The 213,147-nt window shown below is 63.9% G+C and carries 188 protein-coding genes, 6 tRNA genes and 2 pseudogenes (1 of these 196 cut by a window edge); 77 read left to right on the top strand and 119 right to left on the bottom strand.

Annotated features, from left to right (window positions below):
• Window positions 1–668, top strand: the 3' portion of a protein-coding gene (locus tag AC25M7_RS12315; protein ID WP_236248725.1) for an RHS repeat-associated core domain-containing protein. It extends 109 nt beyond the left edge of the window; only the last 668 of its 777 coding nucleotides appear in the window; its start codon lies beyond the left edge, outside the window; its stop codon occupies window positions 666–668.
• Window positions 669–740: 72 nt separating this feature from the next.
• Here the strand turns inward: AC25M7_RS12315 and uraH are convergent, their stop codons facing one another.
• Window positions 741–1,094: a hydroxyisourate hydrolase gene (gene uraH, locus AC25M7_RS12320; protein WP_028692847.1), complete on the bottom strand. Its 354-nt coding sequence runs from the start codon at window positions 1,092–1,094 to the stop codon at window positions 741–743.
• 378 nt (window positions 1,095–1,472) lie between these two features.
• Here uraH and puuE point away from each other — a divergent pair, with 378 nt between their 5' ends.
• The 7 genes from puuE to AC25M7_RS12355 all read left to right on the top strand — a co-directional run bounded on the left by puuE (window position 1,473) and on the right by AC25M7_RS12355 (window position 8,497).
• Window positions 1,473–2,399, top strand: a complete 927-nt coding sequence (puuE, locus tag AC25M7_RS12325) for an allantoinase PuuE (protein WP_028692846.1) — start codon at window positions 1,473–1,475, stop codon at window positions 2,397–2,399.
• Complete coding sequence (gene uraD / locus AC25M7_RS12330) at window positions 2,399–2,914, top strand: 2-oxo-4-hydroxy-4-carboxy-5-ureidoimidazoline decarboxylase (protein ID WP_062362542.1); 516 nt, start codon at window positions 2,399–2,401, stop codon at window positions 2,912–2,914. Before puuE ends, uraD begins: the two co-directional genes overlap by 1 nt.
• Before the next feature lie 104 nt (window positions 2,915–3,018).
• Window positions 3,019–3,522 (top strand): ureidoglycolate lyase, encoded by a 504-nt coding sequence (locus tag AC25M7_RS12335; RefSeq protein ID WP_011532943.1) that lies wholly within the window; start codon window positions 3,019–3,021, stop codon window positions 3,520–3,522.
• A gap of 45 nt (window positions 3,523–3,567) precedes the next feature.
• Window positions 3,568–4,887 (top strand): urate hydroxylase PuuD, encoded by a 1,320-nt coding sequence (locus AC25M7_RS12340; protein WP_028692844.1) that lies wholly within the window; start codon window positions 3,568–3,570, stop codon window positions 4,885–4,887.
• A gap of 194 nt (window positions 4,888–5,081) precedes the next feature.
• Complete coding sequence (locus AC25M7_RS12345; RefSeq protein WP_486971108.1) at window positions 5,082–6,437, top strand: nucleobase:cation symporter-2 family protein; 1,356 nt, start codon at window positions 5,082–5,084, stop codon at window positions 6,435–6,437.
• A 141-nt stretch (window positions 6,438–6,578) separates the two neighbouring features.
• Complete coding sequence (locus AC25M7_RS12350) at window positions 6,579–7,364, top strand: outer membrane protein OmpK (protein ID WP_280063130.1); 786 nt, start codon at window positions 6,579–6,581, stop codon at window positions 7,362–7,364.
• A 350-nt stretch (window positions 7,365–7,714) separates the two neighbouring features.
• Window positions 7,715–8,497, top strand: coding sequence for an outer membrane protein OmpK (locus AC25M7_RS12355; RefSeq protein ID WP_028692841.1), 783 nt, complete (start codon window positions 7,715–7,717; stop codon window positions 8,495–8,497).
• Between the two features lie 167 nt (window positions 8,498–8,664).
• On the opposite strand, the gene AC25M7_RS12360 is transcribed toward AC25M7_RS12355, so the two are convergent.
• Entirely contained in the window at window positions 8,665–9,579 is a 915-nt protein-coding gene (locus AC25M7_RS12360) for a DUF808 domain-containing protein (protein WP_486971109.1), read from the bottom strand.
• 149 nt (window positions 9,580–9,728) lie between these two features.
• On the opposite strand from AC25M7_RS12360, the gene AC25M7_RS12365 reads away from it, so the two are divergent.
• Window positions 9,729–10,166, top strand: coding sequence for a DUF3757 domain-containing protein (locus tag AC25M7_RS12365; RefSeq protein ID WP_186596089.1), 438 nt, complete (start codon window positions 9,729–9,731; stop codon window positions 10,164–10,166).
• Window positions 10,167–10,273: 107 nt separating this feature from the next.
• Window positions 10,274–10,885 (top strand): TetR/AcrR family transcriptional regulator, encoded by a 612-nt coding sequence (locus AC25M7_RS12370; RefSeq protein WP_028692838.1) that lies wholly within the window; start codon window positions 10,274–10,276, stop codon window positions 10,883–10,885.
• A gap of 120 nt (window positions 10,886–11,005) precedes the next feature.
• Here AC25M7_RS12370 and AC25M7_RS12375 read toward each other — a convergent pair whose 3' ends face one another.
• Window positions 11,006–11,446 (bottom strand): GlcG/HbpS family heme-binding protein, encoded by a 441-nt coding sequence (locus tag AC25M7_RS12375; protein WP_028692837.1) that lies wholly within the window; start codon window positions 11,444–11,446, stop codon window positions 11,006–11,008.
• A gap of 257 nt (window positions 11,447–11,703) precedes the next feature.
• Here AC25M7_RS12375 and gcl point away from each other — a divergent pair, with 257 nt between their 5' ends.
• From gcl to AC25M7_RS12415, 8 genes are all read left to right on the top strand, one after another.
• Window positions 11,704–13,479: a glyoxylate carboligase gene (gene gcl, locus AC25M7_RS12380; protein ID WP_011532933.1), complete on the top strand. Its 1,776-nt coding sequence runs from the start codon at window positions 11,704–11,706 to the stop codon at window positions 13,477–13,479.
• 54 nt (window positions 13,480–13,533) lie between these two features.
• Window positions 13,534–14,316, top strand: coding sequence for a hydroxypyruvate isomerase (gene hyi / locus AC25M7_RS12385; protein ID WP_028692836.1), 783 nt, complete (start codon window positions 13,534–13,536; stop codon window positions 14,314–14,316).
• A 180-nt stretch (window positions 14,317–14,496) separates the two neighbouring features.
• Window positions 14,497–15,390, top strand: a complete 894-nt coding sequence (locus tag AC25M7_RS12390) for a 2-hydroxy-3-oxopropionate reductase (RefSeq protein ID WP_028692835.1) — start codon at window positions 14,497–14,499, stop codon at window positions 15,388–15,390.
• A gap of 242 nt (window positions 15,391–15,632) precedes the next feature.
• On the top strand, window positions 15,633–16,907 hold the full coding sequence (locus AC25M7_RS12395; RefSeq protein ID WP_062362549.1) for a glycerate kinase type-2 family protein: 1,275 nt from the start codon (window positions 15,633–15,635) through the stop codon (window positions 16,905–16,907).
• The gene (gene pyk / locus AC25M7_RS12400; RefSeq protein ID WP_028692833.1) at window positions 16,904–18,319 is read left to right on the top strand and encodes a pyruvate kinase; all 1,416 of its coding nucleotides are present in this window, start codon (window positions 16,904–16,906) and stop codon (window positions 18,317–18,319) included. The genes AC25M7_RS12395 and pyk overlap by 4 nt, the downstream gene beginning before the upstream one ends.
• 208 nt (window positions 18,320–18,527) lie before the next feature.
• Window positions 18,528–19,403, top strand: a complete 876-nt coding sequence (locus tag AC25M7_RS12405) for an urea transporter (RefSeq protein ID WP_028692832.1) — start codon at window positions 18,528–18,530, stop codon at window positions 19,401–19,403.
• Window positions 19,404–19,448: 45 nt separating this feature from the next.
• Window positions 19,449–20,270, top strand: a complete 822-nt coding sequence (locus AC25M7_RS12410; RefSeq protein ID WP_028692831.1) for an ion transporter — start codon at window positions 19,449–19,451, stop codon at window positions 20,268–20,270.
• Between the two features lie 123 nt (window positions 20,271–20,393).
• A complete protein-coding gene (locus AC25M7_RS12415; RefSeq protein ID WP_028692830.1) occupies window positions 20,394–21,392 on the top strand; it encodes a sulfate ABC transporter substrate-binding protein in 999 nt (332 codons plus the stop codon).
• Window positions 21,393–21,407: 15 nt separating this feature from the next.
• Here AC25M7_RS12415 and AC25M7_RS12420 read toward each other — a convergent pair whose 3' ends face one another.
• On the bottom strand, window positions 21,408–22,337 hold the full coding sequence (locus AC25M7_RS12420; protein ID WP_236248295.1) for a class I SAM-dependent methyltransferase: 930 nt from the start codon (window positions 22,335–22,337) through the stop codon (window positions 21,408–21,410).
• A 161-nt stretch (window positions 22,338–22,498) separates the two neighbouring features.
• Here AC25M7_RS12420 and AC25M7_RS12425 point away from each other — a divergent pair, with 161 nt between their 5' ends.
• The 4 genes from AC25M7_RS12425 (at window position 22,499) to AC25M7_RS12440 (ending at window position 28,812) form a co-directional block, all read left to right on the top strand.
• Window positions 22,499–23,152, top strand: a complete 654-nt coding sequence (locus tag AC25M7_RS12425) for a DsbA family oxidoreductase (protein WP_247283391.1) — start codon at window positions 22,499–22,501, stop codon at window positions 23,150–23,152.
• Window positions 23,149–24,252 carry an efflux RND transporter periplasmic adaptor subunit gene (locus AC25M7_RS12430; RefSeq protein ID WP_247283393.1) on the top strand — a complete coding sequence of 368 codons (1,104 nt, stop codon included), beginning with the start codon at window positions 23,149–23,151 and terminating at the stop codon, window positions 24,250–24,252. The genes AC25M7_RS12425 and AC25M7_RS12430 overlap by 4 nt, the downstream gene beginning before the upstream one ends.
• 36 nt (window positions 24,253–24,288) lie before the next feature.
• The gene (locus tag AC25M7_RS12435) at window positions 24,289–27,366 is read left to right on the top strand and encodes a MexW/MexI family multidrug efflux RND transporter permease subunit (protein WP_028692827.1); all 3,078 of its coding nucleotides are present in this window, start codon (window positions 24,289–24,291) and stop codon (window positions 27,364–27,366) included.
• A gap of 78 nt (window positions 27,367–27,444) precedes the next feature.
• Window positions 27,445–28,812: a TolC family outer membrane protein gene (locus AC25M7_RS12440; RefSeq protein WP_088851692.1), complete on the top strand. Its 1,368-nt coding sequence runs from the start codon at window positions 27,445–27,447 to the stop codon at window positions 28,810–28,812.
• Window positions 28,813–28,896: 84 nt separating this feature from the next.
• Here AC25M7_RS12440 and AC25M7_RS12445 read toward each other — a convergent pair whose 3' ends face one another.
• The 3 genes from AC25M7_RS12445 to AC25M7_RS12455 form a co-directional block, all read right to left on the bottom strand.
• Window positions 28,897–29,136: a DUF3077 domain-containing protein gene (locus AC25M7_RS12445; protein WP_028692826.1), complete on the bottom strand. Its 240-nt coding sequence runs from the start codon at window positions 29,134–29,136 to the stop codon at window positions 28,897–28,899.
• On the bottom strand, window positions 29,133–29,372 hold the full coding sequence (locus AC25M7_RS12450; RefSeq protein WP_036986827.1) for a hypothetical protein: 240 nt from the start codon (window positions 29,370–29,372) through the stop codon (window positions 29,133–29,135). The genes AC25M7_RS12445 and AC25M7_RS12450 overlap by 4 nt, the downstream gene beginning before the upstream one ends.
• Window positions 29,373–29,926: 554 nt before the next feature.
• Window positions 29,927–30,823 carry a LysR family transcriptional regulator gene (locus AC25M7_RS12455; RefSeq protein WP_052896062.1) on the bottom strand — a complete coding sequence of 299 codons (897 nt, stop codon included), beginning with the start codon at window positions 30,821–30,823 and terminating at the stop codon, window positions 29,927–29,929.
• 579 nt (window positions 30,824–31,402) lie between these two features.
• Between AC25M7_RS12455 and AC25M7_RS12460 the strand changes: the two genes are divergently transcribed.
• The 8 genes from AC25M7_RS12460 to AC25M7_RS12495 all read left to right on the top strand — a co-directional run bounded on the left by AC25M7_RS12460 (window position 31,403) and on the right by AC25M7_RS12495 (window position 39,775).
• A complete protein-coding gene (locus AC25M7_RS12460; RefSeq protein ID WP_062360730.1) occupies window positions 31,403–32,590 on the top strand; it encodes a hydroxymethylglutaryl-CoA synthase in 1,188 nt (395 codons plus the stop codon).
• Between the two features lie 5 nt (window positions 32,591–32,595).
• Window positions 32,596–33,378: an enoyl-CoA hydratase-related protein gene (locus AC25M7_RS12465; RefSeq protein WP_486971110.1), complete on the top strand. Its 783-nt coding sequence runs from the start codon at window positions 32,596–32,598 to the stop codon at window positions 33,376–33,378.
• Window positions 33,379–33,458: 80 nt separating this feature from the next.
• Window positions 33,459–35,402 (top strand): asparagine synthase (glutamine-hydrolyzing), encoded by a 1,944-nt coding sequence (gene asnB / locus AC25M7_RS12470; RefSeq protein WP_028692823.1) that lies wholly within the window; start codon window positions 33,459–33,461, stop codon window positions 35,400–35,402.
• Window positions 35,399–36,523 carry an FAD-dependent oxidoreductase gene (locus AC25M7_RS12475; RefSeq protein WP_062574716.1) on the top strand — a complete coding sequence of 375 codons (1,125 nt, stop codon included), beginning with the start codon at window positions 35,399–35,401 and terminating at the stop codon, window positions 36,521–36,523. Before asnB ends, AC25M7_RS12475 begins: the two co-directional genes overlap by 4 nt.
• A gap of 10 nt (window positions 36,524–36,533) precedes the next feature.
• A complete protein-coding gene (locus tag AC25M7_RS12480) occupies window positions 36,534–37,610 on the top strand; it encodes an acyl-CoA dehydrogenase family protein (RefSeq protein WP_096049647.1) in 1,077 nt (358 codons plus the stop codon).
• An 11-nt stretch (window positions 37,611–37,621) separates the two neighbouring features.
• Window positions 37,622–38,059: a PaaI family thioesterase gene (locus AC25M7_RS12485; protein WP_028692820.1), complete on the top strand. Its 438-nt coding sequence runs from the start codon at window positions 37,622–37,624 to the stop codon at window positions 38,057–38,059.
• Window positions 38,060–38,265: 206 nt separating this feature from the next.
• Window positions 38,266–38,913, top strand: a complete 648-nt coding sequence (locus AC25M7_RS12490; RefSeq protein WP_263157414.1) for an FMN-dependent NADH-azoreductase — start codon at window positions 38,266–38,268, stop codon at window positions 38,911–38,913.
• A gap of 1 nt (window position 38,914) precedes the next feature.
• Window positions 38,915–39,775, top strand: a complete 861-nt coding sequence (locus AC25M7_RS12495) for a glutathione S-transferase C-terminal domain-containing protein (RefSeq protein ID WP_051555768.1) — start codon at window positions 38,915–38,917, stop codon at window positions 39,773–39,775.
• Between the two features lie 329 nt (window positions 39,776–40,104).
• Here the strand turns inward: AC25M7_RS12495 and AC25M7_RS12500 are convergent, their stop codons facing one another.
• The 3 genes from AC25M7_RS12500 to AC25M7_RS12510 all read right to left on the bottom strand — a co-directional run bounded on the left by AC25M7_RS12500 (window position 40,105) and on the right by AC25M7_RS12510 (window position 41,656).
• Window positions 40,105–40,497, bottom strand: a complete 393-nt coding sequence (locus tag AC25M7_RS12500; protein WP_232854140.1) for a DUF2846 domain-containing protein — start codon at window positions 40,495–40,497, stop codon at window positions 40,105–40,107.
• Window positions 40,498–40,714: 217 nt separating this feature from the next.
• Window positions 40,715–41,218 carry a hypothetical protein gene (locus tag AC25M7_RS12505; protein WP_232854137.1) on the bottom strand — a complete coding sequence of 168 codons (504 nt, stop codon included), beginning with the start codon at window positions 41,216–41,218 and terminating at the stop codon, window positions 40,715–40,717.
• Between the two features lie 99 nt (window positions 41,219–41,317).
• The gene (locus tag AC25M7_RS12510) at window positions 41,318–41,656 is read right to left on the bottom strand and encodes a DUF3969 family protein (RefSeq protein WP_232854139.1); all 339 of its coding nucleotides are present in this window, start codon (window positions 41,654–41,656) and stop codon (window positions 41,318–41,320) included.
• Between the two features lie 415 nt (window positions 41,657–42,071).
• Here AC25M7_RS12510 and AC25M7_RS12515 point away from each other — a divergent pair, with 415 nt between their 5' ends.
• Window positions 42,072–42,455, top strand: coding sequence for a hypothetical protein (locus tag AC25M7_RS12515; RefSeq protein WP_232854136.1), 384 nt, complete (start codon window positions 42,072–42,074; stop codon window positions 42,453–42,455).
• Between the two features lie 864 nt (window positions 42,456–43,319).
• Here AC25M7_RS12515 and AC25M7_RS12520 read toward each other — a convergent pair.
• The 6 genes from AC25M7_RS12520 to AC25M7_RS12545 form a co-directional block, all read right to left on the bottom strand.
• A protein-coding gene (locus AC25M7_RS12520) for an IS5-like element ISPsp10 family transposase (protein ID WP_076611956.1) occupies window positions 43,320–44,173 on the bottom strand; the annotation gives its coding sequence in 2 pieces (ribosomal slippage) (window positions 43,320–43,829 and window positions 43,832–44,173; 852 coding nt in all).
• A gap of 119 nt (window positions 44,174–44,292) precedes the next feature.
• Window positions 44,293–44,637 (bottom strand): hypothetical protein, encoded by a 345-nt coding sequence (locus AC25M7_RS12525; RefSeq protein WP_232853552.1) that lies wholly within the window; start codon window positions 44,635–44,637, stop codon window positions 44,293–44,295.
• A 191-nt stretch (window positions 44,638–44,828) separates the two neighbouring features.
• On the bottom strand, window positions 44,829–45,152 hold the full coding sequence (locus tag AC25M7_RS12530) for a hypothetical protein (protein WP_088851606.1): 324 nt from the start codon (window positions 45,150–45,152) through the stop codon (window positions 44,829–44,831).
• Window positions 45,145–56,127, bottom strand: a complete 10,983-nt coding sequence (locus tag AC25M7_RS12535) for a two-partner secretion domain-containing protein (protein ID WP_486971111.1) — start codon at window positions 56,125–56,127, stop codon at window positions 45,145–45,147. The genes AC25M7_RS12530 and AC25M7_RS12535 overlap by 8 nt, the downstream gene beginning before the upstream one ends.
• 56 nt (window positions 56,128–56,183) lie before the next feature.
• Window positions 56,184–57,878, bottom strand: coding sequence for a ShlB/FhaC/HecB family hemolysin secretion/activation protein (locus AC25M7_RS12540; protein WP_062360716.1), 1,695 nt, complete (start codon window positions 57,876–57,878; stop codon window positions 56,184–56,186).
• Window positions 57,879–58,022: 144 nt separating this feature from the next.
• Complete coding sequence (locus tag AC25M7_RS12545) at window positions 58,023–58,922, bottom strand: DMT family transporter (RefSeq protein WP_069016751.1); 900 nt, start codon at window positions 58,920–58,922, stop codon at window positions 58,023–58,025.
• A gap of 133 nt (window positions 58,923–59,055) precedes the next feature.
• Between AC25M7_RS12545 and AC25M7_RS12550 the strand changes: the two genes are divergently transcribed.
• From AC25M7_RS12550 to AC25M7_RS12560, 3 genes are all read left to right on the top strand, one after another.
• Window positions 59,056–59,493, top strand: coding sequence for an Lrp/AsnC family transcriptional regulator (locus tag AC25M7_RS12550; RefSeq protein ID WP_062360713.1), 438 nt, complete (start codon window positions 59,056–59,058; stop codon window positions 59,491–59,493).
• A gap of 449 nt (window positions 59,494–59,942) precedes the next feature.
• On the top strand, window positions 59,943–61,478 hold the full coding sequence (locus tag AC25M7_RS12555) for an NCS1 family nucleobase:cation symporter-1 (protein WP_486971112.1): 1,536 nt from the start codon (window positions 59,943–59,945) through the stop codon (window positions 61,476–61,478).
• Between the two features lie 18 nt (window positions 61,479–61,496).
• Window positions 61,497–62,225, top strand: coding sequence for an aspartate/glutamate racemase family protein (locus tag AC25M7_RS12560; RefSeq protein WP_486971113.1), 729 nt, complete (start codon window positions 61,497–61,499; stop codon window positions 62,223–62,225).
• Between the two features lie 109 nt (window positions 62,226–62,334).
• Here the strand turns inward: AC25M7_RS12560 and AC25M7_RS12565 are convergent, their stop codons facing one another.
• The 44 genes from AC25M7_RS12565 to flgB all read right to left on the bottom strand — a co-directional run bounded on the left by AC25M7_RS12565 (window position 62,335) and on the right by flgB (window position 103,940).
• Window positions 62,335–63,528, bottom strand: a complete 1,194-nt coding sequence (locus AC25M7_RS12565) for a D-amino acid dehydrogenase (protein ID WP_486971114.1) — start codon at window positions 63,526–63,528, stop codon at window positions 62,335–62,337.
• A 45-nt stretch (window positions 63,529–63,573) separates the two neighbouring features.
• The gene (locus tag AC25M7_RS12570; protein ID WP_062360707.1) at window positions 63,574–64,236 is read right to left on the bottom strand and encodes a hypothetical protein; all 663 of its coding nucleotides are present in this window, start codon (window positions 64,234–64,236) and stop codon (window positions 63,574–63,576) included.
• Between the two features lie 299 nt (window positions 64,237–64,535).
• Window positions 64,536–64,781, bottom strand: a complete 246-nt coding sequence (locus tag AC25M7_RS12575) for a hypothetical protein (protein ID WP_062360705.1) — start codon at window positions 64,779–64,781, stop codon at window positions 64,536–64,538.
• A gap of 281 nt (window positions 64,782–65,062) precedes the next feature.
• Complete coding sequence (locus AC25M7_RS12580) at window positions 65,063–65,401, bottom strand: FKBP-type peptidyl-prolyl cis-trans isomerase (RefSeq protein WP_028692807.1); 339 nt, start codon at window positions 65,399–65,401, stop codon at window positions 65,063–65,065.
• A 73-nt stretch (window positions 65,402–65,474) separates the two neighbouring features.
• Window positions 65,475–65,888 carry a GFA family protein gene (locus AC25M7_RS12585; RefSeq protein ID WP_028692806.1) on the bottom strand — a complete coding sequence of 138 codons (414 nt, stop codon included), beginning with the start codon at window positions 65,886–65,888 and terminating at the stop codon, window positions 65,475–65,477.
• Window positions 65,889–66,788: 900 nt separating this feature from the next.
• A complete protein-coding gene (gene flhB / locus AC25M7_RS12590; protein ID WP_028692805.1) occupies window positions 66,789–67,931 on the bottom strand; it encodes a flagellar biosynthesis protein FlhB in 1,143 nt (380 codons plus the stop codon).
• Window positions 67,932–67,933: 2 nt separating this feature from the next.
• A complete protein-coding gene (gene fliR / locus AC25M7_RS12595; RefSeq protein WP_028692804.1) occupies window positions 67,934–68,710 on the bottom strand; it encodes a flagellar biosynthetic protein FliR in 777 nt (258 codons plus the stop codon).
• Window positions 68,711–68,717: 7 nt separating this feature from the next.
• Complete coding sequence (gene fliQ, locus AC25M7_RS12600) at window positions 68,718–68,987, bottom strand: flagellar biosynthesis protein FliQ (protein WP_023630488.1); 270 nt, start codon at window positions 68,985–68,987, stop codon at window positions 68,718–68,720.
• Between the two features lie 21 nt (window positions 68,988–69,008).
• On the bottom strand, window positions 69,009–69,764 hold the full coding sequence (gene fliP, locus AC25M7_RS12605; RefSeq protein ID WP_028692803.1) for a flagellar type III secretion system pore protein FliP: 756 nt from the start codon (window positions 69,762–69,764) through the stop codon (window positions 69,009–69,011).
• Complete coding sequence (gene fliO / locus AC25M7_RS12610) at window positions 69,764–70,204, bottom strand: flagellar biosynthetic protein FliO (RefSeq protein WP_486971131.1); 441 nt, start codon at window positions 70,202–70,204, stop codon at window positions 69,764–69,766. The genes fliP and fliO overlap by 1 nt, the downstream gene beginning before the upstream one ends.
• A 9-nt stretch (window positions 70,205–70,213) precedes the next feature.
• Window positions 70,214–70,678 carry a flagellar motor switch protein FliN gene (gene fliN / locus AC25M7_RS12615; protein WP_028692801.1) on the bottom strand — a complete coding sequence of 155 codons (465 nt, stop codon included), beginning with the start codon at window positions 70,676–70,678 and terminating at the stop codon, window positions 70,214–70,216.
• Between the two features lie 46 nt (window positions 70,679–70,724).
• Window positions 70,725–71,693: a flagellar motor switch protein FliM gene (gene fliM / locus AC25M7_RS12620; RefSeq protein WP_028692800.1), complete on the bottom strand. Its 969-nt coding sequence runs from the start codon at window positions 71,691–71,693 to the stop codon at window positions 70,725–70,727.
• Window positions 71,694–71,703: 10 nt separating this feature from the next.
• Window positions 71,704–72,201: a flagellar basal body-associated protein FliL gene (gene fliL, locus AC25M7_RS12625; protein ID WP_028692799.1), complete on the bottom strand. Its 498-nt coding sequence runs from the start codon at window positions 72,199–72,201 to the stop codon at window positions 71,704–71,706.
• Window positions 72,202–72,346: 145 nt separating this feature from the next.
• On the bottom strand, window positions 72,347–73,687 hold the full coding sequence (locus AC25M7_RS12630) for a flagellar hook-length control protein FliK (RefSeq protein WP_062360703.1): 1,341 nt from the start codon (window positions 73,685–73,687) through the stop codon (window positions 72,347–72,349).
• Window positions 73,688–73,755: 68 nt separating this feature from the next.
• Window positions 73,756–74,094, bottom strand: coding sequence for an Hpt domain-containing protein (locus AC25M7_RS12635; RefSeq protein WP_189662233.1), 339 nt, complete (start codon window positions 74,092–74,094; stop codon window positions 73,756–73,758).
• A gap of 43 nt (window positions 74,095–74,137) precedes the next feature.
• Window positions 74,138–75,829, bottom strand: coding sequence for an ATP-binding SpoIIE family protein phosphatase (locus tag AC25M7_RS12640; protein WP_307942231.1), 1,692 nt, complete (start codon window positions 75,827–75,829; stop codon window positions 74,138–74,140).
• An 8-nt stretch (window positions 75,830–75,837) separates the two neighbouring features.
• On the bottom strand, window positions 75,838–76,143 hold the full coding sequence (locus tag AC25M7_RS12645) for an STAS domain-containing protein (RefSeq protein WP_028692795.1): 306 nt from the start codon (window positions 76,141–76,143) through the stop codon (window positions 75,838–75,840).
• A gap of 79 nt (window positions 76,144–76,222) precedes the next feature.
• Window positions 76,223–76,675 (bottom strand): flagellar export protein FliJ, encoded by a 453-nt coding sequence (gene fliJ, locus AC25M7_RS12650; RefSeq protein WP_028692794.1) that lies wholly within the window; start codon window positions 76,673–76,675, stop codon window positions 76,223–76,225.
• 6 nt (window positions 76,676–76,681) lie between these two features.
• On the bottom strand, window positions 76,682–78,037 hold the full coding sequence (gene fliI, locus AC25M7_RS12655; protein WP_038706560.1) for a flagellar protein export ATPase FliI: 1,356 nt from the start codon (window positions 78,035–78,037) through the stop codon (window positions 76,682–76,684).
• On the bottom strand, window positions 78,027–78,800 hold the full coding sequence (gene fliH / locus AC25M7_RS12660) for a flagellar assembly protein FliH (RefSeq protein ID WP_062360699.1): 774 nt from the start codon (window positions 78,798–78,800) through the stop codon (window positions 78,027–78,029). The genes fliI and fliH overlap by 11 nt, the downstream gene beginning before the upstream one ends.
• A 179-nt stretch (window positions 78,801–78,979) precedes the next feature.
• Window positions 78,980–79,999, bottom strand: coding sequence for a flagellar motor switch protein FliG (gene fliG, locus AC25M7_RS12665; protein WP_028692791.1), 1,020 nt, complete (start codon window positions 79,997–79,999; stop codon window positions 78,980–78,982).
• Entirely contained in the window at window positions 79,992–81,770 is a 1,779-nt protein-coding gene (gene fliF, locus AC25M7_RS12670) for a flagellar basal-body MS-ring/collar protein FliF (RefSeq protein WP_028692790.1), read from the bottom strand. The genes fliG and fliF overlap by 8 nt, the downstream gene beginning before the upstream one ends.
• A gap of 15 nt (window positions 81,771–81,785) precedes the next feature.
• Window positions 81,786–82,118: a flagellar hook-basal body complex protein FliE gene (fliE, locus tag AC25M7_RS12675; RefSeq protein ID WP_028692789.1), complete on the bottom strand. Its 333-nt coding sequence runs from the start codon at window positions 82,116–82,118 to the stop codon at window positions 81,786–81,788.
• Window positions 82,119–82,225: 107 nt separating this feature from the next.
• Window positions 82,226–83,602 (bottom strand): sigma-54-dependent transcriptional regulator, encoded by a 1,377-nt coding sequence (locus AC25M7_RS12680; RefSeq protein ID WP_207851960.1) that lies wholly within the window; start codon window positions 83,600–83,602, stop codon window positions 82,226–82,228.
• Entirely contained in the window at window positions 83,599–84,816 is a 1,218-nt protein-coding gene (locus tag AC25M7_RS12685; protein ID WP_028692787.1) for a sensor histidine kinase, read from the bottom strand. Before AC25M7_RS12685 ends, AC25M7_RS12680 begins: the two co-directional genes overlap by 4 nt.
• 159 nt (window positions 84,817–84,975) lie before the next feature.
• Complete coding sequence (fleQ, locus tag AC25M7_RS12690) at window positions 84,976–86,451, bottom strand: transcriptional regulator FleQ (protein WP_069016753.1); 1,476 nt, start codon at window positions 86,449–86,451, stop codon at window positions 84,976–84,978.
• Between the two features lie 166 nt (window positions 86,452–86,617).
• The gene (locus AC25M7_RS12695) at window positions 86,618–86,914 is read right to left on the bottom strand and encodes a flagellar protein FliT (RefSeq protein ID WP_207851961.1); all 297 of its coding nucleotides are present in this window, start codon (window positions 86,912–86,914) and stop codon (window positions 86,618–86,620) included.
• A gap of 19 nt (window positions 86,915–86,933) precedes the next feature.
• Entirely contained in the window at window positions 86,934–87,335 is a 402-nt protein-coding gene (fliS, locus tag AC25M7_RS12700; protein ID WP_028692784.1) for a flagellar export chaperone FliS, read from the bottom strand.
• A gap of 128 nt (window positions 87,336–87,463) precedes the next feature.
• Window positions 87,464–88,852, bottom strand: a complete 1,389-nt coding sequence (fliD, locus tag AC25M7_RS12705) for a flagellar filament capping protein FliD (RefSeq protein WP_486971115.1) — start codon at window positions 88,850–88,852, stop codon at window positions 87,464–87,466.
• Between the two features lie 83 nt (window positions 88,853–88,935).
• Window positions 88,936–89,286, bottom strand: a complete 351-nt coding sequence (locus AC25M7_RS12710; RefSeq protein WP_486971116.1) for a flagellar protein FlaG — start codon at window positions 89,284–89,286, stop codon at window positions 88,936–88,938.
• 75 nt (window positions 89,287–89,361) lie between these two features.
• Complete coding sequence (locus AC25M7_RS12715) at window positions 89,362–90,780, bottom strand: flagellin N-terminal helical domain-containing protein (RefSeq protein ID WP_486971117.1); 1,419 nt, start codon at window positions 90,778–90,780, stop codon at window positions 89,362–89,364.
• A 300-nt stretch (window positions 90,781–91,080) separates the two neighbouring features.
• Complete coding sequence (locus tag AC25M7_RS12720) at window positions 91,081–92,010, bottom strand: ketoacyl-ACP synthase III (RefSeq protein WP_486971118.1); 930 nt, start codon at window positions 92,008–92,010, stop codon at window positions 91,081–91,083.
• 286 nt (window positions 92,011–92,296) lie between these two features.
• On the bottom strand, window positions 92,297–93,859 hold the full coding sequence (locus tag AC25M7_RS12725; RefSeq protein WP_486971119.1) for a flagellar hook-associated protein 3: 1,563 nt from the start codon (window positions 93,857–93,859) through the stop codon (window positions 92,297–92,299).
• Between the two features lie 12 nt (window positions 93,860–93,871).
• Complete coding sequence (flgK, locus tag AC25M7_RS12730; protein ID WP_486971120.1) at window positions 93,872–95,911, bottom strand: flagellar hook-associated protein FlgK; 2,040 nt, start codon at window positions 95,909–95,911, stop codon at window positions 93,872–93,874.
• A gap of 10 nt (window positions 95,912–95,921) precedes the next feature.
• A complete protein-coding gene (flgJ, locus tag AC25M7_RS12735; RefSeq protein WP_028691032.1) occupies window positions 95,922–97,118 on the bottom strand; it encodes a flagellar assembly peptidoglycan hydrolase FlgJ in 1,197 nt (398 codons plus the stop codon).
• An 11-nt stretch (window positions 97,119–97,129) separates the two neighbouring features.
• Window positions 97,130–98,239, bottom strand: a complete 1,110-nt coding sequence (locus AC25M7_RS12740) for a flagellar basal body P-ring protein FlgI (RefSeq protein ID WP_028691033.1) — start codon at window positions 98,237–98,239, stop codon at window positions 97,130–97,132.
• 12 nt (window positions 98,240–98,251) lie between these two features.
• Complete coding sequence (flgH, locus tag AC25M7_RS12745) at window positions 98,252–98,947, bottom strand: flagellar basal body L-ring protein FlgH (RefSeq protein ID WP_028691034.1); 696 nt, start codon at window positions 98,945–98,947, stop codon at window positions 98,252–98,254.
• A 79-nt stretch (window positions 98,948–99,026) separates the two neighbouring features.
• A complete protein-coding gene (gene flgG, locus AC25M7_RS12750) occupies window positions 99,027–99,812 on the bottom strand; it encodes a flagellar basal-body rod protein FlgG (RefSeq protein ID WP_028691035.1) in 786 nt (261 codons plus the stop codon).
• 48 nt (window positions 99,813–99,860) lie between these two features.
• Window positions 99,861–100,601: a flagellar basal body rod protein FlgF gene (locus AC25M7_RS12755; RefSeq protein WP_028691036.1), complete on the bottom strand. Its 741-nt coding sequence runs from the start codon at window positions 100,599–100,601 to the stop codon at window positions 99,861–99,863.
• Window positions 100,602–100,763: 162 nt separating this feature from the next.
• Complete coding sequence (locus AC25M7_RS12760) at window positions 100,764–100,958, bottom strand: hypothetical protein (RefSeq protein ID WP_028691037.1); 195 nt, start codon at window positions 100,956–100,958, stop codon at window positions 100,764–100,766.
• A 69-nt stretch (window positions 100,959–101,027) separates the two neighbouring features.
• On the bottom strand, window positions 101,028–102,350 hold the full coding sequence (gene flgE / locus AC25M7_RS12765; RefSeq protein WP_062360680.1) for a flagellar hook protein FlgE: 1,323 nt from the start codon (window positions 102,348–102,350) through the stop codon (window positions 101,028–101,030).
• Between the two features lie 30 nt (window positions 102,351–102,380).
• The gene (gene flgD / locus AC25M7_RS12770; protein ID WP_486971121.1) at window positions 102,381–103,073 is read right to left on the bottom strand and encodes a flagellar hook assembly protein FlgD; all 693 of its coding nucleotides are present in this window, start codon (window positions 103,071–103,073) and stop codon (window positions 102,381–102,383) included.
• Window positions 103,074–103,086: 13 nt separating this feature from the next.
• Window positions 103,087–103,530 (bottom strand): flagellar basal body rod protein FlgC, encoded by a 444-nt coding sequence (gene flgC, locus AC25M7_RS12775; protein ID WP_023629792.1) that lies wholly within the window; start codon window positions 103,528–103,530, stop codon window positions 103,087–103,089.
• Between the two features lie 2 nt (window positions 103,531–103,532).
• On the bottom strand, window positions 103,533–103,940 hold the full coding sequence (flgB, locus tag AC25M7_RS12780; protein WP_028691041.1) for a flagellar basal body rod protein FlgB: 408 nt from the start codon (window positions 103,938–103,940) through the stop codon (window positions 103,533–103,535).
• Between the two features lie 111 nt (window positions 103,941–104,051).
• On the opposite strand from flgB, the gene AC25M7_RS12785 reads away from it, so the two are divergent.
• Complete coding sequence (locus AC25M7_RS12785; protein WP_155952689.1) at window positions 104,052–104,198, top strand: hypothetical protein; 147 nt, start codon at window positions 104,052–104,054, stop codon at window positions 104,196–104,198.
• A gap of 54 nt (window positions 104,199–104,252) precedes the next feature.
• Here the strand turns inward: AC25M7_RS12785 and cheR are convergent, their stop codons facing one another.
• Together cheR and AC25M7_RS12795 are read right to left on the bottom strand one after the other, a co-directional pair.
• Window positions 104,253–105,080: a protein-glutamate O-methyltransferase CheR gene (gene cheR, locus AC25M7_RS12790; RefSeq protein ID WP_028691042.1), complete on the bottom strand. Its 828-nt coding sequence runs from the start codon at window positions 105,078–105,080 to the stop codon at window positions 104,253–104,255.
• 51 nt (window positions 105,081–105,131) lie between these two features.
• Window positions 105,132–106,061, bottom strand: coding sequence for a chemotaxis protein CheV (locus AC25M7_RS12795; protein ID WP_028691043.1), 930 nt, complete (start codon window positions 106,059–106,061; stop codon window positions 105,132–105,134).
• 63 nt (window positions 106,062–106,124) lie between these two features.
• Between AC25M7_RS12795 and flgA the strand changes: the two genes are divergently transcribed.
• From flgA to AC25M7_RS12815, 4 genes are all read left to right on the top strand, one after another.
• Window positions 106,125–106,874, top strand: coding sequence for a flagellar basal body P-ring formation chaperone FlgA (gene flgA, locus AC25M7_RS12800; protein ID WP_247283420.1), 750 nt, complete (start codon window positions 106,125–106,127; stop codon window positions 106,872–106,874).
• A gap of 174 nt (window positions 106,875–107,048) precedes the next feature.
• Window positions 107,049–107,363: a flagellar biosynthesis anti-sigma factor FlgM gene (gene flgM, locus AC25M7_RS12805; RefSeq protein WP_028691045.1), complete on the top strand. Its 315-nt coding sequence runs from the start codon at window positions 107,049–107,051 to the stop codon at window positions 107,361–107,363.
• A 47-nt stretch (window positions 107,364–107,410) separates the two neighbouring features.
• Window positions 107,411–107,878 carry a flagella synthesis protein FlgN gene (locus tag AC25M7_RS12810; protein ID WP_028691046.1) on the top strand — a complete coding sequence of 156 codons (468 nt, stop codon included), beginning with the start codon at window positions 107,411–107,413 and terminating at the stop codon, window positions 107,876–107,878.
• 90 nt (window positions 107,879–107,968) lie between these two features.
• Window positions 107,969–108,712, top strand: a complete 744-nt coding sequence (locus AC25M7_RS12815; protein WP_028691047.1) for a flagellar brake protein — start codon at window positions 107,969–107,971, stop codon at window positions 108,710–108,712.
• Window positions 108,713–108,760: 48 nt separating this feature from the next.
• On the opposite strand, the gene AC25M7_RS12820 is transcribed toward AC25M7_RS12815, so the two are convergent.
• The 3 genes from AC25M7_RS12820 to bkdR all read right to left on the bottom strand — a co-directional run bounded on the left by AC25M7_RS12820 (window position 108,761) and on the right by bkdR (window position 112,157).
• Complete coding sequence (locus tag AC25M7_RS12820; protein ID WP_088852863.1) at window positions 108,761–110,092, bottom strand: MFS transporter; 1,332 nt, start codon at window positions 110,090–110,092, stop codon at window positions 108,761–108,763.
• Between the two features lie 130 nt (window positions 110,093–110,222).
• Entirely contained in the window at window positions 110,223–111,464 is a 1,242-nt protein-coding gene (locus AC25M7_RS12825) for a glutamine synthetase family protein (RefSeq protein WP_486971132.1), read from the bottom strand.
• A gap of 204 nt (window positions 111,465–111,668) precedes the next feature.
• A complete protein-coding gene (gene bkdR, locus AC25M7_RS12830) occupies window positions 111,669–112,157 on the bottom strand; it encodes a Bkd operon transcriptional regulator BkdR (protein ID WP_028691050.1) in 489 nt (162 codons plus the stop codon).
• Window positions 112,158–112,355: 198 nt separating this feature from the next.
• On the opposite strand from bkdR, the gene AC25M7_RS12835 reads away from it, so the two are divergent.
• Genes AC25M7_RS12835 through lpdA form a run of 4 tightly spaced genes read left to right on the top strand, consistent with a single transcriptional unit; the run spans window position 112,356 to window position 117,299 of the window.
• Window positions 112,356–113,588, top strand: coding sequence for a 3-methyl-2-oxobutanoate dehydrogenase (2-methylpropanoyl-transferring) subunit alpha (locus tag AC25M7_RS12835; RefSeq protein ID WP_028691051.1), 1,233 nt, complete (start codon window positions 112,356–112,358; stop codon window positions 113,586–113,588).
• Window position 113,589: 1 nt separating this feature from the next.
• A complete protein-coding gene (locus tag AC25M7_RS12840; protein WP_028691052.1) occupies window positions 113,590–114,648 on the top strand; it encodes an alpha-ketoacid dehydrogenase subunit beta in 1,059 nt (352 codons plus the stop codon).
• Window positions 114,649–115,917, top strand: a complete 1,269-nt coding sequence (locus tag AC25M7_RS12845) for a dihydrolipoamide acetyltransferase family protein (protein WP_486971122.1) — start codon at window positions 114,649–114,651, stop codon at window positions 115,915–115,917.
• Window positions 115,918–115,919: 2 nt separating this feature from the next.
• Window positions 115,920–117,299, top strand: coding sequence for a dihydrolipoyl dehydrogenase (lpdA, locus tag AC25M7_RS12850; RefSeq protein ID WP_288520865.1), 1,380 nt, complete (start codon window positions 115,920–115,922; stop codon window positions 117,297–117,299).
• A gap of 63 nt (window positions 117,300–117,362) precedes the next feature.
• Here the strand turns inward: lpdA and AC25M7_RS12855 are convergent, their stop codons facing one another.
• Window positions 117,363–118,361, bottom strand: a complete 999-nt coding sequence (locus tag AC25M7_RS12855) for a diguanylate cyclase domain-containing protein (RefSeq protein ID WP_028691055.1) — start codon at window positions 118,359–118,361, stop codon at window positions 117,363–117,365.
• A gap of 220 nt (window positions 118,362–118,581) precedes the next feature.
• Here AC25M7_RS12855 and AC25M7_RS12860 point away from each other — a divergent pair, with 220 nt between their 5' ends.
• Window positions 118,582–119,130, top strand: a complete 549-nt coding sequence (locus AC25M7_RS12860) for a hypothetical protein (RefSeq protein ID WP_241413179.1) — start codon at window positions 118,582–118,584, stop codon at window positions 119,128–119,130.
• A 1-nt stretch (window position 119,131) separates the two neighbouring features.
• On the opposite strand, the gene AC25M7_RS12865 is transcribed toward AC25M7_RS12860, so the two are convergent.
• Window positions 119,132–120,523 carry an aminotransferase-like domain-containing protein gene (locus AC25M7_RS12865; protein WP_028691056.1) on the bottom strand — a complete coding sequence of 464 codons (1,392 nt, stop codon included), beginning with the start codon at window positions 120,521–120,523 and terminating at the stop codon, window positions 119,132–119,134.
• Window positions 120,524–120,710: 187 nt separating this feature from the next.
• Here AC25M7_RS12865 and AC25M7_RS12870 point away from each other — a divergent pair, with 187 nt between their 5' ends.
• Window positions 120,711–121,913, top strand: a complete 1,203-nt coding sequence (locus AC25M7_RS12870; protein WP_197866282.1) for a benzoate/H(+) symporter BenE family transporter — start codon at window positions 120,711–120,713, stop codon at window positions 121,911–121,913.
• 27 nt (window positions 121,914–121,940) lie between these two features.
• Here AC25M7_RS12870 and AC25M7_RS12875 read toward each other — a convergent pair.
• Window positions 121,941–122,017, bottom strand: a tRNA-Arg gene (locus AC25M7_RS12875).
• Between the two features lie 74 nt (window positions 122,018–122,091).
• Window positions 122,092–122,715 (bottom strand): phosphonate metabolism protein/1,5-bisphosphokinase (PRPP-forming) PhnN, encoded by a 624-nt coding sequence (gene phnN, locus AC25M7_RS12880; protein WP_186597426.1) that lies wholly within the window; start codon window positions 122,713–122,715, stop codon window positions 122,092–122,094.
• Window positions 122,716–122,824: 109 nt separating this feature from the next.
• Between phnN and AC25M7_RS12885 the strand changes: the two genes are divergently transcribed.
• Window positions 122,825–122,974 (top strand): hypothetical protein, encoded by a 150-nt coding sequence (locus AC25M7_RS12885; RefSeq protein ID WP_155952690.1) that lies wholly within the window; start codon window positions 122,825–122,827, stop codon window positions 122,972–122,974.
• 87 nt (window positions 122,975–123,061) lie between these two features.
• A complete protein-coding gene (locus tag AC25M7_RS12890) occupies window positions 123,062–123,388 on the top strand; it encodes an Arc family DNA-binding protein (protein WP_003254499.1) in 327 nt (108 codons plus the stop codon).
• Window positions 123,389–123,550: 162 nt separating this feature from the next.
• On the opposite strand, the gene mgtE is transcribed toward AC25M7_RS12890, so the two are convergent.
• The 22 genes from mgtE to acs all read right to left on the bottom strand — a co-directional run bounded on the left by mgtE (window position 123,551) and on the right by acs (window position 145,379).
• Entirely contained in the window at window positions 123,551–124,993 is a 1,443-nt protein-coding gene (mgtE, locus tag AC25M7_RS12895; RefSeq protein ID WP_028691059.1) for a magnesium transporter, read from the bottom strand.
• Between the two features lie 398 nt (window positions 124,994–125,391).
• Window positions 125,392–125,468, bottom strand: a tRNA-Arg gene (locus AC25M7_RS12900).
• A gap of 71 nt (window positions 125,469–125,539) precedes the next feature.
• Window positions 125,540–125,616: transfer RNA gene (locus AC25M7_RS12905), tRNA-Arg, on the bottom strand.
• A 72-nt stretch (window positions 125,617–125,688) separates the two neighbouring features.
• Window positions 125,689–125,765, bottom strand: a tRNA-Arg gene (locus AC25M7_RS12910).
• Between the two features lie 70 nt (window positions 125,766–125,835).
• Window positions 125,836–125,912, bottom strand: a tRNA-Arg gene (locus tag AC25M7_RS12915).
• Between the two features lie 48 nt (window positions 125,913–125,960).
• Window positions 125,961–126,051 (bottom strand) — tRNA-Ser (locus AC25M7_RS12920).
• Between the two features lie 72 nt (window positions 126,052–126,123).
• Window positions 126,124–126,312, bottom strand: coding sequence for a carbon storage regulator CsrA (gene csrA, locus AC25M7_RS12925; RefSeq protein WP_003254503.1), 189 nt, complete (start codon window positions 126,310–126,312; stop codon window positions 126,124–126,126).
• Between the two features lie 168 nt (window positions 126,313–126,480).
• Complete coding sequence (locus AC25M7_RS12930) at window positions 126,481–127,716, bottom strand: aspartate kinase (RefSeq protein ID WP_028691060.1); 1,236 nt, start codon at window positions 127,714–127,716, stop codon at window positions 126,481–126,483.
• A gap of 83 nt (window positions 127,717–127,799) precedes the next feature.
• Window positions 127,800–130,424: an alanine--tRNA ligase gene (gene alaS / locus AC25M7_RS12935; protein ID WP_028691061.1), complete on the bottom strand. Its 2,625-nt coding sequence runs from the start codon at window positions 130,422–130,424 to the stop codon at window positions 127,800–127,802.
• 380 nt (window positions 130,425–130,804) lie between these two features.
• Window positions 130,805–131,812: a succinylglutamate desuccinylase gene (astE, locus tag AC25M7_RS12940; protein WP_486971123.1), complete on the bottom strand. Its 1,008-nt coding sequence runs from the start codon at window positions 131,810–131,812 to the stop codon at window positions 130,805–130,807.
• Between the two features lie 10 nt (window positions 131,813–131,822).
• Entirely contained in the window at window positions 131,823–132,113 is a 291-nt protein-coding gene (locus AC25M7_RS12945; RefSeq protein WP_011534960.1) for a hypothetical protein, read from the bottom strand.
• Between the two features lie 15 nt (window positions 132,114–132,128).
• Window positions 132,129–133,478, bottom strand: a complete 1,350-nt coding sequence (gene astB / locus AC25M7_RS12950; protein ID WP_062360657.1) for an N-succinylarginine dihydrolase — start codon at window positions 133,476–133,478, stop codon at window positions 132,129–132,131.
• Window positions 133,479–133,501: 23 nt separating this feature from the next.
• Window positions 133,502–134,965, bottom strand: coding sequence for a succinylglutamate-semialdehyde dehydrogenase (astD, locus tag AC25M7_RS12955; RefSeq protein ID WP_062360656.1), 1,464 nt, complete (start codon window positions 134,963–134,965; stop codon window positions 133,502–133,504).
• On the bottom strand, window positions 134,966–135,994 hold the full coding sequence (gene astA, locus AC25M7_RS12960; protein WP_486971124.1) for an arginine N-succinyltransferase: 1,029 nt from the start codon (window positions 135,992–135,994) through the stop codon (window positions 134,966–134,968).
• A 55-nt stretch (window positions 135,995–136,049) separates the two neighbouring features.
• Window positions 136,050–137,069 carry an arginine/ornithine succinyltransferase subunit alpha gene (gene aruF / locus AC25M7_RS12965; RefSeq protein WP_307942272.1) on the bottom strand — a complete coding sequence of 340 codons (1,020 nt, stop codon included), beginning with the start codon at window positions 137,067–137,069 and terminating at the stop codon, window positions 136,050–136,052.
• 136 nt (window positions 137,070–137,205) lie between these two features.
• Complete coding sequence (locus AC25M7_RS12970) at window positions 137,206–138,426, bottom strand: aspartate aminotransferase family protein (RefSeq protein WP_028691067.1); 1,221 nt, start codon at window positions 138,424–138,426, stop codon at window positions 137,206–137,208.
• 328 nt (window positions 138,427–138,754) lie between these two features.
• A complete protein-coding gene (argR, locus tag AC25M7_RS12975; protein ID WP_028691068.1) occupies window positions 138,755–139,735 on the bottom strand; it encodes a transcriptional regulator ArgR in 981 nt (326 codons plus the stop codon).
• Window positions 139,736–139,838: 103 nt separating this feature from the next.
• Window positions 139,839–140,603, bottom strand: a complete 765-nt coding sequence (locus tag AC25M7_RS12980) for an ABC transporter ATP-binding protein (protein ID WP_023630946.1) — start codon at window positions 140,601–140,603, stop codon at window positions 139,839–139,841.
• A gap of 22 nt (window positions 140,604–140,625) precedes the next feature.
• Window positions 140,626–141,324, bottom strand: a complete 699-nt coding sequence (locus AC25M7_RS12985) for an ABC transporter permease (protein WP_050706737.1) — start codon at window positions 141,322–141,324, stop codon at window positions 140,626–140,628.
• On the bottom strand, window positions 141,321–142,010 hold the full coding sequence (locus AC25M7_RS12990) for an ABC transporter permease (protein ID WP_028691070.1): 690 nt from the start codon (window positions 142,008–142,010) through the stop codon (window positions 141,321–141,323). Before AC25M7_RS12990 ends, AC25M7_RS12985 begins: the two co-directional genes overlap by 4 nt.
• A gap of 91 nt (window positions 142,011–142,101) precedes the next feature.
• Window positions 142,102–142,887: an ABC transporter substrate-binding protein gene (locus AC25M7_RS12995; protein WP_486971125.1), complete on the bottom strand. Its 786-nt coding sequence runs from the start codon at window positions 142,885–142,887 to the stop codon at window positions 142,102–142,104.
• 530 nt (window positions 142,888–143,417) lie between these two features.
• Window positions 143,418–145,379, bottom strand: a complete 1,962-nt coding sequence (gene acs, locus AC25M7_RS13000; protein WP_028691072.1) for an acetate--CoA ligase — start codon at window positions 145,377–145,379, stop codon at window positions 143,418–143,420.
• A gap of 407 nt (window positions 145,380–145,786) precedes the next feature.
• On the opposite strand from acs, the gene AC25M7_RS13005 reads away from it, so the two are divergent.
• Entirely contained in the window at window positions 145,787–146,041 is a 255-nt protein-coding gene (locus tag AC25M7_RS13005) for a DUF2790 domain-containing protein (protein ID WP_023630669.1), read from the top strand.
• A 186-nt stretch (window positions 146,042–146,227) separates the two neighbouring features.
• On the opposite strand, the gene AC25M7_RS13010 is transcribed toward AC25M7_RS13005, so the two are convergent.
• Entirely contained in the window at window positions 146,228–147,787 is a 1,560-nt protein-coding gene (locus AC25M7_RS13010) for a sigma-54-dependent phenylalanine hydroxylase transcriptional regulator PhhR (RefSeq protein WP_028691073.1), read from the bottom strand.
• 256 nt (window positions 147,788–148,043) lie between these two features.
• Here AC25M7_RS13010 and phhA point away from each other — a divergent pair, with 256 nt between their 5' ends.
• The 6 genes from phhA (at window position 148,044) to AC25M7_RS13040 (ending at window position 156,548) form a co-directional block, all read left to right on the top strand.
• On the top strand, window positions 148,044–148,832 hold the full coding sequence (gene phhA / locus AC25M7_RS13015) for a phenylalanine 4-monooxygenase (protein WP_028691074.1): 789 nt from the start codon (window positions 148,044–148,046) through the stop codon (window positions 148,830–148,832).
• 38 nt (window positions 148,833–148,870) lie between these two features.
• Window positions 148,871–149,227 (top strand): 4a-hydroxytetrahydrobiopterin dehydratase, encoded by a 357-nt coding sequence (locus AC25M7_RS13020; RefSeq protein ID WP_028691075.1) that lies wholly within the window; start codon window positions 148,871–148,873, stop codon window positions 149,225–149,227.
• The gene (locus AC25M7_RS13025) at window positions 149,224–150,420 is read left to right on the top strand and encodes an amino acid aminotransferase (RefSeq protein ID WP_213883127.1); all 1,197 of its coding nucleotides are present in this window, start codon (window positions 149,224–149,226) and stop codon (window positions 150,418–150,420) included. Before AC25M7_RS13020 ends, AC25M7_RS13025 begins: the two co-directional genes overlap by 4 nt.
• Before the next feature lie 238 nt (window positions 150,421–150,658).
• Window positions 150,659–150,787 (top strand): hypothetical protein, encoded by a 129-nt coding sequence (locus AC25M7_RS13030; RefSeq protein WP_256582346.1) that lies wholly within the window; start codon window positions 150,659–150,661, stop codon window positions 150,785–150,787.
• A 163-nt stretch (window positions 150,788–150,950) separates the two neighbouring features.
• Window positions 150,951–155,231 carry a deaminase domain-containing protein gene (locus tag AC25M7_RS13035; RefSeq protein ID WP_486971126.1) on the top strand — a complete coding sequence of 1,427 codons (4,281 nt, stop codon included), beginning with the start codon at window positions 150,951–150,953 and terminating at the stop codon, window positions 155,229–155,231.
• A gap of 126 nt (window positions 155,232–155,357) precedes the next feature.
• Window positions 155,358–156,548: an MFS transporter gene (locus tag AC25M7_RS13040; protein ID WP_028691078.1), complete on the top strand. Its 1,191-nt coding sequence runs from the start codon at window positions 155,358–155,360 to the stop codon at window positions 156,546–156,548.
• Window positions 156,549–156,579: 31 nt separating this feature from the next.
• On the opposite strand, the gene ydiJ is transcribed toward AC25M7_RS13040, so the two are convergent.
• Window positions 156,580–159,597 carry a D-2-hydroxyglutarate dehydrogenase YdiJ gene (gene ydiJ, locus AC25M7_RS13045; protein WP_028691079.1) on the bottom strand — a complete coding sequence of 1,006 codons (3,018 nt, stop codon included), beginning with the start codon at window positions 159,595–159,597 and terminating at the stop codon, window positions 156,580–156,582.
• Between the two features lie 152 nt (window positions 159,598–159,749).
• Between ydiJ and AC25M7_RS13050 the strand changes: the two genes are divergently transcribed.
• Window positions 159,750–160,631 (top strand): LysR substrate-binding domain-containing protein, encoded by an 882-nt coding sequence (locus AC25M7_RS13050; RefSeq protein ID WP_028691080.1) that lies wholly within the window; start codon window positions 159,750–159,752, stop codon window positions 160,629–160,631.
• 72 nt (window positions 160,632–160,703) lie between these two features.
• Here the strand turns inward: AC25M7_RS13050 and AC25M7_RS13055 are convergent, their stop codons facing one another.
• The 6 genes from AC25M7_RS13055 to AC25M7_RS13080 form a co-directional block, all read right to left on the bottom strand.
• Complete coding sequence (locus tag AC25M7_RS13055; RefSeq protein WP_062574784.1) at window positions 160,704–162,122, bottom strand: amino acid permease; 1,419 nt, start codon at window positions 162,120–162,122, stop codon at window positions 160,704–160,706.
• Window positions 162,123–162,776: 654 nt separating this feature from the next.
• The gene (gene rluB, locus AC25M7_RS13060; RefSeq protein WP_028691082.1) at window positions 162,777–163,841 is read right to left on the bottom strand and encodes a 23S rRNA pseudouridine(2605) synthase RluB; all 1,065 of its coding nucleotides are present in this window, start codon (window positions 163,839–163,841) and stop codon (window positions 162,777–162,779) included.
• A gap of 174 nt (window positions 163,842–164,015) precedes the next feature.
• Window positions 164,016–164,777 (bottom strand): SMC-Scp complex subunit ScpB, encoded by a 762-nt coding sequence (gene scpB, locus AC25M7_RS13065; protein ID WP_062360641.1) that lies wholly within the window; start codon window positions 164,775–164,777, stop codon window positions 164,016–164,018.
• Window positions 164,778–164,791: 14 nt separating this feature from the next.
• Window positions 164,792–165,610, bottom strand: coding sequence for a segregation and condensation protein A (locus AC25M7_RS13070; protein ID WP_486950477.1), 819 nt, complete (start codon window positions 165,608–165,610; stop codon window positions 164,792–164,794).
• A gap of 5 nt (window positions 165,611–165,615) precedes the next feature.
• The gene (locus AC25M7_RS13075) at window positions 165,616–166,245 is read right to left on the bottom strand and encodes an L-threonylcarbamoyladenylate synthase (protein WP_036986145.1); all 630 of its coding nucleotides are present in this window, start codon (window positions 166,243–166,245) and stop codon (window positions 165,616–165,618) included.
• A gap of 13 nt (window positions 166,246–166,258) precedes the next feature.
• Complete coding sequence (locus AC25M7_RS13080; protein WP_028691086.1) at window positions 166,259–167,119, bottom strand: PHP domain-containing protein; 861 nt, start codon at window positions 167,117–167,119, stop codon at window positions 166,259–166,261.
• A 67-nt stretch (window positions 167,120–167,186) separates the two neighbouring features.
• On the opposite strand from AC25M7_RS13080, the gene AC25M7_RS13085 reads away from it, so the two are divergent.
• The 6 genes from AC25M7_RS13085 (at window position 167,187) to AC25M7_RS13110 (ending at window position 171,253) form a co-directional block, all read left to right on the top strand.
• Complete coding sequence (locus AC25M7_RS13085; protein ID WP_028691087.1) at window positions 167,187–167,783, top strand: septation protein A; 597 nt, start codon at window positions 167,187–167,189, stop codon at window positions 167,781–167,783.
• Between the two features lies 1 nt (window position 167,784).
• Window positions 167,785–168,084 (top strand): YciI family protein, encoded by a 300-nt coding sequence (locus AC25M7_RS13090; RefSeq protein WP_028691088.1) that lies wholly within the window; start codon window positions 167,785–167,787, stop codon window positions 168,082–168,084.
• Window positions 168,085–168,243: 159 nt separating this feature from the next.
• Window positions 168,244–168,621: an SH3 domain-containing protein gene (locus AC25M7_RS13095; RefSeq protein ID WP_371349942.1), complete on the top strand. Its 378-nt coding sequence runs from the start codon at window positions 168,244–168,246 to the stop codon at window positions 168,619–168,621.
• A gap of 7 nt (window positions 168,622–168,628) precedes the next feature.
• Complete coding sequence (locus tag AC25M7_RS13100; RefSeq protein WP_028691090.1) at window positions 168,629–169,306, top strand: response regulator transcription factor; 678 nt, start codon at window positions 168,629–168,631, stop codon at window positions 169,304–169,306.
• 129 nt (window positions 169,307–169,435) lie between these two features.
• A complete protein-coding gene (locus tag AC25M7_RS13105; protein WP_028691091.1) occupies window positions 169,436–169,852 on the top strand; it encodes a Spy/CpxP family protein refolding chaperone in 417 nt (138 codons plus the stop codon).
• A 12-nt stretch (window positions 169,853–169,864) separates the two neighbouring features.
• Entirely contained in the window at window positions 169,865–171,253 is a 1,389-nt protein-coding gene (locus AC25M7_RS13110) for a sensor histidine kinase (RefSeq protein ID WP_186596954.1), read from the top strand.
• Between the two features lie 32 nt (window positions 171,254–171,285).
• On the opposite strand, the gene AC25M7_RS13115 is transcribed toward AC25M7_RS13110, so the two are convergent.
• The gene (locus tag AC25M7_RS13115; protein ID WP_028691093.1) at window positions 171,286–171,843 is read right to left on the bottom strand and encodes a nitroreductase family protein; all 558 of its coding nucleotides are present in this window, start codon (window positions 171,841–171,843) and stop codon (window positions 171,286–171,288) included.
• 181 nt (window positions 171,844–172,024) lie between these two features.
• Between AC25M7_RS13115 and AC25M7_RS13120 the strand changes: the two genes are divergently transcribed.
• Window positions 172,025–173,479 (top strand): TrkH family potassium uptake protein, encoded by a 1,455-nt coding sequence (locus AC25M7_RS13120; RefSeq protein ID WP_028691094.1) that lies wholly within the window; start codon window positions 172,025–172,027, stop codon window positions 173,477–173,479.
• Here AC25M7_RS13120 and AC25M7_RS13125 read toward each other — a convergent pair.
• Window positions 173,436–174,482: an AraC family transcriptional regulator gene (locus AC25M7_RS13125; RefSeq protein WP_028691095.1), complete on the bottom strand. Its 1,047-nt coding sequence runs from the start codon at window positions 174,480–174,482 to the stop codon at window positions 173,436–173,438. The two genes, AC25M7_RS13120 and AC25M7_RS13125, sit on opposite strands and share 44 nt — an antisense overlap.
• Before the next feature lie 154 nt (window positions 174,483–174,636).
• Between AC25M7_RS13125 and AC25M7_RS13130 the strand changes: the two genes are divergently transcribed.
• The gene (locus tag AC25M7_RS13130) at window positions 174,637–174,948 is read left to right on the top strand and encodes an Mpo1-like protein (RefSeq protein WP_028691096.1); all 312 of its coding nucleotides are present in this window, start codon (window positions 174,637–174,639) and stop codon (window positions 174,946–174,948) included.
• A 102-nt stretch (window positions 174,949–175,050) separates the two neighbouring features.
• Complete coding sequence (locus AC25M7_RS13135) at window positions 175,051–175,635, top strand: HD domain-containing protein (RefSeq protein WP_028691097.1); 585 nt, start codon at window positions 175,051–175,053, stop codon at window positions 175,633–175,635.
• A 16-nt stretch (window positions 175,636–175,651) separates the two neighbouring features.
• On the opposite strand, the gene AC25M7_RS13140 is transcribed toward AC25M7_RS13135, so the two are convergent.
• Complete coding sequence (locus AC25M7_RS13140; protein ID WP_486971127.1) at window positions 175,652–176,467, bottom strand: UDP-2,3-diacylglucosamine diphosphatase; 816 nt, start codon at window positions 176,465–176,467, stop codon at window positions 175,652–175,654.
• Between the two features lie 124 nt (window positions 176,468–176,591).
• Here AC25M7_RS13140 and AC25M7_RS13145 point away from each other — a divergent pair, with 124 nt between their 5' ends.
• Together AC25M7_RS13145 and AC25M7_RS13150 are read left to right on the top strand one after the other, a co-directional pair.
• On the top strand, window positions 176,592–177,386 hold the full coding sequence (locus AC25M7_RS13145; RefSeq protein WP_028691099.1) for a helix-turn-helix transcriptional regulator: 795 nt from the start codon (window positions 176,592–176,594) through the stop codon (window positions 177,384–177,386).
• Window positions 177,387–177,444: 58 nt separating this feature from the next.
• Entirely contained in the window at window positions 177,445–178,332 is an 888-nt protein-coding gene (locus AC25M7_RS13150; protein ID WP_028691100.1) for a DMT family transporter, read from the top strand.
• Here the strand turns inward: AC25M7_RS13150 and AC25M7_RS13155 are convergent, their stop codons facing one another.
• Complete coding sequence (locus AC25M7_RS13155; protein ID WP_028691101.1) at window positions 178,333–178,614, bottom strand: Rdx family protein; 282 nt, start codon at window positions 178,612–178,614, stop codon at window positions 178,333–178,335.
• Between the two features lie 66 nt (window positions 178,615–178,680).
• On the opposite strand from AC25M7_RS13155, the gene AC25M7_RS13160 reads away from it, so the two are divergent.
• On the top strand, window positions 178,681–180,867 hold the full coding sequence (locus AC25M7_RS13160) for a patatin-like phospholipase family protein (protein ID WP_182324955.1): 2,187 nt from the start codon (window positions 178,681–178,683) through the stop codon (window positions 180,865–180,867).
• 94 nt (window positions 180,868–180,961) lie between these two features.
• Here the strand turns inward: AC25M7_RS13160 and AC25M7_RS13165 are convergent, their stop codons facing one another.
• Both AC25M7_RS13165 and recQ read right to left on the bottom strand, forming a co-directional pair.
• Window positions 180,962–181,399: a MarR family transcriptional regulator gene (locus AC25M7_RS13165; RefSeq protein ID WP_028691103.1), complete on the bottom strand. Its 438-nt coding sequence runs from the start codon at window positions 181,397–181,399 to the stop codon at window positions 180,962–180,964.
• 138 nt (window positions 181,400–181,537) lie between these two features.
• A complete protein-coding gene (recQ, locus tag AC25M7_RS13170) occupies window positions 181,538–183,685 on the bottom strand; it encodes a DNA helicase RecQ (RefSeq protein ID WP_028691104.1) in 2,148 nt (715 codons plus the stop codon).
• Between the two features lie 244 nt (window positions 183,686–183,929).
• Here recQ and AC25M7_RS13175 point away from each other — a divergent pair, with 244 nt between their 5' ends.
• Window positions 183,930–184,517 carry a YecA/YgfB family protein gene (locus tag AC25M7_RS13175; RefSeq protein WP_028691105.1) on the top strand — a complete coding sequence of 196 codons (588 nt, stop codon included), beginning with the start codon at window positions 183,930–183,932 and terminating at the stop codon, window positions 184,515–184,517.
• An 8-nt stretch (window positions 184,518–184,525) separates the two neighbouring features.
• Complete coding sequence (locus tag AC25M7_RS13180) at window positions 184,526–184,888, top strand: YbaN family protein (RefSeq protein ID WP_028691106.1); 363 nt, start codon at window positions 184,526–184,528, stop codon at window positions 184,886–184,888.
• Between the two features lie 174 nt (window positions 184,889–185,062).
• Here the strand turns inward: AC25M7_RS13180 and AC25M7_RS13185 are convergent, their stop codons facing one another.
• Window positions 185,063–192,172, bottom strand: coding sequence for a retention module-containing protein (locus tag AC25M7_RS13185; protein ID WP_486971128.1), 7,110 nt, complete (start codon window positions 192,170–192,172; stop codon window positions 185,063–185,065).
• 488 nt (window positions 192,173–192,660) lie between these two features.
• Between AC25M7_RS13185 and AC25M7_RS13190 the strand changes: the two genes are divergently transcribed.
• The 3 genes from AC25M7_RS13190 to AC25M7_RS13200 all read left to right on the top strand — a co-directional run bounded on the left by AC25M7_RS13190 (window position 192,661) and on the right by AC25M7_RS13200 (window position 197,654).
• Window positions 192,661–194,034 (top strand): TolC family outer membrane protein, encoded by a 1,374-nt coding sequence (locus AC25M7_RS13190; protein WP_028691108.1) that lies wholly within the window; start codon window positions 192,661–192,663, stop codon window positions 194,032–194,034.
• Window positions 194,035–194,111: 77 nt separating this feature from the next.
• Window positions 194,112–196,247, top strand: coding sequence for a type I secretion system permease/ATPase (locus AC25M7_RS13195; protein ID WP_486971133.1), 2,136 nt, complete (start codon window positions 194,112–194,114; stop codon window positions 196,245–196,247).
• Between the two features lie 51 nt (window positions 196,248–196,298).
• Entirely contained in the window at window positions 196,299–197,654 is a 1,356-nt protein-coding gene (locus AC25M7_RS13200; protein ID WP_241412911.1) for an HlyD family type I secretion periplasmic adaptor subunit, read from the top strand.
• Window positions 197,655–197,739: 85 nt separating this feature from the next.
• On the opposite strand, the gene AC25M7_RS13205 is transcribed toward AC25M7_RS13200, so the two are convergent.
• From AC25M7_RS13205 to AC25M7_RS13240, 8 genes and pseudogenes are all read right to left on the bottom strand, one after another.
• Window positions 197,740–198,471 carry a proteasome-type protease gene (locus tag AC25M7_RS13205; RefSeq protein WP_062360629.1) on the bottom strand — a complete coding sequence of 244 codons (732 nt, stop codon included), beginning with the start codon at window positions 198,469–198,471 and terminating at the stop codon, window positions 197,740–197,742.
• Window positions 198,472–198,503: 32 nt separating this feature from the next.
• Window positions 198,504–199,301, bottom strand: coding sequence for a transglutaminase family protein (locus tag AC25M7_RS13210; RefSeq protein WP_186596949.1), 798 nt, complete (start codon window positions 199,299–199,301; stop codon window positions 198,504–198,506).
• Window positions 199,298–200,248, bottom strand: coding sequence for an alpha-E domain-containing protein (locus AC25M7_RS13215; protein WP_028691113.1), 951 nt, complete (start codon window positions 200,246–200,248; stop codon window positions 199,298–199,300). The genes AC25M7_RS13210 and AC25M7_RS13215 overlap by 4 nt, the downstream gene beginning before the upstream one ends.
• Before the next feature lie 3 nt (window positions 200,249–200,251).
• Entirely contained in the window at window positions 200,252–201,661 is a 1,410-nt protein-coding gene (locus tag AC25M7_RS13220) for a circularly permuted type 2 ATP-grasp protein (protein ID WP_028691114.1), read from the bottom strand.
• Between the two features lie 203 nt (window positions 201,662–201,864).
• Entirely contained in the window at window positions 201,865–202,464 is a 600-nt protein-coding gene (locus tag AC25M7_RS13225) for a tRNA-uridine aminocarboxypropyltransferase (RefSeq protein WP_028691115.1), read from the bottom strand.
• A gap of 150 nt (window positions 202,465–202,614) precedes the next feature.
• Window positions 202,615–203,643 (bottom strand): methyl-accepting chemotaxis protein, encoded by a 1,029-nt coding sequence (locus AC25M7_RS13230; RefSeq protein WP_371263157.1) that lies wholly within the window; start codon window positions 203,641–203,643, stop codon window positions 202,615–202,617.
• A gap of 234 nt (window positions 203,644–203,877) precedes the next feature.
• Window positions 203,878–204,222: pseudogene (locus AC25M7_RS13235) on the bottom strand (PAS domain-containing protein); the annotation flags it as partial.
• A gap of 98 nt (window positions 204,223–204,320) precedes the next feature.
• Window positions 204,321–205,214, bottom strand: a complete 894-nt coding sequence (locus tag AC25M7_RS13240) for a LysR family transcriptional regulator (RefSeq protein ID WP_028691117.1) — start codon at window positions 205,212–205,214, stop codon at window positions 204,321–204,323.
• Between the two features lie 226 nt (window positions 205,215–205,440).
• On the opposite strand from AC25M7_RS13240, the gene speB reads away from it, so the two are divergent.
• Together speB and AC25M7_RS13250 are read left to right on the top strand one after the other, a co-directional pair.
• Complete coding sequence (gene speB, locus AC25M7_RS13245) at window positions 205,441–206,391, top strand: agmatinase (protein WP_062574808.1); 951 nt, start codon at window positions 205,441–205,443, stop codon at window positions 206,389–206,391.
• Between the two features lie 168 nt (window positions 206,392–206,559).
• Window positions 206,560–207,939, top strand: coding sequence for a sodium:solute symporter family protein (locus AC25M7_RS13250; RefSeq protein ID WP_486971129.1), 1,380 nt, complete (start codon window positions 206,560–206,562; stop codon window positions 207,937–207,939).
• A gap of 70 nt (window positions 207,940–208,009) precedes the next feature.
• On the opposite strand, the gene AC25M7_RS13255 is transcribed toward AC25M7_RS13250, so the two are convergent.
• Window positions 208,010–208,138 (bottom strand): PA1414 family protein, encoded by a 129-nt coding sequence (locus AC25M7_RS13255; RefSeq protein ID WP_256206021.1) that lies wholly within the window; start codon window positions 208,136–208,138, stop codon window positions 208,010–208,012.
• Window positions 208,139–208,262: 124 nt separating this feature from the next.
• On the bottom strand, window positions 208,263–209,156 hold the full coding sequence (gene ptrR, locus AC25M7_RS13260) for a putrescine utilization regulator PtrR (RefSeq protein ID WP_186600158.1): 894 nt from the start codon (window positions 209,154–209,156) through the stop codon (window positions 208,263–208,265).
• A gap of 106 nt (window positions 209,157–209,262) precedes the next feature.
• Between ptrR and AC25M7_RS13265 the strand changes: the two genes are divergently transcribed.
• Both AC25M7_RS13265 and AC25M7_RS13270 read left to right on the top strand, forming a co-directional pair.
• Window positions 209,263–210,432 carry an MFS transporter gene (locus AC25M7_RS13265; protein ID WP_486971130.1) on the top strand — a complete coding sequence of 390 codons (1,170 nt, stop codon included), beginning with the start codon at window positions 209,263–209,265 and terminating at the stop codon, window positions 210,430–210,432.
• Between the two features lie 95 nt (window positions 210,433–210,527).
• A pseudogene (locus AC25M7_RS13270) lies at window positions 210,528–210,671 on the top strand (helix-turn-helix domain-containing transcriptional regulator); the annotation flags it as partial.
• Window positions 210,672–210,687: 16 nt separating this feature from the next.
• On the opposite strand, the gene AC25M7_RS13275 reads toward AC25M7_RS13270, so the two are convergent.
• The 3 genes from AC25M7_RS13275 to AC25M7_RS13285 all read right to left on the bottom strand — a co-directional run bounded on the left by AC25M7_RS13275 (window position 210,688) and on the right by AC25M7_RS13285 (window position 212,613).
• Window positions 210,688–211,614, bottom strand: coding sequence for a DMT family transporter (locus AC25M7_RS13275; protein ID WP_084943071.1), 927 nt, complete (start codon window positions 211,612–211,614; stop codon window positions 210,688–210,690).
• A gap of 91 nt (window positions 211,615–211,705) precedes the next feature.
• Window positions 211,706–212,110 carry a hypothetical protein gene (locus AC25M7_RS13280; RefSeq protein WP_028691123.1) on the bottom strand — a complete coding sequence of 135 codons (405 nt, stop codon included), beginning with the start codon at window positions 212,108–212,110 and terminating at the stop codon, window positions 211,706–211,708.
• Window positions 212,111–212,214: 104 nt separating this feature from the next.
• Window positions 212,215–212,613: an SMI1/KNR4 family protein gene (locus tag AC25M7_RS13285; RefSeq protein ID WP_051555688.1), complete on the bottom strand. Its 399-nt coding sequence runs from the start codon at window positions 212,611–212,613 to the stop codon at window positions 212,215–212,217.
• Between the two features lie 414 nt (window positions 212,614–213,027).
• Here AC25M7_RS13285 and AC25M7_RS13290 point away from each other — a divergent pair.
• A partial coding sequence (locus AC25M7_RS13290; protein WP_486971134.1) for a transposase occupies window positions 213,028–213,147 on the top strand: 120 nt, incomplete at its 3' end.

The raw sequence follows: 213,147 nt of genomic DNA on the forward strand, positions 1-213,147 counted from the left end.
GGACCGGCTTCAGTGGGCAGATTCCAGACCCCAGCACCGGCCATTATCATCTGGGCAACGGTCACCGTCTGCTCCACCCCCACCTCATGCGCTTCATTAGCCCAGATCCGCTAAGTCCCTTCGGAGAAGGTGGCAGCAATAGTTACACCTATTGCGCAGGCGACCCGATCAATAAACATGACCCTACTGGCGGTGTCACTGCTTTCATCAAGGAGATGCATCAACAATTCACGACTTCGTTTTTACGCAATACCGTGCCCGGCGCCACACCGGGACGCGTCTTGGCCACGTCGGAAGCCAAGCAGATCGTCAATGCCCCAAACAAATCGTTTTTTGGAGAACGTGTCGCCGGCGCCTACATTGCAAAAGACAGTAATGGGGCCCCGCCCTTGCCCCAACATCTCCAGACTCGTTACGCAGAAACCGTGCAACAGGCGAATAGGGGGGAAATCCCCTCTGTCGTCGCCCATCTGGAGATGGCAAACACCTGGCTGAAATTCAACGGTACTCCAGAAGCGGTTGCCGCAAAAATCACACCCGGAACCATAGCAACCGCTGTAGTCGGCCACCTGCTGGGCGCAGCGACGGCTGGAGGCGCGGACATAGCTGCCTTGAAAACCGGAAGAGCATTGAATCTTTCCAGCACCGTAGAGAAAGTCAGGGAGTAAGGCTCCAGACGAAAAAAAGCCCGCCAGTGTGAGAGCGGGCCAAGGACCTACGAAGATTCTTCTAGCGACCAACTAGCTTCCACGATAGGTCGAATAGCTGTACGGCGAAATCAACAGCGGCACGTGGTAGTGCTCCTGCTGCTCGTCGATACCGAAGCGCAGCACGACCACGTCGAGGAACGCGGTGTCCGGCAGCTTCACGCCCTTGGCGCGGTAGTAGTCACCGGCGCTGAACTGCAATTGATAGACGCCGGTGCGATAGTCGTCGCCCTGCAGCAGCGGCGCGTCGACACGGCCATCACTGTTGGTCAGGGCGGTGTTCACCAGCTCCAGCTGCTGGCCTTCGACGCGGTACAGCTCGACCTTGATCGAGCTACCCGGGCAGCCGTGCGCGGCGTCCAGTACGTGTGTGGTCAAACGTCCCATTTGCTTGTCGCCTCTTGTCGTATGCGTGGGCAAAAAATACACGGCAATCACCGGGCACGGGGCCTGCGGCGTGCGGGAATGAAGTCATTAAGACAGTTTATCGGTAAATTGTACACAATTTTTTATCCCATCCTGCGCAACCTCTACAAAACAAGCCACCAGTCGCGAAGACAAGCGCCATGCTGCCGCTCTCACCATTTACTGACCAATCGGGCAGGTTTCTTGCAAGCCATTCTCACGCGACAAATGGGAAGAAATGCGGAAAAACAGGCTTACAAAAGATTTCAGAAGTTGTATACAATCAGCCCATCCGGTGGTGCGACATCCCGACGCGGCCCGCCCCACCCACCGCATTAACGAACAAGAAGGAAGACTGCAGTGAGCGCTGACTACCCACGCGACCTGATCGGTTACGGCAACAACCCACCTCATCCGCAATGGCCGGGGAATGCCCGCATTGCGCTGTCCTTCGTGCTCAACTACGAAGAAGGTGGCGAGCGCAACATCCTGCACGGCGACAAGGAGTCCGAAGCGTTCCTTTCCGAAATGGTCGCCGCCCAGCCGCTGCAGGGCGTGCGCAACATGAGCATGGAGTCGCTCTACGAATACGGCAGCCGCGCCGGCGTCTGGCGCCTGCTCAAGCTGTTCAAGGACAGCGGCGTGCCGCTGACCATCTTCGCCGTGGCCATGGCCGCCCAGCGCCACCCTGACGTGATCCGCGCCATGGCCGAGGCCGGCCATGAGATCTGCAGCCACGGCTACCGCTGGATCGACTACCAGTACATGGATGAAGCGCAAGAGCGCGAGCACATGCTCGAGGCCATCCGCATCCTCACCGAGATCACCGGCGAGCGCCCCGTGGGCTGGTACACCGGCCGCACCGGCCCGAACACCCGGCGCCTGGTGATGGAGGAAGGCGGCTTCCTCTACGACAGCGACACCTACGACGACGACCTGCCCTACTGGGAACCGAACAACCCGACCGACAAGCCGCACCTGGTGATCCCCTACACCCTGGACACCAACGACATGCGCTTCACCCAGGTCCAGGGCTTCAACTGCGGCGAGCAGTTCTTCCAGTACCTGAAGGACGCCTTCGACGTGCTCTACGCCGAGGGCGCCGAAGCACCGAAGATGCTCTCGATCGGCCTGCACTGCCGCCTGGTCGGCCGTCCCGCGCGCCTGGCCGCGCTCAAGCGCTTCGTCGACTACGCCAAGAGCCACGAACAGGTCTGGTTCGCCCGGCGCGCGGACATCGCCCGCCACTGGCACGCCACCCACCCGTACAAGAAAGAGAACGCCTGATGACCGCCTTCAAGACCCTCAAGCCTTCCACCCTCGAGCGCGCCGCCTTCGTCGCCGCCTTCGCCGACATCTACGAGCACTCGCCGTGGGTCGCCGAGAAAGCCTACGACCTGGGCCAGCTGGCCGAGCTGGACGAGATCGAGGCGCTGCATCAGCGCATGAGCGACATCCTGCTCAGCGCCAGCCATGCCGAGCAACTGGCACTGATCAACGCTCACCCGGACTTGGCCGGCAAGGCCGCCATCCAGGGCGAGCTGACCGAGTCGAGCACCAATGAACAGGCCGGCGCCGGCATCCACCAGTGCACCGCCGAGGAGTTCGCCCGCTTCACCGAACTGAACGACGCCTACAAGGCCAAGTTCCAGTTCCCGTTCATCATGGCGGTCAAGGGCAGCAACCGGCACCAGATCCTCGCTGCCTTCGAAAAACGCATCCACAACGACCGGGATGCCGAATTCAAGGAAGCCCTGGCACAGATCAACCTGATCGCCCTGTTCCGCCTGCTGCAGCTTTGAGGACTGCGTGCCCGCCTCGCCCGAGTGCGTGACGCGTCCGCACCCAGGGCCCGGCAGGCCGGTCCACCAGAATCCAGAACAACGAACATACAAGAGAGACCCGCATGCGCACCCTGATGATCGAGCCCCTGACCAAAGAAGCCTTCGCCCCCTTCGGTGACGTGATCGAAACCGACGGCAGCGACCACTTCATGATCAACAACGGCTCGACCATGCGCTTCCACAAGCTCGCCACGGTCGAGACCGCCGAGCCCGAGGACAAGGCGATCATCAGTATCTTCCGCGCCGACGCGCTGGAGATGCCGCTGACCGTACGCATGCTGGAACGCCATCCGCTGGGCAGCCAGGCTTTCATCCCGCTGCTCGGCAACCCCTTTCTGATCGTGGTCGCGCCAGTTGGCGATGCACCTGTATCAGGCTTGGTCCGAGCCTTCCGCAGCAATGGCAGGCAGGGCGTTAATTACCATCGCGGCGTCTGGCACCACCCGGTGCTGACGATCGAAAAGCGGGATGACTTCCTGGTGGTTGATCGCAGTGGTTCTGGCAACAACTGCGATGAGCATTACTTCCCCGAGGAACAGATGTTGATCCTCAATCCCCACCAATAAGAAAGGGTCGGTCATCGAGATGGTGACTGGCGAGAGGTACATACTGTGGAAGCACACCTTCACGAATGGCTGAACCTGAGCATTCGCTGGGTTCACATGATCACCGGCGTGGCCTGGATCGGTGCATCGTTCTACTTTGTCTGGCTGGAGAACCACCTGAACCGAAGCAACCCGCGCGATGGGTTGTCGGGTGACCTCTGGGCCATCCACGGCGGTGGTATCTATCACCTGGAGAAATACAAGCTCGCGCCGCCGAAAATGCCCGAGAACCTGCACTGGTTCAAATGGGAAGCCTACTTCACCTGGATGTCCGGGATCGCCTTGCTGTGCGTGGTGTTCTACTGGAACCCGAGCCTCTACCTGCTGGCGCCCGGCAGCACCCTGAGCGGCGCCGAAGGGGTGGCCATCGGTATCGGTTCGCTGGTTGCCGGCTGGTTCATCTACGACTTCCTGTGCGACTCGCCCCTGGGCAAGCAGCCGGCGCTGCTGGGCGCCGTGCTGTTCGTGCTGATCATCGCCGCCTGCTGGGGCTTCAGCCTGGTGTTCAGCGGCCGTGGCGCCTACCTGCACACCGGCGCGATCATCGGCACCATCATGGTCGGCAACGTGTTCCGCATCATCATGCCGGCCCAGCGCCAGCTGGTGGCGGCGATCGAGAACAACCAGACGCCCGACCCGGTGCTGCCGGCCAAGGGCCTGCTGCGCTCGCGCCACAACAACTATTTCACCCTGCCGGTGCTGTTCATCATGATCAGCAACCACTTCCCGAGCACCTACGGCAGCCAGTACAACTGGTTGATCCTGGCCGGGATCGCGGTGGCCGCTGTATTGATCCGTCACTACTTCAACACCCGCCACGACAGCAACAAGTACGCCTGGACCCTGCCCGTCGGTGCCCTGGCGATGATCTGCCTGGCCTATGTGACCGGTCCCAAGCCGCTGCCAACCGCACCCGAGCAGGCCGCCGCCAAGGTCGAGTACCAGCCGCTGCCGGCCACTGCCGTCGGTGGCAAGACCGCCGCCGAACTGCGCGCAGAGGAGGCCGCCAAGCCTGCCCAGGCACCCGCTGCGGAACCTGCCCAGGCCACGGCCCAGGCGGCCACCGGCAGCTTCGACAAGATCCACACCGTCATTCAGGAACGCTGCACCGTGTGCCACTCGGCCAAGCCGACCAGCCCGCTGTTCAGCGCCGCCCCTGCCGGCGTGATGTTCGACACCCCGCAGCAGATCCAGGCCCAGGCCGCGCGCATCCAGGCGCAGGCCGTCGCCAGCCAGATCATGCCGCTGGGCAACATCACCCAGATGACCGTCGAGGAGCGCAAGCTGGTCGGCGACTGGATCGCCAAAGGCGCGCAGGTCAACTGAGACACCCCACGATTGCGTGGGAGCGGGCTTGCCCCGCGATGAGGCCGGTACTCCCGGCCTCGCTTCCAAGCTCTACGTAACAAGCAAGCATCGAGCGTTCGGCTTCACGTGGGTCCCCAGCCTCCTTCACCGGAGCCTGCCACGTGAAGCCGCCCGCTTGGATCCGAGAATAAAAACAAAACTCGAGGTGCTGCATGTCCGAGTCACCCAAGGCGTACATCCCTGTTGCGCCACCACGACAGCCCCTGCCCTTGTTCCAGCTGATCCTGGTGGGTCTGCAACACGTTCTGCTGATGTACGGGGGCGCCATCGCGGTGCCGCTGATCATCGGCCAGGCGGCGGGCCTGTCCCGCGAAGAAGTCGCCTTCCTGATCAACGCCGACCTGCTGGTCGCCGGCGTTGCCACCATCATCCAATCCTTCGGTATCGGCCCCGTGGGCATCCGCATGCCGGTCATGATGGGCGCCAGCTTCGCCGCCGTCGGCAGCATGGTGGCCATGGCCGGCATGCCCGGCGTCGGCCTGCAGGGAATCTTCGGCGCGACCATCGCCGCCGGGTTCTTCGGCATGCTGATCGCGCCGTTCATGTCCAAGGTCGTGCGCTTCTTCCCGCCGCTGGTGACCGGTACGGTCATCACCTCGATCGGCCTGTCGCTGTTCCCGGTGGCGGTCAACTGGGCCGGCGGCGGCCATGAGGCACAAGCCTTCGGCGCGCCGACCTACCTGATGGTCGCCGGCCTGGTGCTGGCGGTGATCCTGCTGATCAACCGCTTCATGCGCGGCTTCTGGGTCAATGTGTCGGTACTGGTGGGCATGGGCCTGGGCTATGTGCTCGCCGGCTCCATCGGCATGGTCGACCTGTCGGGCCTGAGCGAGGCGCCGTGGCTGCAGGTGGTCACCCCCCTGCACTTCGGCATGCCGACCTTCAGCCTGGCGCCGATCCTGTCGATGTGCCTGGTGGTGGTGATCATCTTCGTCGAGTCCACGGGCATGTTCCTCGCCCTGGGCAAGGTGACCGACCGTGAAGTCACGCCGGGCATGCTGCGACGCGGCCTGCTGTGCGATGCCGGCGCGTCGTTCATCGCCGGTTTCTTCAACACCTTCACCCACTCTTCGTTCGCCCAGAACATCGGCCTGGTGCAGATGACCGGGGTTCGCTGCCGCTACGTCACGGTGATGGCCGGCGCGCTGCTGATCCTGCTCAGCCTGCTACCCAAGGCGGCCTTCCTGATCGCTTCGATTCCGCCCGCGGTACTGGGGGGCGCGTCCATCGCCATGTTCGGCATGGTCACCGCCACCGGGATCAAGATCCTCCAGGAAGCGGACATCGCCGACCGACGCAACCAGCTGCTGGTCGCGGTCAGCGTCGGTTTCGGCCTGATCCCGGTGGTGCGGCCGGAGTTCTTCGCGCAGATGCCGCAGTGGATGGAGCCCATCACCCACAGTGGCATCGCCATGGCCACCCTCAGCGCCCTGGTGCTGAACCTGCTGTTCAACATCCTTGGCGGCGCCGACCGCGCCGCGCACAACGATGCCTGTCACCAGCATTGAGTGACCTGGGGCGGTGCCGTACCGGCCGCCCCGTTCCAACCACGCGGTAACGCTGGACCGTCGGCCCGCCGGAATGGGCCGCCCGGGGCGCTTGCGCGCCGAAAAAGCCCTTACAAAAACAATAAGTCCGGGAATCACAACATGAAGCGCATCACCACGTCCGTCCTGCTGGGCAGCAGCCTGCTGGCCACCCTCCCCGCCCACGCCGGCGAATGGCTGCAATGGCACGGCGAAAGCCTGTCCTACCTGTACGGCAAGGACTTCAAGGTCAACCCCGACATCCAGCAGACCATCACCTTCGAACATGCCAACAAATGGAAGTACGGCGACACCTTTCTGTTCGTCGACAAGATCTTCTACAACGGCAAGGCCGACCCCGGCAAAGGCGTGACCACCTACTACGGCGAGTTCAGCCCGCGCCTGTCGTTCGGCAAGATCTTCGAGCGCAACCTGGCCTTCGGTCCGATCAAGGACGTGCTGCTGGCCATGACCTACGAACGTGGCGAGGGCGACAACGAGGCCTACCTGATCGGCCCCGGCTTCGACCTGAACGTGCCCGGCTTCAACTACTTCACCTTGAATTTCTACGTGCGCAACACCGAAGGCAGCCGCCCCGGCGACAACGTCTGGCAGATCACCCCAGCCTGGTCGTACACCCTCCCGGTGGGCAAGTCCGACATCCTGATCGACGGCTACATCGACTGGGTGGTCGATAACGACCAGACCCGTCGCGGCACCTACCACGCCAACCTGCAGTTCAACCCGCAGGTCAAGTACGACCTGGGCAAGGCCCTGAACCTGGGCGCCAAGCAGCTCTACGTCGGCTTCGAATACAGCTACTGGAAGGACAAGTACGGCATCGACAGCCGCGGCAATGTGGACAGCAACCAGAGCGTGGCCAGTGCCCTGGTGAAGGTGCACTTCTGAAAAACTGACCGAACGCCCAAATTTGCACCACCGTGCTCCAGGACGGAGCACTTGAGGCCCGGCGCGCAAGTGAGTAATCTGCGCGCCCCCTCGATCGGGGCGGGAAGGATCCCGCCCGCGTTTGCTGACCGCTCAGTCAATGTTTCCGGGCGGTTGGCCAACGTGTTGCCAGCGTGAAATACCCATTTCATCCGTTCAGAAAGACGTCGAGCAGGACGGTTGTGCCCAACGTGGAAAAGTTGGCGCAGCTCTTGCCAAACAGCTGTGGCCAATTGAAAAAAGCTGACCCAAAAGACAAAAACAGCGCCCGAGCGCTGACAACAGATCCAATCAAGGGAGCGACACTCGCAATGCGTATCATCAATAGCCTGATCCTCGCCGGTGGTCTGCTGGCCTGCGGCGCCAGCCAAGCCGGCGACCTGCTGCAATGGCAGAACAACAGCCTGACCTACTTGTGGGGCAAGAACTTCAAGGTCAACCCCGAGATCCAGCAGACCGTGACCTTCGAGCACGCCGATGCGTGGAAGTACGGCGACAACTTCTTCTTCCTCGACAAGATCTTCTACCAGGGCAAGAAGGACGCCAACAACGGCCCCAACACCTACTACGGCGAGTTCAGCCCACGCCTGTCGTTCGGCAAGATCTTCGACCAGAAGCTCGAGTTCGGCCCGGTGAAGGATGTGCTGCTGGCAATGACCTACGAGTTCGGCGAGGGTGATACCGAGTCCTACCTGATCGGCCCCGGCTTCGACCTGGCCATCCCCGGCTTCGACTACTTCCAGCTGAACTTCTACCAGCGCACCACCGACGGCAGCCGTCCGGGCGACAATGTCTGGCAGATCACCCCGGTGTGGTCCTACACCATTCCCGTGGGCTCGTCCGACATCCTGATCGACGGTTTCATGGATTGGGTGGTCGACAACGACGAGAACCGTCGCGGCACCTACCAGGCCAACCTGCACTTCAACCCGCAGGTCAAGTACGACCTGGGCAAGGCGCTGCACCTGGGCGAGAAGCAGTTGTACGTGGGTATCGAGTACGACTACTGGAAGAACAAGTACGGCATCAAGGACAGCGATGCCTTTACCACCGATCAGAACACCATGAGCTTCCTGGTGAAAGTTCACTTCTGATCTGATGCCAGTGTAAAGCCTGTAAGAGCGGCCTTGCGTCGCGAAAGGGCTGCGCAGCAGCCCCGACGATTTCGCATGATGCCGAGGTCCTGGGGCCGCTTCGCGGCCCTTTCGCGACACAAGGCCGCTCATACCAGGAGATCCGAGGCAAGGCCCGGTCGGGCGCCTCAGTTTGCCGGTTTTACCGCCCGCCACACCTTGCCAGCGACAGCAACCGCCGCCAGCACCACCGCCCCGGCGATCACTCCCGCCACACCATTGAGCAGTGCCCCGGTCAACGCCCCGCCCCGCCCTTCGCTGAACGCCTCGATGGCGTGATGCAGCGGCGCGATGCCGTGCACCAGGATGCCGCCGCCGACCAGGAACATGGCAGCGGTACCGACCACCGACAGGCCCTTCATCATGTAGGGCGCCGCGCGCAGGATGCCGTTACCGACCACGCGGGACAGGTTCGATGCCCGCTGCGTCATCCACAGGCCCAAGTCATCGAGCTTGACGATTCCCCCCACCAGGCCATAGACACCGATGGTCATGACCACAGCGATACCCGACAGCACAACGATCTGCTGGCTCAACGGCGCATCGGCGACGATGCCCAGGGTAATGGCGATGATTTCGGCGGACAGGATGAAGTCGGTACGCACCGCGCCCTTGATCTTGCTCTTCTCATAGGCGACCAGGTCGAGATTGGCGTCGGCCAGCGCTTGCTTGCGCGCCTCGTGCTGCGCCTCGTCCTCGGCCTTGCTGTGCAGGAACTTGTGCGCCAGCTTCTCGAAGCCCTCGAAGCACAGGTAGGCGCCGCCGAGCATCAGCAGCGGTGTCACCGCCCAGGGAATGAACGCGCTGATCAGCAACGCCGCCGGCACCAGGATCGCCTTGTTCAGCAGCGAGCCCTTGGCCACCGCCCACACCACCGGTATCTCGCGTTCGGCGCGCACACCGGTGACCTGCTGGGCGTTGAGCGCCAGGTCATCACCCAGCACCCCTGCGGTCTTCTTTGCCGCGACCTTGGTCATCACCGAGACATCGTCGAGCACCGTGGCGATGTCGTCGATCAGTACCAACAAACTACTTCCTGCCATGCACTACTCCATAAAAAGCGATCTATTCATCCTACGCCACGCAGTCCCATTCCCTGCCGATTGGGAAGATCTGGCCTGCATATCCTATGGCAGGGCATTCCTAGCATAGCGAAGCCACTCCATCGTGCTTCAGACGACAAGGAATACCCATGCTCAAACACGCACTCTCGCTCACTCTGCCTGCGCTGCTCGCAAGCAACGTCATGGCCGCAACCATGGAATTCTGCCCCGCGCCGGCCGAAATCCAGAACACCAACGGCGTACTCACCGCCAGAGCAGAAAGCGGCGATGGCCAATGGCTCGGGCTGCTGAAAGACCAGAACAGCGTCGTGATCTCGTTCGACAGCGCCATATTCTACCCATCCGATGGCAAGGTCGACGGCGTAGGCAGGCTGCGCGCCTGCACCTACAAGACTTCGGGAAAGCAGAGCATAGACATGCGCTACCGTACTGAAGTCACCCCCGACATCCCAATCCGGCTCGCCAATGCACCAGCCTGGAAGCGACATGAGGGTCCCTTCGGCATCATCTATTTCGAGTGTCGCTCGCAAGACCTGCAGGGCTGTGCATTCCGGGAAGCCAGGTAATGCCATCCATGCCGGCCAGCACGGCTGGCCGGCATGGGCGTGGGATGCTTTGTACAAGGGTTCTTGCTACCATCCGTGCTCGCAGCGTCAAAGGACCGTCCCCCACCATGAGCACCATTCGCGAGCGCAACAAGGAACTGATCCTGCGCGCGGCCAGTGAAGAATTCGCCGACAAGGGCTTCGCCGCCACCAAGACCAGCGACATCGCGGCCAAGGCCGGCCTGCCCAAGCCGAACGTGTACTACTACTTCAAGTCGAAGGAAAACCTCTACCGCGAGGTGCTCGAGAGCATCATCGCGCCGATCATGCAGGCCTCGACGCCGTTCAACGCCGACGGTGATCCGAAAGAGGTGCTCAGCGCGTACATCCGCTCGAAGATCCGCATCTCCCGCGACCTGCCCCACGCCTCCAAGGTGTTCGCCAGCGAGATCATGCATGGCGCGCCGCACCTGTCGCCACGCCAGGTCGAGCAGCTCAACGAGCAGGCCCGCCACAACATCGAATGCATCCAGCGCTGGATCGAGCGCGGTCAGATCGCCCATGTCGACCCGCACCACCTGATGTTCAGCATCTGGGCGGCGACGCAGACCTACGCGGATTTCGACTGGCAGATCGCCGTGGTGACCGGCAAGGCCAAGCTGGCCGACAGCGACTATGACGCGGCGGCGGAGACAATCATCCGCCTGGTGTTGAAGGGCTGCGAGCCCGAGGCGGCCTGATAGGGCCAATGGGGCTGCTGTGCAGCCCGTTCGCGACACAAGGCCGCTCCAGAGGTTACGCATTTCCCTGAGCGGCCTTGTGTCGCGATGGGCCGCAGAGCGGCCCCAAAATGACGAGCCTTACGCAGCAACCCCCGCATCCGCCGTCAGCCCCACCTCTTCGATCGCACTGATCGCGCACTGCTCGTCGATATCCGAGGTATCGCCGCTGATCCCGACGGCCCCCAGCACCTTGCCGTCCCGATCACGGATCAGCACCCCGCCCGGCACCGGCACCACCGGCCGCTCGCCCAGCCCGTTCAGCGCGGCATAGAACGCCGGCCGCTGCTGCGAATCCAGCGCCAGCAGGCGCGAGCCCTTGCCCAGGGCCACCGCGCCCCAGGCCTTGCCGATGGCCACCTGCGGACGCAGCAGGGTGGCGCCATCCTCACGCTGCAGCGCCAGCAGGTGCCCGCCGGCATCCAGCACCGCCACGGTCAGCGGCGCGGCGTTGATCTTGCGGCCCGCGGCCAGCGCGGCGTTCACCACGCCGACAGCGTCTTTGAGGGTCAATGCGTTCATGAAAAGGTCCTCTTCTTGTTGTGAGAAGCCCTGAGGGCAGTTGAAAACCAGTAGACAGAATAGAACACAACGAAGGCACGCTTTGTATACAATTATTTGGCTCAATCTCGCCAAGTGCGACGAAATGCCGCCTCATCGCCCAATGACCACTCAGTCAACGCCGCCGACGAAAATGGATTGACCTTTTGCGCCGAGCATGAATACACTCTGCCGCAACACAAGTTGTATACAATTACAAAATCGATGAGGCACAAACCATGAGCAAAATGAGAGCAATCGATGCAGCCGTTCTGGTCATGCGCCGTGAAGGTGTAGATACCGCGTTCGGCATTCCGGGGGCTGCCATCAACCCGCTGTACTCGGCCCTGAAGAAAGTCGGTGGCATCGATCACGTCCTCGCTCGCCACGTCGAAGGTGCCTCGCACATGGCCGAGGGCTACACCCGCGCCAACCCGGGCAACATCGGTGTGTGCATCGGCACCTCCGGCCCTGCCGGCACCGACATGGTCACCGGCCTGTACAGCGCCTCGGCCGACTCCATCCCGATCCTCTGCATCACCGGCCAGGCACCGCGCGCACGCCTGCACAAGGAAGACTTCCAGGCCGTCGACATCACCAGCATCGTCAAGCCGGTGACCAAGTGGGCAACCACCGTCCTGGAACCAGGTCAGGTGCCCTACGCCTTCCAGAAAGCCTTCTATGAAATGCGCACCGGCCGCCCGGGCCCAGTGCTGATCGACCTGCCGTTCGACGTACAGATGGCCGAGATCGAATTCGACATCGACGCCTACGAGCCGCTGCCAGTACACAAGCCACAAGCCAGCCGCGTACAGGCCGAGAAGGCCCTGGCCCTGCTCAATGACGCCGAGCGCCCGCTGCTGGTAGCCGGTGGCGGCATCATCAACGCCGACGCCAGCGACAAGCTGGTCGAGTTCGCCGAACTGACCGGCGTGCCGGTGATCCCGACCCTGATGGGCTGGGGCACCATCCCGGACGACCACGAACTGATGGTCGGCATGGTCGGCCTGCAGACCTCGCACCGCTACGGCAACGCCACCCTGCTCAAATCCGACCTGGTGTTCGGCATCGGCAACCGCTGGGCCAACCGCCACACCGGCTCCGTCGACGTCTACACCGAAGGCCGCAAGTTCGTGCATGTGGACATCGAGCCGACCCAGATCGGCCGCGTATTCACTCCGGACCTGGGTATCGTTTCCGATGCTGGCAAGGCACTGGACGTGTTCCTGGAAGTAGCCCGCGAGTGGAAAGCCGCCGGCAAGCTCAAGTGCCGCAAGGCCTGGCTGGAAGACTGCCAGCAGCGCAAGGCCACCCTGCAGCGCAAGACCCACTTCGACAACGTGCCGGTCAAGCCGCAGCGCGTGTACGAAGAGATGAACCAGGTGTTCGGCAAGGACACCTGCTACGTCAGCACCATTGGCCTGTCGCAGATCGCCGGCGCGCAGTTCCTGCACGTGTACAAGCCACGCCACTGGATCAACTGCGGCCAGGCCGGCCCGCTGGGCTGGACCATCCCGGCCGCCCTCGGCGTGGTCAAGGCCGATCCGAAGCGCAAGGTCGTCGCGCTCTCCGGTGACTACGACTTCCAGTTCATGATCGAAGAACTGGCGGTGGGCGCGCAGTTCAACCTGCCGTACGTCCACGTGCTGGTGAACAATGCCTACCTCGGCCTGATCCGCCAGGCCCAGCGTGGCTTCGACATGGATTACTGTGTACAACTGGCCTTCGAGAACATCAACGCCACCGACGCCGCCACCTACGGTGTCGACCACGTCGCCGTGGTCGAAGGCCTGGGCTGCAAGGCCCTGCGCGTGTTCGAACCGGCCGACATCGCTCCTGCCCTGCTCAAGGCGCAGAAGATGGCCGAAGAGTTCCGTGTGCCGGTGGTGGTCGAAGTGATTCTCGAGCGCGTGACCAACATTTCCATGGGCACCGAGATCAACGCGGTTAACGAGTTCGAAGACCTCGCCCTGGTCGGCAACGACGCGCCGACCGCCATCTCGCTGCTGGACTGATCGCCTGACGCCCCCGCGCCTTGCGCGGGGGTCTTCAACGCAAGGAGACGACTTATGCCTCGCTTCGCCGCCAACCTGTCCATGCTGTTCACCGAACAGGACTTCCTGGCCCGCTTCAAGGCCGCCGCCGACGCTGGTTTCAGCGGTGTCGAATACCTCTTCCCGTACGATTTCAGCGCCGCCGAGATCAAGCAGCAGCTCGACGCCCACGGCCTGACCCAGGTGCTGTTCAACCTGCCGGCCGGCGACTGGTCCAAGGGTGAGCGCGGCATCACCTGCCACCCCGACCGCGTCGAGGAGTTCCGCGCTGGCGTCGACAAGGCCATCGAGTACGCCAAGGTGCTGGGCAACACCCAGGTCAACGCCCTGGCCGGCATTCGCCCCGAGGGCCTGGACTGCGCCACCGTGCGCAAGACCTTCGTCGACAACCTGCGCTACGCCGCCGACAAGCTCAAGGCCGCCGGGATCCGCCTGGTCATGGAAATGATCAACACCCGCGACATCCCGGGCTTCTACCTGAACACCACGAAACAGGCCCTGGAGATCCAGGCCGAGGTGGGCAGCGACAACCTGTTCCTGCAGTACGACATCTACCACATGCAGATCATGGAAGGTGACCTGGCCCGCACCCTGGAAACCAACCTGAAGCTGATCAACCACGTGCAGCTGGCCGACAACCCGGGCCGCCACGAGCCGGGCACCGGCGAGATCAACTACCGCTTCCTGTTCGAGCACCTGGACCGCATCGGCTACCAGGGCTGGGTGGGCGCGGAGTACAAGCCCAAGACCACCACTGAGGCGGGCCTGGGCTGGCTCAAGACCCACAACGCAATTTAAGACCCACGCGGAACTGTTGTAGGAGCGGCCTTGTGTCGCGAAAGGGCGGCGCAGCAGCCCCCGGCAATCTTCCGGCGTGACTGAGATCGTGGGGCCGCTACGCGCCCCTTTCGCGACACAAGGCCGCTCCTACAGGGGCCTGGTCGCCTGTTCATACAAATACAAAGAGGCAGAACTCTCATGGCTAAAATCGGTTTCCTCGGCACCGGCATCATGGGCAAGCCCATGGCCCAGAACCTGCAAAAGGCAGGTCACAGCATCTTCGTTTCCACCCACCACGACGCGGCACCGGCCGACCTGATCGCCGCCGGCGCCGTGGCCCTGGCCAACCCGAAAGAGGTTGCCCAGGAAGCCGAGTTCATCATCGTCATGGTCCCGGATACCCCGCAAGTCGAGAGCGTCCTGTTCGGTGAGAACGGCGTCGTCGAAGGCGTCGGCCCGAACAAGGTGGTAATCGACATGAGCTCGATCTCCCCCACCGCCACCAAGGCCTTCGCCGAGAAGATCAAGGCCACCGGCGCCGCCTACCTGGACGCCCCGGTGTCCGGCGGCGAAGTCGGCGCCAAGGCCGCGACCCTGAGCATCATGGTCGGCGGCTGCCCGAAGGCCTTCGAGCGTACCCTGCCGCTGTTCGAAGCCATGGGCAAGAACATCACCCGCGTCGGCGGCAACGGCGACGGCCAGACCGCCAAGGTGGCCAACCAGATCATCGTCGCCCTGAACATCCAGGCCGTCGGCGAAGCCCTGCTGTTCGCCGCCAAGAACGGCGCCGACCCGGCCAAGGTGCGCGAAGCACTGATGGGCGGCTTCGCCTCGTCGAAGATCCTCGAAGTACACGCCGAGCGCATGATCAAGGGCACCTTCGATCCGGGCTTCCGCATCAACCTGCACCAGAAGGACCTGAACCTGGCCCTGCAAGGCGCCAAGGAACTGGGCATCAACCTGCCCAACACCTCCAACGCCCAGCAAGTGTTCAGCACCTGCGTGGCGCTGGGCGGCGGCAACTGGGACCACTCGGCGCTGATCAAGGGCCTGGAGCACATGGCCAACTTCTCGATCCGCGACGACAAGTGATTTGAATCCGGGGGCTGCTGTGCAGCCCGCTCTACAGGCGGTACGCAATCCCCTGTAGGAGCGGCCTTGTGTCGCGAAAGGGGCGCAAAGCGCCCCCACGATTCCAGATCCAACAACGCTGAACCTGCAACCACAGGTCCAGTGATGACACCGAGCAACACCCGCCCCTGGTTCGGCCTGCACGGAGGCAGTTCCAGGGGCGTTTTCGATTGTGCAAAACAACAAGAATCTGGGAGCCTGCCATGTCGGTCGATCCACAAAAACTCCTGCGCGAGCTGTTCGACACAGCCATCGCCGCCGCCCACCCCCGTCAGGTCCTCGAACCCCACCTGCCCGCCGACCGTAGCGGCCGGGTCATCGTCATCGGTGCCGGCAAGGCCGCCGCCGCCATGGCCGAAGTGGTCGAAAAGAGCTGGCAAGGCGAAGTCTCTGGCCTGGTGGTCACCCGCTACGGCCATGGCGCCAGCTGCCAGAAGATCGAGGTGGTCGAAGCCGCCCACCCGGTCCCCGATGCCGCAGGCCTGGCCGTGGCCAAGCGCGTGCTCGACCTGGTCAGCAACTTGAGCGAAGACGACCGCGTCATCTTCCTGCTGTCCGGCGGCGGCTCGGCCCTGCTGGCCCTGCCCGCCGAAGGCCTGACCCTGGCCGACAAGCAGCAGATCAACAAGGCCCTGCTCAAATCCGGCGCCACCATCGGCGAGATGAACTGCGTGCGCAAGCACCTCTCGGCGATCAAGGGCGGCCGCCTGGCCAAGGCCTGCTGGCCGGCCACCGTCTACACCTACGCGATTTCCGACGTACCCGGTGACCTCGCCACGGTCATCGCCTCCGGCCCCACCGTGGCCGACCCGAGCACCTCGGCCGACGCCCTGGCGATCATCAAGCGCTACAACATCGACGCCCCCAAGGCCGTCATCGACTGGCTCAACAACCCGGCCTCCGAGACCGTCAAGGCCGATGACCCGGCCCTGGCGCGCAGCCACTTCCAACTGATCGCCAGGCCCCAGCAGTCGCTGGAGGCCGCCGCGGTGAAAGCCCGCCAGGCCGGCTTCAGCCCGCTGATCCTCGGCGACCTGGAGGGCGAGTCGCGCGAGGTGGCCAAGGTGCATGCCGGCATCGCCCGGCAGATCGTCCTGCACGGCCAACCGCTCAAGGCCCCCTGCGTGATCCTCTCCGGCGGCGAGACCACCGTCACCGTGCGCGGCAACGGTCGTGGCGGGCGCAACGCCGAGTTCCTGCTCAGCCTCACCGAAAGCCTCAAGGGCCTGCCGGGTGTGTACGCCCTGGCCGGCGACACCGACGGCATCGACGGCTCGGAGGACAACGCCGGCGCATTCATGACCCCGGACAGCTACGCCCGCGCCGAGGCCCTGGGCCTGTCGGCCAGCGATGAGCTGGACAACAACAACGGCTATGGCTACTTCGCCGCCCTCGACGCGCTGATCGTCACCGAGCCGACCCGCACCAACGTCAACGACTTCCGTGCCATCCTGATCCTCGAGACTCCGCAATCATGACGCCTGATAAAAAAGTCAAAATCCTCGCCACCCTCGGGCCTGCGATCAAAGGCATCGATGACATCCGCCAACTGGTCGAGGCCGGGGTGAACATCTTCCGCCTCAACTTCAGCCACGGCGAGCACGCCGACCACGCCCTGCGCTACCAGTGGATCCGCGAAGTCGAGCAGCAGCTCAACTACCCGCTGGGCATCCTCATGGACCTGCAGGGGCCGAAGCTGCGGGTCGGCCGCTTCGCCGACGGCAAGGTCCAGCTGCAACGCGGCCAGGCCCTGCGCCTGGACCTGGACAAGACCCCGGGCGACAGCCGCCGGGTCAACCTCCCGCACCCGGAGATCATCGCCGCGCTGGAGCCGGGCATGGACCTGCTGCTGGACGACGGCAAGCTGCGCCTGCGCGTCACCGCCAAGCACGGCGACGCCATCGACACCGAAGTGCTGGCCGGTGGCGAGTTGTCCGACCGCAAGGGCGTCAACGTGCCCCAGGCGGTGCTGGACCTCTCCCCGCTGACCGAAAAGGACCGCCGCGACCTGGCCTTCGGCCTGGAGCTTGGCGTGGACTGGGTGGCGCTGTCGTTCGTCCAGCGCCCTGAGGACATCGTCGAGGCCCGCCAGCTGATTGGCGAGCGCGCCTACCTGATGGCCAAGATCGAGAAGCCCTCGGCGGTCGAGCAGTTGCAGGCCATTGCCGAGCTGTCCGACGCGATCATGGTCGCCCGTGGCGACCTCGGCGTGGAAGTGCCGGCCGAGAGCGTGCCGCAGATCCAGAAGGGCATCATCAATACCTGCCGTCAGCTGGGCAAGCCGGTGGTGGTGGCCACGCAGATGCTTGAATCGATGCGCTTCTCCCCGGCCCCGACCCGCGCCGAGGTCACCGACGTGGCCAACGCCGTGGCCGAAGGTGCCGATGCTGTGATGCTGTCGGCCGAGACCGCCTCGGGCGACTACCCGCTGGAAGCGGTGCAGATGATGAGCAAGATCATCCGCCAGGTGGAGAACGGCCCGGACTACCAGGCCCAGCTCGACGTCGGCCGGCCCAAGGCCGAAGCCACGGTGTCCGATGCCATCAGCTGCGCGATCCGCCGTATCAGCGGCATCCTGCCGGTGGCGGTGCTGGTCAACTACAGCGAGTCGGGGGCCTCGACCCTGCGCGCCGCCCGCGAGCGGCCACGGGCGCCGATCCTCAACCTGACGCCGAACCTCAACACCGCGCGCCGCCTGAGCGTGACCTGGGGCGTGCACTCGGTGGTCAACGACCGCCTGCGCCAGGTCGACGAGGTGGTCTCCACGGCGCTGGAGATCGCCCAGGCGCAAGGCATGGCCAGCCGTGGCGACACGCTGCTGATCACCGCCGGTGTGCCTTTCGGCAAGCCGGGTTCGACTAATACGCTGCGCATCGAGACCTTGGTCTGAGATCGCCGGGGGCGCTGTGCGCCCCTTTCGCGACACAAGGCCGCTCCCACAGGGATCACACCCAGGCCTGAACACACGATCCCTGTGGGAGCGGCCTTGTGTCGCGAAAGGAGGGCGCAGCCCTCCCCGTACACCGATGCAACAGAACTGCGGATAACCCGAGGCCCAAAGAGGCCCACCGCTCCCCCACCCACTTTACCGACTGCCCATGTACACCAAGAATTTCGTCAACCCGTGCCCGGACTGGGCCACGGCCTTGCTCAACGGCTTCAGCCAGGTGCTGCTGCTGCGCAATCCCCTGTGCGGCCTGTGCTGCCTGCTGGCCATCCTGCTGACCGCTCCGAACCTGGTCGGCGGTGCCCTGCTTGGCGCCCTCGCCGGCCTGCTCACCGCCCAGCGCCGCGGCTACGAACGCGCCGACCGCCAGGCCGGGCTGTATTGCTACAACGGCGTGCTGATCGGCATCCTGATCAGCGCCGTGCTGCCCTGGTCGGCGATCCTGCCGCCGCTGATCATCGCCGCCGGCGGCCTGTCGAGCATGCTCACCCACCAGTGGCGCAAGCGTGGCGGCAAGCTGCTGATCGCCTACACCGCGCCCTTCGTGCTGCTAGGCTGGGCCACCCTGCTGCTGGCCGAGCCGTCGGCCAACGGCTATGTCGAGGCAGACCCTGTGTATGCCCTGCTGCGCGGCGTGGGGCAGATCTTTTTGCTCGACAAGCCCATGGCCGGCCTGCTGATCGTCATCGGCATGTACTTCGCCAACCCCTATGCCGCCACCTGGGCGGTGATCGGCTCGGCCATCGGCGGCGGGGTCGCGCTGCTGGCCGGTGAAGCGCAAGGGGCCTGGTTGGGGCTTTATGGCTTCAATGCGGCACTGGCCGCGCTGGCCTTCAGCCGCCAGGGCGAGAAACCCTGGGTGACCTTGCTCGCCATCGCCTGTGCCTTGCTGCTACAGCCATTGTTCAACCTGCTACCGCTCGCCGGGCTGACCGCGCCGTTCGTCACCGCCTGCTGGCTGATGCACCTGGGCAACCATCTGGCCCAGCTCAACCAGCGCCGTAACGCGCCTCGCTTGCACAGCTGAAACACAGCCCCTAGGCTCTGCCCATTCGCACAATGGAACGCGCCCATGGACAACCCTTCGAGCCTGCGCGAGCGGCTCTACGTCATCGTCTTCCAGACCGACACCGTCGCTGGAAGACGCTTCGACAAGATCCTCCTGCTGATCATCCTCGCCAGCCTGGTCACGGTGATTCTCGACAGCATCGACGATGTTCACCAGAACTACGCCGGGCTGCTGGCCGGCATCGAGTGGGGTTTCACGGCGATCTTCCTCGCCGAGTACATCACCCGCCTATACTGCTCGCCCAAGCCGCTGCGCTATGCCTTCAGCTTCTACGGGCTGGTCGACCTGCTGGCGATCGTGCCGGGGATCATCGCCCTGTACTACAGCGACGCCCAGTACCTGCTGATCATCCGGGTGATCCGCATGCTGCGGATCTTCCGCGTGCTCAAGCTCAGCCCCTATCTGAAGCAGGCCCACTACCTGCTGGCGGCGCTGCAAGGCAGCAAGCAGAAGATCATCGTGTTCCTGGTCAGCGTGTCGACCCTGGTCACGGTGTTCGGCACGCTGATGTACGTGATCGAAGGGCCGGAGCACGGCTTTACCAGCATTCCCAAGGGCATCTACTGGGCCATTGTCACCCTGACCACGGTAGGCTTCGGCGATATCGTGCCGAAGACGCCGCTGGGGCAGGTGCTGTCGTCGCTGGTGATGATCACCGGTTACTCGATCATTGCCGTGCCCACCGGCATCTTCACCGCCGAACTGGCCAATGCCCTGCGTGGCGAGCAGTTGCAGCATGACTGCCCGACCTGCGCCAAGCACCACCACGAGCATGGCGCGGCGTTCTGTTCGCGCTGTGGCAATGCGTTGTTTCCAAAGCAATAGGCAGCGTCCCAAGGCGGGGCAAGCATAAGCAAAGAGCCATTTGATCTTTAGCGACCAAAGCGCCAAACGCTATAGTCGCTGGCATATCGCCAACCCTTTGAATCAGAACAAGGAATGCCCCCAGTGAAAAAACTCTTCAGCGCCTCGCTGCTCGCCGCGGGCCTGGCCCTGGGCAACCTCGCCCAGGCCGCCCCGACCCTGCTCAACGTCTCCTACGACGTGATGCGCGACTTCTACAAGGACTACAACCCGGCGTTCCAGAAGCACTGGGAGGCCGAGCACAAGGAGAAGGTCAATGTGCAGATGTCCTTCGGCGGCTCGAGCAAGCAGGCGCGCGCGGTGATCGATGGCCTGCCGGCCGACGTGATCACCATGAACATGGCCACCGACATCAACGCCCTGGCCGACAACGGCAAGCTGGTGCCGGACAACTGGGTGAGCCGCCTGCCGAACAACAGCGCGCCGTTCACCTCGGCCACCGTGTTCATCGTGCGCAAGGGCAACCCCAAGGCGCTGAAGGACTGGCCGGACCTGCTCAAGGACGGCGTGCAGGTGATCGTGCCCAACCCCAAGACCTCGGGTAACGGCCGCTATACCTACCTCTCGGCCTGGGGCTACGTGCTCAAGCAGGGCGGTGACGAAACCAAGGCCCGCGACTTCGTCGGCAAGCTGTTCAAGCAGGCGCCGGTCCTGGACACCGGTGGCCGCGCCGCCACCACCACCTTCATGACCAACCAGATCGGCGACGTGCTGGTGACCTTCGAGAACGAGGCCGAGATGATCGCCCGCGAGTTCGGCCGCGACCAGTTCGAAGTGATCTACCCGAGTGTGTCGGCCGAGGCCGAGCCGCCGGTGAGCGTAGTGGACAAGGTGGTAGCCAAGAAAGGCACCCAGGCCGTGGCCGAGGAATACCTGAAGTACCTGTGGTCGCCCGAGGCTCAGGAAATCGCCGCCAACAACTACCTGCGCCCGCGTGACGCCACCGTGCTGGCCAAGTACACCGACCGCTTCCCGAAAGTCGACTTCCTGTCCGTTGAAAAAACCTTCGGCGACTGGCGCACCGTGCAGAAGACCCACTTCAATGACGGTGGCGTGTTCGACCAGATCTATACCAACAAGTAACCGCCCTTCGCCGGGTCAGGCCTGCTGGCGGAACACCAGCGCCTTCAGGCCACCCTCCGGATCCGCATCCGGAAACTCCGGCGGATTCTTAAGCCGCTCGACAAACACCAGCCCCGGCGCCTGCTCGGCCATCCCCTCGATGAGAAACTGCGGCCCGATCCCCGGATCGTTGACGCAGGCCAGCACCGTACCGCCTTCAGTCAACAACTCCGGCAAACGCCGAAGGATCTTGGCGTAGTCCTGGGTCAGCACGAAGCTGCCGCGCTGGAAGGTCGGCGGGTCGATGATGATCAGGTCATACGGCCCGTACTTGCGCACCTTGCCCCATGACTTGAACAGCTCATGCCCCAGGTACGCGACCCGCGAGGCGTCATGGCCGTTGAGTCGGTGATTGTCGCGGCCCCGGGACAGCGCCGACTTGGCCATGTCCAGGTTGACCACCTGCTCGGCGCCACCGGCGATCGCCGCCACCGAAAAGCCGCAGGTGTAGGCGAATAGGTTGAGTACGCGCTTGCCGGCCGCCTGCTCGCGTACCCAGCGTCGGCCATAGCGCATGTCGAGGAACAGGCCGTTGTTCTGGCGCACGCCCAGGTCGAGCAGGTACTTCAGGCCATCCTCGACCACCTCGCGCTGCTGGCACGGCTCGCCCCACAACCACTGGCCAGGGCTGTCCGGCAGGTAGCGGTGCTGCAGCAGGATGGCCTGGCCGGTCCACTGCGGGCGCTCGGCCAGCGCCATCAGCATCGCTTCGAGCTCGGCCAGCTGGCCCTCGGGCGGCTCGCGGAACAGCGCCACCAGCAACACGCCGTCGAGCCAGTCGACGGTGATCTGCTCGAGTCCCGACCAGCAACGGCCACGGCCATGGAACAGGCGGCGGGTCTCCCGGGGGGCGGGGTCGAGGGCGGCGAGCAGGTGCTGCTCGAGGGTGGCGATGGCTGGGCTCATGTCGGCTACGGTCAGGCAAAAGCGCCATTCTACCCGCTCAAGGCCGGGCCGGGCGGTCATCAATGAAGGGGATGAGAGGGTTTGCGGCACTTTTGTCGCTTTTTTCTTGCCGGGGCGCTGTGGATAGTGCGGCCATCCCTCCCTGAAACCGGATCACTGCCATGTCACCCCTGAAAGTCGAATTCTTCCACGATGTCGTCTGCGGCTGGTGCTTCGTCCTCGCCCCGCGCCTCAAGCAGTTGAAGGACGAACTCAACCTGGACATCCAGCACCGCAGCTTCATCCTGCAGACCAGCCGCGAGGCGATGGTCGAGCGCTTCGGCTCGATGCCCAAGGCCAAGGAAACCATCCTCAGCCACTGGCTGTCGTGCTCGCGCGCTGAGGACGTCAAGCGCATCAACATCGAAGCCATGCGCCAGCAGGACTTCGAATACCCCACCGGCCTGCTCTCGGGCCTCGCCTGCCAGACCGCCAAGGCGCTGGGCGGCAACGAAGGCCACGAGCGTATGTTCGACCGCCTGCAGGAAGCCCACCTGGTGCAGGCCCGCAACATCGGCGACCGCGCCACCGTGCTGGCCGTGGCCGCCGAGGCCGGCTTCGACCCGCAGGCCTTCGCCACGGCATTCGACCAGCAGGCCCCGCAGATGCTCGATGAAGAGCTGGCCCTGGGCCGGCGTCTGGGCATCAGTTCGGTGCCCAGCCTGGTGATCGATGGCCGTTACCTCATCCCCGGCGCCCTGAGCCTCGAGCAGCTGCGCCAGACCTTCATCCAGGTCCGTGCCAACCAGAACCAGGCGCAAGGAGCCGCCCAATGAAAAACCGTTACTGGATCGCCGCCGGCACCTCGCTGTCGCTGCTGACCATGGCCCTGCTGCCCGCCCCGGCGGTAGTGGCCAACGACGCCCCCGCCGCCCAGGCCAACGCCACCCCGGTGGCGGTCGCCCGGGTGCAGTCCGGCCCCATGCCGCAGGTGCTCAGCGCCGTCGGCACCCTGGAGGCGGTGCACCAGGTCAATGTCTCGCCGGAAGTCGGCGGGCGCATCACCGCGCTGGAGTTCACCGCCGGCAAGGCCGTGGCCGCAGGCCAAGTGCTGGTCAAGCTCAACGACGCTCCCGAGCGCGGCGAGTTGGCCAAGCTGCAGGCCCAGGCCAAGAACGCCAAGCTGGCCCTGGAACGCACGCGCAAGGTGCTGCCGCTGGCCTCCACCCAGGCCCAGCTGGACCAGGCCCAGGCCAACTATGACCAGTTGCTCGGCGAGATCGCCCAGGTCCAGGCGCAGATCGCGCAGAAGACCATCCGCGCCCCGTTCGCCGGCGTGCTGGGCATCCGCAAGGTCAACCTCGGCCAGTACGTCAGCCCCGGCGACAGCCTGGTGACCCTCACCGAGCTGTCGCGCCTGCACGTCAACTTCCCGCTGCCCGAGCAGTCCGCCGCCGCCCTGCAGGCCGGCCAGGCCATCACCCTCAAGGTCGATGCCTGGCCGCAGCAGCGCTTTGTCGCCGCGGTGACCACCCTGGAGCCGCAGATCGACCCGGGCGCCCGCTCCATGCAGGTGCAAGCGACCCTCGACAACCCCGGCCAGCAACTCAAGCCGGGCATGTTCGCCAACGTCAGCATCGAGCTGCCGAGCCACGCCGATGTGCTCAGCGTGCCGGAAACGGCGATCAGCTACAGCGCCTACGGCAACTCGCTGTACGTGCTGCGCGAGAAGGACGGCGCGCTGCGCGTGGAGCAGGTGTTCGTCAAGCTCGGCGCCCGCCGCGACGACCGCGTGGTGGTGCTCGACGCACTGACGCCGGGCGACCGCGTGGTGGTGTCCGGGCAGATCCGCCTGAGCAACGGCATGCCGGTGCGGGTCACCGACGACACCCTGGCCGCCAGCACCACGCGCAAGCCGGACCTGGCCCAGCAGTAATGGGTTTGCGTGCCACTGAAAAGGACCTGTAGCACCATGAAATTCACCGACCTGTTCATCCGCCGCCCGGTACTGACCCTGGTGGTCTGCGCGATGATCGTCATGCTTGGCCTGCTGGCGCTGCTGAACCTGCCGATCCGCCAGTACCCGCAGCTGGAAAGCGCGACCATCACCATCACCACCGAATACCCCGGCGCCCGCTCGCAGCTGATGCAGGGCTTCGTCACCCAGCCCATCTCGCAGGCCGTGGCCTCGGTCGACGGCGTCGACTACCTGAGCTCGACCTCGACCCAGGGCAAGAGCGTCATCAGCGTGCGCCTGAAGCTCAACGCCGACTCCAACAAGGCCCTCACCGAGATCATGGCCGCCGTCAACCAGGTCAAGTACCGCCTGCCCGAAGGCGCCTACGACTCGGTGGTGGCCAAGTCTTCCGGCGAAGGCACGGCGGTGATCTACGTCGGCTTCTCGAGCAAGGACATTGGCCTGCCGGCGATCACCGACTATATCTCCCGCGTGGTGCAGCCGCGCCTGGCGGCCATCGACGGCGTGGCCGAAGCGCAGATCCTCGGCGGCCAGAAGCTGGCCATGCGCCTGTGGCTGGACCCGGCGCGCATGGCCGCGCGCAACCTGTCGGCCAGCGACGTGGCCGAGGCCATCCGCCAGAACAACTTCCAGGCCGCCCCCGGCCAGACCAAGGGCCAGTACGTCTCGGCCAACATCAACATCAACACCGACCTGACCAGCGTCGACCAGTTCCGCCAGATGGTGGTGCGCCGCGACGGCGACACGCTGATCCGCCTGAGCGACATCGGCACCGCCGAGCTCGGCGCCACCTCCTATGACACCAGCGGCATCATGGACGGCGAGCCGGCGGTGTTCATCGGCCTGCACGCCACCCCCGCCGGCAACCCGCTGACCATCGTCGGCGCGGTGCAAGAGATGATGCCGCAGATCCGCGAGACCATGCCGCCGGGCATGACCGCCAACATCGTGTTCGAGGTGGCGCGCTTTATCCAGGCGTCCATCGATGAAGTGGTCAAAACCCTGATCGAGGCCGTGGTGATCGTCGCCGTGGTGATCTTCCTGTTCCTCGGCTCGCTGCGCAGCGTGCTGATCCCGCTGGTGACCATCCCGCTGTCGCTGATCGGCGCGGCGGCGATCATGAGCCTGTTCGGGTTCAGCATCAACCTGCTGACCCTGCTGTCGATGGTCCTGGCCATCGGCCTGGTGGTGGACGACGCCATCGTCGTGGTGGAGAACGTCCACCGCCATATCGAGGAAGGCAAGTCGCCGTTGCAGGCGGCGCTGGTCGGCGCCCGCGAGATCGCCGGCCCCGTGATCGCCATGACCCTGACCCTGGCCGCGGTGTACGCCCCGATCGGCCTGATGGGCGGGCTGACCGGCGCGCTGTTCAAGGAGTTCGCCTTCACCCTCGCTGGCGCCGTGGTGGTGTCCGGCGTGGTGGCGCTGACCCTGTCGCCGGTGATGAGCGCCTTCCTGCTCAACCGCCAGGCCAGCGAAGGGCCGATGGCCCGTGGCGCCGAGCGCTTCTTCCAGTGGCTGGGCAAGGGCTACGGCCGCGTGCTGGACGTCTCCCTGCACCACCGCTGGCTGACCCTGGCAATTGCCGCGGCGGTATTCGTCAGCCTGCCGATCCTCTACCTCGGCGCCCAGCGCGAGCTGGCGCCGGTCGAGGACCAGGCCCAGGTGCTGGCGGTGGCCAAGGCACCGCAGTACGCCAACATCGACTACACCGAGATGTACGCGCACCGCATGGACCGCCTGTTCGCCACCTTCCCGGAAACCGACATCACCTGGGTGGTCAACGGCAACGACGGCCCGCGCACCGCGTTCGGCGGCGCCAACCTGAGCACCTGGGAAAAGCGCCAGCGCAGCGCCGACCAGTTGCAAGCCGAGATCCAGAAAGCCGTGGGCGAGATCGAGGGCGTGGCCATCTTCGCCTTCCAGCTGCCGCCGCTGCCCGGTTCCACCGGCGGCCTGCCGGTGCAGATGGTGATCCAGAGCTCCCAGGACCACCGCGTGGTGTTCGACGCCATGGACAAGATCAAGCAGGCGGCCATGGCCAGCGGCCTGTTCGCCGTGGTCGACTCCGACCTGGACTTCAACAGCCCGCTGGTCAACATCAACATCGACCGCAGCAAGGCCAACGACCTGGGCATCAGCATGCAGGCCATCGGCGACGCCCTGGCGGTGCTGGTGGGCGAGAACTACGTCAACCGCTTCGCCCTCGACGGCCGCTCCTACGACGTGATCCCGCAGGTGGCACGAGCCCAGCGCCTGTCGGCGGAAATGCTGGTCGGCCAATACGTCAAGGCCGCCAACGGCGCCCAGGTGCCGCTGTCGACCCTGGTCAGCTTCGACATGTCGATCGAGCCCAACAAGCTGACCCAGTTCAACCAGCTCAACTCGGCCACCCTGCAGGCGGTGCCGGCGCCGGGCGTGAGCATCGGCGACGCGGTGCAGTTCCTCGCCGCCCAGGCCAATGCCCTGCCCACCGGCTTCAGCCATGACTGGCTGTCCGATGCCCGCCAGTTCGTCCAGGAAGGCAGCGCCCTGGTGGTGACGTTCATCTTCGCCATCCTGGTCATCTACCTGGTGCTGGCGGCGCAGTTCGAAAGCCTGCGCGACCCGCTGGTGATCCTGGTCAGCGTGCCGATGTCGGTGTGCGGCGCGCTGATCCCGCTGTACCTGGGCTACGCCACGGTGAACATCTACACGCAGATCGGCCTGGTGACCCTGGTCGGCCTGATCAGCAAGCATGGCATCCTCATGGTCGAGTTCGCCAACGAGCTGCAGCAGGCCGACCAGCTCGATCGCCGCACGGCCATCGAGCGCGCCGCGCAGATCCGCCTGCGGCCGATCCTGATGACCACCGCGGCCATGGTGGTGGGCCTGGTCCCGCTGCTGCTGGCCAGCGGCGCCGGTGCCCACAGCCGCTTCAGCCTGGGCCTGGTGATCGTCATCGGCATGCTGGTCGGCACGCTGTTCACCCTGTTCATCCTGCCCACCGTGTACTCGCTGCTGGCCAAGGACCACCGCGCCAGCGAAGACCCACGCCTGCAGGAACTGGCCGCCTACACCCAGCCGGCCTGAGCCCTTCGCCCGCCCTCCCCTGTGGCAGCCGTGATCGGCTGCCCCTGGGAGCGGCCGGCCCGGATAAAGAGAAACGACATGCTACGTAAGACCCTTCTGCCCCTGCTGTTCCTGGCGCCCCTGGCCCAGGCCGTTGCCGCCGAGCGCGCGACACTGATGTCGGTGTACGCCCAGGTGGTCGAGCACAACAGCGACATGGCCGCCGCCCGCGAGAACTACCTGGCCCGCCGCGAGGCCGTGCCCCTGGCCCGCGCCCGCCTGCTGCCGCAGGTGGCCCTGGATGCCGAGGCCGGCGACGTGCGCAGCGACCGCCACCGGGTCGAGCAGCGCAGCGGCAGCCTGTACCGCCTGAGCCTCGACCAGCCGTTGTTCGACCTCAGCCGCTGGTTCGACTTCAAGGCCGCGCAGTCCGAGAACGAACAGGCCGAACTGGACTTCTCGGCGTTCCAGCAGCAACTGATCCTCGACACCGCCAGCCGCTACTTCGACACCCTGCTGGCCGAGGACAACCTGGCCACCGCCAAGGCCGAGCTGCGCGCCTTCGACCGCCAGTTGCAGCAGACCCGGCTGAGCTACGACGCCGGCCTGTCCGACCAGAACGACATGCTCTCGGCCCAGGCCAGCTTCGACCGCGCCAGCGCCAACCTGATCGACAGCCAGCGCCGCAGCGAAGACGCCTACCAGGCGCTGATGCGCCTGACCGGGCAGGCGCAACCGGCATTGGCCGGGATCCGCCACAGCCTGCCGGTGCAAGCGCCGGTGCCCGCGCGCGCCGAGGCCTGGGTCGAACAGGCCATGGCGCAGAACCTGCGCCTGCGCGCCAGCCAGGCCGCCGTCAGCCAGGCCGGCCAGACCCTGCGCAGCAGCAAGGCCGATCACCTGCCGACCTTCAACCTGGCCATGGGCTACGCCGAGGGCGACAGCGACCTGATGGATTCCAGCGCGCACTTCGGCCAGCGCTCCGGCAACCAGCGCGACAGCTCGGTGATGGTGCAGATGAAGCTGCCGCTGTTCAGCGGCGGCGGCACCAGCGCGCGGGTACGCCAGGCCACCCATGAGCTGGCGCGCACCGAGTACGGCCGCACCAGCCTCGAACGCGAGGTGCTGGAAGGGTCGCGCAACGCCTTCCGCGCGGTGGTCAGCGATGTCGAGCAGGTGCGCGCGCGGCGCCAGAGCATCATCTCCAGCCAGGGCTCGTTGCGGGCCACCGAGGCGGGGTATGAGGTGGGCAGCCGCAACATCGTCGATATCCTCGATGCCCAGCGCGACCTGTACAACGCGGTGCGCGACTACAACGTCTCGCGCTATGCGTACATCGTCGACAGCCTGCGCCTGAAGCAACAGGCCGGCAGCCTGAGCCCGGATGACCTGCGTGAGCTGGCGGGGTATCTGAAGCTGGACTACGAGCCGGAGCGGGATTTCCTGCCGAGTGATTTGCGCGGGTAAGGTATTGGCAACACCGGCCCTATCGCGGGGCAAGTCGCAGCGGCGCACCGGCGCTGCGACTTGCCCCGCGATAGGGCCATCGGATCAACAGCGGCGGTTCATACCAAGCTCCATGTCATCGATCAACGCCTTGGCCATGGCGCTCAACATGCGCGCTGCGCTGCCCGCCATCAGGTCGCCTTCCATCTCGGCCTCGCAGGTGAGGTGGCGAATGCAGCCAAGCAGCACCGACAACTCGCTGAAGGCATCCGCGAAGGGAATGCCCGGCTCGACCTTGAACAGGTCCATGCAGCGGGTCCGGCCTGCGGTACGTGCGTTGGTCATGGCTGCACCTCTGGCTTGTGTTCGAGCAAGGCACAGGCCAGCTGGCCGAGGTAGTCGCTGGCGGCGAACAGACGGTCCTGGGCTTCGCCAGGGTCGGTCTTGAAGTAGATATCGAGGACATCGGAAATGGCGGTGGCCACTTCGACGGCGGCAGCCATGGCTTCTTCGCGGGTGAGGGTCGGGCGGATAGCGATGAAGGGGGCTAGACGGGGTGGGTCTGGGACGATCTTTTTCATGGTCAACACTCCTGCGCAGTTCAAGAATGCTGCCCTCCGGCGCCTTTCTCACGGGACAAAGGGTGGCAGCCGTGCACGGGGTGAGAAACCGAGGCGCAAGAGAAACTCGGCCAGACCGAAGTCTGCCCGGGCACGGCTGCCATAACTGGATTGCCGATACTTTACGCCTCGGGTTCTCACACCCGGTCACCTGATATGGCGACCCAGTGAAGTTATCCGTGGGGTATTTCCCCGACAACGCAGCAGCTTCCGGCAAGCGCGTAGGATAGTTCCCAAGCTTTGCCGGCTGAAGCATTTGGTTTCAGGTTCGGAAACATCTGACAGTGTTCGAGATGGCCGGGGCTGCTGCGCAGCCCTTTCGCGACACAAGGCCGCTCCCACAGGGACCGCGCCATGGCAGAACCGGCACATATCCTGTGGGAGCGGCCTTGTGTCGCGAAAGGGCCGCGTAGCGGCCCCGGCGAGCTAAAGCCAAACGCTGACTCAGAACACCTTGAACGGCGGGGACCTGGAATCGACACCGCAATGAAACGCACATCAAGCTGCCCCAACAATCACCCCGGCCGATACTCCCGACACCGCTCCCGCAGTATCTGCGCCAGCAACCGCACCTCGGGACTGTGCCGGTACTCCTCGGGATACCCCATGTACATCGGCACCTCCCGCTCCCGCTGATGCTGCAGGTTGACCCGCACCAACCGCCCTTGCGCCAGCCCCTGCTGCACCCGATGCTCCGGCAACCAGGCAAAGCCCATCCCCCGCTCGACGAAGCTCTCGGCCGCCGCCAGGCTGCTCACCGTCCAGCGCTGCGAGGTCCCCAGCCAGCCGCTGTTCTGCGAATTGCGCGTGCCGGAATCGCGGATCACCACCTGCCGGTGGTTCTTCATGTCGTCCAGGCTCAACTCCCCCTGCGCCGCGCTCAGCGGGTGGCTGGCCCCCACCACGCAGACCAGCGAGACATTGAGCAGGAACTCCTGCAGGTAACCGGAAGGCAGGCTGCTGGCGATGCCCAGCTCGACCTTGCCATCCTCCAGCAGCTCGCGGGCCCCGGACAATGCCGTTTCGTACAGGCGGATACGGTGATCCTTGTACTCCAGGGCAAACTCCTGCAATGCCTGTTGCAGCAATTCGATGGGGAACAGCACATCCACCGCCAGCGCCTGCTCGGTAAACAGCCCCGGCTGGTACTGGTTGGCCAGGTGCTCGAGCTTCTGCGCCGCCCCCAGCAGGTGCTTGGCCTGGGGCAGCAGGGCCTTGCCCAGGGAGGTGAGTACGGCCTTGCGGCCTTCGATGATGAACAGCTCCTGGCCCAGGAGCATTTCCATGCGGTTGACCGAGTGGCTGATGGCCGACTGCGACTTGTACATGTGCTCGCCGGCCTGCTGGAAACCGCCGCACTCGACCGTGCAGACGAACGCGCGCCACTGATCGAGACTGATCTTGGAAAACACCATCACCTCCTTGTGTACCCGAAAACCGGGCGACGAATCCTGTGTCCTGCGGCGTTGTACCACAGCTGCGCACGACACATGAAGACCATGCCGCGATGCACGCACTTTTTGTCACTATTCGCCCAGGCCACTTCGTGCGACAACAACGTCCCGGACAGTGTCCGGCACTAATGGATGAATAATGGACAAGGAGCGTCCCCCATGCAGAGATGCACACGCGATACGGCCTAAACCAACAGCCGGAACAACACGGCAAAGTATGCGGCGATAACGCCATAAAATTTTCATATTAATTTAATTGAAAATTTTAATTGCCATATTGTTCAACACCCTCTCCCAAACCTTTATGGAAGCCGCGTGGCAGCACGGGGCCTGCGCCTGCGCGCACTAAAAAACGCATAACTTAATAGCCAAAAAAACCATGAACAGGCGTCATCAATCCCATCGGAATTATTCGCTTTTTTTGGCAAAAGCTTCAGCCGCAATAATTAAATGGCCAGCAGGGACTGGCACCGGAACAACAAGACCGGTTGTGTATTTTGGGATTTTTTCAACAGTGAAAAATAATTGGGCATACACATGAAAATCGGCATTGATGATATTGGGCTGTCTGTACCGCAACACTTTTTCGCACTGGAAGAACTTGCCGAACGGCATGGTATCGATCCGCAGAAGTACCTGGTCGGCATCGGCCAGGAGTTCATGGCCGTGCCGGCCCCTGACGAAGACATCGTGACCCTGGCGGCCAACGCCGCCCTGCCGCTGCTCGATGACGCCACCCGCGCCTCGATCGCCACGGTGATCCTCGCCACCGAGAGCGGCATCGACCAGTCCAAGGCCGCCGGCCTGTTCGTCCACAGCCTGCTCGGCCTGCGCGCCGACTGCCGCGTGGTGGAGTTCAAGCAGGCCTGCTACGGCGCCACCGCCGGCTTGCAGATGGCCCGCGCACTGGTCGCCCAGCGTCCTCACGAGAAGGTGCTGGTGATCGCCACCGACATCGCCCGCTACGAGCAGAACTCCGAGGGCGAATGCACCCAGGGCGCTGGCGCCGTGGCCATGATCGTGGCCGAGAACCCGCGCCTGCTGGAGCTGCACCCGCACCAGGGCCGCTACAGCCTGGACGTCTCGGACTTCTGGCGGCCGAACCTGCGCAGCACCGCGCTGGTCGACGGCAAGCTGTCGATCGAGGTCTACCTGGAGTCGCTGCGCAACGCCTGGCAAAGCTACCGCGCCGACGGCGGCCTGGGCCTGGAAGACATGAGCTTCCTGTGCTTCCACCAGCCGTTCACCAAGATGGCGAAGAAGGCTTTCTCGGTGTTCGAGGCGATCGAGCCTGAAGCAGCCAAGGCCCTGGGCGAGAAGGCCTACTCCACCAGCCAGCTGTACGGCAAGGCCATCGGCAACTGCTACACCGCCTCGCTGTACATCGCCCTGCTGTCGCTGCTGGACAACAGCGACGAGGACCTGACCGGGCGCAACATCGGCCTGTTCAGCTACGGTTCGGGCAGCGTCGGCGAGTTCTTCAGCGCCACCGTGGTGCCGGGCTACCAGGCCCATTCGCGGCGCAAGGCGCATGCGCGCATGCTGGCCAGCCGCACCCGCCTGGGCCATGAGCAGTACAGCAGCTGGTTCTACGGCGACAACCACCCGGCCGTGGCCGACTACAGCACCCCGTACGTCACCGGCGGCGCGTTCCGCTACGGCGGTTGCGAGGGCTATCGCCGTCAGTACGAGAGCACCGCCCTGTCCCTGAAGATGGCGAGCTGACGACCATGAGCGACGTGCTGCTGAGCTGGCCGCAACCTGCGGTCGCCTGCCTGACCCTGAACCGTCCGCATGCCGGCAACGCCCTCGACGAGGCCCTGCTCGGGGCCTTGCACGAGCAGCTGCAGGCCCTCGCCGAGCACCCGGGGCTGCGCGCCCTGGTGCTCGACGGTGCGGGCGAGCACCTGTGCACCGGGGCGGACCTGGACTGGATGCGCCGCAGCCGCGAGTTCGACCATGCGCGCAACCTGGAGGACGCCAGCCTGCTGGCCAACGTCCTGCAGCGCCTGGACGATTTCCCGGTGCCGGTGCTGATGCTGGCCCGCGGCGCGGTGTTCGGCGGGGCTTTGGGCCTGCTGTGCTGCGCCGACCACGTGCTGGCCGCCGAGGATGCGCGGTTCTGCTTCAGCGAGGCGCGCCTGGGCCTGGCACCGGCCTTGATCAGCCCCTACGTGGTGCGCGCCATGGGCGTGCGCCAGGCACGGCGCTACATGCTCTCGGCCGAGGTGTTCGGCGCCGAGGACGCGCTGCGCCTGCAGCTGGTCCACCGCCTGGTGCCCGCCGCCGAGCTGGCGCAGGCCCGCGACCGCTGGCTGGCCACCCTGCTGCAGACCGGCCCCCAGGCCAGTCGCGAGATCAAGCAGATGCTGGCGCGCCTGGCAGGCCGCGACCACCTGCTCGACGAGCAGGGTTGCAACCTGCAGCTGATCGCCCGCCTGCGCACCTCCAGCGAGGGCCAGCACGGTCTTGCCGCCTTCTTCGAACGCAGCCGCCCCGACTGGGCGCAATGAACCCTGGGTGCGCGGACCACGAAGCCCGCGCCGTTCCGGCGTCGCCGACGACGCCCGACCTATGAGAAAAGGATTTTGCCATGTGTGGTTTCATCGGTGTCTACCAGTCCAAACGCAACAGCATCAGCGACCAGTCGATCCTCGACGCCCTGGCCGCCATCAACCACCGCGGCCCGGACGAGCACAGCCTGTGGCGTGACCCGGGCGAGCGCGCCGTGCTCGGCCACACCCGCCTGAGCATCATCGGCCTGGACAACGGCATGCAGCCGATCGTCGCCGACGAAGGCGACCTGGCGGTGATCGTCAACGGCGAGTTCTACGACCACGAGCGCATCCGTGCCGAACTGCAGGCCGAAGGCGCGATCTTCAAGACCGCCTCGGACAGCGAGATCGCCCTGCACCTGTACCGCCGCTCCGGCATGGCCGGGCTCAAGGAACTGCGCGGCGAGTTCGCCATGGTCCTGTTCGACCGCCGTCGCCGCCTGATGCTGGCGGTGCGCGACCGCCTGGGCATCAAGCCGCTGTTCTACACCCAGCATGAAGGCAACTGGTACTTCGCCTCCGAGATCAAGGCCCTGCTGGCCGCCGGCGTCAACCCGACCTGGGACGAGAACGCCTACGCCAGCCGCGCCTTCTACCTGCGCGACCACACCCTGTTCGAAGGCGTGCGCAGCGTACAGCCGGGCTGCTGGGTGATGGTCGACCACGGCGGCCTGCACAGCGGCCGCTACTGGGACATGGAATTCGCCCGCCGCGACACCCCGGCGCCGAGCGACGAGGCCGGCATGATCGAATCCGTGCGCGCCGCCATCGAAGAAGCGGTGCGCCTGCGCCTGCGCGCCGACGTGCCGATGGGCGTGTACCTGAGCGGCGGCATCGACTCCTCGGCGATGCTGGGCATGGCCACCGCCCTCAAGGGCGAGCCGCTGGACGCCTTCAACCTGTCGTTCACCGACATGGACGACTACGACGAGAACCGTTTCGCACGCATGGCCGCCGAGCACAACGGCGCGCGCTTCCACACCATCGAGATCACCCAGGACGACCTGGCGGACAACTTCGAGCAGGCGGTGTGGCACAACGAGACGCCGTTCTTCAACGCCCACGGCGTGGCCAAGTACATCCTCAGCAAGGAAGTGCGCAAGGCCGGCCTGAAGGTGGTGCTGACCGGCGAAGGCGCCGACGAAGTGTTCGCCGGCTACCCGCACTTCCGCCGCGACATGCTGCTGTACAACAACGAACAACAAGACCCGAAAGTCATCGACCTGCTGCGCCAGCGCATCCAGGCCAACGAGCAGGGCTACACCAACGCGCACATGCCCCACGACATCCACTGGATGGTCGACCAGCTCAAGCACGGCGTGTCGTGGCTGGACAACCAGGCCGGCTGGTTCAAGGCCCTGGAGAGCCTGTACCGCGGTGACTTCCGCGACCACTTCACCGGTGTCGACCCGTATCGCCAGTTCTTCGACCGCCTCGACCACGGCAAGCTCGCCGACCGCGATCCGGTGCACAACTCCATGTACCTGTGGGCCAAGTCGTACCTGCCGAACTTCGTCCTCACCACCCTGGGCGACCGCATGGAGATGGCCAACAGCATCGAAGGCCGCGTGCCGCTGCTCGACCACCACGTGGTCGAACTGGCCTGCCAACTGCCGGTGTGGATGAAGGTGCGCGGCGCCACCGAGAAGTACGTGTTCCGCGAAGCCATGCGCCCTTACCTGCCCAAGGCCCTGTACGAGCGCAAGAAGCACTACTTCCGCGCCCCGCCGGCCACCCTGCAGCAGCAAGGCCGCCTGTGGCAACTGGTGCAGGACACCCTGCACAGCCGTGACCTGGACGCGTTGCCGTTCTTCGACGCGGCCAAGGTCCGCACCCTGCTCAAGCAGCTGCCGACCCTCAGCGCCCAGGAACAGGGCCTGCTCGACCCGATGCTGATGGAGCTGACCAGCCTGTGCCTGCTGCAACGCCGCTACCGCATGAGCGGCCAGAGCTGGAACACCTTGAACGAGGTGGCCGCATGAAGATCGCGATCATCGGCGCCGGCCTCAATGGCCTGGCCTGCGCCCTGATTCTCAAGCGCTTCGGCCTCGAGGCCACGGTGTACGAGCGGGCCAATGGCCCGCGCGACTCGGGCACCGGTATCTACGTCTGGCCCCAAGGCGTGCAGGTGCTGCGCTTCCTGTTCAACGACACCGGCTTCATCGGCCGCGGCAAGGCCATCGAGTTCCTCGACACCCATGGCCGCGACGGTCGCCTGATCCACAGCCAGCCGGTGCGCCCGGACGGCCTGGGGATCCCGGCGCCGGCGGTGATGTTCCCGCGTCCCGAGCTGTTCGGCCTGCTGCGCGAACGCCTGGCCCCCGGGCAGATCCGCTACCAGATGGGCTGCGAGAAGGTGGAGAAGGTCGGTGAACAGGCGCGGGTCACCTTCAGCAACGGCGAACAGGAAGACTTCGACCTGGTGATCGGCAGCGACGGCGTCGGTTCCACCGTGCGCCAATGCCTGGAGCCGGGCCTGACACCCTACGACACCGGGCTGGTGGCCAGCCGCGGCATGGTCGAGTTCGACTCGCCGCTGCTGCTGCCCGACCGTTGCCAGATCTTCGCCTCGGAGTTCTCGCGGGTGGTCACCTACCCGCTGGCGGCCGACCGTCCGTACCGCTACTGGTTTGCCGCCTACCAACACCGCAACCAGCCGCTGCTCGACCGCGACGGCTTGGTACGGCTGTTCGCCGACCTGCCGCCGGATGTGGTGCGGATGATGCAAGCCACCGAGCACGAGCAGATCCTCACCCACAAGATGATGGCGCTGACCGGCGCCGGCTGCTGGCAGAACGGCCGCGTGGTGATGCTCGGCGACAGCATCCACGCGATGCTGCCGACCCTTGGCTACGGCCTGACCCTGGGCCTGGAGAACGCCTTCATGCTCGCCCAGGCCCTGGTCGGCTGCTGCGACGAGCGCCTCGACAGCGCCCTGCAGCGCTACGAGATCCGCGCCGCCGAGCGTTCGCGGGTGATGCTGGAAGTGATGCGCGACATGACCGACCTGTACTACTTCGAGGAGGACAGCGCCATGACCTCCTCGCGGATCCGGCCGATCGTCGAGCGCTTCCACGACCTGGCCCTGACCACGGTGTTCTGAGGAGATCGCCATGAGTGACGCATACCGCCAGCGCCTGCAGGCCTTCGTCAGCGAGCGCATCACGCCGAACGTGGCGGCCTGGGAGCAGCTCGGCGCCTACCCGGCCACGCTCAACCGCGAGGCCGGCGCCGCCGGCCTGCTCGGCCTGGGCCACGACCACCGCCAGTTGCCGGACGACCCGCGGGCCGTGGCGGTGCTGATCGAGGAGCTGACCCGCAGCGGCGCCCAGGGCATCACCATGGGCCTGGGCTCGCACTTCGTCAGCCTCAAGGCAGTGCAGGCCACCGGTCACCCGATCGTCCACGACCTGGTGCCGGCGGTGCTCGACGGCCGCCAGAGCATCGCCCTGGCGATCACCGAGCGCCAGGCCGGCTCCGACCTGCGCGCCCTGGAGTGCCGGGCCACGCGCCAGGCCGATGGCTACCGGCTGAACGGGCACAAGGCGTTCATCTGCAACGCCACCCGTGCCGACTGGCTGCTGATGGTCGGCCACTGCGAGGACGGCCTGGCGCTGTTCCTGGTCGAGGGCTCCGCCGCCGGCATCCGCCACACCCCGCGCCAGGCCCTGGGCTGGCGCTGCCTGCCGCTGGCCGACCTGGAGCTTGTGGACGTGCCAGCGCTGCGCCTGACCGGCAAGGGCGGCGTCGGCCGCCTGCTGCAGGCCAGCCTGCAGCAGGAGCGGCTGAACCTGGCGGTGATGGCCATCACCAGCGCCGACATGGCCCTGCAGGCCGCCATCGACTGGTGCAAGAGCCGCCAGGTCGGCGGCAAGCCGCTGTTCGACAAGTCGGTGATCCGCCAGCGCCTGGCCGAGCACTACGCGCAGCTGACGGTCAGCCGCCAGTTCGTCGACACCTGCGTGGCCCGCCAGGCCGAAGGCACCCTGGACCCGCACCAGGTGGCCATCGCCAAGAACAGCGCCGTGCAGACCTTGGAAACCCTGGCCCGCGACGCCGTGCAGTTGCATGGCGCCCACGGCTGCGTCGAACCCTCGCTGGTCGAACGCATCCACCGCGACGCCCGCCTGCTGGCCATCGGCGGCGGCACCCACGAAATCATGCTGGAAATCATTGCCCGGCACCTGTGAAGGATCACACCATGAGCACCATCAGCGACCACGCCGCCGCGCACTCGCGCGCGCTGCTCGAACACGCCTACCAGCGCTACTGCGGGCTGGAAATGCTGGAACAGTCCCCCGGCCAGTGCACCTGCCGGCTGACCGTCACCGATGCCATCGACAACCTGAGCCAGACCCTGCACGGCGGGGTGATCTACTCGATGCTCGACGTCACCAGCATGCTCGCCACACTGCCCTTGCTGGGGCCGGACGAGTACGCCCTGACCAACAGTTTCAACACCCTGCTGCTGTCGGCCACGCCGCGGGACACCGAGGTGCTGTTCCACGCCAAGGTGATCCGTGATGGACGCAACCTGATGTTCACCCAGGCCGAGGCCTGGCGGGTCAACGCCGACGGCAGCCAGACACGCATCGCCAGCGCGCAGCTGAGCAAGTTCAGGCTCAAGCGCGAGTGGTAATGGCGTAATCACCCATCACCTTCATCGCGGGGCAAGCCCGCTCCCACGCGATTTGTGGGAGCAGGCTTGCCCCGCGCTCGTTTCAGCACAGAGCCCCTGGCGATACATGACAACCTTAAGGGTAATACCCTGATTATCTGCGCTTTTCACTCCCGCCCGATTGCTCAAGACTGGCTGTCACACACATCACTGAAAGGATTCTCGCAATGAATCACAAGGTCCTGGTCATCCGCTCCTCGATCAAGTCCGATGGCGGCTTCTCCGGCCAACTGGTGGACAACTTCCTCAAGCAGCTCAAAGAGGTCAACCCCGAAGCTTCGGTGGTGATACGCGACCTGCACGCCCAGCCCATCCCGCACCTCAATGCGGTGACCATGGACGCCCTGTTCGGCGGTGACGCCAGCAGCATCGAGGCGGCCGCGGCGCTGAAGCTGTCCAACGAACTGATCGAAGAGATCCAGGAAGCCGACCGCGTGGTGATCGGCCTGCCACGCTACAACTTCGGCGCACCGTCGATCCTGCACACCTGGGTCGACTACATCGTGCGCGGCGGCGTCACCTTCACCTACGTCGACGGCGCCCCGGTCGGGCTGCTCGACGACAAGCCGGTGCACGTGCTCAACGCCAGCGGTGGCATCTACAGCCAGGGCACCGACACCCTGGCTGGCTGGCTGTCACAGACCCTGGGCTTCGTCGGCCTGAACAGCGTCGAGTTCATCTACGCCGAAGGCCTGGGCATGGGCGAAGAGAGCCTGGCCGCAGGCCTGGCCGCCGCCAACCTGAAGATCCAGCACAGCATCGCCGCCCTCGGCGAACGCCCATGCCCAAGCCTGGCCACCGCCGTAGGAAGGTAAGATGACCCGCAGCCAAGACAACCCGTCGGTCCAGGAGCTGTTCCTCAGCGAACTGGTGGCCGAGCCCAACCGCTACCACCTGTACATTTCCCACGCCTGCCCGTTCTCGCACCGGGTGCACCTGGTGCAGAGCCTGCTGGGCCTGGAAGACGCGCTGGACGTCACCTCGGTGGCGGCCCGCCGCCACGACCAGGGCTGGGAGTTCGACGAGCACGACCAGGACCCGCTGCACAAAGACGTGACCCTGCTGTCGAGCCTGTACGAGCGTTCGCGCCCGGGCTTCACCGGCAACCAGTCGGTGCCGGTGCTGTGGGACCGCCAGCAGAACCGTATCGTGCACAACGATTCGGCGGAGCTGGCGCTGCAGATGGCCACCCGCCTGCTGCCCCTGGCCAAGACCCCGATCGACCTGGTGCCCGACCGCTCCAGCTGCGACATCGTCGAGCTCAACCAGTGGCTGCACACCAACATCAACCGCATGGTCTACCACATGGGCTTCGCCCCGGACCAGGAGAGCTACGACCAGGCCTTCCAGCAGTTCTTCGCGGCCATGGACACCCTCGAGCACCGGCTGCGCAAGCAGCCGTACCTGGTGGGCGGCAAGCTGAGCTTGTCGGACCTGTTCCTGCTGCCCACGCTGATCCGCTACGAGGCGGTGTACTACGTGCACTTCAAGACCAACCACAAGACCCTGGCCGAGTACCCGGCGCTGTACCAGTACCTGGTGCGCCTGACGCAGATCCCGGCGATCTACCGCACCATCGACATGGCGCATATCAAGCTGCATTACTACTACTCGCACAACCACATCAACCCGACCCGGATCGTGCCCCAGGGGCCGGCGTTGAGCTGGTTGAACTGAGCAGTCGGCGTTTGCGGAGCGGGACCGCTTTGCGGTCCTTTCCGGCCGGTCCGACGCCTCGGCAAGGCCGCTCCTACAGGAGGCCGCATCCCCCTGTAGGAGCGGCCCTTTCCGGCCGAGGCGTCGGACCGGTCGGAAAGGGCTGCAAGGCAGCCCCGGCGGATTGAAGCCGACTGCAGACTTCGAACACCTTCAACAGATAGCCCTGCAACTGGATGTGGGCCCAGTCATACCCCCGCCTTTCGTCCTTTTCCGCGTGCATGAACAACAAGGGCGACCCCAGGGGTCGCCCTTGTTGACTTACCGATCACCACACGGATCGGCAGCGCTTACTTGCTCTCTTTGGCGATGGTGCCCAGAGACGCGTCTTTGACCAGGTAACGGCCTTCGAGGTCGCTCAGCACCTTGAGGCTGTTACGCGCCATGACCACGCCGATCTCGACTTCCTGCTTAAGGTAGATGACCTCGCCGGCCTTTGCATTCACGGTCATGTCGGCCCAGTTCTCGGCCTTGGAGCTGATCACGTGAGTGCCCGGTGTCACGTAGAAATAGATGTACTGGTTGCCACGGTTGTAGCCCATTTCCGAGTCGGCTTCCTTGTCATCGAGGAAGACGTTGAAACGCACCATCATCCCGGCATTGCTGGGGCGGACCACATAGACCAATGCCTTGTCGGCTACCGCAGCCTTGGGCAGTGCGTAGTTGGCGACTTCCGCCTGCATCTTGTCTGCCGAAGGGGTGGAGGCGCAGCCATACAGCAAGGCGATGGACAGGACAGCAGCGGCTTTGAACAGGGTCTTGATCACGGGGCTTCCTTGCGTACGAAAAGGGTAGTCATCGGGGTGGGGGTCAGAGCGATGCGATATTAATTTGGCATCATCTTGGCGTCAATCTGCCGCCTCAGGGCTTGGAGCAAAGGCCGTACTCGTGGCATGGGCACTATCCAGTGGTCACCGACATGGAGACGGTCGCACGCATTTCATGGAACGTGACCACCGGGCCATACTCCTGATCGGAGTTGATAGCCTCCACGTGAAATCTTCTATCAGGGAATTGCGCCTTCAACACCATTCGCCAGGACATGGCCAGCACATTGGACAGCTGCTCAAAAACCACCTCGTCCACCGAAGAACCACACCCTGAAAACACGTCGTATAGATGGGTGTGATTCAGCATCCTTTCAACACCAGCTTTATCGCCTGAAAAATGATCAAGCCACACACGAAATGCGGGCTCGTCAAATTTCATTTCCAGTATCACCGAATCCTCGAACACGACGAAATCCGGGAACAGCCACTTGCAAAAAATCAAACTATCCTCTGGACTGACGACATCTTCAATATAGGAAAATAGGTCGACAGACGCAGGCTCCTGCCAGCCGGCTCGCCAAGCGGAAAACCTTTTGAGCCCTGTCAATCTTGCAAAGGATTTGATTATTTTCATATTCGTGGATTAAGGTGCATTAAGGTGCAAAAGTGCAGTATAAATCGAGAACAGACCCACATCCACTCCCTTTCTTCGACGCTGCCAGCGACATATAAGCTACCTAAATTCCGCATGGTCCGAATAGGCATCTAGCGGTGCCGTGACGGTTAAATACTCCGAAAAAGCATCAATAAGCCGTACAACCTCACTATCAAACCTATCGGGCAAGAGACCAAGCACATCATCCAACTCACAACACCCCATAACAAGATCGCAAACAACAGAAGAAATCCCCTTTCTTCTAAAAACACTTGCCACACCTGGCGAGAACAACAAGCGCTCTGCTTCATCCAGTTCGATGATACCCGCCCTGACTGATGAAAGTAATCCAATCGCAGCTATCGCTAGAAAACGTCCAGCTTCATCAGCATTAAAAATTCTTACCTCCAGCGCCATATCGCTCACTTAACATTCCTCCAGTCGGATTTTTATCGAAGCTGCCCCACTTTAAAAAACAAAAAAGAACAAAAAAGGGGACCAAAAAAGTGGATAGATTTAATTTTCTTACTCTAATCTCGGACTACCCGCATGACTGCTCGCCCCTTCGACCACACCGGAGTCGAAAATAGAGTAGGAAAAATAGATCTGTCCCCTTTTCGATGTCCCCTTTTCGACCCGGATCGTGCCCCAGGGGCCGGAGTTGAGTTGGTTGAGCAGCATTATACGAAAAGTAGTATGGTGTTTGCAGACCACTTCAAGATCCACCGCCCCTCCTGTAGACTGCGCACTTTGGCCGGACTAACCCGCCACGTCATGAGATCTGGAAGCTATGGATACAAGTGCACCTCAGGTACGAAACGCCCCACGTCCGATGCTAGTCACGTTTGCGGCAATCTACTGCCTGCTCATCGCCTGCAAAATTACCTATTGGTTGGTCGGCGATGGATGGGAAATGGCCTTGGTGGGTGATGTCGCAATAATTATGCTGGTGCCTCCAGCACTGTCATGCATTCTACTCGCCACAAGCAGCGTGTTGTTGTACAGGCGCAGCGCGAAGTCCGTGTGGTGCCTGCTTGGTGCACTGCTCTTTGGGCTGACGCTGATCCCGCTCATGCTCCCAGAAATTTTCCGCCTTCCGGCGAGCCTTTACTTGCAGGCTTTTTGGTACGTACTCCCGGGCACCCTGCAAGCAATGCTGCTGGTTGCTGTCTGGATCTACAGCTTGCGGATGCGCCAGATCGGTCACCTCAAATAAAAATTGCCACGTTCAAAGCCCTGCCTCGTACGGGGCTTTATGCATCTGGCGCTGCGGGACCAAAAGGGGACAGATTTATTTTCTCTACTCTAATTTCGGTCTGCCCTGCATGTCTGCTAGATCCCTTCGCCGCCAGGAACAGAAATTAGAGTAGAAATAATAAATCTGTCCCCTTCCCCGTATCTTTTCCGTCCCCGTTTTCACTTCTGGGTGACAAAATCGCGACATCAATACTTATCTGAGAGTGCTATAATAGGGCCCCATTAGCACCAGCTCAGAACCTCAATGAAAGCCATATATTTCACGATAACGATTTTGCTAACTATTTGCGGCTGCCAGAGTCAAAATTCAAACAACTTTGAAATACCTGAAAAATCAAACGAAGATCTCAAGGCGTTCGACAGTGAGTACCAGAATCGCCTGAACCTTTTAATATCCTCAAAACAAAATCAAGAGACAAACACCTTAAAGCTGATGAACGCCACTCTCCAAGAATGCATACCCAAGCATAAACACTCCAACTTGGATGGTTCTAAATGCGCATCTGACTCCCTGATGACAGTATACGCCTACATGGGTAAGAATTTTCAGCTTAGAGATGTCGAGCCTGACTACTATGAAAATTTCAAAACTGCGACTACGGATTGGGTGTTGCTTATGACCAAACTAAAAACCGACCCAACCTATACAGGTATCACACTCCTAGCTGTTAAGTCCAAACTCTCTCTGTCTCTTGCGTTATCAACCACCCCCAAATCAAATTAGCAGAGTAAAAATAGCAAAAAGGGAGCAAAAAGGGCAAACAAAAGAAAAAGGGGACAGATTTATTTTCCCCACTCTAATCTCGGTCTACCTACATGACAGCTAGGCACTGTACGAAAAGTAATGTCGTAAACACCGTCGCCAGCAAGCCAGCGTGACCATTGCAGCAAAGCTTTCCGCCAGCTTGCAGTAGCGTGTACCCAGGCGGCGGTGCTCCTTCAGCCAACCAAATAGCCGTTCGATGGCGTTCCGCTGCCGATACTTGGGCTTGTCAAACAGGCGCGGTAAGCCCGGCTTCGGTCTGCGTTTCATGTCACGCAGCGGAATCACCGGCTGCATCCGATAGCGGTCGCAGTATTGCCGCAAGGATTCTGCGTCATAGCCTTTGTCGGCCAGGAGCCAGCGGCAGCGCTTGCGTGGCCTACCTCGGTTCAAAGGGATGTGGACACCGTCCAGCAGTCGCTGAGCATGGGATATGTCACTGGCGTGACCACCTGAGAGCGTGAAGTGGAGTGGGATGCCACGGGCGTCACTGACCATGTGAATTTTCGTCGTCAACCCGCCCCGGCTTCGTCCAAGTGCGTGGTCCGTTGGTTCTTCAGCCCCCCTTTTTTGCCTGCTCCGGCAGAGGCACGGGTGGCCCTCACGGCGGTTGAGTCGATGCACCAGGTGGTCAAGTCAATCTGGCCCTGTGCATTGAGTTTGAGGTGTAACCGCTTGAGCATCTTGTTGAAGGTTCCTTGGTTTCGCCAGTCTCGAAATCGTTGATAGACCGTCGACCAAGGCCCGAACCGTTCAGGCATGTCCCGCCAGGTTGCGCCTGAGCACAGCACCCACAACACGCCGTTGAGCATCAAGCGATCATCGACTCTTGGGCGTCCTGTACGTCGATGTGCGGTGAAGAGGTCCGCGACTATTTCCCATTCTGCATCGGAAAGTTCGTATCGCTTGGACATGGCAGAATCCTTCGCCTAAAAAGCGAGAACTCTACGGAAAATCAGGCTTCCAGAGGCTCCGGTGAGGTTTCAAAGATTTTCATACAGAACCTAGATCCCTTCGCTGCCAGGAACTGGTATTAGAGTAGGAAAAATAGATCTGTCCCCTTTTTGCTACTTAAATCCCTAAACGGATCAAACAAAACACTTTCTCCAAGCACCCTTGCCTCTAAAGCAAGATCGTCCAAAGAACAAAAAAATCCATCCATTCCATTCGTTGCTCTTGACATATTTTTCAACTCAAGCCGCAACCGATCCAACTGCTCTCCAGAGTACAACCCATAATCATCAAGACACAGTTTCGAGAGCAATGGATAATTTTTAGAATCCGCATTTATGAGCATTGGAATGGCATCTTTAGTAATTTCAATTACCTTCAGTACTCCATCCAACCCCGCAGCGGCCCTTTCCTTACTCCACAACATGGCACAGTACATTTAGAATGTTTTCCCTGGAAAAGCGCTCACAAGATTACCTTTATGACCAGTAATCACTGTCATAGTACTCGCTGGAAGAAAAGGGGACGGATTTATTTTCTCTAAGAGCAGTAAAAATATATCTACCCCGTTCCCCGTCCTTTTCCCGCCCCCCTTTTTCTTTGCCCCCTTTCCCTGTTTTAGTCGACAGAAAATGATGAGAAATAAAATGAAAATAACTCACCCTCAAGATCGCTAAACTTATAGCGCATCCTATCAAGACCAGAGTCCAATTTTTCTACATTCATATGCATAAGCTGAGTCAACCCTCCACCAAAATCGCGAATCGCAAACTGACTGACATCGAAGAACCTCACACGAACAGCAGCACCCCATACATCTTCAGATTCCGAAATTGATAGAGACAGATCATAGGCCACCCCCTCATCATTCAACTGAACATTAATAGAGTGCAAGCAATTATTAGCAATCAGCATCTCATTCAACTCAGCAACACTAATCATTGTTTATCCTCGTCTCTTTCCCTTTAGGGCTATATCCAGGACCATATTCATAGGTATGCACGTGCGGATCTGAATGATACTCATCCGGCTTTTCTTTATTCCCATATCCGTGATTCGTGTAATCCGTCCGCCTAACTTGCCGACCATATTGATCATACTCAATCACAGACTTTTCTAACTTTCCAGTCTTAGGATTATACCTCTCTTGGGTAGTAGTCTTTGTACCTGGCGTCGTCTGATGCGGCTTCTTCCCGGAAAACACCTCGTCAGGGAATGTTCCGTCCTTTACACCAACAGGATTATCACAAGGCCCCCCAGTATTGTGCACCCACGTCCTCAATTCACCCACATAGAACGTATGCCCCACATCCACCGTCAGGTTAAACGTCTTCCCAACCGGCTTATACAACCGCGCAGAGACCACCCGAGTCGACGTGCCTTCACCCTCTCCATCTGCCAGCGACTGCAGCAGATCCCCCTGCCGTAGCTCGCCCATCTGCACAAAATCACGCTTGGCAGGTACATAGAACGGGTGGCTCGGTGTCACCAACAATGTTTCCGATCTTACCGCGCCATCGGTACGGGTGCTCTCCAGGGCCAGGCGATAGATCGGCTGGTCATCCCGCTCATGGGTCGCGGTGATCGCCGCGGCAAACGGCTTGCCGCCGTGCTCTGGCTTGGTCCAAACCAAATCGCCGACCTTGAGCGTTTCAATCGCCCGGTCGCCATCCGGCGTTGCCACCAGGGTGCCGGCTGCGAAACAACGCGGGCATGGCGGGACCTTCGCGCCCTCGCCCGGGCTGACCTTACCCTCTCCAGCTTTACCTTTGCCGCCCCCCGTCGCAGCGACTACGCCTCGGCCACCGGCCATGATGGCCAGCGCCCCGGTCGTACCCAGTTCGGTGATCAGCGTAGCCTTTTCTTTGATCGTCAACTTACGACCAGCGGCATTGTCCAGCCATGATGTTTCCGTATCCCATCGCTGAAGCCCGGCTTGCTCCGCAGGCGTCAACCAGCCTTCCTTGATGAGTTTCGCGGTGAACAGGTCCTTATCGGGCACAAACAAGCCGCCGGTACCGGCAGGGTTCATCGACGGCATCAGGTGTTGCCCTGGGTTGCCATTGAGCAAACCGACGGTGTCGTATCCCTGGTTCTTGAAGAACGCAATCAGTTCCTTGGCAACCGGGCTGTCGATGACAACTGCGCTGTCGACCAGCCCCTGCGCACACGCACGCGTCTTGCAATCGTCCATCGCCTTCGAGCGGGCGATGGAGATGCTTTCGTATCGATCGACGATGTCCTGGATCCGGCCCGCCGTGCACTGCTTGGTTGCTCGACATGCCTTCAACTCACCCAGCATGCGCTCCGCAGTCGGGTGATCGAGGTTGTTGTATTGGGTAGCGTTCTGCGCCACCCAGCCTGCCACCTGCTGCCCTTTCTCATCGGCCCCCAAACCTGCGGCCACGGTCAGCCCCAGCAACTGCGAGGTCATGGTCAGCAGTTGCTCATGCGACGCCCCGGGGAAAATGTGTTCACCAACGGTGGCGACGAAGGCTTCGTTCGCACCTGCCGCAATCGCCCCCGTACGGAAATCACCACCCGCGGCCTCGGCGATCAGACCACCGACCAAGGCGTGCGCCACAGTCTTGGTTGGCAGCCCTTCGAAGTACAGCTTGTCGCCAAGTCGCTTGTAGATGGCCGCCGACAGCGCATTGCCCACGAAGGTCTTGCCTGCATCGGTCAGGTTGCTACCCAGGCTGCTCCCTTCCAACGCGGATTTGGCCACAGCGCCTATTGCTGCCTGCGAGCCGGTGTAGCCGGCAAACTTGCCGAAGCCCGAAAGCTTGCTCAGATCGAAGCCAAAGGTAGGCTTGTTCAAGTCCTCGGCGGATATGCCAAACGCATCGTTGAGATAGGCAGCGGTAACCCCGGCGGTAATTGCGCCTGTGGCATACCCCTTCAGGCTGCTCGATGAGGTCACATCCTTGAACACCGCCCCAAGGTTGCCACGGTTGTTGATACCGCTGATAACGGCGTTGTTGGTGGCCGCTGTGGCAATGCTGCTCAACGCAACGTTTGCCCAACCGGCTGAAACTGTCGAACCGACCACCGCGCCATTGGCCACGGCACTGGCGGTCGCGGTTCCGCTTGCAGCCAAAGCCGAACCGGAACCTGCCACGGCACCTGTGGCATTGCCAATCATTGCGCCGGCCGCCCCTGCCGTCAGGTAGGTGACGATGATGGCAATGACGATCTGCGCCCCTGCCCCAAGCCCGGAATGGCTGTACTTGAAGGAATCATGCACTTCCTTCACCTGCCGCCAGTCCACATCCCCACGCTTCTCGACTTCCTTCAACCAAGCCAGCTGTGGATCGGCCGCGACCATAGCGTCGATGCTCTGGCTGATGGTCGCCTGGTCGACATGTTTCACATCGACCTTCAAGCCATCCACTGCCTTGATCACCAGATCACCATTGGCGGTCAGCTGGCTCTGACGCAGGGTCTCATCGGTGCTGCCCTTGCCCTTCATGCTGTTCCAGGCAAGGTCACCCTTGGACTTCTCGTGACTCTCCTGATGCATGTCCTTGACCGCTTCGAAGGTCACCGAACCGCCGCTATCAATGGTCAGGTCCGCACCGGAGGCGAGTTTCGCGCCCTGGTACAGCTGGTCACCGCCGCTCTCGAGGGTCAGGTCGCCACCACTGGTGATCTCGCTCCCCACCGCCTTCACGTCGGTCACTTCATCACGCTGGGTCTTCTTGCTCCCCCAACCACCCTTCTTGTTCATGTCATACAGCGAGTACTGGCTGTCGTTGGCAGCCAGCAGCTCGAGCTTGTCGCCGGCCACCAAGTAGGCTTCGTCGCCGGCGCTGGCCTTGCTCGCCACCATGCGCAGGTCGCGCCCGGCGTCGATGGTCAGGTTGCCGCCGGCCTTCACTTCGGCTGACTGCTGCTCAACGTCGTCCTCCTGGCGCTCGTACTTGGTCTTGCCTTTCTTGCCCTTGGCGTAGCTGTGCTCCTCGTTCGCCGCGGCGGCCAGGGTCACATCGCGCCCCGCCTGCAGGGCCAGGTCGCGGCGGGCCTCGATCTCGCTGGCGACGATGCTCAGGTCCTGGCCGGCCGTGGCGGTGAGGTTGCCGCCGGCCTTCACCTCGCTGCCGTACTGGGTGATGCTGGTGTCGTGGCCACTGACGCGGCGGCGCTGGTACTCGTGGCTGTCGACACCTTCCTGGCTGGCGATGATCAGATCACGCCCGGCATCCATGTCGATGTTGCCGCCGGCCTGCACGGCGCCGCCGACAATGCCGATATCCTGCCCCGCCGTGATCGTCAGGTTGTTCGCCGCCTCGATGCGCGCGGCGGTGTCGACCAGGTCCTTGGTCACGTGCTCGCCGCCCGCGCGGCCTTCCAGGCGGGTGACGCTGCGTTCGTTGATCACGTCGCCGGTCAACGCGGTGAGGCTCACTTCACGCCCGGCGATGATCCCGCCCTGGGCGTTGCGGATCGACTCGGTGGCCAGCATGTCCAGGCGCCCGCCTGCCTCCATCAACCCGGCGTTGCCGATGTTGGTGGCGCTGACGGCGAGGTTGTTGGTGGCGCGCAAGGTGCCGACGTTGACCAGTTCGCCGCCGCTGATCAGGTTGACGTCGCGGCCCTGGATCAAGGCGCCGTTGGGGGCCACGCGGCCATTGGCATGGGCCAGGTACAGCACCGGGGCGAGTACCTTCTCGCCGTTGACCTCGACCTGCTCCATCCAGACGATGTCGTGGGTCAGCGCCGCCACCTGCTCGGCGCTGAGCGACACGCCCACGCTCAGCGACAGCTTGTCCTTGCTGGCGATGGCGTTGTCCATCAGGTAGCGGAACAGCGTCTCGTCGCTGGTCATGCCGTCGATGTAGCGCTGGCCGGTACGGGCCACCACCGCCTCGCGGATCAGGCGCTGCTCGTAGAGGCCATCGCCCAGGCGCTTGATGGCCTGGTCCGGCTTGATGTCGAGCTGGCCCAGCATGTAGTCGGAGCTGAGGAACTGCTTGAGGTCGGTGAGGACCGGGTTGGTCTCTACCAGGTACTTGTGCGAGACATTCGGCACGCTGCGCTCAGGCACGCCCTGGACCAGCTTGACCCCGGCGGCCAGGCCGCCCAGCGCCACGCCGGAGCCAGCCACGGCGCCCTGCGCCGCGGCCGCGCCGCTGGCGCCAAGCGTCTGCGCGGCACGGCTGTCGGCACTGGCCGTGCTGGCCAGCGGTGCGATGAAGGTGCCGCTACCGGCCTGGGTGCGGTCGCCGGTCGCGCCCAGGGCGTCGCCGCTGATCGCGGCCTGGCCGGCCTGGCTGCTGATGCGGAACAGGCCGTTGCTGCCCTGGGGCAGGCTGAAGCTGGGCAGGGTGACCGGGTTGACCTGGCGCTGGGCCAGGTCCGGCGGCAACTGCGGGTTGAGCGCGCGCACCTGGGTCTGGGCCTGGCGCGCATCGGCCGTGGCATCGCCACGGGCATTGATGGTGCCGGCACCGGCCTGGTTGACGCGTACCACGCTGTTGTCGATACGCTGGGTGGCGTTGATGGTCACCGCGCCGGCCGACTGCACCACCGCCGGGGCGACCACGGCGCCGGCAATCGGCGTCTTGTTGTCGATGACGTCATAAATGCTGGCATACGGATAACCAGACGCCGCCATGACCTGATCGAGGGTCAGCGAACCCGGGTTCTGGTTGAACTGGTTCTTGGCGTTGATGAACGCGTTGTACTGCCCGCGATCACGGGTGTACATGCTGGCGGTGAGGTTGCGTTGCTCGCCGCCACCGGCGCCCTTGTTCTCGAACACGGCCGTGTTGATGGCGATATCGCCGCCCGCCGAGACACTGCTGTAGTGGTTGCGGAACGCGTTGCCGGCAAAGGTCAGCTTGCCGCCGCTGGTGATGAAGGCCGTGGGGCTGTCCTGGTCGATGACATCCTGCCAGCTTTCCGTGGCCGAGAAGTACAGCTCGCAGCCCTTGCCCTTGCAGCGGTCGTCGGAATACACGTTGACGTAGCCGGCGACCAGCTTCTGCTTCGAGCTCAGGTGTTCCTTGCGGTTGAGCAAGGTGTCCACCGCCAGGGTCATGCTGCCGGCGCTTTCCATGCTGGCAGAGATATTGTCCAGCAACGCGGCGCGGGCGCTGCCGTTGCCGGCCAGGTCCAGGCCGCCGAGGCTGTAGATATCGCCGTAGTAGTTGCTCAGGCTGCCCACGCGCAGGGTCATGTCGTTGCCGCTGAACACCAGGCCGCGCTGGTTGCTCAGGGTGTTGGCGGCAAGTGTCACCGCCGCGGCGCCGCCGAGGGTGCCGCGGTTTTCCAGGCTGGCGGCGTTGACCGTGAGGCCACCGAGGGCGGTCAGGCGACCGTCGTTGCTCAGCAGGTTGCGGGCGGTCACCACGCTGCCGGCGCCACCGGCCAGGCTGGCGGCACTGGACAGGCGGATGTCGGTGGCGCTCAGCCCCAGGCCGCCGAGGCTGCTCAGGCGGCCGTTGCCGTCGTAGTTGCCGGTGAGGTCGAGTTGCAGGCTGCCATCGCTGGCCAGCAGGCCATGGTTGGTCCAGTCGCCACCGCGGCCCTTGAAGCTCTCGACCGCCAGCAGCTTGCCGCTGGCCGTCTGCACGAAGCGACCGATGTCCAGCTCTAGGCGCCGGGCCTGCAGCACGCTGTCGTTGGTCCAGCTGGCGGCGCCGATGCTCAGCAGGCCATCGGTATGCAGCACGCCGCCGGCCTGGGTGACCTTGTCCGAGGCCAGGCCGAAGGTGCCAAGGCCGGTGTGCAGCAGTTGCCCGCCGCTGTTGCTCAGGCCGCCGATCTGCAGGTCGAGGTCGTGGTTGGCGGTGGCCAGCACGCCGTTGTCGTTGAGCAGGTTGCCCGTGACGATGAAGCGGCTGGTGCCGGTCTTGCCGAGGGCGCGCAGGTTGCCCGCGCGGTTGTCGAGCTCGCTGGCGCGCAGCAGCAGGTCGCTTTCGCTTTCCAGCTGGCCGAGGCCGTTGTACAGCGCGCCCCTCAGGCCGAAGTCGATGTGCCCGGCGCCGATCTTGCCGCTCTGGTTGAGCAGCTGCTGGCCCTGCAGGTGCAGCAGCCCGGCGGCGTACAGGCCGCCACCGCGGTTGTCGAACTCGGCGGTGTCGAGCTGATTGTCGCCGCCAAGGGCCGAGAGGTAGCCGCCCTGGTTGTTCACCCGGGTGTCGGCCTTGATGTCCACCGACTGCGCCTGGGTGGTGCCGCCGCCGTTGTCGAACAGGCCGGCGAAGACGCCCTTGAACAGGCCTTTGACCGCGCTGAGCATGCCGTTGCCGCCGTTGTCGAGGCTCGCGGCATGCAGCTCGAGGTCGCCCGCCTGGCTCTCCAGGCGTCCGCCGTGGTTGTTCAGGGCCTTGTCCAGGCGTACTTCGATGCCGCCCTGGCTCTTCAGGGTACCGGCCTGGTTGTCCAGGGCATTGGCGTGGATGTCGAGCTTGCCGTGTTCGCTGAACAGCAGGCCGTCCTGGCCGTTGAGCAGGTCGCCGCTCAGGCGCAGTACCAGGTTCTGCTGGCTGGCCAGGTTGCCGCCGCGGCTGTTGTCCAGCGTCGCCGAATCGACACGCAGCAGGCCGTGGCTGATCAGCTTGCCGCCGTTGTTGGCGATGCTGCCGGCCTTGAGCAGCAGGTCGGCGCCACTGACCAGGCGCGCGCCGTCGGTGTTGAGCAGGGCCCCGGTCAAGGTCAGGTCAAGCAGCGCGCGGCTGGTCAGCTGGCCCTTGGCGTTTTCCAGGCGCTTGCCGACGACGGTGATCGCCTGGCCGTTGATCTGCCCGCCCTGGTTGTCGATGACGGTACCTGCCTGGTCGAACGCCAGGTCGCCGGTGGCGGAAATGAGGCCGCCACCGCTGTTGTCGAGCCGGTCGGTGACACTGAGGGTGATGGCCTGCTCGGAAGAGATGATGCCCTTGCTGTTATGCAGGTTGGCCGCGGTGATCTGTTGGTTACCCTTGCTGACCAGGGCGCCCAGTTCGCGGTTGTCGAGGGTACCGTCCAGGGTCACGGTGAGGTCGCCGTCCTTGCTGGACAGGGTGCCTTCGCCGCTGTTGTTCAGGTCGGTACCCTTGGCCAGCAGGCCCTGCGCGCCGGAAATCAGGCCCTTGCCGCTGTTGTCCAGCCGTGGCGCCTCCACGGTCAGCCGGCCATCGCTGAGGATACGGCCCTGCTGGTTGTCGATGCGCTGGGCGAGCAGGCTGTAGGATTGCTGGCTGGTGACTTCGCCGGCGCTGTTGTCGAGCTTGCCCAGGTTGTGGATGTTCAGTGGACCGTTGGCGCTGATCAGGCCGCCCTGGTTCAGCAGGTCGCCGCCGTTCAGGTCGAGGTCGAGCTTCTGTTCGCCGATCAGCCGCCCCTGGCGCTGGATCAGCTCGCTGACCCGCAGCAGCAGGTCGCCCTTGGCGGAAATTTCACCGCCCTGGCTGGAATCGACCTGCCCCGCCACCAGCGTCAACGCGCCATCGCTGTGGATCCGGCCGCCGCGCAGCAAGGCATCGGCGCCGTTGCGCAGGTCGCCGGTGGTCAGTTTCATGGCCTGCTTGCTGCTCAAGGCACCGCCACGGTTGTCGAGCGCGGCGCTGTCGACGGTCATCGCCGCCTGGCTGATGAGCTGGCCGCCCTGGTGGTTGTCCAGCTGGCCGGTGGTGACGGTCACGCCGGTGTTGCCCGACAGCAGGCCGCGCTCGCTGTTGAGCAAGCCGGCGCTGGTCACGGTCAACGCGCCGACGGCGGACAGGATGCCCTGGTCGTGGTTGTCGAGCTGGCCGCCGATCGTGGCCTTGAGGGCCTGGCCGCTGGCCAGGCTGCCGCCGGTGTAGTTGTCGAGGCGGGTGGCCTCGACCGTGAGGTCATGGCTGGCCGACAACACGCCTGCAAGGCTGTTGTCGAGGACGCCGGCGATGCGCAGGGTCAGGTCCTGGGCACTGATCACTCGCCCGCCACGGTTGTCGAGTTTGTTGGCAACCAGGCTGAAACCGTGATTGCTGGAAATCTCGCCCGCCTCGCGGTTGTCCACCACACCGATCTGACGCAACAACAGGCTGCCCGGCGAACGCAGCAGGCCGCCGTTGCGGTTCACCAACTGGCCGTGCTGCAGGTCGAGGTCGATACCGGTTTCGCTGACCAATTGCCCGTGGTCGTTCTGGTCGAGGCCGGTCAGCGTGGCATCGATCTGGCCGGTGGCGCTGATGCGCCCATAGGTGTTGTTGTCGAGCTGGGTTCCAACCAGCAGCAGGCTGCCGGCACCGATATTGCCCTTGGCACTGTTGTCGATGGCGCCGCTGCGCAGCTCGGCGTGGTCTTGGGCGCTGATGACGCCGAGGTGGCTGTTGTCCAGGCGACCGGCCTTGAGCAGCAGCCCGGTGTTGGTCACCAGGGTGCCGCCCTGGTTGTCCAGCAACCCCTGGCTGGTCAGGTCCAGGGCCGTGTTGGCCGAGACCTTGCCGCCCTGGCGGTTGTGCAACGTGCCGGCATTCAGGGTAACGGTGGCGTCACTGACGATCAGGCCGGCGTCGCTGTTGTCCAGCTTGCCGTCCAGGGTGACGTCGATGTGCTGGCGGCTGCTCAGCTTGCCGCCGTTGTTGAGCAGCTCCGTGCCGTGTAGGCTCAGGCGGTCATGGCCACTGAGCAGGCCCTTGTTCTGGTTGAGCAGGCGCTGCACGGTGAGGGCCAGGCCACGGTCGCCGATGACCTTGCCGCCTTGGTTGTCCAGCAATTCGCTGGCATTCAGGACGACCTTGCCGGCGCTGGAAATCTCGCCCTGCTGGTTGAGGATGCGCGCCGCGCTGATGTCGGCCACGGTGGTCGCGCCAATCTTGCCGCCCTGCTGGTTGTCGATCGTGTCGGCGGTGAGCAGCAGGCTGCCCAGACTGGTCAACTTGCCGCCTTGATGGTTCAAGTTGCCCAGGTGGGCCTCGAGATCGCCCTTGGCGGTGATGTTGCCCAGGCGCTGGTTGTCGACCGTGCCGGCGATCAGGTCGAGACGGCCATCGCTCTGCAGGTGGCCGGCATCGCTGTTGGACAGGCTGGCGACGTCGATGTGGGCCTTGCCCTTGGTGGTGGCCGCGCCCTTGTCGCGGTTGTCGAAATGCCCGCCGGTGACGGTCAGCGAGCGGTCGGCGAGGACCAGGCCGCCACGGTTGTCGAGACGCTCGCCGTGCAGGGTCAGGTCGCCGAGGCTAGACAGCAGGCCGTTGTCACGGTTGTCCAGGGTCGCCACCTTGACGCCCAGTGTGCCGTCGCTGCGCAGGTTGCCCTTGCCGCTGTTGTCCAGGCCCACGGCCTTGAGGTCGAGCAGGCGCTTGGCCGAAACCAGGCCTAGACGATTGTCGATGTCGGCGCTGGCGTTGATCAGCACATCGCCGCCAAGCAACTGGCCGCCACCGTTGAGTAGGCCGGCGGTGCTGATGTCCAGGCGATCCGCACTGAGCTTGCCACCGTCCTGGTTGTCCAGCAGCGCATGGGTGGTCAGCTTGGCCTGCCGGTCGCTGCCGACCAGGCCTTTGTCACGGTTGTCGAGCTGGGTGGCGGTGACCTGCAGGCCACCCTGGCCCACCAGGCGGCCGCCCCGGTTGTCGAGGGTTGCGCTGACATCCACCACGGCCTGGCCCTTGCCTTGCAGCAGGCCCTGGTCACGGTTGTCGATCGCGTGGGCGTTGACCGTCAGGGTGTCGTCGGCCAGTACCTGGCCTTGGCGGTTGTCCAGCTGGCCAGCCGTCAGCGTGGTCGCTCGGCCTTTGAAGGTGCCGCCCTGGTTGTCGAGGGTGGTGCTGCCGGTGGCCTCCAGGGTGCGGTTGGCCACCACGCTGCCACGGTTGCGCAGGGTCTGGCCCGTGAGGGTCACGTCGCCGTGGGCATTACGGGTGTTGTCCAGCTCCACGCCGGCTTCGATGATGCCCTGGTTGTCGATCCGCGCGCCGGCCACGGTGATGCTGCCCCTGGCGGCGAGGCTCTGGCCGACGGTCACATCGTCACGCACGCGCACGGTGGCATTGCCGGCGGCGTAGGTCTTGCCGGTCAGCTCGGCGCTCTGCGCGGCGACCGTCAGGTTGCCGGCACTGGACGTCTGCGCCAGGGTCACCTTGCCGTTGGCGTCCACCTGGATGTCGCCGGTGGTGGCGGCCATGTTGCCGGCCAGCTTGACGCCCACGCCCTGCTCGGTGCCGACCAGGCGAATGGTGTTTGCATACATGCCACCCAGCGCCGAGCTGTCGATGGCCAGCAGCGGCTTGTCGCCGCCCTCGTCGGCACGCGGCGTGGCCTGCAGGGTGTCGGCCTTGACGTCGTTGCGCCCGGTGACGACGTTCAACTGCTTGGCGTGCAGTTCGGTGTTGAGCTTGGCGCTGCGGGTGATCAGGTCGAACTGGTCGAGGTTGGTGGCATTGAGCGCATCGCCTTCGATGGCGATGTCGCCGCCGTCCACCTGGAAGCGGTCGAGGCGCTCGCCGTCCATGATCGGCTTGCCGGTGGTGAGGGTGGCCCGCGGCGTGTTGATGAAGCCGCAGCCCTTGCAGGTGATGCCATGGGGGTTGGCGACGATGACCCGGGCCGCCTGCCCCGCCACCTCGGTGTAGCCCTGCAGGGTACTGCGGTTGCCACCGGTGACCTGGTTGAGGATCACCTGGGCCGCCTGGCCCCTGAGGTTGGGGTTGCCGACGATGATGCCGCCCAGCTGGGTCGACTGGGTCTTGCTGGTGGCGTTGTTGAGGATCAGCCCGTTGCTGCCGACGTTGTAGTCGCGGAAGGTGTTGGTCGACAGGCCGCTGCCATTGGGCGTGGCGATGTTGACGATCGGCACCCCGTTGCCGGCCTGCTTGATGCTGGTGTTGGCATTGGCCGCCGCATCGACGGTCAGTTGCGCGGCCGTGGCGACGATGGGGTTGAGGAACAGCACTCCCGCGACGATCAGGGCGATGCATTGGTTCAGTGGGGTGCGGATATCCATGTCGAACAAACTCCAGGCGCGGGCGGCGGTGTCACGGGCAAAGGGTGGGTCGGGACTCAGAAGAACGCGTCGACTCGGAAATAGATCGGGTGTTCGCGGCGGGTGATGACGTCGGGGCGCTCCAGCGAGCGGGCGAAGGTCGCGCTGGCGGCGAAGTACTGGCCGCGCACGTTGAACTCGAAGGCGTTGCCGCTCAGGCGACCATGGTCCTGGCCATTGCCGTGCTGACCCTTGATCACCCCGGCGTCATAGGCGAAGGCCATGCCGTATTCGCGCAGCCACGGCTGCAGTGCTGCCCAGGTCACAGGGCGGCGCCAACGCAACTGGTTGCGCCAGTAACCGCCGCTGTCGCCGGTGAGGGTCTGCTCCTTGAAGCCGCGCACCGAGGTCAGCCCGCCGACGCTGATGCGCTGGCCACTGTAGAGGGCGTCTTCGCTGCGCTGGCCGGTGGCCAGGCTGTCGAAGCTGAACTGCTCGCCCCACAGCTGGAACGGCTGCAGGTAACTCAGGGTGAGGGTGTACTTGTTGTAGCGCGCCACCGGTTCGTTGCCGCGCGGATCGCCCGCGCCCTGGGCGTCGAGCGCGCCGATGCCCTGCTGCCAGCCGGCATCGAGGTTGACGAAGGCGTTGCCGATGCGCCGGCCGTGGTTGACGCCCAGCTGGCGTTCGGTGATACGGGTGCTGGAGACGTCGATCAGGGTGTCGTCCAGGTAGTTACGCGCACGCAGGTGGCTGACGCCAGCATTGACCGCGGTCTTGCTCAGGCTGTCGCGGTGGATCACCCGTTCGGCCTGGAACTGGTGCACGCTGTTGTCGCCATCGAGCTTGAAGGGGAAACCGCTGGAGGTGTCGCGGGTGCGGTAGTAGTTGTGGTTGTAGCTGTAGTTGAAGGTCCACCAGCCCCACGGCAGGCTGTAGTTCAGGCCGTGGCTGTCGGAATGGCGCCAGTGGTCACTGACCACGTCGCGCCCGCCACGCAGGCTCAGCTGATCGGCCAGGCCCAGCGGGCTGTCCCACTCCAGGCCGAGGTTCATCTGCTGTTCGCCACTGCTGGCGTCACCGTTGTTGTGCCGGCTGGCAGAGACGCGCCAGGGCTTGTCACGCTGGCCCTTGAGCTGGACGCGGCTGCCGCCGACCTCCTGCCCCGGCACCAACTCCACCTCGACCTGGCGCGAGGGCAGGCGGCCGAGCTGGTCGACCATCTGTTCCATTTCGCGCAGGTTGAGCACCTCGCCGGTATTGCCGGGGAAGGCCATGGCCATTTCCCGAGGGCTGGCCAGGGCGGAGCCGTCCAGCCCTTCCAAGCGGCCTTCGACGATGATGATCTGCAGCACGCCGGAGCCCAGGTCCTGCTGGGGCAGGTAGGCACGGGTGGTCAGGTAGCCACGGTTCAGGTAATGGTCGGTGATGCGCTTGAGCAGGTCATTGAGCTGGCCGACTTGCAGGCACTTGCCTTCGTAGCCTTCGAGCAGCGCCTTGCGCTGTGGCTCGTCGAGCAGGCTGGCACCTTGCAAGTCGATGCGCTGGATCTGGAAGCAGCGCCCTTGCTCGGGGGGCTGGGCGGGCGCCTGCGGTGCCTGCCTTCCCGGCAGTTGCTGAAGCTCCTCGAGACGCTTGCGCTGCTCCTGCAGCAAGTTCTCCTGGCGATCGCGGATCAGGTCACGGTCGCCGGGTGTCTGGAACGGTGCGGCACCGGCGAGCAAAGGCAAGAGTACCAGGCCTGCGGCCAGGAAGCGGGTAGGAAGGGGCATGGGGCGTGTCCATCACTTAAAGCCGAGCGCATCACTGCGAAATAGTCGCGCAGGGTACTAGAGGACAGCAGTGCTATCAATAAGCCACCTTTCCCCTGTATTGCCGGATAAGTTCTCTACGCCGGGAAGCCGCCCGTCATTGCTTTACTGTTGTCGCGCAGGCTTGCCGGCAGGCCGGAACCACCACCCCTGCTGCATGCCGGCAGCAGCGAGCAGAATCAGCCCGACTCCCAACCACTGCAATGCTGCCAGGCGATGGTCGAAGGCCAGCCAGTCGACCAGGATCGCGGCGATCGGGTAGATGAACGACAGCGCTCCGGTCAACGCCGTTGGCAGGCGCTGGATGGCGCTGTACAGCAGCACGTACATCAAGCCCGTATGCAAGATGCCCAACGTGACCAGGCTGCCAAGCGCCGGCAGTTCACCCGGCAGCCCGCCCAGTTGCACCCAGGGCGCCAGCAGCAGGACGCCGGTGCTCACCTGGATCAAGGCAATGAGGTGCGGCGGCGTGCCGGCCAGGCGCTTGATGATCAGCGCCGCCACGGCATACAGAAACGCCGCACCCAGTGCCAGGGCGATGCCCTGCAGGTACTCGCCACCACTGGCCTGCCCCGCGCCGTGAGCGCTGACGATAGCCAGCATGCCGAGGAACGCCACGCTCAGCCAGGTCAGCTTGGCCACGGTGATCTTCTCGCCCAGGAACAGCGCCGCCAGCCCCACCAGCATGAACGGCTGGACGTTGTACACCGCGGTGCCGATGGCGATCGATGCCCGCGAGTAGGAGGCGAACAGCAGTACCCAGTTGCCGACGATCGCCACCCCGCTGGCCACCGCCAGCAGGAAGGTGACGCGGGTCAGCACGCCCGGTTTGAGAAAGCCCATGGCCGCGCAGATCAGCAGCAAGGTGCCGGCGCCGAACACGCAGCGCCAGAACACCACCTCCAGCACCGGCTGCCCGGACACCAGCACGAACCAGCCAATGGTCCCGGAGATCAGCATGGCGGCGATCATTTCCAGCGAACCACGGCGCAGCGAATTGTCCATCTCACACCTCCTGTCGACGATGGGCACAGTATGCGGAGGGTCGAGGGCGACCTTCCAGCGGATAACCAAGGCATATCGGTGCTCTCGCCTTTACTATCAAGGCATTTATTGAAAATCACCTAACGAGGCTGCCATGACCGATACCATCGACCAGTTGCTGATCAACGCCCTGATGGAAGACTCGCGCCGCTCGCTCAAGGCCTTGGCGCAGATCAGCGGCCTGTCGGCGCCCAGCGTCAGCGAGCGTCTGCGCCGCCTGGAGGAGCGCGGCGTGCTGCGCGGCTATACGGTGGAGGTTGACCCGCGCTGTTTCGGCTACCAGTTGCAGGCCATCGTGCGCATTCGCCCGTTGCCGGGGCAGTTGCAGGAGGTGGAACGGCAAATCATCGCCATTCCCGAGTTCACCGAATGCGACAAGGTTACCGGCGATGATTGTTTCATTGCCCGCCTGCATGTGCGCTCGATGGAGCAGCTGGACACGCTGCTCGACCGCCTCAACGTGCTGGCCGAGACCAATACGGCAATCATCAAGAAAACGCCGGTGAAGCGGCGGCTGCCGCCCATGGCATGAGGCCAAGTACCCGAGAAAAACTTGTACACAAGAATGTCACCATAAGTGCCATTTTTGTGTGCACTCTCCACGGGTAACGCCCCATTAGGTTACACACTTCGTTTAACTAAATTTGACTAAACGATCAGCTAATTGGTTGTGTGAAAAATATAACCTGTTCATTTGGTCAACTTATAGTTCCAATATTTCATCTACTTAACTTTCAAACAGATAGATTCAAAATAGTAGCCGCCTGAAAGCGTATTGATCGCTGGCATGGAACTGGCTTTTATGTGCTTGTGTTTTGTATACAAGTTTTACGAAACATAAATACACAAGAACCCGCAGCGTCGCCCCGTCGGCGACCGTTGCGCCCAGAACCCAGTGATGCCAACGCCTGCACCGACGAGATGGCGAGCCCGTGCGCCAGCGCCCGCTCATCGCAGTCACACGCATCAGGAGCCACCGGAATGAGTAGCAGCCTCCCCCTTGCCCCTGAACTTTCCGTTGCCAGCCCCCATCCCTCGACCAGGACCCTCGAAGGCCACCCGGCCGATCTCGAGCTGAGCCCTCGCCTGCACAACCGCGACCTCGCCCCGACCAAACTGGCAGGCCGCCGCTGGGGCGGCTACAGCATCTTCGCGCTGTGGACCAACGACGTGCACAACATCGCCAACTACTCCTTCGCCATGGGGCTGTTCGCCCTGGGCCTGGGCGGCTGGCAGATCCTGCTGTCGCTGGCGATCGGCGCGGCGCTGGTGTACTTCTTCATGAACCTGTCCGGTTACATGGGGCAGAAGACCGGCGTGCCGTTCCCGGTGATCAGCCGCATCGCCTTCGGCATCCATGGCGCGCAGATCCCGGCGCTGATCCGCGCGGTGATCGCCATCGCCTGGTTCGGCATCCAGACCTACCTGGCCTCGGTGGTGCTGCGGGTGCTGTTGACCGCCGTGTGGCCGCAGGTGGCCGCCTATGACCACGACAGCATCCTCGGTCTGTCGAGCCTGGGCTGGGTGTGCTTCGTGGCGATCTGGCTGGTGCAGTTGGTGATCCTCGCCTACGGCATGGAGATGGTGCGCCGCTACGAGGCCTTCGCCGGCCCGGTGATCCTGCTGACCGTGGCGAGCCTGGCGGTGTTCATGTACTTCAAGGCCGATGCGCGCATCGCCTGGTCGGTCGCCGAGCCCCTGAGCGGCTACGAGATGTGGCGCAACATCTTCGCCGGCGGCGCGCTGTGGCTGGCGATCTACGGCACCCTGGTGCTCAACTTCTGCGACTTCGCCCGCTCCTCGCCGTGCCGTAAAACCATCCGCGTCGGCAACTTCTGGGGCCTGCCGGTGAACATCCTGGTGTTCGCGGCGATCACCGTGGTGCTGTGCGGCGCGCAGTTCCAGATCAACGGCCAGGTCATCGACAGCCCGACGCAAATCGTCGCCAGCATCCCCAACACCGCGTTCCTGGTGCTGGGCTGCCTGGCGTTCCTGATCGTCACCGTGGCGGTGAACATCATGGCCAACTTCGTCGCCCCGGCCTTCGTGCTCAGCAACCTGGCGCCGCGCCACCTGAACTTCCGCCGCGCCGGGCTGATCAGCGCCACCCTGGCGGTGCTGATCCTGCCGTGGAACCTGTACAACAGCCCGCTGGTGATCGTGTACTTCCTCTCCGGCCTGGGCGCCCTGCTCGGCCCGCTGTACGGCGTGATCATGGCCGACTACTGGCTGCTGCGTAAGGGCCGTATCAACGTGCCCGAGCTGTACAGCGAGAGTCCCGCCGGCGCCTACCACTACACCCGCGGCATCAACCTGCGCGCCGTGGCCGCGTTTATCCCGGCCGCGCTGCTGGCGATCATCCTGGCCCTGGTACCCAACTTCCACGGTATCGCGCCGTTCTCCTGGCTGATCGGTGCCGGTATCGCCGCCGCCGTCTACCTGCTGATTGCGCCACGCCACCGCCAATACCTCGATGTCAGCGGCGAATGCATCGCCGTCGACCACAGCAGCCACTGAATTTCAGGGAGATCCGTCATGCGTATTCTGATCGCCAACGTCAACACCACCGAAGCCATCACCGAAGCCATTACCGAGCAAGCGCGCAGCGTGGCCGCGCCCGGTACCGAGATCGTCGGCCTGACCCCGTGGTTCGGCGCCGAGTCGGTGGAGGGCAACTTCGAGAGCTACCTGGCCGCCATCGCGGTGATGGACCGGGTGCTGGCCTACGACCAGCCCTTCGATGCCGTGATCCAGGCCGGCTATGGCGAGCACGGCCGGGAAGGCCTGCAGGAACTGCTGGACGTGCCGGTGGTAGACATCACCGATGCCGCCGCCAGCACCGCCATGTACCTGGGGCACGCCTACTCGGTGGTGACCACCCTGGACCGCACCGTGCCGCTGATCGAGGACCGCCTGAAACTGTCCGGGCTGTACGAGCGCTGCGCCTCGGTGCGCGCCAGCGGACTGGCGGTGCTGGAGCTGGAAAGCGACCCACGGCGTGCGGTGGAAGCCATCGTCGAGCAGGCCGAACGGGCTGTGCGCGAGGACAAGGCCGAAGTGATCTGCCTGGGTTGCGGCGGCATGGCCGGGCTCGACGAGCAGATCCGCCAGCGCACCGGGGTGCCGGTGGTGGACGGCGTGAGCGCTGCGGTGACCATTGCCGAATCGCTGGTGAGGCTGGGGTTGAGCACCTCCAAGGTGCGCACCTACGCCACGCCGCGGGCGAAGAAGGTGGTGGGCTGGCCGATGCGTTTCGGTCGCTGATTGACCAGTAGCGCCCGTCGCAGGGCAAGCCCACTCCCCTGGCGTCAAAAGCAACCCGTGGGAGCGGCGATGCGGCGACCCGACTTGCCCCGCGATGAGGCCAACAAGGTCAGCGCAACAGCCTCGCCAGCCGCTCGCCACTGCCACACGCCAAGGTGAACCCCAGTGCACCATGCCCCAGGTTCAGCCACAGGTTGCGATACCGTGTGGCACCAATGATCGGCACCCCGGTCGGCGTCGCCGGCCGCATACCCGCCCATTCCACTGCCTGCCCGTAGTCGGCGGCCTCGGGCAAGGTTTCCCAGGCCAGCCTCCGCATGCTCGCGAGCCTGCCGGCATCCACCGACTCGTCGTAACCGACGATGTCCACCATAGCCGCCACACGCAGCTGATCCTCCAGCCGGGCATAGACGATCTTGCATTCGTAGTCGGTGATACTTACCTCGGGTGCCCGATGCGCGGCGCCGACCGGCGCGGTCAGGCTATAGCCTTTCAAGGGATAGACCAGCAAATTCAAGCCCGGCAAAGCCAGGCCGGCGCTACGGTGCCCGGCGCTGAGCACCAGGCGCTGCACGTCCAGCTGTTCATTGCCCATCTCAAGGGCCAGCACCTGATCATCGTGCGCAATCAGCCGTGTCACCGGCCGCCCCAACAGCAACCGGCATTGCCCGGATGCCTCCAGGCGCTCGGCCAGGCGCAGGCAGAAACGGTGGCAATCGGCGACCTCTTCGTCCGGGGTGAACACGCCGCCAACGAACGGTGCCTCGCAAAGCGCCGGGTCGAGCTCGCGCAGTTCGGCGGCATCCAGTGTTCGCTGGCTGTGGGGATCAAGCAGGTGTTGGCGCCCGCGGTCGAATGCACGCTGGGTACGAAATGCAACCAGCTTGCCGTTGCGCCGCCAGGCGAAATCATCAAGGCCGTCCTGCTCGCGCCAGCGCTGTAACGCCGCCTGGCTTTCGAGCGCCAGGCTCAGCAACTGAGCAGCATTACGGCGATTGACGGAGGTGCGGCACGCCATGACGAAAGCCGCCAGCCAACGCCACTGCGCAGGGTCCAGACGCAACCGAAGGCGCAATGGCGAGTCCCCCTGCAACAACCAGCCAAGCGCCTGCCACGGTACTCCGGCATCGGCCAGAGGCGCGACATAACGATACGAAAGCTGTCCACCGTTGGCGAAGCTGGTGGCGCTGGCCAGGCTGTCCCGGGCTTCGACCAGGTCGACCTGCCAACCGTCGAGCACCAGCGCATAAGCCGTCGCCAGGCCGACCACCCCGCCGCCGATCACTGTCACCCGCTGGTTCATGCGTCCATTCCCGTCCAGGCCTTATGGCCAGACAGTAACAGCAGGTCAGGTCGGACAGCCAGGCTCACCGTGATCGAGCCCCTGACGCACGCTACGGCTGAGCAGGGTAGCCTTGCCCTCGCGCCAGGTCAGCGTGAGCACGTACAAGGTATCGAAGTCGTCGCGATGCCAGTCTTCGGTGAGCACCCGCTCCTCCCCCAGGGCCTTGCCGGCCACGGTGTTGATCAATTCCGGGAGGTAACCGCGGGACCAGGCGGTGTAGACCGTGGCATTGCGGTACTTGCTACTGAGCAATTCGTCAGCCAGATCGTCGGTGTCGTTTGCGCCATAGTCGATGTTCACCGGCAAGCCGAGGCGAATGGCGCTGGGACTGATGGTCATCAACGGGCGGATATAGCTGTAGCGCTCATCCTGGCTACCTTCTTCGACCCCCCGCGAAGGGTTGGCGGCGAATACGTAATCAGCCTTGCCGAAGCGCTCGGGCAACAAGGTGGCGAGATCCAGGGCGCGATTGAGCCCCTGGCAGTTCAGCTGTCCCAATCCCTCGCCGGGCTTCTCGGCATGGCGCAGGAAGACCAGCGTCTGGGTGCCATCCACGGGTTGCGCACGGCTCTCGACCACGGCCAAGGCCAATGGCACGGCCGCAGCGGCGAGCGTCAGGCTCAACAACAGGTGACGACGACGGCGAAGGAAGGTGGGCAGCTTCATCTGGGGCGGACTCTTGTGGCCAGGGTACTGGGTTGCCCCGCCACATGGTCCCGCAGCCTTGGCGGCGGGCCGTCCCTGTTGTGAATGCCATCCGTGGCAGCGAGTGAGGGTCAGAGTGCCCTCGACCCGTTTGGTTCCTCCCTGGGCGCACAGGCCGTTCCATCGACAAAGGCCACGTTAATGCATGTGTGTTGCTGAATTATTGCTCGTGGCTCAATCGTCGCGGGTCAGCACAGTTTCGGTCTATCGCAGGACCGGTGAGCCCCAAAGGCTTGAGTCAAAGCGTTGGGAGAGCAACGTCACGTCGCATCCTTGTAGCGGTCTCTGAATACAATCAGGCATACACCCAGCACGATAGCGAAAGACTTCCACAGCACCACATCAACACCAGTGAGCGTTTCACGGTGCAAGAACAGCATACCGAGCCCCCCCATAGTGAGAAGACTCACGCCAAGCCAGGTACGCAGCCGGGGTGACCTCAACCAGCGATCAATGGCAAAGCCTATGAACAGCGACAGGGCGATCTGAACAGGATCCTCGTACATTGGGGGCTCTCACTCTGTGGCATGCGGAGCATCTCCTCCGTAAGGCTCTGGAGAACGATCCAAATGAGCTTGGGACGATAGCTCCGGACATGCCTCTCAAGGCACCAATTGACGTCTGACATTCAAGTGGGAAATTTCCCAAATCAAACAATTAGTATCGCGGCGCCAGGTTTTCATGATCCGGTTTCTTTGCATGGCGCACATTGATGGGCTGGATGACCTCGATTTTCTGCCATTTGTTCAACGGGTAGGAGCGCATTGACCATACCGAAGGCCGCATCTCAGTCTTCCCGGGTCAGCACTTCCAGCAGCTCGATCTCGAAGGTGAGGTCCGAATTCGGTGGAATCGAACCGACCGAGCGCTCGCCATAGCCCAGGTGCGCCGGGACCAGCAGCTTGCGCTTGCCGCCCACGCGCATGCCCATCAAGCCTTGATCCCAGCCCTTGATCACCCGGCCGGTGCCGATCACGCACTGGAACGGCTTGCCGCGCGACCAGGACGAATCGAACTCGCTGCCATCGGCCAGGGTGCCGCGGTACTGGGTGGTGATCAGCGCGCCCTTGACCACGGCCTTGCCGTCGCCTTCCTGTAGATCGATGACTTGCAACTCACTGCTCATGGCAGGTTCCTCGAGACGGTTTTGGTGGGCGCCCTTTTCTCAGGAATGCATGGATTTGGCAAGGCGGGTCGGCTCAGGACGGGGCGAACTGTTCGAAGATCTGTTGGCCGGTGAGGTCCTTGGTTTCGTTCTTGAAGCAGTACCAGGCGGGCTTTTCGTCGATGAAGATCTGCTCGGTGAAGGTCCAGTTTGCCTTACCGTCGAGCAGGCCGACTGGTACGACATAGAGGTTGCTCTCTTTCAGGCGGTAGAACAGGTGCGTGCCGCACTGGCCGCAGAAGCCGCGCTGGGCCCAGGGGGAGGAATCATAGACGCTCGGGGTTGAGCCTTCGAACTGCGGGGGTTCGGCGCAATGGACGGCCAGCAGTGGGCCGCCGGTCCATTTGCGGCACATGCTGCAGTGGCAGGCGCTGACGTGGTTGTTATCGACCTTGACGGTCAGTTTGGTGGCTTGGCATAGGCAGGTGCCTTGGTTTTCCTGGGGCATGGGGGGCTCCTTGCTGTTGTTTTTGGGAGTTGGAGTATAGGTGGTGGGTTCGGGTTCGGGTTCGGGGATGATTGTTTTGGATTTTTGGCTCCATTCATCCGGCCCCTGCGCTTCGCTCCGGGGTTCCCTCGCTCCGTTCTTGCTCCCGTGGGTACCGCGCTGTACGGCCCATCCTGGGCCGCAGCGCTCGACGGCCATCCATGGCCGTCGCCCCACTACGCAAGAACTCCGCTCGGCCTCCTGAAGTCGCAATTGGCGGCGCCTGGGCTATCGCGCGCTTAGAAGCAAGAGCAAGAAATGGGAAGTTATTTATTTGGCAGTTAATTATGTATTGGTTGTTCCGACCCTTTCGCGGGGCAAGCCCGCTCCTACAGAGATCTATATAACGGCAATTGTCGTGTAGGAGCGGGCTTTCCCCGCGATGCGATCGAGAGATTAATTAAGTCTCAACTAGCGATAGCTGCGCCAGTTCAGGCGCCGCCCGTAACTTCGCGACTTCAGGAGGCCGAACGCAGGACTTGCGGAGGGAGGTGACGGGCATGGATGCCCGTCAAGCGCTGGGGCCCAGGATGGGCCCTGCAGCGCGGTCCTCCCGGGAGCAAGGCCGGAGTGAGGGGACCCGGAGCGAAGCGGAGGGCCGGATGGATGGAGCGAGGATTTTTTGGTTCCTTTTTGATCCTTCAAAAAGGGACCCGCCGTAAGGGCGGAAAGGTGACTATGCGTCGACATCGCAAACGAATGCACTTACAACCATTAAAACCAGCGCCGACCGACTTTGACTTTGACTTTGACTTTTAGAGCATGTGTTTTGAAAACTATATGCGCATTTATTCGCGATGGTGACTAAGCGTCAACATCGCAAATAAATGCGCATACAACTTTCAAAACAACCAAACAAACTTAACTGTCCCGCCGCAGGTCCTCAGGAATAGGCAAATCCTTCTTCAACGGCTCCGGCGCCTTCCCCCTCCCGGCCCGATACTGCCGAATCTGGAACACATAGGCCAACACCTGCGCCACCGCCAGGTACAACCCCGCCGGAATCTCCTGCTCCATCTCGGTGGAGTAGTAGATCGCACGCGCCAGGGCCGGCGACTCGAGTATCTGCACGTTATGCTCGACCCCGATCTCACGAATCTTCAAGGCAATGAAATCAGTCCCCTTGGCAACCAGCAACGGCGCCGTCCCACCCTTGTCCGGGTTGTACTGCAGGGCCACCGCGTAATGGGTCGGGTTGGTGATGATCACATCCGCGTCAGGCACCGCCGCCATCATCCGTCGCTGCGACATCTCCCGCTGCAACTGCCTGATACGCTGCTTGACCTCAGGCTTGCCTTCGCTGTCCTTGTACTCGTCCTTGACCTCCTGCTTGGTCATCTTCATCTTCTTGTTCGTCTGGAACAGCTGGTATGGCACATCCAGCCCGGCAATCAGCAGCAACCCCGCCGCCATCCACAAGGCGCTCCAGCCCACCACCTGCACCGCATGGATGATCGCCTGCTCCAGCGGCTCGTTGGCGATGGCCAGCAGCGCCTCGCGGTCACTGGCCAGCACCAGCAGCGCCACCAGCAGGATCATGATGAACTTCGCCATGGCCTTGAGCAGCTCGGTCAGCGCGTTCATCGAGAACATGCGCTTGATCCCCGACAATGGGTTCATCCGGCTGAACTTCGGCTGCAGCAGGCTCCCGGAGAACAGGAAGCCGCCCAGGGCAATAGGCGCAACGAAGGAAATCACGAACAGCAGAATCAGGATCGGTTGCACCGACCAGATCGCCATCTTGCCCGAGGCCAGCAGGAACGCGCCCATGCTGCGCTCGTCGACGATCACTTCGCGCGTCAGGCTGAAGTTCATGCGCATCAGGGTCATCAGCGTCTCCGCCAGATAACCGCCGAACGCCAGCAAGCCACCAGCGCCCGCCAGGGTCACCGCGACCGTGTTCAGCTCCTTGGAGCGGGCGACCTCACCTTTCTCCCGCGAGTCGCGTTTGCGCTTCTCGGTGGGTTCTTCTGTCTTGTCCTGACCGCTTTCGCTCTCTGCCATGCTCAGCGCGCCCGTGCCAGCTCACGCAGCCACTGCAGCGCTTCGCTGGCCAGTGCCTGGTAGTGTGGAAGGATATCGGCCAGGCCGACCCAGAAAATCCCCATGCCCAACACCAGGGTCAGCGGGAAACCGATGGAGAAGATGTTCAACTGCGGCGCGGCGCGGGTCATCACGCCGAAGGCGATGTTGACCACCAGCAGCGCGGCGATCGCCGGCAGGATCAACAGCAGCGCAGCACCCAGCACCCAGCTCAGGCGCCCGGCGATCTCCCAGAAATGGTTGACCACCAGGGCACTGCCCACCGGCAACGTGGTGAAACTCTCGGTCAGCACCTCGAACACCACCAGGTGGCCGTTCATCAGCAGGAACAGCACGCTCACCAGCATGGTCATGAACTGGCTGATCACCGCGACGTTGACGCCGTTGGCCGGATCGACCATGGAGGCGAACGCCATACCCATCTGCACGGCGACGATCTGCCCGGCGATGACGAAGGCCTGGAACAGCAACTGCAGCGAAAAGCCGAACAACGCCCCGACGATGACCTGCTCGGCGCACAGCAGCACGCCGCGCACGCTCAACGGATCGATCTCGGGCAATGGCGGCAACCCCGGCACGATGACCACGGTGATCGCCACGGCGGCATACAGGCGCACCCGCGCCGGCAGCATCTTGGTGCCGAAGATCGGCATGGTCATCAGCACCGCCATCACCCTGAACAGCGGCAGGATGAAGGTGGCGACCCAGGTGCCGATCTGCGTATCGGTCAGCTCCAGCATGGCGGCCTCAACCGATCAGCTGCGGAATGCTGGTGTACAGGCCGATGAAGTACTCCATGAACTTCTGCACCAACCAGGGCCCGGCGACGATCAGCGTGATCAGCATCACCAAAAGGCGCGGCAGGAAGCTCAGGGTCTGTTCGTTGATCTGCGTGGCGGCCTGGAACATCGCCACCACCAGGCCGATCAGCAGGCTCGGCACCACCAGCACGGCGACCATCAGGGTGGTCAGCCACAACGCATCACGGAACAGGTCGACAGCGACTTCAGGTGTCATGCAAGGCTCTCCTTGGCGGCGTCAGACGCCACCGAAACTGCCGGCCAGGGTGCCCATGATCAGCGCCCAGCCATCGACCAGCACGAACAGCATGATCTTGAACGGCAACGAAATGATCAGCGGCGACAGCATCATCATACCCATGGCCATCAGCACGCTGGCGACCACCATGTCGATGATCAGGAACGGGATGAAGATCATGAAACCGATCTGGAACGCGGTCTTGAGCTCGGAGGTGACGAACGCCGGCACCAGGATCGTCAGCGGCACCTGGTCGGGCCCGGCAATGTCGGTGCGCTTGGACAGGCGCATGAACAGGTCGAGGTCGCTCTGTCGGGTCTGCGCCAGCATGAAGTCCTTCAACGGCCCCTGGGCCTTGTCGATGGCCTGCTGGGCGGTCATCTGCTCGGCCAGGTAGGGCTGCAGGGCGTCCTTGTTCACCCGGTCGAACACCGGCGCCATGATGAACATGGTCAGGAACAGCGCCATGCCGGTGAGCACCTGGTTCGATGGCGTCTGCTGCAGGCCCAGGGCCTGGCGCAAGATGGAGAAGACGATGATGATGCGGGTGAAGCTGGTCATCAGGATGACGAACGCCGGGATGAAACTCAGCGCCGTCATGATCAGCAGGATCTGCAGGCTGACCGAATATTCCTGCTGCCCGTCCGCCCCACTGGACAGGGTGATGGCCGGGATCGACAGCGGGTCGGCGGCCAGGGCCAGTGGTGCTGCCAACAGCAGCGCCAGGGTCAACAAAAAGCGCAGCGCGCCGCTCATCACGTCTTGTCCTTCTGATCCTTGCCCATCAGCTCGAGCAGCCGTTGGGCGAATTCCGGCGCGGCCTGGCGCGCCGTAGCGGGCACCTCCACGGGCTCGGCCAGCACATGCAAGGCCTCGATGCTGCCGGGACTGTGACCGATCAGGATCTGCTCCTTGCCCACCTGCACCAGCAGCAACCGGTCGCGCGGGCCGATGGCCCGGCTGCCGACGATCTCGATCACCTGCGCGCCACGCTGAGCATTGCCCTGCATGCGGCGCAGCAACCAGGCCAGGAACAAGATAAGCCCCACCACCAGCAGCAGACCGAAGACCATCTGAGCCAACTGCGCGCCCAAACCGCCGGGCAACGGCGCGGCAGCCGAGGCGTTGGGCTCGGCCGCGGCGATCACCACTTCACTGACCAGCAATGCACCGAGGGCAATCAGGCCCCGCACCATGCGCTTCACTCAGCGCAGCTTCTTGATACGTTCGCTGGGGCTGATCACGTCGGTCAGGCGGATGCCGAACTTCTCGTTGACCACGACCACTTCGCCATGGGCGATGAGGGTGCCGTTGACCAGCACGTCCAGCGGCTCGCCCGCCAGGCGGTCCAGTTCGATCACCGAACCCTGGTTGAGCTGCAGCAGGTTGCGGATGCTGATCTCGGTGCTGCCCACCTCCATGGAGATGCTCACCGGAATGTCCAGGATCACATCCAGGTTCGGGCCTTCGAGGCTGACGTGCTCGTTGGGCTTGGGCGAACTGGCGAATTCCTCCATCGGCAGGCGATCGCCACCAAGGTGGCCGGCATCGCCACCGAGCAAGGCATCGATGTCGGCCTGCCCGGCATCACCCGTCTCTTCCAGGGCAGCAGCCCATTCGTCGGCCAAGGCCTGTTCCTCGGGAGAGTTGATCTCGTTTTCGTTAGCCATGATTTCCTCGACAGGCATTCAATACGTTGGAGCGATCGGCACGCCGTCAGCGGCGCTCGATCGGGTCGATGATCTGCAGCGACAGGGTGCCCTTGTGCGAGCCCAGCCGCGCCTTGAACGACGGCACGCCGTTGGCGCGCAGCACCAGGTGCTCCGGCAGCTCCACCGGAATCACGTCACCCGGCTGCATGTGCAGGATGTCGCGCAGCTTCAACTGGCGGCGGGCGACCGTGGCCGACACCGGCACATTGACGTCCAGCACGTCTTCGCGCAGGGCCTTGACCCAGCGTTCGTCCTGGTCGTCCAGATCGGACTGGAAACCGGCGTCGAGCATTTCGCGCACCGGCTCGATCATCGAGTACGGCATGGTCACGTGCAGATCGCCGCCACCGCCGTCGAGCTCGATGTGGAAGGTCGAGACCACCACCGCCTCGCTGGGGCCGACGATGTTGGCCATGGCCGGGTTGACCTCGGAGTTGATGTACTCGAAGGTGACCGGCATGATCGCCTGCCAGGCTTCCTTGAGGTCGACGAAGCACTGGTCCAGGACCATGCGCACCACGCGCAGCTCAGTCGGCGTGAACTCACGACCCTCGATCTTGGCGTGACGGCCGTCGCCACCGAAGAAGTTGTCCACCAGCTTGAACACCAGCTTGGCGTCGAGGATGAACAGCGCGGTGCCACGCAACGGCTTGATCTTGACCAGGTTGAGGCTGGTGGGCACGTACAGCGAGTGCACGTACTCGCCGAACTTCATCACCTGCACGCCGCCCACTGCCACGTCGGCGGAGCGACGCAGCAGGTTGAACATGCTGATGCGGGTATAACGGGCGAAACGCTCGTTGATCATTTCCAGGGTCGGCATGCGACCCCGCACGATACGGTCCTGACTGGTCAGGTCGTAGCTCTTGATGCTGCCGGGCTCGCCAGCGCTCTCGGTTTGTACCAGCCCATCGTCCACCCCATGCAACAGGGCATCGATCTCATCCTGGGACAGCAGGTCCTGCACGGCCATCTATGTGCTCCTACTGCAATACGAAATTGGTGAACAGCAACTGGTCGACGACCGGCCTGCCGACTTCCTTCTGCGCCACTTCCTGCACTACCGCGGTGGCCTTCTGACGCAGCATCTCCTGCCCGACCGGGCTGCTGGCGAGGGTGTCGAAGCCCTGGCCGGAGAACATCATCACCAGGTTGTTGCGGATCACCGGCATGTGCACTTTCAGCGCCTCCAGGTCGGCCTGGTTGCGCCCCTGCATGGTAATGCTCACCTGCATGTAGCGCTGGCGGCCGTTCTGGTTGAAGTTGACCACGAAGGCCGGCGCCAGGGGTTCGTAGATCGCCGCCGGCTTTACGTTGCTCTGCGCAGCGTCAGGCGCTGGCGCCGACGCGCTCTTGTGCATGAAGAACCACGTGGCGCCCACCGACAGGCCGACCGCCAGGAGCAGGGCCAGCACCAGCAGCAGGATCAACTTGAGTTTGCCTTTAGTGGCGGGGTCTTTCACTGCGTCACTCTTCGCCATGCCAATAATCCGTCGTCCATCGGGGTTTCAAAGAAGGATGACGTGGCTTGAGCAAGTGTTATGCCAGATTTGACCGAGAAGGAAGGTACCGGCCCTGTCGCCAGACAAGCGCCACCCGAAGGTGGCCGCGCAGGGCCGGCGAATATCAGGCGTAATAGTCGACCATGCTGTCGCCGACCACCACTTGATGCTCGGCAGGACGCGCGCCCTCGGCAGGATCGACGCCCTCCCCAACCGCCTCGGCGCGGCGCGCCGCCACGCCGGACAGGCTCGAGCCGCCCTGCTGCGCCTGCTGCTGTTGCTGGCCGCGGGACTGGTCGGCCACGCTGACGTCCGGCTGCGCCAGCCCCTGTTGGGCGAACAGCTCGCGCAGTCGATAGACCTGGCTGTCCAGCGCATCGCGCACGCCGGCATGCCCACTGACAAAGTGAATCTGGGTGGGCTGGTCCGCCGCGACATTGACGCGGATGTCCAGGCGCCCCAATTCAGCGGGTTCAAGCTGGATGTCCGCCGACTTGAGGTTCTGGCTCGACAGGTACATGACCCGGTTCACCAGGCCTTCGGCCCAGGCGCCCTGGTTCATTGCCAGCGGCTGCTGCAGCGGGTTCGGGGTCACCGGTACGGCATTGGCGGTCTTGGGCGTCGCCGCCTGCGTCAGGCTGGCCAGGCGGTCGGCGAAGTCATCGACCCGCGTGTCGCTGCTGGCGCCCTTGATATCCTTGAGGCCATCGTCGATCAGCCCGGCGAATGCCTTGTCGCCATGCTCGGCGTTCCCCGCTTCCTGCTCGGCCTTGCCAACCACGTTCGCCAAGGTATTGACGGCTGTGGCGGCGGGATCGGCAGGCGCCTGGCTGCTGTCGGAGCGGCTACTGGCCGCATGGGCCGATGTGGTTCCCTTGGCCTGGGCGTCCTGCTCCAGCGCCAGGCGCAAGGTCGGCATGTTGGCCAGAGGGTCCGCCTCCGGATCGAACGCGGCATCCTTGGGCGCTTCCTCGACGACCGCCGCCGCCGACACAGGCTGTGGCGCCTGCGCCGCCGCCTGCAGCACCGGGGCGACCGCTTCGGCCTGGGCCTGGATCAACTGCGCGCCCGGCTGGGCGTCGGTGACCTGGCCAGCCACCAGGCTGGCATCAAGGGACGAGGTAGTGTCGCCTTCGGTGGCTTCATCCGCCTCGGCAACAGGCTTGCTGCCCGGGATGACTGGCAAGTTATTGCCGTCATCGGCAACCGCCGGCTTGCTGGCGTCGTCCGGCTTGCCGCCTGCGGCAGGTGCGGCCTGCTCCTTGGATTTGGCCGGGTCGGCCCCCTTGGCGACCTTGTCGTCACGCGCTGGAACGCTGTCGCGCCCCTGCCGGGCCATGACCTGGTCGAAGCCATCGCCTTGGCTGGCCGGGGCTTGCAGCGGCTTGTCCGCCACACTGGCAGCCGGGCGCGACGTCTTGTTGACGAGGCCGGCTTGCAACAATGGATTGGATGCGACAGGCATTGAGAGGTCTCCGCTGCAGAACTGGTAAAATGCGTCTGTGCGAAGAAAAGCAAAACTCGCGCCAATTTTTACTCGGCGGCGATCCGCTGCCGCTCGGCACGGTAGAAGCGCTGGACCTCCACGTACTCCTGGTCGATGCGGTTGATCAGGTCTTCAATACCGTACAAAGGTTGCTGGCGGACCCGCTCCTCCAACTCCCGGCACAGCTCGGCCAGACCAACGGCGCCCATGTTGCTGCTGCTGCCCTTGAAGCTGTGCGCGGCCAGGCCCAGCTCTTCGGCGTCCTTGGCCTCGTGCAGCTGGCTCAGGCGTCGCTCGGAGTCTTCGAGGAAGGTTTCCAGCAACTGCAGGTAGCCATCTTCCATGACCTCCCGCAAGTCACTCAGCACCCTCTGATCGATATGCATGTCCACCACTTGTTCACTCCCTGATCAAGCCGCGCAAACCGGCTCACCATTGAAACTCCACGCGCGCCAGACGGCCACCTTCCAGCCACTGGGCATTTTCCGCCAGCCGCCGCACCAGGCTCACTCCGCGCCCACTGAACCCGTGCCCACACGGCCTGTCGAGCGGCAAGCGCGCCACATCGAAGCCTGCGCCGCTGTCGCGAACCTCGATGGTCAGACGCCCGCCCGCACCTTGAGGTTCCACCCGCAGGGCAATGCCGACGCTGCCATGCACCTCGCGTCCCAGACGCTCGGCGCGCTGGCGATAGTACTCGGCGAAGCCGTCGGCGTCGCACTTGAGCGCCGAGTCCAACCCCAGCACGCCATGCTCCAGCGCATTGGCATACAGCTCGCTCAGCACACTGTGCAACTTGCCGCTGCTAGGCCTGAGCCCATGAATCTCCTGCAACAGCTGTACCAGATATGGCACCGGGTTGAAGCGACCCAGGCTCTCGCCCCGCAACTCGAACTGCATCGACCAGTCCAGTGGGCTGGAACGACCACTGTCGGAGTACACCACCGCCTGCGGCGCGACAGGCTCGGGGCCCAGCATGCGGATATCGCACAGGCTGATATCGTCACGAGACTGACCACCGAATCCCGCCAGCGCCTGCATGAGCTCGTCGAACAACACCGCCGGATCACGGTTGGCCGCCAGCACCTCGCGCAGGCGCTCCACGCCAAACAGGCAGTCCTGCTCATCAGCCGTATCAACGACGCCGTCTGACAGCAGGAACAACCGCTCTCCCACCGCAAGCGGCATCACCTCGGTAGCATCGTCGAACTGTTCGGGCGAAAGGATTCCCAGCGGCAAGTGGCGCGAAGGGAGGACACCCAGCACCTCGCCTTGCGACGACAAACGATAGCCATCCGGCATGCCACCGTTCCAGAGCTCCACCGTCCCTCGCTGGTAACTCAGGTTGAGCAACAGCGCGCAACAGAACATATCCACGGGCAGGATGCGCTTGAGCTTGGCGTTCATCTCCCGCAGGGTTTCGACCAGGCCATAGCCCTTGGCAGTCATGCCATAGAACACTTCCGCCAATGGCATGGCGCCGACCGCGGCCGGCAAGCCATGACCGGTGAAGTCACCCAGTAGCACATGCATGTCGCCCGAAGGCGTATACGCCGCCAGCAACAGGTCGCCGTTGAACAACGCATAGGGCGACTGCAGGTAACGGATATTCGCAGCACTCAGGCAGCCGGAGTGGGCGACCTTGTCGAACACCGCCTTGGCCACCCGCTGTTCGTTGAGCAGGTGATGGTGATGGCGGGCGATCTGGTCGCGCTGCTCCAGCACCGTTGCCTGCAGGCGACGCAAACGGTCCATGGCGCGGATCTTCGCCGCCAGGATAACGGCACTGTAGGGCTTGGCCATGAAGTCGTCGCCACCGGCCTCCAGGCAACGCACCAGCCCCTCCTCTTCATTGAGCGAGGTCAGGAAGATGATCGGCACCAACGCCTCGCCCGCCAGCGCCTTGATCCGCCGCGCCGCCTCGAAACCATCCATCACCGGCATCAGCGCATCGAGCAGCACCAGCTGCGGTCGTCGCTCGGCGAACAGCGCCACCGCCTGCTCGCCATTCTCGGCGGTGACCACCACGTGCCCCTGGCGGCGGACGATCTGCGCCAGCAACAACCTGTCCGCGGCGCCGTCCTCGGCCACCAGCACGGTCAACGGCTGATCGGCGGCCATGGCCAGGCTCAACTGATGTCGAACAGCTTTTCGAAGTTGGAGATCGCCAGGATCTTGCGCACATCAGGGCTGGCATGGACCACACGGATATCCGAGTCCTCGCCGCCGACATGGTCGCGCAGCAACAGCAACATGCCCAGCGCCGAGCTGTCGAGATACGTGGCTTCCTTCAGATCGACCACCACGGAATCCGGGCGCGGACGCTGATGCTCGTAGGCATTCCTGAATTCCTGATGCTTGCCGAAATCAAAACGCCCCTTGACCTTGATCGTCAGCTTTTTCCCGTCCTGTGAAAAATCAGTTTCGACTGCCATGCGAGCGATTCCTTCGATGATGGCGAATGCGGCTTCTGAAGGTTTAGCAGGCGCTGGCGACGAGCGCCAGTCAGGTCGATCAGGGGTGACCCTGGCGTGGCAGGCGTTGGGACAGCTCGTCGAGCAGCTTCTGCTCGCGCTTGTCCTCGGCACGGCGCGCTTCGTCCAGATAACGCTGGACCAGCTTGCGCAGCCCTTCGACGCGGGCATAAGCCTGCTGCCAGGTGTTGCGGGCGTTGTTCAGGTTGTTCTGGTGCCAGGCCATGCTCTGGCGCTGCTGGGTCATTGCCGTTTCCAGCTGCCCGAGGAAACGCTGGTAGTTGACCAGCCAGTTGCCGTCGACACCCTGGCTGCCGCGATTGATCCATTGCTGCTGATAGGCCTCGCGAAAACTCTCGAGCTCGGCCTGCTTGGCCTGGGCATCGCTGAGCAGCTTCTGGAAATGCCCCAGGCGCTGGGCGGCCTTGCGCTCGGCCTCTTCGGCCATTTCCACCACCGGCACCAGGCGTGCCGCTCGGCTGGGCTGGGCCATGATCTATCAGCCCGCTGGCGGCGCGAACACCGCGGCCAGTTCTTCACGGCTCTGCGCCATGCCGACATTCTCATCCAGACGTTGGCGCAGGAAATCCACCAGTTTGGGTTGCAGGGCGATGGCCAGGTCGGTTTCCGGATCACCACCGGCCACATAGGCGCCGACACTGATCAGGTCGCGGCTCTGCGACAGGCGCGACCACAGCTGCTTGAATTTCTGCGCCTGACGCAGGTGATCGGGATCGACCACCTGGGGCATGACCCGGCTGATCGAGGCCTCGATGTCGATGGCCGGGTAGTGCCCTTCCTCGGCCAAGCGCCGGGACAGCACGAAGTGACCGTCTAGCACGCCCCGCGCCGAGTCGGCGATCGGGTCCTGCTGGTCATCACCCTCGGACAGTACGGTGTAGAACGCGGTGATCGAGCCACCGCCCGGCTCGCCATTACCGGCCCGCTCCACCAGCTTGGGCAGCTTGGCGAACACCGAAGGCGGATAACCCCGGGTGGCGGGCGGCTCGCCGATGGCCAGGGCGATCTCACGCTGGGCCTGGGCGAAACGGGTCAGCGAATCCATCAGCAGCAGGACATTCTTACCCTTGTCGCGGAAATACTCGGCAATGCGCGTGCAGTACATCGCCGCACGCAGACGCATCAACGGCGCGTCGTCCGCTGGCGAGGCCACCACCACCGAGCGCTTGAGCCCTTCCTCGCCGAGGATGTGCTCGATGAACTCCTTCACTTCGCGGCCCCGCTCACCGATCAGGCCGACCACGATGATTTCGGCCTCGGTGAAGCGGGTCATCATGCCCAGCAATACCGACTTACCGACGCCGGTACCGGCGAACAGACCCAGGCGCTGGCCACGACCGACCGTGAGCAAGCCGTTGATGCTGCGGATACCGACATCCAGCGGCTGGCTGATCGGATCACGGTTGAGCGGGTTGATGATAGGGCCGTCCATCGGCACCCAGTCCTCGGCCTTCATCCCGCCCTTGCCGTCCAGCGCGCGACCGGCGCCGTCGAGCACCCGACCGAGCATGCTCATGCCCATCGGCAGGCGACCACTGTCGTCCAGCGGCACCACGCGGGCACCCGGGGCCAGGCCAACGATGCTGCCGACCGGCATCAGGAACACCTTGCTGCCGGCAAAGCCCATGACTTCGGCCTCGACCTGCACCGGGTGGTAGCTGTCGTCATTGATCACCAGGCAACGGCTGCCCACCGCCGCGCGCAGGCCCTCGGCCTCGAGGGTGAGGCCGACCATGCGCAGCAGGCGCCCTTCGACGATCGGCTGGTCGGGCAGCTTCACCGCATCGGCGTAGCCCTCCAGGCGCTTGCCGAAGCTGGTACGGTCAAGGCGCATCGGTTTCACCCGCCGGCACGTCCAGTTCGACGGAAATATCCGGCGAAGCAGGATGCAGGGCCTGGTCGTGGGACTGGTCGAACAGTTGCGCCACAGCCTTCTCGATACGGGTTTCCATGGTCGCGTCGATCCGGCTGTGAGCGGTCTCGATCCGACAGCCCCCCGGCAACAGCGACTCGTCCTCGAGCAGCTTCCAGCTCTCCTCGTGACGCTCGCGCAAGGCCTTTGCCAGCTCGAAGTCCTGCGGGTTGAGGTGGATACGGATGTTGTCGGCGCCCATCGGCAGCAGCTTCAACGCCTCACGAAGCACGTGGGTGATCTGGCTCGAGTCGCTGCGCAGCTCACGACCAATGACCTGGCGGGTCATGCCGGCGACCAGCTGCACCAGGGCTTTCTCGATCTGCGTATCCTGCTCGGCAATGGGCTCGAGCAGGTGGCTCATGATTTGCTCCAGGCTGGCCAGCTTGGCCGCCAGGGCCACTTCGGCTTCCTGTCGAACCTTCAGTTGAGTGCTGTGGAAGCCTTCGCGCTCGCCGGTGGCGAAGCCTTCGTTGTAGGCCTCCTGACGGATGGCCTCGAGTTCCTCGAGGGTCAGTGGCTGGACTTCCTCCAGCGGCACTTCTTCGACTTCCTCCTCGATGACTTCCGGCTCAGGCTCGGGTTCCGGCTCAGGCTCGGGATCGAAGCTGGGCAGCGCCCACACGTCCACACCCTCGAGGTCGCGGGCACGGATCAGGTCGCTGGGGTGTTCGGTGGTGGACATGTTTTCAGGTACTCAAAAGCCATCTGCAACCAATGCGCCCCTGTAGGAGCGGCCTTGTGTCGCGAAAGGGCTGCAAAGCAGCCCCACGATCTCGATGTCACCGCAAGCTGTCGGGGCAGCCTTGCTGCCCTTTCGCGACACAAGGTCGATCCTACAGTAGAACGCGCGCGCCCCACCGATCAGATCATTTCCTCGGCGCCCTTGCCGCCCAGCACGATCTCGCCGGCTTCGGCCATACGGCGGGCGATGGTGAGGATTTCCTTCTGCGCCGTCTCCACGTCGCTGACCCGCACCGGCCCCTTGGCCTCCAGGTCGTCGCGCAGCAGCTCCGACGCACGCTTGGACATGTTCTTGAAGATCTTGTCCTTGACCCGCTCGTCGGCACCCTTGAGCGACACCACCAGCACATCGGAGGACACCTCGCGCAGCAGCGCCTGGATGCCACGGTCGTCGACGTCGGCCAAGTTGTTGAAGACGAACATCAGGTCTTCGATCTGCTCCGACAGGTCGCTGTCGATCTCGCGGATCGCGTCCATGAGCGCGCCTTCCACGGAGCTGTCGAGGAAGTTCATGATGTCGGCGGCGCGCTTGATGCCGCCCAGGGTGGTGCGCGCGGCATTGGAGTTGCCGGAGAACTGCTTCTCGAGGATCTGGTTGAGTTCCTTGAGCGCCGCCGGCTGCACGGTGTTGAGCGACGATACGCGCAGGACGATGTCCAGGCGCACCTTGTGGTCGAAGTTGCTCAGCACTTCACCGGCCTGGTCGGGGTCGAGGTAAGCGACCACGATGGCCTGGATCTGCGGGTGCTCGTAGCGGATGACGTCGGCCACGGCGCGCGGCTCCATCCACTTGAGGCTGTCCAGGCCGCTGGTGTTGCCACCGAGCAGGATACGGTCGATCAGGCCGTTGGCCTTGTCCTCGCCGAGGGCCTGGTTGAGCATCTTGCGGATGTAGCCGTCGGAACCGACGCCCAGGCTGGTCTGGTCGCCGACGATCTCGACGAACTCGCTCATCACCTGCTCGACCTGCTCGCGATGGACGTTGCCCATCTGCGCCATGGCCACACCGACCCGCTGCACTTCCTTGGGGCCCATGTGGCGCAGGACCTGCGCGGCATCGGTCTCGCCGAGCGAGAGCAGGAGGATGGCCGCCTTGTCGACGCGGCTCAGCTTGGCGGTAATGGCTCGATTGTCACTCATCGGCGTTGATCCACTCTTTCACGACCTGGGCCACGCGGCCCGGGTCTTCGGCCACCAGGCCCTTGATTGCGTTGAGCTGTGCCTCGTAACCCTCGCTCGGGCTCGGCAACAGAATACTTGTCGGGCCACCCAGGCTGACGCGGTCGTTGGCCAGTTCGCCATCCAGACCGATCATGCCGCCCAGCTCCATGTCGCTGTCCGTGGCAGCCTGCTTGCCGCCACCTGTAATGTTGTTGAGCACCGGACGCAGCACGCCGAACACCAGCACCAGGATGAACAGCACGCCCAGCACCTGCTTGACGATGTCCCAGAACCACGGCTGCGAGTAGAACGGAATGTCGACCAGTTCGTCGCCACGGTCGGCGGCGAACGGCACGTTGATCACGGTGACGCTGTCGCCACGGCTGGCATCGAAGCCCACCGCGTCCTGCACCAGGCGGGTGAAGCGCGCCAGGTCCTCGGCGCCCCACGGGGTGCGGGTGGCTTCGCCAGTGGCGGCGTCGAGCTTGACCTGGTCATCCACCACCACGGCCACCGACAGACGGGTCAGGCGACCTTGCTGCTGACGGGTGTGGCTGATGGAGCGGTCGAGCTCGAAGTTCTTGGTACTCTGCTGACGCTTGTCGCTCGGGTACGGCGCGAGCATCGGCTGGCCGGTGGCCGGGTCCATGATCTGCTGGCCGTTGGCGTCCACCAGCGGCTGGCCGGGCTGGATGGCACCGGCCGGCGTGGCGGCGGCCTTGGCGTTTTCGGGCGCGGAGGCGCCGGCCGGCGGCTGGTTGCTCAGGGCCCCCGGCACACCTTGCGGCCCCTGGCTGCTGGCACGCTGTTCGTTGACCGACTGCTCGCTGCGCAGCGCAGGCTGGTCAGGGTTGAACTGCTCGGAGGTAGACTCGACGGCGCTGAAGTCGACGTCGGTCGACACTTCGGCCTTGTAGCGGTCGTTGCCCAGCACCGGCTGCAGGATATTGTGCACGCGCTGGGTGAGCATGCCTTCCATGCGGCGGCTGTAGTCGAACTGCTTGCCCGCCATGGTCAGGGCGGTGTCCTGCAACTGATCGGAAAGCAGATTGCCCTTCTGGTCGACCACGGTCACCTGGGACTTGTCCAGCTCCGGAACGCTGGTGGCCACGAGGTTGACGATGGCCATGACCTGGCCGGCTTCCAGGCTGCGGCCCGGGTACAGCTCGACCAGCACCGAGGCGCTGGGCTTGCGCTCGTCACGCACGAACACCGAGCTTTTCGGGATCGCCAGGTGCACGCGGGCGGCCTTGACGTTGTTCAGGCTCGACACGGTGCGCGCCAGCTCGCCTTCAAGGCCGCGGCGGTAGCGGGTGGCTTCCATGAACTGGCTGGTGCCCAGGCCCTGCTCCTTGTCGAGCAGCTCGAAACCGACATTACCGTCGCTTGGCGCCACACCGGCGGCGGCCAGTTTCAGGCGCGCACGGGAGAGGTCGTCGGCCTTGACCAGCAGGGCGCCGGAGTTCGGCTCAACCTTATAGGGAATATCGGCTGAAGCCAGCGCGTCCACCACCTGCTTGGTGTCCATGCCCGCCAAGCTGCCGTACAGCGGCCGGTAGTCCGGCTGCTGCGACCAGAGCACCACGGCGAAGCCGATGGCCACGCTGGCGGCCAGCCCGACCAGCAGGCCGACCTGACGCAGCATGGGCATCTGCGAGATGTTTTCCAGAAATGCCATGCCGAACAGCGGCGGCTTGGCTGCTGGCGGGCCACTCTTGGCGGGGGCGTTATCGACGACTGCTTCGGCCATGACTCACTCTCGCCCTTATACCGGCATCTGCATGATGTCCTGGTACGCCTGTACCAGTTTATTGCGTACCTGGGTCAGGGCCTGGAACGACACCGAAGCCTTCTGCGAGGCGATCATCACATCGGTCAGGTCGACACCGCTCTTGCCGATCTCGAAGGCGTTAGCCAGCTGGGAGGAAGCCTGTTGCGTTTCATGCACCTTGCCAATGGCCTGGCCGAGCATGTCGGCGAAGCTGCTCTGGCCGGGCGCCAGCTCAGGCGCGGCGGCAACCTTGGGCTGGGACATGGCTTCGGCCTGCATGGCGCGCATGTCCAACATCAGACGATTGAATTCAACACCTTGGGTCATGGACTTCTCTCTCCGGCTGCCGCACTTTTTTTGACACTCATGCAGCGAATGGGTTGGTGCTAGCAAGAGGAGTGCCAGCCAACCCGAAAAACATTCAAAACGACGTATCAACCAAACAGGCTGGCCTCGACATCCAGACCAGCGTCACGCATCTGCGCCAGCTTGTAGCGCAAGGTGCGTGGACTGATCCCGAGACGCTCGGCAGCCTCCTTGCGACGCCCGCGCTCGGCGCGCAGGGTGTCGATGATCATCTGGAACTCGTGCCGGCGCATGTCATCGCCCAGCCCCCCGACCTCGGCGGCCGACTCGACAGATAATGGCTCAATAGTGGCCATTTTCGGTACCGACAATGGAATGGCGCCAGCCAGACAGAAATCCGCCGCCTCGATGACGCCTCCCTGCTGGAGGATCAGCGCCCGCTGTATGGCGTTATCCAGTTCACGCACATTGCCCGGCCAGGCGTAGGCTTGCAGGCACGCCCGCGCTTCGGCGGACAAGCGCACCTGGGCATGGCGCATTTTCTGCGCATGGCGCGCCAGCAAACGCTCGGCCAACGGCACGATATCGGCTGGACGCTCACGCAGCGCCCGCCAGGCCATGGGGAAAACCGAAAGACGGTAGTACAGGTCTTCTCGGAAGCGCCCGGCCGCCACCTCCCCCGCCAGGTCGCGGTTGGTCGTGGCGAGAATGCGGATATCCAGGGCGATGGGCTTGCGCCCACCGACGCGCTCGACCTCACGCTCCTGCAGCACGCGCAGCAGCTTGGCCTGCAGGCCCAGCGGCATCTCGGAAATCTCGTCGAGCAGCAGGGTGCCGCCATCGGCTTGCTCGAACTTGCCGGCCTGGGCGGCGATGGCGCCGGTGAACGCCCCCTTCTCGTGACCGAACAGTGTCGCCTCAAGCATGTTGTCCGGGATCGCCGCGCAGTTGATCGCCACGAACGGCTGGTCCACGCGCCGCGACTGCTGATGGATATAGCGCGCCAGCACCTCTTTGCCAGTCCCCGACTCACCGGAAATCAACACCGTCGAATCGCTTTGCGCGACCCTGGCTGCCAATTCCAGCAATTGCCGACTTGCAGGCTCGCAAGCCACCGGCCCCTCCTCGCCCGCTGACGCACCGGCACCGACGGCATGCCGCGCCACCAGGCTGATCAACGCCTTGGGCTCGAAGGGCTTGACCAGATAGTCGACAGCCCCTTGGCGCATGGCCTCAACGGCCCGCTCAACCGCCGCATGGGCGGTCATCAGCAACACCGGGAGTTGCGGGTGGTTGCGGCGCAGCTGCGCCAACAGCTGGTGACCATCCATGCCCGGCATGTTCACGTCGCTGACCACCAGACTGAACGACTCCTCGGTCACCGCCAGCAAGGCGTCTTCGGCGCTGCCGACGGCGCGCAGGCAGAAGCCGCCGATTTCCAAGGTATCGGCCAGCGCCTGGCGCAGGACCCGATCGTCCTCCACCAGCAGAACCTTGACACTCATTGACCTGCCTCCAGCCGGCTGTCGATCAGCGGCAACACCACGGTGACACAGGTGCCACGCCCAGGCTTGGAGCGCAGGCCCAGCGTGCCACGGTGCGCGCGCACCACGGCCTGAACCACTGCCAGCCCCAGGCCGGTGCCGGTAGCCTTGGTGGTCAGGAACGGTTCGCCAAGACGCGTCAGCAGTTGCGCGTCGATGCCGCTGCCGGCATCACTCACGCAGATGCGCAGGCTATCGTCGCGACGGGACAGATGGACCTTGATTCGCGCCGGCTCATGACTGGCCTGCAGGGCGTTCTCGATCAGGTTGAGCAGCGCGCCAACCAGGGTGTCGCGGTTGCACAGCAAATCGCCAAGATGACTGTCGCACTGCCAGCGCACGGCATGCCCCTGGACATGGGCATGGGCCGCCTGCTGCAACGCCTGGAACAGCGCTTTCGGGCTGATGCGGTCGCTCAGGGGCAACTCGCCGCGGGCGAACACCAGCATGTCGCGCACCTGATGCTCCAGCTCGTGCAGGCGCTCCTTGAGGTTGCCGGCGAAACGCTGACGGGTCTCCTCCGCCAGCGCCTGCTGCGGGTCGGCCAGGTGACCGGCATACAGCATCGCCGCCGAGAGTGGCGTACGGATCTGGTGGGCCAGGGACGCGACCATGCGCCCCAGTGACGACAGGCGCTCGTGGCGCGCCAACTGGTCCTGCAGGCGCCGGGTTTCGGTCAGGTCATTGAGCAGCACCAACTGGCCGGGCTCGGCATCGAGGGAACGCGTGGCAATGGACAGACGGCGTCCGTCACGCAGCGAGACCTCGTGGCCGTCATCCTCACGCGGCGCGAAACTGCGGGCGATCACATGCCGCCAGAGCACACCGACCAGCGGCTCGCCCAGCAACTCGCAAGCCGCCGGATTGGCCTCGCGCACATAGCCCTCGCCATCGATCACGATCACCCCGCCCGGCAGCAGGTCCAGCAGGTTCTGCAGGCGGTTGGCCAGGCGCTCCTTTTCGTCCAGTTCGGCCATGCGCTGGGCGCTGACCACTGCCAGTTCGCCCTTGAGCTCGCTGACGCGCGTCTCAAGCATGTTGTAGGACTGGCTGAGCTGGCTGGAAACCTGGTCGAACAGGGCGAACGCCTGCTCGAGACCCTGCCGGCTTTCCTGCTCGAGCGGGGTGTGTCCTCGCGGATCGGAGGAATGGGAACGGTGGGCGGCCTGGGGCATCGTGCTCTCTCGCATGGCTGACCGTCATAAAAACGGTATGTTGCCAGCGGTGTAGCAATAGCCGTGCCGGAGATGGGGGCAATCAGCTGTGGGCTTGTTGACCGAGCGCAATGACCGGGGTTGTCAAGCACCCGGCCATTGCGCCAAAACCCGGCGGGATCAGTCGTCCGCCTGCTCCTCGCCACCCTGGCGGCTCATGCCGTACTTGCGCATCTTCTCCACCAGCGTGGTGCGGCGGATGCGCAGGCGCTCGGCGGCCCGGGCGACGATGCCATTGGCATCGTCCAGCGCCTGCTGGATCAGCCCCTGCTCCAGGCTGCCAAGATAGTCCTTCAAATCCAACCCTTCGGGCGGCAGCATGGCATGGCTGGCAAAGTTCGGCGCATGCCCGTTGATCGCCACGCGCTCCTCGAGATCGGAACGCAAGCTGTCGACCAACTGCTCGTCTTCGTCATCCACGTAGCGGAACTTCTTCGGCAGTTCCGCCACGCCAATCACCCCGTACGGATGCATGATCGCCATGCGCTCCACCAGGTTGGCCAGCTCACGGACGTTGCCCGGCCAGCCGTGACGGCACAGCGACATGATCGATGCGGAGTTGAAGCGGATCGAACCGCGTTTCTCGTGCTCCATACGCGAGATCAGCTCGTTCATCAGCAGCGGAATGTCTTCCACCCGCTCACGCAATGGCGCCATCTCGATAGGGAACACGTTCAGCCGGTAATACAGGTCTTCGCGGAAGGTCCCGTCCTCGATCATGGTCTCGAGGTTCTTGTGCGTCGCGGCGATGATGCGCACGTCGATGCTCTGGGTCTTGTTGCTGCCGACCCGCTCGAAGGTGCGCTCCTGCAGGACACGCAGCAGCTTGACCTGCATCGGCAGCGGCATGTCGCCGATCTCGTCGAGGAACAGCGTGCCGCCGTTGGCCAGTTCGAACCGCCCGGCACGGCTGGTGATCGCCCCGGTGAATGCGCCCTTCTCGTGGCCGAACAGTTCGCTCTCGAGCAATTCCGCCGGAATCGCCCCGCAGTTGACCGGCACGAACGGTGCCTCGCGGCGCTTGGAGTGGTAGTGCAGGTTGCGCGCCACCACCTCCTTGCCGGTGCCGGACTCGCCGAGGATCAGCACGCTGGCATCGGTGTCGGCGACCTGCTGCATCATCTGCCGCACATGCTGGATGGCACGGCTGGTGCCCACCAGGCTACGGAACAGATTGGGCTCGCGCTGACGACCACGCTCACGGGCCTGGTCATACATCTCGCGGTAGACCTGGGCACGGTGCAGGGAGTCGAGCAACTGGCTGTAGCTCGGCGGCATCTCGAGATTGGAGAGCACGCGCCGACGCAGGTCCTCGGGGAACTCCGCGGAAGAAATTTCACCCAAAAGCAGAACCGGAAGGAACTCATCCCACCCGACCACTGTCTTAAGGAGCCCCAGCACATTGGCCGGAGCATTCACGGTCCCGATCAGGACGCACAGGACTTCGCGACTGGAAGACAAACCCTCGACCACCTGCTGCCAGTCGCCGCTGGAACAGGAGAGGTTATCTTCGCCGAGAAAATTCAGGACCACCGCCAGATCGCGGCGGCGTTCGCTGTCGTCATCGATCAGGAGAATCTTGGTTTCACGCCACATGCAATAGCAACTTCCCTAGTCATATCGGCGCCCGGAGGGCGTGCACGACATCATTCCGACTGAATGGTCAGTGTTCGGACGTCTGAATTTCGAAAACAGCCACTAGTAAAGTCAAAAAGGCCTACACAGTCAAATTTATGGCGCCTTTTGCTCAGTCCGGTGCATATTAACTGAACAAATGGTAAACCTTCGACGCATTCTTTGCTTGATTGATCTGGGTCATTTCATCGGCGATGGCCTGGCGCTCTCCGATGGTCGCGTCGAGCAGTTCGCGATAGACCTGCAACAACCCTTCCAGGCGCTCCTTGACCAGCTCTTCATCCAGCGCCGGCGCGCCAAGCATGTCGTCGATGCAGGTGCGGCAGTTCTCGTCGAGCCTGCCGATGGCATCCCAGTCCTTGGCACTCAGGGCGTTCAGCAGTGCGTCGCGGGTCTCGTCGAATCGTTGCAGTTCGCTGCTCACCTTGCTCTCCCTGCCCGGCTCAGCCGGCTTGTTGCGCTTCTGCGATCGCGTCCCAGCCGCTCTTGACGGTGATCAGCAATTGCGCGACCTCGTCGATGATCGCCGGGTCGTTGTCGATATTGGCCTGCATCAGGCGATTGGTCATGTAGGCGTAGAGGCTCGACAGCTGCTCGATGTAGGCAGGGTCCGCGCTCTTCTGCGCATCCAGGCCGTCGTTCAGGCCGATGATGATGTCGATGGCCTTGCCCAGCATCAGGCCTTTTTCGGCGATATCGCCGCGGGCCAGCGCACCTTTGGCCTGGGCCATGCGATCGAGCCCACCCTCCATCAGCATCTGCACCAGGCGATGGGGCGTTGCTTCGGAAATCTGGGCATGGGAATTGACCTTCTGGTACTGCCGAAGGGCTCTCATGGGATTCATCTTGCGACCTCGTAGCGGGCAAAAACGACTGGTTTCATAGTCCTTGTATCGGGCCGACGGCGGAAAACTTTACCTGCCGCCGGCGTGAAGCCGGACATCATGCCCGGACTTCACGGGACCTTCACGGATTATTTGTCGTTCTTGGCGTTGTTCAGTGCGTTGAGCGTGCCCAGCACGTTACTCTGCTGCTGACGCAGTTGAGCGACCAGAGTATCCATGTTGTTGTACTTGTCCTGCAGGCTGACGCGCAGGGCTTCCATACGCGTATCCAGGGTATCCTGCTCGGTCTTGAGCTTGGTCAGGCTCTCGCTCAGCGCCTTGGAGCGCTCTGCCAGGGTGCCGGTGGATGCCTTGGCATACGGTTCGGTCGCGGTCTGCAGGCGCGCCAGCAGGCCATTCTTGCCGTTGAAGATGCTGGTCAGGTCGGCGGCGTTGGTGGCCGCGGCCTTGTCCCACTTCTTGTCGTCCAGGCTGAGCGTGCCGCCATCCTGGGATGAGGTGACGCCAAAGGCGGCGAGCGACTTCATCGTGCCGTTGCCGGAAAGCGTGTTCATTTCTTCGCGGATCGATGACATCAGCGCGCGCATGGATGCGTCGCCGGTGAGCGCGGCGGGAGTCACGGTGCCGTCGGCGTTCTTGGTTACCTTGGTCTCGGCGTTAACAGCCTTGATCAGCGCGTTATAGGTATCGATGAAACCTTTCAGGCCCGACTTCAGCGCGGTGGTGCTCGTACTCAGCGAAAGGGTCGTCACCGTAGGTGCGGACGCCCCTGTCGCCGTTGGCGAAAGCCCGACCAGCTTGATGTTCAAACCGCTTACCGCGTCGCTGATGTCGTTACTCTTTGACTCCATGGAAATGCCATCGAGTTTGTATTGGGCATTCTTTGGCGGATCTACAACGGTGTAGCCAGTGTCGAGACCCGAGTTACCCGACAGCGTAATATCGGAACCTACCCCCATCTTGCTGGAGGTAACGACGAGACGCGAACCAGACGCGTCGGTCAGAATGTTGGCACTCAGACCTGCGGTACCGAACTGGCTGTTGATCGTCTCGCGCACCTGCTGCAGCGTGGCGCCCGGCGGGATGCTGACGTCGTGGTCCTTGCCATTCTGGGTAATGGTCAGCTTGGTCGCAGTGGTGCCAGGGTTGACCACGGTGCCCGCGCCGCCGGCATAAACCTTGGTGGACACCTTGGAAGCCGATGCCAGCTGGGTCACAACCAGGTTGAACGAACCAGTGGCCGCGCCTGCGCCCGCCGTGATGGTCGCAACCTTCTCATCCGACGACTTCAACGCCAGACCACCGAAGCTGTTGTCGTTGGTCATGCTGGTCAACGCACCACGGAAGGCATCCAGGGCCGCCTGGATCTTGCCGATAGAGGACAACGTGGTGGTTGCCTTCAGTGTCTGGGTGTTGATCTGTGCCTGTTTCGGCGCCTTCTGCGCGTCCACCAGGGACTTCACAATCGCCTGGGTATCGATGCCCGAACCGATACCGCTGACTGTTGAACCTGCCATCATTGCTCTCCTTGTTCGGTAGCTGCCGGGTCCTTGACGACTACACGCCGCAAATGACCGACAGCAACAAAAATCATGCCAGCTTACGCCTTGCCATCAAACAGAAGGCTGCCAGCTTCGCTGAGGCTTTGTGCCAGCTTCAGCGCCGTTTCCGACGGGAGTTGGCGGATCACATCACCGGATTCAGTGGCGATCACCTTGACCACGACCCGGCCGGTGGAATCATCGATTGAAAAATCCAGCTTGCGCTGGCTCGACTGGACGAAATCGCGGATCTCGCCAACCGCCTTCTCCAGGTCCTCGCGGGTGTGCGGCTTGTCATCGGCGGCCGCGGCTTCCGGCACCTTGGCAGGCACCAGCGGGTCCTTGGCAGTCGCCACTGCCTGAGGCAGCACCGGAGGATACACCTGGTTCAGCTTGACACTCATGTCCATGCTTCGAACTCCTCATGTCAAAAAAGCGAAAGGGCACGTAAACGCGCCCTTCCACCTCTTACTCAGGCGCCTGAATTACTGGAGCAGTTTCAGGACCGAGGATGGCAGCTGGTTGGCCTGCGACAGGATCGCGGTCGAAGCCTGCTGCAGGGTCTGCTGCTTGGTCAGCTCTGCAGTTTCCGAAGCGAAGTCCACGTCCTGCACGGTCGAACGGGCAGCGGTGGAGTTCTTCTGGATGTTCTGCAGGTTGTCAACGGTGGTGGTCAGACGGTTCTGGGTAGCACCCAGGCCAGAACGGACGCTGTCGATCGAACCGATGGCCTTGTCGATAACGGCCAGGGCGTTCTGAGCCTTGGTGGCGTCGGTGACGTCGGTGTTGGCGATGGTGGTCTTGGTCGACGAAGCGTCGGTACCGGCGTTGAACAGGCCGGTAACACCAGCGCCGCTGAGGGCGTAGCCCTTGGCCGAGTCCAGGTTCACAGCGCCAGTGGCGATCAGGCCGTCAGCCAGAGCGACGCCAGCACCGTAGGTGCCCGAGCCGTCCTTGGTTGCAACAGTGATGGTACCGGCAGCGGTGGAGTTGGCGAACGAGATGTTCTCACCGGTGTCGGACTTGACCGACAGGGTGCCTTTGGCTTCGTCGTAGTTGACGCTGATGCCCAGCTTGGCAGCGTTCGACTTCAGCTGGTCAGCCAGGTTGGCGGTATCGGTGACGCCGACGAACTTGGTGGTCTGGCCGCCAACGGTCATGTCGAAGGTAGCAGGAGCGGTAGCAGCACCGGCGCCGACAACGAACTGAGCTTCGGTGCTGGCGGTAGCGGTCAGGCCACCGATGGCGCCGTTCAGCTGGCTAGCGATAGTCTTGGCGGAAGCACCAGCGGCAACAGTGACGGAAGCGGTCTGGCCGTTACCGGTTACGGCGATGGCGCCACCTGCAACACCAGTGGTGCTCGGAGCAACGCCCAGGCTCTTGATCTGCTGGGAACCGATGTTGCTGGCAGCAACGTTTTCCAGGGTCAGGTTGATGGTTTCGTTGGCGTTGGCGCCGACCTGGATGGCCTTGGTGCCGTAGGAACCGTCCAACAGCTTCTGGCCACCGAAGGTGGTGGTGGTGGAGATACGGTTCAGTTCGGCAGTCAGAGCCTGGTATTCGTCGTTGTTCGACTTACGGTCGTCGGCGCTCAGGGAGCCAGTGGCCGAGGACAGGGCCAGGGTACGCATTTTCTGCAGGATGTCGGTCGAAGCCTGCATGGCGCCTTCGGCGGTCTGGGCGATCGAGATACCGTCGTTGGCGTTCTTCACTGCCTGGCCCAGGCCGTTGATCTGGCTGGTCAGACGGTTGGCGATCTGCAGGCCGGCAGCGTCGTCTTTGGCGCTGTTGATGCGCAGGCCGGAAGACAGGCGCTGCATCGAAGTGGTCTGGGCAGTGCTGGCCTTGTTCAGGTTAACCTGAGTAGTAACCGAAGCAATGTTGGTGTTTACAGTTAAAGCCATGACGAAATCCTCGTTGGATGGGTACTGCGGCTTCCGGCCCTGGCATCCGCCGGGTATGGCCTAGAGAACCTTCGTAATGGTTATCGTCGTCTGCGTGGGTTGCTTGAGGGCATTTTCGAAAAAAAAATGCCATCACCCCGCCACCCCCATGAAATCAGGGGGTTATTGATTTGGCGGTTGCCGATCAGGGGCTGCTTTGCAGCCCCTCACGGGGCAAGCACGCTCCTACAGGGCGATCTTCCACGCATAAAAAAACGCCTGGCGGGGCACGCCAGGCGTTATTTTCGAGGCCTTCGCGAATCAGCCGCGATAGAGAATCGCCGAACCCCACGACAGGCCCACGCCAAAGCCGCTGATGGCCACGCGCCTCCAGCTACTGTCGAACATGTGCTTCTGCAGCAGCAGCGGCACGCTGGAGGACACGGTGTTGCCAGTCTCGAGCATGTCCTTGACGAACTTCTCCGGATGCTGCTCCTCGAAGCGCCGCGCCACGGCATCGACGATCGCCGCGCTGCCCTGGTGAATGCAGAACGCATCGATGTCCGAAGACTGCAAACCGCTGGCCGCCAGCAGCTCATGCAGGTGCGCCGGCACCTTGACCAGGGCGAAGTTGAACACCTGGCGACCGTTCATGAAGAAGGTGCCATCGCTGACTTTGAGGTGCTCGGCACCCGAGCCATCGGTGCCGAAACGCGCCTCGCCCAGCTGCCAGACAGCGTTCTCGCCCATCCAGGTGGCCGTGGCGGCGTCACCGAACAGCATGGTGGTGTTGCGGTCTTCCGGATCGACGATCTTCGAATACGGGTCGGCAGTGATCAGCAGGCCGTTTTTCAACCCCGCCGCCTGCATGAAGCCCTTGATGGCGTACAGGCCATAGACATAACCCGAGCAGCCCAGCGACACGTCGAAGGCCGCCACGCGGGTCGACAGGCCCAGCTTGTTCTGGACGATCGCCGCGGTGTGCGGCAGGCCTTCTTCGTCACCGTTCTGGGTGACCACGATCAGTACATCGATCGACTGCGGATCGAGCTCGGGGTTGTTGGCGAACAACGCCCGGGCCGCCTCCACGCACAGATCGGACGTTTCCTGCTCCTCAGCCTTGCGCGGCAGGAAGGAAGCGCCGATCTTGCCGAACATGAACTCTTCGTCCTTGCCGAACTTCGCACCCTGGACGTAGTTGTCCAGGCCAGCGGTGGGCACGTAACTCGCGATGCTTTTGATGCCAATCATTCTGGCTTCCCAATGAAAACAGCCAAAGACCGCCACTCGATGAATTGAGGGCGCCGACTACCGGCGTCAAGGGCAATGCGCCCTGGACAGGCCGACATCAGGCCTGCCCTCTGCGCACCGGTAACAAAATGCTGCAGCAACTGCCGCATAGAATACAGGGAAGATGCACGATTTGACTCATTAGTCACAGTCAATTATCGCCAAACCCCTGCCACCACCGCGCGCCAGACACGAAAAAGCCCCGGCAGCATGGCGCTGGCCAGGGCTTTCCTGAGGCGGATCGCGATCAGAGCTTGTTGAACAGGCTCAGTTGCGAAATACGCGAGAAGGCCAGCTGGGAAGCTTCGAGCATGGCCTGCTGCAGAGTCAGCATGATCGAGGCGTCGGCCATGTCGGTGTTGCCGATGGCATCCTGGGTGACCTTGTTGGCCGTGCTCAGGCTGGTGTTTTCCTGGCGCTGGATATCGAGCGAGTTGCCACGGGCACCGATCGAGCCGCGGGTGATATCGACCTGCTCGCGGGCACTGGCCAGGTTGGCCACAGCCGAGGCTACGGCGTTCTTGATGGCGGTATTGTCGCCCGAGGTGCCTGGCGGCGCATCCAACGCCGCACGCAGCTGGCTGATGGTCTCCAGCACGCTCTGGTTCTGGTGGTTGTTGGCATTGACCGCGAACTGGTCACCCGTCTGCGGCGTACCGGATACCTGGTAGGTGACGCCGGCCACCGTCAGCGACGGCGCGGTGAAGGTACCGCTGGCAACGGGCTTGCTGTCCGCAGTCAAAGGCTGGGCATAGAACTCGTAGGTGTTGGTACCGGTGAACTTGATCACCGCCCCATCACTTGGGAAGGTGCTGCTGTAGGCGGCCGGGTCGGTCACGGCGCCGCTGGTGACCTGCGCACTGGACGGGTTGCCGGCACCACGCACGGTCGTGAGCGTATCGGGGCGGGCCTGCACGCTGAACTCACGGCCGGCGAAGACGGCATTGGCATCATCGCCTTCTTTCAGCGAGGCGGTGATCTCGAACTCGACGCCGCGCAGCGCGATACGATTGCCACCCTCGGCCTTACTGTCGAAGGTGCCATTGGTGGGCGTCTCGGCAGTGATGTCGTTACCCAGAGCATCGGTCACCGTGTACTGGGTGGCGCTGGTGAAGGTGATCTTGTACGGCTGGCCAGCGGTGAAGCTGCTGTTGTAGGTGTTGTTCGAGGTCAGCAGGCCCGGCGAGAGCGCGACCTTGCCGTCATCGACCGGCGGCGTCACCAGGGTGGACTGGGTACGGCTCTTGTTCTTGGCCGAATCGAAGATGCTGAAGCCGGTGTCGTTGGTCGCCAGGCTCAGGGTGTCGGACACCTGCAGGCTCAGCTGGGTCTGGTCGCCCTGGTAGCTGTAGGTGCCATCGGCATTGCGCACATAGGGTGGCGACGAGGTCTTGGTGCCACCGAACATGTAGTCGCCGTTGGCATCGCGCGAATTGAGCAGGCCGAAGATGTTGGCCTCGATCTCCTTGAGCTCGCTGCTGATGGAGACCCGGTCGGCATCGGTCACGCCAGCGCCACCGGCACGCAGGGCCAGATCGCTGGCACGCTGCATGGCATCGTTGATGGTGCTCAGCACGCTCTCTTCCTGCAGCAGCGAGTTGTTCACCGTGGTCATGTTGCCGTCGTATTGCTTGAGCAGCGCTTGCTGCTGTTGCAGCAGGAGCAGGCGCGCGGCGCCGACCGGATCGTCGGCGGCAGTCTGGATGCGCACGCCGCTGTCGATCTGCGTCTTGCTCTTCATCAGGTCAGCGAAGTTCTTGGTGTAGCTACTGGCGCTCGACTCATAGAACTGAGCGGTGGAAATACGCACGATGGCTACTCCTTACAATGCGTTGATCAGGATGCTGAAGGTTTCCTGCGCCGCCTTGATGATCTGCGACGACGCGGTGTAGTAGTGCTGGAACTTGATCAGGTTGGCTGCCTCATCGTCCAGGTTGACACCGGAAACCCCGTTGCGGCTTTCCTTGGCCGCATCGAGCACGGCCTTGGTCGCAACGGTATCGATTTTGGCCTGGTTGGCCTTGGCTCCGACCCGCTCGACCAGCGAGGCGTAGGCCGAGGTGAAGCTGGAGCCGCCGCCGGAGGTCACGCCGACGGTGGATTTGGTCTGCAATCCCAGCAGCGCCTGGGCGTTGCGGTTGTCGGACTTGCCGTCGGCATTGAAGCCAAAGGTAAAGCTGTCGTTGGTCGCCGGGCTGCCGCCGACGGTGGTCTCGACGCTGAAGGTCCGCGGGTTGCCGCTACCATCGAGGATCGGCGCACCGCTGGCATCGCGCATCGGCACATTGATGGTCAGCTTGTTGTCCTGACCAGGCACGATGGTGCCTGTGCCGATGGAGTTACCCTTGGAGTCGTACAGGGTGTAGCCCTGCGTACCTCCGCTGGCGGCCTGGAACACCATGCGTACCGGCATGGAATGCTTGATCGAATCCTGGATCAGCGCAGTGTCGGCGCCACCATAGATATCCAGCTTGGCTCCCAGGTTTGGCTGGGTGATGGTGCCGGAGCCGGTATTGCCACTACCCACAACGCCATTGATCGGCCCGGCGAAGGCGAGCTTGTTGGCATCGGTGAGCACGGTATTGATGGAGCCTGCCGCCGAACGGGTCGGGCTCACCTTGAAGGTGTCGCCAGCGGCCAGGCCGCCACCGTTCAGTTTCAAGGTGAAGCCGTCGATCACCGGCGGCGGCGTGGTGGTCAGGTCGAAGTTGCCCATGTCGGTGCCGTCGGAACGGCGCACGCTGTACTGGTTCGGGCCGGTGAACTTGACCTCGTAGTCGTAGGTGGTGAGCGCGCCGCTGTTGGCGATGGTCACATCCAGGTTGCCGGAGCCTGCGCTGTTGTTCGCGGAGGCCAAGCTGCGCTGGCTGATCGCCAGGGCGCTGTTGATGCTGGAGAACAGCGCGCTGCCGAACTGCGCGTTGGCATCCAGGCCCTGCCCCAGCTGGCTGTTGATGCTGTCGGCCACCACCAGGGCGACACGTCCCAGCTCGTTCATCGACGGGGTGAGCACGTCGTTGCGGTAGCGCAGCAAGCCACCGATCTGCCCGCCGGTGACCACCGAGGTGACATCCGAGGAGAAGGTCGGGTAGTTGATCTGCAGGCTGTACTGGCTCTGGTCCGCGGCGCTCGGCACGGCGGTCAGGGTGTTGGCGCGGTTGCCGGTGACCAGCGACTGGCCGTTGCCCAGGTACACGTCGTAGTTGCCGTCACGCTCCTGCACGGTGACGCCGACCAGTTCGTTGAGCTGGCGAACCGCTTCGCTGCGGGCGTCGAGCAGGTTGTTCGGCGAGGCGCCGGAGGCCGACAGCTGGGTGATCTGCTTGTTGAGATCGGCGATGCTCGAGGTCAGCTTATTGACCTGGCCCGACAGGGTGTCCAGCTGGCTGTTGATGCTGTCGTTCTGCTTGCTCATCTGGCTGGAGATGGCATTGAAGCGGTTGCTCAGGGTCTGCGCCTGGGTCAGCAGCAGCTGGCGCGAGGCGACGTCGCTGGGCTTGGCCGAGGCGGTCTGCAGGGCCGAGAAGAACGCGGTCAGCACCGAGCTGATACCGGTGTCGCTTTCGGCCAGCAGCTTGTCGATGCCGGTGATCTGATCCTGGAACGCCGCCGCATCGGTATTCAACGAGGTGGAGGTCTGCAGCTGGTTGTCCAGGTAGGCGTTGTAGATACGACGCACATCCGACAACGTGGTACCAGTGCCGACGAAGCCCGTGCCGATATTGTGCGACGGCCCCGTGGTCTGGATGGTCTGCTGACGCGAGTAACCCGAGACGGCCGCGTTGGCGATGTTGTTACCGGTGATGGACAGCGCGGTCTGGCTGGCATTCAGGCCGGAAAGCCCGATCGAGATCAGAGACATGCTTCAATCCTTATAGATTCGTGTTAGTGCCGGCCATGGCGTATTCCTGGGTTGGCCGCAGCTGCCGGGCAATGCTGATGATCTTGCGGGCGTAGTCCGGATCGGTCGCGTAGCCAGCCTTCTGCAGCTCTCTTGCAAACTGTTCCGGGTTATCGGCGGCGCCGACGGCATCTTTATAGCGGTTGTTGTTCTGCAACAGGCTGACCAGATCGTGGAAGCTGTCCTGGTAGGAGTCGTAGGAACGGAACGCCGCCGTCTCCTTGACGAACTGCCCACCACGGAACTCGCTGGTGATCGCCCGTGCCTCGCCACCCTGCCAGTTACCGGTGGCCTTGATGCCGAACAGGTTGTGGCTGCTACTGCCGTCAGGATTGCGCATGACCGACTTGCCCCAACCAGTTTCCAGCGCAGCCTGGGCCACCAGGTAGCGCGGGTCGATACCGATGCGCTTGGCCGCCTGCTCGGCCATCGGCAGCATGGTGGCGACGAAGGCATCGCTGTCGCTGAACGCCTTGCTCGGCGCCAGCGGCGGCTGGGCCACGGCCCGGCCCAGAATGCGCACACCCTCGCGCGGCGCGGCGAACGCCTGCGCCGGTTGCCAGTCGCCCCGGGCGACGCCGGCGAGCGTGGGGCCACTGCGACTGGGCAGGGCCGTGTCGCTGCCCGCGGCGCCGGCACTGGCGGCGGACGGCACGATCCCAGCCAGCAATCGGTCGGTCAGCTTGCCCGGCAAGGCCAGGCGCCGCGAATTGAGGGCAGCGACGTCGTTGCGCCCGGCAGCGGGCTGCTCGCCGTGCACCGGCGCGGCCACGCGACTGCCCCAGAGCACCGGAGCGGCACCGTCGGTGCGCGGGAATGGGCTGGAGTTCACGCTGTGCTTCTGCTTGCTCAGCTGACGCACCAGCACATCCTGCAGGCCAATGCCGCCACCCTGGCGGGACATGCTCACCGCCAGTTGCTGGTCATACATGTCACGGTACTGCTTGACCGTGTCGCTGTTCATCGGGCTGTCTTCGTCGGCCATCACATCGGTGGCCTTGCGCGACGCCTTGAGCATCTCGCTGACGAACAACGACTCGAATTCCTGGGCCACCTTGCGGATGTTGCCCTCGCTGTCGCGATCGCCAGCTTTGAGCGAACTCAACCGATTGAGGTCGGTGAAGGCCCCACTGTCGGACGCGCCGGAGATCAGGCTTTTCGGATTCATCCCTGGCGTCCTCAGATCACGATCAGGTCGGCTTGCAACGCACCGGCCTGCTTCAGGGCTTCGAGGATCGCCATCAGGTCGCTCGGCGCAGCGCCGACCTGGTTCACCGCGCGGACGATCTCATCCAGCGTGGTGCCCGGGCCGAACTTGAACATCGGCTTGGCTTCCTGCTCGGCATTGACCCGCGAGCGTGGCACCACGGCGGTCTGGCCGTTGGAGAACGGCCCCGGCTGGCTGACGATCGGGTCTTCGGTGATGGTCACGGTCAGGCTGCCGTGGGTCACCGCCGCCGGCGAGACCTTGACGTTCTGGCCGATGACGATGGTACCGGTGCGCGAGTTGATGATGACCTTGGCCACAGCCTGCCCCGGATCGATCTCCAGGTTCTCGAGAATGGACAGGTAGTCCACTCGCTGGCTCGGGTCCATCGGCGCGGTGACCCGCACCGAACCACCATCGACGGCCTGGGCCACGCCCGGGCCAAGCAGCTCGTTGACCTTGTCGACGATGCGCTTGGCGGTGGTGAAGTCCGGGCGATTGAGGTTCAGGGTGAGACTGTTGCCCTGGTTGAAGCCACTTGGCACCGCGCGCTCGACCGACGCGCCACCGGGAATACGACCGGCCGACGGGACGTTGACGGTGATCTTCGAGCCATCACGGCCTTCGGCGTCGAATCCACCGACCACCAGGTTGCCCTGGGCGATGGCGTAGACGTTGCCGTCGATACCCTTGAGCGGCGTCATCAACAGGCTGCCGCCGCGCAGGCTCTTGGAGTTGCCGATCGATGACACCGTGATGTCGATCACCTGGCCCGGCTTGGCGAAGGCCGGCAGGTCGGCATGCACCGACACCGCGGCAACGTTTTTCAACTGCACGTTGCCCGATCCTGGCGGCACCTTGATGCCGAACTGCGACAGCATGTTGTTGAAGGTCTGCAGGGTGAACGGGGTCTGGGTGGTCTGGTCACCGGTACCGTTGAGGCCCACCACCAGGCCGTAGCCGATCAGCTGGTTGGCCCGCACGCCGGAAATGCTGGCGATATCCTTCAAGCGCTCGGCGTGGGCGCCGAACGCACAGGACAGAAGTAGTGTCGCGGCAATCAACCGCCTAGCGTTGAACATGGTCATCCGTACTCAGAAAGGCCAGAGCGGGCTGATGAAGAAGCGGTCCAGCCAACCGGGCTGGCTGGCATCGGCAAACGAGCCGGTGCCCGAATAGGTGATGCGCGCGTCGGCCACGCGGGTGGACGGCACGGTGTTGTCGGTGGCGATGTCGTCGGCACGCACCAGGCCAGCAATGCGCACCAGCTCTTCGCCGGTGTTCAGGGTCATCCACTTCTCGCCACGCACGGCGATAATGCCGTTGGGCAGCACCTCGGCCACGGTGACGGTGATCGAGCCGGTCAGGGTGTTGCCCTGGGTGGCCTTGCTGTCACCTTTGGTGGAACGGTCACCGCTGTAGCCGGCCTCCAGGGTGAGGTCGCCACTGCCCAACGGGTTGTTGGTGTTCGGCACGGTACCGAACAGCGAGGTCAGACCGAGGTTGGCCTTGCTGTTCTTCTGGATCTGGGAACCTGCGTTCTTGCTCGCCGAGGTGCGCTCGTTGAGGGTGATGGTGATGATGTCACCGACCCGAAACGCCTTGCGATCGGTATACAGGCCCTGCTCGAAACCGGCCTGGTAGATCGAGCCGTTGTTGGCCGCTGCCGGCAACGGGGTGCGCGGCAGGACCGGCGCGTAGTACGGATCGTTGGGCTTGGGCGTCGGCGCGACGCAACCGGCCAACGATACCGCCCCCCCCAGGGCGAACACGGACAACAGACGTTTCATGACGCTTACCTCTAGGCAAAACAGGCGCTGCAACAGCGAGCGAATGGTCAGCGGCCCGCACCCGGCGGGCCGCCAGGGGTTACAGCTGCTGGGTGACGAACGACAGCATCTTGTCGGCGGCGGAGATGACCTTGGAGTTCATCTCGTAGGCGCGCTGGGTGGTGATCATGTTCACCAGCTCTTCGACGGTGCTGACGTTGGACGCTTCCAGGGTCTGCTGCTCGGTGGTGCCGAAGCCGTTCAGGCCTGGGGTGCCGACCTGCGGCGCGCCGCTGGCAGCGGTCTCCAGGAACAGGTTGCCACCGATCGCCTGCAGACCGGCCGGGTTGATGAAGTCGGCGGTCTGGATGTTGCCGATGACCTGCGCGGCCGGGTTGCCGACGGTGGTGATCGACACGGTGCCGTCCTTGCCGACGGTGAACGTCTGCGCGTCTGGCGGCACGACGATGGCCGGCTCCAGGGCAAAGCCGTTGGCGGTGACGATCTGGCCGTCGGAGTTCAGGTGGAAGGTACCGTCGCGCGTGTACGACACGGTGCCGTCGGGCTGCAGGATCTGGAAGAAACCGCGACCGTTGACCGCCATGTCCAGCGGGTTTTCAGTGGTCTGCAGGCTGCCGGCATTGAAGCTCTTCTGGGTGCCGACGATGCGCACACCGGTACCGACCTGCAGGCCCGAAGGCAGCTCGCTGTCCTGGGTGGACTGCGCGCCAGGCTGGCGCTTGATCTGGTAGAGCAGGTCCTGGAACTCGGCACGATCACGCTTGAAGCCGGTGGTCGAGACGTTGGCCAAGTTGTTGGAGATGACCGCGAGGTTGGTGTCCTGGGCGGACAGGCCGGTTTTAGCGACCCAAAGAGCCGGAAGCATTTAATGTTCTCCTCGTGCGCCTGTTTTACGGCACCCGTTCAAATGTAATTAGCCGATTTGCAAAACCCGAGCCATGGCTTCATCGCCTTCCTTGGCCGCGTTCATCATCTTGACGTGCAGTTCGAACTGACGGGACAGCGCCAGCACCGAGGTCATTTCCTCGACGGCATTGACGTTGCTCGACTCCAGGAAACCCGAGACCACCCGCACGTTGACATCGGCGTCAGCCGGCTGGCCACTGGTGGTGTGGATCATGCCGTCCAGGCCCTTGGTAAGCCCCTTGATATCCGGATTGACCAGCTTGATCCGGTCGACCTCGGCCATCACCCGCGGATCCTCGCCCATGGCGCGGATGCTGATGGTGCCGTCGTCGCCGACCTCGACCTTCTGCTCCGGCGGAATGGCGATGGGACCGCCATTGCCGATCACCGGCATGCCGTTGCCAGCACGCAGCACGCCCAGGGCGTCGATGTTCAGGCTGCCGGTGCGCACGTAGGCTTCGCTACCGTCTGGTGCCTGCACGGCGATGAAACCCTTGCCGGCAACCGCCACATCCAGCTCCCGACCGGTCTCGACCAGCGCACCCTCGCTGAAATCGGTGGCCGGGCGCTCGGTCATGGCGAAGGCGCGTGCCGGAAAGCTGTCGCCGAACACCGGCATCGAACGCGCCTGCTCCAGGTCACGCTGGAAGCCGTTGGTGGAAACGTTCGCCAGGTTGTTGGCATGGGCCTTCTGCGCCAGCGCGTTCTGGCTGGCGCCGGTCATGGCCACGTAAAGCATCTTGTCCACAGCATCTCCTCTACGCGAACCTCGCCGCGCTATCGTTGGCAAGGGTAAAGCAAATATCGAACCAAGCTGACGCAACCCTTTGAGTACGGGGCATTCAGGGCCACGCCAAGACAAAAAGCGTCAGTTTGTCGGCGAATGTTTGCCGCAGGCGGCAACACCCCGTCAGTTGTTCCGACACGCGCCATTGTTGTAGGGCCCGGAATGACGCTTCCAGCCCTCGCCCGGATCGGTGGCCGAGCACATGTAGCGCCCGGTCGCCAGGCTTTGCCACTGATACCAGGGCGCCGGCGCGGCGCGCAGCGAGAGCGCGATCAACAGTGCGCCCGTCACCGCCACGAGCATCGACAGTTTCTTCATGGCTATGCCCTCCTCTGTGCCAGACGTGAAAAAGCCCCCGCAAGCAGGGGCTTTTTCACGCCACGATCATCAGGTCATCTGGATGATGGTCTGCATGATGGTGCTTTCGGTGGAAATGGTCTTGGCGTTGGCCTGGTAGTTGCTCTGCGCCTTGATCAGGTTGACCAACTCGCCGGTCAGGTCGACGTTGGAGTCTTCCAGGGAACTGCCCGCGATACGACCCAGGGTACCGGTGTCCGGCTCGCCGATGATCGGCACGCCCGAAGCGTAGGACTCTTTCCAGGCGGTGGCGCCGACCGGGGTCAGCCCCTGCAGGTTGGCGAAGTTGGCGATCACCACCTGACCGATGACCTTGTTCTGGCCGTTGGTGAAGTTGGCGAACAGGTTGCCGCTCTGATCCACGGTCAGGCCGGCGAGCTCACCGGTGGCATAGCCATCCTGGTCCTTGGCAGTGGTGGCCGAGGCCGCGTTGTACTGAGTGGTGGCCAGCATGTCCAGGGTCACACCACCGGTGCGTGCGGTGGCACCATTGCCTACCCAGGCGCCTGCGGCGTTCTTCTCGGCCGGCACCCAGTTGGCCAGCTGGAAGGTCTTGTCGGCAGCGACGGTCAAGCCACCTGCGACCGGCCCGGCAGCCATTGCGGCGGTATCCAGCTTGCCTGCCGAGGTGAACGGCAGCTTGTTGACCAGCGGAGTGGACAAGGTGGGGTCGGCCGGATTGCGACCATCGATGGTGGTGTACATGGTCCAGGAGTTGGTACCGGCATCCTTGACGAAATACTGGTTCATCTGGTGTTCGTTGCCCTGGCTGTCGTAGACCGGGGTATTGAAGGTGTAGTTGTAGCTTTTGACATTGGTCGGATCGAACGGCGCAACTGTCGGCGCTGCGTCGCTGGAGTTCAGGTTGACCGTTTCGGAAATGCGACCTGTCGGCTTCGGCGACAGGTTCGAGGTATCGATCTTCAGGTTGGTCAGCGACCCCTGGATGACCTTGCCGTTTTCATCCACCGGATAACCCTGCAGGTTGGCGCCGTTGGCGTTGACCACGTAGCCTTCCTTGTCGCTGTAGAAGGCGCCGGAGCGGGTGTAAATCCGCGAGCCGTTGTCATTCAGGGCAAAGAAGCCGTTGCCGTCGATGGCCATGTCCAGCGCCTGGCCGGTGCCATTGATGTTGCCCGGGTTGAACATCTGCGAGACCGCCATGGTCTTCACGCCGCTGCCCACCTGGGTCTTGCCGCCGGCGGTGCCACGGATGGACTGCGAATACTGGTCGCCGAACTCGGCGCGCGACGATTTGAAACCGGTGGTGGCGACGTTGGCAATGTTGTTGCCGGTAACGTTCAGAGCCTTGTTCGCCGCGTAGAGACCGCTAAGGCCGATATTGAAAGACATTTACTCGCTCCTTGTGCCGATGCTGCGGCGTTAGATTCCGATGGTGGTTACTTTGGAGATGCCGACTTTGCCGATACCGGCCAGGTCGAGCATCATCTCGCTGCCGTTCTGGAAGCTGACACTGTTGACCTTGGCCGGCAGCAGCGTGGCCAGCGTCTTGGCCTTGCCGTCGACCTTGGTCTCGGCACTGAAGGTATAGGTGCCCGGCTCGACCGCCTCGCCCTTCTCGTTCTTGCCGTCCCAGATGAAGTCGGCGGTACCGGCCTTGCGCGCCCCCAGGTCGATGGTCTTGACCACGTTGCCATCCTTGTCCTTGATGCTGACCTTGCCCTCGGTGATGTTCGACGACACCACGACCTGGCCATTGAAGCTCTTGGTGGTGTCGACCACCGCCTTGTCGCTCGCCACGATCACCGAGCGACCGACCAGCGAAGTGGCCTGCAGCGCCTGGGACGAACCAATGCCGGTGAGGATGCCGTCGACCGACTCCTTCAGCGACTGGATGCCCTCGAGGCTGCTGAACTGGGCCAACTGCGCGACGAATTCGCCGTTGTCCTGGGGATCCAGCGGGTTCTGGTTCTTCATCTGCGTCACCAGCAACTGCAGGAACGCATCCTTGCCCAGCGCGCTGCCGGCCTGCCCGGTGTTGCTCTTGTTGGCAGGCTTCTGCAGCGAATCCAGATAGCCGCTGCCGACCTTGGTATCGGTATTGGTGGTAGTCATTACGGCTCCCTGCTTACTGACCCAGGGTCAGCACTTTCTGCATCATGTTCTTGGCGGTGTTCATCAGTTCGGCGTTGGTCTGGAACGCGCGACTGGCGGAGATCATGTCGGCCATCTCCTCGACCACGTTGACGTTCGGGTAGTAGACGTAGCCGTCCTTGTTCGCCGCCGGGTGGTTCGGCTCGTAGCGGGCCTCGAGGTTGCTCTGGTCCTCGATGATGCCCTTGACCTGAACGCCCTGCCCCGCCTCGCCCTGATCCTCGAACAGCGACTGGCCCGCGCCGCCCTGAGCCTGCTGGAAGGTGGTGGCGAACACCGGATGACGAGCGCGGTAGGTCTGGTCGATGCTCGAGGACACCGTCTCGGCGTTGGCGATGTTCGAAGCGACGGTGTTAAGGCGCGTATTCTGCGCGCTCATGCCGCTACCGGCGATGTTGAAGACACTGGCAAGGGACATGGTCACTCTCCACGCAGGGCCGATACCAGCCCTTTGAATTTACTGTTGAGCAGGGTGAAGCTGGCCTGGAAGCCAACGGCGTTTTCGGTGTAGTTCGATTGCTCGATCTGCGCATCCACGGTGTTCTGGTCGATCGACGGCTGCATCGGGGTGCGGTACTGCAACGTGTCGTCCATCATCGCCAGTCCTTCGGCCTCGATGTGACGGCTGTTGGTGCGGTCCAGGGCGATACGTCCGTTCTGCTGTTTGTCGGCCTCGGCGGCGAGCACCGAAGAGAAGTCCATGTCACGCGCCTTGTAGTTGGGCGTGTCGGCGTTGGCGATGTTGTTGGCCAGCACCTCGGCACGCTGGGCGCGAAAGCCCAGCGCCTTTTCGTGGATGCCGAGCGCTTTGTCGAAGCTGATGCTCATATCGGGGAAACCTTCGGAGGTTGGCCAGAGTTTCGTTGGCTTAGGCTTTAGCAAGGGCTGTGCCAACCATCAAAACCCTCGTAAATAGGGGGCCAGCCGATCAAATAGGCGATGGCGCTGCCAGAAAAGCGGCAAGGCGCTTCCGCTTTGCGCGCATCAAGCGGCAATTGCCAGGCGGCAAAAGCGGCAAAACAAAAAATTGACGTCAAGGGCTATCCCCCGCCGACCGGCAACCTCAAACTCAAGACCACGCCCTGACAACAGGAACAAAAAAGGCCGGTGTCGCAAGACACCAGCCTTTTTTGCCCGACCTTACTTGGCCTGGTAAATGATCCCTGGACTGCACTGGACCATCTGATAGTGGTCCGGCAACCCGTTGAGCGCCTCGGACGCGCCAAGGAACAGGTAGCCACCAGGCTTGAGCGTGCTGTGAATGCGCATGAGGATGTCCTTCTTGACCTGAGCCGAGAAGTAGATCAGCACGTTGCGGCAGAACACGATGTCGAATTTGCCCAGCGGCGCATAGCTGTCGAGCAGGTTGTACGAACGGAACTCGACGCGACTGCGGATCGGCGGCTTGACCGCCCAGCGCCCCGGCCCCTTGGGGTCGAAGTAGCGCTGCAGGCGCTCCTGTGACAGGCCACGGGCAATGGCCAGGCTGTCGTACTCGCCAGTCTTGCAGTTGTTGAGCATGGCGCCGGACAGGTCGGTGGCAACAATCTGCGCGCCCATCTTCAACTGGCCGAGGTTGGTGCGCTCGAACTCGTCGATCGACATCGAGATCGAATACGGCTCCTGCCCCGACGAACAGGCCGCCGACCAGATGCGCAGGCGCTGGCCCGGATTGTTCTTGATGAACTCCGGGATCACCTTGCTCTTGAGCACTTCGAACGGGTAGGTGTCGCGAAACCACAGCGTCTCGTTGGTGGTCATGGCATCGACCACCTGCTCGCGCAAACCACTGCGTGGCTGGGTCTGGATGCGCTGCACCAATTCGCCCAGCGACTTGATGCCCTGTTGCTCCATCAGCTTGTTGAGACGGCTGGAGACCAGGTACTGCTTATTCTCGCCCAGCAGGATGCCACAGGCTTTCTCCAGGAAGACCCGGAACTGTTCGAAATCCAAATTACCCGTAGACAATGCTGCCGCCTCTTCTTAAATCGCTAGCGCCGGGGACGAGCCCCGGCCGTTTCAATGACTCGCCTTGATCCGATCGACCACGCGCTGGGCAAGATCGTCCGGCCTGAACTTGGCCAGGAAGTCATCAGCACCGACCTTCTTGACCATCGCCTGGTTGAATACCCCGGACAGCGAAGTATGCAGGCAGATGTGCAGCTTTTGCATACGCGGATCGCTGCGGATCTCCGCCGTGAGGGTATAGCCGTCCATTTCCGGCATTTCAATATCCGAGATCATCATGAGGAACTCTTCCTCCGGACGCTTGCCCTCGTCCACCAGCTTACGCAGGTAGTCCAGGGCCTGGCGACCGTCGTTGAGCGCCACCACCTCGACCCCCACAGTCTGCAGGCAACGGCTCACCTGCTTGCGCGCCACCGACGAATCATCGACCGTCAGCACCCGCAACATCACCGCCTTGTCCTGCACCTCGGCATCGATCACCCCCTCGGACACCGACTCGGACGACGGCGCCACTTCGGCCAGCACCTTCTCGACATCGATGATCTCGACCATGCGATTGTCGACCCGGGTCACGGCGGTCAGGTAGTGATCGCGCCCGGTGCCCTTGGGTGGCGGATGGATCTCTTCCCAGTTCATGTTGACGATGCGCTCGACCGAGTGCACCAGGAAGCCCTGGGTCTTGGTGTTGTACTCGGTGATGATCACGAAACTGTTGCGCGTTTCTTCCTTCAACTGCGGAAGGCCAGTGGCCATCGACAGGTCAAGGATCGGGATGGTCGCCCCCCGAATGTTGGCCACACCGCGCACCACCGGATGGGATCTGGGCAGAAGCGTCAGGTCCGGGCACTGCAGCACCTCCCGCACCTTGAACACATTGATGCCGTAGAGCTGATCGCCATTGAGACGAAACAAAAGCAGCTCCAGGCGGTTCTGCCCCACCAGTTGCGTGCGCTGGTTGACCGAATCCATCACTCCAGCCATGCCAGACTCCTTCAACGATTGCCTAAGTACCGAATCGGCACGGGCTTTGCTTTTTTGAACGCCATGTACACGAAAACGACAAATTTCCGACGACTGACGCGCCTGCTGACCGGCTCACTGGCCGCCCTGTGCCTGCTGGCACCCGGCATTCGTACGCTGGCGGACTCTTTTACCTTGCCTGAACAGCTTATCGGTGTCACCCAGGGGTTTCTTGAGTTCACCGTAGAGGATTATCTGGCGACGACCCAAACCCCGGGCCGCTATGAAATCCAGGTCAATACCCTGGACCCGCGCCTGCGCATGCCCCAATGCAGCCAGCAATTGGATGCCTCGCTGGAAAGTTCGACGCCGCTCGGGCGGGTCACGGTACGGGTACGCTGCGACAGTGCCGCGCCCTGGACGGTGTTCGTCCCGGCACAGGTCCGCCTGCTGCGCGATGTGGTGGTCATGACGCGCCCCCTGAAGCGCGAAAGCGTGGTGACCGAAGGCGATGTGGCCATGCGCGAGCGCGATGTCGGCAGCCTCGGCCCAGGCTACCTGACCCAGCTCGACCAGGCCGTGGGCATGAAGCTGCTGCGCCCCACTGTGCTCGACCAGGTACTGACGCAACAGCACCTGGAACAGGCCGAGGTGGTTCGCAAGGGCGACCATGTGGTGATCATCGCCCGCAGCGGCAGCCTGAGCGTGCGCATGCCGGGCGAGGCACTGGACAAGGGCGGCATGCAGACGCAGATCCGCGTGCGCAACCTGAATTCCAGGCGCGTGGTCAAGGCGCGGGTCACAGGCCCCGGCCAGGTCGAGGTGGCCATGTAATACACCGTGTCGGGATAATGACAGAACGCTGGCGATGTGGAACCGCGCGCCCTAAACTGTGTCACAAATCGGGTTGCGCACCTGTACCTGGAGGCACTGATGCATTCACACCTAAAGTTTTGCTCAGGCTGGCCGAAAACCAGGCATGCGTCCTAATTCCCAGGGGTTCTGAACATGGTCATCGACTTCAGTCGTCTCAACAACTCTCCGTCCGTCACGGGCGGCGTTCGCGGCAATGCCGCGCCAGGCAACGCCGAAAAAGCCGGCGAAGCCAGTGAAGCGCCAAAGCGCGCCAATGCCAGCGGAGAAGCGGTACACCTGAGCCCAGAGGCCCAGCAATTGCAGAAGATCAGCGACAAGCTGCGCGATCAGCCGACCGTCAACAGCGCCCGCGTGGCCGAGTTGAAGCAGGCCATCGCAGACGGCAGCTACAAGGTCGATGCCGACCGGGTCGCCAGCAAACTGCTTGATTTCGAAGCCCAGCGCTGACCTTCAGGCGCGCTGACTTCAAGGACGCAACACGCCAAGAGTTAGCCATGCACGACACTACCCTGCTGCAACTGATTGAAAACGACATAGCGCCGACGCAGGAACTGCTCGAGCTTCTGCAGAACGAAGCGATAGCCCTGCACGGTCGGGACATGATGGCCCTGGAGCAAATCCTGGCCCGCAAGCAGTCGTTGATCATCTTGCTCGAGCAGCAGGGCAAGCGGCGCAGTCAGCTGCTCCTCGAACTCGGCCTGAGTGCCGACCGCGAGGGGGCCCAGGCGCTGGCCGCACAGTCGAGCAATGGCGAGGCCATCATGAGCCGGCTCGATGCACTGGGCGAGCTGATGGATGCCTGCCGGCAGGTCAACGAGACCAATGGCCGGATCATCCAGGTGCAGCAACAGACCACGGCGAACCAGATCAGAATCCTTCAGGGTGGCGATTCCCCGTCGCTCTACGACAGCCGTGGCGGCACCTCGCCAATGGCCAAGCCCCGCGCACTCAGCCAAGTGTGATTAGTTCTATCTTATTTGTACCAAGACACGGAACATACTGGCAAAATGCCGTAACTTGCGTGTGCCGTTTTGCCTGGAGATTGATAACCCGTGTTCAATGAATCCGATGCGCCCCAGCCACCAAAGGTGCTGACCACCCCTTTGGAGATCACGGCCAACTTGCGCCAGTTGCTGGATAGCCACGACCCGCTGATCATCAGCTTCCACGAGCGCAGCCAGCGGTTCCAGAGCTATGTGGTGCACGTCGACCGGGACAACGGCGTCCTGGCACTGGATGAAATGATCCCCCGCGATGGCGAAAAGTACATCGAGAACGGCGAGTCGTTCCGCGTCGAAGGCTTCCATGACGGCGTGCGCATCGCCTGGGAGTCCAGCACACCACTGACCATCACCGAGATCGACGGCCATCGCTGCTACCGCGGCCCACTGCCCGAGGAAGTGACCTATCACCAGCGTCGCAACGCCTTCCGCGCCGCGCTGAAGCTATCGCAACTGGTCGACATCACCCTCGACGGCGCCCACCTCAAGGGCAATGGCGCCCTGCGTGGCAAACTGCTGGACATCTCCGCCACCGGCTGCAAGCTGCGCTTCGACGGCAACGTCGAGGACCGCCTGCAACTGGGCCAGGTCTACGAGCGCTTCAAGGCCGGCAACCCGCTGGGCCTGACCGACACCCTGGTAGAACTGCGTCACCTGCACTTCGAGGAACGCATCAACACCACCTTCGCCGGGGTGCGCTTCCATAACCTCAACGGTCAGGCACAGCGCAAGATCGAGAGTTTCGTCTATCAACTGCAGCGCGAGGCACGGCGGTTCGACAAAGACGACTATTGAGCGTCGCCAGGACATGATAAACGCCACCCCATGGGTGGCGTTTTGCATTCAGCGAGTAGCTGATTTGCTCGTCTCGCTTTCCCGCTCCATGCCGGCCTCCTCTTCGGTATCTTCCGCCGCCACCGGCGCCTGCATCACCTCCTGCACGGTCTGCTCATCGACCCGAGGGTCAAGGGCCGCCGACAAGGGCGAGCCAGCCGCCGGCATGGCCACGTGCCCAAGCGGCGCATCCTGGACCTGGTGCAGCCCGGTGACTGCCTTGGGCCGGATACGCCAGACCAGCACCAGGGCGAAGAATACGAAGAAGGCATACAGCATCTGCGCGCCCAGCAGCTTCATCAGCACCCCGGCCGCCAGCGGCCCGATGCAGGCGCCCACGCCATAAGTGACCAGCAGCATGGCGGTCAACGAGACCCGCCGCTCGCTTTCCACATGGTCGTTGGAGAACGCCACCGCCAGCGGATACAGGCAGAACTGCAGCAGCGATATGACGAAACCGATGCCGAACAACAGCGCCAACGGCACGCCTGGCAGGATCGCCAGCGGCGCCGAGGCCAGGGCCAGGCCGATCGCCACGCCACGTATCAGCACGGCGCGATCATAGCGGTCGGACAACCAGCCCAACGGCCACTGCACGAGCAGGCCGGCGAAAATGCAACTGCCCATGAACAGGCCGATCTGCTCGGTGGAAAGCCCCTGGCTGGACGCATACAGCGGCGCCAAGCCATAGAACGAACCGACGATCAGACCCGAGCCAAGTACCGTGGACAGCGACTGCGGCACACGCTTGATGAAAAACTTCGGCTCCATCGGCGCCGGCCGCAATGGCGCGGGGTGGATGCGTCGGGTCATGGCCACGGGCACCAGGCACAGGGCAAAGCACATCGCCACGAGCATCAGCAACTCAGGCCCAAGCTGCGGATGCACCACCAGGATCAACTGGCCAAGCACCAGCCCCAAATAGGAAGCGATCATGTAGCCGCTGAACACCGCGCCGCGATGCTTGGCATCGGCCTGCTCGTTGAGCCAGCTCTCGATGACCATGTACTGGCACATCATCCCCAGGCCGACGATCATGCGCAGCCCGACCCAGGCCGGCAGCCAGCTGGTCAGCCCGTGCCCGAGCACCGCCGCGCCGACAATGCCGGCACAGGTGGCGTAGGCGCGGATATGCCCGACCCGGCCAATCAGCCGGTGCCCGACCTTGCCGCCTACCGCCAGGCCGAAGTAGTTGGCCGCCATCAGCGCACCGATCCACAGGCTGTCGACATGGTCGGCGGCCAGACGCAGGGCCAGGTAGGTACTGAGCAGACCCGAACCGATCAGCATCATCAGGGCGGCGAAGTACAACGACTGAAACGGCTTCCAGATATTTCGCATACGTCCCGTCAAGCTCCTTGATCTGGTGGCGCGAGGTTGCCGCCAAGCATAAAAGCAAATTCACTGCAGCGCAGGCCCCCGGCGGCTAAATCGGCCGCCGGGGGCGCATCCAGTAGCGGTCGTGTCGCGCTCAGGCTTGCGCGGCCAGCACGCGGCGCTCCCAGGGCGTGATCTCATCGAAGAAATCGCTCAGCTCCAGGGTCTTGGTGGCGATGTAGCCTTCGATGAACTCCCTGCCGAACAGTTCCCGCGCCAGGTTGCTGCGCTTGAGGCGTTCCAGCGCGGCGTGCAGCGTACAGGGCAGGCTCAGGTGCTCGGGCACCTCGAACTCGCCCTGGATCGCCGGCGTTGGCGCGATCTGGCGCTCGATGCCATGCAGGCCGGCGGCAAGGCTCGCGGCGATGGCCAGGTAGGGGTTGGCGTCGGCGCCCGGCAGGCGGTTCTCCACCCGCCGGGCCGCAGGTGAGCTGGCCGGGATGCGCAGGCCCGCGGCGCGATTGTCCTCGGACCAGCAGGCGTTGTTCGGCGACGCATAGGGGTGGCACAGCCGCTGGTAGGAATTGACGTTAGGCGCGAACAGCAGGGTGAAGTCAGCCAGGCAAGTCTGCAGGCCACCGATGAAATGGTGGAAGGTGTCGGTCGCCCTGCCCTGCTCGTCGCTAAATACATTGCGCCCGCTGGCGCTGTCGACCAGGCTCTGGTGGATATGCATCGAGCTGCCGGGCGTGTGCGCCAGTGGTTTGGCCATGCACACCACGGTCAGGCCGTGCTTGAGCGCGACCTCCTTGAGCAGGTGCTTGAACAGGAAGGTCTGGTCGGCCAGCAGCAACGGGTCACCGTGCAGCAGGTTGATCTCGAACTGGCTTACGCCCATCTCGTGCATGAAGGTGTCACGCGGCAGGCCCAACGCCGCCATGCAGCGGTACACCTCGTTGAAGAACGGACGCAGACCGTTGTTGGAGCTGACGCTGAAGGCCGAGTGCCCCATTTCCCGACGCCCGTCCTTGCCCAGCGGCGGCTGGAACGGCAGGGTCGGGTCGCTGTTGGCGGCAAACACGAAAAACTCAAGCTCTGTCGCCACCACCGGCGCCAGCCCGCGCTCGGCATAGCGGGCAATCACCGCCTTGAGCTGGCCACGACTGGACAGCCCCGAGGGCCTGCCATCGAGTTCCACCGCGTCGCAGATCGCCAGGGCCCGAGGCTCGTCGCTCCAGGGCAGGCGGTGGATCTGCGAAGGCGCCGCCACCAGCGCCAGATCGCCGTCGTCGCTGCCATAGTATTTTGCCGCCGGGTAACCGCCCATGATGCACTGCAGCAGGACCCCACGGGCCATCTGCAGGCGGCGGCCTTCGAGGAAACCCTCTGCGGTCATCACCTTGCCGCGAGGCACGCCGTTAAGGTCGGGGGTGACGCATTCGATTTCATCGATGCCCTTGAAGTGCGCTGCCTGGGCGCGCGGGCCTTCGGTCGTCATGACGCTGTCCTTCTTGTTGTGTTCGCATGCCGGGAATGGCGACGCATACAACATAGGCCGGGGGTGTTTAAAATATCAAGCACCCCAGGTACCTTGCCCGGATCATTGCTCGCGCAGGGTCATGCCATTGGCCGGCAACGGCAGCGCGGTCTTGTAGCGCACCTGCTTCAGCGCAAAGCTGGAGCGAATGTTCGCCACCCCGGGCAAGCGCGTGAGGTAATCGAGGAAGCGCTCCAGCGCCTGGATGCTCGGCAGCAGCACCCGCAGCAGGTAATCCGGATCCCCGGTCATCAGGTAGCACTCCATGACCTCAGGCCGTTCGGCAATCTCCTCCTCGAAACGGTGCAGCGACTGCTCCACCTGCTTCTCCAGGCTGACGTGGATGAACACATTCACATCCAGCCCCAGCGCCTCGGGCGATAGCAACGTGACCTGCTGGCGGATCACCCCCAACTCCTCCATGGCCTTGACCCGGTTGAAGCACGGTGTGGGCGACAGGTTGACCGAGCGCGCAAGCTCGGCGTTGGTGATGCGGGCATTTTCCTGCAGGCTGTTGAGGATGCCGATATCCGTTCGATCCAGTTTACGCATGAGAGAAATTGACCTGGTTTTTGTGTTTGTACGGAATGTTTATCTGCGCCGCCGGACAAAGGCAATGAACTTGAGAGAAAAATTCTTTTGCCGTCCCCCTATGATGTAAAAAGACGCTGACCTGCCAGTCACAAGCAGGCAGTCAGCAGCGGCCGCTTCAAAGCTCACAAAAACAACATTCGAGCGAGCGTAAAAAGCATGAACGAGTACGCCCCCCTGCGTCTGCATGTGCCCGAGCCTACAGGCCGGCCAGGCTGCCAGACCGATTTCTCCTACCTGCGCCTGAATGACGCCGGTCAAGTCCGTAAACCCCCTATCGATGTGGAGCCTGCCGACACGGCAGACCTCTCCTACAGCCTCGTGCGCGTGCTCAACGAGCATGGCGACGCCGTCGGCCCCTGGGCCGAGGGTATCGACCCGAAGGTGCTGCGCCAGGGCATGCGCGCCATGCTCAAGACCCGCATCTTCGACAGCCGCATGGTGGTCGCCCAGCGCCAGAAGAAGATGTCGTTCTACATGCAGAGCCTGGGCGAGGAAGCCATCGGCAGCGGCCAGGCCCTGGCCCTCAACCGCACCGACATGTGCTTCCCCACCTACCGCCAGCAGAGCATCCTGATGGCCCGCGAGGTGTCGCTGGTGGACATGATCTGCCAGCTGCTGTCCAACACCCGCGACCCGCTCAAGGGTCGCCAGCTGCCGATCATGTACTCGGTGCGCGAAGCCGGCTTCTTCACCATCAGCGGCAACCTGGCCACCCAGTTCGTCCAGGCAGTCGGCTGGGCCATGGCCTCGGCGATCAAGGGCGATACCAAGATCGCCTCGGCATGGATCGGCGACGGCGCCACCGCCGAATCGGACTTCCACACCGCCCTCACCTTCGCCCACGTCTACCGCGCCCCGGTGATCCTCAACGTGGTCAACAACCAATGGGCGATCTCGACCTTCCAGGCCATCGCCGGCGGCGAGTCGACCACCTTCGCCGGTCGTGGCGTAGGTTGCGGCATCGCCTCGCTGCGGGTCGACGGCAACGACTTCATCGCCGTCTACGCCGCCTCGCGCTGGGCCGCCGAACGCGCGCGCCGCGGCATGGGCCCAACGCTGATCGAATGGGTCACCTACCGCGCCGGCCCGCACTCGACCTCGGACGACCCGTCCAAGTATCGCCCGGCTGACGACTGGAGCCATTTCCCGCTGGGCGACCCGATCGCTCGCCTCAAGCAGCACCTGATCAAGCTCGGCCAGTGGTCCGAGCAAGAGCACCAAGCGGTCACCGCGGAGCTTGAGGCCGAGGTGATCAAGGCGCAGAAGGATGCCGAGCAGTTCGGCACCCTGAGCAATGGCCATATCCCCAGCGCCGCCTCGATGTTCGAGGACGTGTACAAGGAAATGCCCGACCACCTGCGCCGTCAGCGCCAGGAACTGGGGGTCTGAGATGAACGATCACAACAACAGCATCCATCTGGAAAACGCCATGTCCACCACCACCATGACCATGATCCAGGCCCTGCGCTCGGCCATGGATGTCATGCTCGAGCGCGATGACAACGTGGTGGTCTACGGCCAGGACGTTGGCTACTTCGGCGGCGTGTTCCGCTGCACCGAAGGACTGCAGACCAAGTACGGCAAGTCCCGCGTGTTCGACGCGCCGATCTCCGAGAGCGGCATCGTCGGCACCGCCGTCGGCATGGGCGCCTATGGTCTGCGTCCGGTGGTCGAAATCCAGTTCGCAGACTACTTCTACCCCGCCTCCGACCAGATCGTCTCGGAGATGGCCCGCCTGCGCTATCGTTCGGCCGGCGAGTTCATCTCGCCGCTGACCCTGCGCATGCCCTGCGGCGGTGGCATCTACGGCGGCCAGACCCACAGCCAGAGCCCCGAGGCGATGTTCACCCAAGTCTGCGGTCTGCGCACCGTGATGCCATCCAATCCCTACGACGCCAAGGGCCTGCTGATCGCCTCGATCGAATGCGACGACCCGGTGATCTTCCTCGAGCCCAAACGCCTGTACAACGGCCCGTTCGACGGCCACCACGACCGCCCGGTAACCCCGTGGTCCAAGCACCCGCACAGCGCGGTGCCGGATGGCTACTACACGGTGCCGTTGGACAAGGCGGTGATCACCCGCCCGGGCAACGACGTCACCGTGCTGACCTACGGCACCACCGTGTATGTCTCGCAGGTGGCCGCCGAGGAGAGCGGCGTCGACGCTGAGGTCATTGATCTGCGCAGCCTGTGGCCGCTGGACCTGGAAACCATCGTCGCGTCGGTGAAGAAGACCGGTCGCTGCGTGGTCGTGCACGAGGCCACCCGTACCTGCGGCTTCGGCGCCGAACTGGTGTCGCTGGTCCAGGAGCATTGCTTCCATCATCTCGAGGCGCCGATCGAGCGCGTCACCGGCTGGGACACCCCCTACCCCCACGCACAGGAATGGGCCTACTTCCCCGGCCCTTCGCGGGTAGGCGCGGCACTGAAACGGGTCATGGAGGTCTGAATGGGCACGCACGTCATCAAGATGCCGGACATTGGCGAAGGCATCGCGCAGGTCGAGTTGGTGGAATGGTTCGTCAAGGTCGGCGACATGATCGCCGAGGACCAGGTGGTGGCCGATGTCATGACCGACAAGGCCACCGTGGAAATCCCCTCGCCGGTCAGCGGCAAGGTATTGGCCCTGGGTGGCCAGCCGGGTGAAGTGATGGCGGTCGGCAGCGAGCTGATCCGCATCGAGGTCGAAGGCAGCGGCAACCATGTCGACGCGCCCCAGGCCAAGCCGGCGGAACCGGAACCGGCGCAGGTCAAGGCCGCGGCCCAACCCGAGCCACGCCTCGAAGCACAACCTCAGGTTGCCGCGACCCACGCCGCCGCGCCTATCGTGCCGCGCGAAGCCCACGACAAGCCACTGGCCTCCCCGGCCGTGCGCAAACGCGCCCTGGACGCCGGGATCGAGCTGCGCTACGTGCATGGCAGCGGCCCGGCCGGGCGCATCTTGCATGAAGACCTCGACGCCTTCATCAGTAAACCGCAGAGCAGCGCCGGCCAGGCGCCGAGCGGCTACGGCAAGCGCACTGACAGCGAGCAGGTGCCGGTTATCGGCCTGCGCCGCAAGATCGCCCAACGCATGCAGGACGCCAAGCGCCGCGTCGCCCACTTCAGCTACGTCGAGGAAATCGACGTCACCAACCTGGAAGCCTTGCGCCAGCAGCTCAACGCCAAGTACGGCGACAGCCGCGGCAAGCTGACCCTGCTGCCGTTCCTGGTGCGCGCCATGGTCGTCGCCCTGCGCGACTTCCCGCAGATCAACGCCACCTACGACGACGAGGCCCAGGTCATCACCCGCCACGGCGCGGTGCATGTCGGCATCGCCACCCAGGGCGACAACGGCCTGATGGTGCCGGTACTGCGCCACGCCGAGGCCGGCAACCTGTGGAACAACGCCAGCGAGATTGCCCGTGTCGCCCACGCCGCGCGCAACAACAAGGCCAGCCGCGAGGAGCTGTCCGGCTCGACCATCACCCTGACCAGCCTCGGCGCCCTGGGCGGTATCGTCAGCACCCCGGTGGTCAACACCCCGGAAGTGGCGATCGTCGGCGTCAACCGCATGGTCGAACGGCCGGTGGTGATCGATGGCCAGATCGTTGTGCGCAAGATGATGAACCTGTCCAGCTCGTTCGACCACCGCGTGGTCGACGGCATGGATGCCGCCCTGTTCATCCAGGCCGTGCGCGGCCTGCTGGAACAGCCCGCCTGCCTGTTTGTGGAGTGATCATGCAAGCGCTCATCAATACCACCCTGCTGATCATCGGCGGCGGCCCCGGCGGCTATGTGGCCGCCATCCGCGCCGGGCAACTGGGCATCCCCACCGTGCTGGTCGAAGGCCAGGCCCTGGGCGGTACCTGCCTGAACATCGGCTGCATTCCCTCGAAGGCGCTGATTCACGTGGCCGAGCAGTTCCACCAGGCCAGCCGTTACACCGAACCTTCGCCGCTGGGCATCAGCGTGGCCTCGCCGCGACTGGACATCACGCGCAGCGTCGAGTGGAAGGACGGCATCGTTGACCGCCTCACCAGCGGCGTCGCCACCCTGCTGAAAAAGCACGGCGTGAAGGTGATCCATGGCTGGGCGAAGATCCTCGACGGCAAGAATGTCGAGGTCGATGGCCAGCGCATCCAGTGCGAGCACCTGCTGCTGGCCACCGGCTCGAACAGCGTCGAACTGCCGATGCTGCCGATCGGCGGGCCGATCATCTCGTCCACCGAAGCCCTGGCGCCCAAGGCGCTGCCCCAGCACCTGGTGGTGGTCGGCGGCGGCTACATTGGCCTGGAACTGGGTATCGCCTACCGCAAGCTTGGCGCCAAGGTCAGCGTGGTGGAAGCCCGCGAACGCATCCTGCCGACCTACGACGGCGAACTCACCGCGCCGGTGGCCGACTCGATCAAGAAACTCGGCATCGCCCTGTACCTGGGCCACAGTGTCGAAGGCTATGCCGACGGCTGCCTGCTGGCCAGCGACGGCCAGGGTGGCCAGCTGCGCCTTGAGGCTGACCAGGTGCTCGTGGCCGTGGGCCGTCGCCCTCGTACCAAAGGCTTCGGCCTGGAAAGCCTGGACCTGAAGATGAACGGCGCGGCCATCGCCATCGACGAACGCTGCCAGACCAGCATGCGCAACGTCTGGGCCATCGGCGACGTAGCCGGCGAGCCGATGCTGGCGCACCGGGCCATGGCCCAGGGCGAGATGGTCGCCGAGCTCATCGCCGGCAACAGCCGACGCTTCGAGCCGAGCGCGATCGCCGCGGTGTGCTTCACCGATCCGGAAGTGGTGGTGGTCGGCCAGACCCCGGAACACGCCAGCCAGCAGGGCGTAGACTGCATCGTCGCGCAGTTCCCCTTCGCCGCCAACGGCCGGGCCATGAGCCTGGAATCGAAGACCGGCTTCGTGCGCGTGGTGGCCCGTCGCGACAACCACCTGATCCTCGGCTGGCAGGCCGTGGGCGCGGCGGTGTCGGAACTGTCGACCGCCTTCGCCCAGTCGCTGGAGATGGGCGCTCGCCTGGAAGACATCGCCGGCACCATCCACGCCCACCCAACCCTGGGCGAGGCGGTGCAGGAAGCGGCGCTGCGCGCCCTGGGGCACGCCCTGCACATCTGACCTGATACTGAAGCGGCAATCGCCGATTTGGCCCGCTGCGCCCCTGGCGCCGCGGGTCTTTTTTCATTCGGCGACAACGTTCTTGCCGGCCGCCTTGGCCCGGTACAGCGCCTTGTCGGCACGGGCCAGCAGATCATGCCAGTCCTCCCCTTCCCGCCACTGCACCACGCCATAGCTCATGGTCAGCTGGCACTGACCAATTGGCGCCACCTTGGCCAGTGCCTCGCGGATTCGCTGGGCCGCTTCGCGCGCCTGCGCCAGTGAAGTCCGCGGCAAGACCACGACGAACTCATCACCGCCCCAGCGCGCCAGCAGGTCCTGCTCTTCCAGACACTGGCGGATCCGCTCGGTGACCTCGACCAGCGCCGCATCGCCACGGGCATGGCCGTGAAGATCGTTGATCGGCTTGAAGTCGTCCAGATCCATGGCGATCAACGCCAGCGGTTCGCGGAAGCGCCGGGCACGCTCGCACGCCTGCTCCAAGGTCTTTTCCAGGCGATAGCGATTGGCGGTGCGGGTCAAGGCGTCACGCTCGGCCAACTCACGATTTTCGTCGAGCTGGCGCTGCAACTGCTGGTTGACCCAGGACAGTTCGCGGGTGCGCTCGGCCACCTGGCTTTCCAGGGACAGGTTACGCTGCTCAAGTTCCGCCACCAACCGCTTGCCCGGGTCGATATTGCGGTGAGCACCCAGCATGCGCGCCACCGAACCATCGGCGTTGCGGGCGATGATATGGCCACTGTCCTCGATCCACAGGTAGCTGCCGTCCTGGCAGCGGCAACGGTACTCGATGCGATAGCGCTCATTGCGCTGGTTGATATATGCCTCGAAATGCGCCATCACCCGCGGGTAATCCTCGGGGTGGATCACGCTTTCCCAGGTCAACACGGAATTGTCCAGCGAATGGCTGGCGTAGCCGAGCATCGCGTACCAGCCAGGATTGCGGTAAACGTAGCCGTTGTTGGCATCCCAATCCCAGATGCCGTCGCTGATCAAATCGAACAAGGTGTGCAATTGCTGCTCGGTGAAGCCAGCCGGTAGTGGCTTTGCTGCCTGGCTCATGGACGCGCTCCCTGTTGTCCAGCAACTGCGCCCCGTACCCGGTGCTGCCGACACATGATTGTGTTTGCCGCAAGCGGCAATCCTGTTCCTCTGCCGGGCAAGCATATTCCGAGGAACAGGCTGTCGGAATAGTCCTAACAGCCTATTTCGCCCCGGTCTCACTGCTGGCACAGCTTTTGCCACTTTCGTCGCGTTCTCACGATCCATTCATGGAGGAAACATGCTTATTACAGCGAACGGCCTGGGCTGGCAGGCCGTGCAACAGCAGCGCAGCGGTAACGAACAGTCCGCGGCTCAACCGTTCCCGTTCCAACTGGTCTCAGCCAGCGGCAAAGCTTCGGCGCAGCAGAACAGCCAGGGCAGCACCTCGCAACAGCATGCCGAGGACAACCGCAAGGAAGCTTTCTCCAAGCTCATGGTCATGCTGCACAACCCCGACGCGGCGAAGCAGGAGCAGACCAGCGTGGGCAAACAGGAAGCATCCGGCGCCCTGCAGGAGTTTCGCGACTACATGAGCAAGTCACCAGCGCAGAAGATCAAGGAAAAGCTGCTCGCGGAGCTTGGCCTGACCAAGGAAGAATACGACGCGCTGCCGCCCGAAAGGAAAATGATGATCGACCAACAGATCGCCCAACGCATGCAGGAAGAGGCCGAAATGAAGGTCCAGGCCAAACTTGAGCAGCAGGCACAGGCCGCCAGCCAGCCGCATGGCAGCCTGAGTTCGACAGATGCCCGCGACATCGAAAAACGTTACAGCACCCAGCTCTGACTCAGTAGAAGCGCTTCGGATCCCCTGACTCGAGCAGGCTGGCCAGCTGGGTCAGGGCGAAGCGCAGCTCCTCCCGGCTGGTCGGCGACATCAGCACGACCCGCACGCCACGCGGATCGCCCGTGCGCTCCACCTGGAACTGACTGGCGCTCATCACCACCACGCCATTGGCCCGCGCCAGCAGGGCAAACTCGTCACTGCGCCATGGCTCGGGCAGGTTGAGCCAGAGGTGATAGCTGTGCGGTTGGCTTTGCAGCGATGCCTCGGTGAAGACTTCGCGGGCGATGGCCTGGCGCGCCGCCGCCTCGGCCCGATGCATTCGAATCAGTTGGCTGTCCAACCCTTCGCCGATCACATGGCTGGCCAGTTGCGCGGTCAACGGCGAAGGCATCCACACCGTGCTGCGCACCATGGCGGTCAGGCGCGACAGCAATTTCGGCGGGCTGTACAGGTAGCCGATGCGCAGCGCCGGCATGACTGACTTGGACAGGCTGGTGAGGTAGATCGAACGCTCCGGGGCAAAAGTCGCCAGCGGCCGGGTCTGTGGGTCGGTGGCGAGGAAGCCGTAGATGTCATCGTCCAGCAGCAGGAAGTCGAACTCCTCCGCCAGCGCCGCGATCTGGGCACGGCGCTGGTTGGACATGATTGCCGTGGTTGGGTTCTGGCAGGTCGCCACGCACACCAGCATCGTGGGCCGCTCGCGCTGGCAGATCTCGCGCAAGGCCTCGGGAATGATGCCCTGCTCGTCCATCGGCACGCCCCGCAGGCGGCGGCCCAGGCCGTGGGCCACGGAAATGATGCCCGGATAGCACAGCGACTCGCATAGCACCAGGTCGCCCGCCCCGGTCAGGGCGCTGATCGCCACCATCAGCCCGTGCTGTGCACCACTGGTGATGACCACCTGCTGCCACTGCGCGCCTGGCAGCCACTGGCGCAACCATTGCGCGCCCGCCTCGCGATGCGCCGGGTGGCCCCCGTCGGGGGCGTAGTCCAGCACCTGCTCCAGTCGCGTGGTATTGGCCAGTTCGGTCAACGCGTTGCGCAACCAGTACTGCAGGGTTTCGCCGTAGGGCTTGATGATCGACAGGTCGAGTGCTTCGCCGCGGGCAGCGGGCGCCGCGCGGGTAACGACAGGGGCCTCGCCGGTGTCGGCGATCCGGTCGAGGACGTAGGTGCCACGCCCCACCTCGCCCTGGGTCAGGCCACGCCGTGACGCCTCGGTGTAGGCGCGGCTGATGGTGCCCGGGGTGACATCCAGCGCCTGTGCCAGTTCGCGCAGCGTCGGCAAGCGCTCGCCACGGCGCAGCGCGCCGCTGGCGATGTCATGCGCCAAGGCATCGGCAATGGACAGGTAGACAGGCTGATTGCTTTCGCTGATCCGTGGAACCCACATGAGACGGCTACCGGGCTGAAAATGATTGAAATTTGAACATACAGGTCGACTTGAGTCGATCCTTCGAGCGATTCAAGTTGTTAGCAGCATCCGCGTGAGAGTCGCCCCACTTGAATTCAGGTCTCGTTACCGTATAGATTCAATTTGAATCGAATCAATCGAATCAATTAACTCAAATGGACTCGCCATGGATAACCTCAGAAAGGATTTTTCCGTCTCCGCCCTGGTCGCCGGCCTGATCGCCGTGATCATTTCCTACGCCGGCCCCTTGATTATCGTGTTCCAGGCCGCTGACCAGGCGGGCCTGGGCAACGAAGCGACTGCTTCGTGGATCTGGGCCATCTCCATCGGCAGCGGCCTGACCGGCCTGCTGCTGAGCTGGAAACTGCGGGTGCCGGTGATCACTGCCTGGTCCACGCCTGGCGCGGCGTTATTGGTGTCGATGCTGCCGGGCGTGTCACTGGCCCAGGCGGTGGGCGCCTACATCGTCGCCTCGCTGCTGATTGGCGTGATCGCCCTGAGCGGAGCCTTCGACAAGCTGATGAATCGCCTGCCCAAGGCCATTGCCGCAGCGATGCTGGCCGGCATCCTGTTCCGCTTCGGCGCCGAGCTGTTCAGCTCGATCCGCCTGCAGCCCGTGCTGGTGCTGTCGATGCTGGCGAGCTATCTGCTGTTCAAGCGCCTGTCGCCGCGCTACGCGATTCTTTCGGTGCTGATCGTCGGTTGCGGCCTCGCCGCCGGCCTGGGCCAATTGGACACCCAGGCCCTGGTGCTGGAAATGACCATGCCGACCTGGACCAGCCCACAGTGGAGTTGGCAGGCCATCGTCAATATCGGCCTGCCTCTGGCCCTGGTGTCGCTCACCGGCCAGTCGGTGCCCGGCATTGCCGTGCTGCGCACCTCCGGCTACCAGGTACCGGCACGCCCGATCGTCTCGGTCACCGCCCTGGGTTCGCTGCTGCTGGCGCCATTCGGCTGCCACGGCGTCAACCTGGCGGCGATCACCGCTGCCATCTGCACCGGCCGCGAGGCCCACGAGAATCCGGACAAACGCTACATCGCCGGCATGGCCTGCGGCGCCTTCTACCTGCTGATGGGCAGCTTCGGCGCGACCTTGGCCTCGGTGTTCGCCGCCTTGCCGAGGGAACTGATCGCCGCCCTCGCCGGCCTCGCGCTGTTCGGCGCCATCGCCAACGGCCTGGCCGGCGCCATGAATGACGAGAAACAGCGGGAGCCGGCGCTGATCACCTTCCTGGTCACCGCATCCGGCATGAGCCTGCTCGGCCTTGGCGCCGCGTTCTGGGGGCTGATCTTCGGGCTGGCGGCACACTTCGCCCTGAGCTACAACCGTACGACGCGACAGCCGCAGACAAGCGTTCAGGTTCGTTGAACGAAGACAAGGGGAATGGGGGAGAAATGGCGTCCCAGGGCAGGTTCGAACTGCCAACCTTCCCCTTAGGAGGGGGATGCTCTATCCAATTGAGCTACTGAGACACTGGAGCCGACAACAGACGCTGTGCGGCGGGGACGGCGAGCATGTTAACCAGCGTGTGGGCATTTGTCATGTATCAATCGGGCATTTTGCACGTCGGCTTTTTCCCCGCCGCGTCGGCGATCACGCCTTCGCTGCGCAACAGCGCAAGCAGCGCCTCGACCGCGCTGACCAGAGAAGCAGAGTTGTCCACGACATGCACGCTGGGATCATAGGCCTGCAACCTGAAGTTGCGGGCCAGGCGCAGCTCGATCTCTTCGTTGCTCTCCCGCCCCCTGGCCAGCAATCGCTGCCGTAGCGCCTGCTGGGAAACCGTCAGCCCCACGGCCACCAGGTCGGGATAACGCTGCCGGGCGTTGGTCAGGTAGGCACGAGAGCCATTGACCAGCACCGACCGCCCTGCGGCGAGCCACGCGTCCAGCTGTACGGGAATGCCATAGCTCAGGCCGTTCGCCTGCCAATTCAGGGCAAACGCCCCCGCCTCGCGCATCGTCTCGAAGCGCTCGACACTCACCCCCAGCGCGTCTTCACCCTTGGCCTCGGCCGAGCGCGTGATGACCCGGCGGGCGATTTCGATGCCGTGGGCAATCAATCGCTGACGCGCCGCTTCGATCAGGGAATCTTTTCCCGAACCAGACGGTCCCATGAGGAATATCAAGCGCCCTCTTGAGGCCGCACCACCGCTTGCGTCATATTGCATAGCCACTATGCTCAATGTGTGGGAAACCAGCGAATTCCAGGATTTTCCCTAAGCCTTTGCCGTCTTTTACCAGATTTTGACGGCATTTGTCTGACGCCGGTGCAATTCGATGAATGTGAAACTTTTCAAACCAGTGCTCATTTCTGATAATTGGTACTGGCAAAAAGCCTTTATCGAGATCACTATTTGTCACAGAATTGACGCCAAGGAAACGGCGACCATGAGGCAAGATGAAGAACCAAAATCACATCACGGTTGAACATTTTGTCGTCGCCGCGGTCGTACTTCCACCGTGCGGCCAATTTGCGAACCGCTCCCCCTGAACCAGAACAACCGGTCAATTTATATGCGCCCAATGAAACAGGCTATCTATTCGAGCCGCACCGCCGACAAGTTTGTCGTCCGCCTGCCAGACGGGATGCGCGAGCGCATTGCCGAGGTAGCGCGCAACCATCACCGCAGCATGAACTCCGAAATCATCGCACGTCTGGAGCAGAGCCTTATCCAGGAAGGTGCCTTGGGTGACGAACTGAGCATGCGCCTGGACAGCCCAGAGCTCAGCCTCCATGAACGTGAACTGCTGCAGCGCTTCCGCCAGCTGTCCCATCGCCAGCAGAATGCGCTGGTCGCCCTCATCGCTCACGATGTGGAAATGGCCGCCGACGCGTCCTGATCCAGGCAAGCGACAACCGCACACAAAAAAGCCAGCGCAAGCTGGCTTTTTTGCATCTGATGATTGCAGAGTTGCGACGGGGTCACGCACGCCCCTGTAGGAGCGGCCCTATCGCGACACAAGGCCGCTCCTACAGAGGTTGGCATGGCCTGAGAACCACGCTTACAGCAGGAACAACGTGGCCAGGCCGAGGAAGATGAAGAAACCGCCGCTGTCGGTGACCGCCGTGATCATCACGCTCGACCCCATCGCCGGATCTCGCCCCAGGCGCGTCAACGTCATCGGGATCAGCACGCCCATCAAGGCAGCCAGCAACAGGTTCAGGGTCATCGCAGCGGTCATTACCAGGCCCAGCGACCAACTGCCATAGAGCCAGAACGCCACGGCACCGATCACGCCCCCCCAGATCAGGCCATTGAGCAGCGACACCGCCAGCTCCTTGCGCATCAGACGGCTGGTATTGCCCGGCGACACTTGGTCGAGGGCCATGGCGCGCACGATCATGGTGATGGTCTGGTTACCCGAGTTGCCGCCGATACCCGCCACGATCGGCATCAGCGCCGCCAGCGCCACCAGCTTCTCGATGGAGCCTTCGAACAGGCCGATCACCCGCGAGGCGACAAATGCGGTGATCAGGTTGATGGCCAACCACGCCCAACGGTTGCGCAACGAGCGCCAGACCGAAGCGAAGATGTCTTCTTCCTCGCGCAGACCGGCCATGTTGAGCACTTCGCTCTCGCTCTCTTCACGAATCAGGTCGACCATTTCATCGATGGTCAGACGACCAATCAGACGCTCGTTCTTGTCCACCACAGGGGCGGACACCAGGTCGTAGCGTTCGAAGGCCAGGGCGGCGTCGTAGGCATCTTCCTCGGGATGGAAGCTCACCGGGTCATTGGCCATGACCTCCGCGACTTTCTTGTCCGGGTCGTTGACCAGCAACCGCTTGATCGGCAGCACACCCTTGAGAATGCCATCGTAATCGACGACGAAGAGCTTGTCGGTGTGCCCCGGCAGCTCCTTGAGCCGGCGCAGGTAGCGCAACACCACCTCGAGGCTGACGTCTTCGCGAATGGTGACCATCTCGAAGTCCATCAGCGCGCCGACCTGCTCTTCGTCGTAGCTCAGGGCCGAGCGCACACGCTCGCGCTGCTGGGCATCAAGGCTTTCCATGAGCTCGTGAACGACGTCGCGGGGCAGTTCCGGCGCCAGGTCGGCGAGTTCGTCGGCGTCCATTTCCTTGGCGGCAGCCAGCAGCTCGTGATCGTCCATGTCGGCGATCAGGGTCTGGCGTACGGCGTCGGAGACTTCGAGCAGAATGTCGCCGTCGCGATCCGAGCGCACCAGTTGCCAGACCGTCAGGCGGTCGTCCAGCGGCAAGGCTTCAAGGATGTAGGCGATGTCGGCGGGGTGCAGGTCGTCGAGCTTGCGCTGCAACTCGACAAGGTTCTGACGGTGGACGAGGTTTTCCACCAGGTCATGGTGATGACCTTCCTGACGGTGCGTCAGGTCCTCGACCACCCGCTGGCGCTGCAGCAGTTCGATCACCTGGGCCAGGCGATCCTGCAGGCTGTCTTGGGCTTTCTTTACTTCGATTTCGGTCATAGGCGAACTCCACTCCCAGCAGCGGAGCACGCCGGGAGAATCAATCGGTCAGATCTGGCTGTATGAAGCGTGTTAGCGAGTAACTACTGGGTAAGTCCATGGTGGGATTCCACAAGCCCCGGCGGGGCTGACGGGCGCAATCATACACTGTGTAAGCTGTCGGATCGCTTAAATTTTTGGCCAGAACAATCGTTTGCGCGCTAAAGCTGTGACAACGCTCGAAGCCATCAGTGCGACGGTCACTCTGGCGTGAAAAGCACATTCGTCGTGTGCCAACTCGATGTGCATCGCCGATCCCTGCAGGGACCTCCTACAGAACAGCGTAGATGGACATCCATGACAATTCAGCGCGCCAGAAAAACAAAAAGCCCGCTCTAATGAGCGGGCTTCTTGATGTATGGCGGACTCAGGAGGATTCGAACCTCCGACCGCTCGGTTCGTAGCCGAGTACTCTATCCAGCTGAGCTATGAGTCCGTGGTGGTAGTTTTAGGCCAGATTACCACTGGCTTGTTGAAGCGTCTTTGCAAGCAGAGCCACTTCAAAAGTGGCGGACTCAGCAGGATTCGAACCTGCGACCGCTCGGTTCGTAGCCGAGTACTCTATCCAGCTGAGCTATGAGTCCGTGGTTGGTAGTTTTAGGCCAGATTACCACTGGCTTGTTGAAGCGTCTTTGCAAGCAGAGCCACTTCAAAAGTGGCGGACTCAGCAGGATTCGAACCTGCGACCGCTCGGTTCGTAGCCGAGTACTCTATCCAGCTGAGCTATGAGTCCGTGGGGTAGTTTTAGACCAGATTACCACTGGTGGATTGAAGCAGCCTTGCAGGCAAAGCCACTTCAAAAGTGGCGGACTCAGGAGGATTCGAACCTCCGACCGCTCGGTTCGTAGCCGAGTACTCTATCCAGCTGAGCTATGAGTCCGTGTCTTGCTGTGCCATTCGGATCGCTTTAAGCGCTCCAGGCAAATAATGGCGGTGAAGGGGGGATTCGAACCCCCGATACCCTTATGAGGTATACTCCCTTAGCAGGGGAGCGCCTTCGGCCACTCGGCCACCTCACCGCAACACGAGGCGAATATTAAACACACCCTTCCTCGTTTGCAACCCTTTTTTTGAAAAAAACTTCAAAAAAATTAAAGGCTTGGCTCCTCGTCCTTCTCTTTCTTGATCCGCAGGTAGATTTCCTCGCGGTGAACAGCCACTTCCTTGGGCGCGCTAACGCCAATACGCACCTGGTTGCCTTTGACACCCAGGACCGTCACGGTGATCTCACCGTCACCAATGATCAGGCTCTCGGCGCACCGACGAGTCAGAATCAGCATAGTTTTCTCCTCACATGAATCTTCAGGGACAACAGTCTTTGAAAAGCAGGGCCTGGCCGGGGACAACGGCACTGGCCCGGATCGACCGCCACGACTGCCTGGACAGGGACAGCCGCAGCGACCAGAAACGCGAAGGGCGCGGCAAGCCGCGCCCCTCCAGGCAGCGTGTCACTCACCCTGTCGGGCAGGCGCGTCAAGCTCGAACGCGGTGTGCAGCGCGCGCACGGCCAGCTCCAGGTACTTCTCTTCGATCACTACCGAGACCTTGATCTCGGAGGTGGAGATCATCTGGATGTTGATGCTCTCCTTGGCCAGGGCCTCGAACATGCGACTGGCAACGCCCGCGTGGGAGCGCATGCCGACGCCGACGATCGACACCTTGGCGATCTTGGTATCGCCGATCACTTCACGCGCGCCAATTTCGCGGGCGGTATTCTCCAGCACGCTCAACGCCTTCTCGTACTCGTTGCGGTGCACAGTGAAGGTGAAGTCGGTGGTGTTATCGTGCGAGACGTTCTGCACGATCATGTCGACTTCGATGTTGGCAGCGCTGATCGGACCGAGGATCTTGAAGGCAACGCCCGGGGTATCCGGGACGCCACGAATGGTCAGCTTGGCCTCATCACGGTTGAAGGCGATACCGGAAATGATCGGCTGTTCCATGGATTCCTCTTCATCGATGGTAATGAGGGTACCCGGACCCTCCTTGAAGCTGTGCAGCACGCGCAGCGGGACGTTGTACTTGCCGGCGAACTCCACCGAGCGGATCTGCAGCACCTTGGAGCCGAGGCTGGCCATTTCCAGCATCTCCTCGAAGGTGATCTTCTCCAGGCGCTGGGCCTGGGGCACGACACGCGGGTCGGTGGTATAGACGCCATCGACATCGGTGTAGATCTGGCACTCGTCGGCCTTCAGCGCCGCCGCCAGGGCCACGCCGGTGGTATCGGAGCCGCCACGACCGAGGGTGGTGATGTTGCCGTGCTCGTCGACACCTTGGAAACCGGCGACCACCACGACACGGCCGGCCTTGAGGTCGGCGCGGATCTTCTGGTCGTCGATCTGCAGGATGCGCGCCTTGTTGTGCGCACTGTCGGTGAGGATGCGCACCTGGTTGCCGGTGTAGGACACCGCCGGCACGCCGCGCTTCATCAGGGCCATGGACAACAGGGCGATGGTGACCTGCTCGCCGGTCGAGACGATCACATCCAGCTCCCGGGGTTCGGGCTTGTCGGTGATCTGCTTCGCCAAGTCGATCAGGCGATTGGTTTCCCCGCTCATCGCCGACAGCACAACCACCAGGTCGGTGCCTTGCTCGCGGAATTTCTTGACCTTGTCGGCAACCTGCTCGATCCGCTCGATGGAACCGACAGAGGTACCGCCAAATTTCTGTACGATCAACGCCATTTCAAAGGTGCCTCAGCCCTCAAGGGCCCCAAAAAACAATCCAACATGGCGGAGACGCCGACCAGACCGACGCCCCCGCCATCTCAAAGTCCCTGCTCGGCGAACGGCACGGCCAGGGCCAGCGCCTGGTCCAGCGCGGCGACGTCGACGCCACCGCCCTGGGCCATGTCAGGACGACCGCCGCCCTTGCCACCGACCGCCGCAGCAGCTTGTTTCATCAGGTCGCCAGCCTTGAGTTGGCTGGAGAGGTCCTTGGTCACGCCAGCCACCAGCACGACCTTGCCCTCATGCTCGCTGCCCAGCAGGATCACTGCGTGGCCGAGCTTGTTTTTCAGTTGATCGACGAGCGCCAGCAGCGCCTTGCCATCCTGCCCATCCAGGCGGGCGGCGAGGACCTTGGCACCCTTGACCTCAACGGCCGCGTTGGAGAGATCATCCCCGGCGGCGCTGGCGGCCTTGGCCTGCAGCTGCTCAAGCTGCTTTTCCAGCTGGCGGTTGCGCTCGAGCACAGCCGACAGCTTGTCGATCAGGTTGTCGCGATTGCCCTTGACCAGTTGCGCGGCTTCCTTGACCTGCTCTTCGGCAGTGTTCAGGTAGGCCAGCGCAGCAGCGCCGGTGATCGCTTCGATACGGCGCACGCCAGAGGCCACGCCGCCTTCGCTGATGATCTTGAACAGGCTGATGTCGCCAGTGCGTTTGGCGTGGATGCCGCCGCACAGCTCGACGGAGAAGTCACCGCCCATGCTCAGCACGCGCACGGTGTCGCCGTACTTCTCACCGAACAGCGCCATGGCGCCCTTGGCCTTGGCGGTCTCGATGTCGGTCAGCTCGGTCTGCACCTCGGTGTTGCGACGCACCTCGCGGTTGACAATGTCTTCCAGGGCCTTGATCTGCTCCGGTTTGACCGCCTCGAAGTGGCTGAAGTCGAAACGCAGGCGCTGGCTGTCTACCAGCGAGCCTTTCTGCTGCACGTGTTCACCCAGCACCTGGCGCAGGGCTTCGTGCAGCAGGTGAGTGGCGGAGTGGTTCAACGAGGTGGCGTGCTGCACTTCGGCATCGACGCGAGCATCAACCACGGCGCCGACAGTCAGCGCACCACTGGCGACCACGCCGTGGTGCAGGAAGGCACCGCCGGTCTTGGTGGTGTCGCGCACGTCGAAGCGCACGGCGCCGGCCTGCAGATAGCCGCTGTCACCGACCTGACCACCGGACTCTGCGTAGAACGGGGTGCGATCAAGGACAACAACGCCCTCCTCGCCTTCTGCCAGTTGCTCAACGGCCTGGCCGTCCTTGTACAGAGCGATGACCTTGCCCTGACCTTCGGTAGCGTCGTAGCCGAGGAAGTCGGTGGCGGTGTCGACCTTGACCAGGCTGTTGTAGTCCATGCCGAAGGCGCTGGCGGAGCGGGCACGCTCACGCTGGGCCTCCATCTCGCGCTCGAAGCCGGCTTCGTCGATGGTCAGCTCGCGCTCGCGGGCGATGTCGGCGGTCAGGTCCATGGGGAAGCCGTAGGTGTCGTACAGCTTGAACACCACGTCGCCCGGCACGACCTTGCCCTGCAGTTGTGCCAGGTCCTGCTCGAGGATGCGCAGGCCCTGCTCGAGGGTCTTGGCGAACTGCTCTTCCTCGGTCTTGAGCACGCGCTCGATGTGTGCCTGCTGGCTCTTGAGCTCAGGGAACGCTTCGCCCATCTCGGCCACCAGCGCGGCGACGATCTTGTGGAAGAAGCTACCCTTGGCGCCCAGCTTGTTGCCGTGGCGGCAGGCACGACGAATGATGCGGCGCAGCACGTAGCCGCGGCCTTCGTTGGACGGCAACACGCCGTCGGCGATCAGGAAGCCGCAGGAACGGATGTGGTCGGCGACCACTTTCAGCGACGGCTGATCGTCATTGGCGCAACCGATGGCTTTGGCGGCAGCAGCCAGCAGGCTCTGGAACAGGTCGATCTCGTAATTCGAGTGCACGTGCTGCATGACCGCACTGATGCGCTCCAGGCCCATGCCGGTGTCCACCGACGGGGCGGGCAACGGGTGCAGGACACCGTCGGCGGTGCGGTTGAACTGCATGAAGACGTTGTTCCAGATCTCGATGTAGCGGTCGCCGTCTTCTTCCGGCGAGCCGGGTGGGCCGCCCCAGATGTCGGCGCCGTGGTCGTAGAAGATCTCGGTGCATGGGCCGCACGGGCCGGTGTCGCCCATGGTCCAGAAGTTGTCGGAAGCGTACGGGGCGCCCTTGTTGTCACCGATGCGCACCATGCGCTCGGCCGGCACGCCGACTTCCTTGGTCCAGATGTCGTAGGCTTCGTCGTCACTGGCGTAGACGGTGACCCACAGTTTTTCCTTCGGCAGGTTCAGCCACTTGTCCGAAGTCAGGAAGGTCCAGGCGAAGGTGATGGCATCGCGCTTGAAATAGTCGCCGAAGCTGAAGTTGCCCAGCATCTCGAAGAAGGTGTGATGACGGGCGGTGTAGCCGACGTTTTCCAGGTCGTTGTGCTTGCCGCCGGCGCGTACGCACTTCTGGCTGCTCACGGCGCGGGTATAGGCGCGCTTTTCCTGGCCGAGGAAGCAGTCCTTGAACTGGTTCATGCCGGCGTTGGTGAACAGCAGGGTCGGGTCATTGCCCGGGATCAGGGAGCTGGAGGCAACGCGAGTATGTCCCTGCTCTTCGAAGAAGCGGAGGAAGGCTTCACGGATTTCTGCGCTTTTCATAGGTTCTTCCACGGAAACGGCGGCCACGCGTCGAATCGACGAAACGACGGCAAAGGGCCGCATTATATCGGTCCTGCAGTCTCGGTGCAGTGTGTTTATGCGATAGAAACCGTCGAATGGACGGTTTGTCGGACTACAGCAATTGAAAACGGCATGACCGCGATGCTAAAGCCAGCGTTTCGCTACTGGCAAGCCAATTACGGTCCCGGGGCGGGGAAAATTAACAGCTTGGTGAATTAAAAGAATTTCATCACCGAAAGGATCCAAAACCAGCCAGGCGCGCAGCACTCCTGCAGGAGCGGCCTTGTGTCGCGAAAGGGCTGCGTAGCAGCCCCGGAGATCTCAGTAGCGAAGCTGATATTGCCGGGGTCGCGCAAGGCTTAAGCCAGCCGCTGCCCCGAATCCGGCACGATGAGGATGCCGGCGCGCAGCCCGTTTTTCACCTTGGGGTTGGGGAAGATGATCCGCGCGCCCTCCTCCTCCACCACCCAGCGCGTCTCTGCCAGGTCCTCGGCCAGCAGGTAACCCTTGCTCAGCTCGGAGAAGTTCTCGATGTCCGCCGGCAGGTGCAGGTGGAAGCTGTCGCTGTGCTTGATGATCTCGCGGGCGACGCTGAACAGCTTGAGGCCATCCAGGGACTGCTCGGTTTGCGGCTCGGTATCCTCGATGAGCTGGATCAGGCGCGCCTCGAGCCGGTCGAGGTTGACCTCTTCGTTCTGCCCGAACGGGCGGGCCTTGCCGAGTTCCAGGGTGAAAGCCTCGGCGTCGAGCTGCTCGTAGGTGAATGCGCTGAAGGTGATCGACGACTTGCTCTGCAGCAGCACCGCCTCCATGCCGGCCGCAGCCAGACGGGCCAGCTCGCGTCGGGAATGCCGGCGACCTTCCTTGTAGGGATACAGGGCAAACTGCTCGATCTTCGACCCGCGAATGGCAGTATGCAGGTCGTAATGCAGGCGGGTGCGCTCGGGCGTGCTGAAGAACACCCGGGCGAACTGTTCGAGCTCGGCGGCACGCAGCGCCTCGAAGCCACTGGAGAGTTCATGACGGCCATTGAACAGGCGGTTGATGTCCTGTTCGATGAAGCGCTCGCCCTTGCGGATCGCCGCTGGGTTGCCGAACAGGAACAGCACCCGCGCGCGCGGCTTGATCTTGCCGTTTGCAACACCGTGCAGCAGCCTTTCGAGCAGCTCGATCGGCGCCGTCTCGTTGCCATGGATACCGGCCGACAACAGCAGGTCGAGACCGCAATCCTCACCTTCGGGCGGACGCACTTCCAGCGCACCCTCCCCCAGCCAGCGCAAACGCACGCCCCGGGTGGTCACTTGGGTCTTCTCGGCCGGTTCGTGATCGGTCAGGGTCAGCTCAAGCAGTTTGCCAAGGGCGAGCATAGGCGCTTCCTTAGTGGTGGTGGCCGCAGTCCGGGCCGTGGACGTGGTCGTCGTCACCGGCGACGTCGGCCGGTTCCATTTCCAGTTGCAGGCTGACCAGGTTGGTGGCCATCGGGCGCAGCAGCAGATTGGCGTACTCGGTGTCGTCTTCCTCGACATCGACGCCGATCAGCAGCTGGCCGCGGCCGTCCTGCTGGATCCACACTTCCTTGCCTTGCCAGACCACGGCAAAACGGGTGCAGGAGGTTTCCAGCTGGGTGCCGTCTTCATCTTCCAGGATCAGGCGCAGGGCGTCGGACATTGCAATTTCTCTCTATCAAGGTTGGCGTTGGAACGGATACACCGAACCCAGCTTGAGGATCTGGGTCAGTTCATCCAGGGCCGTGCGGCATTCCACCAGCAACTGCGGGTCGGCCAGGTCCGCTTCGCCGAGGCGATCGCGGTAATGCTTGTCGACCCACTGCACCAGGGTGTCGTACAGCGAGGCGGTCATGATAACGCCTGGATTGACCGCCGCCAGTTCGTTTTCCTTCAGCGCCACACGCAGACGCAGGCAAGCCGGGCCGCCACCGTTCTGCATGCTCTGCTTGAGGTCGAACACCTTGACCTCCTTCACCGGACCGCCCCGGCTGGTCAATTGACTCAGGTAAGCCCAGACGCGCTCGTTGTTGCGGCACTCTTCCGGCACCACCAGCAGCATCGAACCGTCCTCGCGGCTGAGCAACTGGCTGTTGAACAGGTAGGAACGCACCGCGTCCTCCACCGTCACTGCCGCGCGCGGCACGCAGATACCCTGGAAGTTGCCACCCTTGCTGGCCAGTTTAGCCTGCAACTGGCCGAGCACCGCGTGGGTCTCGAGGAAGGCGTCCTCGTGGTAGAACAGCACCTCGCCGTTGCCCACCGAGATCACGTCGTTGTGGAACACGCCCTGGTCGATCACCGCCGGATTCTGTTGAGCGTAGACCACGCCATCATCGCTCAGCCCGTGCAGGCGAGCGACAGCCTGGGAGGCTTCCAGGGTCTGGCGCGCCGGATACTTCTGCGGCGCGGGATAGCGGCTGTCGAAGGCGCTGCGGCCATAGACGAAGAACTCGACGCCGGCCTCGCCATAGGCGCGGCAGAAGCGGGTGTGGTTGGCCGCGCCCTCGTCACCGAACTGGGCCACCGCTGGCAGCGCCTCATGGTGGGCGAAGACCTTGTCATCGCTGAACATGGCGCCCAGCACACGGCTGGTGGTCGGGTGCTCGATGCTGCGGTGGTACTTGCAGTTGAGGTTGGCGGCGGTGAAGTGCACGCGGCCATCGGCAGTGTCGGCGCTGGGGCTGACGGTGGCGGCGTTGGCCACCCACATGCTCGAGGCCGAGCAACTGGCGACCAGCAGCGGCATGGCTTCCTTCGCGGCGCGCTGGATCACTTCGCCGTCGCTGCCGGTGAAGCCCAGGCGGCGCAAGGCGGCCACGTCCGGGCGCTCCTGCGGGGCCAGCACGCCCTGCTTGAAGCCCATTTCCATCAGCGCCTTCATCTTCGCCAGGCCCTGGCGCGCCGCCTCGCGCGGGTTGGAACCCTGCTGGCTGTTGCTCTGCGAGGCCACGTTGCCGTAGGACAGGCCGCCGTAGTTGTGGGTCGGCCCCACCAGGCCATCAAAATTCACTTCAAAGGATTTCATCGGCAAGGCTCCGAGACCGGTTGTTATAGGGTGACGCCCGGCGTCAGGGTCGCCGGCAGTGCAAGGCTCGCGGTCTCCAGCGAAGCCACGGGGTAGGCGCAGTAGTCCGCCGCGTAGTAGGCGCTGGCGCGGTGGTTGCCGCTGGCGCCGACGCCACCGAACGGCGCGCTGCTGGCGGCGCCGGTCAGCTGCTTGTTCCAGTTGACGATGCCGGCGCGGCTGCGCAGCCAGAAGTGCTGGTAGCGGGCATTGGAGTCCGACAGCAGGCCGGCGGCCAGGCCGTACTGGGTGTTGTTGGCCTCCTTGATCGCCGCATCGAAGTCGGCGTAGCGGATCACCTGCAGCAGCGGGCCGAAGAACTCTTCGTCCGGGCGCTCGGCCACGGCGCTGACATCGATGATGCCCGGCGTGAGCAAGGCCGCGTCGGCCTGCGGCTGGGTCATCTCCAGCAGCGTCACCGCGCCCTTGGCGAGCAGGTCGGCCTGGGCCGCCAGCAGCGCGCGGGCCGCCTGCAGCGATATCACCGAGCCCATGAATGGCGCGGGTTGCTGATCGAAGGCACCCACACTGATGTTGCGGCTCACCTCGACCAGGCGCTGGATCAGCGCGTCACCCCAGGCGCCCTGCGGCACCAGCAGGCGGCGGGCGCAGGTGCAGCGCTGGCCGGCGGAGATGAACGCCGACTGGATGATGGTGTACACCGCAGCGTCCAGGTCCTTGACCTCATCGACAACCAGCGGGTTGTTGCCGCCCATTTCCAGGGCGAGAATCTTGTCCGGGCGGCCGGCGAACTGCTGGTGCAGCAGGTTGCCGGTGCGACTGGAACCGGTGAAGAACAAGCCATCGATACCCGGGTTAGCGGCCAGCGCGACGCCGGTATCGCGAGCGCCCTGGACCAGGTTGAGCACGCCGGCCGGCAAGCCAGCCTCGATCCAGCACTGCACCGTCAGCTCGGCGACCTTCGGGGTCAGCTCGCTGGGCTTGAACACCACGCAGTTGCCGGCCAGCAGCGCCGGAACAATGTGCCCGTTGGGCAAGTGGCCGGGGAAGTTGTACGGGCCGAACACCGCCACCACGCCATGGGGCTTGTGCCGCAGCACGGCGGTGGCGTCGGCCAGCGGGCCGCTCTTCTCGCCGGTGCGCTCGCGATAGCTTTGCACCGAGATGGCGACCTTGTTGACCATGCTGGTCACTTCGGTAGCCGACTCCCACAGAGGCTTGCCGGTTTCCTCACCAATGCAGCGCGACAACGCCTCGGCATTGGCCTTGAGCTTGTCGGCGAAGGCCTCCAGCACGCTGATACGCGCTTCCAGGCTCAGCGAAGCCCAGGCCGGGAACGCCTGGCGGGCGGCCTGCACGGCAGCTTCGACCTGGGTGGCGTCGGCGCCCTGCCCTTGCCATATCACCGCCTGGGTGACGGGATTGAGCGACTGCAGGGTTTCACCCTGGCCGGCCAGCCAGTGGCCGGCGATGTAATGCGTGTTCATTTACTGGGCCTCCCGAGCGGCGGACAGCGGCACGGCGCGGACATTGTCGCCGGCGCCCAGGCGCAGGCGCTTGGCAGTCTGCGGATCGACCACCAGAGTGCCTGCCGCCAGGCGCGCCGGTGCGGCGGTGATGCGGCAATCTTCGCGCTTGCGGTTGTGAATGATGTAAGGGGTGGCGTCGTCACCCGGGGTGCCGACGGCCAGTACCAGGGTCTCGCTGTCACGCACAGCGCGGATCTTCGAGGTCTCGCACTCGATGGCGGGACCTGCGTCGAAGATGTCGACGTAACCCTGGTAGTTGAAGCCTTCGCGCTTGAGCATGGCCAGCGCCGGCTCCGTGTCGGTGTGCACGCGACCGATGACGTTGCGCGCCGCTTCCGAGAGGAAGCAGGTGTACAGTGGAAACTTGGGCATCAGCTCGGCGATGAACGACTTGTTGCCCACGCCGGTCAGGTAGTCGGCCTGGCTGAACTCCATCCTGAAGAAGTGCCGGCCCAGGCTCTCCCAGAAGGGCGAACGGCCTGCCTCGTCGGACATGCCGCGCATCTCGGCGATGATCTTGTTGCCGAACAGCTGCGGGAACTCGGCGATGAACAGCATCCGCGCCTTGGACAGCAGACGACCATTGAGACCGCTGCGGTAGTCGCTGCGCAGGAACAGCGAGCACAGCTCGGAGTTGCCGGTCAGGTCGTTGGCCAGGAACAGCGTGGGAATCTCGCGGTAGATGTTCAGTTCCTGCGAGGCGCTGACGGTCAGCCCGACCCGGTAGTTGTACCAGGGCTCACGCAGGCCGACGGCACCGGCGATGGCGCTGATGCCGACCACGAGGCCTTCGTCGTTCTCCAGCACGAACAGGTAGTCGGTGTCGCCGCGCTCGGCTTCGCCGCGAAAGCTCTTCTCGGCCCAGCCGACGCGCTGGCCGAGGCGCTCCTCGTTGGCGGGCAGCGTGGTCAGCCCGGTGGTGCCGGTGCTGCGGGCCAATTCGATCAGCGCGGGTAAATCGCTGCTGCGTACAGGACGAACGATCATGCTATCTCCTTGTGCGGCGGTCTGTGCCTGCCGCGAAACTCTCTGTTGCGGCGGTTCAGACCGCGACCAGGCGCACGCTGGCGCCTTCGCCGACCCCCAGGGCCTCGGCGGCTTCGCCGCTCAGGCTGACCGGCTTGCCCGGCACCCAGTCCAACTCGAGCAGCACGGCGCGGTAATCCTGCAACTGGCCATTGCACACCAGGTACGGACGGCCACCCTTGACCGGCGTCTGGTCGAGCTTGACCGGCACCACCCGGCTATGGGCGATGGAGCGGATACCCGAGGCGCGGGCGTGCAGGGTCGGGCCGCCGTCGAAGATGTCGATGTAGTGCTCGGTCTCGAAGCCTTCGCGCATGAGGATGTCGAAGGTGATCTGCGCCCGCGGGTGCACCTGGCCCATGGCTTCCTGTGCCTGGTCGGCCAACAGCGGCACATAGATCGGGTAGTGCGGCATCAGTTCGGCGAGGAAAGTGCGGCTCTTGAGGCCGCAGAGGCGCTCGGCGTCGGCGTAGTTGAGGTCGAAGAAGTTGCGGCCGATGGCGTCCCAGAACGGCGACTCGCCCTGCTCGTCGCTGTAGCCGACAATCTCGGTCACCACCGAGTCGGCGAAGCGCTCAGGGTGCGCGGCCATGAACAGCAGGCGGCCGCGGGAGTTGAGCTCGGCGAAGGCGCTGCTCACCAGCTCCGGCACCACGTAGAAACTGGTCAGCAAGCTGTTGCCGGTGAGGTCGTGGCACAGCGACAGGACGTGGATCTTGTTGTGGATCTTCAGCTCGCGGGAGGCGTGCACGAAGGTCTCGTTGCGAAAGCTGTAGAACGGCTCGGAGTAGCCGGCCGAGGCGACAATGGCCGAGCAGCCGACCAGTTTGCCGGTGGCGCTGTCCTCGAGCACGAAGAAGTAGCTCTCCTCGCCATTGAAGCTGACCTCGGCGGCGAAGGAGGTTTCCGAGGCGGCGATCTTGTCGCCCAGGCGGCCGGCGTCATCCGGCAGCGAGGTGACACCAATGGGGCTGTCGGCAGCCATGCGCTGCACTTCGTTCAGATCAGCCATTTGCGCGGGGCGCATCACCAGCATGGTGTCACTCCTTTCGGGAAAGCGCGCCGATCACATCGACACGGAAAAACGGCGGGCACGCGCCACCACCTGCAAGCAGGTGCCCGCACTGGAATTCAGGTATCGCCGGCCCCGTCTGGAGGCCGGCGAAGGGCGATCAGCCCTTGGTCAGTTTTGCCACGGCACGTTCGAAACGATCCAGGCCTTCGTCGATGTCGGCATCCTCGACCACAAGGCTCGGGGCGAAGCGCACCACGTCGGGACCGGCCTGCAGAACCATCACGCCCTCCTTCTCGGCGGCGTTTAGAATGTCCTTGGCCTTGCCTTTCCAGGCCTCGCTCAACACGCAGCCGATCAGCAGGCCGACGCCACGCACCAGGGTGAACAAGCCGGTTTCCTGGCCGATCTTCTCCAGACGGGCCTTGAAGCGCTCATGCTTGGCCTTGATGCCTGCCAGGGTTTGCGGGGTGTTGACCACATCCAGCACGGCGCAGGCGACGGCACAGGCCAGCGGGTTGCCGCCGTAGGTAGTGCCGTGGGTGCCGACGGCCAGGTGCTTGGCCAGGTCACTGGTGGTCAGCATAGCGCCGATCGGGAAGCCGCCACCCAGGCTCTTGGCGCTGGTCAGGATGTCCGGGGTCACGCCGTAGTGCTGGTAGGCATACAGCGAGCCGGTACGGCCAACGCCGGTCTGCACTTCGTCGAAGATCAGCAATGCGTTGTGCTCATCGCACAGCTTGCGCGCGCCTTCCAGGTAGGCCTTGTCGGCCGGGACCACGCCGCTCTCGCCCTGGATCGGCTCGATGACCACAGCGCAGGTCTTGTCGGAAATCTGTGCCTTCAGCGCTTCCAGGTCGTTGTATGGCACATGGCTGATGCCGGTGATCTTCGGACCGAAGCCGTCGGAGTACTTGGGCTGGCCACCGACGCTGACGGTGAACAGGGTACGACCGTGGAAGCTGTTCACGGTCGCGATGATCTCGTGCTTCTCCGGGCCAAAGCGGTCGTGGGCGACGCGACGGGCCAGCTTGAAGGCGGCCTCGTTGGACTCGGCGCCGGAGTTGCAGAAGAACGCGCGCTCGGCAAAGGTCGCGTCCACCAGCTTGTGCGCCAGGCGCAGGGCCGGCTCGTTGGTGAACACGTTGGAGACGTGCCAGAGGGTGTTGGCCTGCTCGGTGAGCGCCTTGACCAGCGCCGGGTGGCAGTGGCCCAGGGCATTCACGGCGATGCCGCCGGCGAAGTCGATCAGCTCGCGACCGGTCTGGTCCCAGACTCGGGAACCCTCGCCTCGTACAGGAATGAACGCCGCCGGGGAGTAGTTGGGAACCATGACCTGGTCGAAATCGGCACGTTGCACCGGGGCTTGCTCAACGGACATCTGAGTCTCCTGAAGAGGAACGCTGGCCTGGAAGTGGCGAGCGATGAGGGGATTGTAAGGACTGATTGGCGCCTGTCCTTGCTGCCAGGCGACAACTTGTTACAGCGCCAAACCGTGTTTTCACGCGGTTTTCGGCAATGCGACAAACAGTGTCGCAATCGCGCAGTGTAACGGGAGGACGGGGTGTCGGGGAGATGCCCGGCGAGAATTGGGTGAACGGGTGTTCACATATATAAACCCCATCGCGGGGCAAACCCTCTCCCACACACAGCGCAAGCCGTGGGAGCGGGCCCGCCCCGCGATAGCGTCTTCGCAGGAAGGAAGGTCTTCAGCCCCGCTCGGCCGGCGCCGAACTCAGCTCGAATGGGCTGCTGCTGCGCCGCTGGTTACGGTCTTCACGCGGCGTGGCGCCAAAGAAGTTGCGGTACGCACTGGAGAAATGCGGCCCCGAGGAGAACCCGCAGGACAGCCCGATCTGGATGATCGACTTGCTGGTCTGCATCAGCATCTGCCGTGCCTTGTTCAGGCGCAGCTCCAGGTAATACTGACTGGGCACTCGATTGAGGTACTGCTTGAAAATCCGCTCCAGCTGGCGACGGGACACGCACACATGCTGGGCGATCTCGTCGGTGGTCAGCGGCTCCTCGATATTGGCCTCCATCAGCAGCACCGCCTGGGTGAGCTTGGGATGACTGGAGCCCAGGCGATTCTGCAGCGGAATGCGCTGGCGCTCGCCGCCTTCACGGATACGCTCGACCACCAGCTCTTCGGACACCGCGCCCGCCAGCTCCGCGCCATGATCGCGCGCCAGCACCGCCAGCAACAGGTCGGTCACTGCCATGCCACCGCAGGCCGTCAGGCGGTCACGGTCCCAGTCGAACAGATGACTGGTGGCGATCACCTTGGGGTAGCGCTCGGCGAAATCATCCTGCCAACGCCAGTGCACCGCGGCGCGGTAGCCATCGAGCAGGCCCAGCGCCGCCAGCGGGTACACGCCGGCGGACAGGCCACCGATCATGCAGCCGCTGCGCGCCAGTTGCTTGAGCGCGGCGGACAGCGACGATCCGATTGTCACCGGTGGCTCATCGGCCAGCAGGAACAGTTTGTGGCAACCCTCGAGACGACCGTTCCATGCCTCGCCCGGCAAGCGCCAGGGGCCCTCCTGCCCGGCTTCGGCCTGCAAATAGCTCAACTCGTAGACCACGTCCGGATGCACCCGCTGGGCCACCTGCAGCACCTCTTCAGCCAACGCCAGGGTCAGCGGCTTGGTACTTGGCCAGATGAGAAATCCGATTCGCTGGGTGGTCATAGGGCGTGGTCCGAAACCTGGAAGGAAGGGTTCGCGCTTGTGGCGCCAGGGCGTGCCGCGCGGATGGCGCAGCATGCCCCATTAGGGTGCAAATGTGCAGCGATTACTTCAAGCTGCCGGAAAGGAACTGCTTGAGGCGCTCGGACTGCGGATTGACCAGCACCTCGCGCGGGCAGCCGCGCTCCTCCACCAAACCCTTGTGCAGGAACACCAGCTGGTTGGACACCTCGCGGGCAAAGCCCATCTCGTGAGTGACCACGACCATGGTGCGGCCTTCCTGGGCCAGCGACTGCATGACCTTGAGCACATCGCCCACCAGCTCCGGGTCGAGCGCCGAGGTCGGTTCGTCAAACAGCATCACCTCAGGCTCCATGGCCAGGGCGCGGGCGATGGCCACGCGCTGCTGCTCGCCGCCGGACATGTGGCCAGGGAAGGCATCCTTGCGATGGGACACGCCGACCTTCGCCAGGTAGTGCTCGGCCTTCTCCAGCGCTTCCTTCTTGTTCACCCCCAGCACGTGCACCGGCGCTTCGATGACGTTCTCAAGCGCGGTCATGTGCGACCAGAGGTTGAAATGCTGAAACACCATCGACAGCCGCGAGCGCATGCGCTGCAGTTGTTTCGGGTCGGCGGCCTTGAGCGCGCCGTCCTTGCCGGCCACCAGCTTGAGCTCTTCGTTGTTGAGCAGGATCTTGCCCGCGTGCGGCTGCTCCAGCAGGTTGATGCAGCGCAGGAAAGTCGATTTGCCCGAACCGCTGGAGCCGATGATGCTGATGACGTCGCCTGCCTTGGCTTCGAGGGAGACGCCCTTGAGCACCTCATGGCTGCCGTAGCGCTTGTGCAGGTCTTGGATTTGGAGTTTGTACATGCTGTCGGATCTCACAGAGCGGTCAGTGCTTGCGCGGCGCCAGGTAGCCGAGCCAGCGGCGTTCGGCCATCTTGAACAGGCGCACGAGGATGAAGGTCAGGCACAGGTAGAACACGCCCGCCGTGATGTAGGCCTCGAAAGGCAGGTAGTACTGGGCGTTGACCGTGCGCGCGGCACCGGTGATGTCGATCAGGGTGACGATCGACGCCAGGCTGGTGGTCTGCAGCATCATGATCACTTCGTTGCTGTACTGCGGCAGCGCCCGGCGCAGCGCCGAAGGCAGGAGGATGCGGCGGTACATCTTCATGCGCGACATGCCGATGGCCTTGGCCGCCTCGATCTCGCCGTGAGGCGTGGCCTTGAGGCTGCCAGCGATGATCTCGGCGGTGTAGGCGCTGGTGTTGATGGCAAAAGCCAGGCAGGCGCAGAAGGTCGCGCTGGACAGCCACGGCCACAGGAAGCTTTCGCGCACCGCCTCGAACTGGGCCAGGCCGTAGTAGATCAAAAACAGCTGCACCAGCATCGGCGTGCCGCGGATCACGTAGGTGTACAGCCAGGCACTCATGTTCACCAGCGGCTGCTTGGAGACGCGCATCAGACCCAGCGGAACAGCCGCCAGCAGACCGAACAGCAGCGACAGCGCCAGCAGCTTGAGGGTGGTCAGCAGGCCGCCCAGATAAAGCGGCATGGCCTCCCAGATGACGTTGTAGTCGAAGATCATAGTTCAGCCGCCTTGACGCCCACCGAGTAGCGCTTCTCGAGATACTTCAGCGCCAGCAGCGAGACACTGGTCAGCACCAGGTACAACGCCGCCACCGCGAGGAAGAAGGTGAAAGGTTCGCGGGTGGCGTCCGCCGCCTGCTTGGCCTTGAACATCATGTCCTGCAGGCCGACCACCGAAATCAGCGCGGTCGCCTTGGTCAGCACCAGCCAGTTGTTGGTGAAGCCAGGGATCGCCAGACGGATCATCTGCGGCACCATGATGCGGAAGAACACCTGGACACCGCTCATGCCATAGGCCGCGCCCGCCTCGGCCTGCCCCTTGGGAATACCCAGGAAAGCGCCGCGGAAGGTTTCCGAGAGGTAGGCACCAAAGATGAAGCCCAGGGTGCCGATGCCGGCGACCAGCGGGTTCAGGTCGATGTAGTCGTCATAGCCGAGCAGCGGCGCCACCCGGTTGATGATGTCCTGGCCGCCATAGAAGATCAGCAGGATCAGGACCAGGTCAGGGATGCCACGGATCACCGTGGAATACAGATCCCCCAGCCAGGCCAGCCAGCGCACCGGCGACAAGCGCAGCGCCACGCCGATCAGGCCGAGGACGATGGCCAGGGCCATCGACGACAGGGCGAGCTGCAGCGTCAGCCACGCCCCATCGAGGATGACTGCCCCATAGCCTTTCAACATGATTCGAATTCCTCAGGGCTTGGGAATGAAAAATGGTGCAAACCTCAGAGATTCTGCTGTTTGCACCATTGCACAGGTGAAACTCGAGGGCTTACTTCGAGTCTGGACCGTAGATATCGAAGTTGAAGTACTTCTTCTCGATTTCTTTGTATTTGCCGTTGGCACGGATAGCGTCGATGGCCGCGTTAATGCGCTCGGCGTTGGCGGTGTCGCCCTTGCGCACGGCAATGCCGACACCGTCACCGAAGTACTTGGTATCGGTGAAGGCCGGGCCTACGAAGGCGAAGCCCTTGCCGGCGTCGGTTTTCAGGAAACCGTCTTCAAGCAGGGTGGCGTCGGCCACGGTACCGTCCAGGCGACCGGCGGCGACGTCCAGGTAGATTTCGTTCTGGGTGCCGTAAGGCACGACGGTAGCGCCTTGCGCGCCCAGGACTTCCTTGGCGAAGCGATCATGGATCGAGCCGCGCTGCACGCCGATCTTCTTGCCCTTGAGCTCAACCAGGCTGTCGCTGACGGCAGTGCCTTCCTTCATGACCAGACGCGCCGGGGTGAGGTAGTAGCGCTTGGTGAAGTCGACCGACTTCTTGCGATCATCAGTGATCGACATGGACGAGAGGATGGCGTCGATCTTGCGCACTTTCAGCGCCGGAATCAGGCCGTCGAACTCCTGCTCGACCCAGGTGCACTTGGCTTTCATCTGTTCGCACAGGGCGTTGCCGATGTCGTAGTCAAAGCCGGCGAGGCTGCCATCGGGTTGCTTGAAGGCGAAGGGTGGGTAGGCGGCCTCGATACCGATCTTCAACGGCTTCTCATCGGCCTGCGATACCAGGGAAAACACGGAAAGCGCCATGGCGCCAAGCAGTGCGAGCTTCTTCATCAGGTAACTCCATCGGTACGGGGCAATACAAGGCAGTTGTAACGGCTGCCCGATATGCGAATGGGTACAGCGCGAGCCGCGCAGGTTTCGACCAAGGTCGCAGACCACGAGCGAGTGAGTGGCATTCTAGCGACAGCCCGGTGGTCGATATTTCTTCAAAGCGACAACTAATTACAGAAGCGCCAGGAACCGCGGCGGGCGATATTGACAGCTCCTGCGAGATATGCAAGAGCAAAAGAGAAATAACCTATACCCAAAGCAATAAGCGGGCCCATTATTGGCAAAGCCTTGTATTCCGGCAAGTGCAGCGTGCGACCCCGCACAAAATGCTCGCAGCAATGCACTCAAATGGCACGCGAATGTTTCCACAAGCCCCGCATTTGGGCGAAATCGGTGACAGCCAGGGTTACCGATGGATGTCGGAGTAACAGTCGGTATCAGTAAAGCAAAAACCCCGCCGGGCATGGGCGGGGTTTTTGCTGATGGCCGTATCGCGGGACAGGTCCGCCCCACGATTGCGACGCTTCAACTCAAGCGGTGGCCAGGCTCATCGCCTTGTGGGTGTCGATCAGGTGCTGCACCACCCCTGGGTCGGCCAGGGTGGAGATATCACCCAGCGCATCGTACTCGCCGGTGGCGATCTTGCGCAGGATGCGGCGCATGATCTTGCCCGAGCGGGTCTTCGGCAGCCCCGGCGCCCACTGAATCACATCCGGCGAGGCGATCGGGCCGATCTCCTTGCGCACCCAGTTCTTCAGCTCCTGGCGCAGTTGCTCGCTCGACTCCTCGCCGGCGTTGAGGGTGACATAGACGTAGATACCCTGCCCCTTGATGTCGTGCGGCACGCCCACCACGGCCGCCTCGGCGACCTTCGGATGCGCCACCATCGCGCTCTCGATCTCAGCGGTACCCATGCGATGCCCTGAGACGTTGAGCACATCATCGACACGGCCGGTGATCCAGTAGTAGCCGTCTTCGTCGCGGCGGGCACCGTCACCGGTGAAGTACATGCCGCGGAAGGTCTTGAAGTAGGTGTCGACGAAACGGTCGTGGTCGCCGTACAGCGAACGCGACTGGCCCGGCCAGGAGTCGAGGATCACCAGGTTGCCCTCGGCGGCGCCTTCGATCAGGTTGCCCAGGTTATCCACCAGCGCTGGCACCACGCCGAAGAACGGACGCGTCGCCGAGCCCGGCTTCAGCGCGGTGGCGCCCGGCAGCGGGCTGATCAGTACACCGCCGGTCTCGGTCTGCCACCAGGTATCGACAATCGGGCAACGTTCCTTGCCGACGGTCTTGTAGTACCAGTTCCAGGCCTCGGGGTTGATCGGCTCACCCACCGAGCCCAGCAGGCGCAGACTGGAGCCATCAGCACCGGCCACCGCCGCCTCGCCCTCGGCCATCATGGCGCGAATGGCGGTCGGCGCGGTGTAGAGGATATTGACCTTGTGCTTGTCGACGATCTTCGACACCCGGGTGATGTCCGGGTAGTTCGGCACGCCCTCGAACAGCAGTGTGGTGGCGCCATTGGCCAGCGGGCCGTAGACGATATAGCTGTGGCCGGTGACCCAGCCCACATCGGCGGTGCACCAGTAGACCTCGCCCGGACGGTAGTCGAACACGCGCTCGTGGGTCAGCGCGGCATACACCAGGTAACCGCCGGTGGTGTGCAGCACGCCCTTGGGCTTGCCGGTGGAGCCAGAGGTATAGAGGATGAACAGCGCCTCCTCGGCGCCCATCTCTTTCGGCGCGCAGTGGCTGGAAGCAACCTTCATCAGGTCTTCGTACCAGATGTCGCGGTGCTGGTGCCAAGCGATGTCGCCACCGGTGCGCTTGCACACGATGATCTTCTGTACGCTGTTGGTTTCAGGGTTGGTCAGGGCCAGGTCGACATTGGCCTTGAGCGGGGTGCGACGGCCACCGCGCAGGCCTTCGTCGGCGGTGATCACCACTTTCGACTTGCAGTCGATGATGCGCCCGGCCAGCGCCTCCGGCGAGAAGCCGCCGAACACCACCGAGTGGATCGCGCCGATGCGGGCACAGGCCAGCATGGCGACCACGGCCTCGGGGATCATCGGCATGTAGATGGTCACCACGTCACCACGGTGCACGTCCTGGCCACGCAGGGCGTTGGCGAACTTGCAGACCTGCTCGTGGAGCTCGCGATAGGTAATGTTGCGGTGTTCGGAAGGGTCGTCGCCTTCCCAGATGATCGCCAGCTGGTCGCCGCGCTCGGCGAGATGGCGGTCCAGGCAATTGTAGGAAACGTTCAGAGTGCCGTCGGCGAACCACTTGATGTCGACATGGTGGTCGTCGAACGAGGTCTGCTTGACCTTGGTGAAAGGCTTGATCCAGTCCAGACGCTGGGCCTGCTCGCGCCAGAAGCCGTCCGGGTTGATCACCGATTGCTGGTACATGGCCTTGTAGGTGGCCTCGTCGGTCAGGGTACTGGCCGCAACCTCGGGACGAACGGGATACAGTGGAGCCGCACTCATCTGTGTTACCTCGGTGTAATAGTTGTTTTTGTATGGAACCGTTTGTAACTGTACCAGAGCGGCCAAGACCATTCGACGTTGGTAGTAACACGACGGGTCGTCGACCTACCGATCGGGCGCGACCGCTCTAGTACATGGCATGCAGCCATCGTCGAGAGGAAAAGACAGGGTTTCGACGGGGATTGTTACAGATTCTGTCAAAAGACTTTATCAAAACCCCCTCTGTTTCAGCCGTGGGCGCCCCCCCTAAAATTCATCTCGCCAGCAACGGCAACGCGATTAACTTGGTAACAGCCCCCACGCAGGCAGCGTTAATCCGTATCTCATCCCGATAGTTGAAACTTGCTGTACTCGCGGCGCCATAAGCGCCGCGTGCCCCCTCACGACCTTAGACAGGTAACTTGAAAATGAAAGCTTTACTGGTATTGGTACTTGGCGGTTTTTGCGGCGCGGCATTGGCCGGCGAAGCAAAAGATGTCGAGCAGATTCCGGTTGAACAGTACAGTTATTCGCAGCACCTGGACATCGCCCGCGTCATCTCCATGAGCGAAGTGCCAAATGTCTGCGAAGTGGTGCCGGCCCGTATGACCTACGAGGACTCCCAGGGCCAGAAGCATATTCTCGAATACCGCGTGATGGGGAACGGTTGTTCCAACGGCTGAGGCGACCGCGCCAATCTCAAGCCTTGCGCGATCCCTGTAGGAGCGGCCTTTTGTCGCGAAAGGGCCGCAAAGCGGCCCCGGCGATCTTTGCATGCTGCTAAAACCCCGGGGCTGCTACGCAGCCCTTTCGCGACACAAGTCCGCGCCCACAAGACCAAGTGTAACTTTCAAGGCAATTAGCCACGCTCACTCCCCTGACTTGCTCAACGAATAATCCCGCAACTTGTTGGCAATGGTCGTATGGGAAACCCCCAATCTTTTCCCCAGCGCCCGGCTACTTGGAAATTCACTCATCAAACTTTCCAATACCGCCTTTTCAAACCGCCCGACAATTTGCGAAAGATCGCCATCCAGGGAAAACTCGCCCAATGGCTGGCGTGCGCCATAATCCGGCAAACGGATATGTTCGCTCTTCACCACCCCGCCCTCGCACAACGACACCGCCTGGAACAGCACGTTCTCCAGCTGGCGCACGTTGCCCGGCCAATGATATTGAGCAAGCTTGTCCATCGCCGCCGGTGCCAAGCGCGGCATCGGGCAACCGATCTGCCGGCTGGCCTGGTCAAGGAAGTGCTGCACCAGCCCCTCCAGGCCATCCATGCATTCGCGCAGCGGCGGAATATGCAGCGACAGCACGTTGAGGCGATGGTAGAGGTCCTGGCGGAACTCGCCCCGGGCACATAGCTCGGACAGGTCGACCTGGGTCGCGCAGATCACCCGCACATCCAGGTACACCTCTTCGTCACTGCCGACCCGGCGGAAACAGCCATCCTGCAGAAAGCGCAGCAGCTTGACCTGCAAGCGCGGGCTCATCTCCCCGACGCCATCGAGGAACAGCGTGCCACCGGCGGTAAGCTCCAGCAGCCCCAGCTTGCCTTCGGCACGCGCGCCTTCGAACGCCCCCGGGCCGTAGCCGAACAGCTCGGTTTCGGCCATCGACTCCGGCAGGCCGGCGCAGTTGAGCGCCATCAGCGGCGCCTGGCCACGGGGGCTGGCCAAGTGGCAGGCGCGCGCCAGCAATTCCTTGCCGGTACCGGTCTCGCCCTCGATCAGCAGCGGCGCATCCAGCGGCGCCATGCGCCGCGCCTCGCGCACCACCGCAGCCATCACCCGCGAGCTCTGGAAGATGCTGTCGAAGCCTCGCAGCTCCTGCTTGCGCACGTTGTAGATACGCTCGCCGATGCGATCGGCGCGATGCAGGGTGATCACCGCACCCGCCAGGGCCTCGCTGTCATCGTGCTCCGACTGCAATGGCGCGATATCAGCGAGGAACACATCGCCCTTGACCTTGATGCGCAGGCCGTTGATGCGCGACTTGTTGGCGCGGATCAGCTCCGGCAGGTCGAAGTCCTCGACATAGCGCGACAACGGAATGCCCGGCACCTCGTCCACCCGCACCCCGAGCAACTGTGCCGCGCCACGGTTGGCGGCAACGATGCTGCCACCCATGTCGATCGACAGCACCGGGAAATCCAGCGCGCCCAGCAAAGCGTTCAGTTCCATGTGTCGGCGCTCGCTGGGCATCAGGCCGACGCGCTTGACCCCGAACACCCCGGCGATCGACTCGAACTTCGGCCGCAGCGCCTGGAACTGCAAGTTGATCAGGTTTGGGCAGTGCAGGTAGATGGCGTTGCCATGATCGCCGCCCACCTCGCCGCGCAACACGTTGATGCCGTACTCCACCAGCAGGTTGAGGATATCCCGCAGGATGCCGATGCGGTTCTGGCAGTGCACTTTGATACGCATGAAAGGTCTCGAAGCGGCCAAGGTTTTTACTCGGCACGCGGAAAATTCGTAAAGATAAACTGACAGAATTACCCTTCTGCCCAGCTCGATACCCGTGATTTTCCGGCACAAGGGCATTTTTGTAAAATTATCGTTACGATTTCAGGACCAGCGGATAGCCATAACTGACCTCAACCCCGGTGCAAAGCCGCGTTTGTAGGGATATTCCTAAGGTATGTCCTGTACATAACAAGAACGCCCTCACCAGGAGAGCCACATGAAACAGACGCAATACGTGGCACGCGAGCCCGATGCGCATGGTTTTATCGACTACCCGCAGCAAGAGCATGCGGTGTGGAACACCCTGATCACTCGCCAACTGAAAGTGATCGAAGGCCGGGCATGCCAGGAATACCTGGACGGCATCGAGCAGCTCAAGCTGCCCCATGACCGCATCCCCCAACTCGGCGAAATCAACAAGGTGCTGGGCGCCACCACCGGCTGGCAGGTTGCCCGCGTGCCGGCGCTGATCCCTTTCCAGACCTTCTTCGAGCTGCTGGCCAGCAAGCGCTTCCCGGTCGCCACCTTCATCCGCACACCCGAAGAGCTGGACTACCTGCAGGAGCCCGACATCTTCCACGAGATCTTCGGTCACTGCCCGCTGCTGACCAACCCCTTCTTCGCCGAATTCACCCACACCTACGGCAAACTCGGCCTGGCGGCGACCAAGGAACAGCGTGTGTACCTGGCGCGCCTTTACTGGATGACCATCGAGTTCGGCCTGATGGAAACCGCGCAGGGTCGCAAGATCTACGGCGGCGGTATCCTCTCCTCGCCGAAGGAGACCGTCTACAGCCTGTCAGGCGAGCCGGAGCACCAGACCTTCGACCCGATCGAGGCCATGCGCACGCCGTATCGCATCGATATCCTGCAGCCCCTGTACTTCGTCCTGCCGAACATGAAGCGCCTGTTCGACCTGGCCCACGAAGACATCATGGCCATGGTCCACCAAGCCATGCAGCTGGGCCTGCACGCACCGAAGTTTCCACCCAAGGTCGCCGCCTGAGCGCCCCTGTCGATAACAACTCAAACCGGAAAACACCCATGAATGCCTTGAACCAAGCCCACTGCGAAGCCTGCCGCGCCGATGCGCCGAAAGTCACCGACGAGGAACTGGCGGAACTGATCCGCGAGATCCCGGACTGGAACATCGAAGTCCGCGACGGCCACATGGAGCTCGAGCGCGTGTTCCTGTTCAAGAACTTCAAGCACGCCCTGGCTTTCACCAATGCCATTGGCGAAATCGCTGAAGCCGAAGGCCATCACCCGGGCCTGCTGACCGAATGGGGCAAGGTCACCGTGACCTGGTGGAGCCACTCGATCAAGGGCCTGCACCGCAACGACTTCATCATGTGCGCGCGCACCGACGAAGTCGCCAAGACCGCCGAAGGGCGCAAGTGATGCACTTCGCAGCCATCGGCCGGGTCCCTGGCGACCCGATCCTCGGGCTGATGGAGGCCTACGCCCGCGACGCCAACCCGGCCAAGTTTGACCTGGGAGTCGGCGTGTTCAAGGACGCCCAGGGTCTGACGCCGATTCCCGCGGCGGTCAAACAGGCCGAGCAGCGCCTGGTCGAACGCCAGGCCACCAAAAGCTACATCGGCGGCCATGGCGACGCGGCGTTTGGCCGCCTGGTCAGCGAACTGGTGCTGGGCAGCGACTCGCCGCTGCTGGCCAGCCAGCGCGCCGGCGCGACCCAAACCCCGGGCGGCACCGGTGCCCTGCGCCTGGCCGCGGAGTTCATCGCCCATTGCCTGCCGGGGCGTGGCATCTGGCTAAGCGACCCGACCTGGCCGATCCACGAGACGATCTTCGCCGGCGCCGGGCTCACGGTGTCCCACTACCCCTACGTGGGCAAGGACAACCGCCTGAACGTCGACGGCATGCTCGCCGCGCTGGAACAGGCAGCGCAAGGCGATGTGGTGCTGCTGCACGCCTGCTGCCACAACCCGACCGGCTTCGACCTGGGCCAGGACGACTGGCGCGCGGTGCTCGACATTGTCAAGCGCCGCAACCTGCTGCCGTTGATCGACTTCGCCTACCAAGGCTTCGGTGACGGCCTGGAAGAAGACGCATGGGCGGTGCGCCTATTTGCCGCCGAACTGCCAGAACTGCTGGTCACCAGCTCCTGCTCGAAGAACTTCGGCCTGTACCGCGATCGCACCGGCGCCCTGCTGGTGTGCAGCCACGATGCCGAGAAACTGCTGGATGTGCGCAGCCAATTGGCGTTCATTGCGCGCAACCTGTGGTCGACGCCACCGGACCATGGCGCCGCGGTGGTCGCCGAGATCCTCGGTGATCCGGCGCTCAAGGCGCTGTGGGTCGAGGAAGTGAACGCCATGCGCCAGCGCATCGCCGAGCTTCGTCTAGGCCTGGTGCAGGCGCTGGCCCCACATGGCCTGGCCGAGCGTTTCGCGCACATCGCCGCGCAACGCGGGATGTTCTCTTACACCGGGCTGAACCCCGAGCAAGTGCGCCTGCTGCGTGAGCGGCACAGTGTGTACATGGTCGGTACCGGCCGGGCGAACATCGCCGGGGCGGATGCACGACGCCTGGAGCAATTGGCGGCAGCCATCGCCGACGTCTGTCGCTGATATCTGGCCGATATGGCGTGGGAGCGGGCTTGCCCCGCGATAGTGCTATCGCGGGGCAAGCCCGCTCCCACGCGCCCTCCTCAAGCTCCCCTTGACCGATAGCCGACCGCTTGAACCGACCAGCGCCCGGCAAAAATCTCAAACTGTCACCCAGACTGCTGTATCCTGCCCCAGCTTTTCGAAGCCACACATGCGCCCTGGCGCCGCCTTTTCACTCACACTTGCGAGGAACGACGAGATGCATGAAATCCCGAATCTTCCCTTCCCAAGCCTGAACCCCGAAGAGCAATCCGTTGCCGCCCACGCCGAACCGACGCCCGCCGTCGACCAGGACGGCGATGATCAATCCAGCGCCGACCAGGAATAACCCGCGCACCGTTCGACAGTGTGAAAACGGCTGACCTGCGGGAGCTTCCCCATCATCACGTTTTCACACCGTCAAGACACCTTTCACGCCACGCCATATCCTCTTACCGCACCGACCTGCCCCACTCCGACAAACTGCGGCCTTCCAAAACGGAGGCTCCCGCATGTTTCGCCGCTCTCATCTCAACGCCGCCGAAAAGGCAAAAATCCTCGCCCTGACTCCCGCCGATGTCATCGTCGTAAGCGAGCTCTCCGGACCTCAGGACATCGCCACCTCGCTTAACGACCATTTCGACCAAGCCTTCGGCGTGGACGCTCTCTATCCGAGAATGCTCATGGATCTGGAGCTCGAGACAGCCCTGGAGACAGCGCTGGGTAGCGAGCACGCCAGGCTGTACCTTAATCGCTTTCTGGGACGCGAGCGCTCTCAGCCAGCGAACCACGACGACTGTGCACTCTTCTACGGCACCTTGGCCGGGCAACTGATCAAGGTTGCCGACACCGGCAGATTTCCTGAGCTGCTACCTGACTCACACCTTGACACACCTTACGCAGTCGCCAGCTTCGCCCAGGCGCTCTGGCACACCCATCCACGCCTGACACGCGCCGTCACCTACCTTGCGGCAACGCTGTTACTCCGCGGCAAACTGAGCGTGAAGCCCCTGCGCCCGCAGCAGCCCAGACTGGAACTCGACGAGCACCTTGACCTTCCCATCCTGGCCACTCACCTGTTCAAAGCGACACCCGGTCAGCATCTCTTCGAGAATCTGCTCAATGAACTGCAGGCCGCATTCTTTTACCAAGGCTTGCACTATCGTTTCGCCACTGCGCGGGAGCGCAAGACAGACAAGCCGGTCAACCAGTATGGGCGCATCACGCTGGATGGCTCCGCCCTGAACGCCCCGGCAGGCCAGGTACTGGATGCCTTGCTGGGCGCTATCACCTTCGACCGCCTGGGCCAACGCCTGGCGGCAGCAGTGCAGTGGGACAGCACGCCGGCAAACGCCCCCGCGTACCGCGCCCTGGTCGAACAGACCTTGATCGATGCACTCTATCCTGCGACCAAGTACCGTCCAGGCCATATCCTCGATTTCGCGCTGTTCAACGCACACAACAAATACCAGCATTTGAGCGAAATTCGCCTCGACCTGATCAACAGCCTGCACAGTCATCTTGGCGGCGTGCCCGCCATGGCAGAACTGGCTGCCGAACTGCTGTTACGCCGCTTCGCACCTGAGCTGCTTATCGACGACGCTCCCGACGACTATCTCTACGATCACGATGTGCGCTGGGCCAACCTGCGCCAAGGTGCCTATCTGCTGCTGGCCCAGCGCAAGCCCGTGACCTTCGCCGCTGCAGAACAAGCTACCGACCTGCCCGACAAGCAGGCTACCCCGGCGTTCGAGGGGGCCTTGGCAGCGACCGTCGCCGAGTGGGTTCAGTTGCAGGGCCTGCTCAAGCAACCTCCACCCTGGTCTAAAGCACAATGGCAACTGGCCTATGACCATTACCTCACCGCCTGGGACCGGGAGAGCCTTCGCGATGTCCCTGATCGCTTCGAGCTGGCTCGGCATGAGCTGCGCCAGGCAGGCATCGATCCGCAGGGCAGCAACGTGGACAACCAACTGCACGTCAATGCCTACCTGGATCACGGAGCAGGCTATCGGCACAGCCAACTGCCGGATGCCACGGCACGTTACGACCGCGAGTTCCAGGCATGGCGCCAACGTGCCCGGATGATCTACGCCGATGCAATGCAGCGCTTATTGCGCCATCTGCCCCAAACAGACCAGGACCGAATGAAGAACAGTGATTGGCATTGCCATGCCGTTACATGGCCGACGTACATAGGCCCTATCAAAGGCAGCGTTCCCAGCTACGGAGACTCACCCATCGCGGACTGGAGAATGGAAATCGGCACCCAAGGCATCATCGTCCATCTCTACGGCGACACTGTCGACACCTTCTATGAGCTGTTTCCAGAGAAGCTGACCTGGCGTCGCCATGTCGTCACCAGCACACAACGCGAACGATGGATCGAGACCCTGCCTCTGGACTACACCGACTACAACGAAACCACTATTCCCTGGCAGGTCGCGCCATGGCCAACAATTGTGGAATTGGGCAAAGCGCCGATTGAACATCGCCTGGAAGCATTGATCCGCTATTACGCAGAATCCATCGCTTTGGGCAACTGCGACGCACTGTATGGCATCTGCAAAGGTACGACATCACACGAACAGTTCCTCGCCGAACAGCGCAAGGACAGTATCGGACGCTACCTGTTCAAGCTGCTGTCCAACCTGGTGCCCGGGCTAAGCTGCTTCGGCGTGCGCAATGGTACAGAAGCATTGGGCTGCGGCCTGGACGTACTTGGCACCGCGGGCAGTGCCTTCGTCTTGGGCGGACGCCTCATCAAACCCCTGGCGCGGCTCCATGGCGCAGCTGGCAAAAACGCCAAGGCGCTGCGCCTTGGCATGTTGCGAGCCGCCAGGCACTGGAAGGGCCAGCCACTGCCCACCAGGCTGCATCGCCGCGGCGCAGGCCCCAGCGACTGGCCGGGCGGCACCGACGCACGCACACGGGCCAGCCTCGCCGCACCGATTCCCCAGCACAAACTGCTGCCCGGCCACAAGCCCAATGCCATCAGACTGCTGCTGGGCGAGGGCGACGATATCACCAGAGCGTGGGAAAAAGCCTCCAACCCGGTCGTCTACCCGGTGTTCATCATCCGCGACCCAGACCATGTCGACGCGATCATCAACGGAGTCCCCTATCGCCACCGCATCGGTCAGCCTGCCGGCGTGGCCGAGCGTGTGCGCAATACGCCCCTGCTGTGGGCACAAGACCCTGTACGCCAAGCACCGCCCTATCCGGATGCTCCCGCACAGGGTATCGCGCTTCAGCTGGCGCCACCCGCCAACCAGGCCGGCACGCCCGCCTACGGCCAACAAGTGAGCCACGCCTTCGAGACCATCCGTATCGAACCGCAGCCGATCACCTACCGCGCCAACGGCGCACACGGCGACAGCGTGGCGCAGGTCATGGTGCGCGAGAATCGCCTGGTGCAATACACGCAGGAAATCATTCCCGGCAGAGGACGCCAACCTGCCAGCAGTCGAAGGGCCCTCACCCCCCTGAGCGACGACGAGGCCGATGCCATGGGCCTGCTTAATCCGCCGCACTACTACGAGGACGGCGTACTGGGTTACCCGGTAAGCGAACACTGGTTCGGCCTGCCGGCCGACATGACAGTCGATCAGGTCGCGCTGTTCAGCGGCCACTGCCCACCGGTCCGGCTAGGCCGGTTGATCCGAGGCCTTGCCGACCGTCGCACCTTGCGCGGTGCGCGCGTGCAGTACCTGGACAGCGACTGGTTGTTGGTCGAAGCCGATACCGGCGTATTCTACGGCGCCCCGTTCGACTTCGAAGCCTGGCAGCGCAGCCAGACCGCCGCCTTGCGCCAGGGCACGCTGACCCCCAGCCAGTACCCCATCCCGGCACAGGACACCCGTCTGACCTTTACCCGAGTCACCGACTTGAACGCCATCGCCCAGTACCTCGATGTCAGCGAAACCTATCGCATCGTGGCCACCAGGCCGAACCTGCAACAGGACATCGACAACCTCGCCGGCCTGCTGCGCGACTGGGTACGCCACAATCGACGCAGCAATCCACCCAGCGCACCGACCGCCCTGCAGAGCGCACTCGACCAGCTGGAAGAGGCGCAATACCCGGAATTTGCCCGCAACATCCTGACCTCGTCCCGGGCGCAGGATCAACTGGCCGGTTTTTCGCTGAACGATGTAACGGGACTGAACAAAATGATCATCCCCAAATTTCATAACCTGGCCAGCTTCGATGCCGTGGAGCAATTGCATGTCAACGGCGTGCTCAACCTGCTGCTACCCGCCTCGGGCGCACGCAGCGCCTACACCCCACTGAGCGTTGCGCAGATGCTGACCGACGGCGGCATGAGGCAATTGCGCCAACACCTGTCGGGGGCCAATTTCGCTTTTGCCACCGTCACCTTGAGGGACGGCAGCCGCCGCGTGTACTTCGCGTTGTCCGGTGGCCGGGCGAAACGGGGGATCGGTCTCCATCCTCCCGCGCCGGGCCAACAGCCGCCCATCGACTACATTGACGCCCGCGCCCGCATGCAGGGACTGGACCCGGATCCACGCTTCACCCACCTCCCCGTCCTGCGCCGCGCCAACTGGCTGACCATCAAGAACCACTGGCGCCATCTGGACTCCGAGCGCCTGATCGCCTCGACGATCAACCAGGACTTGCTCACCCGCAGTGACGATATCGCCAGCATCAAGGTCTTCACCCTGATGGATACCTGCCGCTCGTGCGGCGGCTTCGTACTGCCGCGCCTGCGTCTTGACTATCCGAACGCTGATTTCAGCGTCAGTTGGCTGTTGCCATACAGCAACTACTGACGCTCCCCACCACCGCGACAGTGGCCCCGCTGGCCACCGTCACCTGCCCCTGCAACCTTAATCCACAGCCCTGCGCCACCAGGCTATGATGACCGCGCCTTGGTCTTATCGTTTCCGGAATCCTTCATGCTTGAGCAGCGCCCCTCCTCCCTCAGGACCACCGCCCAGGTCGTCGCCATTGTCATCTTCACCTTCATCGGCTACCTGAACATCGGCATCCCGCTGGCTGTACTGCCCAGCTACGTGCACAACGACCTTGGCTTCAGCGCCGTGGTTGCCGGCCTGGTCATCAGCGTGCAGTACCTGGCCACCCTGCTCAGCCGCCCCACTGCGAGCCGCATCATCGACAACCTGGGTAGCAAGCGGGCCGTGATGTGGGGCCTGGCCGGCTGTGGCCTGAGCGGAGTGTTCATGCTGGCCTGCCACTTCCTCACACCCTGGCCCTGGCTGAGCCTTGCCTGCTTGCTGGTCGGACGCCTGGTGCTGGGTAGCGCCGAAAGCCTGGTGGGCTCTGGCTCGATCGGCTGGGGCATCGGCCGGGTCGGCTCGCAGAATACCGCCAAGGTGATTTCCTGGAACGGCATCGCCAGCTATGGCGCCCTGGCGATCGGTGCACCCCTGGGAGTCCTGATGGCCAAGAGCCTTGGCCTGTGGAGTATCGGCGCCAGCATCATCCTGCTCGGCGTGCTCGGCCTGCTGCTGGCCTGGCCCAAGCGCGCCGCGCCGGTGGTCGCCGGCGTGCGCCTGCCGTTCATGCGAGTGCTGGGCAAGGTGTTCCCCCATGGTTCGGGGCTGGCCCTGGGTTCGATCGGCTTCGGCACCATCGCCACCTTCATCACGCTGTTCTATGCCAGCCGTGACTGGCCCAACGCCGCGCTGACCCTGAGCCTGTTCGGTGCCAGCTTCATCTGCGCGCGCCTGCTTTTCGGCAACCTGATCAATCGCATCGGCGGCTTCCGCGTGGCGATCGCCTGCCTGTCGATTGAGACCCTGGGGTTGCTGATGCTGTGGCTCGCCTCCAGCGCCGAGATGGCCCTGGCCGGTGCGGCGCTGAGCGGTTTCGGATTCTCACTGGTATTTCCCGCGTTAGGGGTGGAAGCCGTGAACCAGGTGTCGCCAGCCAACCGCGGCGCGGCGGTGGGAGCCTATTCCCTGTTCATCGACCTGTCGCTGGGGATCACCGGGCCGCTGGTGGGCGCAGTGGCGGCGGGGTTCGGATTTGCCTCGATGTTCCTGTTCGCGGCGGCAGCAGCGGGATGCGGGTTGTTGTTGAGTTGTTATCTGTACCGACAAGCTCGACTGCAACGGGAGCGATAAACCGGGGGCGCTATGCGCCCCCAGCAATTGACTAGCGCTGCGCGTACTGCAACACCACCTCCAATGGATGACGCAACTGCTTCTCGGTCATGCGCTTGACCTGGCTGCGGCACGAGTAGCCGGTCGCCAATGCCTCACCCTGCTTGTCCAGCTTGGTCGCCCAGGACTGCTCGAAGATGGTCTTCGAGGTTTCCTGGTTGCGCGCTTCATGCCCATAGGTACCGGACATGCCGCAGCAACCGGTGACCTCGGTGACCAGCTTCAGCCCCAGGCGGGCGAACACCTGCTCCCACTGCTTGGTACTGGCTGGCACATTGGTTTTCTCGGTGCAGTGGGCCATCAGGCGGAAGCTGTCGCCCTTGGCCGGCGCCTGCTCGGGCAGCACGTTCATCAGCCACTCCTGGGGCAGCAGCACCGACGGGCACTCCACGCCATCGACCTTCTGGTACTCCTGGCGGTAGACCAGGGTCATCGCCGGATCCAGCCCCACCAATGGCACGCCGCAGTCGGCCAGGGCCTTGAGCTGGGTGGCGTTGCGCAACGCCGCCTTCGCGAAGGCACCGAGGAAACCCTGCACGTGCAACGGCTTGCCGTTGGCGCTATAGGGCGCGAGGAACACCTTGTGCCCCAGGCGGTGGGCCAGCTCGATGAACGAGGCCAACAGTGGCGTCTCGAAATAGCGGGTGAAGGCATCCTGCACCAGCACGATGCTGCGCTCGCGCTGGGCCGGGGTCAGCTCACGCAGGGCCGGCACGCTCGCCACCTGGACCCGGCAACGGGTCAGGGTGGCCTGGAAGTTGAAACGGCTGATCAGCGGGCTGTCGACCATGCCGACCTTGTCCGCCAGCAGCCTGCTCACCCACTTCGAGCCCATCACCGCGTTGTACAGGCCCGGCGCATGGGCCAGGTACGGGATGGTGAACTCCAGCGAGCCGATCAGGTAATCGCGCAACGGGCGCTGGTAGCGGCCGTGGTACAGCTCGAGGAAGCGCGAGCGGAAGTCCGGCACGTTGACCTTGATCGGGCACTGCCCGGCGCAGGACTTGCACGCCAGGCAGCCGGCCATGGCGTCGTATACCTCGTGGGAGAAGTCTTCTTGTCCCTGCTGGCGCGCACGGCTGTTGCGCAGGCGCGCCGGCAGCCCCATGAACCAGGCCCCCTTGCGTTGGGCGGCGGCGAGCACATCGATGTTCGCCTCGCCCTGCAGACGCAGCCATTCGCGGATCAGCGAAGCACGCCCCTTGGGTGAGTGCTGGCGTTCACGGGTGGCCTTCCACGACGGGCACATGGCGTCGTTGGGGTCGTAGTTGTAGCAGGCGCCGTTGCCGTTGCAGTGCACGGCGCTGCCGAAGCTTTGCCAGACGCGCTCGTCGATACTGCGGTCCAGGTCACCGCGCAGGGTAACGCCATCCACGGGGGTCAGGCCTTCGGCGCTGTCAGGCGGGGTGCAGATCTTGCCTGGGTTGAGCTGGTTGTGCGGGTCGAAGGCGCCCTTGAGACGCTGCAGCGCCGGGTACAGTTCGCCGAAGTATTCCGGGACGTACTCCGAGCGCAAGCCTTTGCCATGCTCGCCCCAGAGCAGGCCGCCATAGCGCTGGGTCAGCGCCGCCACGGCATCGGAGATCGGCTTGACCAGCGCGGCCTGGGCCGGGTCCTTCATGTCCAGCGCCGGACGCACGTGCAGCACGCCGGCATCGACATGGCCAAACATGCCGTAGGCAAGGCCGTAACCGTCAAGCAGCGCGCGGAAGTCGGCGATGTAGTCAGCCAGTTGCTCCGGCGGCACGGCGGTGTCCTCGACGAACGGCTGTGGCCGCACTTCGCCCTCGACGTTGCCCAGCAGCCCCACCGAACGCTTGCGCATGGTGTAGACCCGGGTGACCGCCTCGGCGCCCTCCGCCAGGGTATGCCCCAGGCGCTCGACGCTGGTGTCGCGCTGCAGGTGGGCGACGAACGCCTCGACCCGGGCATTGACCTCGGCCGGCTCGTCGCCACAGAACTCCACCAGGTTGATACCCAGCGTCGGGCGCTCGGCGTCGGCCGGGAAATACTCGGCGACGCTGTGCCAGACGATGTCCTTCATCGCCAGCATCAGCACCTTGGAGTCGACGGTCTCGATCGACAGCGGCTTGTGCGCCATCAGCGCATTGGCGTCGCGCAGGGCGTCCATGAAGCTGGTGTAGCGCACGTTGACCAGCACCGCGTACTTCGGGATCGGCAGCACATTGAGCTTGGCCTCGACCACATAGCCCAGCGAGCCTTCGGCGCCGCACAGCACGCTGTTGAGGTTGAAGCGACCCTGCTCGTCGCGCAGGTGCGCCAGGTCGTAGCCGGTCAGGCAGCGGTTGAGCTTGGGGAAGGTGCTTTCGATCAGCCCGGCCTGGGTTTGCTGGATCTCGCGGGCCATGCGGTACACCTCGCCGACCCGGCCGGGCGCGGCGCAGGCCTGCTCCAGCGTCGCGTCGTCGATCGGCAGGCTGTGCAGACGCTCGCCACCGAGCAGCACACTGTGCAGCTCGAGCACGTGGTCGCGGGTCTTGCCATAGGTGCAACTGCCCTGGCCGCTGGCGTCGGTGTTGATCATGCCGCCGACGGTGGCGCGGTTGGAGGTCGACAACTCTGGCGCGAAGAACAGCCCATGGGGCTTGAGCGCGGCGTTGAGCTGGTCCTTGACGACGCCCGCCTGGACCCGCACCCAGCGCTGCTCGACGTTGATCTCGAGAATGCTGTTCATGTGCCGCGACAGGTCGACGACGATGCCGTCGGTCAGCGACTGGCCGTTGGTGCCGGTGCCACCGCCACGCGGGGTCAGCTTGATATCGCGAAAGCGCGGCTCGGCCATGAGCGTGGCGACCCGCGCCACATCGTCGGCATCCAATGGGAACACCGCCGCCTGGGGCAGGCGCTGGTAGATGGAGTTGTCAGTGGCCAGCACGGTGCGGGTGCCGTAGTCGGCACTGATCTGACCACGGAAGCCGCTGCTCTTGAGGGCTTCGAGAAACTCGGGATAGTGGGCGGCGGGCGCACGGGGCGGCAGCTGGGCGATCATCGAAGGATGCCTCTTTGATATCGGGCTAATTCACGGAAATCTTGTCACTCCTGCATGAATGACTCATGGGAGGATTTCGAACAGGCCAATGTTCCTGTAGTTTCGCGCCAGGGGCAAATGGATATTCCTGCCGCTATCAATGAGCTTTATGAATGAATTACCGCCACCTCACGCCGTCCATGTCGCTGCTACTGGCCTTTGAGGCGGCCGCGCGGCATGAAAGCTATACCCGCGCCGCCGCCGAGCTTTCGCTGACCCAGAGCGCGGTGAGCCGCCAGGTGCAGGCGCTGGAGCAACAGTTGGGGCTCACCCTGTTCCGTCGCGAGGGGCGCCAGGTGCAGCTGACCGATGTCGGCCGCCTGTACCAGCGCGAGCTCAGCGAGGCCCTCGGCCGGATCCGCAGCGCCACCTTGCAGGCCCTGGCCTACCAGTCCGGGGTCGGCACCCTGCGCCTGGCGACCCTGCCGACCTTCGGCTCGAAATGGCTGCTGCCGCGCCTGCATGCGTTCTACAGCGCCCACCCCGGCATGCTGGTACACATTCATTCCCGTATCGAAGCCATCAACTTCGACACCAGCGAGATCGACGCGGCCATCGGCGTGGCCACCCACGACCTGCCCGGACTGGTCTGCCATCGCCTGCACGCCGAGGAACTGGTGGTGATCCTGCCACCCGAAGCCAAGGTGGACGGGCATTGGAACCCGCAAAGGATGAGCGAGGAGGTACTGCTCAACGTCGCCAACAACCCCCATGCCTGGGGCGAGTGGTTTTCCCACCATGCCCTGCCCCACCGGACGATGCGCCTTGGGCCAAGTTTCGAGCTGACCTCGCATTTGATTCAAGCGGTTCGGGCAGGCATAGGCATTGGCCTGGTGCCCAGAATCCTGGTGCAGGAGGAACTGGCCAGCGGCGAACTTTTCAGCCCGGGCACACCGTTTGCCAGCCAACGCAGCTACTACCTGATCTATCCGCCCAGGAATGAGGCATTGCCTTCGCTGCGGGCGTTTCGCGGCTGGTTGCTCGAACAGATCTGAGGCCGACACAGGCAACAAAAAACCCGATGTCCGTTACCCGGCATCGGGTTCTTTGTTGGTGCGCCTCAGTGCTTACTTGGCGATGCTGCCAGCAGCGCCATTGGCCTGGGAGCCACGCTTGCTCTTCAGTTGGTAGGCCACATACATCACCACCAGCCATACCGGCATGGCGTACACCGATACCTGGATGCCCGGGATCTGCAGCATGATGCCGAGGATCAGCACCACGAAGGCCAGCACCAGGTAGTTGCCGTACGGGTACCACAGCGCCTTGAACAGCGGCTTCTGGCCGGTGCGGTCGAGGTGCTGGCGGAACTTCAGGTGCGAGTAGCTGATCATCGCCCAGTTGATCACCAGGGTCGCCACCACCAGCGACATCAGCAGCTCCAGGGCATTCTGCGGCATCAGGTAGTTGAGCAGTACCGCGATCAGGGTCACGGCCGCCGACACCAGGATCGAACGTACCGGCACGCCGCGACGGTCGACCTTGGCCAGCGCCGCCGGGGCATCGCCCTGCTCGGCCATGCCCAGCAGCATGCGGGCATTGCAGTAGGTGCCGCTGTTGTACACCGACAGCGCCGCGGTCAGGACCACGAAGTTCAGCAGGTGCGCGGCCACGTCGCTACCCAGCAGCGAGAAGACCTGGACGAACGGGCTGCTGCCGTAGCTGCCGCCGGAAGCGTCGATGCTCGCCACCAGGCTGTCCCACGGGGTCAGCGACAGCAGCACCACCAGGGCGCCCACGTAGAAAATCAGGATGCGGTAGATGACCTGGTTGATCGCCTTGGGGATCACGGTCTTCGGCTTGTCGGCCTCGGCTGCGGTGAAGCCGAGCATTTCCAGGCCACCGAAGGAGAACATGATGAAGGCCAGGGCCATCACCAGGCCGCTGACGCCATGCGGGAAGAAGCCGCCATGGGCCCACAGGTTGGTCACCGACGCTTCCGGGCCGCCACTGCCACTGGTCAGCAAGTAGGCGCCCAGGCCGATCATGCCGACGATAGCGGCGACCTTGATGATCGCGAACCAGAACTCGGCCTCGCCGAAGAACTTCACGTTCATCAGGTTGATGGCGTTGATCAGCAGGAAGAACGCCGCCGCGGTCACCCAGGTCGGGATCTCCGGCCACCAGTAATGGACGTACTTGCCCACTGCCGACAGCTCCGACATGCCCACCAGGATGTACAGCACCCAGCAGTTCCAGCCCGACAAGAAGCCGGCGAAACCACCCCAGTACTTGTGTGCAAAGTGGCTGAACGAGCCGGCCACCGGCTCTTCGACGATCATCTCGCCGAGCTGGCGCATGATCATGAAGGCGATGAAGCCGCAGATCGCATAGCCGAGGATCATCGACGGACCGGCGGACTTCATCACGCCGGCCGAGCCCAGGAACAATCCGGTGCCGATCGCGCCACCCAGGGCGATCAGTTGGATATGGCGGTTCTTCAAGCCACGCTTGAGTTCGCCAGACTGTGAATTATGTCCACTCATGAACGAAGTCACCTGCTTGTTTTTATCTGTGACGGAATCGGACCCACCGCACTCGTGGCGCAGCGGAATGGGCAAGGTGGTTACCTTGGGTTCTTGGACGGGACTGTCCTGACGGGCGAGGTGCCCGGACGGATCAACCGGGTGTCAGCAAGAGTGCGCGGTACGCAAGGGGGTCACAGGTAAAACGCGGCGCATTGTATACCCCTGCAAACGCGCAGGCGTCAACGCGTTGCATCGTTTCCTGTGGAAAAAACGCACCGGTCCTGGGGTGAAGGCCTGAAAAGGCGGAGTGATCGGCGTACATGGCGCCTCCATTTTGTTGTTTTCGATGCCTGGCTATCCTGCCTGGCTCTGCACACGGCAATGGCGCTATCTCAGCGTTTGGGCAGAGGTTTGGGAAGGGGGGAAAGGGAGTCGGGGAGGCTCTGGCGCGCAAGTCTTGGAAAGATTTTGTGACGAAGAGCGGTAAATCACTGGCAAGCCGAGGAAAAGGCCTCGAATCGTATAATTTTCTTTACATAGTGGTTTGAAAATTTGCCACTGGCCGGGAAAATTTCTGTCTGTTCAGGTACTTGGGGCCGATTTGCCCCGTGCCATAAACCGCAGCCACAAAAAAGCCAGCCCGAAGGCTGGCTCTTTCGCTACCGGGGTGAATCAGCCACGCGGCTTGCCGCGGCCACGGCCGGCAGGCTTGTCGCCCTCGGGACGGGCCGGACGCTTGCGCATCTCGCTCGGGCGCTCGGCCACCGTGCTGCCACGACCACTCTTGCGCGGCGCAGACTCTTCACGCGGCGCGCGCGCCGGGCGCTCGGCCTTACCTTCGGCAGCCGGACGCAAAGTGCGCACACGCTCGCCACGCCCCAGCGGACGGGTCGACTTGCGCTGCAGACGCTCGAGCTTGTCCTTGGCCTTGAGCTTCATCTCCGGCAGCGCCACTGGCTGCAGGCCGACTTCGGCGGCCAGGATGTCGATCTCGCCCTGGCTCATTTCGCGCCAGCGGCCCATCGGCAGGTCGGAGTTGAGGAACACCGGGCCGAAACGCACACGCTTCAGGCGGCTGACCACCACGCCCTGGGATTCCCACAGGCGGCGCACTTCACGGTTGCGGCCTTCCATCACCACGCAGTGGTACCAGTGGTTGAAGCCTTCGCCGCCCGGTGCCTTCTGGATGTCAGTGAACTTGGCCGGGCCGTCCTCGAGCACCACGCCGGCCTTGAGGCGATCGATCATGTCGTCGTCGACCTCACCGCGCACACGCACGGCGTACTCGCGGTCCATTTCATAGGACGGGTGCATCAGGCGGTTGGCCAGCTCGCCGTCGGTGGTGAACAGCAGCAGGCCGGTGGTGTTGATGTCCAAACGGCCGATATTGATCCAGCGGCCCTCTTTCGGGCGCGGCAGGCGGTCGAACACGGTCGGGCGGCCTTCCGGGTCGTCACGGGTGCAGATTTCGCCGTCGGGCTTGTTGTACATGATCACGCGGCGGGTCGCCTCGGCGGCCTCGACACGCTTGATCAGCTTGCCGTCTACGGTGATGGCGTCGTGCAGGTCGACGCGCAGGCCCAGGGTGGCCTCGACGCCGTTGACCTTGATACGGCCCTGACCGATCCAGGCCTCGACGTCACGACGCGAGCCGACGCCGATGCGCGCCAGCACTTTCTGCAGCTTTTCGCCGGACGGCGGGGTAGGTTGTTGGTCTTGCAGGTCTTTGTCACTCATCTGGGCACCTCCCGGTGTAGTAGTGAAAGCGGGCGCGCATCATACGCGGTTCGGCGGGGGAACGCACTGGAGGGTAGAAGGTTTTTGATGATAGCTCTGTAGGTTCCGCCCAAAGGTATGCGTTGGCGATGCCAGCCTCATCGCGGGGCAAGCCCGCTCCCACAAAGCCGGCAGTCAGGCCTTTGGTTCATCCTCGGGCTCGATGGACGCCTCATCGCGCAAATCATCGAAATCGGTCTTGAGCCCCTCTTCCATCGCATCCAGCTCAACCAGCAGCGAGCGAAAACTGGTCTCCTCCTTGGACTCCACCTCTTCGCCCTCCTCGTCCAGGCTGGCATCGGCCATGGCTTGCAGATGCGCTGGCACCGGCGCCTCGTCCGGATCGAGCATCGGTTCAGGCTCCAACTCGCGCAACTCGGCCAATGCCGGCAGCTCGTCGAGGCTCTTGAGGTTGAAGTGATCGAGAAACACCTTGGTGGTGGCGAACATCGCCGGCCGGCCAGGCACCTCGCGGTAGCCGACGATACGGATCCACTCGCGCTCCATCAGGGTCTTGATGATGTTGCTGTTGACCGCCACGCCGCGCACGTCCTCGATCTCGCCACGGGTGATGGGCTGGCGATAGGCGATCAGCGCCATGGTTTCCAGCAGCGCGCGGGAATAGCGCTGCGGGCGCTCCTCCCACAGGCGACCGACCCAGGGCGCATAGTCTTCGCGAATCTGCAGGCGATAGCCGCTGGCCACCTCCTTGAGCTCGAAGGCACGGCCGCTGCAGGACTTGCCCAGCACTTCCAGGGCCTTCTTGAAAACAGCGGGGGCCGGGCGCTCGGCCTCCTCGAACAACTCGTGAAGGCGTTCGAGGGATTGCGGCTTGCCCGAGGCAAGCAGGAAGGCCTCGATCAGCGACGCCAGTTCGCGGGGTTCGTTCAGGTTCATCGGTAGTCGTCAGGTCACTCTGCCCGGGCACGGACGTGGATCGGGGCGAAAGGCTCATTTTGCACGAGTTCGATCAGCGATTCCTTCACCAGTTCGAGAATCGCCATGAAGGTCACCACCACGCCGAGCTTGCCCTCCTCGCGGGTGAACAGTTCGACGAAAGGCACGAAGCCACCGCCCTTGAGGCGTTCGAGCACCTCGCTCATGCGCTCGCGGGTCGACAAGGTCTCGCGGGTGATCTGGTGGCTCTCGAACAGGTCGTTGCGGCGCATGACCTCGGCCATGGACAGCAGGATCTCCTCCAGCGCCACCTCCGGCAGCAGCTTGCGCACCTTGGCCTGGGGCGCCTCGAGGCGCGGCACGACGACGTCGCGGCCAACCCGCGGCAGTTCATCGATGCCTTCGGCGGCAGCCTTGAAGCGCTCGTACTCCTGCAGGCGGCGGATCAGTTCGGCGCGCGGGTCGCCCTCCTCTTCCTCGATCTCGCTGGAGCGCGGCAGCAACATGCGCGACTTGATCTCGGCGAGCATGGCGGCCATCACCAGGTACTCGGCGGCCAACTCCAGGCGCACGCTCTTCATCAGTTCGACATAGCCCATGTACTGGCGAGTGATCTCGGCCACCGGGATGTCGAGGATGTCGATGTTCTGCTTGCGGATCAGGTACAGCAGCAGATCCAGCGGGCCTTCGAAGGCCTCAAGGATCACTTCCAGCGCGTCCGGCGGGATGTACAGGTCCACCGGCAGCTCGGTCAGGGCCTCGCCGTAGACCAGGGCCAATTGCAACTGCTGCGGCGCTTCAGCCTCCAGGGCCGGCGCCTCGGGCGCTTCCAGCTGGCTCACACGTTGACCAGGAACGGCGTGGGGTCGCCGCAGCCTTCACGGATCAGCTCCGGCTCGTCACCGGACAGGTCGATGACGGTCGAAGCCTTCAGGTCGCCGAAGCCACCGTCGATGATCAGGTCGACATGGTGCTCCAGGCGCTGGCGGATCTCGTAGGGATCGGTCATCGGCTCATCGTCACCCGGCAGGATGAGGCTGACGCTCATCAGCGGCTCGCCAAGCTCTTCGAGCAGGGCCAGGACGATGGGGTTGGACGGCACGCGCAAGCCGATGGTACGGCGCTTGTCGTGCAACAACAGGCGCGGCACTTCACGGGTGGCGTTGAGGATGAAGGTATACGGCCCCGGAATGTGCGCCTTGAGCAGGCGGAACGTCGCCGTGTCGATCTTGGCGAAAGTGCCCATCTCGGACAGATCGCAGCACAGCAGGGTGAAGTTGTGGTTCTTGTCCAACTGGCGCAGGCGGCGCACCCGCTCGATGGCGCCTTTGTCGCCGATCTGGCAGCCCATCGCATAGGCCGAGTCGGTCGGGTAGACCACCACCCCACCCTTGCGGATGATCTCGACCGCCTGCTTGATCAGGCGCGCCTGCGGATTTTCCGCGTGGATCTGGAAAAATTGGCTCACGTAGTCGTCCTGTTCATACCGCCATAGGCTGTTCATGTCGGAATCGGCGCCACAGGGGTGGCAGGTCCTCGGGCAATGGCCGGTAGGCACCGATCTCGCCCCAGGTGCCAGGGCCGTGGAAGTCACTGCCGGCGCTTGCCAGCAAGCCGAACTCACGGGTAAGGATCGACATGGTCCCCACCTGCTCGGGCGGCATCATCCCATTGACCACCTCCAGCGCCTGCCCTCCTGCCTGAATATAGTCGGCAATCAGCCGTCTGCGCTTGCTGCGGGTCAGTTCGTAGTGCATGGGATGGGCCAAGCTCACCCAGGCATTGGACTGGCGCAACGTGGCGACAGTTTCCTCCAGCGTCGGCCAGTGCAGCTTGACGTCCCCCAACTTGCCGGCGCCCAGCCACTTGCGAAAGGCCTCGCCACGGTCCTTGACGAAACCTGCGCGCACCAGGAATTCGGCGAAGTGCGGGCGCGCCGGAGCGTTGCCGCTGTCACCCAGCTCCTGCTGCACGGCGCGCGCGCCGTCCAGCGCGCCGGGCATGCCCTTGGCCGCCAGCTTGCGGTCGATTTCCTCGGCGCGCAGCCAGCGGCCACGGTGCAGGTTGTCGATGGCCTCGAGCAAGGGCGGGGCACCGAGCGGAAAATCGTAACCCAGCACATGGATGGTGGCGCCGCCCCAGGTGCACGACAACTCCACCCCGCTGATCCACTGCATGCCGTTGTCCAGGCAAGCCTGGCGGGCCTCGGGCAGGCCTTCGAGGGTGTCGTGGTCGGTGAGAGACAGCATCCGCACCCCGTGCTCATGAGCCCGGGCGACCAGTGCCGTGGGCGACATGGCGCCGTCGGAGGCCGTGCTGTGACAGTGCAGATCAACATTCATGGAGGAGCGCTTTCGCAGGAATCGATGTTTGTTATTATGCCGTCACATCCCGCTTCTGGCTGCCACTGTGAAACAATTCATCGATTTCATCCCGCTGCTGCTGTTCTTCATTGTCTACAAACTGGACCCGCGCCCGGTCGAATTCGCCGGCCACGGCTTCGAGTTTGGCGGGATCTACAGCGCCACCGCCATGCTGATCGCCAGCTCCGTGGTGGTCTACGGCGCGCTGTTCCTGCGCCACGGCAAGCTGGAAAAGGGCCAGTTGCTGACCCTGGTCGCCTGCCTGGTGTTCGGCGGCCTGACCCTGGCCTTCCACAGCGAGACCTTCCTCAAATGGAAGGCGCCGGTGGTCAACTGGCTGTTCGCCCTGGCCTTCGCCGGCAGCCACTTCATCGGTGACCGGGTGCTGATCAAGCGCATCATGGGCCACGCCCTGACACTCCCTGAAACAGTCTGGACCCGCCTGAACCTGGCGTGGATCGGCTTCTTCCTGGTGTGCGGCGCCGCCAACCTGTTCGTCGCCTTCACCTTCCAGGACATCTGGGTCGACTTCAAGGTGTTCGGCAGCCTGGGCATGACCGTGCTGTTCCTGGTGGCCCAGGGTGTCTACCTGTCGCGTCACCTGCACGATACCGACCCTTCCACCTCCAAACCCAAGGACTGACATGCTCTACGCCATCATCGCCAGCGACGTCGAAAACTCCCTGGAAAAACGCCTGGCCGCACGCCCCGCCCATATCGAGCGCCTGCAACAGCTCAAGGCCGAGGGCCGTGTGGTGCTTGCCGGCCCGCACCCTGCCATCGACAGCAACGACCCGGGAGCCGCCGGTTTCAGCGGCAGCCTGATCGTCGCCGAGTTCGATTCGCTGGCGTCGGCCCAGGCCTGGGCCGACGCCGACCCGTACATCGCCGCGGGCGTCTACGACAAGGTCGTGGTCAAGCCATTCAAGCAAGTCCTGCCATAAACGGGCTGTTGAGCACAGGCCTTGTGGTAGCAGGCCAAGGCCGCGCCGACAAAGCCTGCTTCTTGCTACACCCCGCGCTGCGCTATTCATAAATTCCGACAACCGGCCGACAACCTCCTGAATCGATACGAATCAGGAGTTCCAATGCGTCAAGGTCCGATGTCCCTGCTGCTTTGCCTGTTGCTGTCGTCCCCTTTCGCCGCGGCCGAACAGCCGCTGTCGCTGGAAGCCGGGGCGCGGATCACCGAGCTGCAGCAGCGCCTGGAAGAAAGCGAGAAACAGCGCGACGCGCTGACCCTGCAACTGCAGAACCAGGACAACGCGCGCGAAAGCGCCCAACTCTCGCGCCTGCGCCAGGACAACCAGCGTCTGAAGCTGGCGGTCAAGGAGCTGCAGGCCGCCAGCAGCGCGCCCCAGCGCCTGCTCACCGACCAGCAGCAGTGGTTCCTGATCGGTTCGGTCGTTGCACTGTTGTCGGCAGTCTGCGGTATCTTAGCCAGCGGCGGACACAGAAGACGCCGGCAATGGTTGAATTGAGTGAGACATGAGCGAGCTGTTACTGATTGATGATGACCAGGAACTGTGCGAGCTGCTCGGCAGCTGGCTGACCCAGGAAGGGTTTGCGGTGCGCGCCTGCCACGATGGCCAGAGTGCGCGCCAGGCCTTGGCCACCCACGCCCCGGCGGCGGTGGTGCTGGATGTCATGCTGCCCGATGGCAGCGGCCTGGAACTGCTCAAACAGTTGCGCAGCGAGCACACCGACCTGCCGGTGCTGATGCTCTCGGCCCGGGGCGAGCCGCTGGACCGCATCCTCGGCCTGGAGCTGGGCGCCGACGACTACCTGGCCAAGCCCTGCGACCCCCGCGAGCTCACCGCCCGCCTGCGCGCCGTGCTGCGCCGCAGCCACCCCAGCGCGCCCAGCAGCCAGGTCGAGATCGGCGACCTGACCTTCAGCCCGGTGCGTGGCGTGGTCAGCATCGACGAGCGCGAGATGACCCTTACGCTGTCCGAGAGCCGCATCCTCGAGGCGCTGCTGCGCCAGCCCGGCGAGCCGCTGGACAAGCAGGAACTGGCGCAGATCGGCCTGGGTCGCAAGCTCACGCTTTATGACCGCAGCCTGGACATGCACGTCAGCAACCTGCGCAAGAAGATCGGCCCGCACCCGGATGGCCGCCCGCGCATCGTTGCCCTGCGCAGCCGCGGCTACTACTACAGCTTGTAGGCGTTGGGGGGCCGCTTCGCGCCCCCGCTCATCTTTACCCAGCCTTTACCCTCGCCTGACCGCCCTTGACCTTGATCTCCCTAGACTGGGCTCATCCGGTAACCGCCGGCCCCTGAAAGGAGAGACACCATGCGCAAGACCCTGATCGCCCTGATGTTCGCCGCCGCCCTGCCGACCGTGGCCATGGCCATGCCTGACGGCGGCCCGCGCCACGACGGCCCCCATCATCGCGGTGACGCGCCTTTCGCCCAGCTGGACCTGAGCCGCGACCAGCGCCAGCAGATCGGCAAGCTGATGGGCGAGCAGATGCAGCAGCGCCGCGACATCACCGAGCGCTACATGGCCAAGCTGCCGGCCGCCGAGCAGAAAGCGATGAAGGACGAACTCAAGGCCAGCCACGACAAGACCGACGGCCAGATCCGCGCCCTGCTCAAGCCCGAGCAGCAGAAGAAGTTCGACGAATTGCAGAAGGAACGCGCAGCGCGCAAGGCCGAATGGAAGGAGTTCCAGGCCTGGAAGGCTGAAAAAGCCGGCAAGGCCCAGTAAGCTGTCAGCCCGATGCCCGGCCCGCGCCCCCGCGGGCCGGGCTTTCGCCCTTTCTCGGAGGTGCTCGTCTTGCGTTCACTGTTCTGGCGCATCCTGGCCAGCTTCTGGCTGGCCATCGCCCTGGTCGCCGGGCTGTCGATCCTGCTCGGGCACATGCTCAACCAGGACACCTGGATCCTCAGCCGCCATCCGGGCCTGAACAACTTGGCCAGTCACTGGGCCCAACACTATGAACAGGACGGCCTGGAGTCGTCACAGCGCTTCCTGGAGCGACGCAAGCAGCGCTACAAGATCGACGTGCAGGTGCTCGACGACAGCGGCGATGCCGTGGTGCCCGGTACCTTCCCGCGCCGCGCCGCCGCCTTCGAGGCGCGCCAGCACAACGACGAGCGCCGCCTGCCCTGGCGCCGCCTGACCGAGGAATACACCAGCCCCACCAGCGGCGAGACCTATCTGCTGATCTACCGCATTCCCCACCCCGAACTGGCCGCCTGGCACCGCGAGAGCCTGATCTGGCCGCTCAGCGCCCTGGGGATCGCCCTGGTGGTACTGACCCTGTTCAGCCTGCTGGTCACCCTGTCGATCACCCGACCGCTCAGCCGCCTGCGCGGCGCGGTGCACGACCTTGGACAGACCAGTTACCAGCAGAACAGCCTGGCGCGGCTGGCAGTGCGCCGCGACGAGTTCGGCGTGCTGGCCAACGATTTCAACAAGATGGGCGCGCGCCTGCAGAGCCTGATCGGCAGCCAGCGCCAGCTGCTGCGCGATGTATCCCACGAATTGCGCTCGCCGCTGGCGCGGCTGCGCATCGCCCTGGCCCTGGCCGAACGCGCCGAACCGCAGCAGCGCCAGGCCCTGTGGCCGCGGCTGACCCGCGAGTGCGATCGTCTGGAAGACCTGATCAGCGAGATCCTGGTGCTGGCCCGGGTCGATGCCGACCAGGCCCATGCCGAGCCCGTTGACCTCAATGCCTTGCTGGGCGGCGTGCGCAAGGACGCCCAACTGTCAGCGCCGGAACAGGACGTGCGACTGGAGGCGCAGGCAGGCCTGACCTTGCACGGCTGGCCGACCTTGATCGAACGGGCGGTGGACAATTTATTGCGCAATGCCCTGCGCTTCAATCCGGCCGGGCAGCCGATCGAGGTGCATGCCCGCCGCGAACAGGATCGCATCGTGCTGAGCGTGCGCGATCATGGGCCGGGGGTGGCGGCAGAGCACCTGGCGCAGTTGGGCGAGCCGTTCTTCCGGGCGCCGGGGCAGGAGGCGCCGGGGCATGGCCTGGGGCTGGCGATTGCGCGCAAGGCGGCTGAGCGCCATGGCGGAAGCCTGGTGCTGGGCAATCATCCGCAGGGTGGGTTCATTGCGACGCTGGCGCTTCCCTGCAACCTCAGTGCTGGCTGACAAATCGCGGGGCCGCAGAGCGGCCCCAATGCTCACTCGCCCCAGGCGCTGACGTACCGCGCCGTCTCCAGGACCGGCGCCGTGCGCGGCTCGCCCATCGGCGTGCCGACATACAGGTAGCCGACCACCTCTTCACTCGCCTCAAGGCCCAAGCCCTCGTGCACATGGGCGTCGTACGCCATGTCGCCGGTGCGCCACACGGCGCCGATACCCTGGGCGTGGGCGGAAACGAGGATGCCGTGGGCGGCGCAGCCGGCGGCCAGGCGCTGCTCGATCTTCGGCACCTTGAAATGATCCTGCAAGCGGGCGATCACCACGATCAGCAACGGCGCCCGCAGCGGCATCGCCCGGGCCTTGTCCAGCGCGGCCGGAGTGGCATCGCCCTTGGCCTGCACCGCCTCGGCGAACAGCTCGCCGAGCTTCTCGCGGCCCTGCCCCTCGATAGTCAGGAAGCGCCAGGGACGCAACTGGCCATGGTCCGGCGCACGTAGCGCGGCCTGGAACAGGGCCTCGCGCTGGGCGGCATTGGGCGCCGGTTCAGTCAGGCGTGGCACGGAAACACGGTTGAGCAATGCGTCGAGAGCCTCCACGGGCTACCCTCCTGGCAGATTGGAAGTGCGGCCATTCTGCACCATAGCGCCGCCCTTGTGGGAGCGGGATTGCCCTGTCGCAGGAGCAGCAGCGCTTCCATGACACGCTCAATCGTACGTTTACATCACCTCCCCCACAGGTAGAATGACGCCCTTTCCGTAGCGAGTCAGAGCAGATCACATGGCGTTGCCGACCTTAAGGATCATTGGTTTCATCATCGGCATCTTCCTGATCACCCTGGCAGTGAGCATGGTGGTGCCCATGGCGACCCTGGTGGTCTTCGAGCGCACCGGCGACATGCCGTCGTTCCTCTGGTCGAGCCTGATCACCTTCCTCGCCGGGCTCGGCCTGGTCATCCCCGGCCGCCCCGAGCACGTGCACCTGCGTCCCCGCGACATGTACCTGCTGACCGTCAGCAGCTGGCTGGTGGTCTGCGTGTTCGCCGCCCTGCCGTTCCTGCTGACGCAACACATCAGCTACACCGACGCCTTCTTCGAAAGCATGTCTGGCATCACCGCCACCGGCGCCACCGTGCTCAGCGGCCTGGACACCATGTCGCCGGGTATCCTGATGTGGCGCTCGATGCTGCACTGGCTGGGCGGCATCGGCTTCATCGGCATGGCGGTGGCGATCCTGCCGCTGCTGCGCATCGGTGGCATGCGCCTGTTCCAGACCGAGTCCTCGGACCGTTCGGAAAAGGTCATGCCGCGCTCGCACATGGTCGCCAAGTCGATCGTCGCGGTGTATGTCGGCATCACCGTGCTCGGCAGCCTGGCGTTCTGGTGGGCGGGGATGAGCCCATTCGACGCGATCAACCACGCCATGTCGGCGATCTCCACCGGCGGGTTCTCCACCTCCGACCAGTCCCTGGCCAAATGGGACATCCCTGCGGTGCACTGGGTCGCGGTGGTGGTGATGATTCTCGGCAGCGTGCCGTTCACCCTGTACGTGGCCACCCTGCGCGGCCACCGCAAGGCACTGATCAAGGACCAGCAGGTGCAGGGCCTGCTGGCCATGCTGGTGGCCACCTGGCTGGTGCTCGGCACCTGGTACTGGGCCACCACCGACCTGCACTGGCTCGACGCCCTGCGTCACGTGGCGCTGAACGTCACCTCGGTGGTCACCACCACCGGCTTCGCCCTGGGCGACTACAGCATGTGGGGCAACTTCTCGCTGATGCTGTTCTTCTACCTGGGCTTCGTCGGCGGTTGCTCGGGCTCCACCGCCGGCGGCATCAAGATCTTCCGCTTCCAGGTCGCCTACATCCTGCTCAAGGCCAACCTCAACCAGCTGATCCACCCGCGGGCGGTGATCAAGCAGAAGTACAATGGCCATCGCCTCGACGAAGAGATCGTGCGTTCGATCCTGACCTTCTCGTTCTTCTTCGCCATCACCATCTGCATCATCGCCCTGCTGCTGTCACTGCTGGGCGTGGACTGGATGACCGCGCTGACCGGCGCCGCCGGCACGGTGTCGGGTGTAGGCCCCGGGTTGGGCGAGGTGATCGGCCCGGCCGGCAACTACGCCAGCCTGCCGGACGCGGCCAAGTGGATCCTCTCCGGCGGCATGCTGCTGGGCCGCCTGGAGATCATCACGGTGCTGGTGTTGTGCATGCCGGCGTTCTGGCGTCACTGACCGACAACCGCGTGCGGTACTCGCTCGGGGTGGTGTCGAACCAGCGGCGGAACGCCCGGTAGAAGTTGCTCGGATCGGCGAAACCCAGCAGGTAGGCGGTCTCCAGCAAGGTGGTGCCGGGCTGGGCCAGGTACTGCTCGGCCAGTTCGCGGCGGGTGTCGTCGAGCAGGGTCTGGAAGCTGGTGCCCTCGTCCTGCAGACGTCTTTGCAAGGTGCGCTGCGACAGGTGCAGGGCCTGGGCCACGGTCTCGCGCTTGGGCTCGCCCTGGGGCAGGATGCGGCACAGCACCTGGCGCACGCGGTGGGTCACGCGGCTTTCCGAGAAGCGCGCCAGGTATTCCCCGGCAAAGCGATCATGCAGCACCGCCATCGCCTCGTTGGCGGTCGGCAGCGGCGCCTCCATGTCGGCACGCTCGAGCACCAGCGCGTCATGGGGCGCGCCAAACACCAGCGGTGCATGGAACGCCACCTTGTACGGCTCGACATTCTTCGGCTGGCCGCCCTGGATCAGTACCCGCCGCGGCTGGATCGGCCGCCCGCTGAGCCAGGTGCACAGGGCCAGGGCACAGGCCAGGGAGGCCTCGGCGCTGTGCCGGGTCGGTGGCAGGTGATCGCCATGCACGGTCAGCACCAGGGCGTAGCCGTCCGGCTCGAGGCGAAAGCTCAGGTCCGAGCTCTCGGCGATGATCCGCTGGTAGCGCACCAGGCGCTCGAAACCCTCGGCCAGGGTGCGGCTGGACATCAGCGCATAACCCACCACATGGAACGAGGCCGGTCGCACCACCCGGGCCATGTTCAGGCCGATGGCCTCATTGCCCGACAACTCGACCGCCAACTGCCACAGCCGGGTCATCGAATCCTGGGTGAATCGCGCATCGGGGTCGTCGAGGGCGGAAAAGTCGAGCCCTAGTTGCTTGAACATGGCCGGACAATCGAGCCCTTCCAGCTCGAGTGCCTTGACGATCCCTGATGCCCAGCTGGCTGACGTGGTTCTCTCACTCATGACAGGCTCTTGTGCTGACCGCTCCTGCGGTGAACCGAAAGGATACTCAATTGGCGCCTATTGTCACTGGCCACTGCCCCCAATGACTCTAGACTCGATTCAGGCTCCACGCCGTGTATCCTGTAAGCACGACCCGCAGATCCGGAAACCCGCCATGACCCGCACAGCGCAGTTCCGCAGTTTTGCCGAGTTCTATCCCTACTACCTGGGCGAGCACAGCAACGCCACCTGCCGTCGCCTGCACTTCGTCGGCACCAGCCTGGTGATCGCCCTGCTCGCCTACAGCATCGGCAGCGGCCAGTGGCTGTTGCTGCTGACCGTGCCGCTGGCCGGCTACGGCTTCGCCTGGGCCGGGCATTTCTTCTTCGAGAAGAACCGGCCGGCCACCTTCACCCATCCCTGGTATAGCCTGGTCGGCGACTTCGCCATGTTCCGCGACATCCTGCTGGGCCGGCTCAGCCTCTGAATCGGCCCGCAAGGCCAGGTTCGCGTCCCGGCCGGCCACTGCCAAAGCCCGCGCCCTGGCCAACACTGCCAGGCATGCCCCCGACACGAGTGGCCCGCGGCGATGAACAAGCAAGCGAATTTCAGCCACATGCGCGACGGCACCGCCCAGGACTGGGCAATCATTGCCGACGACTTTCGCGCCTATGCCCAGCAGTTGCCCCAGCGCATCCTCGCCCACCTGCGCCTGCTCGATGGCGACTTCGGCGGTTTTCCCATCGATCGCCTGAGCCACTCGCTGCAGACCGCCACCCGCGCCTACCGTGACGGCCGCGACGAGGAGTACGTGGTCTGCGCCCTGCTGCATGACATTGGCGACACCCTCGGCAGCTACAATCACCCGGATATCGCCGCAGCGATCCTCAAGCCCTTTGTCAGCGCCGAGAACCTGTGGATGGTCGAGAAGCACGGGATCTTCCAGGGCTACTATTTCTTTCACCACCTAGGCATGGATCGCCACCTGCGCGAGCAGTTCAGCGATCACCCGCAATACCAACGGACCATCGAGTTCTGCGCGCGCTACGACGCGGCGGCATTCGACCCCGAGTACCCGAGCCTGCCGCTGTCGTTCTTCGAGCCGATGATGGAGCGGCTGTTCGCCCGGCCCAGGCAGTCGATCTACAAGACAGCCCTGAAAGCGTCGGCCTGACCGGCAGGGACGGCGATCAAGCCGGTTCACCAAGCTCCGCCAGGCGCGACGCGGCTTCCCGCGCCTGCGCCTCGGCGAACCGGTACAGCTCGATCCGCCCGTCCCAGTGCTCGATCAGCGCCGTGCACGACTCCACCCAATCACCGCAGTTGAGGTACTCCACCTCGCCCACCCGACGAATCTCGGCATGGTGGATATGCCCGCACACCACGCCCTGGAAGCCACGCCGGGTGCACTCGTGGGCGATGGCGTCTTCAAAATCGCTGATGAAGTTCACCGCCCCCTTGACCTTGTGCTTGAGGTACGCCGACAACGACCAATAACCGTAGCCATAACGGGCGCGCCAGTGGTTGAGCCAGCGGTTGAGCACCAGGGTGAATTCGTAGGCCCGGTCGCCGAGAAACGCCAGCCAGCGGTGGTAGCGGGTGATCACGTCGAACTGGTCGCCGTGGATCACCAACAGCCGCCGGCCATCGACGGTGAGGTGCTCGGCTTCGTCCACCAGCTGGATATTGCCCAGGATCAGTTTCGAGTAGCGGCGCAGGAACTCGTCATGGTTACCGGTGACGTAGATCACTTCGGTACCGCGCTTGCTCAGGGTCAGCAGGCGGCGGATGACGTTGGTGTGAGCCTGGGGCCAGTAGATGCCGCCGCGCAGTTTCCAGCCGTCGATGATATCGCCGACCAGGTAGATGCGCTCGGCCTGGTAGCCCTTGAGAAAATGCGCGAGGTGTTCGGCCTTGCAATCCCGGGTGCCCAGGTGCACATCGGAAATCCACAGGGTGCGGACACGCAGCTTGCGTGACGGGCGAAGGGGTTCGGCGTGGGTCATGGGCAGGCTCCGGCGCTGTTTGCTGGAGACTGGCAGGCACCGGTGACAGATTGGTGGCAGGTGCATGACCATCCTGCGTCCGCCTTGAGGTGTACACTCTTCACCTGCTTCGTGAGGACTCACCATGACCGCCGCCCCCCTGCTTTCGCTGCGCCATTATCGCCACGACCTGATCGCCCACAGCCACGACCACTCGCAACTGGTGTTCGGCCTGGGCGGACGCCTGGATTTCGAGGTGGATGGCCGCGGCGGCAGGGTCGGTCGCCAGGACCTGATGGTGGTGCCTGCCGGTGCCCACCACACCTGCGGCAGCCCCGAGGGTAGCCACTGCCTGGTGCTGGACGTGCCAGGCGGGCACTGGCTTGGCGAGCACCTGGGCGAGCACGCCGACAACAGCCGCCGCCTGCTCGACCGCCCCGGCCCCCTGGGCCTGGACAGCCGCCAGCAGCAGTTGGTGGACTGGCTGGCGGCAAGCCCGGTGGACGACCCGCTGATTGCCCGCCAAGGCGCGGTGCTGTTGCTGGCCAGCCTCAACCCGCAGGTCGGTGCCCCGGTACTGGCCAGCAGGCGCCTGCCCTATGCCGCCTTCGACCGGCATATCGAGCAGCACGCCGCCTATCCATTGCAGGTCGCCGATCTGGCGCGGCTGGCCGGGCTTTCCAGCGCGCGACTGCATGCGCGTTTTGCCAGCGAGCGCGGTATGACGCCGATGGACTATATCCGTGAGCGGCGGTTGGCGATGGCCCGGCGACTGTTGCGTGAAACGCTGTTGCCGGTGGGTGAGGTCGCGGCGCGGGTGGGGTATGGCTCGCAGAGTGCCTTCAGCGCGGCGGTGATGCGGGCGTTCGGCTGCACGCCGCTGGCGTTGCGGCGCGAGTCTGGCGACAACGGGCGCGAGGTGGGCGACAGACACAGCTAGACCGGGCTCTTACACTGAGCGCCAGGATCTTCTCTCCCTGCGAATGCAAAGGACCACCATGAACCACCGCACCGCCCTCGGCGCCCTGCATATCGGCGCGCTGTTCTTCGGCCTGACCGGCGTCTTCGGCAAGCTGGCCGCCAGCGCCAGCCCCTCGATCATCGTCTTCGGCCGCGCCCTGTTCGCGGTGCTGGCCCTGACCCTGTTCGCCGGCCTGGCGCGCCAGGCCTGGCAGCCGCTGCGCGGCCAGGACCTGCGCCGCCTGCTGCTGGGCGGCGCGCTGCTGGCCGGGCACTGGGTGAGCTTCTTCATCGCGGTCAAGGTCGGCGGCGTGGCCATCGCCACTCTCGGTTTCGCCAGCTTCCCGGCCTTCACCGTGATCCTCGAGGGCCTGCTGTTCCGTGAACGCATCCGCCGCAACGAAGCGCTGCTGGTGCTGCTGGTGAGCATTGGCCTGGTGCTGGTCACCCCGGCCTTCGACCTGGCCAGCGAAGCCACCGGCGGGCTGCTCTGGGCGCTGCTCTCGGGCCTGCTGTTCTCGCTGCTGTCGCTGACCAACCGCGCCGGTTCCGGGCGCCTGCCCGCCGTGCAGGCAGCGCTGTGGCAGAACCTGGTGGTGAGCCTGTGCCTGCTGCCGTTCGCCGCGCCCGGCCTGGACGCGGTGACGCCGCTGGACTGGCTGTGGATCGCCCTGCTCGGCGTTTTCTGCACCGGCGTCGCCCACAGCCTGTTCGTCGCCAGCTTGGCGGTGATCAAGGCGCGCACAGCCGCGGTAGTGTTCGGCATGGAGCCGGTGTACGGCATCGCCGTGGCCTGGGTGGTGTTCGCCGAACAGCCGACCCTGCGCATGCTCGCCGGCGGCGCCTTGATCATCTTCGCCATCGTGCTGTCCAGCCGCCTGGCCGCCGAGCAACCCGCCCGCCAGCCACAGCCCGAAAGCGCCTGATCAGCGATCGTTGTGGCCCAGGTCGCGCTGCGGATCGATCTGGTCGCGCACCCGCTGCTTGAGCACCTTGGCCTCGGGGAAGCCGCCGTCGGCCTTGCGTTCCCAGATCTGCACGCCGTCGCAGGTGATGCGGAACACCCCGCCGGTTCCAGGCTCCAGCGCCACCCGGCCGAGGTCGTCGGCAAAGGTGCTGAGCAGTTCCTGGGCCAGCCAGGCGGCGCGCAGCAGCCACTGGCACTGGGTGCAATAGGTAATGACGATTTGTGGCTTGCTGTCTGCCATGTAGGGAAACTCAGTAGGAAGGGCCGCTTATACTAGCGGTCTTTATCCTCTGGTTTGAGACTCACGATGCGCCGCCTGCTGTACTGCCTCCTGCTGATGCTCACCTCCTTCGCTGTGCTTGCCGCCGAGACGGCACGGCCGAAGATCGGCCTGGTACTGTCGGGCGGCGCCGCCCGCGGCCTGGCCCATATCGGCGTGCTCAAGGCCCTGGAGGAACAGGGCGTGCGCATCGACGCCATCGCCGGCACCAGCATGGGCGCGGTGGTCGGCGGGTTGTACGCCTCGGGCTACAGCATCGCCGAGCTGGAAAAGCTGGCCACCACGCTGGACTGGCAGCAGGCGCTGTCCGATGCGCCGCCGCGCAAGGATGTGCCGTTCCGACGCAAGCAGGACGACCGCGACTTCCTGGTCAAGCAGAAGCTGAGCTTTCGCGACGATGGCAGCCTGGGCCTGCCGCTGGGGGTGATCCAGGGCCAGAACCTGGCCCTGCTGCTGGAAAGCAAGCTGGCCCACACCGCCGACATTCGCGACTTCGACAAGCTGCCAATCCCCTTCCGCGCCGTGGCCACCGACATCACCAGCGGCGAGAAGGTGATCTTCCGCCGCGGCCACCTGCCCCAGGTGATCCGTGCCAGCATGTCGATCCCGGCGGTGTTCGCCCCGGTGGAGTTGGACGGCCGGCTGCTGGTGGATGGCGGCATGACCGACAACATCCCGGTGGATGTGGTGCGCGAAATGGGCGTGGACCTGGCCATCGTCGTCGACATCGGCACCCCGCTGCGCAACCGCAAGCAACTGGCCACGGTGGTGGACGTGCTCAACCAGTCGATCACCCTGATGACCCGGCGCAACTCCGAGGAACAACTGGCCAGCCTGCGCCGCGAAGACATCCTGGTACAGCCACCGCTGTCGGCCTTCGGCGTTACCGATTTCGGCCGCGCCCGGGACATGATCGACGCCGGCTACCGCGCCACCCGTGCCCTCGACCCGCGCCTGGCGGCGCTGCGCCAGCCCGAGGGCGACAGCAACCTGGCGGTGGCGCGCTCGCCGAAACAGCGCACGCCGATCATCACCGCCATCCGCGTGGAGAACGACTCCAAGGTCAGCGACGATGTGATCCGCTACTACATCCGCCAGCCCGTCGGCGAGCCGCTGGATCTCGGCCGCCTGCAGACCGACATGGGCACCCTCTACGGCCTGGACTACTTCGACCAGGTGCAATACCGCGTGGCGCACAAGGGCGACGAGCATACCCTGGTGATCAACGCCCGTGGCCGGCGTGGCGGCACCGACTACCTGCGCCTGGGCCTGAACCTGTCGGACGACTTGCGTGGCGACAGTGCCTTCAACCTCGGCGCCAGCTACCGGGTCAATGGCATCAACCGGCTCGGCGGCGAATGGCTGACCCGCGCGCAGATCGGCGACGAGCAGGAACTGTACAGCGAGTTCTACCAGCCCCTGGACGTGGGCTCGCGCTACTTCGTCGCCCCTTACCTGGCCTTGGGCTCGCAGAACGTCGAGGCGACCCTGGACAACGACCCGGTGGCCGAGTACCGCCTGGAACGCTATGGCTTCGGGCTCAATCTCGGCCGGCAGATCGGCACTTACGGCGAGGTGCGCCTGGGCGTGGGCAAGGCCTGGGGCAACGCCGAGGTGCGCATCGGCGACCAGGACCTGCCCAAGGTCAGCTTCAACGAGGGGTTCTACGAGCTCAAGTACTCGTTCGACACCTTCGACAACGTCTACTTCCCCCACAGTGGCGAGGACATCGGCCTGACCGTGCGCAAGTACGACAAGTCACTGGACTCGGACCAGAACTACCGGCAGTGGCTGTTCAACCTGGACAAGGCCTTCAGCAGCGGGCCGAACACCCTGGTGCTGGGCGGCAGGTATGGACGTACGCTGGATGACGCCGAGGTGGTCACTTCAAGCTTCGTGTTCGGCGGCGCCCGACAGCTGTCGGGCTTTCGCCAGGACTCGATCTCGGGGCAGAACATGAGCCTGCTGCGCATGGTCTATTACCGCCGCCTGACGCCACGGGCCTACCTGCCCCTGGACTTCCCGTTGTACCTGGGTGGCTCGCTGGAGCGTGGGCGGGCGTGGAACAACGACAATGAGTTCGACAGTGGCTATATCAATGCGGCGAGCATCTTCCTGGGGCTGGAAACGCCGCTGGGGCCGTTGAACCTGAGTTATGGGGCCAACGATGCCCATGAGAAGGCGGTGTACCTGAACCTGGGGCACACCTTCTAGAACGATCGCGGGGCAAGCCCGCTCCCACAAGTCATGCAGACAATTGCGCAAGCAGACTCGTGGGAGCGGGCTTGCCCCGCGATTGATGAAGGGTTCAGGACTTCTCGAGATTATCGAGAATCTTCGCATGCACGCGCATGCACACTTCCATGTCGGCCTCGTCTATGCCGGTGAACAGCTCGAGGCGCAAGGCGTTGGCGATGGTCTCGATCTGATCGATCAGCGGCTTGGCCGGCGGGCACAGCAGGATCTTCTTGGCCCGGCGGTCTTCCATCACCGCCTGGCGGCGTACCAGCCCCTGGCTCTCGAGGCTGTCGAGCAAGCGCGCCAGGGTCGGGCCTTCGACGCCCACGCTCTGGGCCAGCTCACGCTGGGTCGGCGCCTCGTCGAACCTGGCCAGGTGCAACAGCACCAGCCAACGGGCTTGCGACAGGTTGAGCCCGGCCAGGCGTCGGTCCAGTTCGGCACGCCAGCCCCGAGACATCTGGGCCAGCTGCATGCCGAAGCGGTGTTGGTTGTCGGTCAGGGGCATAAGCAACTCAATGAATAGAACTAATTATTAGCCAGCTAATCATGGCCCGGCCAATCAGGCAAGGTTCGGCGCCTCGGAAATTGCTGATAATCATGTAAGGGTATGACAAAGGTCAGCAATTGGCGCAAATGCCGGCAATCACAAGCCGAACTCCACCGCCAGCGCCGCCCGTACGCAATGCAGGACGCCTTCCGGCACCCGCTGGCCAAACAGCGGCGCCACGCCGGACACCGGCGGCAACTCGCCCTCGCCGTCGAGGAAGGCGTCCTGCACCTCCATCATCAGCTCCTCCGGCAGGTCCAGGGCCTGCTCCAGGCTCAGTTCCTGGCGGCCGATGGCCTCGGCCAGCAAGCTGTAGACGTTCTTCTCGGTGCAGTTCAGTTGCCCGGCGATCTGCGCCGGGGTCATGCCGGCGCGGGCCAGGCTGACCAGTTCGTGGCGCAGGTCGAGCACCACCTTCGGCGCCTCCTCGGTGCCGCCGGCGCCGTTGAGCACCTCGAGGAAGGCCTGGCCGTAGCGCTCCAGCTTGCGCGCGCCGACACCGCTGACCTGGGCCATGTCGCTGAGGCTGGTGGGCATGCTGCGCAGCATCTCCAGCAGCGTCGAGTCGGGGAAGATGACGTAGGGCGGCACGCTGTGCTCTTCGGCCAACTTGCGCCGCAAGGTACGCAGCGCTTCCCATAGTTCGCGCTCCTCGGCGCGCACCAGTTGGCTGGCCGGGCTGCCGCCACTGCCGCCGGAGGCCTTGGCCGCGATCTGCGGCTTGAGGTCGCGGCGCAGTTGCAGGTTCACCTCGCCGCGCAGCAACGGCCGGCAGCTGTCGGACAGGCGCAGGCCGCCATAGCCTTCCAGGTCGATATCCACCAGGCCACGGGCCACCAGCTGGCGGAACAGCGAGCGCCATTCGGCCTCGGCCAAGGCCTTGCCGACGCCGAACACCGAGAGTTTCTCGTGGCCGAAATTACGTACTTTTTCGGTGTCCTTGCCCAGCAGCACATCGACCAGGTGGCCGACGCCGTAGCGCTGGCCGGTGCGGAACACCGCCGACAGCGCCTGACGGGCAGGTTCGGTGGCGTCCCAGGTCTGCACATTGTCGACACAGTTGTCGCAATGCCCGCACGGCTGATCGAGCACTTCGTCGAAGTAGGCCAGCAACGACTGGCGACGGCAGCGGGTCTCCTCGCACAGCGCCAGCATGGCGTCGAGCTTGTGCTGCTCGATACGCTTGTGGCGCTCGTCGCCCTCGGAGTTCTGCAGCATCTGCTTGAGCATCACCATGTCCTGCAGGCCGTAGGCCATCCAGGCATCCGAGGGCAGACCGTCACGGCCAGCGCGGCCGGTCTCCTGGTAATAGGCCTCGAGTGACTTGGGCAGGTCAAGGTGGGCGACGAAGCGCACGTTGGGCTTGTCGATGCCCATGCCGAAGGCGATGGTCGCGACCATGATCAGTCCTTCCTCATTGAGGAAGCGGTGCTGGTTGGCGGCGCGGGTCTCGGCGGCCAGGCCTGCGTGGTACGGCAGCGCCGGGAAGCCCTGGTCGCACAGGAAGGCGGCGGTCTCGTCGACCTTCTTGCGCGACAGGCAATAGACAATGCCGGCGTTGCCGCGGCGCTCGCCGAGGAACGCCATCAACTGCTTGCGCGGCGATTCCTTGGGCACGATGCGGTAGAAGATGTTCGGCCGGTCGAAGCTCGACAGGAAGCGCTCGGCGCCCTGCAGGTGCAGGCGCTGGACGATCTCCTCGCGGGTGCGCATGTCGGCGGTGGCGGTCAAGGCGATGCGCGGCACATGCGGGAATAGCTCGGCGAGCTGGCCCAGTTGCAGGTACTCGGGACGGAAGTCATGACCCCACTGCGACACGCAGTGAGCCTCGTCGATGGCGAACAGGGCAATATCCAGGCCGCGCAGGAAATCCAGCATGCGCGGCTGGACCAGACGCTCAGGGGCCAGGTAGAGCATCTTCACCTCGCCACGGCGCAGGCGCCCGGCCAGGTCGCGCTGCTGCTCGGCGCTGAGGGTGGAGTTCAGCGCCGCGGCGGCCACGCCCAGCTCGTCGAGGGTGGCGACCTGATCGTCCATCAGCGCGATCAGCGGCGACACCACCACGGTCAGGCCCGGGCGCAGCAGGCCAGGTACCTGGAAGCACAACGACTTGCCACCACCGGTGGGCATCAGCACCAGGGCGTCGCCGCCGCCTGCCACACATTCGATGATCGCTGCCTGGCGCCCGCGGAAACTGTCGTAACCGAAGACATCCTTGAGGACGCGCTGAGCCTGTTCGAGCATTTGCCACTCCAAAATCGCCGTACCATCCTGGACTCAGGCTGGACGATAAATCCGCCGCGCACACATCGAATGCGTAAGCGGTTTTTGCCAGATGGCAGGAAAACGCCACCAGAGCACGAAAAACTGCGGAGTATACCCGACTGCCCCACCCCCGGCATGCCCCGCGGACAGACGTTCCCTTTGCCCCGCAGCCGCCGCAAGGTGCTAGAATTCACTATCGTTTATTCCCCAAGGTAGCCCTGTAATGTCCTTCGCCGAGCAACTGACCCGCCTGCAAGCCTTCCTCGACGCCGATGAGCTGCACGAAGAAGCGCTGGACTACGTCGCCGCCCACGGCTACCTGACCGCGCTGTCGATCTGCTCCGAGGAAGTTCCAGAACGCGAATGGATCGACGCGCTGTTCGCCGAAGAACCGCACTATGCCAGCGATGCCCAGCGCACCGAGATCGAGGCCACCCTGGTCGCGCTCAAGGCGCACATCGCCCGCCAACTGGCCAGCGACGAAGAATTCGACCTGCCCTGCGAGCTGGACCTGACCGACGAGCCGGACGATTCCGACCTGCGCGGCTGGTGCATCGGTTTCATGGAGGGCGTGTTCCTGCGTGAAGAGGCCTGGTTCGAGAACGCCGAGGAAGAAGTCAGCGAAATGCTGCTGCCGATCATGGTCGGCTCGGGCCTGTTCGACGAGCAGCCGGAGTTCGCCGACATCGCCGGTAACGCCAACCTGCAGGACGACATGATCGTGCAGATCCCCGAGGCGCTGAGCGCCCTGTTCCTGCTGCTGCACGCCCCCGAAGAGAAACCTGCCCTGCTCAAGCCGCGCCACCACTGATCGACGTGGTGCGCTACCTGCTGCTGGCCGCCGGCTGGCTCAGTGTCGCGCTCGGGGTGGCGGGGATCTTCCTGCCGGTACTGCCCACCACCCCGTTCCTGCTGCTGGCGGCGGCCTGTTTCGCCCGCAGCTCGCCGCGCTTTCACCACTGGCTGGTGAATCATCCGAAACTCGGGCCATGGATCCGCGACTACCTCAGCGGCGAGGGAATTCCGCTGCGGGGCAAGGTTTATGCGATCGGCCTGATGTGGGCCAGCATCGGACTGTCCTGCTACCTGGTGCCGTTGTTCTGGGCACGAGTGTTCATGCTGACCAGCGCGGTGCTGGTCAGTACCTGGATCCTCAGGCAGAAGACCCTGCAGCGACCGTAGCGAGCACAATACTCACCCTGTGGGAGCGGCCTTGCGTCGCGATAGGGCCGCGAAACGGCCCCACCGAACTTTGCATCAACGCTGAAATCCTGGGGCCGCTCTGCGGCCCTTTCGCGACGCAAGGCCGCTCCCACAGGGAAACGCGCAACGCCCTATCGTCAGCAAGACAGCCGCTTACACCGTATCCACCTTCAACGAATGGTCATTGAGCATGCCGGTGATGATGGTCGCCGTGTCATGCCCCGCCGCGATCACCCCGCCTGCTCCGGCCGCGACCCCGTAGTGCTGCGCCAGGTCCACCCCGGCCAGGTCGATGGTCTGGGTCGGCGCCGCGCCGGCGACGCTGCTGACTTCGATGGTCGACACCACGTTGACGCCGCTGCCACTGACCTTGAAGTGCAGGTAGTCATCCAGCGACGCGCTGGTGGCGTTCTCGCCCTGCAGCAGTTGCGACAGGTCCAGCCGATCGCTGCCCGGGGTGAAGTCGGTCACGGTGTCGTGCCCGGTATCGCCCTTCTGCCAGACGAAGGTATCGTTGCCGCTGCCACCGGTGAGGGTGTCATCGCCGCGCCCGCCGATCAGGATGTCATTGCCGGCACCGCCCCTGAGCACATCGTTGCCCGCACCACCGTTGAGCAGGTTGTCGCCGTCGTTGCCGGTCAGGGTGTCGTTGTAGTCCGAACCGATCAGGTTCTCGATGCCGTTAAGGGTATCCAGCCCCGCGCCGACGGTGTTCTGCTGGCCGACATGGCTCAGGTCGACGGTCACGCCACTGGTTGCCCTGGCATAGCTGGCGGTGTCGTTGCCGGCGCCGCCGTCGAGCAGATCATTGCCCGGACCGCCGATCAGCAGGTCGTCGCCATCGCCGCCATACAGGCTGTTGTTGCCTGCGCCGGCCACCAGCACATCGTTGCCGGCGCCGCCGTGCAGGATGGTGTCACCCGCCCCGGCCAGCAGCACATCGTCCCCTGAGGTACCGGTGAGGGTATTGCCGGCCTGGTAGGTGATATCCACCGCTCCAGTGGCCGTGCCGCCATGGTTGTCACTGACGGTGTAACTGCCGTGGTAGTCGTCGTTGCTGGCGTTGCTGTAGTCCACCACCAGGCTCAGCTTGTAGTTCTCGGCGGCCTTGCTGTTGCCCGAGGTGTTCTCGGTGTTGATCACATGGATGCTGTACACCCCGTCATGGCTAGCCGTGAAGCTGCCGCCATCGGCAATGGTCTGGTAACTGCCGCCGGCGTCCTTCCACTCCATCAGCAGGTTGCCGGCGGGCCGGTCATGGTCGAGGGTCAGGGTCTCGCCCTTGCGCAGGGTGACCGTCAGGGTGTCCTCGTCGTTGGCGTTGGCGCTGCTGATCGAGCCCAGGTAACCGGCCACCACCAGGGCGGCGGTCATGCTGCCATTGAGGCTGGTGAACTCGCTGCGGGCCAGGTCGCGCAACTGGTTCTCGGCCTTGTTGGCGGTGGCGTTGAAGGTGATGGTCTGGGCCTGCGTACCCGCCGTGAAGCCCGCGCCCTTGTCGGCGAAGTTGGTGTTGAACGTAGTTGGCGCGGCACTCAGGGTATCGTGGTCCGGATCGCTGTCATTGGCCAGCAAGGCCTCGGCCGGCACACTCAGGGTGGCGCCCTTGATGTTGGTGATGATGTGGTCGGCGCCGGCGACCGGCGCGCCATTGCCATTGATGTTCACCGTCAGGCTAGCGCTGCGGGTATCGCCGTCGTTGTCGCTGGCGGTAAAGCCGAACTTCTCTACCTGGCCGCTGCCGTTGTCCTTCGGCGGTGTGTAGGTGAACTCGCCGCTGTCCATGTTCACCACCAGGGTACCGCCCAGGCCGGTCTTGATATTCAGGCTGTTGCTCACGGTGTCGAACGAGGCCTTGTCCACCCCGCCACTGACCGCATAGCCGCCCTGCCCGCCATTGGCCTTCGGATCATAGGTGTAGGTAGTGCCGTCCACCAGCAGCGCCTTGATGAAGCCGCCGTCGGCCCCGAAGTCGCCGCCGCTCATCAGGCTGCCGGTGATCGGCGCGCCCTGCACCGTGCCGGAGAGCACCGCACTCAGCTGGCTGAGGTCGGTGACCACCACCGAGTTGGTGTCGGTATGGCTGCTGCCGTCGTAGGCCAGCGGATTGAGGTTGCCTTCGTTGACGCCGCTGCCCATGCCGATGGCGTAGGACTTGATGCCGTTGTTGTCGAGGAAGGTTTCCCAGGCAGCCTCGCGCGGCGCTGTCATGGCGTGGCCGTTGGTGGGCTCGCCGTCGGAGAAGAAGTAGCTGATGTTCTGCGCACCCACCAGCTTGCCGGTGGTGGCGAAGGCTTCCTGGGCCTTGGTGGCCGCCGAGTCGTAGTAGGTCGAGCCGCCGGGATTGAGCCCGGCGATCAGGCTCTTGGCCTCGCTGATGGAGACCCACACGGGTGTCTTGATCTCGGCGCCGGTGCCGAAAGTGACGATCTGCACCTTGATGTCGCCCATCTCGTCGTACTTGTCGAGCAAGGTATTGATGGCCTGCTTGGCCAGCTCCAGGCGGGTCAACCCCGGCACGCCGGAGCTTGCGGCCATGCTGCTGGACACATCCACCACCAGCAGAATGTTGGAGTCCACCTGGCCGGGCGTGATACTGCGCACCGCGCACTGTACCGTCGGCACATCGTCGACGATGTTGATGGCGATGGTGCTGGTGACAGTGTTGCCCAGGGCGTCGGTGGCCTTGTAGGTGAAGTACTCGTTGATGGTGTTGGCCCCGTCGTTGGCGCCACCCGGGGTCTTCGGCGCCGAGGTCAGGGTGTAGGTGTAGGAGCCGTCGCCGTTGAGCTGGATCTGGCCGTACTGGCCCACGGCATTGCCGACCAGGCTGTAGGTCAGGGCGCCGACGCCACCATGCACCGAGCCGACCAGGCTGCCGGAGGCCGTCTCGCCGGTGGAGTTCGGATCGCTGCCGGTCACGCTGCCGGCGGCCAGGTCGTTGCCATCCTTGTGCAGGTCCAGGGCTTTTTCGTAGACGGTGACGTCGTTGTCCTCGCACGCCACCAGCTTGCTGTCCTGGACATTGATGCGGATGGTCGTGGTGCTCTCGTCGCCATCGGCGTCGCGGATGGTGTAGACGAAGCTGTCGGTTGCCCCGGTGGGCGGCACGCTATTGGGATTGGCGTGGTAGGTGGCGTTGCCCTGGCTGTCCAGGGTCAGGTAGCCATACTGGCCGACGATCGTATCGCCGACATGGCCGATGGCTGACGTCGAGGTGTCGGAGCCTGCTCGCACGCCGACCACGTATTGTCCGTCGGCACGTACATCGGCGCCGACCACATCGTTATCCAGCACGTTGCCGCTGACACTGGCGCCTTCCGTGACCGAAGCCACATCGCAATGGGCCTTGGGCACATCGTCGACGATGCTGACCACGATGGTGCTGGTGGTGGTGTTGCCGAGCGAGTCCTTGACTTGGTAGGTGAAGCTCTCGGTGACCACATTCGGGCCGTCGTTGGCATGGTTGGGCGAGTTCGGCGCCGAGGTCAGGGTGTACGTGTAAGTGCCATCGCCGTTCAGCTGGATCTGGCCGTACTGCCCGGTGGCGTTGCCCACCAGGGTGAAGGTCAGGGCGCCGACGCCGCCACTGACCGAGCCGGCCAGCGAGCCGCTGGTGGTTTCCGTGGTGGCATGCGGATCGCTGCCGGTGACCGTGCCGGCGGCCAAGTCGTTGCCATCCTTGGTCAGGTCCAGGGCTTTCTCGTAGACCTTGGCCGTGTCGTCCGGGCAGGCGACCAGCGAGATATCGTGCACGTCGATGGTGATGGTCGTCGTGCTCTCGTCGCCATCGGCATCGCGGATGGTATAGACAAATACATCGGTGGCACCGGGCGGCGCCACGCTGTCGGGGTTGGCGTGGTAGGTGGCGTTGCCCTGGGCGTCGAGGGTCAGGTAGCCGTACTGCCCAACCACATTGCTGCCCAGCTGGCCGATGGCCGAGGTCGAGGTGTCGGCGCCTGCGCGCACGCCGACCACGTACTTGCCATCGGCCGGCACATCCGCGCCGATCACATCGTTGACCAGCACGTTGCCGCTGACCGTGCCGCCTTCATAGACGTTGGCGAAGTCGCTGTGGGCCTTGGGTACGTCGTCGACGATGCTGATCACGATGGTACTGGTGGTGGTGTTGCCCAGCGAATCCTTCACCTGGTAGGTGAAGGTTTCCGTCAGCACGTTCGGCCCATCGTTGACATGATTCGGCGAATTTGGCGCCGAGGTCAGGGTGTAGGTGTAGGAGCCATCGGCGTTCAGAAGGATCTGGCCGTACTGGCCGGTGGCGTTGCCGACCAGGGAAAAGGTCAAGGCGCCCACTCCGCCACTGATGGAGCCGGCCAGCGATCCGCTGGCCGTCTCGCCTGTGGCGCCAGGATCGCTGCCGGTGACATTGCCACCGGCCAGGTCATGGCCGTCCTTGATGAGATCGAGCGCCTTCTCATAGACGGTCACGCCGCTGTTGGGACCCGCAATGAGCGAACAGTCGTGCACGCTGATGGTGATGGTGGTGGTGCTCTCATCGCCATCGGCATCGCGGATGGTGTAGACAAACACATCCGTGGCACCGGCCGGCGCCACGCTGTCGGGGTTGGCGTGGTAGGTGGCATTGCCTTGGGCGTCGAGGGTCAGGTAGCCATACTGCCCAACCACATTGCTGCCCAACTGGCCGATGGCCGATGAGGACGTGTCGCTGCCCGCGCGCACGCCCACCACATACTTGCCGTCGGCCACCGTATCGGCACCACTCACATCGTTGACCAGCACGTTGCCACTGACCGTACCGCCTTCATAGACGTTGGCGAAGTCGCTGTCGGCCTTGGGCAGGTCATCGACGATATTGACGTCCAGCGAGCCACTGGCCGTGCTGCCGTCGGTATCCGTGGCCGTGACGGTGAAGTGCTCCGTGAGGCTGTTGGCGCCGTCGCCGTTGGCGTGGCTCTCGTTGTCCAGCAAGGTGTAGCTGTAGCTGATCACGCCCGTGGTGGGGTTGTAGCCGGTGATGGTCAGGGTATTGCCCAAGGCCGTGGTGATCGACTGCGGGAAGCTCGCCGCCACGCCGCCGCTGACCACGCTGATGCCGCCGACGCTCAAGGATTGCAGGCCATCCGGCGCGCTGACCGTGAAAGTGCCGCTCTGGGTCAGAGCACCCGGGTTCGGCGCGCTGCCATCGGCCAGGTTCTTCTCGTAGACGGTCAGTTCGCCACCGTTCACGTCCAGCCCGCCCAGGGTCACCGGGTCGTTGAGGTTGCTGACATTGAGGGTCAGGGTCGCGGTGCTGGTGTCGCCGTCGGCATCCTTCAGGGTGTAGGTGAAGGTCTCCACCCCATTACCACCGCCGTGCAGGTTCTTGAAGTCCGGGTCGTTGGTGTTGAGGGTGTAGGTGTAGGAACCGTCCGCCGCCAGCACCAGGGTGCCGTAGGTGCCAACGAAGGTACCGGCCACCACCGGACCGCTGGGGATACGGTCCGCTCCCTGGATGTCATTGCTCAGCACATTGCCGCTGAGTTCCACATGCTGTTCGGTGGCAGCGGTGGCATTGGTGTCGTTCACAGCCTTGGGCAGGTCATCGACAATATTGACGTCCAGCGAGCCACTGGCCGTGCTGCCGTCGGTATCCGTGGCCGTGACGGTGAAGTGCTCCGTGAGGCTGTTGGCGCCGTCGCCGTTGGCGTGGCTCTCGTTGTCCAGCAAGGTGTAGCTGTAGCTGATCACGCCCGTGGCCGGGTTGTAGCCGGTGATGGTCAGGGTATTGCCCAGGGCCGTGGTGATCGACTGCGGGAAGCTCGCCGCCACGCCACCGCTGACCACGCTGATGCCGCCGACGCTCAAGGATTGCAGGCCATCCGGCGCGCTGACCGTGAAAGTGCCGCTCTGGGTCAGGGCGCCCGGGTTCGGCGCGCTGCCGTCGGCCAGGTTCTTCTCGTAGACGGTCAGTTCGCCACCGTTCACGTCCAGCCCGCCCAGGGTCACCGGGTCGTTGAGGTTGCTGACGTTGAGGGTCAGGGTCGCGGTGCTGGTGTCGCCGTCGGCATCCTTCAGGGTGTAGGTGAAGGTCTCCACCCCATTGCCACCGCCGTGCAGGTTCTTGAAGTCCGGGTCGTTGGTGTTGAGGGTGTAGGTGTAGGAACCGTCCGCCGCCAGCACCAGGGTGCCGTAGGTGCCAACGAAGGTACCGGCCACCACCGGACCGCTGGGGATACGGTCCGCTCCCTGGATGTCATTGCTCAGCACATTGCCGCTGAGTTCCACCTGCTGCTCGGTGGCGGCGGTGGGATTGCTGTCGTTTACGGCCCGTGGCACATCGTCGCGGATGATCACGTCCAGGGACCCGCTGGCCACGTCGCCATCCGTATCGCTGACCAGCACCGGGAAATGCTCGCCCAGCGTGTTGGTACCCGCGCCGTCAGGGTGATGCTCGGCGCCGGTCAGGGTGTAGCTGTAGCTCACCACGCCGGTGGCCGGGTTGTAGCCGGTAATGGTCAGCACATTGCCGAGCCCGGTGACGATGGACTGCCCGACGCCCGTGACCACGCCCGCCGTGACCACATTGATGCCACCGACACTGAGGTTGAACACGCCGTCGGCAGCCACCACCGTGAAACTGCCGGCCTGTGTCAGCGCCGCAGGGTTGCTGGCCGAGCCCTGGGGCAGGTTGGCCTCGTCCAGGGTCAATTCGGCCGGGCTGACCTCCAGGCCAGTGAGGCTGACCGGATTGTCGACCACCGGCGTATTGGCTGGGAGCGGCCCGTCATCGTTGCCATCGAGGCCGCCAAGCTCGAGGTTGGCCAGCAGGGGGAAGCCATTGAATCCCGCGGTGGGGAAACCGATGGTGGGATCCACACGGGCGCCCACTTCAGTCAGTATCACGAAACTGTGGCCTCCGCCGAGCGCCCCCGAAACGCCTGAGGGGTTGCCACCCGCCGCCGTCGCTTCAGCGTCCTGCGTGGGGTCGGCACCTGCGGCAATGGCTTTTTGCAACTGCTCGACATCGCTGAGTTGGGCCTCGCTGGGCTGAGCATCAGGCGCCTGCACATGGGGAGCGCGATTGGCCAGCAGGTCGGTGGTCATCTCCAGGCTGCTGCCGCGACCCAGGGTCAGCTCCGCGCCATTGTGCAAACGCACCGCCACGGCGCCCTCGCTGCCGGTCTCGAGTTGTTCGCCGGCGAACAAGCGGTCGCCTTCCACCAACAGGCGGCGATGACCATCGTCGCCCACCGCGAATACCTGGCCGATCACCTTGCCGACTACACCGACTAATTTAGCCATGAGCGTACGCCTCCCCTGCCGATGGGCTTTTCGCAGATCAAGGCGTGCCGGGTAATGTGCGCAACGTTCCGAGTGCCATGGCTGGTGGATCGCTGCTGTCACGTTCGTGAGAAACCACGCTCCTTGTGACGACTGCCGCGATAGCGAAGAGGGCGAATGGCCATTATTAAGTGCCATTTTTTTGTCGCCAAATTCCGCTTTCGCCTTCCTCCCCTGTCTCCTTAGCTGCAAAAAATCTGGAACTTTCACAAAGGCCCGAAAATCGCCTGTCCCAGCCAATTCCCGTAACCACCTGAATGAAACAATGTCTCGGATTCCTTAGACCGCATAAGTTTTTTTTCGCATATATCTTATGAAAAAATCTTCTTAGCTCGCCCGATAAATGTTCTTAGCTCTGTTGTTACAAACCTGAAACGGTTTGATTCTAATTTTTCGTCATTTTTTTGGCGAACAGCAGGACATTATTCAAGACCAGGGAGATGTACCCCATGCGCGCTTTAACCCCCATCACCAGTGCGATTTTGTTGGCCATGGCGTGTGCCAACAGTCAGGCGATGTCGATCACCGAGGCTGTCCAGAACGCCGTGGACCAGCATCCCGAGATCAGCGCCAGCCGCAACAGCAGGCTGTCGGCCGACGAGGATGTGAAGTTCGCCCGCGGGGGGTACTACCCAACCGTCGATCTGGTCGCAGGCTACGGCCGGCAACGCTCGGACAACACCAACACCCGCGGCTTCAACCCCGACGGCACGCGTAACCACAACAAGGAAACCCTCAACTACACCCAATCCGAACTGCGCCTGCGGCAGATGCTGTTCGACGGCTTCAACACCTCCAACGAGGTCGCCCGCACCGAAGCGGTGGCCACCTCGCGCGCCTACTACACCCAGGCCACCGCCGAGACCGTCGCCCTGCGCGCCATCGAGGTCTACCTCGAAGTGCTCAAGCGCCGCGAGCTGGTGACCCTGGCCAAGAACAACCTGCAGGCGCACCTGCGGGTCAACGACCAGATCGGCCTGCGCAGCGAGCGTGGCGTGGGCAGCACCGCCGACCTCGACCAGTCCCGCGCCCGTCGCGCCCTGGCCGAGAACAACCTGGACACCGCCGAGGTCGACCTGGCCGACGCCGAGGCCAACTTCTACAGCGTAGTCGGGCGCATGCCGGACGAGCTGGAAACACCGGTCACGATCAAGGGCGAAGTACCGGCCGACCTGCTCAACGCCCGCCAGGGCATGCTGGAGAACAACCCCTACCTGAAGTCGGCCCAGGCTGACGTACGCTCCGCCGAGCAGCAATACGAAGTGGCCAAGTCGCCCTTCTACCCGCGCCTGGACGCGGTGCTGGCCACCGGCGCCAACAACAACATCGGCGGCCAGAAGGGCCACGACAACAACGACTGGCAGGCCGGCGTCGAGCTCAGCTACAACCTGTTCCGCGGCGGCAGCGACAAGGCCCGCCTGCAGTCCGACGCGCACAAGATCAACCAGGCGATGGACATCCGCAACAACGCCCTGCGCGAGCTGAATGAAAACCTCAGCCTGGCCTGGAACGCGATGAACAACGCCCGCAAGCAGACCCCGAGCGCCCGCGAGTACGCCGAAACCACCCAGCGCGTACGCGCCGCCTACCAGGACCAGTTCGGCCTGGGCCAGCGTACCCTGCTCGACGTGCTCGATAGCGAGAACGAGCTGTACAACGCCAACCGACGCTATACCGAAGTGCGCTACACCGAAGAGTTCTCCATGTACCGAGTCCTGGCGACCATGGGTGAGTTGCTGAGCAAGCAGCACATCTCGCTGCCGCCCGAGGCCATCGCCAAGACCGAAGTACGCAACGAGGCGAAACTGCCAGACATGCGCTAGGTTCTGACGAGACAAGAGATTTTTCGCCAGCGCCCGTTTCCCGTCCACCGCGGCAGGAGTAGGCCATCGTGACCAGTATGCAAAGCGCGCAACCGCGCCTGGATGTTGATGATCCGTTGCTCGATGGCCTGTTGATCCTGTGCAAGTTGCACGGCTGCCCTGCCAGCCGTGCCAGCCTGTGCAGCGGCCTGCCGCTGGCCGCGCAGCGCCTGCCCCTGGCCCTGCTGCCCCGCGCCGCCGCGCGGGCGGGGTTGCAGGCGCGGGTGCTGCAGCGTGAGCTGGACGCCATCTCGGCACTCAACCTGCCGGTCTTGCTGATCCTCAACGACGGCCGCAGCGCCGTGCTGCAGCGCTGGGGGGACAACGGCCGGGGCCTGCTGCTGCCGTGCGAAGCCGAAGGCGGCGAGCAGTGGGTCGAACGCGATGCCTTGGCCGAAGCCTACAGCGGCCAGGCCCTGTTCGCCCGTCCCCGTCATACCTTGGAAGAGGTGCGCGCCCCACTGATCCCGCGGGTCAACGCCTGGTTCCGCGACACCGTGCGCCACTCCCGATGGCTGTATGGCGATGCCCTACTGGCCAGCCTGCTGATCAACCTGCTGGGTTTGATGGTGCCGCTGTTCGTCATGCAGACCTACGACCGCGTGGTGCCCAACCAGGCGCTGTCCACCCTCTGGGTGCTGGTGGCCGGCCTGTTCATCGGCACAGCTTTCGAGCTGGTGCTGCGCATGGTTCGTGCGCACCTGCTGGACCAGGCTGGCAAGAAGACCGACCTGATTCTCTCGGCCACTTTGTTCGAACGCATTACCGGCATGAGCATGAAGGCGCGGCCGGCCACCATCGGCGGCTTCGCCCAGAGCATCCATGACTTCCAGGGACTGCGTGAATTCCTCACCGCGGTCACCCTGACCAGCATCATCGACCTGCCATTCGTGGCGCTGATGCTGCTGGTGATCGGCCTGCTCGGTGGCTGGCTGGTGGTGATCCCGCTGATCGCCTTCCCGCTGGCCGTGGGCCTGGCGCTGTTCATCCAGGTGCGCCTGCGTGACACGGTACAGAAGAGTCTGAGCCTCGGCGCGGTGCGCCAGGCGCTGCTGATCGAGACCCTCGGCGGACTGGAAACCCTCAAGGCCTGCGGCGCCGAAAGCGAACGCCAGTACCAGTGGGAGCACACCAACGGCGCCATCGCCCGCCTCGACGCCCATGCCCGCAACCTGTCCTCGTTGGCCAGCAACGGCACGCTCTTCATCCAACAATTCTGCGGCATGGCCACCATCGTCGCCGGGGTCTACAGCATCATCGCCGGCAACCTCAGCGTCGGCGCGCTGGTGGCCAGCTACATGCTCGGCAGCCGGGTCCTCGCGCCGCTGGGCCAGATCGCCGGGCTGATCACTCGCTACCAGCAGGCGCAGTTGACCATGCGCAGCACCGACGCGCTGATGAGCCTGCCCCAGGAACGCGAAGCCGAGCACCAGGCCCTGGAACACACCGCGCTGCAGGGTGGCATCAGCATCAACCACGCCACGTTTCGCTATGCCGGGCAAACGGCCCCGGCGCTCAATGATGTCAGCGTCACACTCAAGCCGGGCGAGCGCATCGGTATCATCGGCCGCAGCGGCTCGGGCAAGAGTACCCTCACCCGCCTGCTGATGGGCTTCCATCACCCCGAAGATGGCCAGGTGTTGCTGGACAACCTCGACCTGCGCCAGCTGGACATCGCCGACCTGCGCAGCCAGGTCGGCTACGTGGCCCACGACCTGCCCCTGCTGGCCGGCAGCCTGCGCGACAACCTCACCCTCGGCGCCCGCCACGTCAGCGATGCGCGCATGCTCGAGGTGGCCGAGCTGACCGGGGTCAGCGAACTGGCCCGCCAGCACCCGCAAGGCTTCGACCGCCCGGTGGGCGAGCGCGGCCAGCTGCTGTCCGGCGGCCAACGCCAGGCCGTGCTGCTGGCCCGGGCCCTGCTGCTGGAGCCGCCGATCCTGATCCTCGACGAACCCACCAGCCACATGGACAACAGCAGCGAGGAGCAACTGCGCCAGCGCCTGCTGAACTGGGTGCAGGACAAAACCCTGCTGCTGGTCACACACCGCACCTCGATGCTCAGCCTGGTGGACCGGCTGCTGGTGCTGGACAACGGCAAGATCGTCGCCGACGGGCCGAAGGACGCGGTCATCGACGCGCTGCGCAAGGGCCGTATCGGCGCGGCGCTGTGAACCAACAACCTGGGATTCCACAACGGCCTCGGTCTGCACCGGAGGTAGAACATGCCCCTCAGCCACAGCGTGCGCAGCTACCTCCAGGGCGCCGACAAGCGCGCCGAGCGCGACTACATGCCGGAGTTGGCCGGTGCCACCTTGCAGGAATCGCCCAGCCTGTCGCGCCTGACCGTGTGGCTGGCCGCGATCCTGCTGTTGGTAGCCTTGGTCTGGGCCAATTTCGCGGTGCTCGACGAGGTCACCGTCGGCGAGGGCAAGGCCATTCCGTCTAGCAAGGTGCAGGTGGTGCAGAACCTTGAGGGCGGCATCGTCACCGAGATCTTCGTGCGTGAAGGGCAGATGGTCGACAAGGGCGCGACCCTGCTGCGCCTGGACGACACGCGCTTCAAGTCGAACAAGGGCGAGAGTGAAGCCGACCGCTACGCGCTCACCGCCCAGGTCGAGCGCCTGTCGGCCGAGTCCGAAGGCCGTCCCTTCGTGTTGTCGAGCGAAATCCGCGCCAAGGCACCGCAGGTGGCCGAGGACGAAGCCGCTCTGTATGACTCGCGCCAGCGCCGCTTGGCCAGCGAAAAGCAGACCCTCAACGAACAATTGCGGCAAAAGACCCAGGAGCTTGCCGAGTTCCGCTCCAAGGTCGATCAATACCGCTCGGCGGTCGGCCTGCTGCAACAGGAACTGGACATGTCCTCGCCACTGGTGAGCAAGGGTGCCATATCCCCCGTGGAAATCCTGCGCTTGAAGCAGCGCAGCGTCGAGGCGCGCGGCCAGCTCAATGCCACCAACCTGGCCATTCCCCGCGCCGAAGCGGCGATCGCGGAGATCCGCAGCAAGATCCAGGAATCCGACGCCAGCTTCCGCTCCGACGCCGCCAAGGAACTCAACGACAAGCGCACGGAGCTGTCGAAGATCACCGCCACCAGCATCGCCATCGACGACCGTGTCAACCGCACCACCGTGGTGTCGCCGGTGCGCGGCATCGTCAAGCTGCTGAAGGTCAACACCATCGGCGGCGTGGTCCAGCCCGGCAGCGACCTGGTGGAGATCGTGCCGATCGAGGACAACCTGCTGATCGAGGCCAAGGTAAGGCCCCAGGACGTGGCGTTCCTGCACCCGGGGCAGACCGCGATGGTCAAGTTCAGCGCCTACGACTACACCATCTACGGCGGGCTCAAGGCCAAGCTGGAACTGATCGGCGCGGATACCGTCACCGACGATAAGGGCAATGCGTTCTACCTGATCCAGGTGCGCACGGACAAGAACCACCTGGGCGGGGACAACAAGCCGCTGCTGATCATTCCGGGGATGGTGGCCACGGTGGATATCATCACCGGGCAGAAGAGCGTGCTGGACTATCTGCTCAAACCCGTCCTCAAGGCCAGGACCGAAGCGTTGCGAGAGCGGTGAATGCGTATCCAGGCGCCTTCACGGACAAGCCCGCTCAGACAGGCATATCAGCACAGCGGGATCGGTGGTGCGCGCCTATCCCCCCTCAGCGGATATAAACCTCCGGTGGCTCCGGCAACGCGGCGAGCAGATCCCGCAGACCATCGGCCCACTGCGCCTGGATCCGCAGAAAATAGGGATCGTGGGTGCCGATCCGGTGACAGTTGCTGGCAGCCAGGCTGTCCTTGCGATACACCAGCACATCCAGTGGCATGCCCACCGACAGGTTGCTGCGCATGGTCGAATCGAACGAGATCAGGCCACAGCGCAATCCCTCGCCCAGGGGTGTGTGATACAGCAGGTTGCGATCAAGGATCGGCCTGCCGTACTTGCTCTCGCCCAGTTGCATGAACGGCGTGTCTTCCGTGGCCTGGATGAAATTACCCTGGGGATAGATGTTGTACACCCCCATGGGCTGCTCGGCGATCTGCCCGCCCACCAGGAACGAGCAGCTCAGGTCGACCTTGCCTGCCAGTTTGGTGCAGTCGCGGGCGATCACCTCGCGGATGGTCTCGGCCACCAGCGCCGTGGCGTCATACAGCGTCGGCACGTTCAACAGGTGCGCGCCGTCCTGGTTGCAGCGCTGACGGAGCAGGCTCACCACCGATTGCGACGTGGCCAGGTTGCCGGCGGTCTGCAGCACAATCACACGCTCGCCCGAGCGGTTGAAAACGAATAGCTTGCGAAACGTCGATATCTGGTCGATCCCCGCATTGGTCCGTGAATCCGAAATGAACACCAGCCCATCGGCCAGGTGCATCGCAACGCAGTACGTCATGGTGCTGACTCATGCAGAGGTAGGAAGTGTCGCTATTGCTGCTGAAGCTGTGGCTTGGAGCTGACCAGAACCTGTGCCTGCATCGACTCGGTCCCACCGCCACGGCGCATGCCGCGTACCGGGCAAGCGTCCAGGTAATCATGCCCCACCGCCAGTTTCAGGTGGCGCTCGGGCCGAGCCAGGCGGTTGGTCACATCGAAGCTGTACCAGCCATCGTCAAGCCAGGCCTCGGCCCAGGCGTGACTGGCCAGATGGTTCTCGTCCTCGGTGCACAGGTAACCTGACACATAGCGCGCCGGCACGCCCAGGCTGCGGGCACAGGCGAGAAAAGCGTGGGTATGGTCCTGGCAGACTCCGGCGCGGTTGGCGAACGCCTCGGCGGCCACGGTATCGACCGCCGTCGAACCGGGCCTGTAGGCCATGTGATCGGCCAATCCGTTCATCAACTCGATCAGCGCCGTCCGATCACGACGAGCGCCACAGTGGCGCACGGCGAAATCGCGCAACGCCTCGTCGGGGTTGCTGAGCTTGCTCGAGCGCAGGAAGGGCAAGGCCGATCGAGAGTCGTGCTCCACCTCCAGGGTCTGGTCGATCTCCACCTCGCCGTGGGCGCTCAGCATCAACGCACCATGGGGTTCGTCGAGCGTCAGCACGTGCAGGACGTTGCCATAAGGGTCAAGTTGGCTGCCTACCGGGCGCGGCAATTCCAGCTGCCATTGCAGGACGCGCTGGCGCTCGCTGCTCTGGGGCGTCAGTCGCAGCAGCTGAATGCTCATGCAGACATCGTCGGAATAGTGATAGGTGGTGTCGTGACGAATGGACAGTCTCATACTACCTCCAGATAGGAATCGTGAACGCTCTGCCCCAGATGATTGATCTGGCCAATGTGATGGTTCAGCCACTGATGCAATCCGGACGCGAGAATTTCCTCGATACCGGTAAAGCGCAACCGCGCACTGAGCTCTGCCGCGAGGCGTTGCGCCGGACGCCCGTTGTCGCCCGGCAGGCCGGCCAGCAACTGGGCCAGCTCCTCGACACAGGCATGCAGCGAACGCGGTACGTCCGCGCGTAGCAACAACATCTCCGACACCTGCTCGGCACCGGGAGCCGTGCGGTAGATTTCATTGAACGCCTCGAAGGAGGACAGTGCCCGCAGCAAGGCACTCCACTGGTAATAGCCACGGGCCGAATTGTCACTGACCTCCTCGGACTCCTCACCAAACATTTCGTAGCGCGCATCCAACAGGCGCAGCGTGTTGTCGGCCCGTTCGAGGAAGGTGCCCAGCCGGATGAAGCCATAGGCGTCATTGCGCATGATGGTGCCGGCGGTGGCTCCGCGGAACAGATGCGAACGCTCCTTGACCCATTCGCAGAAAGAGTTGATGCCGTAGCGTGCCAGGCCCTTGTCGGCGATGTTGCGCATCTCGAGCCATGTAGCGTTGATGTTCTCCCACATGTCAGCAGTGATCCGCCCGCGCACGGCATGCGCATTGCTGCGAGCCGCGCGCAGGCAACAATAGATGCTGCCGGGATTGCGTTCGTCCAGGGCGAAAAAATGCAGCATGTACTCGACGTTGAGTTCACCATGGCGACGGTGATAATCGTCCAGCGTCCCGGCCGCCAGCAGCGACATCGCCAGCTCGGCTCGGCCATCGCTACGCCCCGCCTGCGGCATCAGCGAAAGCGAATAGCTGACTTCGAGCATGCGTGCGAGGTTCTCCGCGCGCTCAAGGTAACGGGACATCCAATACAGGTCGGCAGCCGTTCTTGAAAGCATGATTCAGTCCTCCACCACCCAGGTGTCCTTGGTGCCGCCGCCCTGGGAAGAATTGACCACCAGCGAGCCTTCACGCAGCGCCACGCGGGTCAGGCCACCTGGCACCAGGCGGGTTTCCTTGCCTGACAGCACAAACGGGCGCAGGTCGATATGCCTGGGCGATATGCCACTTTCGACAAAGGTCGGGCAAGTGGATAGGCACAGCGTGGGCTGTGCGATGTACGCATGGGGTCGCGCCTTGATACGGGCACGGAACGCTTCGATTTCCGCCGTGCTGGCGGCCGGCCCGACCAACATGCCGTAGCCACCAGACCCTTGGGTTTCCTTGACCACCAGGTCCGCCAGATTGGCCAGCACATGGGACAACTCCGCAGGCTTGCGACATTGCCAGGTGGGCACGTTCTTGAGAATCGGCTCTTCGCTCAGGTAGAAGCGGATCATGTCGTCGACATACGGGTAGATCGACTTGTCGTCAGCCACTCCGGTGCCCACGGCGTTGGCCAGCACAACGTTGCCGGCCCGGTAGGCCGTGATCAGTCCTGGCACGCCCAGCAACGAGTCCGGATTGAACGTCAGCGGATCGAGGAAGGCATCGTCCAGCCGGCGGTAGATCACATCGACCGCCTGCGGGCCTGACGTGGTACGCATGAACACCCGGTTGTCACGCACGAACAGGTCAGCGCCCTCCACCAGTTCCACACCCATTTCCCGCGCCAGGAAGGCATGCTCGAAATAGGCACTGTTGAAGCGGCCCGGAGTCAGCACCACGGTGGTGGGATTGTCCAGCGGGCTTGAGCGCTTGAGGGTGTCCAGCAACAGATTGGGATAGTGGTCGATGGGCGCCACCCGCTGGGCGGCGAACAGCTCCGGGAACAGCCGCATCATCATCTTGCGATCTTCGAGCATGTAGCTCACGCCGCTCGGTGTGCGCAGGTTGTCTTCCAGGACGTAGTAGCTGCCGTCGCCATCGCGCACCAGATCGACACCGGCGATGTGCGCATAGATGCCTCGGTGCAGGTCCAGCCCCTGCATGGCCACCTGGTAACCGTCGTTGGCCAGTACCTGCTCCGGTGGGATGATGCCTTGCTTGAGGATCCGCTGGTCGTGGTAGATGTCCTCGAGGAACAGGTTCAACGCCTGCACCCGCTGGATGCAGCCACGCTCCACGACCTGCCACTCGCTGGCCTTGATGCTGCGCGGAATGATATCGAAGGGGATCAGCCGCTCGGTACCCTGCTCATCGCCGTACAAGGTGAACGTGATGCCTGCCCGGTGAAACAGCAGGTCCGCCTCGCGACGCCGCTGTTCGAGCAGCTCCAACGGCGTATCGGCCAGCCAGCGTGCGAACGCCTGATAATGAGGCCGGCAATCACCCGCCGCATCGTACATCTCATTGAAAAAGGCCCGAGGCATAATCAGTTCCTCACCACGCAATGCTTGTCCGTTATCGATGCATGGTTGACCTAGCAATAGCAGTGCCGGAAACACGGCACCTCAGGCGGGACGAGGTGTGCACGGGTCGCAGCAGGCGGCGGCCATGCCCCAGATCAGGGCTTCACCGGCGAACGCGCCCCTGTCGGTGAACCAAAACAGGGTGCTGGTGATCGGCGTAGTGCTCACTTTTCGCCATGATTACGTTCGAACGTCTCCTGCCCCATCGCGCTGATCTGCCCCTCGATCAGCGCTTCGAAAGGCCTCAACAAAGCAGCGAAGCCGCTCGGCGCCTCCAACACATTCAACGCCTGCACCACCGCCTCCAGGGTCGACAAGGCCCCTGGTTCCGGTGCCTTGCGCAGCCGGTAGCGCGAGGGTGGGACGTTGCCCAGGGCCACTCGCGGCAGCGCCTCGAGCTGCGGGTTCAGGTACAGCATCTTGCGCGCCTTGCGCCAGGTGCCATCCGGCACGATCAGCATCAGCGGCAGGTCGACGTCTTGACCATAGCCTTGCAGAACCTCGGCTTCATCACCGGGGAACAGCAACGCGGGTCGATAGCCCGGCGTGGCCAGCAGCGTGTGCAGGTCGTCGAACACCTCGCCGATCCGCAGCTCGGCGTTGACCAGCCCAAGGACCGCAAGGCGTGCGGTGTTCAGGGCGTGGGCGGTTTCACTGGGGTGCTGCAGCACGACCACGCGGGTGCGGCTGTCCAGGTGCGGGATCAGTGGGCAAAGGCAATGGGCGAGCGGGCGCTGACAACGCTCGCAGCGGGGTCTGGGCATGGGGGGCTCCTTGGGGCGGGTAGTTTGCCACAGGGCTGCCATCCCCGGGTTGCTGCGAGGCATTCGTGGGAGCGGGCTTGCCCCGCGATAAAGCCAGCACCGCAATCGCGGGGCAAGCCCGCTCCCACGCACCGCTCACACAGTCCAACTTCAGCGGTTGAACCGCTCCGCCAGGCTGTGCAGGTACTCCGCCATGCGCTCCAGGTCCTGGCTGATCTCGGCCCCCTGCCTGGCCTGCCCCGCGCTTTCGTCGCACAAATGGGCGATGCGCACGATCTGCTGGTTGATGTCCTCGGCGACATGGCTCTGCTGCTCGGACGCCGTGGCCATCTGTTGGCTCATGCCAGTGATGCGACTGACCGCCTGGGCGATCCCCGACAACGCCGCCTGCACCGCCTCGACACTGTGCACGCTGTCGCTGGAGATCTGTTGGCCGCGGCTGGCGCTGGCCACCGCGCGGTCGGCACCGGAGCGCAGGGTGGAGATGATGTGGTGGATCTCCTCGGTCGAGGCGCGGGTCCGCTGCGCCAGCGAGCGCACTTCATCCGCCACCACGGCGAAACCCCGGCCCTGCTCGCCGGCCCGCGCCGCCTCGATGGCGGCATTGAGCGCCAGCAGGTTGGTCTGCTCGGCAATCGAGGTGATCACATCCACCACGCTACCGATCGACTGCGTCTGCTCGGCCAGGGCGTTGACCGCCTGGCCGATGTCGCTCACCGCCTCGCTCATGCTGCCCATGGCGCGCAGGCTCTGCTGCGCCAGGTCGCTGCCCTGCTGGGCCAGCTGGTCGGCGTCGCTGGCGGCATGGGCGGTGCTCTGCACGTTATGGGTGACCTGCTGGATGGTCGCCGCCATCTGCGCGATGGCGGTGGCCGACTGGTCGGTCTCGCTGCGCTGGCGGTCGAGCATCTGCGCCTGGGCATCGGACAGGTCGGCGGACTGCGCGGCTCGCGACTTGACCCCGACACCGGCATCCACCAAGCGGGTCAGCGCGGTCTGCAGGCGCGCCTCCTCGCTGATGATCGCCAGGTCGAGCTGGCCCTGCAGCCCGGGGTTGTCGCTGTAGGTCAGCGCCACCAGCGGGCTGGTGAAGGCCTTGGGGTGCTCCTGCAGGGTGCGCCGGATCGACTGGTTCTGCCGGTGCTCGACCACGTACCAGGCCGCCAGCAGGCTGGCCATCAGCACACCCAGTGCCGCGTAGGGGGGCAGCCACAGGTAGGCGGCGGCCGACAGCAAGCCTGCACCGATCAGCGGCCAGCCATGGCCGATCCCATGCCCCAGGCGCGCCGCCAGCGGTACCGGCGAGCGCCCCGCCCGCAGGCGGGCATACAAATTCTCGGCCCGGCGGATCTGCTCCCGGGTCGGCACCGAGCGCACCGACTCGTAGCCGCTGATGCGACCGTTCTCGTAGACCGCCGTGACGTAGGCGCTGACCCAGTAGAAGTCGCCGTTCTTGGCGCGGTTCTTGACCACGCCCATCCAGGGTTTGCCTTGCTTGATGGTGTCCCACATATGCCCGAAGACCGCCGGCGGCATGTCAGGATGACGCACCAGATTGTGCGGCTGGCCGACCAGTTCGTCGTAGGTGAAACCGCTGATGGCCACGAAGGCGTCGTTGCAATAGGTAATGCGACTGTTCAGGTCGGTGGTGGAGATCAGCCGCTGGTCTTGGGGAAAGGTTCTTTCGTGCTCGGTGACGGGCAAATTCATGCGCATCGTTGGCGATCCCTTGCTTATCCAGATGAGTGGGAAAATCATCAAAGCAAGTAGATATTTAGCAGAAGGCCATCAGGTGAGCGGTCAAGTTTTGTAGGAAATTTTCCCGGCCTGACGGAATGTGCTGAAAACGACCTGGATCAACCCACGTTGAGCTGACTCTTGAGCAGATCACGGAACGTCTGGATCAAGGGTTCCCGGCTCCGGCCACGGCGGATGATCAGGGAAAACGGCGCCTGGTAGCCGAAGGTCGCCGGCGACAGCACGCGCAGATCGCCCTTGTCGACCCAGGCCTGGGCGTAGTGCTCGGGCAGGTAGCCAATGTAGGCGCCGGAGAGAATCAGAATCAGCTGCGCTTCCATGCTCTCCACGGTGGCGGCGCTGTGCTTGAAACCGTGCCGGGCCAACTCCGCCTGGCTCCAGTAGCCACGCCCGACCATGCGCTGCTGGGTGATCACCGGCTCCGGGATCCGTCGCTCGCCGAACAGCGCGTGACGGCTGCTGCAATACAGCCAGTGCTGCTCGCGGTACAACGGCTGGTAGACCAAGCCACTCATGCGCGATGAAAACGCGCCGATGGCCAGGTCCAGGCGGTTGTCCTGCACGCCCAATTGCAGTTCGTAAGGGCTGGACACCGACAGGTGCAGGTGTACCGCCGGGTGTTCCTGGCTATAGGCGCCGATGGCCTCCGCCAGCGGCAGGGCGCGGTCGCCCACGGTGGAGTCGATCACCCCGAGGTTGAGGGTGCCGCGCAATTCGCCCTTGAGCGCCGCCGCATACTGCTCGAAGCCATCCAGTTCCCCCAGCAGGCGCAGGGTCTCCTGATGAAACAGCTCGCCCTTGCTGGTCAGGCTGAAACCGCCACGGCCTCGGTGGCAGAGCACGATGCCCAGGGCGCTTTCCAGCTGGCTCATGTAGGTGCTGATGGCCGAGGTCGACAGGTTGAGGTCGCGCTGGGCGTTGGCGAAGCCCTGGTGACGCACCACGCTGGCAAAGATGCGCAGCAGTTTCAGGTCGGGCAGCGATGAGGCCATGGGGCAACGGGTCCGTGGGCTGGAAATGGCCTGAGTCTAACCCGGCCGCGCACCGATAGTTCAGAAATTCCTGAAGTAAGTTTTTGTCGGTAGCGATTCTTCCCGGGCACTACCTTGCGCAGACTGCGGCGAAATGTCCCTGCCCGCCAGCACAACCAGAGCAACGAGGTGCGCGGCGGCACAGGTTCGAACAAACAGAACAATCGACCGACTGATGAGGCCCACCGTGGACAAGATTCTCCACCAACCACTGGGCGGCAACGAAATGCCGCGTTTCGGCGGCATCGCCACCATGCTCCGACTCCCCCACCTGCAGAGCGCCGAAGGGCTCGACGCCGCGTTCATCGGCGTGCCCCTGGACATCGGCACCTCGCTGCGCTCGGGTACCCGCTTCGGCCCACGGCAGATCCGTGCCGAGTCGGTGATGATCCGCCCGTACAACATGGCCACCGGCGCCGCCCCGTTCGACTCGCTGTCGGTGGCCGACATCGGTGACGTGGCGATCAACACCTTCAACCTGCTGGACGCCGTGCGCATCATCGAAGAGGCCTACGACGAGATCGTCGAGCACAATGTCATCCCGCTGACCCTCGGTGGCGACCACACCATCACCCTGCCGATCCTGCGTGCCCTGCACAAGAAGCACGGCAAGATCGGCCTGGTGCATATCGACGCCCACGCCGACGTCAACGACCACATGTTCGGCGAGAAGATCGCCCATGGCACCACCTTCCGCCGCGCCGTGGAAGAAGGCCTGCTCGATTGCGACCGCGTGGTGCAGATCGGCCTGCGCGCCCAGGGCTACACCGCCGACGACTTCAACTGGAGCCGTCGCCAGGGCTTCCGTGTGGTCCAGGCCGAAGAATGCTGGCACAAGTCGCTGGAGCCGCTGATGGCCGAAGTGCGCGAGAAAGTCGGTGGCGGCCCGGTGTACCTGTCGTTCGACATCGACGGCATCGACCCGGCCTGGGCGCCAGGCACCGGTACCCCGGAGATCGGCGGCTTGACCACCATCCAGGCGATGGAGATCATCCGCGGCTGCCACGGCCTGGACCTGATCGGCTGCGACCTGGTCGAAGTCTCCCCACCGTACGACACCACCGGCAACACCTCGCTGCTGGGCGCCAACCTGCTGTTCGAAATGCTCTGCGTGCTGCCGGGCGTGGTACGCCGCTAACCGCCGAGTACCGCCCGTTTACAGGGGCGCTGCAATCGATTGCTTGACCCCGGCAGGAGCCATTCGGGAGGGCCATAGAGGCCCGCCAACACATGACAGGACCGCCGGGCGCCTTGCAGCGTCCGGACGGCCGATCTCGCCATAATAAAGATAATCGGGAGACCCCCAATGGCCTTGGACATCATCGTTGTACTGATCTATGCCGCCGGCATGCTCGGCCTCGGCTGGTACGGCATGCGGCGCGCAAAGACCCACGAAGACTACCTGGTGGCCGGGCGCAACCTCGGCCCGACCCTGTACATGGGCACCATGGCCACCACCGTGCTCGGTGGCGCCTCCACCGTCGGCACCGTGCGCCTGGGCTACGTCCATGGCATTTCCGGCTTCTGGCTGTGCGCCGCCCTGGGCCTGGGGATCATCGCCCTCAACCTGTTCCTGGCCAAGCCGCTGCTGCGCCTGAAGATCTTCACCGTCACCCAGGTGCTGGAGCGCCGCTACAACCCGATGGCCCGCCAGGCCAGCGCGGCGATCATGCTCGCCTACGCGCTGATGATCGCGGTGACCTCGACCCTGGCCATGGGCACCGTGCTGCAGGTGCTGCTCGACGTGCCGTTCTGGATGGCGCTGCTGTTCGGCGGCGGCGTGGTGGTGGTGTATTCGACCATCGGCGGCATGTGGTCGCTGACCCTGACCGACATCGTCCAGTTCGTCATCAAGACCGTGGGCCTGATGTTCATCCTGCTGCCGGTGTGCCTGTACAAGGCCGGCGGCTGGGACGCCCTGGTGGCCAAGCTGCCGGCGACCAGCTTCAGCTGGACCACCATCGGCTGGGACACCATCATCACCTACTTCCTGATCTACTTCTTCGGCATCCTGATCGGCCAGGATATCTGGCAGCGCGTGTTCACCGCCCGTGACGAGAAGGTCTGCCAGCGCGCCGGCACCACCGCCGGTATCTACTGCGTGCTGTACGGCCTGGCCTGCGCCCTGATCGGCATGGCCGCCCACGTGCTGATGCCGGACCTGGCCAACCCGAACAACGCCTTCGCCGAGATGATCAAGGGCCAGTTGCCCGAGGGCATCCGTGGCCTGCTGATGGCCGCCGCCCTGGCCGCGATGATGTCCACCGCCAGCGCGGGCCTGCTGGCCGCCTCGACCACCCTGACCGAAGACCTGCTGCCCAAGTTGCGCGGTGGCAAGCAGTCGAGCCTGGGCATCAACCGCCTGTTCACCCTGCTCACCGGCCTGGTGGTGCTGGGTATCGCCCTGGCAGTGAACGATGTGATCAGCGCCCTGACCCTGGCCTACAACCTGCTGGTGGGCGGCATGCTGATCCCGCTGATCGGCGCGATCTTCTGGAAACGCGCAACCACCGCCGGGGCCATCGCCAGCATGTCGCTGGGCTTCGGCACCGCGCTGTTGTTCATGTTCAAGGACGGCCTGGAAGCCAACTCGCCGATCTACTACAGCCTGGCCATCGGCCTGGTGAGCTTCGTGGTGGTCAGCCTGGCTTCGCGCAAGCCGGTGGCGACGGTGAACCTGGCCTGAGGCCAGATCCCGGGGCAACAACGCAAAAGGCCGCCGCATCGATAAGATGCGGCGGCCTTTTTGTCAGGGGTCAGCGCCGACGCGGCTGGCGCTTGCGCTGTTCTTCGTCGGTCGGGATCGGCACCGGCTGCAGCGGTGGCGGGAGCAGCCCCAGGGCGACGGCGAGGTCATGGAGCCAGTTGTACATGCGTTCGTTCATAGTGCCCCCTTGACGGGTCAGCCTCACGGTCAATCAAACTTGCGATGCGTCATACAGATCATAGACCTATGTCCTGTATTGCGCATGCCTCTGTTCCTACACATAGGGGCGATTTTGACCCGGATCAAGCGCTGATGGCAGCTTCCGACGGTCGGTCAATCGTTTCGCTTTGTTGCAGGTCGATCCAGGCCTGCAGATTCGCCCCGCGTTTGCCCTGGCGCCACATCAGCCAGGTCATCGCCTGGTCGAACGGCGCCTGCAGCCGATGCGCCCGCACCTGCTCGCGGCCCGGCAGGCTGTCGAGCATGGACTGCGCCATCAACGCCACGCCGGCCCCGGCGATCACACAGGCCAGCATGCTCTGGTACGACTCGATCTCCATGACCCGCCCCATGGGCGTGTGGTCATGGGCGTACCAGGCTTCCAGGCGCATGCGGTACGAGCAGCCCTGGCGGAAGGTGAACACCGCCTTGCCGGCGACATCCCTGGCGCTGTGCACCGCCGGGTGCTCGGGGCTGGTGATCAGCACCAGGGTTTCCTCGCACAACGGCACGCCATCGAGCCCTGCCAGGTTGAGCGGGCCGTCCACCAGCGCCGCGTCCAGCCGATGGCTGAGCACCCCCTCCAGCAGCTCGGCACTGGGCGCCGCCTGCACTTGCAGGTTCACCGCCGGGTAGGCCTGGTGGTAGCGCGCCAGCAGCGCCGGCAAATGAATGGCTGCCGTGCTGTACATGGTGCCCAGCACGAAATCCCCCGCCGGCTGGCCGCCCTGCACCGCGGCCAGCGCTTCGTCGCGCAGGCTGGTCAGCCTATGTGCATAGTCCAGCAGCACCTTGCCGGCCGGCGACAGCTGCAAGCGCTGGCGCTCGCGCAGGAACAGCTCCACCCCCAGTTGCTCCTCGAGCTGGCGCAGGCGCGTCGACAGGTTCGACGGCACCCGGTGCAATCGCTCGGCGGCGCGGGTCACCGAGCCCTCCTCGGCCACGGCCTGGAAGATGCGCAGTTGGCTGAACTCCATGAGATTCTCCAAAAAAGAACAACTTGATCATCATTATTCAATTTTATTGAAAGTCAATGAACCCTACCCTGCCATCCATCGCATCCCTTCGTGCAGGAGACTTTCCATGTCGCCCTTCGTGCAATTGCTGGCCAGCGTCGTGGCGCTGATGATGGCCATGGGCATCGGACGCTTCGCCCTCACGCCACAACTGCCCCGACTGATCGCCGAGGGCCAGTTCGACCTGACCGCTGGCGGCCTGGTCGCCGCCGCCAACTACCTGGGCTACTTCCTCGGCGCGGTGGACGCCATGTTCGCCCGCCAGCCCGCCCAGGTGCGCCTGCGCCTGCATGGGGGGTTGTGGCTGTGCGTGCTGCTGACCCTGGCCTCGTGGGCCGCCGACGGTTTCTGGAGCCACCTGCTGCTGCGCTTCGGCACCGGCGTGGCCAGCGCCTGGGTACTGGTGATGATCGCCAGCCTCAGCCAGCAACTGGCCAGCGCCCATGGCCGCCAGCGCCTCGGTGCGCTGGTGTTCGCCGGGCCCGGCGTCGGCATCGCGGTGACGGGCGTGCTGGCCCTGGGTGCGCACCTGCTGGGGCTGGATTCTGCCGCCCTGTGGCTGGTCTATGGCGTCGCCGCGCTGGTCATGCTGCTAGCGGTGCTACCGTGGCTGCCACGGGCGCTGGAGCCCGCCGCCACGCCTGCGGCCGTCAACGAACAAGGCCATGGCACCGGCATCGGACGGCTGGGACTGGTCTATGCGCTCTACGGGATCGGCTACATCCTGCCGGCCACCTTCCTGTCGCAGATGGCCAGCCAGCAGTTCCATGGGCAGTGGCAAGCCGACCTGTTCTGGCCCGCGTTCGGATTGGCATCGGCGCTCGGCGTGGCCATCGTCAGCCTGCGCCGCCCTGGGCGGACCTCTGCCTGGCTGACCACCACCCTGTGGCTGCAAGGGCTCGGCGTACTGGCCTGCCTGCTCGGTGGCGGTATCGGCCTGGCATTGGGCGTGCTGCTGTGCGGCGGGCCGTTCCTGGCCTGCATGCAACTGGTGATGCAGCGCTCACGGGAGCTGGCGCCCCATGCCACACAGCGCAATGCCGGGTTGCTGACCGCATGCTTTGCCCTGGGGCAGTTGAGCGGGCCGTTGCTGGCGGCGTTGAGCAGTCATTTCAGTGGTGGATTACAGCCAGCATTGGTGTTGGCGGCGGCAGGGTTGGCCGTGGCCGGAGTGCTGGCCGTGACGGGAGGTCATTACCTGCAGGATTGCCACTCAAATGCCCGAACAGCCGGGTGATGGTGGGTTCAGTTCAGCAACAGATCGAAATCATTTGTGCCTCTCTCGACAACGTTTCATTGGCTACATTCTCCAGCACTCGCAGAGGACGCAAAATGACTGAAACGTTCCATGAATTCGACGCTGCCGCCTATCTGGCTTCTCCGGAAACCATCGCACAGTTCATGGCTGACGCATTAGAGACAGGAGATGCAGCCTACGTAGCAAAAGCCGTGGACGTGGTGGAGCGCGCCAGGGGCCGGCGCGTCTACCCTCTCATCCCACCAGCTTGCGCAACTGCTGCCGCACCCACGCCTCGGCGCTGACCATGACCACCCCGAGCAATACCATCACCGCGCCGATCACGAAGTTCAAGCTCAACGGCTCATCCAGCAGCAACACGCCGAAGGTCACCCCGAACAGCGGCGTGATGAAGGAAAACACCGCCAGGTTCGAGGCCAGGTATTTGCGCAGCAACCAGAACCAGGTCAGGTAACTGACGAACGACACCACGATCCCCTGGAACAGCACACTGCCCACCGCTAGCGGGGTCAGCGAGAAATCGGCGATCTGCCCGCTCACCAGGGCGATCAGCACCAGCCCGACAAACCCCACCGCCAGCTGGTAGAACAGCGTCAGGGTCGCCGGCGCCTCGGACAGGCGCGAGCCGCGCACCACCACCGTGGTCGCGCCCCAGGCCAGGCCTGCCAGGATCGCCAGGGCATCGCCCAGCAACATGCGTCCATCGAGGTACTCTAGGGAAACGCCACCAGCAAAGGCCAGGGCAATCCCCCCGAAGGCCAGCAGGATGCCCAGCCACTGCAACAGCCGCAGCCGTTCGCTGGGCATCATGAAATGCAGCCCCAGGGCGGTGAAGATCGGCGCGGTGTAGAGAAACACCGACATATGCGCCGCCGAGGTCAGCTTCAGCCCCTCGGCGATGAACAGGAACTCCAGGCCGAACAGCGCGCCGGCCAGCAACCCGGCACGCCAGGTGCTGCCCACCTGGCTCCAGCCTCCCCGCCAGCAGACCAGCAGCCCCACCAGCAGCGCGGCGATACCATTGCGAAACGCCGCCTGCATGACCGGTGCAATGTCCACGGCAGCGGATTTGATCAGCACCTGCTGGCAGCCCCAGATCAGGCACAGCCCCAGCATGACCTGGAAGGCGAAGGCGTCGGGGTTCTTGCGGACCGCAGTCATGGGCGGCCCCTCAGCGGGTTGAACGGCATGGCAAGGCTCGGCAGTGAGAATGGATCCCGATTATCGGGGGACCGGCCTTGCCGATGCCAGTCTAAATTGATCCGCCAGCGATCTGTGCCTTGGCCGAGACGTGCTCGAAGGTGGCTTCGTCCAGCGCATCAGCCTGTTCATCGAGCACCTGGCGTGGGTGTTCGAAGCCCGGAATGCTGCTGTCGATCAGGCTGAGCAGGCGCGAGCCACGCGGACTGAGGACGAAATTCTCGCCGTTGCCGCCTTCCGCTTCAGGCCGGCTCTCGATGAAACCCCGTTCCAAGAGGATCTTTTCGTACTCGCAGGCCTGGGCCTTGAGCTGGTTCAGATCGCCCGGCGCCTCGCCATCGGCGGCCAGCGCGGCGGCATGCTGCTCGGCATAGGGGCGTGGCGTGAAACTGTGACCGGCGCCGTTCTGCACTTCGTGCAGCAAGCGTTCGATCAAGTCCCAGTCGTATGTGCTCATGGGGTAAGCCTCCTGCTGTGGACAAGTAGGTACACAGCGTGGGACTGACAGAGGTTGCCAGGTGTTCAATCAGAAACCGAGGCCACCCCATTGCTCCTCGACGGCTAAAAGTCGTTCAGCATTTCACGTATGTACTCGGAAAAACTGTCCGCCACTTGATGCGCTTCACGGCTTACCGGGTCGATATCGACAACCACCCAGCCATTGTTCGTATCGAACCCCGAGCAGTACCCCTGCATGTCATCCCCGAACAGGAGGATGCCGTCCAGGGGGAGTTCATCATCTTCATCGTAGATCTGGTCTGGCGTCAGCAGGCCCTCATACAACATGTAGGCAGCCTTACCCACTTCACCCCAGCCAAGCTCCTTCATGAAGGCAACATAATCGGCCGGCACTTGCGAATGATCGGCAGTCAGTGCCGCGAGCACCTGCGCATTGACTGTTTTCAGTTTTGCAAGCAGGCCGGATGCCTTGTCCGGCTGCAGATCTTCATACCTGTCCACGACCGCTCCTTCCATATCACGAATCAGCCGAAACTCGATCACGACAACGCCGGGGTGGCGAACATGCTTTCTGCCCCGGGCTTAGCACCTATACAAATCGTAAAAATACTCGTTGATACATTTCCCACTCAACACTTGTTTCGAATCGAAATCCAAGGTTTGAGAGACGACAATTCCTGCTCTCAGGCTCTCTGGAAAATCTTCAATCGATGCATACTCCCCTGGCACCAGAAACCTGAAGTAGTCTCCCATACTCGTAGGGCCATCAAACCCAACGGGGAAGTCCTCTCCCTCCCGGGAACCTTCGACTGCGTGATAGACAAAGAATCCTTTGTTAAAGGCTAGGCTGGCTGAATCGCCCCTGGTTTCGTAGACACCTCCAAGCCTCATAATGAGGCCCAAATAGGAGGTGCCATGAGTCGTCAGCGTTACCCCGAAGAATTCAAGATCGAAGCGGTCAAGCAAGTGACCGAAAAAGGCAAACCTGTCGCCGAGGTCGCCCAGCGCCTGGGCATGTCCGTGCACAGCCTTTAC

The organism is Pseudomonas sp. P106(2024) (assembly GCF_057480815.1).

Bases quoted from the DNA above. Each gene is read 5' to 3' on its own strand.
- AC25M7_RS13195 (WP_486971133.1), top strand. From the start codon at position 194,112: ATGCAAAGCGCGCAACCGCGCCTGGATGTTGATGATCCGTTGCTCGAT.
- AC25M7_RS12435 (WP_028692827.1), top strand. From the start codon at position 24,289: ATGAAATTCACCGACCTGTTCATCCGCCGCCCGGTACTGACCCTGGTG.
- AC25M7_RS13230 (WP_371263157.1), bottom strand. From the start codon at position 203,643: ATGGCCAGCCTGCTGGCGGCCTGGTACGTGGTCGAGCACCGGCAGAAC.
- fliG (WP_028692791.1), bottom strand. From the start codon at position 79,999: ATGAGTGACAATCGAGCCATTACCGCCAAGCTGAGCCGCGTCGACAAG.
- uraD (WP_062362542.1), top strand. From the start codon at position 2,399: ATGACCGCCTTCAAGACCCTCAAGCCTTCCACCCTCGAGCGCGCCGCC.
- AC25M7_RS12560 (WP_486971113.1), top strand. From the start codon at position 61,497: ATGCGTATTCTGATCGCCAACGTCAACACCACCGAAGCCATCACCGAA.
- ydiJ (WP_028691079.1), bottom strand. From the start codon at position 159,597: ATGATCGCCCAGCTGCCGCCCCGTGCGCCCGCCGCCCACTATCCCGAG.
- AC25M7_RS13215 (WP_028691113.1), bottom strand. From the start codon at position 200,248: ATGCTTTCAAGAACGGCTGCCGACCTGTATTGGATGTCCCGTTACCTT.
- gcl (WP_011532933.1), top strand. From the start codon at position 11,704: ATGAGCAAAATGAGAGCAATCGATGCAGCCGTTCTGGTCATGCGCCGT.
- fliQ (WP_023630488.1), bottom strand. From the start codon at position 68,987: ATGACACCTGAAGTCGCTGTCGACCTGTTCCGTGATGCGTTGTGGCTG.
- AC25M7_RS12635 (WP_189662233.1), bottom strand. From the start codon at position 74,094: ATGCATATCGATCAGAGGGTGCTGAGTGACTTGCGGGAGGTCATGGAA.
- AC25M7_RS13250 (WP_486971129.1), top strand. From the start codon at position 206,560: ATGGCCTTGGACATCATCGTTGTACTGATCTATGCCGCCGGCATGCTC.
- AC25M7_RS12405 (WP_028692832.1), top strand. From the start codon at position 18,528: ATGTACACCAAGAATTTCGTCAACCCGTGCCCGGACTGGGCCACGGCC.
- fliP (WP_028692803.1), bottom strand. From the start codon at position 69,764: ATGAGCGGCGCGCTGCGCTTTTTGTTGACCCTGGCGCTGCTGTTGGCA.
- AC25M7_RS13210 (WP_186596949.1), bottom strand. From the start codon at position 199,301: ATGAGACTGTCCATTCGTCACGACACCACCTATCACTATTCCGACGAT.
- AC25M7_RS12580 (WP_028692807.1), bottom strand. From the start codon at position 65,401: ATGAGCAGTGAGTTGCAAGTCATCGATCTACAGGAAGGCGACGGCAAG.
- AC25M7_RS12835 (WP_028691051.1), top strand. From the start codon at position 112,356: ATGAACGAGTACGCCCCCCTGCGTCTGCATGTGCCCGAGCCTACAGGC.
- AC25M7_RS13020 (WP_028691075.1), top strand. From the start codon at position 148,871: ATGAATGCCTTGAACCAAGCCCACTGCGAAGCCTGCCGCGCCGATGCG.
- AC25M7_RS13175 (WP_028691105.1), top strand. From the start codon at position 183,930: ATGTCCTTCGCCGAGCAACTGACCCGCCTGCAAGCCTTCCTCGACGCC.
- AC25M7_RS13255 (WP_256206021.1), bottom strand. From the start codon at position 208,138: ATGAACGAACGCATGTACAACTGGCTCCATGACCTCGCCGTCGCCCTG.
- flgD (WP_486971121.1), bottom strand. From the start codon at position 103,073: ATGACTACCACCAATACCGATACCAAGGTCGGCAGCGGCTATCTGGAT.
- aruF (WP_307942272.1), bottom strand. From the start codon at position 137,069: ATGCTGGTGATGCGCCCCGCGCAAATGGCTGATCTGAACGAAGTGCAG.
- AC25M7_RS13125 (WP_028691095.1), bottom strand. From the start codon at position 174,482: ATGAGTGAGAGAACCACGTCAGCCAGCTGGGCATCAGGGATCGTCAAG.
- AC25M7_RS12370 (WP_028692838.1), top strand. From the start codon at position 10,274: ATGAGCACCATTCGCGAGCGCAACAAGGAACTGATCCTGCGCGCGGCC.
- flhB (WP_028692805.1), bottom strand. From the start codon at position 67,931: ATGGCAGAGAGCGAAAGCGGTCAGGACAAGACAGAAGAACCCACCGAG.
- argR (WP_028691068.1), bottom strand. From the start codon at position 139,735: ATGACCACCCAGCGAATCGGATTTCTCATCTGGCCAAGTACCAAGCCG.
- AC25M7_RS12985 (WP_050706737.1), bottom strand. From the start codon at position 141,324: ATGATCTTCGACTACAACGTCATCTGGGAGGCCATGCCGCTTTATCTG.
- fliJ (WP_028692794.1), bottom strand. From the start codon at position 76,675: ATGGCCCAGCCCAGCCGAGCGGCACGCCTGGTGCCGGTGGTGGAAATG.
- fliF (WP_028692790.1), bottom strand. From the start codon at position 81,770: ATGGCCGAAGCAGTCGTCGATAACGCCCCCGCCAAGAGTGGCCCGCCA.
- AC25M7_RS12355 (WP_028692841.1), top strand. From the start codon at position 7,715: ATGCGTATCATCAATAGCCTGATCCTCGCCGGTGGTCTGCTGGCCTGC.
- flgG (WP_028691035.1), bottom strand. From the start codon at position 99,812: ATGCTTCCGGCTCTTTGGGTCGCTAAAACCGGCCTGTCCGCCCAGGAC.
- fliD (WP_486971115.1), bottom strand. From the start codon at position 88,852: ATGGCAGGTTCAACAGTCAGCGGTATCGGTTCGGGCATCGATACCCAG.
- AC25M7_RS13220 (WP_028691114.1), bottom strand. From the start codon at position 201,661: ATGCCTCGGGCCTTTTTCAATGAGATGTACGATGCGGCGGGTGATTGC.
- AC25M7_RS12990 (WP_028691070.1), bottom strand. From the start codon at position 142,010: ATGTTGAAAGGCTATGGGGCAGTCATCCTCGATGGGGCGTGGCTGACG.
- flgM (WP_028691045.1), top strand. From the start codon at position 107,049: ATGGTCATCGACTTCAGTCGTCTCAACAACTCTCCGTCCGTCACGGGC.
- AC25M7_RS13225 (WP_028691115.1), bottom strand. From the start codon at position 202,464: ATGCCCAGACCCCGCTGCGAGCGTTGTCAGCGCCCGCTCGCCCATTGC.
- lpdA (WP_288520865.1), top strand. From the start codon at position 115,920: ATGCAAGCGCTCATCAATACCACCCTGCTGATCATCGGCGGCGGCCCC.
- csrA (WP_003254503.1), bottom strand. From the start codon at position 126,312: ATGCTGATTCTGACTCGTCGGTGCGCCGAGAGCCTGATCATTGGTGAC.
- AC25M7_RS13145 (WP_028691099.1), top strand. From the start codon at position 176,592: ATGACCGCCGCCCCCCTGCTTTCGCTGCGCCATTATCGCCACGACCTG.
- AC25M7_RS13130 (WP_028691096.1), top strand. From the start codon at position 174,637: ATGACCCGCACAGCGCAGTTCCGCAGTTTTGCCGAGTTCTATCCCTAC.
- AC25M7_RS12845 (WP_486971122.1), top strand. From the start codon at position 114,649: ATGGGCACGCACGTCATCAAGATGCCGGACATTGGCGAAGGCATCGCG.
- AC25M7_RS12570 (WP_062360707.1), bottom strand. From the start codon at position 64,236: ATGAAGCTGCCCACCTTCCTTCGCCGTCGTCGTCACCTGTTGTTGAGC.
- AC25M7_RS13105 (WP_028691091.1), top strand. From the start codon at position 169,436: ATGCGCAAGACCCTGATCGCCCTGATGTTCGCCGCCGCCCTGCCGACC.
- asnB (WP_028692823.1), top strand. From the start codon at position 33,459: ATGTGTGGTTTCATCGGTGTCTACCAGTCCAAACGCAACAGCATCAGC.
- AC25M7_RS12930 (WP_028691060.1), bottom strand. From the start codon at position 127,716: ATGGCGTTGATCGTACAGAAATTTGGCGGTACCTCTGTCGGTTCCATC.
- AC25M7_RS12550 (WP_062360713.1), top strand. From the start codon at position 59,056: ATGACCGATACCATCGACCAGTTGCTGATCAACGCCCTGATGGAAGAC.
- astD (WP_062360656.1), bottom strand. From the start codon at position 134,965: ATGAACACGCATTACATCGCCGGCCACTGGCTGGCCGGCCAGGGTGAA.
- AC25M7_RS13050 (WP_028691080.1), top strand. From the start codon at position 159,750: ATGAATTACCGCCACCTCACGCCGTCCATGTCGCTGCTACTGGCCTTT.
- flgA (WP_247283420.1), top strand. From the start codon at position 106,125: ATGTACACGAAAACGACAAATTTCCGACGACTGACGCGCCTGCTGACC.
- AC25M7_RS13265 (WP_486971130.1), top strand. From the start codon at position 209,263: ATGTCGCCCTTCGTGCAATTGCTGGCCAGCGTCGTGGCGCTGATGATG.
- AC25M7_RS13135 (WP_028691097.1), top strand. From the start codon at position 175,051: ATGAACAAGCAAGCGAATTTCAGCCACATGCGCGACGGCACCGCCCAG.
- AC25M7_RS12450 (WP_036986827.1), bottom strand. From the start codon at position 29,372: ATGAAAAAGATCGTCCCAGACCCACCCCGTCTAGCCCCCTTCATCGCT.
- AC25M7_RS13155 (WP_028691101.1), bottom strand. From the start codon at position 178,614: ATGGCAGACAGCAAGCCACAAATCGTCATTACCTATTGCACCCAGTGC.
- AC25M7_RS12840 (WP_028691052.1), top strand. From the start codon at position 113,590: ATGAACGATCACAACAACAGCATCCATCTGGAAAACGCCATGTCCACC.
- rluB (WP_028691082.1), bottom strand. From the start codon at position 163,841: ATGAGTGACAAAGACCTGCAAGACCAACAACCTACCCCGCCGTCCGGC.
- phhA (WP_028691074.1), top strand. From the start codon at position 148,044: ATGAAACAGACGCAATACGTGGCACGCGAGCCCGATGCGCATGGTTTT.
- AC25M7_RS12460 (WP_062360730.1), top strand. From the start codon at position 31,403: ATGAAAATCGGCATTGATGATATTGGGCTGTCTGTACCGCAACACTTT.
- AC25M7_RS12860 (WP_241413179.1), top strand. From the start codon at position 118,582: ATGCTTATTACAGCGAACGGCCTGGGCTGGCAGGCCGTGCAACAGCAG.
- recQ (WP_028691104.1), bottom strand. From the start codon at position 183,685: ATGCTCGAACAGGCTCAGCGCGTCCTCAAGGATGTCTTCGGTTACGAC.
- AC25M7_RS12885 (WP_155952690.1), top strand. From the start codon at position 122,825: ATGAATGTGAAACTTTTCAAACCAGTGCTCATTTCTGATAATTGGTAC.
- fliS (WP_028692784.1), bottom strand. From the start codon at position 87,335: ATGAATCCCATGAGAGCCCTTCGGCAGTACCAGAAGGTCAATTCCCAT.
- AC25M7_RS12640 (WP_307942231.1), bottom strand. From the start codon at position 75,829: ATGGCCGCCGATCAGCCGTTGACCGTGCTGGTGGCCGAGGACGGCGCC.
- AC25M7_RS13030 (WP_256582346.1), top strand. From the start codon at position 150,659: ATGCATGAAATCCCGAATCTTCCCTTCCCAAGCCTGAACCCCGAAGAG.
- AC25M7_RS13100 (WP_028691090.1), top strand. From the start codon at position 168,629: ATGAGCGAGCTGTTACTGATTGATGATGACCAGGAACTGTGCGAGCTG.
- AC25M7_RS12530 (WP_088851606.1), bottom strand. From the start codon at position 45,152: ATGATTAGTGTTGCTGAGTTGAATGAGATGCTGATTGCTAATAATTGC.
- AC25M7_RS13120 (WP_028691094.1), top strand. From the start codon at position 172,025: ATGGCGTTGCCGACCTTAAGGATCATTGGTTTCATCATCGGCATCTTC.
- hyi (WP_028692836.1), top strand. From the start codon at position 13,534: ATGCCTCGCTTCGCCGCCAACCTGTCCATGCTGTTCACCGAACAGGAC.
- AC25M7_RS13205 (WP_062360629.1), bottom strand. From the start codon at position 198,471: ATGACGTACTGCGTTGCGATGCACCTGGCCGATGGGCTGGTGTTCATT.
- flgH (WP_028691034.1), bottom strand. From the start codon at position 98,947: ATGAAACGTCTGTTGTCCGTGTTCGCCCTGGGGGGGGCGGTATCGTTG.
- fliL (WP_028692799.1), bottom strand. From the start codon at position 72,201: ATGGCGAAGAGTGACGCAGTGAAAGACCCCGCCACTAAAGGCAAACTC.
- AC25M7_RS13280 (WP_028691123.1), bottom strand. From the start codon at position 212,110: ATGAGCACATACGACTGGGACTTGATCGAACGCTTGCTGCACGAAGTG.
- pyk (WP_028692833.1), top strand. From the start codon at position 16,904: ATGACGCCTGATAAAAAAGTCAAAATCCTCGCCACCCTCGGGCCTGCG.
- AC25M7_RS12420 (WP_236248295.1), bottom strand. From the start codon at position 22,337: ATGAGCCCAGCCATCGCCACCCTCGAGCAGCACCTGCTCGCCGCCCTC.
- AC25M7_RS12575 (WP_062360705.1), bottom strand. From the start codon at position 64,781: ATGTACGAGGATCCTGTTCAGATCGCCCTGTCGCTGTTCATAGGCTTT.
- AC25M7_RS12375 (WP_028692837.1), bottom strand. From the start codon at position 11,446: ATGAACGCATTGACCCTCAAAGACGCTGTCGGCGTGGTGAACGCCGCG.
- AC25M7_RS12440 (WP_088851692.1), top strand. From the start codon at position 27,445: ATGCTACGTAAGACCCTTCTGCCCCTGCTGTTCCTGGCGCCCCTGGCC.
- fliI (WP_038706560.1), bottom strand. From the start codon at position 78,037: ATGCGCCTTGACCGTACCAGCTTCGGCAAGCGCCTGGAGGGCTACGCC.
- scpB (WP_062360641.1), bottom strand. From the start codon at position 164,777: ATGAACCTGAACGAACCCCGCGAACTGGCGTCGCTGATCGAGGCCTTC.
- AC25M7_RS13150 (WP_028691100.1), top strand. From the start codon at position 177,445: ATGAACCACCGCACCGCCCTCGGCGCCCTGCATATCGGCGCGCTGTTC.
- AC25M7_RS12390 (WP_028692835.1), top strand. From the start codon at position 14,497: ATGGCTAAAATCGGTTTCCTCGGCACCGGCATCATGGGCAAGCCCATG.
- flgB (WP_028691041.1), bottom strand. From the start codon at position 103,940: ATGAGCATCAGCTTCGACAAAGCGCTCGGCATCCACGAAAAGGCGCTG.
- AC25M7_RS13005 (WP_023630669.1), top strand. From the start codon at position 145,787: ATGAAAGCTTTACTGGTATTGGTACTTGGCGGTTTTTGCGGCGCGGCA.
- AC25M7_RS12445 (WP_028692826.1), bottom strand. From the start codon at position 29,136: ATGACCAACGCACGTACCGCAGGCCGGACCCGCTGCATGGACCTGTTC.
- AC25M7_RS12500 (WP_232854140.1), bottom strand. From the start codon at position 40,497: ATGCAGGCGGAAGTCGCCAACTACGCACTGCCCAAGGCTGCGGTAGCC.
- AC25M7_RS12335 (WP_011532943.1), top strand. From the start codon at position 3,019: ATGCGCACCCTGATGATCGAGCCCCTGACCAAAGAAGCCTTCGCCCCC.
- AC25M7_RS12870 (WP_197866282.1), top strand. From the start codon at position 120,711: ATGGATAACCTCAGAAAGGATTTTTCCGTCTCCGCCCTGGTCGCCGGC.
- uraH (WP_028692847.1), bottom strand. From the start codon at position 1,094: ATGGGACGTTTGACCACACACGTACTGGACGCCGCGCACGGCTGCCCG.
- AC25M7_RS13190 (WP_028691108.1), top strand. From the start codon at position 192,661: ATGCGCGCTTTAACCCCCATCACCAGTGCGATTTTGTTGGCCATGGCG.
- fleQ (WP_069016753.1), bottom strand. From the start codon at position 86,451: ATGTGGCGTGAAACCAAGATTCTCCTGATCGATGACGACAGCGAACGC.
- AC25M7_RS12810 (WP_028691046.1), top strand. From the start codon at position 107,411: ATGCACGACACTACCCTGCTGCAACTGATTGAAAACGACATAGCGCCG.
- AC25M7_RS12510 (WP_232854139.1), bottom strand. From the start codon at position 41,656: ATGGCGCTGGAGGTAAGAATTTTTAATGCTGATGAAGCTGGACGTTTT.
- AC25M7_RS13160 (WP_182324955.1), top strand. From the start codon at position 178,681: ATGCGCCGCCTGCTGTACTGCCTCCTGCTGATGCTCACCTCCTTCGCT.
- AC25M7_RS12710 (WP_486971116.1), bottom strand. From the start codon at position 89,286: ATGGACATGAGTGTCAAGCTGAACCAGGTGTATCCTCCGGTGCTGCCT.
- fliE (WP_028692789.1), bottom strand. From the start codon at position 82,118: ATGACCCAAGGTGTTGAATTCAATCGTCTGATGTTGGACATGCGCGCC.
- AC25M7_RS13185 (WP_486971128.1), bottom strand. From the start codon at position 192,172: ATGGCTAAATTAGTCGGTGTAGTCGGCAAGGTGATCGGCCAGGTATTC.
- flgC (WP_023629792.1), bottom strand. From the start codon at position 103,530: ATGTCCCTTGCCAGTGTCTTCAACATCGCCGGTAGCGGCATGAGCGCG.
- ptrR (WP_186600158.1), bottom strand. From the start codon at position 209,156: ATGGAGTTCAGCCAACTGCGCATCTTCCAGGCCGTGGCCGAGGAGGGC.
- fliR (WP_028692804.1), bottom strand. From the start codon at position 68,710: ATGCTGGAGCTGACCGATACGCAGATCGGCACCTGGGTCGCCACCTTC.
- AC25M7_RS12970 (WP_028691067.1), bottom strand. From the start codon at position 138,426: ATGTCCGTTGAGCAAGCCCCGGTGCAACGTGCCGATTTCGACCAGGTC.
- fliH (WP_062360699.1), bottom strand. From the start codon at position 78,800: ATGTCCACCACCGAACACCCCAGCGACCTGATCCGTGCCCGCGACCTC.
- AC25M7_RS12720 (WP_486971118.1), bottom strand. From the start codon at position 92,010: ATGATTGGCATCAAAAGCATCGCGAGTTACGTGCCCACCGCTGGCCTG.
- AC25M7_RS12540 (WP_062360716.1), bottom strand. From the start codon at position 57,878: ATGCCCCTTCCTACCCGCTTCCTGGCCGCAGGCCTGGTACTCTTGCCT.
- AC25M7_RS12685 (WP_028692787.1), bottom strand. From the start codon at position 84,816: ATGCCCCAGGCCGCCCACCGTTCCCATTCCTCCGATCCGCGAGGACAC.
- AC25M7_RS12820 (WP_088852863.1), bottom strand. From the start codon at position 110,092: ATGCGAAATATCTGGAAGCCGTTTCAGTCGTTGTACTTCGCCGCCCTG.
- flgE (WP_062360680.1), bottom strand. From the start codon at position 102,350: ATGTCTTTCAATATCGGCCTTAGCGGTCTCTACGCGGCGAACAAGGCT.
- AC25M7_RS13080 (WP_028691086.1), bottom strand. From the start codon at position 167,119: ATGAATGTTGATCTGCACTGTCACAGCACGGCCTCCGACGGCGCCATG.
- AC25M7_RS12825 (WP_486971132.1), bottom strand. From the start codon at position 111,464: ATGACCGCAGAGGGTTTCCTCGAAGGCCGCCGCCTGCAGATGGCCCGT.
- AC25M7_RS12505 (WP_232854137.1), bottom strand. From the start codon at position 41,218: ATGAAAATAATCAAATCCTTTGCAAGATTGACAGGGCTCAAAAGGTTT.
- AC25M7_RS12645 (WP_028692795.1), bottom strand. From the start codon at position 76,143: ATGGCAGTCGAAACTGATTTTTCACAGGACGGGAAAAAGCTGACGATC.
- AC25M7_RS13035 (WP_486971126.1), top strand. From the start codon at position 150,951: ATGTTTCGCCGCTCTCATCTCAACGCCGCCGAAAAGGCAAAAATCCTC.
- AC25M7_RS13110 (WP_186596954.1), top strand. From the start codon at position 169,865: ATGCCCGGCCCGCGCCCCCGCGGGCCGGGCTTTCGCCCTTTCTCGGAG.
- AC25M7_RS13240 (WP_028691117.1), bottom strand. From the start codon at position 205,214: ATGGCCTCATCGCTGCCCGACCTGAAACTGCTGCGCATCTTTGCCAGC.
- AC25M7_RS13010 (WP_028691073.1), bottom strand. From the start codon at position 147,787: ATGCGTATCAAAGTGCACTGCCAGAACCGCATCGGCATCCTGCGGGAT.
- AC25M7_RS13165 (WP_028691103.1), bottom strand. From the start codon at position 181,399: ATGCCCCTGACCGACAACCAACACCGCTTCGGCATGCAGCTGGCCCAG.
- AC25M7_RS12345 (WP_486971108.1), top strand. From the start codon at position 5,082: ATGTCCGAGTCACCCAAGGCGTACATCCCTGTTGCGCCACCACGACAG.
- astA (WP_486971124.1), bottom strand. From the start codon at position 135,994: ATGATCGTTCGTCCTGTACGCAGCAGCGATTTACCCGCGCTGATCGAA.
- AC25M7_RS12565 (WP_486971114.1), bottom strand. From the start codon at position 63,528: ATGAACCAGCGGGTGACAGTGATCGGCGGCGGGGTGGTCGGCCTGGCG.
- AC25M7_RS13140 (WP_486971127.1), bottom strand. From the start codon at position 176,467: ATGACCCACGCCGAACCCCTTCGCCCGTCACGCAAGCTGCGTGTCCGC.
- fliN (WP_028692801.1), bottom strand. From the start codon at position 70,678: ATGGCTAACGAAAACGAGATCAACTCTCCCGAGGAACAGGCCTTGGCC.
- AC25M7_RS13055 (WP_062574784.1), bottom strand. From the start codon at position 162,122: ATGAGTGGACATAATTCACAGTCTGGCGAACTCAAGCGTGGCTTGAAG.
- AC25M7_RS12430 (WP_247283393.1), top strand. From the start codon at position 23,149: ATGAAAAACCGTTACTGGATCGCCGCCGGCACCTCGCTGTCGCTGCTG.
- AC25M7_RS12465 (WP_486971110.1), top strand. From the start codon at position 32,596: ATGAGCGACGTGCTGCTGAGCTGGCCGCAACCTGCGGTCGCCTGCCTG.
- bkdR (WP_028691050.1), bottom strand. From the start codon at position 112,157: ATGCGTAAACTGGATCGAACGGATATCGGCATCCTCAACAGCCTGCAG.
- AC25M7_RS12740 (WP_028691033.1), bottom strand. From the start codon at position 98,239: ATGTTCAACGCTAGGCGGTTGATTGCCGCGACACTACTTCTGTCCTGT.
- AC25M7_RS12760 (WP_028691037.1), bottom strand. From the start codon at position 100,958: ATGAAGAAACTGTCGATGCTCGTGGCGGTGACGGGCGCACTGTTGATC.
- AC25M7_RS12395 (WP_062362549.1), top strand. From the start codon at position 15,633: ATGTCGGTCGATCCACAAAAACTCCTGCGCGAGCTGTTCGACACAGCC.
- AC25M7_RS12410 (WP_028692831.1), top strand. From the start codon at position 19,449: ATGGACAACCCTTCGAGCCTGCGCGAGCGGCTCTACGTCATCGTCTTC.
- AC25M7_RS12555 (WP_486971112.1), top strand. From the start codon at position 59,943: ATGAGTAGCAGCCTCCCCCTTGCCCCTGAACTTTCCGTTGCCAGCCCC.
- AC25M7_RS13090 (WP_028691088.1), top strand. From the start codon at position 167,785: ATGCTCTACGCCATCATCGCCAGCGACGTCGAAAACTCCCTGGAAAAA.
- phnN (WP_186597426.1), bottom strand. From the start codon at position 122,715: ATGCAATATGACGCAAGCGGTGGTGCGGCCTCAAGAGGGCGCTTGATA.
- AC25M7_RS12585 (WP_028692806.1), bottom strand. From the start codon at position 65,888: ATGCCCCAGGAAAACCAAGGCACCTGCCTATGCCAAGCCACCAAACTG.
- alaS (WP_028691061.1), bottom strand. From the start codon at position 130,424: ATGAAAAGCGCAGAAATCCGTGAAGCCTTCCTCCGCTTCTTCGAAGAG.
- AC25M7_RS12865 (WP_028691056.1), bottom strand. From the start codon at position 120,523: ATGTGGGTTCCACGGATCAGCGAAAGCAATCAGCCTGTCTACCTGTCC.
- AC25M7_RS12360 (WP_486971109.1), bottom strand. From the start codon at position 9,579: ATGGCAGGAAGTAGTTTGTTGGTACTGATCGACGACATCGCCACGGTG.
- AC25M7_RS12680 (WP_207851960.1), bottom strand. From the start codon at position 83,602: ATGAGTGTCAAGGTTCTGCTGGTGGAGGACGATCGGGTCCTGCGCCAG.
- AC25M7_RS12485 (WP_028692820.1), top strand. From the start codon at position 37,622: ATGAGCACCATCAGCGACCACGCCGCCGCGCACTCGCGCGCGCTGCTC.
- fliO (WP_486971131.1), bottom strand. From the start codon at position 70,204: ATGGTGCGGGGCCTGATTGCCCTCGGTGCATTGCTGGTCAGTGAAGTG.
- AC25M7_RS12525 (WP_232853552.1), bottom strand. From the start codon at position 44,637: ATGTTGTGGAGTAAGGAAAGGGCCGCTGCGGGGTTGGATGGAGTACTG.
- AC25M7_RS13095 (WP_371349942.1), top strand. From the start codon at position 168,244: ATGTCCCTGCTGCTTTGCCTGTTGCTGTCGTCCCCTTTCGCCGCGGCC.
- AC25M7_RS12495 (WP_051555768.1), top strand. From the start codon at position 38,915: ATGACCCGCAGCCAAGACAACCCGTCGGTCCAGGAGCTGTTCCTCAGC.
- astB (WP_062360657.1), bottom strand. From the start codon at position 133,478: ATGAAATCCTTTGAAGTGAATTTTGATGGCCTGGTGGGGCCGACCCAC.
- AC25M7_RS12630 (WP_062360703.1), bottom strand. From the start codon at position 73,687: ATGCCTGTCGCATCCAATCCATTGTTGCAAGCCGGCCTCGTCAACAAG.
- AC25M7_RS12365 (WP_186596089.1), top strand. From the start codon at position 9,729: ATGCTCAAACACGCACTCTCGCTCACTCTGCCTGCGCTGCTCGCAAGC.
- AC25M7_RS12715 (WP_486971117.1), bottom strand. From the start codon at position 90,780: ATGGCTTTAACTGTAAACACCAACATTGCTTCGGTTACTACTCAGGTT.
- AC25M7_RS12475 (WP_062574716.1), top strand. From the start codon at position 35,399: ATGAAGATCGCGATCATCGGCGCCGGCCTCAATGGCCTGGCCTGCGCC.
- AC25M7_RS12515 (WP_232854136.1), top strand. From the start codon at position 42,072: ATGCTAGTCACGTTTGCGGCAATCTACTGCCTGCTCATCGCCTGCAAA.
- AC25M7_RS12785 (WP_155952689.1), top strand. From the start codon at position 104,052: ATGGCGCTGCCAGAAAAGCGGCAAGGCGCTTCCGCTTTGCGCGCATCA.
- AC25M7_RS12350 (WP_280063130.1), top strand. From the start codon at position 6,579: ATGAAGCGCATCACCACGTCCGTCCTGCTGGGCAGCAGCCTGCTGGCC.
- fliM (WP_028692800.1), bottom strand. From the start codon at position 71,693: ATGGCCGTGCAGGACCTGCTGTCCCAGGATGAGATCGATGCCCTGTTG.
- AC25M7_RS12480 (WP_096049647.1), top strand. From the start codon at position 36,534: ATGAGTGACGCATACCGCCAGCGCCTGCAGGCCTTCGTCAGCGAGCGC.
- AC25M7_RS12795 (WP_028691043.1), bottom strand. From the start codon at position 106,061: ATGGCTGGAGTGATGGATTCGGTCAACCAGCGCACGCAACTGGTGGGG.
- acs (WP_028691072.1), bottom strand. From the start codon at position 145,379: ATGAGTGCGGCTCCACTGTATCCCGTTCGTCCCGAGGTTGCGGCCAGT.
- flgK (WP_486971120.1), bottom strand. From the start codon at position 95,911: ATGTCTCTGATCTCGATCGGGCTTTCCGGCCTGAATGCCAGCCAGACC.
- AC25M7_RS12855 (WP_028691055.1), bottom strand. From the start codon at position 118,361: ATGAGCCAGGCAGCAAAGCCACTACCGGCTGGCTTCACCGAGCAGCAA.
- AC25M7_RS12490 (WP_263157414.1), top strand. From the start codon at position 38,266: ATGAATCACAAGGTCCTGGTCATCCGCTCCTCGATCAAGTCCGATGGC.
- AC25M7_RS13275 (WP_084943071.1), bottom strand. From the start codon at position 211,614: ATGACTGCGGTCCGCAAGAACCCCGACGCCTTCGCCTTCCAGGTCATG.
- AC25M7_RS13040 (WP_028691078.1), top strand. From the start codon at position 155,358: ATGCTTGAGCAGCGCCCCTCCTCCCTCAGGACCACCGCCCAGGTCGTC.
- AC25M7_RS12995 (WP_486971125.1), bottom strand. From the start codon at position 142,887: ATGAAGAAGCTCGCACTGCTTGGCGCCATGGCGCTTTCCGTGTTTTCC.
- AC25M7_RS12945 (WP_011534960.1), bottom strand. From the start codon at position 132,113: ATGTCCGACGCCCTGCGCCTGATCCTGGAAGATGAAGACGGCACCCAG.
- mgtE (WP_028691059.1), bottom strand. From the start codon at position 124,993: ATGACCGAAATCGAAGTAAAGAAAGCCCAAGACAGCCTGCAGGATCGC.
- astE (WP_486971123.1), bottom strand. From the start codon at position 131,812: ATGCTCGCCCTTGGCAAACTGCTTGAGCTGACCCTGACCGATCACGAA.
- flgJ (WP_028691032.1), bottom strand. From the start codon at position 97,118: ATGAATCCGAAAAGCCTGATCTCCGGCGCGTCCGACAGTGGGGCCTTC.
- AC25M7_RS12890 (WP_003254499.1), top strand. From the start codon at position 123,062: ATGCGCCCAATGAAACAGGCTATCTATTCGAGCCGCACCGCCGACAAG.
- AC25M7_RS12545 (WP_069016751.1), bottom strand. From the start codon at position 58,922: ATGGACAATTCGCTGCGCCGTGGTTCGCTGGAAATGATCGCCGCCATG.
- AC25M7_RS12980 (WP_023630946.1), bottom strand. From the start codon at position 140,603: ATGTACAAACTCCAAATCCAAGACCTGCACAAGCGCTACGGCAGCCAT.
- AC25M7_RS13200 (WP_241412911.1), top strand. From the start codon at position 196,299: ATGCCCCTCAGCCACAGCGTGCGCAGCTACCTCCAGGGCGCCGACAAG.
- AC25M7_RS12535 (WP_486971111.1), bottom strand. From the start codon at position 56,127: ATGGATATCCGCACCCCACTGAACCAATGCATCGCCCTGATCGTCGCG.
- AC25M7_RS12425 (WP_247283391.1), top strand. From the start codon at position 22,499: ATGTCACCCCTGAAAGTCGAATTCTTCCACGATGTCGTCTGCGGCTGG.